209 protein-coding genes, 4 tRNA genes, 1 other RNA gene, 2 pseudogenes and 1 CRISPR repeat array (1 of these 217 cut by a window edge) are annotated in these 230686 nt (G+C 52.3%); of the genes and pseudogenes, 78 read left to right on the forward strand and 138 right to left on the reverse strand.

What is annotated here, in order from left to right:
• Positions 1–169 precede the first annotated feature (169 nt).
• A CRISPR array of direct repeats spans positions 170–1845; the repeat unit is 29 nt; unit sequence CGGTTTATCCCCGCTGGCGCGGGGAACAC.
• Between the two features lie 296 nt (positions 1846–2141).
• The 4 genes from queE to mazG all read right to left on the reverse strand — a co-directional run bounded on the left by queE (position 2142) and on the right by mazG (position 6995).
• On the reverse strand, positions 2142–2813 hold the full coding sequence (gene queE, locus ACLJRH_RS09015; protein ID WP_001199956.1) for a 7-carboxy-7-deazaguanine synthase QueE: 672 nt from the start codon (positions 2811–2813) through the stop codon (positions 2142–2144).
• A gap of 135 nt (positions 2814–2948) precedes the next feature.
• Positions 2949–4247, reverse strand: a complete 1299-nt coding sequence (gene eno / locus ACLJRH_RS09020; RefSeq protein WP_000036734.1) for a phosphopyruvate hydratase — start codon at positions 4245–4247, stop codon at positions 2949–2951.
• 82 nt (positions 4248–4329) lie between these two features.
• Positions 4330–5967 carry a glutamine hydrolyzing CTP synthase gene (gene pyrG, locus ACLJRH_RS09025; protein ID WP_023137020.1) on the reverse strand — a complete coding sequence of 546 codons (1638 nt, stop codon included), beginning with the start codon at positions 5965–5967 and terminating at the stop codon, positions 4330–4332.
• Positions 5968–6194: 227 nt separating this feature from the next.
• A complete protein-coding gene (gene mazG / locus ACLJRH_RS09030; protein WP_000210451.1) occupies positions 6195–6995 on the reverse strand; it encodes a nucleoside triphosphate pyrophosphohydrolase in 801 nt (266 codons plus the stop codon).
• A 606-nt stretch (positions 6996–7601) separates the two neighbouring features.
• Here mazG and ACLJRH_RS09035 point away from each other — a divergent pair.
• A pseudogene (locus ACLJRH_RS09035) lies at positions 7602–7745 on the forward strand (fimbrial protein SteA); the annotation flags it as partial.
• Positions 7746–7763: 18 nt separating this feature from the next.
• On the opposite strand, the gene ACLJRH_RS09040 reads toward ACLJRH_RS09035, so the two are convergent.
• The 4 genes from ACLJRH_RS09040 to rlmD all read right to left on the reverse strand — a co-directional run bounded on the left by ACLJRH_RS09040 (position 7764) and on the right by rlmD (position 12048).
• Entirely contained in the window at positions 7764–8060 is a 297-nt protein-coding gene (locus tag ACLJRH_RS09040) for a type II toxin-antitoxin system RelE/ParE family toxin (RefSeq protein WP_023137019.1), read from the reverse strand.
• The gene (locus ACLJRH_RS09045; RefSeq protein ID WP_000480218.1) at positions 8026–8382 is read right to left on the reverse strand and encodes a type II toxin-antitoxin system ParD family antitoxin; all 357 of its coding nucleotides are present in this window, start codon (positions 8380–8382) and stop codon (positions 8026–8028) included. Before ACLJRH_RS09045 ends, ACLJRH_RS09040 begins: the two co-directional genes overlap by 35 nt.
• Positions 8383–8466: 84 nt before the next feature.
• Complete coding sequence (gene relA / locus ACLJRH_RS09050) at positions 8467–10701, reverse strand: GTP diphosphokinase (RefSeq protein WP_000226841.1); 2235 nt, start codon at positions 10699–10701, stop codon at positions 8467–8469.
• A gap of 51 nt (positions 10702–10752) precedes the next feature.
• Entirely contained in the window at positions 10753–12048 is a 1296-nt protein-coding gene (gene rlmD, locus ACLJRH_RS09055; protein WP_015406304.1) for a 23S rRNA (uracil(1939)-C(5))-methyltransferase RlmD, read from the reverse strand.
• Between the two features lie 57 nt (positions 12049–12105).
• On the opposite strand from rlmD, the gene barA reads away from it, so the two are divergent.
• Positions 12106–14862: a two-component sensor histidine kinase BarA gene (gene barA, locus ACLJRH_RS09060; protein ID WP_000186400.1), complete on the forward strand. Its 2757-nt coding sequence runs from the start codon at positions 12106–12108 to the stop codon at positions 14860–14862.
• 43 nt (positions 14863–14905) lie between these two features.
• Here barA and ACLJRH_RS09065 read toward each other — a convergent pair whose 3' ends face one another.
• From ACLJRH_RS09065 to syd, 8 genes are all read right to left on the reverse strand, one after another.
• Positions 14906–16048, reverse strand: coding sequence for a glycerate kinase (locus tag ACLJRH_RS09065; RefSeq protein ID WP_000706489.1), 1143 nt, complete (start codon positions 16046–16048; stop codon positions 14906–14908).
• A 77-nt stretch (positions 16049–16125) separates the two neighbouring features.
• Positions 16126–17466: a glucarate dehydratase gene (gudD, locus tag ACLJRH_RS09070; RefSeq protein WP_000107113.1), complete on the reverse strand. Its 1341-nt coding sequence runs from the start codon at positions 17464–17466 to the stop codon at positions 16126–16128.
• Positions 17467–17486: 20 nt separating this feature from the next.
• Complete coding sequence (locus ACLJRH_RS09075; RefSeq protein ID WP_023136652.1) at positions 17487–18827, reverse strand: enolase C-terminal domain-like protein; 1341 nt, start codon at positions 18825–18827, stop codon at positions 17487–17489.
• The gene (gudP, locus tag ACLJRH_RS09080; protein ID WP_000097015.1) at positions 18824–20182 is read right to left on the reverse strand and encodes a galactarate/glucarate/glycerate transporter GudP; all 1359 of its coding nucleotides are present in this window, start codon (positions 20180–20182) and stop codon (positions 18824–18826) included. Before gudP ends, ACLJRH_RS09075 begins: the two co-directional genes overlap by 4 nt.
• 481 nt (positions 20183–20663) lie before the next feature.
• Positions 20664–21113 carry a flavodoxin gene (locus ACLJRH_RS09085; RefSeq protein WP_000807739.1) on the reverse strand — a complete coding sequence of 150 codons (450 nt, stop codon included), beginning with the start codon at positions 21111–21113 and terminating at the stop codon, positions 20664–20666.
• Positions 21114–21131: 18 nt separating this feature from the next.
• Positions 21132–21914 (reverse strand): tRNA pseudouridine(65) synthase TruC, encoded by a 783-nt coding sequence (gene truC, locus ACLJRH_RS09090; protein WP_000890034.1) that lies wholly within the window; start codon positions 21912–21914, stop codon positions 21132–21134.
• Entirely contained in the window at positions 21914–22243 is a 330-nt protein-coding gene (locus tag ACLJRH_RS09095) for a YqcC family protein (RefSeq protein ID WP_001530242.1), read from the reverse strand. Before ACLJRH_RS09095 ends, truC begins: the two co-directional genes overlap by 1 nt.
• A gap of 610 nt (positions 22244–22853) precedes the next feature.
• Positions 22854–23399 (reverse strand): SecY-interacting protein, encoded by a 546-nt coding sequence (gene syd, locus ACLJRH_RS09100; RefSeq protein ID WP_000343990.1) that lies wholly within the window; start codon positions 23397–23399, stop codon positions 22854–22856.
• A gap of 68 nt (positions 23400–23467) precedes the next feature.
• Between syd and queF the strand changes: the two genes are divergently transcribed.
• From queF to xni, 5 genes are all read left to right on the forward strand, one after another.
• Entirely contained in the window at positions 23468–24316 is an 849-nt protein-coding gene (gene queF, locus ACLJRH_RS09105; RefSeq protein WP_023136653.1) for an NADPH-dependent 7-cyano-7-deazaguanine reductase QueF, read from the forward strand.
• 113 nt (positions 24317–24429) lie between these two features.
• A complete protein-coding gene (gene ppnN, locus ACLJRH_RS09110) occupies positions 24430–25794 on the forward strand; it encodes a nucleotide 5'-monophosphate nucleosidase PpnN (protein WP_000627973.1) in 1365 nt (454 codons plus the stop codon).
• Positions 25795–26358: 564 nt separating this feature from the next.
• Positions 26359–27648 carry an HAAAP family serine/threonine permease SdaC gene (gene sdaC / locus ACLJRH_RS09115; RefSeq protein ID WP_000450462.1) on the forward strand — a complete coding sequence of 430 codons (1290 nt, stop codon included), beginning with the start codon at positions 26359–26361 and terminating at the stop codon, positions 27646–27648.
• Positions 27649–27706: 58 nt separating this feature from the next.
• Complete coding sequence (gene sdaB / locus ACLJRH_RS09120; RefSeq protein ID WP_000626384.1) at positions 27707–29074, forward strand: L-serine ammonia-lyase II; 1368 nt, start codon at positions 27707–27709, stop codon at positions 29072–29074.
• A 169-nt stretch (positions 29075–29243) separates the two neighbouring features.
• Positions 29244–29999 (forward strand): flap endonuclease Xni, encoded by a 756-nt coding sequence (gene xni / locus ACLJRH_RS09125; protein ID WP_001530269.1) that lies wholly within the window; start codon positions 29244–29246, stop codon positions 29997–29999.
• 91 nt (positions 30000–30090) lie between these two features.
• Here the strand turns inward: xni and fucO are convergent, their stop codons facing one another.
• Together fucO and fucA are read right to left on the reverse strand one after the other, a co-directional pair.
• Complete coding sequence (gene fucO / locus ACLJRH_RS09130) at positions 30091–31239, reverse strand: lactaldehyde reductase (protein WP_000013562.1); 1149 nt, start codon at positions 31237–31239, stop codon at positions 30091–30093.
• 16 nt (positions 31240–31255) lie between these two features.
• The gene (gene fucA / locus ACLJRH_RS09135) at positions 31256–31903 is read right to left on the reverse strand and encodes an L-fuculose-phosphate aldolase (RefSeq protein WP_000440831.1); all 648 of its coding nucleotides are present in this window, start codon (positions 31901–31903) and stop codon (positions 31256–31258) included.
• Positions 31904–32458: 555 nt separating this feature from the next.
• Here fucA and fucP point away from each other — a divergent pair.
• From fucP to fucR, 5 genes are all read left to right on the forward strand, one after another.
• A complete protein-coding gene (gene fucP / locus ACLJRH_RS09140) occupies positions 32459–33775 on the forward strand; it encodes an L-fucose:H+ symporter permease (protein ID WP_000528622.1) in 1317 nt (438 codons plus the stop codon).
• Between the two features lie 31 nt (positions 33776–33806).
• Complete coding sequence (fucI, locus tag ACLJRH_RS09145) at positions 33807–35582, forward strand: L-fucose isomerase (protein WP_000724126.1); 1776 nt, start codon at positions 33807–33809, stop codon at positions 35580–35582.
• 100 nt (positions 35583–35682) lie between these two features.
• On the forward strand, positions 35683–37101 hold the full coding sequence (gene fucK / locus ACLJRH_RS09150; RefSeq protein WP_023136654.1) for an L-fuculokinase: 1419 nt from the start codon (positions 35683–35685) through the stop codon (positions 37099–37101).
• A gap of 1 nt (position 37102) precedes the next feature.
• Positions 37103–37525: an L-fucose mutarotase gene (fucU, locus tag ACLJRH_RS09155; protein ID WP_000920848.1), complete on the forward strand. Its 423-nt coding sequence runs from the start codon at positions 37103–37105 to the stop codon at positions 37523–37525.
• A 57-nt stretch (positions 37526–37582) separates the two neighbouring features.
• The gene (fucR, locus tag ACLJRH_RS09160; protein ID WP_000642330.1) at positions 37583–38293 is read left to right on the forward strand and encodes an L-fucose operon activator; all 711 of its coding nucleotides are present in this window, start codon (positions 37583–37585) and stop codon (positions 38291–38293) included.
• A gap of 58 nt (positions 38294–38351) precedes the next feature.
• On the opposite strand, the gene rlmM is transcribed toward fucR, so the two are convergent.
• The 4 genes from rlmM to ACLJRH_RS09180 form a co-directional block, all read right to left on the reverse strand.
• A complete protein-coding gene (rlmM, locus tag ACLJRH_RS09165) occupies positions 38352–39452 on the reverse strand; it encodes a 23S rRNA (cytidine(2498)-2'-O)-methyltransferase RlmM (RefSeq protein WP_001045497.1) in 1101 nt (366 codons plus the stop codon).
• Entirely contained in the window at positions 39445–39840 is a 396-nt protein-coding gene (locus ACLJRH_RS09170) for a DUF423 domain-containing protein (RefSeq protein WP_000203913.1), read from the reverse strand. Before ACLJRH_RS09170 ends, rlmM begins: the two co-directional genes overlap by 8 nt.
• A gap of 18 nt (positions 39841–39858) precedes the next feature.
• A complete protein-coding gene (gene gcvA, locus ACLJRH_RS09175; RefSeq protein ID WP_000044409.1) occupies positions 39859–40776 on the reverse strand; it encodes a glycine cleavage system transcriptional regulator GcvA in 918 nt (305 codons plus the stop codon).
• Between the two features lie 346 nt (positions 40777–41122).
• Complete coding sequence (locus tag ACLJRH_RS09180; protein WP_000750393.1) at positions 41123–41350, reverse strand: YgdI/YgdR family lipoprotein; 228 nt, start codon at positions 41348–41350, stop codon at positions 41123–41125.
• Positions 41351–41542: 192 nt separating this feature from the next.
• Here ACLJRH_RS09180 and csdA point away from each other — a divergent pair, with 192 nt between their 5' ends.
• The 3 genes from csdA (at position 41543) to rarD (ending at position 44378) form a co-directional block, all read left to right on the forward strand.
• Positions 41543–42748, forward strand: a complete 1206-nt coding sequence (gene csdA, locus ACLJRH_RS09185; protein ID WP_000991052.1) for a cysteine desulfurase CsdA — start codon at positions 41543–41545, stop codon at positions 42746–42748.
• Positions 42748–43191, forward strand: a complete 444-nt coding sequence (gene csdE / locus ACLJRH_RS09190) for a cysteine desulfurase sulfur acceptor subunit CsdE (protein WP_000184198.1) — start codon at positions 42748–42750, stop codon at positions 43189–43191. Before csdA ends, csdE begins: the two co-directional genes overlap by 1 nt.
• A 299-nt stretch (positions 43192–43490) precedes the next feature.
• Entirely contained in the window at positions 43491–44378 is an 888-nt protein-coding gene (rarD, locus tag ACLJRH_RS09195; protein WP_077906266.1) for an EamA family transporter RarD, read from the forward strand.
• Positions 44379–44429: 51 nt separating this feature from the next.
• On the opposite strand, the gene tcdA is transcribed toward rarD, so the two are convergent.
• Both tcdA and mltA read right to left on the reverse strand, forming a co-directional pair.
• Positions 44430–45236 carry a tRNA cyclic N6-threonylcarbamoyladenosine(37) synthase TcdA gene (tcdA, locus tag ACLJRH_RS09200; protein WP_023136655.1) on the reverse strand — a complete coding sequence of 269 codons (807 nt, stop codon included), beginning with the start codon at positions 45234–45236 and terminating at the stop codon, positions 44430–44432.
• A 109-nt stretch (positions 45237–45345) separates the two neighbouring features.
• A complete protein-coding gene (mltA, locus tag ACLJRH_RS09205; protein WP_000678621.1) occupies positions 45346–46443 on the reverse strand; it encodes a murein transglycosylase A in 1098 nt (365 codons plus the stop codon).
• A 207-nt stretch (positions 46444–46650) separates the two neighbouring features.
• Here mltA and ACLJRH_RS09210 point away from each other — a divergent pair.
• Together ACLJRH_RS09210 and ACLJRH_RS09215 are read left to right on the forward strand one after the other, a co-directional pair.
• Positions 46651–46727, forward strand: a tRNA-Met gene (locus tag ACLJRH_RS09210).
• Between the two features lie 29 nt (positions 46728–46756).
• Positions 46757–46833 (forward strand) — tRNA-Met (locus tag ACLJRH_RS09215).
• A 109-nt stretch (positions 46834–46942) separates the two neighbouring features.
• On the opposite strand, the gene amiC is transcribed toward ACLJRH_RS09215, so the two are convergent.
• The gene (gene amiC / locus ACLJRH_RS09220; RefSeq protein ID WP_000011919.1) at positions 46943–48196 is read right to left on the reverse strand and encodes an N-acetylmuramoyl-L-alanine amidase AmiC; all 1254 of its coding nucleotides are present in this window, start codon (positions 48194–48196) and stop codon (positions 46943–46945) included.
• Positions 48197–48428: 232 nt separating this feature from the next.
• Between amiC and argA the strand changes: the two genes are divergently transcribed.
• Complete coding sequence (gene argA / locus ACLJRH_RS09225; RefSeq protein WP_023136656.1) at positions 48429–49760, forward strand: amino-acid N-acetyltransferase; 1332 nt, start codon at positions 48429–48431, stop codon at positions 49758–49760.
• A gap of 102 nt (positions 49761–49862) precedes the next feature.
• On the opposite strand, the gene recD is transcribed toward argA, so the two are convergent.
• The 12 genes from recD to rppH form a co-directional block, all read right to left on the reverse strand.
• Positions 49863–51698, reverse strand: coding sequence for an exodeoxyribonuclease V subunit alpha (gene recD / locus ACLJRH_RS09230; RefSeq protein WP_023136657.1), 1836 nt, complete (start codon positions 51696–51698; stop codon positions 49863–49865).
• Positions 51695–55240: an exodeoxyribonuclease V subunit beta gene (recB, locus tag ACLJRH_RS09235; RefSeq protein WP_023136658.1), complete on the reverse strand. Its 3546-nt coding sequence runs from the start codon at positions 55238–55240 to the stop codon at positions 51695–51697. Before recB ends, recD begins: the two co-directional genes overlap by 4 nt.
• Positions 55233–58121, reverse strand: a complete 2889-nt coding sequence (gene ptrA / locus ACLJRH_RS09240; RefSeq protein ID WP_023136659.1) for a pitrilysin — start codon at positions 58119–58121, stop codon at positions 55233–55235. Before ptrA ends, recB begins: the two co-directional genes overlap by 8 nt.
• 177 nt (positions 58122–58298) lie before the next feature.
• A complete protein-coding gene (gene recC, locus ACLJRH_RS09245; RefSeq protein ID WP_023136660.1) occupies positions 58299–61670 on the reverse strand; it encodes an exodeoxyribonuclease V subunit gamma in 3372 nt (1123 codons plus the stop codon).
• Between the two features lie 15 nt (positions 61671–61685).
• Entirely contained in the window at positions 61686–62006 is a 321-nt protein-coding gene (locus ACLJRH_RS09250; protein ID WP_000019285.1) for a prepilin-type N-terminal cleavage/methylation domain-containing protein, read from the reverse strand.
• A complete protein-coding gene (locus ACLJRH_RS09255) occupies positions 61991–62398 on the reverse strand; it encodes a DUF2509 family protein (RefSeq protein WP_001078532.1) in 408 nt (135 codons plus the stop codon). The genes ACLJRH_RS09250 and ACLJRH_RS09255 overlap by 16 nt, the downstream gene beginning before the upstream one ends.
• Positions 62395–62958 carry a prepilin peptidase-dependent protein gene (locus ACLJRH_RS09260; protein WP_000029156.1) on the reverse strand — a complete coding sequence of 188 codons (564 nt, stop codon included), beginning with the start codon at positions 62956–62958 and terminating at the stop codon, positions 62395–62397. The genes ACLJRH_RS09255 and ACLJRH_RS09260 overlap by 4 nt, the downstream gene beginning before the upstream one ends.
• The gene (locus tag ACLJRH_RS09265) at positions 62949–63419 is read right to left on the reverse strand and encodes a prepilin peptidase-dependent protein (RefSeq protein ID WP_023136661.1); all 471 of its coding nucleotides are present in this window, start codon (positions 63417–63419) and stop codon (positions 62949–62951) included. Before ACLJRH_RS09265 ends, ACLJRH_RS09260 begins: the two co-directional genes overlap by 10 nt.
• 184 nt (positions 63420–63603) lie before the next feature.
• The gene (gene thyA / locus ACLJRH_RS09270; RefSeq protein WP_000816247.1) at positions 63604–64398 is read right to left on the reverse strand and encodes a thymidylate synthase; all 795 of its coding nucleotides are present in this window, start codon (positions 64396–64398) and stop codon (positions 63604–63606) included.
• Positions 64399–64404: 6 nt separating this feature from the next.
• Complete coding sequence (gene lgt / locus ACLJRH_RS09275) at positions 64405–65280, reverse strand: prolipoprotein diacylglyceryl transferase (RefSeq protein ID WP_000204647.1); 876 nt, start codon at positions 65278–65280, stop codon at positions 64405–64407.
• Positions 65281–65492: 212 nt separating this feature from the next.
• A complete protein-coding gene (gene ptsP / locus ACLJRH_RS09280) occupies positions 65493–67739 on the reverse strand; it encodes a phosphoenolpyruvate--protein phosphotransferase (protein ID WP_000957887.1) in 2247 nt (748 codons plus the stop codon).
• A 12-nt stretch (positions 67740–67751) separates the two neighbouring features.
• Entirely contained in the window at positions 67752–68282 is a 531-nt protein-coding gene (gene rppH, locus ACLJRH_RS09285; RefSeq protein ID WP_000564481.1) for an RNA pyrophosphohydrolase, read from the reverse strand.
• A 682-nt stretch (positions 68283–68964) separates the two neighbouring features.
• On the opposite strand from rppH, the gene mutH reads away from it, so the two are divergent.
• The 4 genes from mutH (at position 68965) to ACLJRH_RS09305 (ending at position 72174) form a co-directional block, all read left to right on the forward strand.
• A complete protein-coding gene (gene mutH / locus ACLJRH_RS09290) occupies positions 68965–69660 on the forward strand; it encodes a DNA mismatch repair endonuclease MutH (protein WP_001274930.1) in 696 nt (231 codons plus the stop codon).
• Between the two features lie 181 nt (positions 69661–69841).
• Positions 69842–70555: a TerC family protein gene (locus ACLJRH_RS09295; protein ID WP_000895632.1), complete on the forward strand. Its 714-nt coding sequence runs from the start codon at positions 69842–69844 to the stop codon at positions 70553–70555.
• Positions 70556–70724: 169 nt separating this feature from the next.
• Positions 70725–70943 (forward strand): YgdI/YgdR family lipoprotein, encoded by a 219-nt coding sequence (locus tag ACLJRH_RS09300; RefSeq protein WP_000758662.1) that lies wholly within the window; start codon positions 70725–70727, stop codon positions 70941–70943.
• Between the two features lie 190 nt (positions 70944–71133).
• Positions 71134–72174 (forward strand): NADP(H)-dependent aldo-keto reductase, encoded by a 1041-nt coding sequence (locus ACLJRH_RS09305; protein ID WP_000558960.1) that lies wholly within the window; start codon positions 71134–71136, stop codon positions 72172–72174.
• Between the two features lie 86 nt (positions 72175–72260).
• Here the strand turns inward: ACLJRH_RS09305 and lplT are convergent, their stop codons facing one another.
• The gene (gene lplT / locus ACLJRH_RS09310; protein ID WP_023136662.1) at positions 72261–73463 is read right to left on the reverse strand and encodes a lysophospholipid transporter LplT; all 1203 of its coding nucleotides are present in this window, start codon (positions 73461–73463) and stop codon (positions 72261–72263) included.
• Positions 73456–75615: a bifunctional acyl-ACP--phospholipid O-acyltransferase/long-chain-fatty-acid--ACP ligase gene (gene aas / locus ACLJRH_RS09315; protein WP_000896101.1), complete on the reverse strand. Its 2160-nt coding sequence runs from the start codon at positions 75613–75615 to the stop codon at positions 73456–73458. Before aas ends, lplT begins: the two co-directional genes overlap by 8 nt.
• A 592-nt stretch (positions 75616–76207) precedes the next feature.
• On the opposite strand from aas, the gene galR reads away from it, so the two are divergent.
• Both galR and ACLJRH_RS09325 read left to right on the forward strand, forming a co-directional pair.
• On the forward strand, positions 76208–77236 hold the full coding sequence (gene galR / locus ACLJRH_RS09320; RefSeq protein ID WP_000201030.1) for an HTH-type transcriptional regulator GalR: 1029 nt from the start codon (positions 76208–76210) through the stop codon (positions 77234–77236).
• A 10-nt stretch (positions 77237–77246) separates the two neighbouring features.
• Positions 77247–78269 carry a LacI family DNA-binding transcriptional regulator gene (locus tag ACLJRH_RS09325; protein WP_072102305.1) on the forward strand — a complete coding sequence of 341 codons (1023 nt, stop codon included), beginning with the start codon at positions 77247–77249 and terminating at the stop codon, positions 78267–78269.
• A 9-nt stretch (positions 78270–78278) separates the two neighbouring features.
• Here ACLJRH_RS09325 and lysA read toward each other — a convergent pair whose 3' ends face one another.
• Complete coding sequence (lysA, locus tag ACLJRH_RS09330; protein WP_023136664.1) at positions 78279–79541, reverse strand: diaminopimelate decarboxylase; 1263 nt, start codon at positions 79539–79541, stop codon at positions 78279–78281.
• A gap of 117 nt (positions 79542–79658) precedes the next feature.
• Between lysA and ACLJRH_RS09335 the strand changes: the two genes are divergently transcribed.
• On the forward strand, positions 79659–80594 hold the full coding sequence (locus ACLJRH_RS09335; RefSeq protein ID WP_000741797.1) for a LysR family transcriptional regulator: 936 nt from the start codon (positions 79659–79661) through the stop codon (positions 80592–80594).
• Here the strand turns inward: ACLJRH_RS09335 and ACLJRH_RS09340 are convergent.
• From ACLJRH_RS09340 to ACLJRH_RS09365, 6 genes are all read right to left on the reverse strand, one after another.
• Entirely contained in the window at positions 80566–81273 is a 708-nt protein-coding gene (locus ACLJRH_RS09340) for an aspartate/glutamate racemase (RefSeq protein WP_023136665.1), read from the reverse strand. The two genes, ACLJRH_RS09335 and ACLJRH_RS09340, sit on opposite strands and share 29 nt — an antisense overlap.
• Before the next feature lie 112 nt (positions 81274–81385).
• Positions 81386–82804, reverse strand: coding sequence for an arabinose-proton symporter AraE (gene araE / locus ACLJRH_RS09345; protein ID WP_000253650.1), 1419 nt, complete (start codon positions 82802–82804; stop codon positions 81386–81388).
• Positions 82805–83155: 351 nt separating this feature from the next.
• Positions 83156–83917, reverse strand: coding sequence for a 2-dehydro-3-deoxy-D-gluconate 5-dehydrogenase KduD (kduD, locus tag ACLJRH_RS09350; RefSeq protein ID WP_000602478.1), 762 nt, complete (start codon positions 83915–83917; stop codon positions 83156–83158).
• A 56-nt stretch (positions 83918–83973) separates the two neighbouring features.
• Positions 83974–84810, reverse strand: a complete 837-nt coding sequence (gene kduI, locus ACLJRH_RS09355; RefSeq protein WP_000383274.1) for a 5-dehydro-4-deoxy-D-glucuronate isomerase — start codon at positions 84808–84810, stop codon at positions 83974–83976.
• Positions 84811–85239: 429 nt separating this feature from the next.
• On the reverse strand, positions 85240–86418 hold the full coding sequence (locus ACLJRH_RS09360; RefSeq protein ID WP_000665986.1) for an acetyl-CoA C-acetyltransferase: 1179 nt from the start codon (positions 86416–86418) through the stop codon (positions 85240–85242).
• Between the two features lie 122 nt (positions 86419–86540).
• Entirely contained in the window at positions 86541–87404 is an 864-nt protein-coding gene (locus ACLJRH_RS09365; protein ID WP_001270769.1) for a LysR family transcriptional regulator, read from the reverse strand.
• Between the two features lie 103 nt (positions 87405–87507).
• On the opposite strand from ACLJRH_RS09365, the gene ACLJRH_RS09370 reads away from it, so the two are divergent.
• Both ACLJRH_RS09370 and ACLJRH_RS09375 read left to right on the forward strand, forming a co-directional pair.
• Complete coding sequence (locus ACLJRH_RS09370) at positions 87508–87963, forward strand: multidrug/biocide efflux PACE transporter (RefSeq protein WP_023136666.1); 456 nt, start codon at positions 87508–87510, stop codon at positions 87961–87963.
• Between the two features lie 141 nt (positions 87964–88104).
• Positions 88105–89334: an amino acid permease gene (locus ACLJRH_RS09375; protein ID WP_023136667.1), complete on the forward strand. Its 1230-nt coding sequence runs from the start codon at positions 88105–88107 to the stop codon at positions 89332–89334.
• A gap of 30 nt (positions 89335–89364) precedes the next feature.
• On the opposite strand, the gene rcnR is transcribed toward ACLJRH_RS09375, so the two are convergent.
• On the reverse strand, positions 89365–89637 hold the full coding sequence (gene rcnR, locus ACLJRH_RS09380; RefSeq protein ID WP_000019954.1) for a Ni(II)/Co(II)-binding transcriptional repressor RcnR: 273 nt from the start codon (positions 89635–89637) through the stop codon (positions 89365–89367).
• 122 nt (positions 89638–89759) lie between these two features.
• Between rcnR and ACLJRH_RS09385 the strand changes: the two genes are divergently transcribed.
• Positions 89760–90608 carry a nickel/cobalt efflux protein RcnA gene (locus ACLJRH_RS09385; RefSeq protein ID WP_000503687.1) on the forward strand — a complete coding sequence of 283 codons (849 nt, stop codon included), beginning with the start codon at positions 89760–89762 and terminating at the stop codon, positions 90606–90608.
• Positions 90609–90817: 209 nt separating this feature from the next.
• Here the strand turns inward: ACLJRH_RS09385 and ACLJRH_RS09390 are convergent, their stop codons facing one another.
• The 9 genes and pseudogenes from ACLJRH_RS09390 to vapC all read right to left on the reverse strand — a co-directional run.
• Positions 90818–91576: a hypothetical protein gene (locus ACLJRH_RS09390; protein WP_023136668.1), complete on the reverse strand. Its 759-nt coding sequence runs from the start codon at positions 91574–91576 to the stop codon at positions 90818–90820.
• Positions 91563–92069: a CaiF/GrlA family transcriptional regulator gene (locus tag ACLJRH_RS09395; RefSeq protein WP_000093332.1), complete on the reverse strand. Its 507-nt coding sequence runs from the start codon at positions 92067–92069 to the stop codon at positions 91563–91565. The genes ACLJRH_RS09390 and ACLJRH_RS09395 overlap by 14 nt, the downstream gene beginning before the upstream one ends.
• A 108-nt stretch (positions 92070–92177) precedes the next feature.
• Positions 92178–93260, reverse strand: a complete 1083-nt coding sequence (locus ACLJRH_RS09400) for a fimbrial protein (protein WP_023223211.1) — start codon at positions 93258–93260, stop codon at positions 92178–92180.
• Entirely contained in the window at positions 93257–94000 is a 744-nt protein-coding gene (stdC, locus tag ACLJRH_RS09405; RefSeq protein ID WP_000798491.1) for a fimbrial biogenesis chaperone StdC, read from the reverse strand. The genes ACLJRH_RS09400 and stdC overlap by 4 nt, the downstream gene beginning before the upstream one ends.
• A 40-nt stretch (positions 94001–94040) precedes the next feature.
• Positions 94041–96530, reverse strand: coding sequence for a fimbrial outer membrane usher protein StdB (gene stdB, locus ACLJRH_RS09410; RefSeq protein WP_023136669.1), 2490 nt, complete (start codon positions 96528–96530; stop codon positions 94041–94043).
• Positions 96531–96649: 119 nt separating this feature from the next.
• Positions 96650–97237: a fimbrial protein gene (locus ACLJRH_RS09415; RefSeq protein WP_001244645.1), complete on the reverse strand. Its 588-nt coding sequence runs from the start codon at positions 97235–97237 to the stop codon at positions 96650–96652.
• 718 nt (positions 97238–97955) lie between these two features.
• Positions 97956–98588 carry a YfdX family protein gene (locus ACLJRH_RS09420; protein ID WP_000835269.1) on the reverse strand — a complete coding sequence of 211 codons (633 nt, stop codon included), beginning with the start codon at positions 98586–98588 and terminating at the stop codon, positions 97956–97958.
• 46 nt (positions 98589–98634) lie between these two features.
• A complete protein-coding gene (locus ACLJRH_RS09425) occupies positions 98635–99171 on the reverse strand; it encodes an STM3031 family outer membrane protein (RefSeq protein WP_023136670.1) in 537 nt (178 codons plus the stop codon).
• Positions 99172–99974: 803 nt separating this feature from the next.
• Positions 99975–100145: pseudogene (vapC, locus tag ACLJRH_RS09430) on the reverse strand (tRNA(fMet)-specific endonuclease VapC); the annotation flags it as partial.
• Between the two features lie 190 nt (positions 100146–100335).
• On the opposite strand from vapC, the gene ACLJRH_RS09435 reads away from it, so the two are divergent.
• Positions 100336–101142, forward strand: coding sequence for a DUF1460 domain-containing protein (locus tag ACLJRH_RS09435; protein ID WP_077909908.1), 807 nt, complete (start codon positions 100336–100338; stop codon positions 101140–101142).
• Positions 101143–101266: 124 nt separating this feature from the next.
• On the opposite strand, the gene ACLJRH_RS09440 is transcribed toward ACLJRH_RS09435, so the two are convergent.
• A tRNA-Gly gene (locus tag ACLJRH_RS09440) sits at positions 101267–101340 on the reverse strand.
• A gap of 79 nt (positions 101341–101419) precedes the next feature.
• A complete protein-coding gene (gene actS, locus ACLJRH_RS09445; protein ID WP_000244328.1) occupies positions 101420–102178 on the reverse strand; it encodes an amidase activator ActS in 759 nt (252 codons plus the stop codon).
• A gap of 264 nt (positions 102179–102442) precedes the next feature.
• Between actS and idi the strand changes: the two genes are divergently transcribed.
• A complete protein-coding gene (gene idi, locus ACLJRH_RS09450) occupies positions 102443–102988 on the forward strand; it encodes an isopentenyl-diphosphate Delta-isomerase (protein ID WP_000133994.1) in 546 nt (181 codons plus the stop codon).
• Positions 102989–103063: 75 nt separating this feature from the next.
• On the opposite strand, the gene lysS is transcribed toward idi, so the two are convergent.
• The 5 genes from lysS to xerD all read right to left on the reverse strand — a co-directional run bounded on the left by lysS (position 103064) and on the right by xerD (position 109166).
• The gene (lysS, locus tag ACLJRH_RS09455) at positions 103064–104581 is read right to left on the reverse strand and encodes a lysine--tRNA ligase (RefSeq protein WP_000003339.1); all 1518 of its coding nucleotides are present in this window, start codon (positions 104579–104581) and stop codon (positions 103064–103066) included.
• Between the two features lie 9 nt (positions 104582–104590).
• A protein-coding gene (gene prfB, locus ACLJRH_RS09460; RefSeq protein ID WP_010989230.1) for a peptide chain release factor 2 occupies positions 104591–105689 on the reverse strand; the annotation gives its coding sequence in 2 pieces (ribosomal slippage) (positions 104591–105613 and positions 105615–105689; 1098 coding nt in all).
• A 104-nt stretch (positions 105690–105793) separates the two neighbouring features.
• Positions 105794–107527, reverse strand: coding sequence for a single-stranded-DNA-specific exonuclease RecJ (gene recJ, locus ACLJRH_RS09465; protein ID WP_000813387.1), 1734 nt, complete (start codon positions 107525–107527; stop codon positions 105794–105796).
• A 5-nt stretch (positions 107528–107532) separates the two neighbouring features.
• Positions 107533–108246, reverse strand: a complete 714-nt coding sequence (gene dsbC / locus ACLJRH_RS09470; RefSeq protein ID WP_000745614.1) for a bifunctional protein-disulfide isomerase/oxidoreductase DsbC — start codon at positions 108244–108246, stop codon at positions 107533–107535.
• 23 nt (positions 108247–108269) lie between these two features.
• A complete protein-coding gene (gene xerD, locus ACLJRH_RS09475; protein WP_000434302.1) occupies positions 108270–109166 on the reverse strand; it encodes a site-specific tyrosine recombinase XerD in 897 nt (298 codons plus the stop codon).
• 112 nt (positions 109167–109278) lie between these two features.
• Between xerD and fldB the strand changes: the two genes are divergently transcribed.
• Complete coding sequence (gene fldB / locus ACLJRH_RS09480; RefSeq protein WP_001055885.1) at positions 109279–109800, forward strand: flavodoxin FldB; 522 nt, start codon at positions 109279–109281, stop codon at positions 109798–109800.
• A 52-nt stretch (positions 109801–109852) separates the two neighbouring features.
• On the opposite strand, the gene ACLJRH_RS09485 is transcribed toward fldB, so the two are convergent.
• On the reverse strand, positions 109853–110266 hold the full coding sequence (locus tag ACLJRH_RS09485; protein WP_001727955.1) for a protein YgfX: 414 nt from the start codon (positions 110264–110266) through the stop codon (positions 109853–109855).
• Positions 110247–110513, reverse strand: a complete 267-nt coding sequence (gene sdhE / locus ACLJRH_RS09490) for an FAD assembly factor SdhE (RefSeq protein ID WP_000351186.1) — start codon at positions 110511–110513, stop codon at positions 110247–110249. The genes ACLJRH_RS09485 and sdhE overlap by 20 nt, the downstream gene beginning before the upstream one ends.
• Positions 110514–110762: 249 nt before the next feature.
• Here sdhE and ygfZ point away from each other — a divergent pair, with 249 nt between their 5' ends.
• Entirely contained in the window at positions 110763–111743 is a 981-nt protein-coding gene (gene ygfZ / locus ACLJRH_RS09495; protein ID WP_000874169.1) for a tRNA-modifying protein YgfZ, read from the forward strand.
• Positions 111744–111858: 115 nt separating this feature from the next.
• Here ygfZ and trhA read toward each other — a convergent pair whose 3' ends face one another.
• Both trhA and yqfB read right to left on the reverse strand, forming a co-directional pair.
• On the reverse strand, positions 111859–112518 hold the full coding sequence (gene trhA, locus ACLJRH_RS09500; protein ID WP_000250289.1) for a PAQR family membrane homeostasis protein TrhA: 660 nt from the start codon (positions 112516–112518) through the stop codon (positions 111859–111861).
• Positions 112519–112681: 163 nt separating this feature from the next.
• Positions 112682–112993 (reverse strand): N(4)-acetylcytidine aminohydrolase, encoded by a 312-nt coding sequence (gene yqfB / locus ACLJRH_RS09505; protein WP_001182972.1) that lies wholly within the window; start codon positions 112991–112993, stop codon positions 112682–112684.
• Between the two features lie 157 nt (positions 112994–113150).
• On the opposite strand from yqfB, the gene bglA reads away from it, so the two are divergent.
• Positions 113151–114584, forward strand: a complete 1434-nt coding sequence (gene bglA / locus ACLJRH_RS09510) for a 6-phospho-beta-glucosidase BglA (protein WP_023136672.1) — start codon at positions 113151–113153, stop codon at positions 114582–114584.
• Between the two features lie 47 nt (positions 114585–114631).
• Here bglA and ACLJRH_RS09515 read toward each other — a convergent pair whose 3' ends face one another.
• The 8 genes from ACLJRH_RS09515 to ACLJRH_RS09550 form a co-directional block, all read right to left on the reverse strand.
• On the reverse strand, positions 114632–115525 hold the full coding sequence (locus ACLJRH_RS09515) for a transporter (protein WP_023136673.1): 894 nt from the start codon (positions 115523–115525) through the stop codon (positions 114632–114634).
• Between the two features lie 455 nt (positions 115526–115980).
• Positions 115981–118854 (reverse strand): aminomethyl-transferring glycine dehydrogenase, encoded by a 2874-nt coding sequence (gcvP, locus tag ACLJRH_RS09520; protein ID WP_023136674.1) that lies wholly within the window; start codon positions 118852–118854, stop codon positions 115981–115983.
• 162 nt (positions 118855–119016) lie between these two features.
• Complete coding sequence (gcvH, locus tag ACLJRH_RS09525) at positions 119017–119406, reverse strand: glycine cleavage system protein GcvH (protein ID WP_001295377.1); 390 nt, start codon at positions 119404–119406, stop codon at positions 119017–119019.
• Between the two features lie 25 nt (positions 119407–119431).
• Positions 119432–120526, reverse strand: coding sequence for a glycine cleavage system aminomethyltransferase GcvT (gene gcvT / locus ACLJRH_RS09530; protein ID WP_000068738.1), 1095 nt, complete (start codon positions 120524–120526; stop codon positions 119432–119434).
• A 454-nt stretch (positions 120527–120980) separates the two neighbouring features.
• Positions 120981–122183, reverse strand: coding sequence for an FAD-dependent 2-octaprenylphenol hydroxylase (ubiI, locus tag ACLJRH_RS09535; RefSeq protein ID WP_001192144.1), 1203 nt, complete (start codon positions 122181–122183; stop codon positions 120981–120983).
• A 125-nt stretch (positions 122184–122308) separates the two neighbouring features.
• Complete coding sequence (gene ubiH, locus ACLJRH_RS09540; RefSeq protein WP_001635505.1) at positions 122309–123487, reverse strand: 2-octaprenyl-6-methoxyphenyl hydroxylase; 1179 nt, start codon at positions 123485–123487, stop codon at positions 122309–122311.
• Positions 123484–124800, reverse strand: coding sequence for a Xaa-Pro aminopeptidase (pepP, locus tag ACLJRH_RS09545; RefSeq protein ID WP_023136675.1), 1317 nt, complete (start codon positions 124798–124800; stop codon positions 123484–123486). The genes ubiH and pepP overlap by 4 nt, the downstream gene beginning before the upstream one ends.
• A 25-nt stretch (positions 124801–124825) precedes the next feature.
• The gene (locus tag ACLJRH_RS09550; RefSeq protein ID WP_000027236.1) at positions 124826–125404 is read right to left on the reverse strand and encodes a YecA family protein; all 579 of its coding nucleotides are present in this window, start codon (positions 125402–125404) and stop codon (positions 124826–124828) included.
• A 166-nt stretch (positions 125405–125570) separates the two neighbouring features.
• Between ACLJRH_RS09550 and zapA the strand changes: the two genes are divergently transcribed.
• The 3 genes from zapA (at position 125571) to ACLJRH_RS09565 (ending at position 126742) form a co-directional block, all read left to right on the forward strand.
• A complete protein-coding gene (gene zapA, locus ACLJRH_RS09555) occupies positions 125571–125900 on the forward strand; it encodes a cell division protein ZapA (protein ID WP_001276011.1) in 330 nt (109 codons plus the stop codon).
• A 41-nt stretch (positions 125901–125941) separates the two neighbouring features.
• Positions 125942–126125, forward strand: a non-coding RNA gene (gene ssrS / locus ACLJRH_RS09560) — 6S RNA.
• A gap of 20 nt (positions 126126–126145) precedes the next feature.
• Positions 126146–126742, forward strand: coding sequence for a 5-formyltetrahydrofolate cyclo-ligase (locus ACLJRH_RS09565; RefSeq protein ID WP_031603972.1), 597 nt, complete (start codon positions 126146–126148; stop codon positions 126740–126742).
• Positions 126743–127117: 375 nt separating this feature from the next.
• On the opposite strand, the gene serA is transcribed toward ACLJRH_RS09565, so the two are convergent.
• Both serA and rpiA read right to left on the reverse strand, forming a co-directional pair.
• A complete protein-coding gene (gene serA / locus ACLJRH_RS09570) occupies positions 127118–128350 on the reverse strand; it encodes a phosphoglycerate dehydrogenase (RefSeq protein WP_001151627.1) in 1233 nt (410 codons plus the stop codon).
• Positions 128351–128616: 266 nt separating this feature from the next.
• Positions 128617–129276: a ribose-5-phosphate isomerase RpiA gene (gene rpiA / locus ACLJRH_RS09575; protein ID WP_000189741.1), complete on the reverse strand. Its 660-nt coding sequence runs from the start codon at positions 129274–129276 to the stop codon at positions 128617–128619.
• A 153-nt stretch (positions 129277–129429) separates the two neighbouring features.
• Here rpiA and argP point away from each other — a divergent pair, with 153 nt between their 5' ends.
• Positions 129430–130323 carry a DNA-binding transcriptional regulator ArgP gene (gene argP / locus ACLJRH_RS09580; protein ID WP_000828345.1) on the forward strand — a complete coding sequence of 298 codons (894 nt, stop codon included), beginning with the start codon at positions 129430–129432 and terminating at the stop codon, positions 130321–130323.
• Positions 130324–130490: 167 nt separating this feature from the next.
• Here argP and ACLJRH_RS09585 read toward each other — a convergent pair whose 3' ends face one another.
• The 6 genes from ACLJRH_RS09585 to epd all read right to left on the reverse strand — a co-directional run bounded on the left by ACLJRH_RS09585 (position 130491) and on the right by epd (position 136662).
• Positions 130491–131237: an oxidative stress defense protein gene (locus tag ACLJRH_RS09585; protein ID WP_000669854.1), complete on the reverse strand. Its 747-nt coding sequence runs from the start codon at positions 131235–131237 to the stop codon at positions 130491–130493.
• A gap of 93 nt (positions 131238–131330) precedes the next feature.
• Positions 131331–131966: an arginine exporter ArgO gene (argO, locus tag ACLJRH_RS09590; protein WP_023136676.1), complete on the reverse strand. Its 636-nt coding sequence runs from the start codon at positions 131964–131966 to the stop codon at positions 131331–131333.
• A gap of 200 nt (positions 131967–132166) precedes the next feature.
• A complete protein-coding gene (locus ACLJRH_RS09595; RefSeq protein WP_000389833.1) occupies positions 132167–133027 on the reverse strand; it encodes a small-conductance mechanosensitive channel MscS in 861 nt (286 codons plus the stop codon).
• Positions 133028–133249: 222 nt separating this feature from the next.
• A complete protein-coding gene (gene fbaA, locus ACLJRH_RS09600; RefSeq protein ID WP_000034387.1) occupies positions 133250–134329 on the reverse strand; it encodes a class II fructose-bisphosphate aldolase in 1080 nt (359 codons plus the stop codon).
• A 101-nt stretch (positions 134330–134430) separates the two neighbouring features.
• On the reverse strand, positions 134431–135594 hold the full coding sequence (gene pgk, locus ACLJRH_RS09605; RefSeq protein WP_000111274.1) for a phosphoglycerate kinase: 1164 nt from the start codon (positions 135592–135594) through the stop codon (positions 134431–134433).
• A gap of 21 nt (positions 135595–135615) precedes the next feature.
• Positions 135616–136662 (reverse strand): erythrose-4-phosphate dehydrogenase, encoded by a 1047-nt coding sequence (gene epd / locus ACLJRH_RS09610; RefSeq protein ID WP_023136677.1) that lies wholly within the window; start codon positions 136660–136662, stop codon positions 135616–135618.
• Positions 136663–137035: 373 nt separating this feature from the next.
• On the opposite strand from epd, the gene ACLJRH_RS09615 reads away from it, so the two are divergent.
• From ACLJRH_RS09615 to ACLJRH_RS09635, 5 genes are read left to right on the forward strand one after another with little or no spacing between them, the layout of a single operon-like run.
• Positions 137036–137461, forward strand: a complete 426-nt coding sequence (locus ACLJRH_RS09615; RefSeq protein ID WP_000218564.1) for a PPC domain-containing DNA-binding protein — start codon at positions 137036–137038, stop codon at positions 137459–137461.
• Positions 137462–137486: 25 nt separating this feature from the next.
• Complete coding sequence (locus tag ACLJRH_RS09620; protein WP_000124001.1) at positions 137487–138065, forward strand: ECF transporter S component; 579 nt, start codon at positions 137487–137489, stop codon at positions 138063–138065.
• The gene (locus ACLJRH_RS09625) at positions 138066–138773 is read left to right on the forward strand and encodes an energy-coupling factor transporter transmembrane component T (RefSeq protein WP_000553264.1); all 708 of its coding nucleotides are present in this window, start codon (positions 138066–138068) and stop codon (positions 138771–138773) included.
• Complete coding sequence (locus ACLJRH_RS09630) at positions 138761–139438, forward strand: ABC transporter ATP-binding protein (RefSeq protein WP_001517914.1); 678 nt, start codon at positions 138761–138763, stop codon at positions 139436–139438. Before ACLJRH_RS09625 ends, ACLJRH_RS09630 begins: the two co-directional genes overlap by 13 nt.
• Positions 139432–140121: an energy-coupling factor ABC transporter ATP-binding protein gene (locus ACLJRH_RS09635; protein ID WP_023136678.1), complete on the forward strand. Its 690-nt coding sequence runs from the start codon at positions 139432–139434 to the stop codon at positions 140119–140121. Before ACLJRH_RS09630 ends, ACLJRH_RS09635 begins: the two co-directional genes overlap by 7 nt.
• Here the strand turns inward: ACLJRH_RS09635 and ACLJRH_RS09640 are convergent.
• The 7 genes from ACLJRH_RS09640 to tkt all read right to left on the reverse strand — a co-directional run bounded on the left by ACLJRH_RS09640 (position 140090) and on the right by tkt (position 147945).
• The gene (locus ACLJRH_RS09640; RefSeq protein WP_023136679.1) at positions 140090–140806 is read right to left on the reverse strand and encodes a nucleoside/nucleotide kinase family protein; all 717 of its coding nucleotides are present in this window, start codon (positions 140804–140806) and stop codon (positions 140090–140092) included. The two genes, ACLJRH_RS09635 and ACLJRH_RS09640, sit on opposite strands and share 32 nt — an antisense overlap.
• Positions 140803–141312, reverse strand: coding sequence for an MltR family transcriptional regulator (locus ACLJRH_RS09645; RefSeq protein WP_000209974.1), 510 nt, complete (start codon positions 141310–141312; stop codon positions 140803–140805). Before ACLJRH_RS09645 ends, ACLJRH_RS09640 begins: the two co-directional genes overlap by 4 nt.
• Positions 141313–141525: 213 nt before the next feature.
• Positions 141526–142497: a class II fructose-bisphosphatase gene (gene glpX / locus ACLJRH_RS09650; RefSeq protein ID WP_001519647.1), complete on the reverse strand. Its 972-nt coding sequence runs from the start codon at positions 142495–142497 to the stop codon at positions 141526–141528.
• Complete coding sequence (locus ACLJRH_RS09655; RefSeq protein WP_000853168.1) at positions 142494–143768, reverse strand: zinc-binding dehydrogenase; 1275 nt, start codon at positions 143766–143768, stop codon at positions 142494–142496. Before ACLJRH_RS09655 ends, glpX begins: the two co-directional genes overlap by 4 nt.
• Before the next feature lie 23 nt (positions 143769–143791).
• Positions 143792–145171, reverse strand: coding sequence for a PTS mannitol transporter subunit IICB (locus tag ACLJRH_RS09660; protein WP_000400411.1), 1380 nt, complete (start codon positions 145169–145171; stop codon positions 143792–143794).
• Positions 145172–145198: 27 nt separating this feature from the next.
• A complete protein-coding gene (gene cmtB, locus ACLJRH_RS09665; protein WP_001518319.1) occupies positions 145199–145642 on the reverse strand; it encodes a PTS mannitol transporter subunit IIA in 444 nt (147 codons plus the stop codon).
• 311 nt (positions 145643–145953) lie between these two features.
• Entirely contained in the window at positions 145954–147945 is a 1992-nt protein-coding gene (gene tkt, locus ACLJRH_RS09670) for a transketolase (RefSeq protein ID WP_023136680.1), read from the reverse strand.
• A 275-nt stretch (positions 147946–148220) separates the two neighbouring features.
• On the opposite strand from tkt, the gene ACLJRH_RS09675 reads away from it, so the two are divergent.
• The gene (locus ACLJRH_RS09675; RefSeq protein ID WP_000701825.1) at positions 148221–148979 is read left to right on the forward strand and encodes a M48 family metallopeptidase; all 759 of its coding nucleotides are present in this window, start codon (positions 148221–148223) and stop codon (positions 148977–148979) included.
• 100 nt (positions 148980–149079) lie between these two features.
• Here the strand turns inward: ACLJRH_RS09675 and speB are convergent, their stop codons facing one another.
• The 5 genes from speB to ACLJRH_RS09700 all read right to left on the reverse strand — a co-directional run bounded on the left by speB (position 149080) and on the right by ACLJRH_RS09700 (position 152939).
• Positions 149080–150000: an agmatinase gene (speB, locus tag ACLJRH_RS09680; protein ID WP_000105549.1), complete on the reverse strand. Its 921-nt coding sequence runs from the start codon at positions 149998–150000 to the stop codon at positions 149080–149082.
• Between the two features lie 228 nt (positions 150001–150228).
• On the reverse strand, positions 150229–152205 hold the full coding sequence (gene speA / locus ACLJRH_RS09685) for a biosynthetic arginine decarboxylase (RefSeq protein ID WP_001278580.1): 1977 nt from the start codon (positions 152203–152205) through the stop codon (positions 150229–150231).
• Between the two features lie 8 nt (positions 152206–152213).
• Positions 152214–152345, reverse strand: coding sequence for an acid stress response protein YqgB (gene yqgB / locus ACLJRH_RS09690; protein WP_000729109.1), 132 nt, complete (start codon positions 152343–152345; stop codon positions 152214–152216).
• 85 nt (positions 152346–152430) lie between these two features.
• On the reverse strand, positions 152431–152580 hold the full coding sequence (locus ACLJRH_RS09695; RefSeq protein ID WP_001751809.1) for a hypothetical protein: 150 nt from the start codon (positions 152578–152580) through the stop codon (positions 152431–152433).
• Positions 152581–152639: 59 nt separating this feature from the next.
• On the reverse strand, positions 152640–152939 hold the full coding sequence (locus ACLJRH_RS09700) for a hypothetical protein (RefSeq protein ID WP_001543499.1): 300 nt from the start codon (positions 152937–152939) through the stop codon (positions 152640–152642).
• 55 nt (positions 152940–152994) lie between these two features.
• Between ACLJRH_RS09700 and metK the strand changes: the two genes are divergently transcribed.
• The 8 genes from metK to ruvX all read left to right on the forward strand — a co-directional run bounded on the left by metK (position 152995) and on the right by ruvX (position 160384).
• Complete coding sequence (gene metK, locus ACLJRH_RS09705; RefSeq protein ID WP_001062140.1) at positions 152995–154149, forward strand: methionine adenosyltransferase; 1155 nt, start codon at positions 152995–152997, stop codon at positions 154147–154149.
• A gap of 492 nt (positions 154150–154641) precedes the next feature.
• Positions 154642–156036, forward strand: coding sequence for a galactose/proton symporter (gene galP / locus ACLJRH_RS09710; RefSeq protein WP_001113171.1), 1395 nt, complete (start codon positions 154642–154644; stop codon positions 156034–156036).
• 78 nt (positions 156037–156114) lie between these two features.
• On the forward strand, positions 156115–156612 hold the full coding sequence (locus ACLJRH_RS09715) for a SprT family zinc-dependent metalloprotease (protein ID WP_000856775.1): 498 nt from the start codon (positions 156115–156117) through the stop codon (positions 156610–156612).
• Between the two features lie 94 nt (positions 156613–156706).
• Positions 156707–157414 (forward strand): deoxyribonuclease I, encoded by a 708-nt coding sequence (gene endA, locus ACLJRH_RS09720; RefSeq protein ID WP_000286123.1) that lies wholly within the window; start codon positions 156707–156709, stop codon positions 157412–157414.
• 76 nt (positions 157415–157490) lie between these two features.
• Positions 157491–158222, forward strand: coding sequence for a 16S rRNA (uracil(1498)-N(3))-methyltransferase (gene rsmE, locus ACLJRH_RS09725; protein ID WP_001222488.1), 732 nt, complete (start codon positions 157491–157493; stop codon positions 158220–158222).
• Positions 158223–158241: 19 nt separating this feature from the next.
• Complete coding sequence (gshB, locus tag ACLJRH_RS09730; RefSeq protein WP_023137233.1) at positions 158242–159189, forward strand: glutathione synthase; 948 nt, start codon at positions 158242–158244, stop codon at positions 159187–159189.
• Positions 159190–159404: 215 nt separating this feature from the next.
• Positions 159405–159968 carry a YqgE/AlgH family protein gene (locus ACLJRH_RS09735; RefSeq protein ID WP_001053167.1) on the forward strand — a complete coding sequence of 188 codons (564 nt, stop codon included), beginning with the start codon at positions 159405–159407 and terminating at the stop codon, positions 159966–159968.
• Positions 159968–160384 (forward strand): Holliday junction resolvase RuvX, encoded by a 417-nt coding sequence (ruvX, locus tag ACLJRH_RS09740; RefSeq protein WP_000017096.1) that lies wholly within the window; start codon positions 159968–159970, stop codon positions 160382–160384. The genes ACLJRH_RS09735 and ruvX overlap by 1 nt, the downstream gene beginning before the upstream one ends.
• A gap of 46 nt (positions 160385–160430) precedes the next feature.
• Here ruvX and ACLJRH_RS09745 read toward each other — a convergent pair whose 3' ends face one another.
• Positions 160431–161117, reverse strand: a complete 687-nt coding sequence (locus tag ACLJRH_RS09745) for an IclR family transcriptional regulator (protein WP_000098339.1) — start codon at positions 161115–161117, stop codon at positions 160431–160433.
• A 131-nt stretch (positions 161118–161248) separates the two neighbouring features.
• Positions 161249–162229, reverse strand: a complete 981-nt coding sequence (locus tag ACLJRH_RS09750) for a type IV pilus twitching motility protein PilT (protein WP_001055640.1) — start codon at positions 162227–162229, stop codon at positions 161249–161251.
• A 17-nt stretch (positions 162230–162246) separates the two neighbouring features.
• Here ACLJRH_RS09750 and ACLJRH_RS09755 point away from each other — a divergent pair, with 17 nt between their 5' ends.
• The 5 genes from ACLJRH_RS09755 to hemW are packed head-to-tail and all read left to right on the forward strand — an operon-like array spanning position 162247 to position 165553.
• The gene (locus ACLJRH_RS09755; RefSeq protein WP_023137234.1) at positions 162247–162951 is read left to right on the forward strand and encodes a YggS family pyridoxal phosphate-dependent enzyme; all 705 of its coding nucleotides are present in this window, start codon (positions 162247–162249) and stop codon (positions 162949–162951) included.
• 18 nt (positions 162952–162969) lie between these two features.
• On the forward strand, positions 162970–163536 hold the full coding sequence (locus ACLJRH_RS09760) for a YggT family protein (protein ID WP_001094848.1): 567 nt from the start codon (positions 162970–162972) through the stop codon (positions 163534–163536).
• A complete protein-coding gene (gene yggU / locus ACLJRH_RS09765) occupies positions 163533–163823 on the forward strand; it encodes a DUF167 family protein YggU (RefSeq protein ID WP_001277203.1) in 291 nt (96 codons plus the stop codon). Before ACLJRH_RS09760 ends, yggU begins: the two co-directional genes overlap by 4 nt.
• A gap of 7 nt (positions 163824–163830) precedes the next feature.
• Positions 163831–164424 (forward strand): XTP/dITP diphosphatase, encoded by a 594-nt coding sequence (locus ACLJRH_RS09770; protein ID WP_001174769.1) that lies wholly within the window; start codon positions 163831–163833, stop codon positions 164422–164424.
• Entirely contained in the window at positions 164417–165553 is a 1137-nt protein-coding gene (gene hemW, locus ACLJRH_RS09775; RefSeq protein ID WP_001096532.1) for a radical SAM family heme chaperone HemW, read from the forward strand. The genes ACLJRH_RS09770 and hemW overlap by 8 nt, the downstream gene beginning before the upstream one ends.
• Positions 165554–165643: 90 nt before the next feature.
• Here the strand turns inward: hemW and ACLJRH_RS09780 are convergent, their stop codons facing one another.
• The 5 genes from ACLJRH_RS09780 to trmB all read right to left on the reverse strand — a co-directional run bounded on the left by ACLJRH_RS09780 (position 165644) and on the right by trmB (position 169833).
• Complete coding sequence (locus ACLJRH_RS09780) at positions 165644–166651, reverse strand: DUF1202 domain-containing protein (RefSeq protein WP_023137235.1); 1008 nt, start codon at positions 166649–166651, stop codon at positions 165644–165646.
• 132 nt (positions 166652–166783) lie between these two features.
• Entirely contained in the window at positions 166784–167830 is a 1047-nt protein-coding gene (ansB, locus tag ACLJRH_RS09785; RefSeq protein WP_000394189.1) for an L-asparaginase 2, read from the reverse strand.
• A 188-nt stretch (positions 167831–168018) separates the two neighbouring features.
• Complete coding sequence (locus tag ACLJRH_RS09790) at positions 168019–168738, reverse strand: DUF2884 domain-containing protein (protein WP_000984835.1); 720 nt, start codon at positions 168736–168738, stop codon at positions 168019–168021.
• A gap of 49 nt (positions 168739–168787) precedes the next feature.
• Positions 168788–169114 (reverse strand): YggL family protein, encoded by a 327-nt coding sequence (locus ACLJRH_RS09795; protein ID WP_001107559.1) that lies wholly within the window; start codon positions 169112–169114, stop codon positions 168788–168790.
• Positions 169114–169833, reverse strand: a complete 720-nt coding sequence (trmB, locus tag ACLJRH_RS09800) for a tRNA (guanosine(46)-N7)-methyltransferase TrmB (RefSeq protein ID WP_000786890.1) — start codon at positions 169831–169833, stop codon at positions 169114–169116. The genes ACLJRH_RS09795 and trmB overlap by 1 nt, the downstream gene beginning before the upstream one ends.
• Before the next feature lie 154 nt (positions 169834–169987).
• Here trmB and mutY point away from each other — a divergent pair, with 154 nt between their 5' ends.
• The 4 genes from mutY (at position 169988) to ACLJRH_RS09820 (ending at position 174014) form a co-directional block, all read left to right on the forward strand.
• Positions 169988–171040, forward strand: coding sequence for an A/G-specific adenine glycosylase (gene mutY, locus ACLJRH_RS09805; RefSeq protein WP_001148959.1), 1053 nt, complete (start codon positions 169988–169990; stop codon positions 171038–171040).
• A 27-nt stretch (positions 171041–171067) separates the two neighbouring features.
• Positions 171068–171343, forward strand: coding sequence for an oxidative damage protection protein (locus tag ACLJRH_RS09810; protein ID WP_000091706.1), 276 nt, complete (start codon positions 171068–171070; stop codon positions 171341–171343).
• A 112-nt stretch (positions 171344–171455) separates the two neighbouring features.
• Complete coding sequence (gene mltC, locus ACLJRH_RS09815) at positions 171456–172541, forward strand: membrane-bound lytic murein transglycosylase MltC (RefSeq protein WP_000976289.1); 1086 nt, start codon at positions 171456–171458, stop codon at positions 172539–172541.
• 216 nt (positions 172542–172757) lie between these two features.
• Entirely contained in the window at positions 172758–174014 is a 1257-nt protein-coding gene (locus tag ACLJRH_RS09820; RefSeq protein ID WP_001049804.1) for a nucleoside permease, read from the forward strand.
• 61 nt (positions 174015–174075) lie between these two features.
• On the opposite strand, the gene ACLJRH_RS09825 is transcribed toward ACLJRH_RS09820, so the two are convergent.
• Positions 174076–176211, reverse strand: a complete 2136-nt coding sequence (locus ACLJRH_RS09825; protein WP_000839742.1) for an ornithine decarboxylase — start codon at positions 176209–176211, stop codon at positions 174076–174078.
• A gap of 425 nt (positions 176212–176636) precedes the next feature.
• Here ACLJRH_RS09825 and ACLJRH_RS09830 point away from each other — a divergent pair, with 425 nt between their 5' ends.
• Positions 176637–177344: a DUF554 domain-containing protein gene (locus tag ACLJRH_RS09830; RefSeq protein WP_000234473.1), complete on the forward strand. Its 708-nt coding sequence runs from the start codon at positions 176637–176639 to the stop codon at positions 177342–177344.
• Between the two features lie 105 nt (positions 177345–177449).
• Positions 177450–177525 (forward strand) — tRNA-Phe (locus ACLJRH_RS09835).
• Between the two features lie 158 nt (positions 177526–177683).
• On the opposite strand, the gene ACLJRH_RS09840 is transcribed toward ACLJRH_RS09835, so the two are convergent.
• The 4 genes from ACLJRH_RS09840 to ripC all read right to left on the reverse strand — a co-directional run bounded on the left by ACLJRH_RS09840 (position 177684) and on the right by ripC (position 180871).
• Positions 177684–178064, reverse strand: coding sequence for a VOC family protein (locus tag ACLJRH_RS09840; RefSeq protein WP_000582672.1), 381 nt, complete (start codon positions 178062–178064; stop codon positions 177684–177686).
• A 63-nt stretch (positions 178065–178127) separates the two neighbouring features.
• On the reverse strand, positions 178128–179453 hold the full coding sequence (ripA, locus tag ACLJRH_RS09845; protein ID WP_023229064.1) for an itaconate CoA-transferase RipA/Ict: 1326 nt from the start codon (positions 179451–179453) through the stop codon (positions 178128–178130).
• A gap of 24 nt (positions 179454–179477) precedes the next feature.
• The gene (gene ripB, locus ACLJRH_RS09850) at positions 179478–180005 is read right to left on the reverse strand and encodes a (R)-specific enoyl-CoA hydratase RipB/Ich (protein ID WP_001094308.1); all 528 of its coding nucleotides are present in this window, start codon (positions 180003–180005) and stop codon (positions 179478–179480) included.
• Between the two features lie 23 nt (positions 180006–180028).
• Positions 180029–180871, reverse strand: coding sequence for an itaconate degradation C-C-lyase RipC (gene ripC, locus ACLJRH_RS09855; protein WP_001112897.1), 843 nt, complete (start codon positions 180869–180871; stop codon positions 180029–180031).
• A 91-nt stretch (positions 180872–180962) separates the two neighbouring features.
• On the opposite strand from ripC, the gene ripR reads away from it, so the two are divergent.
• Complete coding sequence (gene ripR, locus ACLJRH_RS09860) at positions 180963–181841, forward strand: itaconate degradation transcriptional regulator RipR (protein WP_000423178.1); 879 nt, start codon at positions 180963–180965, stop codon at positions 181839–181841.
• 47 nt (positions 181842–181888) lie between these two features.
• On the opposite strand, the gene ACLJRH_RS09865 is transcribed toward ripR, so the two are convergent.
• Both ACLJRH_RS09865 and ACLJRH_RS09870 read right to left on the reverse strand, forming a co-directional pair.
• Positions 181889–183628 (reverse strand): arylsulfatase, encoded by a 1740-nt coding sequence (locus ACLJRH_RS09865; RefSeq protein WP_000745171.1) that lies wholly within the window; start codon positions 183626–183628, stop codon positions 181889–181891.
• Between the two features lie 68 nt (positions 183629–183696).
• Positions 183697–184881: an anaerobic sulfatase maturase gene (locus tag ACLJRH_RS09870; RefSeq protein WP_000933446.1), complete on the reverse strand. Its 1185-nt coding sequence runs from the start codon at positions 184879–184881 to the stop codon at positions 183697–183699.
• Positions 184882–185391: 510 nt separating this feature from the next.
• Here ACLJRH_RS09870 and ACLJRH_RS09875 point away from each other — a divergent pair.
• Positions 185392–186075, forward strand: coding sequence for a helix-turn-helix transcriptional regulator (locus ACLJRH_RS09875; protein WP_023223212.1), 684 nt, complete (start codon positions 185392–185394; stop codon positions 186073–186075).
• Positions 186076–186179: 104 nt separating this feature from the next.
• On the opposite strand, the gene ACLJRH_RS09880 is transcribed toward ACLJRH_RS09875, so the two are convergent.
• The 4 genes from ACLJRH_RS09880 to ACLJRH_RS09895 form a co-directional block, all read right to left on the reverse strand.
• Entirely contained in the window at positions 186180–186737 is a 558-nt protein-coding gene (locus ACLJRH_RS09880; RefSeq protein ID WP_000100109.1) for a DUF3156 family protein, read from the reverse strand.
• Positions 186715–188214, reverse strand: a complete 1500-nt coding sequence (locus ACLJRH_RS09885) for an APC family permease (RefSeq protein WP_000475960.1) — start codon at positions 188212–188214, stop codon at positions 186715–186717. The genes ACLJRH_RS09880 and ACLJRH_RS09885 overlap by 23 nt, the downstream gene beginning before the upstream one ends.
• Positions 188215–188422: 208 nt before the next feature.
• Positions 188423–188797, reverse strand: a complete 375-nt coding sequence (locus ACLJRH_RS09890; RefSeq protein WP_000542983.1) for a cupin domain-containing protein — start codon at positions 188795–188797, stop codon at positions 188423–188425.
• A gap of 14 nt (positions 188798–188811) precedes the next feature.
• The gene (locus tag ACLJRH_RS09895) at positions 188812–190113 is read right to left on the reverse strand and encodes an NAD(P)/FAD-dependent oxidoreductase (RefSeq protein ID WP_023137238.1); all 1302 of its coding nucleotides are present in this window, start codon (positions 190111–190113) and stop codon (positions 188812–188814) included.
• 161 nt (positions 190114–190274) lie between these two features.
• Between ACLJRH_RS09895 and ACLJRH_RS09900 the strand changes: the two genes are divergently transcribed.
• Positions 190275–191759 (forward strand): NAD-dependent phenylacetaldehyde dehydrogenase, encoded by a 1485-nt coding sequence (locus ACLJRH_RS09900; RefSeq protein ID WP_023137239.1) that lies wholly within the window; start codon positions 190275–190277, stop codon positions 191757–191759.
• Positions 191760–191894: 135 nt separating this feature from the next.
• Here ACLJRH_RS09900 and iraD read toward each other — a convergent pair whose 3' ends face one another.
• The 5 genes from iraD to ACLJRH_RS09925 all read right to left on the reverse strand — a co-directional run bounded on the left by iraD (position 191895) and on the right by ACLJRH_RS09925 (position 196235).
• A complete protein-coding gene (iraD, locus tag ACLJRH_RS09905) occupies positions 191895–192275 on the reverse strand; it encodes an anti-adapter protein IraD (RefSeq protein WP_023139912.1) in 381 nt (126 codons plus the stop codon).
• Positions 192275–192760, reverse strand: coding sequence for an Hcp family type VI secretion system effector (locus ACLJRH_RS09910; protein ID WP_000338753.1), 486 nt, complete (start codon positions 192758–192760; stop codon positions 192275–192277). The genes iraD and ACLJRH_RS09910 overlap by 1 nt, the downstream gene beginning before the upstream one ends.
• Positions 192761–193485: 725 nt before the next feature.
• Entirely contained in the window at positions 193486–194409 is a 924-nt protein-coding gene (locus ACLJRH_RS09915; protein WP_000540892.1) for a polysaccharide deacetylase family protein, read from the reverse strand.
• Between the two features lie 38 nt (positions 194410–194447).
• Positions 194448–195326 (reverse strand): carbon-nitrogen hydrolase family protein, encoded by an 879-nt coding sequence (locus tag ACLJRH_RS09920; protein WP_000089258.1) that lies wholly within the window; start codon positions 195324–195326, stop codon positions 194448–194450.
• 312 nt (positions 195327–195638) lie between these two features.
• On the reverse strand, positions 195639–196235 hold the full coding sequence (locus tag ACLJRH_RS09925) for a TetR/AcrR family transcriptional regulator (RefSeq protein ID WP_000428407.1): 597 nt from the start codon (positions 196233–196235) through the stop codon (positions 195639–195641).
• Positions 196236–196609: 374 nt separating this feature from the next.
• On the opposite strand from ACLJRH_RS09925, the gene uidA reads away from it, so the two are divergent.
• Genes uidA through uidC form a run of 3 tightly spaced genes read left to right on the forward strand, consistent with a single transcriptional unit; the run spans position 196610 to position 201092 of the window.
• The gene (gene uidA, locus ACLJRH_RS09930; protein ID WP_001608020.1) at positions 196610–198421 is read left to right on the forward strand and encodes a beta-glucuronidase; all 1812 of its coding nucleotides are present in this window, start codon (positions 196610–196612) and stop codon (positions 198419–198421) included.
• Positions 198418–199791: a glucuronide transporter gene (gene uidB, locus ACLJRH_RS09935; RefSeq protein WP_001075549.1), complete on the forward strand. Its 1374-nt coding sequence runs from the start codon at positions 198418–198420 to the stop codon at positions 199789–199791. Before uidA ends, uidB begins: the two co-directional genes overlap by 4 nt.
• Positions 199792–199826: 35 nt before the next feature.
• Complete coding sequence (gene uidC / locus ACLJRH_RS09940) at positions 199827–201092, forward strand: glucuronide uptake porin UidC (protein WP_000712675.1); 1266 nt, start codon at positions 199827–199829, stop codon at positions 201090–201092.
• A gap of 79 nt (positions 201093–201171) precedes the next feature.
• Here the strand turns inward: uidC and ACLJRH_RS09945 are convergent, their stop codons facing one another.
• Entirely contained in the window at positions 201172–202476 is a 1305-nt protein-coding gene (locus ACLJRH_RS09945) for an MFS transporter (RefSeq protein ID WP_000784370.1), read from the reverse strand.
• A 404-nt stretch (positions 202477–202880) separates the two neighbouring features.
• Here ACLJRH_RS09945 and uxuA point away from each other — a divergent pair, with 404 nt between their 5' ends.
• From uxuA to uxaC, 3 genes are all read left to right on the forward strand, one after another.
• Positions 202881–204065 carry a mannonate dehydratase gene (gene uxuA, locus ACLJRH_RS09950; protein ID WP_000815491.1) on the forward strand — a complete coding sequence of 395 codons (1185 nt, stop codon included), beginning with the start codon at positions 202881–202883 and terminating at the stop codon, positions 204063–204065.
• Positions 204066–204175: 110 nt separating this feature from the next.
• Positions 204176–205648, forward strand: a complete 1473-nt coding sequence (locus ACLJRH_RS09955) for a fructuronate reductase (protein WP_023136684.1) — start codon at positions 204176–204178, stop codon at positions 205646–205648.
• Positions 205649–205659: 11 nt separating this feature from the next.
• Complete coding sequence (gene uxaC / locus ACLJRH_RS09960; protein ID WP_000190182.1) at positions 205660–207072, forward strand: glucuronate isomerase; 1413 nt, start codon at positions 205660–205662, stop codon at positions 207070–207072.
• Between the two features lie 300 nt (positions 207073–207372).
• Here the strand turns inward: uxaC and ACLJRH_RS09965 are convergent, their stop codons facing one another.
• Positions 207373–208428: a methyl-accepting chemotaxis protein gene (locus tag ACLJRH_RS09965; protein ID WP_023136685.1), complete on the reverse strand. Its 1056-nt coding sequence runs from the start codon at positions 208426–208428 to the stop codon at positions 207373–207375.
• Between the two features lie 669 nt (positions 208429–209097).
• On the reverse strand, positions 209098–210954 hold the full coding sequence (gene gss / locus ACLJRH_RS09970) for a bifunctional glutathionylspermidine amidase/synthase (RefSeq protein ID WP_000033690.1): 1857 nt from the start codon (positions 210952–210954) through the stop codon (positions 209098–209100).
• A gap of 226 nt (positions 210955–211180) precedes the next feature.
• Here gss and yghU point away from each other — a divergent pair, with 226 nt between their 5' ends.
• Entirely contained in the window at positions 211181–212047 is an 867-nt protein-coding gene (yghU, locus tag ACLJRH_RS09975; protein WP_000774852.1) for a glutathione-dependent disulfide-bond oxidoreductase, read from the forward strand.
• A 67-nt stretch (positions 212048–212114) separates the two neighbouring features.
• On the opposite strand, the gene ACLJRH_RS09980 is transcribed toward yghU, so the two are convergent.
• From ACLJRH_RS09980 to ACLJRH_RS10045, 14 genes are all read right to left on the reverse strand, one after another.
• Positions 212115–212825: a molybdate ABC transporter substrate-binding protein gene (locus ACLJRH_RS09980; RefSeq protein ID WP_023136686.1), complete on the reverse strand. Its 711-nt coding sequence runs from the start codon at positions 212823–212825 to the stop codon at positions 212115–212117.
• Positions 212825–213877, reverse strand: coding sequence for an ABC transporter substrate-binding protein (locus ACLJRH_RS09985; protein ID WP_023136687.1), 1053 nt, complete (start codon positions 213875–213877; stop codon positions 212825–212827). The genes ACLJRH_RS09980 and ACLJRH_RS09985 overlap by 1 nt, the downstream gene beginning before the upstream one ends.
• A gap of 75 nt (positions 213878–213952) precedes the next feature.
• Positions 213953–214201, reverse strand: coding sequence for a hydrogenase maturation factor HybG (gene hybG / locus ACLJRH_RS09990; protein ID WP_000334890.1), 249 nt, complete (start codon positions 214199–214201; stop codon positions 213953–213955).
• A gap of 27 nt (positions 214202–214228) precedes the next feature.
• Positions 214229–214570: a hydrogenase maturation nickel metallochaperone HypA gene (gene hypA / locus ACLJRH_RS09995; protein WP_000544945.1), complete on the reverse strand. Its 342-nt coding sequence runs from the start codon at positions 214568–214570 to the stop codon at positions 214229–214231.
• Positions 214563–215051 (reverse strand): hydrogenase-2 assembly chaperone, encoded by a 489-nt coding sequence (gene hybE / locus ACLJRH_RS10000; protein ID WP_000004951.1) that lies wholly within the window; start codon positions 215049–215051, stop codon positions 214563–214565. The genes hypA and hybE overlap by 8 nt, the downstream gene beginning before the upstream one ends.
• Positions 215044–215538: a HyaD/HybD family hydrogenase maturation endopeptidase gene (locus tag ACLJRH_RS10005; protein WP_001221960.1), complete on the reverse strand. Its 495-nt coding sequence runs from the start codon at positions 215536–215538 to the stop codon at positions 215044–215046. The genes hybE and ACLJRH_RS10005 overlap by 8 nt, the downstream gene beginning before the upstream one ends.
• Entirely contained in the window at positions 215538–217241 is a 1704-nt protein-coding gene (gene hybC, locus ACLJRH_RS10010) for a hydrogenase 2 large subunit (RefSeq protein ID WP_000083045.1), read from the reverse strand. Before hybC ends, ACLJRH_RS10005 begins: the two co-directional genes overlap by 1 nt.
• Positions 217238–218416 (reverse strand): Ni/Fe-hydrogenase cytochrome b subunit, encoded by a 1179-nt coding sequence (gene hybB / locus ACLJRH_RS10015; protein WP_000017678.1) that lies wholly within the window; start codon positions 218414–218416, stop codon positions 217238–217240. Before hybB ends, hybC begins: the two co-directional genes overlap by 4 nt.
• The gene (gene hybA, locus ACLJRH_RS10020) at positions 218406–219392 is read right to left on the reverse strand and encodes a hydrogenase 2 operon protein HybA (protein ID WP_001081721.1); all 987 of its coding nucleotides are present in this window, start codon (positions 219390–219392) and stop codon (positions 218406–218408) included. Before hybA ends, hybB begins: the two co-directional genes overlap by 11 nt.
• A gap of 2 nt (positions 219393–219394) precedes the next feature.
• Positions 219395–220513 (reverse strand): hydrogenase 2 small subunit, encoded by a 1119-nt coding sequence (hybO, locus tag ACLJRH_RS10025; RefSeq protein ID WP_000145431.1) that lies wholly within the window; start codon positions 220511–220513, stop codon positions 219395–219397.
• A 189-nt stretch (positions 220514–220702) separates the two neighbouring features.
• Positions 220703–220990, reverse strand: a complete 288-nt coding sequence (locus tag ACLJRH_RS10030) for a DUF2623 family protein (protein WP_001059119.1) — start codon at positions 220988–220990, stop codon at positions 220703–220705.
• A gap of 84 nt (positions 220991–221074) precedes the next feature.
• Complete coding sequence (locus ACLJRH_RS10035) at positions 221075–222718, reverse strand: methyl-accepting chemotaxis protein (RefSeq protein ID WP_001238427.1); 1644 nt, start codon at positions 222716–222718, stop codon at positions 221075–221077.
• Positions 222719–223024: 306 nt separating this feature from the next.
• Positions 223025–223519: a TIGR00645 family protein gene (locus ACLJRH_RS10040; RefSeq protein ID WP_000439335.1), complete on the reverse strand. Its 495-nt coding sequence runs from the start codon at positions 223517–223519 to the stop codon at positions 223025–223027.
• A 70-nt stretch (positions 223520–223589) separates the two neighbouring features.
• Positions 223590–224093 (reverse strand): ESA_00282 family adhesion-associated protein, encoded by a 504-nt coding sequence (locus ACLJRH_RS10045; RefSeq protein WP_001084409.1) that lies wholly within the window; start codon positions 224091–224093, stop codon positions 223590–223592.
• Positions 224094–224196: 103 nt separating this feature from the next.
• On the opposite strand from ACLJRH_RS10045, the gene ACLJRH_RS10050 reads away from it, so the two are divergent.
• From ACLJRH_RS10050 to ACLJRH_RS10060, 3 genes are all read left to right on the forward strand, one after another.
• The gene (locus ACLJRH_RS10050; RefSeq protein ID WP_000936446.1) at positions 224197–224607 is read left to right on the forward strand and encodes a hypothetical protein; all 411 of its coding nucleotides are present in this window, start codon (positions 224197–224199) and stop codon (positions 224605–224607) included.
• Positions 224594–224998, forward strand: a complete 405-nt coding sequence (locus ACLJRH_RS10055) for a hypothetical protein (protein WP_000665657.1) — start codon at positions 224594–224596, stop codon at positions 224996–224998. The genes ACLJRH_RS10050 and ACLJRH_RS10055 overlap by 14 nt, the downstream gene beginning before the upstream one ends.
• Positions 224999–225121: 123 nt before the next feature.
• Positions 225122–226006: an SDR family oxidoreductase gene (locus ACLJRH_RS10060; protein ID WP_000019032.1), complete on the forward strand. Its 885-nt coding sequence runs from the start codon at positions 225122–225124 to the stop codon at positions 226004–226006.
• A gap of 112 nt (positions 226007–226118) precedes the next feature.
• Here the strand turns inward: ACLJRH_RS10060 and exbD are convergent, their stop codons facing one another.
• Both exbD and exbB read right to left on the reverse strand, forming a co-directional pair.
• Positions 226119–226544, reverse strand: a complete 426-nt coding sequence (gene exbD / locus ACLJRH_RS10065; protein ID WP_001251476.1) for a TonB system transport protein ExbD — start codon at positions 226542–226544, stop codon at positions 226119–226121.
• Positions 226545–226550: 6 nt separating this feature from the next.
• Complete coding sequence (exbB, locus tag ACLJRH_RS10070) at positions 226551–227285, reverse strand: tol-pal system-associated acyl-CoA thioesterase (RefSeq protein ID WP_000527859.1); 735 nt, start codon at positions 227283–227285, stop codon at positions 226551–226553.
• A gap of 251 nt (positions 227286–227536) precedes the next feature.
• Here exbB and metC point away from each other — a divergent pair, with 251 nt between their 5' ends.
• Both metC and yghB read left to right on the forward strand, forming a co-directional pair.
• Positions 227537–228724: a cystathionine beta-lyase gene (gene metC / locus ACLJRH_RS10075; protein ID WP_000130270.1), complete on the forward strand. Its 1188-nt coding sequence runs from the start codon at positions 227537–227539 to the stop codon at positions 228722–228724.
• A 139-nt stretch (positions 228725–228863) separates the two neighbouring features.
• Positions 228864–229523 carry a DedA family general envelope maintenance protein YghB gene (yghB, locus tag ACLJRH_RS10080; protein WP_000268441.1) on the forward strand — a complete coding sequence of 220 codons (660 nt, stop codon included), beginning with the start codon at positions 228864–228866 and terminating at the stop codon, positions 229521–229523.
• Between the two features lie 63 nt (positions 229524–229586).
• Here the strand turns inward: yghB and ACLJRH_RS10085 are convergent, their stop codons facing one another.
• Positions 229587–230486 carry an AraC family transcriptional regulator gene (locus ACLJRH_RS10085; RefSeq protein ID WP_001078198.1) on the reverse strand — a complete coding sequence of 300 codons (900 nt, stop codon included), beginning with the start codon at positions 230484–230486 and terminating at the stop codon, positions 229587–229589.
• A 192-nt stretch (positions 230487–230678) separates the two neighbouring features.
• On the opposite strand from ACLJRH_RS10085, the gene yqhD reads away from it, so the two are divergent.
• Positions 230679–230686, forward strand: the beginning of a protein-coding gene (yqhD, locus tag ACLJRH_RS10090; RefSeq protein ID WP_023223213.1) for an alcohol dehydrogenase. 1156 nt of this gene lie beyond the right edge of the window; 8 of the gene's 1164 nt are visible here — the first part of the coding sequence; the start codon lies at positions 230679–230681; its stop codon lies off the right edge, out of view.

Below are 230686 nucleotides of genomic sequence, written 5' to 3' on the forward strand. Positions count from 1 at the left end.
GGTGCGTTTGAACTCAGTCATCATCACGTTCTCCGGATTTAAGTCTGGAACGTGTCAACGCTATTCAGGACGGGTCATCTCCTGTATAAAAGCCTCCCCGGAAAAACGCGGCCTTTTTACTTTACAGGTTTGTAGCAGCCATTACTGGTACACAGATTATGATTATGCAACGGCTATCCCCGCTGACGCGGGGAACACGTTACCGTTGGCGTAACGCGGAATTGTTGGTACGGTTTATCCCCGCTGACGCGGGGAACACACGGCAACGGATGCGACCGCCAGCGCGATCCCCGGTTTATCCCCGCTGGCGCGGGGAACACCTGAGAGGAACCAGGGAAAGATGTTTTGGGATCGGTTTATCCCCGCTGGCGCGGGGAACACTGCCTGAAACTTTCCATGAACTGGCTGTAACGCGGTTTATCCCCGCTGGCGCGGGAAACACAATTATTCCCTCCCATGCACCCTGTTCTCACCCGGTTTATCCCCGCTGGCGCGGGGAACACATACAGGAATTAATATTATGACGCAATTAAATCGGTTTATCCCCGCTGGCGCGGGGAACACTTCCCTGGTGCTGAGTGATGGATATTGCCGCCCGGTTTATCCCCGCTGGCGCGGGGAACACCTCCTCGGTAGTTTTCGCTGTGCGCCCGTAGACGGTTTATCCCCGCTGGCGCGGGGAACACTCACGCATCGCCTGTTGCGCGCCCTCATACGCCGGTTTATCCCCGCTGGCGCGGGGAACACTAATCAAGCTTTAACTTGATTTATAAATTAGCCGGTTTATCCCCGCTGGCGCGGGGAACACTTTTGCGCGCAGGGCGCAGACGAGTATGAGTCAGGTTTATCCCCGCTGGCGCGGGGAACACGCTTTCGAAAATGACCCGCAGCGCCCGTTTTTTGGTTTATCCCCGCTGGCGCGGGGAACACTGCAACTATTTTAACTATCTCTGCCGCCAGAACGGTTTATCCCCGCTGGCGCGGGGAACACCGGTTGTTGTATCAGGATGTATTGTAGGGGCGCGGTTTATCCCCGCTGGCGCGGGGAACACGCTGAAGGTGAAAAGCCAACGGAAACCGTTGGCGGTTTATCCCCGCTGGCGCGGGGAACACATGCGTAATTCAAAGGTAATTACCGCACAGCGCGGTTTATCCCCGCTGGCGCGGGGAACACATCATTGAACAAGGGGCGATCGCATCACCAAACGGTTTATCCCCGCTGGCGCGGGGAACACCTGGCCGCGTTCGTGCGGCCACGTTTTTTGCTCGGTTTATCCCCGCTGGCGCGGGGAACACACCAGTGAGCTGAAGCGGCGTTATCGAAAATCCGGTTTATCCCCGCTGGCGCGGGGAACACTACCTATTTCTTCATAAAATTCAGTCTGGCTCAGGTTTATCCCCGCTGGCGCGGGGAACACATACATTGAGGCGTTACGAAAATCAGCGGCACCGGTTTATCCCCGCTGGCGCGGGGAACACAACCGTAAGACGTGCCGTAATACTCATTTAGCCGGTTTATCCCCGCTGGCGCGGGGAACACATTGAGCGTCGAGCACTCGCCAGGCGACAGCTCGGTTTATCCCCGCTGGCGCGGGGAACACCGACTGCTCATGGTCATGAGTTTAATATTGATCGGTTTATCCCCGCTGGCGCGGGGAACACCATTGTGTGAGTTACGCGAACTCCGCAAATTACGGTTTATCCCCGCTGGCGCGGGGAACACCGAAACAGGAAACTAAATAAATGAACGAAACGCGGTTTATCCCCGCTGGCGCGGGGAACACCCTGTAAGAAACCCGCCGTAATGGCGGGTTAGCGGTTTATCCCCGCTGGCGCGGGGAACACACTAAACGTATATCATTGTTTATAAACTACTTTTTGTCAGCACCATATTCTACCAACATAATCGCAACAATTTAAATTATTAAAGAACAGCTAATTTGCTGATTTTGATGCAAAAAAGTTCATAGAATGATTTTTTCTTTAAATTTACCAAAATAGCGTGATCTGTGCATCGCTATGGAAAAATTTATCAGCGCTTTTATACACTCATCGAAATTCACATAGAGAAAATAAACAATGCAAGGTAATGGATGAGTCACAGACGGCATCGGCAGGCCGTCTGTAAGATTAGTAATGCATCAGGCGATATTTAAATATTTATGCGTTTGCATAGACAGCCGCCAGTTACGTGCAATACAAGTTTCAATACACAGACGCGTCGCGTCTTCTTTCTGGCTAATGGGCTGCAAAGCAATCACGCGCGGTTTATCATCGCTCAACGTGGCTAACAGTTCATCCAGCGCCTCAATATCACGAACTCGCCCAACGGGATGCTTGATTTCATTGGCACGCTCCAGCGCCTGGGAAAGCACATCATATCCCCCGCGCATATTCACTTTTGGTGAAACCGTGACCCAGGTATTGGGCGTACAGCGCACTTCGTGCGTCCCGCTGGTTTCAATCTGACAACTAAAACCACTCTTTTCAAGCAGATCGGTGAGCGGCATGAGGTCGTGAATGCAGGGTTCGCCACCGGTGATGACAACGTGACGCGCGGTATAGTCCTGACGATTAATCACCGCCAGCAGATCTTCACTGCTCGCAGCACCCCATTTGTCGCTCTCTTTGGTTTTTGCCAGAATGCTGAACAGAGACACTTCCCGATCGCTCAGTTTATCCCAGGTATGCTTAGTATCACACCAGGCACAGCCGACCGGACATCCCTGTAAACGAATAAAAATAGCGGGGACGCCGGTAAAATAACCCTCGCCTTGTAGGGTCTGGAACATCTCGTTAATCGGGTACTGCATAGCGTTCTCTGTTAAGGGGATAATCGTTAATTATTGCAGATTTCGTCTGCCCGGTCATGCACAGCGGCTGCGCTATTGAACAGATACAAAAAAACCCGCCGAAGCGGGTTTATACGTTAAGAGGTAAAAGCAGGATTACGCCTGGCCTTTGATCTCTTTACGACCATTGTACGGTGCTTTTTCGCCCAGAGCTTCTTCGATACGAATCAGCTGGTTGTATTTAGCAACGCGGTCAGAACGGCTCATAGAACCGGTTTTGATCTGGCCTGCAGCGGTACCAACAGCCAGGTCAGCGATGGTAGCGTCTTCAGTTTCACCAGAACGGTGAGAGATGACAGCAGTGTAGCCAGCGTCTTTCGCCATCTTGATTGCAGCCAGAGTTTCGGTCAGAGAACCGATCTGGTTGAATTTGATCAGGATGGAGTTAGCGATGCCTTTCTCGATGCCTTCTTTCAGGATTTTGGTGTTGGTTACGAACAGGTCGTCACCAACCAGCTGGATTTTGTCGCCCAGTACTTTGGTCTGGTATGCAAAACCGTCCCAGTCAGACTCGTCCAGACCATCTTCGATGGAAACGATCGGGTACTGTTTGGTCAGCTCTTCCAGGAAGTGGGTGAATTCTTCGGAGGTGAACGCTTTGTTGCCTTCGCCAGCCAGAACGTATTTACCGTCTTTGTAGAATTCAGATGCTGCGCAGTCCATCGCCAGGGTGATGTCTTTACCCAGCTCGTAACCAGCCGCTTTAACCGCTTCAGCGATTACCGCCAGCGCTTCTGCGTTGGAACCCAGGTTCGGCGCATAGCCGCCTTCGTCACCCACAGCGGTGTTCATGCCTTTGCCTTTCAGCACTTTTGCCAGGTGATGGAAAACTTCAGAACCCATACGGATGGCTTCTTTAACCGTTTTCGCGCCAACCGGCTGGATCATGAATTCCTGGATGTCGACGTTGTTGTCAGCGTGCTCGCCGCCGTTGATGATGTTCATCATCGGAACCGGCATGGAGTATTTGCCCGGAGTGCCGTTCAGTTCAGCAATGTGCTCGTACAGCGGCATACCTTTAGCGGCAGCAGCAGCTTTGGCGTTAGCCAGAGAGACAGCCAGAATGGCGTTTGCACCGAAGTTAGATTTGTTTTCAGTACCGTCCAGGTCGATCATGATTTTGTCGATGCCAGCCTGGTCTTTAGCGTCTTTGCCAAGAATAGCCTGAGCGATCGGGCCGTTAACCGCGCCAACAGCTTTGGTTACGCCTTTACCCAGGAAACGGGATTTGTCGCCATCGCGCAGTTCCAGCGCTTCGCGGGAACCAGTAGAAGCACCTGACGGAGCCGCCGCCATACCTACGAAACCACCTTCCAGGTGTACTTCAGCTTCAACAGTCGGGTTACCACGGGAGTCGATGATTTCACGACCGATGACTTTAACGATTTTGGACATTAGGTTTTCCTCAAGTCACTAGTTAAACTAAAACTTCAGACAAACGGTGCACCGCTTAGGGTGCACCGCTGTTCTAACTTTTTTACTTCGCCTGACGTTTCTGATGCTCGCTGGCGGCTTTAACAAAGCCGGCGAACAACGGATGTCCATCACGCGGCGTGGAAGTAAATTCCGGATGGAACTGACAGGCCACGAACCACGGATGATTCGGTACCTCAATGATCTCGACTAACTGATCATCACCGGAACGGCCTGCGACACGCAGACCCGCTGCTTCAATTTGTTTCAACAACATATTGTTGACTTCGTAACGATGGCGATGACGTTCAACAATCGTCGACGCGCCGTACAACTGACGTACCAGACTGTCATCGCTAAGCTGGCACTGCTGCGCGCCCAGGCGCATGGTGCCACCCAAATCGCTCTTCTCGCTACGGACTTCAACGTTACCGTCTTCATCGCGCCACTCGGTAATTAACGCCACAACCGGGTACTTACAGTCTGGCACAAATTCCGTTGAGTTGGCGTTGTCCATGCCGGCCACGTTACGAGCGAACTCAATCAACGCAACCTGCATCCCCAGGCAAATGCCCAGATAAGGAATATTGTTTTCACGCGCATAGCGCGCAGTGGCGATTTTACCTTCAACGCCACGATAGCCGAAGCCGCCGGGGATCAGGATAGCGTCCAAATCTTTCAGAATTTCGACGCCGCGCGTTTCAACATCTTGCGAATCGATCAATTTGATGTTGACGGTAACGCGGTTTTTCAGACCACCGTGTTTCAGCGCTTCGATCACCGACTTATAGGCATCCGGCAGTTCAATATATTTGCCGACCATGCCGATAGTCACTTCGCCTGCCGGGTTCGCTTCTTCGTAAATGACCTGTTCCCATTCAGACAGGTTAGCTTCCGGACAGTTCAAGCTGAATCGTTTACAAATATAATCATCAAGCCCCTGAGATTTCAACAGGCCTGGAATTTTATAAATGGAATCGACATCTTTCATTGAAATAACGGCTTTTTCCAGCACATTACAGAACAATGCAATTTTTGCACGCTCGTTGGCAGGAACTGCTCGATCGGAACGACAAATCAGAATATCGGGCTGAATACCGATAGACAGCAGCTCTTTCACGGAGTGCTGAGTCGGTTTAGTTTTCACTTCGCCCGCAGCCGCCAGGTAAGGTACCAGCGTCAGGTGCATAAACAGCGCGTGTTCACGACCGATATCTACCGCCAATTGACGAATCGCCTCAAGAAACGGCAGCGATTCGATATCACCAACGGTACCGCCGATTTCCACCAGTACCACATCGTGGCCTTCGCCACCTTCCAGCACGCGCTCTTTAATCGCGTTAGTGATGTGAGGGATTACCTGTACGGTTGCGCCCAGATAGTCGCCACGGCGTTCTTTACGCAGAACGTCGGAGTAGATACGGCCAGTCGTGAAGTTGTTGCGGCGAGACATCTTGGTGCGGATGAAACGCTCGTAGTGCCCCAGGTCCAGGTCGGTTTCAGCGCCGTCTTCAGTAACGAACACTTCCCCGTGTTGGATTGGGCTCATAGTACCCGGATCGACGTTGATGTACGGATCCAGTTTCATGATGGTCACGTTGAGACCACGGGCTTCCAGAATGGCTGCGAGGGAGGCTGCGGCAATGCCTTTACCCAGAGAGGATACGACCCCGCCGGTCACAAAAATATAGTTCGTTGTCATGCGGAACCTGAGAAGTTAGGTTTAAAAGACGATGGAATAACCAGGACGGGAAAGCAGTATACCCGAACATGACCTACGCCACAAACTTTCATTATTCCTCCTCTTCGTCAGGCTGACATTCACACAGGGAGGGAGAAAATAGCCCCTTTGAGGTAAATGTTTTTGACGTAAATCAAGCGCTTGTTATTTAAAAAATCACACAAATCGCTCTTGACCGACTAAAACCTTTAGAGATCAATTTCCTGGCGTTTTACTTCCTGCCAAACTTCTTCCATTGTTTCCAGGTCCACCCCGGTCATTTCCAGGCCTCTGGCTGCGACAATACGTTCAACTTCGCGAAAACGACGTTCAAATTTATCGTTCGCTTTTTGCAAAGCGAGCTCCGCTTTCGTACCTAAATGACGCGCCATGTTGACCGTGGCAAAGAGCAAATCGCCCATTTCCTCTTCCAGTTTAGCCTGATCAACAACCGCCTGCCGCGCCTCGAACATCACCTCATCGATCTCTTCATAGACCTTATCGACGACCGGTCCCAGCGTCGTCCAGTCAAAGCCCACGTTTGAACACCGTTTCTGGATTTTTTGCGCGCGCATTAAGGCCGGTAAGCTGCGCGGAATATCGTCCAGCGCGGAATGCTGCGCTTTTTGCGCGCGCTCTTCCGTTTTGATTTGCTCCCAGCGAACTAATGCTTCTTCGCTATTATCCGCGGAAAGCTCGCCAAAAACATGCGGATGGCGGCGCTCCAGCTTGTCGCTGATGGCAGCGCAGATATCATTAAAATCGAAGCGGCCTTCTTCCTGCGCCATCTGCGCGTAAAACACCACCTGGAACAACAGGTCGCCCAGTTCGCCGCGCAAATCGTCAAAATCCTCACGCGCAATAGCATCCAGTACTTCATAGGTTTCTTCCAGCGTATAAGGCGCGATGCTGGCGAAGGTCTGCTCTTTATCCCACGGGCAGCCGTTTTCCGGGTCACGCAGGCGCTGCATGAGGGTGAGAAGACGGTCAATTTGATGGTTAGTTGTCATGGTTTTTAATCGGTTGTAAATACTAGCGACAATTGTAACGTATTATTCTTAACCATTCACGCACAGAGACACTACGGCAACGCCTATATAATAAAATATATTGTTAACAGGTGTTGAACGCTACCTCTCCCGTATAATTTTAAAATTATTAATCGATACACAACAATATAATAATCATATAACTAACTTATTAAAAAAAACAGATATTTGTACCAGGCATTATAAATAACATCAATTAAGCAAAAAAAATTATGCAAACGCTATAAGTACCCCCCCAAAGAGCCTTCCCTTTCAAAAAAATAAATTATTTCACTTTTACGGAAAAACGAGTAGCATGCACACCAGTTTAATATTCAAAAAAGACCACTTTTTTTGTTTTTTCTGGAACATACATGAAATAAACATATTGAAAGTATTACATATAATATTTTATGAGCCTGTACGATCATTCAGCCCTTAAGAATACACTCATAAAAATGTAGAAATATAATATTTTTATTATGGCCTATTTTTTACCCAAAGCCCGCAGCATAGCTCTATGCCGCATATCCCTTGGTATACGCGTACAAAATGCTGCCATAAAACACGTTAATTAAGGATAACACGATGAAGTCATCTCATTTTTGTAAACTGGCAGTAACTGCATCTTTAGTTATGGGAATTGTCTCCGGCGCTCAAGCCGCGGGTAGCAACACAGCAAAGGTCACTTTCCTTGGTAATATTGTTGATTCCCCCTGCTCTATCACACTTGTTTTTTAGATAAAAAGGCTATAACCAATTTACATGCTTACCAGCATCCTGATTCTGGCTCAGAATACGTATCACGATAACTTCCGTAACTGATTGTATAAAATAGATAATATGCCTTTCAAACGGTAAGGCATAAATGTATTCACCCAGTTCAGGTCGAGGCGTGCCAATGTTATTGGCACTCATAATGCTGAATATTACTGATAGATGATTAATATATCGATCGGCCTGTATTTCGCCAAAATACAGCCAGCCGTAATGCCAGATATTTTCCAGATCTTCACTGGCCTTTGGCGTTAATTTTACCGTTCTCATCGGGTTTGATCATCCCTGTTTTGACCTTCCGTAAAAAGGCATCCTTTTCCCAGGCCTGGGGCTCTCCGCTGTTCAGACCTTCAGCCAGAAGTTCACGTAACGCCTGAAGTCGTGACTCGGCCTGTTTTTCCCTCAGCAGACGAAGAGACTCTCTGATCACTTCACTTTGTGTTCTGTAATCACCTGATTCTATGAGCGATTCAATAAACTCGCGCAGTTCATCACCAAGATCAACGGTCATTGTTCTGGCCATAACAGCCTCCACTGTAAGTATAAATCTTACATAAGAGTACACCGGAAATGAAATGTACGTCAAAAACATACCCCATATCTCATGCTTATGGGGTTGGTTAATGCGGCTTTGCTGAACGAGTAGCAAAGCCGCTACATTATTACTGTCTGGGGTTTACCCCCCGTGCAGTCGCCGTGCATCAATCACATCCGGCACCTGGTTCAGCTTACCGAGCACGCGGCCCAGCACCTGCAGGTTGTAGATCTCGATGGTCATATCAATGGTGGCGATCTGCTGCTTAATGTCGCTGCGGCTGGCGACGCCCAGCACGTTGACTTTTTCGTTAGCCAGAATGGTGGTGATATCACGCAATAAACCGCTGCGATCGTTGGCCTGGACGCGCACCACCAGCGAATATCCCGCCGAGTAGCTTTCGCCCCATACCGCCTCTACGATCCGCTCCGGCGCATGTGAGCGCAGTTCCGCCAACTGTTCGCAATCGGCCCGGTGCACGGAAATCCCCCGCCCCTGAGTAATGAAGCCGACAATTTCATCCCCCGGAATCGGCTGGCAGCAGCGGGCAATGTGGTGCATCAAATTACCCACGCCTTCTACCACCACGCGCCCGTCGTCTTTACGACGATTTTGCGGCGCGTATGTTTTTTGCTGAAGCTGTTTCAGCGCTGCTGCATCCTGCTCCTCTGCACTCGGCTTATTGAACTGTGATTGCAGGAAATTCACCATCTGATTAAGACGGATATCGCCGCCGCCTATCGCCGCCAGCAACTCTTCCAGCTCATTAAAGTTGTAGCGCGGCAGCAGATGTTTCTCGGCCTCTTTCAGGCTAATCCCTAAATGCGCCAGCTCATCGTCGAGGATCTGCCGTCCAGCCAGGATATTTTTGTCACGGTCCTGTTTACGGAACCAGGCGTGAATTTTCGAGCGCCCGCGGCTGGTCGTCACATAGCCCAGGTTTGGATTCAGCCAGTCGCGGCTGGGATTCGGCTGCTTCTGCGTGATAATTTCAACCTGATCGCCCATCTGCAACTGATAGGTGAATGGCACAATACGGCCGCCGATTTTAGCGCCAATGCAGCGGTGCCCGACATCGCTGTGGATGTGGTAAGCAAAATCGAGCGGCGTAGAACCGGCAGGCAAGTCAACCACGTCGCCTTTTGGCGTAAAAACGTAGACCCGATCGTCAAACACCTGGCTGCGCACTTCATCCAGCATTTCGCCGGAATCGGCCATCTCTTCCTGCCAGGCGATCAGCTTACGCAGCCACGCAATTCTGTCTTCATGACCGGAACGCACGCCGCCGGACGCGGCGCCTTCTTTATACTTCCAGTGCGCCGCCACGCCCAGTTCGGCGTCTTCATGCATCTGTTTGGTACGAATCTGGATCTCAACGGTTTTACCGCCCGGCCCCAGGACCACGGTGTGGATAGACTGGTAACCGTTCGGTTTCGGGTTAGCGACATAATCATCGAATTCATCCGGCAGGTGGCGATAGTGCGTATGCACTATCCCCAACGCGGCGTAGCAGTCTTGCAGACGTTCAGCGACGATACGCACGGCGCGCACGTCAAAGAGTTCATCAAACGCCAGATGCTTTTTCTGCATTTTGCGCCAGATGCTATAAATATGTTTTGGTCGTCCGTAGACTTCCGCCTGCACGCCTTCGTTTTTCATTTCGGCGCGCAGATGTCCAACAAACTCTTCGATGTAATGTTCGCGATCGAGACGGCGCTCATGCAGCAGTTTGGCGATGCGTTTGTATTCCGCCGGATGCAGGTAGCGGAAACAGTAGTCTTCCAGTTCCCACTTCAGTTGCCCGATGCCCAGACGATTAGCGAGCGGCGCATAGATGTTGGTACATTCTTTCGCCGCCAGCACGCGCTCATCTTCCGGCGCCTCTTTCACTTCGCGCAAATGAGCGATTCGCTCGGCCAGTTTGATGACCACGCAGCGGAAATCATCCACCATCGCCAATAACATTCGACGGACGTTATCAACCTGCTCCGAAGAAACAGAGTCGTTATGAGTGGCGTTTAGCTGACGGATCGCCGCCATATCGCGCACGCCATGAATCAGGGTAACGATAGATTTGCCGACGCTTTCGCGCAGTACATCTTCGCTGACTACGTTGGCGTCGGCCAGAGGGAACAGTAGCGCCGCCCGCAGCGTGTCGATATCCATACTCAGCGTGGAAAGAATTTCTACCATCTCCACGCCACGCCACAGCAACAGATCCGCATCCGGATGTCCTTGTGTCTGTTGCAGGCAATACGCCCAGGTTTCGGCTAAGCGCTCACACGACTGCTGGCTGGAAATTCCCAGGCTTGCGATCCACTTCTTCGGATCAAATTCACCAGCTTTATTAATATGTGCACTTCTTACCGCGACCATCGTCCTCTCCTTAAGGGACCAGGCCTACCGAAGTCGGTAAGCCGGTAATCATTACATGCGCTCGAACAGAACCATTGATTCCAGATGTCCTGTGTGCGGGAACATGTCGAGCATCGCTAAACGCGTAACCTCATATCCCGCATTGACCAGCGCTTCACTATCGCGCGCCAGCGTCGCCGGGTTACAGGATACATAAACAATGCGAATAGGTTTTAATTTTATAATATGTCGCATCACTCCTGTAGCCCCCGCACGCGCAGGATCGAGTAAGACTTTGTCAAAGCCGTTTTTCGCCCACGGCTGCTTCGTGACATCTTCCTCCAGGTTCTCATGGAAGAATGTCACATTATGTAAACCATTGCGGATGGCGTTTTCACGGCCTTTTTCTACCAGCGCCGGAACGCCCTCAACCCCTACCACGCTTGCCGCGCGCGTTGCCAGCGGCAGCGTAAAATTCCCCATTCCGCAGAACAGATCCAGGACACGATCCTCGGCGCGCACATCAAGCCACTCCAGCGCGCGTGCGACCATTTGCTGGTTTACCACCTCATTAACCTGAATAAAGTCTCGCGGACTGAAGGCTAAACGTAAGCCGTGCGAATCATACCAGGGCGCTTCGCCAGATACCGTTTCCAGTATCTCGCTAAACGGCGCCAGAAACAGAGACAATCCCTCAGAATGCGAAAAGCGTTCCAGTTTTTCTTTATCCGCCGCACTCAATGGCGCGGTATGGCGCAGAATCATCAGCGTACCGCTTCCCGCCTGTACCAGCTCAACATGCCCAAGATGTCGGGTGCCGTGTAAACTCGCCAGACACGCCCTGATTCGGGGCAGCAATGCTGCAAGCTGGGGCGCCAAAACGGGGCACTGTTCGACATTGACGATATCGCTGGAACCCGCTTTGCGAAATCCCATTTGCAGCGGTTTATCCGGCGGGCAATTCAGACTTAACCGCGCACGACGCCGATAACCCCAGGGCGCGCCGGCGATGATGTCATTCACCTCGTGTTTCATCAAACGCGCCAGCGCCGCGCTTTTGCTGCGTTGTTGCAGGGCGATGCTGACATGCTGCTGCTGACAACCGCCGCAGACGCCAAAATGCGGGCAGCGCGGCGTTTCTCGTTCCGGGCTATCATTCAAACGGCGCGAAACGCGTGCGCGGGCAAATTGCTTTTTATCTTCTGTAATAATGACTTCTGCGCTTTCCTCAGGCAATAAACCGGGGATAAACAGCGCCTTTCCGTTATGACGGGCTACGCCCTGACCAAATGAATCGAGGTCATTGACTTTAACGGTTATGATCTGACGCGTCGTCACGCGCCGTTTTGCAGAGTAGAATTGCGCCATCGACCAGCTTTTTCTCAATTTAACAGTGTGACCCTAATTGTCCCATAACGGAACTCCATGACCAACTACAGCCTGCGCGCACGCATGATGATTCTGATCCTGGCCCCGACCGTCCTGATAGGTTTGCTGCTCAGTATCTTTTTTGTAGTGCACCGCTATAACGACCTGCAGCGTCAACTGGAAGATGCCGGCGCCAGTATTATTGAACCGCTCGCCGTCTCCAGCGAATATGGTATGAACTTACAAAACCGGGAGTCTATCGGCCAACTTATCAGCGTCCTGCACCGCAGACACTCTGATATTGTGCGGGCGATTTCCGTTTATGACGATCATAACCGTCTGTTTGTAACGTCTAATTTCCATCTGGACCCCTCACAGATGCAGCTTCCCGCCGGAGCGCCGTTTCCACGTCGTCTGAGCGTCGATCGCCACGGCGATATTATGATTCTGCGCACTCCGATTATCTCGGAGAGCTATTCGCCGGACGAGTCAGCCATTGCCGACGCGAAAAATACCAAAAATATGCTGGGGTATGTGGCGCTTGAACTGGATCTCAAGTCGGTAAGGCTACAGCAATACAAAGAGATTTTTATCTCCAGCGTGATGATGCTTTTTTGTATTGGCATTGCGCTGATCTTTGGCTGGCGGCTTATGCGCGATGTCACCGGGCCTATCCGTAATATGGTGAATACCGTTGACCGCATTCGCCGCGGACAATTGGATAGCCGGGTGGAAGGATTTATGCTGGGCGAGCTGGACATGCTGAAAAACGGCATTAATTCCATGGCGATGTCGCTTGCCGCCTATCACGAAGAGATGCAGCATAATATCGATCAGGCCACTTCGGACCTGCGTGAAACCCTTGAGCAGATGGAAATCCAAAACGTTGAGCTGGATTTGGCGAAAAAGCGTGCCCAGGAAGCGGCGCGTATTAAGTCGGAGTTCCTGGCGAACATGTCGCACGAACTGCGAACACCGCTGAACGGCGTCATTGGCTTTACCCGCCTGACATTAAAAACGGAGCTGAACCCCACCCAGCGCGACCATCTGAACACCATTGAGCGTTCCGCAAATAATCTGCTGGCGATCATTAATGACGTGCTTGATTTCTCCAAGCTGGAAGCCGGTAAGCTCATTCTGGAAAGTATCCCTTTTCCACTGCGCAACACGCTGGATGAAGTGGTTACGCTGCTGGCCCACTCGTCGCATGATAAAGGGCTGGAGTTGACGTTAAATATTAAAAACGACGTCCCGGATAATGTGATTGGCGACCCGCTGCGCCTGCAACAGGTCATTACTAATCTGGTGGGTAATGCCATTAAGTTCACCGAGAGTGGCAATATCGACATTCTGGTAGAAAAGCGGGCGCTTAGTAACACCAAAGTACAGATTGAAGTGCAGATCCGCGATACGGGGATCGGCATTCCGGAACGCGACCAGTCGCGACTGTTTCAGGCGTTTCGCCAGGCCGATGCCAGTATTTCTCGCCGTCACGGCGGCACCGGGCTTGGGCTGGTGATTACGCAAAAGCTGGTCAACGAAATGGGCGGGGATATCTCTTTCCACAGCCAGCCTAATCGCGGCTCGACCTTCTGGTTTCATATTAATCTTGATCTTAACCCAAATGTTATTATTGACGGGCCGTCGACCGCATGTCTGGCCGGAAAACGGCTGGCTTATGTCGAACCGAATGCTACCGCCGCGCAATGTACCCTGGATCTACTGAGCGACACGCCGGTGGAGGTGGTTTACAGCCCGACCTTCTCCGCGCTGCCGTTAGCGCACTACGATATTATGATTTTGAGCGTTCCGGTGACCTTCCGCGAGCCGCTCACCATGCAGCATGAACGTCTGGCGAAAGCGGCGTCAATGACGGACTTTCTACTGCTGGCGCTACCTTGCCATGCGCAAATTAACGCCGAAAAGCTGAAACAAGGAGGCGCGGCGGCCTGTCTGTTAAAACCATTGACGTCAACGCGCCTGTTGCCAGCGCTGACGGAATATTGCCAGTTGAATCACCATCCTGAACCGCTGCTAATGGATACCAGTAAAATCACCATGACGGTTATGGCGGTTGATGATAATCCCGCCAATCTGAAGCTTATCGGCGCGTTACTGGAAGATAAAGTCCAGCACGTAGAGCTTTGTGATAGCGGACATCAGGCGGTGGATCGGGCGAAACAAATGCAGTTTGATCTGATTTTGATGGATATTCAGATGCCGGATATGGACGGCATACGCGCCTGCGAATTGATTCACCAGCTTCCTCATCAGCAGCAAACACCGGTTATTGCCGTTACGGCACATGCGATGGCCGGGCAAAAAGAGAAGTTGCTCAGCGCGGGCATGAACGACTATCTGGCTAAACCGATAGAAGAAGAGAAGTTGCATAATCTGTTGCTGCGCTATAAACCCGGCGCCAACGTAGCAGCGCGCCTGATGGCGCCGGAACCGGCTGAATTTATCTTCAATCCGAATGCGACGCTCGACTGGCAGCTTGCGCTCCGCCAGGCTGCCGGTAAGCCCGATCTGGCGCGGGATATGCTGCAAATGCTGATTGATTTTCTGCCGGAAGTGCGCAACAAAATTGAAGAACAACTGGTGGGAGAAAATCCCAACGGTCTGGTCGATCTGGTCCATAAGCTACACGGGAGCTGCGGCTATAGCGGCGTACCGCGGATGAAGAACCTTTGCCAGCTTATTGAGCAACAGCTTCGCAGCGGCGTCCACGAAGAGGAGCTGGAGCCTGAGTTTCTGGAGCTGCTGGATGAGATGGATAATGTCGCGCGTGAAGCGAAGAAGATATTGGGCTGATATTCGCCGGATGGCGGCATGACCGCCTTATCCGGCCTACAACTCAGCGTAACTGTTGCCCCGCTTTCAGCGTTGCAGCCACGTTGCGCGCGGTCATTCGTACGTTTTCACTCGCATTCTTCAGCGCGTCCTCCAGCGTACAGATGGTATAAATCACGCTGAAAACGGCATCAAGCCCATGTTCATGAACCACGCCAACATCCGCCGTCAGGCTACCCGCAATACCAATTACCGGCTTGTTATACCGTTTGGCGATGTTTGCCACGCCAATAGGGACTTTACCGTGAATGGTCTGACTGTCGATGCGTCCCTCGCCGGTGATGACTAAATCAGCATCCGCAAGACACGCTTCCAGATGAAGCGCATCGGTGACAATCTCAATACCACGCCGTAGCTGCGCGCCGCAAAACGCGTATAACGCCGCCCCCATGCCGCCTGCCGCGCCGCCGCCTGCCAGATCCAACACATCGACATGCAGATCGCGGGCAATCAAATGCGCATAGCGAGTCAATGCCGTATCCAGGCGTTCAATCATTTCCGGCGTCGCCCCTTTTTGCGGACCAAAAACCGCAGACGCGCCCTCTTTGCCGGTAAGGGGATTCGTGACATCGCAGGCGACCTCTATATGACACACCGACAAACGCTTATCCAGGCCGCTGATATCAATGCTGGCGAGTGTTTCCAGCCCAATGCCGCCTTGCACAATATCATTGCCCTGCGCATCCCGTAGCCTGGCCCCCAGCGCCTGCACCATCCCCGCGCCGCCATCGTTGGTGGCGCTACCGCCGATACCAATAATGATATGCTCAACGCCCGCATCCAGCGCATGACGGATCAGCTCGCCGGTTCCCCATGATGTGGTCTTCAACGGATCGCGTTGCGCGGGCGGTACCTGCTCCAGCCCACTGGCGGCCGCCATTTCAATGAACGCGGAACGCGCATCGCCGGAAAGCCCATAAAACGCATTGACGCGATGCCCCAACGGCCCGGTGACCTCAACATGCACGATTCGACCCGCCGTCGCTTCAACCATCGCTTCGACAGTACCTTCTCCGCCATCAGCCAGCGGTAATTTCAGGTAATCGGCGTCAGGCCAGATCTCGCGAAATCCTTGTTCAATGGCGGTCGCTACCTCAAGAGCACTCAAACTTTCCTTATACGAGTCTGGTGCGATCACTATTTTCATAAGTCGTCCTTACGCATGTTGATCCTGTTAAGCATACACCCAGAGAAGGACCGGTTCCTTACGGAACCGGCTCTGACTTAACGCACCATGCAAGGACGCTTATTATCAAACGTCCAGCCAGGAATTAAGTACTGCATTCCCATCGCGTCGTCACGCGCGCCTAAGCCATGCTTTTGATAAAGCTCATGCGCTTTCATCACCTGATCCATATCGAGCTCAACGCCCAGCCCCGGTTTGGTCGGTACTTGCACCATGCCGCCTTTAATTTCAAACGGTTCTTTAGTCAGACGTTGGTTGCCTTCCTGCCAGATCCAGTGGGTATCGATCGCGGTGATCTTGCCCGGCGCCGCCGCGGCAACATGGGTAAACATCGCCAACGAAATATCAAAGTGGTTGTTAGAGTGCGAGCCCCAGGTCAGACCGAACTCATGACACATTTGCGCCACGCGTACAGAGCCTTGCATAGTCCAGAAGTGCGGGTCCGCCAGCGGGATATCGACGGATTGCAGCGACAGCGTATGCCCCATTTGACGCCAGTCGGTCGCTATCATATTGGTGGCCGTCGGTAATCCGGTCGCGCGACGGAATTCCGCCATCACTTCACGTCCGGAAAAACCCTGCTCCGCGCCGCACGGATCTTCTGCATAGGCCAGAGAACCTTTCAGGTATTTACCAATGCTGATCGCTTCGTTCAGCGACCAGGCACCGTTTGGATCGAGCGTGACGCGCGCTTGTGGGAAACGTTTCGCCAGCGCCACGATTGACTCGGCCTCTTCTTCGCCCGCCAGCACGCCGCCTTTCAGTTTGAAGTCGTTGAAGCCGTATTTTTCATAGGCGGCTTCCGCCAGACGCACTACCGTTTCCGGCGTCATCGCCTCTTCATGGCGCAGACGATACCAGTCGCATTGCTCATCCGGCTGGCTTTGATACGGCAGCGGCGTAGCCTTGCGATTGCCGACAAAGAACAGATAACCCAGCATTTCGACTTCGCTGCGCTGCTGACCGTCGCCTAACAGCGAAGCGACGTTGACGCCCAGGTGTTGGCCCAAAAGATCAAGCATTGCCGCTTCAATGCCAGTCACCACATGGATAGTAGTGCGGAGATCGAACGTTTGTAAACCGCGTCCGCCCGCATCGCGATCGGCAAACTGGTTGCGAACGGCGGTCAGGACATTTTTATATTCACCCAGCGTTTTTCCCACCACCAGTGGGATCGCATCTTCCAGCGTTTTGCGGATTTTTTCGCCGCCCGGAATCTCGCCGACCCCGGTATGACCGGAGTTATCTTTAATAATGACGATGTTGCGCGTGAAGAACGGGGCATGCGCGCCACTCAGGTTCATCAGCATACTGTCATGACCCGCAACCGGGATAACCTGCATTTCAGTCACTACAGGCGTCGTAAATTGAGTACTCATAACTGTGTCCTTATTCAGAATTAGTGACGACCAAAAACAGGGCGTTTGCGGTCAAAAGTCCAGCCGGGGATCAGGTATTGCATCGGGCCTGCATCATTACGCGCGCCGCCTGGCAGCGTTTTATACGCGTCATGCGCTTTTCGCACCTGTTCCCAGTCAAGCTCCACGCCCAGTCCTGGCGCATCCGGAACGGCAATTTTGCCGTTTTTAATTTCCAGCGGATTTTTAGTCAGGCGGCAATCGCCCTCCTGCCAGATCCAGTGCGTATCAATAGCGGTGGGTTTGCCTGGCGCCGCCGCGCCGACATGGGTAAACATCGCCAGTGAAATATCAAAATGGTTATTCGAATGGCAGCCCCAGGTTAGCCCCCAGTCATCGCACAGTTGCGCCACGCGAACGGCACCGGTGAGGGTCCAGAAATGCGGGTCGGCAAGAGGAATGTCTACCGCGTTGAGCATCACCGCGTGTCCCATTTCACGCCAGTTGGTGGCAATCATATTGGTCGCCACCGGCAGTCCTGTCGCGCGGCGGAACTCCGCCATGACTTCACGACCAGAGAATCCTTGCTCCGCGCCGCACGGATCTTCCGCGTAGGTCAGTACATCATTCAGCCCTTTGCACAACGCAATGGCTTCATCCAGTAGCCAGGCGCCGTTCGGATCCACGGTAATACGCGCGTCCGGGAAGCGTTTTTTTAGCGCGCGAACGGTATCAATCTCTTGTTCGCCCGGCAGCACGCCACCCTTGAGTTTAAAATCTTTAAAACCGTAGCGATCCTGAGACGCTTCCGCCAGCCGCACGACCGCGTCGCTGTTCAGCGCTTCCTGATGGCGCAGACGGTACCATTCATGACTGCCCGGCGTGCTTTCCAGATACGGCAGATCGGTTTTAGTACGATCGCCAATATAGAAGAGATAGCCTAACACGGTGACGGCATCGCGCTGTTTACCGGGTCCTAACAGTTCACAGACCGGCACATTAAGCGCCTGTCCCAGTAGATCAAGCAGCGCCGCTTCCAAAGCCGCCACCGCGTTAACCCGCAGTTCAAACGTCCATGCGCCTTTACCAAAGGTGTCAAAATCAGCGGCCTGGTTGCCTTTATGCACCTGCTGCACCACTTTGTTCAGGCGGGCGACTTCCTGGCCTAATACCATCGGAATAGCATCGACCAGCGTCTGATAAATCACTTCTCCGCCCGGCGCCTCACCGACGCCAGTATGCCCGGCGTTATCGGTGAGGACGACGATGTTACGGGTGAAGTACGCGTTATGCGCGCCGCCGATGTTGAGTAGCATACTGTCATGTCCGGCAACCGGAATGACCTTCATGTCCGTAATAACGGGACTGGATTGCGTTGTCATGATAATTGTCCTGCGACAGGTTTCAGTTCAATACGCTTAATATCGCCTACCAGCACCAGATAGCTGATGATGGCCACCAGGGCATGTACGCCGACATAGATCAACGCGCCGTTGAAGGAACCGGTGGTGCCAACGATGTAACCAATCGCGATTGGCGTCACAATACCGGAGATATTGCCGAACATATTAAACAAGCCGCCGGAAAGACCGCTGATCTCTTTCGGCGCGGTATCCGCCATTACTGCCCAGCCCAACGCGCCGATACCTTTACCGAAGAAAGCCAACGCCATAAAGCCGATGATCATCCATTCCACGTTCACATAGTTACAGAACACCATAACCATTGACAGCAACATCCCCAGCACAATCGGCGTCTTGCGCGCGATATTCAGGGAGCCAGTACGACGCATCAACCAGTCGGAAATGATGCCGCCCAACACGCCGCCGATAAAGCCGCAGACCGCAGGAACCGAGGCGACAAAGCCCGCTTTGAGAATCGACATGCCGCGCGCCTGGACCAAATAGACCGGGAACCAAGTAATAAAGAAATAGGTCAATGCGTTAATACAGTACTGACCGATGTAAACGCCAATCATCATACGAGAGCCCAGCAGCTGTTTGATCTGGCCCCATTTGACGCTAAACGGTACTTTCGCTTTGGTGTCTTTCTGATCCATATTGATCAGCGCGCCGCCTTCTGCGATGTACTCCAACTCTTTCTTATTTACGCCCGGATGGTTATTTGGTTCATGGATAACTTTCAACCAGATAAAGCTGATGATGATCCCTAACCCGCCCATAAAGAAGAAGACATGCGACCAGCCCACTTCGTGCGTCAGCCAGCCCATAATCGGCGCGAAAATAACCGTGGCAAAGTATTGCGCGGAGTTAAAGATGGCCACTGCCGTTCCCCTCTCCTGCGCCGGGAACCAGGCTGCAACGATGCGACTGTTGCCCGGGAAAGAAGGCGATTCCGCCAGACCAACCAGGAAACGAAGCGTAAAGAGGGCGACAATAATGCCGAAACCACTAAAGATATCGACAAAACCCTGCAACAGGGTGAAGACTGACCAAATGAAAATAGACCAGAAATAGACGCGTTTGGAACCAAAGCGGTCCAGCAGCCAGCCGCCCGGGATCTGCCCGATAACATAGGCCCATGAAAAAGCAGAAAAAACATAGCCCATGCCTACCGGATCAAGGCCGATATCTTTGGCCATTTCTGAGCCGGCAATGGACAATGTGGCGCGGTCGCCGTAGTTGAAGGATGTGACGATAAACAGCATCACCACTATCCAGTAGCGGGCGTTCGTGCGTTTCTCCGCACTACTCGCCGCGTGACTTAATGAACTCATTGTTGCACTCCTGAAATTTCGCGTTAGCTACGCTCACTCTGAACTGCACAACCGGTAGGGAATCAGAGATAACGTTTCCTTGTTGCAGCTTTTATTAGGTCGTTTGCTTTGCACGCTGCATGCTTTTATTCACTGGCAGGAGAAGTATAAAAAGCGCGCCACACACACTCACCGTGCAACAACACAGTATTTTGGCGATGAATTACGCCTGTTTATGGCAAAAGCCCAGGACAGTGGAAGCCACTTCACGGAAATGAAATCAGAAGGCGTCAGGCGTCGACGCAGGAGGAATAAAAAGAGAAGAATGTGAAACAGGTCGCTTGATTACATGAAAACGCCCGTAAAAAACTGCCGCTTTTGCGGGCATATGCCCAAAGCTAACACGATTCAGTTACTTTACACTGTGTACAGGTCGTGATTTTGCTTACTGGCAACGCAAGCAAACGAAAAGGTACCCTCCCGTAGGGGGGAGGGATTTACCTCAGGAAAGTAAAGTTCCCCAGTTTTCAACCCAGGGATTGGATTGGCTCTCCGGCTCCGGATGTTCGCTGGCGTCAATGAATAACATCTCCCCCACCCGCTGCGCGCTTTGCTCCTGCAACAGGGCATCAAACTGTTTGCCGCCATTACAGAAATTGGGGTAGCTGCTATCACCTAGCGCAATCACCCCGTAACGCAGGTTTGGTTGAAAACCGACGGTATCTTTAATGCCGTGAAAGAGCGGCGCAATGCTATCCGGTAGATCGCCCTGCCCGGTCGTCGAGGTAACGACCAGCGCAACCTTATCCTGATATTGCTGCCAGTCGGACAGTTCAGGATCTTCAAACACGGTCGCGCTGTGGCCCTGTCTGGCGAGGATCGCTTCCGCTTCTTCCGCCACCAGCAGTGAGTTGCCATACATGGTCCCGACAAAAATACCAATTTCCGCCATTATGCGTATCTCCCTGAATTATGCCTGATGAGTCTCATCCTGCCGGGACGCCGCCGTAAACTCAACCCTTTCATTGTCAGGGAGAAGTCCACGCCAGCCAAACTGTGTCAGCGCCTGCATCCAGGTTTCATCCAACCCGGCCTGAATCATCAACGGCTGTCCGGTGAAGGGGTGCGTCAGTTCAAGCCGACTGGCATGAAGCATCAGGCGACGACAGGCAAAATGCTCTGCGGCGCTGCGGTTTTGTCGCAAATCGCCATGCTTGCTGTCGCCGATGATAGGATGACGCAGATGCGCCAGATGACGACGAAGCTGGTGCTTGCGTCCCGTTTTTGGTTCCAGCTCAACCAGACCATAACGCGTGGTGGGATAACGTCCGGTCGGCACCGCCATTTCGACCGTCGCCAGTCCGCGATACTGCGTTACAGCCGGCTGGGGCGCTTTATCCTCGCGGGCGAATTTATCAGCAATTTTATCGCGCTCTTCCACCAGCGGATAATCCAGTACTGCGTCATCCATCAGCCAGCCGCGCACAATGGCATGGTAGCGTTTACGGATGTGGTGCTGCTCGAACTGCTGCGCCAGACGGCGTCCCGCTTCGCTGGACAGCCCCATTAACAGTACGCCCGACGTGGGTCTGTCGAGACGGTGGGCGGTAAAAACATGCTGGCCGATTTGGTCGCGCACCGTTTGCATGACCACGACTTTTTCGTCGCGATCCAGCCAGCTCCGGTGAACAAGCCAGCCTGCGGGTTTATTCACGGCAACCAGCCACTGGTCTTGATAGAGGATCTCCAGCATCAGGATTTATCGCGGACGAATAGCGCATCCAGATCCTGCAAAACCGCCAGGATCGCCTCCCTCTGCGGATGATCCGCCGCCAGCGCCATTTCATAATAAGGGGCGACGGCAAACGCCTCGGGCAGTGGCTGCGCATTATCAAGTAGGGTATGCATACGTGGGATCAATACCCATTGCAGCCATTCCAGCGGTTCCATGGTATCCATAAAAAATGGTTGGGTGCTGGTAAACAGGTGCGCCTGCGGCGCATCCAGCCGCCAGTGGCGATGCTCGCGCAGCAGCGTTTCAAGCACATGTAACTGCTGACGCACACGGTCATGAGTCGTCATGTTAAAAACCTCAATGATGAAAATCTGGCGCGAAGAATAACAAAAAAAAGGAGCACTGTATAAACAGTGCTCCCGGTTCGTTTCGCAGCATTCCAGCTACTTTTCGTGCTCCCTGCTCATCCGTGACAACTTTTCCTGTGACCTTACGGCCTGTTCATCCTGAACGTTTGCATCCTGCGCACATCGCCCGATGTGATAGCTTCTTCCTGAAGCGTCCCTGGTCATCCAGACCCGCCGAACATCCTGATCGGCTCTCGTTCTCCGTCCTGGAGGTGTCCTTTAACGCATCCTGCGCTTTCCACTTTGCTTCATCCTGAAGCCTTTCCTTGTAACACCATCCTGGCGTGTCCTGCTGAAGCGTCATCATCCTGACGTTCGCTTCGTTGTACGACTCCCTGTCGACGAAGATAGAATCGCCTGTTTCACCTTGTCTTACAAGACACCTACAGACAATACCTTAAGTAAATTTTCATATGAAAGTGCGCAAAAACATTTTAACAGGTTGTTTTATATAGACTTACATAAGAAAACGGGACTCAGTATCCGCTGATATCCTGGCGATCTCCTACAGACTTTGTAAGAGATCTCTCACACCTGTTAGGGCAAACGATTACAGAAGAGGATTAAGTTGCGTAAGGAATTCCGCAAGCGTTGCGGCAAGAACGGTACGATTGCGGGTGCCCAGCGTTTCTTTAATCACCTCGCCGGACAGATTACAGACCGAAATGACCTCAAGCTCATTTTCCTGCGTCGCAATAAAAAGCGTGGGAGGAAGCTTGAGCCGCTTTTGCGTGACCAGGTGGCCTATCAGATTTTCCTGCACGCGCCGAAAGTCATCCTGACTCCAGGTTTGCAGTAGCGTAAGCTTTTCATCCGCGAACTGCGCGGGCATGTCGCCAGCAAACTGCGTGGTGTAAAACGCGTGGAGCGCAGGTTGTACCATAATATCGAAGGCGCGTTCAACCGCGTTTACATTTTCTTCGCCTTCAAAAGGTTGCGGCTGCCAGTAAACGGCATCGCGGGTTGAAGAAATAATGCACGGAGAAGGTACGCCATACAGTTCTTCGCTCAACGGCCAGCTACCGTGTTTTTCTTGCCACGCGTCGCAGTAACGCGTCGTAAAGGCTTTCAATGCCTGCGCTGTCAGTTCGTCCACCAGTTTCTCTCTTCATAAAAGCCAGGATACACTTGGCGCATAGTGTATCTGGTTTATGACGGTGAAACATGTCTTCTTATGAAAACCATCAGGCTCTCGATGGCCTGACTCTCGGAAAATCAACGGATTACCGGGACAATTATGACACCAGCCTGCTGCAGGGCGTACCGCGCAGTTTGAATCGCGACCCGCTCGGATTAACAGCCGATAATTTGCCGTTCCACGGCGCGGATATCTGGACGTTGTATGAACTTTCCTGGCTTAACAGCCGTGGTCTTCCGCAGGTCGCCGTCGGGCATGTCGAACTGGATTACACCAGCGTTAATTTAATCGAATCCAAAAGCTTTAAACTGTATTTGAACAGCTTTAACCAGACGCGCTTTGACACCTGGGAGACGGTGCGCCAGACGCTGGAGCGCGATCTGCGCGCCTGCGCGCAGGGCAACGTTAGCGTGAGGCTTCATCGTCTTGATGAGCTGGAAGGACAGCCTGTCGCCCATTTCCACGGCGCCTGTATTGACGATCAGGATATCAGTATCGACAACTACCAGTTTACTACCGACTATCTGCAACATGCGGTCAGCGGCGAGAAGCAAGTAGAGGAGACGCTGGTCAGTCATCTGCTGAAATCCAACTGCCTGATCACCCACCAACCGGACTGGGGCTCAATACAAATTCAGTATCGCGGGCGCAAAATCGACAGGGAAAAACTGCTGCGTTATCTGGTCTCCTTCCGTCACCATAATGAATTTCACGAGCAGTGCGTAGAGCGTATTTTTAATGACATTCTGCGCTTCTGCCAGCCGGAAACGTTAAGCGTTTATGCGCGCTATACCCGCCGCGGCGGGCTGGACATTAATCCCTGGCGCAGCAATGCCGATTTTGTGCCCGCCACGGGCAGGCTGGCGCGTCAGTAATCTTTTTTGTCAATTTTGCGTGCCGGATTGCGCATGTAAGGTTGTGAAAGGTCATCAGCCAGGGCTATTGTAATCAACAGGGAATGGCGTGTTGCGTCCCATAAGGAGTTTACTTGATTACACATATTAGCCCGCTTGGCTCAATGGATATGTTGTCGCAACTGGAAGTGGACATGCTGAAACGCACGGCCAGTAGCGACCTGTATCAACTGTTTCGTAACTGTTCACTTGCCGTTCTTAACTCCGGCAGCCTGACCGACAACAGCAAAGAGCTGCTGTCCCGCTTTGAAAATTTCGATATTAACGTGCTGCGCCGCGAGCGCGGCGTGAAGCTGGAATTGATTAATCCGCCTGAAGACGCCTTTGTTGACGGGCGGATTATTCGTGCGCTACAGGCTAACCTGTTCGCGGTGCTGCGCGACATTCTCTTTGTGAATGGGCAGATCCACAATGCCGGTCGTTTCCAGCATCTGGATCTTGAAAGCTCAACACATATCACCAATCTGGTGTTCTCCATTTTGCGCAACGCCCGGGCGCTGCACGTCGGCGAAGCGCCAAACATGGTGGTATGCTGGGGCGGCCACTCAATTAACGAAAACGAGTACCTGTATGCCCGTCGCGTCGGCACACAGTTGGGATTACGCGAGCTGAACATCTGCACCGGCTGCGGCCCTGGGGCGATGGAAGCCCCCATGAAGGGCGCGGCGGTCGGTCACGCGCAACAGCGTTATAAAGACAGCCGCTTTATCGGCATGACTGAACCTTCCATTATTGCGGCTGAACCGCCTAACCCGCTGGTGAACGAACTGATCATCATGCCGGATATCGAAAAACGCCTGGAAGCGTTCGTCCGTATCGCACACGGTATCATCATCTTCCCGGGCGGCGTGGGTACGGCGGAAGAGCTGCTTTATTTGCTGGGGATTCTGATGAATCCAGCCAATAAAAATCAGGTGCTGCCGCTGATCCTGACCGGACCAAAAGAGAGCGCCGATTACTTCCGCGTGCTGGATGAGTTTATTACCCATACGCTGGGCGAAGCGGCCCGCCGTCATTACCGCATCATCATTGACGATGCGGCGGAGGTAGCGCGGCTGATGAAGAAAGCGATGCCGCAAGTGAAAGAGAATCGCCGCGATACCGGCGACGCCTATAGTTTTAACTGGTCGATGCGTATTGCACCGGATCTGCAGGTGCCGTTTGAGCCGTCGCATGAGAATATGGCCAACCTGAAACTGTACCCGGATCAGCCGGTTGAAATTCTGGCGGCGGATCTGCGGCGCGCTTTCTCCGGTATTGTCGCGGGGAACGTGAAGGAGGTCGGGATACGCGCCATTGAAGCTAATGGTCCGTATAAAATCCACGGCGATCGAGAGATGATGCGTCGCATGGACGATCTGCTGCAGGGATTCGTCGCGCAGCATCGTATGAAATTGCCAGGTTCCGCCTACATCCCCTGTTACGAGATCTGCGCTTAGCGCTTATGCCCGGTTGCCGCCAGCAGCCGGGCGCTTCTCCCATTCCTTTCATTGCGGTATGGCGATTAACGTATGCCTTCATTTTTTATGATGTTCATCAGAGGCATAGCCCGCATTGTTTTATAAACACCATTTATAATTCACCATAAATAGATTGCCAGGCAAACGTTTACCTCACTCCTCTTACCGTGATTTATCGGTTCAAACTCTTATTCTTCGCCAGAATTCACTAAAAACCTTGATTTTTATAGTCAAACCTCCGTATCTTGCGCCCCAATCTTTCCGGCCTTATATCGTTAATGGTAGCCTTCGCGCCCGGAAATTCGTTATGACGTTTTTTTAATAGATTAATGGTCCAAATTTATCCATGTAAGAAGCGGATTATTGCATTTGAGATCGGGATCACTGATAGATTCATCACTTAAATGTATCTTTCCGCCCGAAAATTATTACGGCGAAAAATTATATAAAAAGCGTCCCTAAGCAGATTTCATTTTACGATCAGGTCTTTTTTCATTGGATTAGACCAGCAACCTGATTTTTAGCATCCTCCAGGAGAAATAGATGGAAACCACTCAGACCAGCACGATTGCTTCGATTGACTCTCGAAGCGCATGGCGCAAAACGGATACCATGTGGATGCTGGGCCTTTACGGCACGGCAATCGGCGCGGGCGTTCTGTTCCTGCCGATCAACGCAGGCGTCGGCGGCATGATTCCGCTCATTATCATGGCGATTCTCGCTTTCCCGATGACCTTTTTCGCACACCGTGGTTTAACCCGCTTCGTGCTGTCCGGTAAAAACCCGGGTGAAGACATCACTGAAGTCGTTGAGGAACACTTCGGTATCGGCGCAGGTAAACTGATTACCCTGCTCTACTTCTTCGCGATTTACCCCATCCTGCTGGTTTACAGCGTGGCGATTACTAATACCGTGGAAAGCTTCCTGACCCACCAGTTAGCGATTAATCCGCCGCCGCGGGCGATTCTTTCCCTGATCCTGATTGTTGGCATGATGACCATCGTGCGCTTCGGCGAGCAAATGATCGTTAAGGCGATGAGTATCCTGGTATTCCCGTTCGTCGCTGCGCTGATGCTGCTGGCCTTGTACCTGATCCCGCAGTGGAACGGCGCGGCGCTGGAAACGCTGTCCTTTGATTCCGCCGCGTCTACCGGTAACGGTCTGTGGATGACGCTGTGGCTGGCGATTCCGGTGATGGTTTTCTCTTTCAACCACTCCCCGATCATCTCCTCCTTCGCGGTTGCGAAGCGTGAAGAGTACGGTGAAGGCGCTGAGAAGAAATGTTCTAAAATTCTGGCCTTCGCCCACATCATGATGGTGCTGACCGTGATGTTCTTCGTCTTCAGCTGCGTGCTGAGCCTGACGCCGGCAGATCTGGCGGCGGCAAAAGAGCAGAACATCTCTATTCTGTCTTACCTGGCGAACCACTTTAACGCGCCGATCATCGCCTGGATGGCGCCGATTATTGCGATGATTGCTATCACCAAATCCTTCCTCGGCCACTACCTGGGCGCGCGTGAAGGCTTTAACGGTATGGTGATTAAATCGCTGCGTGGTAAAGGTAAATCCATCGAAATCAACAAACTGAATAAAATTACCGCGCTGTTCATGCTGGTCACCACCTGGATTGTGGCGACGCTGAACCCCAGCATCCTGGGCATGATTGAAACCCTGGGCGGCCCGATCATCGCGATGATTCTTTTCCTGATGCCGATGTATGCCATCCAGAAAGTACCGGCAATGCGTAAGTACAGCGGTCATATCAGCAACGTATTCGTTGTGATTATGGGCCTGATTGCCATCTCCGCTATTTTCTACTCACTGTTCAGCTAAGTCCTTTAGCGCCGCTTACTGCGGCGCTTCTCTATGATACAACCGCAATGGATGCCCTATGATTAGCGTATTCGATATTTTTAAAATCGGCATTGGCCCTTCCAGTTCTCACACCGTCGGACCAATGAAAGCAGGCAAGCAGTTCACGGATGATCTGATTGCCCGCCATATCCTTACAGATGTCACCCGCGTCGTGGTGGATGTCTACGGCTCTCTGTCATTGACGGGTAAAGGCCACCACACTGATATCGCCATTATTATGGGCCTGGCGGGGAATCTGCCGGACACCGTCGATATCGACGCCATTCCGTCCTTTATCCAGGATGTGAACACCCATGGGCGTTTACTACTGGCCAATGGGCAGCATGAAGTCGAATTTCCGGTCGATAAGTGCATGAATTTCCACGCCGACAACCTGTCTCTGCATGAAAACGGGATGCGTATTACCGCGCTGGCGGGCGATAAGGTGCTCTACAGCCAAACCTACTACTCCATTGGCGGCGGCTTTATCGTCGATGAAGAGCACTTTGGTTTGACGAATAGCGAACCTGTTAACGTGCCGTACCCTTACAAAACCGCCGCGGATTTACAGCGTCACTGCCAGGAGACGGGTCTGTCGCTCTCCGGTCTGATGATGCAAAACGAACTGGCTCTGCACAGTAAAGAAGCGCTGGAGCAGCACTTCGCCAGGGTCTGGGAGGTAATGCGCAGCGGTATTGAGCGCGGTATCACCACCGAGGGCGTATTGCCGGGCAAACTGCGCGTTCCGCGTCGCGCGGCGGCGCTGCGTCGGGTGCTGGTCAGTCAGGATAAGACCACCACCGATCCGATGGCGGTCGTCGACTGGATCAATATGTTCGCGCTGGCGGTGAACGAAGAGAATGCCGCAGGCGGACGAGTAGTCACTGCGCCGACTAACGGCGCATGTGGTATTGTTCCGGCGGTGCTGGCGTACTATGACAAGTTTATCCGCGAAGTAAATGCTAACTCACTTGCTCGCTATATGCTGGTCGCCAGCGCGATTGGCTCGCTGTATAAGATGAACGCCTCTATTTCCGGCGCCGAAGTGGGTTGTCAGGGAGAGGTCGGCGTGGCCTGTTCCATGGCGGCAGCGGGTCTGGCCGAGCTGCTGGGCGGTAGTCCGGCGCAGGTGTGTATCGCCGCAGAAATCGCCATGGAGCATAATCTGGGGTTAACTTGCGATCCGGTTGCCGGTCAGGTACAGGTTCCCTGCATTGAGCGTAACGCGATTGCTTCAGTCAAAGCAGTCAACGCCGCGCGTATGGCGCTGCGCCGTACCAGCGAACCGCGTGTATGCCTCGATAAAGTGATTGAGACCATGTACGAAACCGGTAAAGACATGAACGCTAAGTACCGCGAAACTTCGCGCGGCGGCCTGGCGATGAAGATCGTTACCTGCGATTAATTCTCAGCACATTTTAGGATCTGTAGGCCGGATAAGGCGCTCGTCGCCATCCGGCTTTGTTGCCTGATGTCGCTTCGCTTATCAGGCCTACGGATAGCGCTATTTCGCAATGCTCGCCTCCCCCCGCCGTGAATGTTACCCTACGCGCAGGTTTGTAAGGGAGAACACCGTGGCTGCTCATCTGCTTATCGTCGACGCGCTCAATTTGATTCGCCGTATTCACGCCGTTCAGGGATCGCCCTGTGTGGAAACCTGCCAACACGCGCTCGATCAATTGATTATCCACAGCCAGCCAACCCATGCCGTAGCGGTATTTGATGACGACGCGCGCAGCAGCGGCTGGCGTCACCAGCGTTTGCCGGACTACAAAGCAGGACGTCCGCCGATGCCTGACGATTTACATAATGAAATGCCCGCCCTACGCGCCGCGTTTGAACAGCGCGGCGTACGCTGTTGGGCATCAGATGGTAATGAAGCGGACGATCTGGCGGCGACGCTGGCGCTAAAAGTTACCGAAGCCGGACACCAGGCAACCATTGTGTCAACCGATAAAGGCTATTGCCAGTTGCTCTCTCCGGGATTGCGCATTCGCGACTACTTCCAGAAACGCTGGCTGGACGCGCCGTTTATTGAAAAAGAGTTTGGCGTACTTCCCCGACAGTTGCCGGATTACTGGGGTCTGGCAGGAATCAGCAGTTCGAAAGTCCCCGGCGTTGCCGGTATCGGCCCCAAAAGCGCGACCCAGCTATTGATTCAGTTTCAAAATCTGGAGGGAATTTACGCCCATCTGGACGAGGTGCCGGAAAAGTGGCGCAAAAAGCTTGAGATGCATAAAGAAATGGCATTTCTCTGCCGCGATATTGCACGTCTGCAAACCGATTTACATATCGACGGAAACTTACAGCAGCTACGGCTGGCGCGGTAGTTTTGTTGCCGGATGGCGGCGTGAACGCCTTATCCTGCCTACAGGACTGCACGAAATGTAGAGCGGATAAGCGCAGCGCCATCCGGCAAAATTACCAGGCGATATGATACAATTCGACAATGTCCGCCAGACTCGCTTCACGCGGATTGCCGCCCGTACAGACATCATCGAACGCCGCCTGCGCCAGCGCCGGGATATCCTCTTTTCGAACGCCGACATCACGCAAATGCAGCGGAATTCCCACATCGCGATTTAACGCAAATACGGCTTCCACTGCGGCATTACGCGCCTCTTCAAGACTCAATCCTTCTACCTTCACCCCCATCGCCCGGGCGATATCACGGAATTTCTCGTTGGTAGACCCGGCATTGAAACGCATCACATGCGGAAGCAAAATAGCATTCGCGACGCCGTGCGGCGTGTTGTAAAACGCGCCCAACGGATGCGCCATCCCATGCACCAGTCCCAGCCCCACATTGGAAAACCCCATCCCGGCAACGTATTGCCCCAGCGCCATCGCCTCACCAGCCTCTTTTTCTCCGGCTACGGCGCCGCGTAGCGCGCCAGCAATAATCTCAATGGCTTTGATATGTAATGCATCCGTCAGCGCCCATGCGGCCCGGGTAATATAGCCTTCAATAGCATGGGTTAGCGCATCCACGCCCGTTGCCGCTTTCAGCGCGGGCGGCATACCGTCCATCATATCGGCATCGATAAATGCCGCCTGCGGAATATCATGTGGATCGACACAAACGAATTTGCGCCGTTTCTCTTCATCGGTAATCACATAATTGATAGTGACTTCCGCCGCGGTTCCCGCCGTTGTCGGGATCGCCATAATCGGCACGCTGGGTTTACGGGTCGGCGATAGCCCTTCCAGACTGCGCACATCGGCAAATTCCGGATTGTTACTGATAATACCGATCGCTTTGCAGGTATCCTGCGGAGAACCGCCGCCAATGGCGATGAGATAGTCCGCGCCGCTTTGGGTAAAGACCTTAAGCCCTTCCTGGACAACGGAAATCGTAGGATTAGGGATCACGCCCGCATAGATTTCCCACGCCAGCCCTGCGGCATCCATTCTGCTTGTCACTTTATCGACCACACCGCATTGCACCAGCGTTTTATCCGTAACAATCAGCGCTTTATGATAACCGCGGCGCGTCACCTCATCGGTTAATGCGTCCACCGCTCCCCGGCCAAACCATGCCGTTTCATTCAGAATCATTCTGTTCGCCATCGCCTGTCTCCTGACATCACTCTTCAATACGTAATCCGTAAGTTTTAAATTTCTCCAGTACGATAGCGATCGCCTCGTCATCCAGTACCGGTACCGGATCGACAATGGCCAGCGTACTTAAATAGAGCTGCGCCAGCACTTCCACTTCATGCGCCAGCCACAACGCTTTGTCTAAATTTTCTTCACAAGCGATAAGCCCGTGATGCTGTAACAGTGTCGCTTTACGATTTTTAAGCGCCACGGCAACATAGTCAGAAAGTTCGCGGGTGCCAAAAGTGGCGTAGGGCGCGCAGGGAATAGAGTTTCCCCCTGCGGCGGCAATCATGTAGTGAATTGCCGGAATCGGGCGATTCAGGATCGAGACTGCCGTACAATGGACAGCGTGGTTATGTACCACGGCATTGGCGTCAGGGCGCGTCTGGTATGCCGCCATATGAAAACGCCACTCGCTGGAAGGCAGTTTGCCCTGCTCATGCTGACCGTCTGCATCAATAAAGACAATGTGCGACTCTGTCAGCTTCTCGTAGGGGATCCCCGTCGGCGTAATCAGCATTCCGCCCTGATAACGTACGCTCACGTTACCTGCCGTCCCCTGATTTAACCCTAACCGCGTCATTTCCAGACAGGTATCAATAATCTGCCGCGCCAGTCTATTTCGTTCCATTATTTACCTCTCTCTGTGATTCAAAATGAGACAACAAAACCGCCTTTCGCATCGCACTGCTGTCCTGTTGAAATAATCGAATAGTTAGCAACTATCATCATACTGAATAAAGAGAAGGGAATTTAAATAACGATATTTTGTGATTCACATCAATTAATTCGCCACGATAAACCAGACGACTACCGTTTCTCTCGCCGATAAATGCCCGCTCTTAATAATATTTTTTTAAACGGGCAAAAATGAAGAATAAGTTACTACTGCCCGTTTTCGTGGCAATAATTTAATTCGGGCATTCAGTCTGTGGTTTTTTAAATTAAACATCTCAAACGGTCATTTTTTTATGAAAATTAAAGTGATGATAATCACAGAACGCTCTGCTCTCAGGTATAAATGTGACCGCCATCATATTAAAAGGCCTTTTTTATTTGAAAATGAATCCATGAGTTCATTCCGGACGCCAATTTATTACCGGTAAGAAAAGCGAACTCACCTAATTTTACGGTCTGGTGACCAGAACCGACCGCACGCAAAAGCTTCTGAACCGATGAGGATGCTATGGGAAACACAACAATACAAACGCAGAGTTTTCGTGCTGTGGATGCAGAGCAAAGCAAGAGCAAGCGCTACATTATTCCATTCGCCTTACTTTGCTCGCTATTTTTTCTGTGGGCCGTCGCCAATAATCTGAATGACATTTTACTACCGCAGTTTCAACAAGCTTTTACGCTAACTAACTTTCAGGCCGGACTTATTCAGTCAGCCTTTTATTTCGGTTATTTCGTCATTCCAATTCCTGCTGGGATTTTGATGAAAAAACTCAGTTATAAAGCAGGAATTATCACCGGGCTTTTTTTGTATGCTGTTGGCGCCGCATTATTCTGGCCTGCCGCCGAGATAATGAATTACACATTATTTTTAATTGGCCTGTTTATCATCGCCGCCGGTTTAGGCTGTCTTGAAACTGCAGCCAACCCTTTTGTTACGGTATTAGGTCCAGAAAGCGGCGGACATTTCCGGCTTAATCTGGCGCAAACTTTTAACTCCTTTGGCGCTATTATCGCCGTTGTGTTTGGGCAAAGCCTTATTTTGTCTAACGTGCCGCATCAATCGCAAGAAGCGCTTGATAAAATGACGCCGGATCAGCTTAGCGCCTATAAACACAGCCTGGTGTTATCGGTACAAACGCCATACATGATTATCGTCGCCATCGTATTAGTAGTTGCGCTGCTGATTATGCTGACCAAATTTCCGGCCCTGCAAAGTGACGATCATAGCGATGCTAAACAAAGCTCTTTCTTATCTTCTCTCTCCCGACTCATCCGTATCCGCCACTGGCGCTGGGCGGTGCTGGCGCAGTTCTGCTACGTGGGGGCGCAAACCGCCTGCTGGAGCTATCTGATCCGCTACGCCATTGAGGAGATCCCTGGAATGACGCCCGGTTTCGCCGCCAATTACCTGACCGGCACGATGGTGTGCTTCTTTATCGGCCGTTTCACCGGGACCTGGCTTATCAGCCGCTTCGCGCCGCATAAAGTGCTGGCCGCCTACGCCCTGTTTGCCATGCTCCTGTGTCTGATTTCCGCCTTTAGCGGCGGACATATCGGCCTGCTGGCGCTGACGTTGTGTAGCGCATTTATGTCAATCCAGTACCCGACCATCTTCTCGCTGGGTATCAAAAATCTGGGACAGGACACTAAGTACGGCTCGTCTTTTATCGTCATGACCATCATTGGCGGCGGTATTGTCACGCCAGTAATGGGCTTCGTTAGCGACGCCGCAGGCAAAATCCCGACCGCCGAACTGGTTCCGGCATTGTGCTTTGCCGTCATCTTCATTTTTGCCCGTTTCCGTTCACAAGCGGCGACAAACTGAACATTTATCCGAATAACGTGAGGAATCTGTCATGAAAAAAATCAGCTTACCGAAAATCGGTATCCGCCCGGTGATTGATGGACGTCGTATGGGCGTACGCGAGTCGCTCGAAGAGCAAACCATGAACATGGCGAAAGCGACGGCGGCGCTCATCACCGAGAAAATCCGCCACGCCTGCGGGGCACAGGTGGAGTGCGTCATTGCGGATACCTGTATTGCCGGAATGGCGGAATCCGCCGCCTGTGAAGAAAAATTCAGTAGCCAGAACGTGGGCGTGACCATTACCGTTACGCCGTGCTGGTGCTATGGCAGCGAAACCATTGATATGGACCCGATGCGTCCGAAAGCCATCTGGGGCTTTAACGGCACAGAGCGTCCTGGGGCGGTTTACCTTGCCGCGGCGCTGGCGGCGCACAGCCAGAAAGGCATTCCGGCGTTCTCCATTTATGGCCATGACGTGCAGGATGCCGACGATACCTCCATTCCCGCCGACGTCGAAGAAAAACTGCTGCGTTTTGCGCGGGCAGGGTTAGCGGTTGCCAGTATGAAAGGCAAAAGCTACCTCTCCGTCGGCGGCGTGTCGATGGGGATCGCGGGTTCCATTGTCGATCATAACTTCTTCGAATCCTGGCTGGGCATGAAGGTGCAAGCGGTAGATATGACCGAACTGCGCCGCCGTATCGATCAAAAAATTTATGATGAGGCCGAACTGGAGATGGCGCTGGCGTGGGCGGATAAAAACTTCCGCTACGGCGAAGATCAGAATGCCTCGCAGTATAAGCGCAATGAAGCCCAGAACCGCGCGGTGCTAAAAGAGAGCCTGCTGATGGCGATGTGTATTCGCGATATGATGCAGGGCAACAAGACGCTGGCGGACAAAGGGTTAGTTGAAGAATCGCTGGGCTACAACGCCATTGCCGCCGGCTTCCAGGGCCAGCGCCACTGGACCGATCAATACCCGAACGGCGATACCGCCGAAGCGCTGCTCAATAGCTCTTTTGACTGGAACGGCGTACGCGAACCGTTTGTCGTCGCCACCGAAAATGACAGTCTGAACGGCGTAGCGATGCTGTTTGGCCATCAACTCACTGGTACCGCGCAGATATTCGCCGACGTACGAACCTACTGGTCGCCGGAAGCCGTAGAACGCGTCACCGGCCAGGCGCTCAGCGGCCTGGCGGAACACGGCATTATTCACCTGATTAACTCCGGTTCTGCCGCTCTGGACGGTGCCTGTAAACAGCGCGACAGCGAAGGCAAGCCGACCATGAAACCACACTGGGAAATCAGCCAACAAGAGGCGGATGCGTGTCTGGCGGCCACTGAATGGTGCCCGGCGATTCACGAATACTTCCGCGGCGGCGGCTACTCATCCCGTTTCCTGACCGAAGGCGGCGTGCCATTCACCATGACCCGCGTGAATATCATCAAAGGCCTGGGACCAGTACTGCAAATCGCCGAGGGCTGGAGCGTCGAACTGCCGAAAGCGATGCACGATCAGCTTGATGCCCGCACCAACTCTACCTGGCCTACCACCTGGTTTGCGCCGCGTCTTACCGGCAAAGGCCCGTTTACCGATGTCTATTCGGTGATGGCGAACTGGGGCGCTAACCACGGCGTACTCACCATCGGCCATGTAGGGGCGGACTTTATTACTCTCGCCGCGATGCTGCGTATCCCGGTATGTATGCACAACGTGGAGGAGGCGAAGATCTACCGTCCTTCCGCCTGGGCGGCTCACGGTATGGATATCGAAGGCCAGGATTATCGCGCCTGCCAAAATTATGGCCCGCTGTATAAACGTTAATGCGGCTTAGCCCGGTGGCGCAGGCTTACCGGGCCTACGGGCGCGTGAACCGTAGGCCGGATAAGCGTAGCGCCATCGGGCGGCGTTTATGGAGTTATCTATGAAACAAGACGTTATCCTGGTTCTCGACTGCGGTGCGACTAACGTTCGGGCGATCGCCGTTGATCGCCAGGGGAAAATTGTCGCCCGCGCCTCAACCGCTAACGCCAGCGACATTGCCGCAGAAAATAGCACCTGGCATCAGTGGTCGCTGGACGCCATCCTGCAACGTTTCGCCGATTGTTGCAGGTCACTTTCCAGCGCCCTGTCGGAGTGTGTTGTTCGCGGTATTACGGTGACTACGTTCGGCGTCGATGGCGCGCTGGTCGATGCGCAGGGCGAGCTGCTCTACCCGGTCATCAGTTGGAAATGCCCGCGAACCGCTGCCGTGATGGAAACGATTGGGCGCTTTATCTCGCCCCGGCAATTGCAGACGCTCTCCGGCGTCGGCGCGTTCAGCTTTAACACGCTGTACAAACTGGTCTGGCTTAAAGAGAATCATCCGCGCCTGCTGGAACAAGCTCACTGCTGGCTGTTTATCTCGTCGCTGATTAACCACCGTCTGACCGGCGAGTTTACGACCGATATCACTATGGCAGGCACCAGCCAGCTACTGGATATCCATCAGCGCGACTTTAGTCCGGAAATCCTGCAGGCGACGGGCCTGGCGCGACGCCTGTTCCCGCGTATCGTGGAAGCGGGCGCCCCGATAGGCACGCTACAGACAGACGCGGCCAGGCTACTCGGTCTCCCGGCGGGTGTGCCGGTGATCTCTGCCGGACACGATACTCAGTTTGCGTTATTCGGCGCTGGCGCGCAGCAAGGTGAACCAGTGCTCTCCTCCGGAACATGGGAGATTCTGATGGTGCGCAGCGGTCAGGTGGATACCTCGCTGCTCAGCCAGTATCCAGGCTCGACCTGTGAACTGGACAGTCAGTCGGGGCTTTATAACCCCGGAATGCAGTGGCTGGCCTCCGGCGTACTCGAATGGGTACGAAAACTGCTGTGGACGCCGGAAACGCCATGGCAAACGCTGATCGACGAAGCGCGCGCTATTCCCGCTGGCGCGGAAGGCGTGCGGATGCAGTGCGATCTGCTCGCCTGCCAAAATGCAGGCTGGCAGGGCGTGACGCTCAATACCACCCGCGGCCATTTCTATCGCGCCGCGCTGGAAGGCCTGACGGCGCAACTTCAGCGTAATCTGCGCACGCTGGAGAAAATCGGCCATTTTAACGCCACAGAACTGTTACTGGTTGGCGGCGGCAGTCGCAACGCTTTATGGAATCAAATTAAAGCGAATCAGCTTGATATCCCTATCAAAGTGCTGGACGACGCGGAAACCACCGTGGCCGGCGCTGCCATGTTTGGCTGGTACGGCGTAGGCGAATTTAATAGCCCGGAACAGGCGCGTGCGCAGGTCAATTATCAGTATCGCTATTTCTGGCCGCAAACCGAACCTGAAATTATTGAGGGAGTATGAAATGCTAAAAACCATTTCACCGTTAATTTCCCCGACACTGCTCAAAGTGCTGGCCGAGATGGGCCACGGGGACGAAATCATTTTTTCCGACGCTCACTTTCCCGCGCATAGCCTGGGCCCGCAGGTGATTCGCGCCGATGGTCTTAGCGTCAGCGATCTACTGCGGGCAATTATTCCGCTCTTTGAGCTGGATAGCTACGCCCCTCCGCTGGTGATGATGGCCGCCGTGGAAGGCGACACGCTCGATCCCAGCGTTGAAGCGCGCTATCGCGATGCCTTGTCATTAGAAGCGCCGTGCCCGGATATCGTTCGTATCGACCGCTATGCGTTTTATGAGCGGGCGCAAAAAGCGTTTGCGATCGTTATCACAGGTGAGTGCGCGAAGTACGGAAATATTCTTTTAAAAAAAGGGGTAACGCCGTAATCTCTTGCCGGTGCGCCCGCATGACGCGGGCGTTCATCGAATGATGGGGTGAGAAAAATGAAAGCGGCACGCCAACAAGCGATAGTCGATCTGCTGATCAATCATAAAAGTCTGACCACCGAAGCGCTGGCCACCCGGCTTAACGTCAGTAAAGAGACCATCCGCCGCGATCTCAGTGAACTACAGACGCAGGGAAAAGTGCTGCGTAATCACGGACGAGCTAAATATATTCATCGTGAAAATCAGGACAGCGGCGATCCATTCCATATCCGCCTGAAAAGCCATTATGCGCATAAAGCCGATATTGCCCGTGAAGCGTTAGCGTGGATAGAAGAAGGAATGACGATTGCGCTGGATGCCAGTTCAACCTGCTGGTATCTGGCCCGCCAGTTGCCGGATATTCCCATTCAGGTTTTTACCAATAGCCATCCTATCTGTCAGGAGCTGGGAAAACGCGAACGCATTGCGCTGATAAGTTCCGGCGGCCAGCTTGAACGTAAATATGGCTGTTACGTTAATCCGTCGCTTATCTCACAGCTAAAATCGCTTGATATCGATCTGTTCATCTTTTCCTGCGAGGGGATCGACGGCGGCGGCGATCTGTGGGACTCAAATGCGATCAACGCCGATTTTAAATCTATCCTGCTCAGGCGCGCCTCGCAGTCTTTGCTATTGATTGATAAAAGTAAATTTAATCGTTCAGGAGAGGCGCGCATCGGCCATCTGGATGACGTGACGCATATTGTTTCAGATGCGCCGCAGTCATAGGCCGGATAAGCGTGCGCCATCCGGCGCTGATGACGCGCCGGATGACGGCAGCGCGTTTTTATCGCTCGTCGCGACGTCCGCCAACAGCCGCCCACAACCGACGCACGTGCACCGTCACTTCTTCGCGATCGTGATAAAGCTGACGCGCCTGGATCTGCGCATTAACGCCATGCTCATCCAACTGCGCCTGAAGATACGCCAGGTTATGCGATACCTCTTCATAGCGTTTTTTCATCGGCAGTTTAAGGTTAAAAATCGTCTCCCGACACCAGCCGTTCACCAGCCACTGCGCCATTAACGCGGTGACTTTGGCCGGCTTCTCCACCATATCGCAGACCATCCATGAAATATTATTCCGGTTCGGACGGTACCTGAAGCCATCCTCACGCAACCAGGTCACCTGTCCGGTGTCCATCAGGCTTTGCGCCATCGGGCCGTTATCTACGGAGTAGACCCACATATTGCGCTTCACTAACTGGTACGTCCATCCGCCGGGACAGGCGCCCAAATCCACCGCATACATGCCGTTCGCCAGACGTTCATCCCACTCATCTTCCGGGATGAAAACGTGGAGCGCCTCTTCCAGTTTCAGCGTTGAGCGGCTCGGCGCATCAGACGGAAACTTCAAACGCGGGATGCCCATATAAAACGGTGAATTGTTATGTGCGAGCGAATAACCGGTATAGCAGCATCCTGGCGCGATAAAAAAGACATGAACGACCGGACGCTTCGGCGTTTCATAATTCGTCAATACGCCCGCATCACGCAAAGCCGCGCGCAGCGGCACCGTAAATTTGCGGCAGAACTTCATCAGTTCTTTACTTTCATTGGTGTCGGCGACTTCAACCCGCAGCTCGCCACCCTTTTCCACTACGCCCTGCAACATGCCGACAATCGGCGTAATTCTGTCTTCCGGCGGTAAATGTTGCAGCAGTTCACCCACCACAAACCACTGGCGGGCGAAAATCAGCGAACTGAACGGCAGTTCTGAAATCAGCTTTTCGCCATCTTCCGGCTGGTAGCATTCATAAATGACATAGCCTGCGTTCTCTTTTACGCGTGCAAAACCAAATATTTCCCGTTTTCCCGCTTTATCGGTAATTTCTGCAGCGCACTCTTTTTCAAACCCCGGACGGCAGAGCAATACAACTTTATTCATGGCTCGCGCCCTTACGTTTCATACGAATGGCGCCAATCAGCAATAGCGCCCAGCCCACCAGGAAACTGACGCCGCCGACAGGCGTGATATACGCCCACAGGCGCAGATGCGAAAGCGCAAGGCAGTACAGGCTGCCGCTAAACAGCACCGTGCCCAGCGCCAGAAAAACGCTGCTCCAGTAAAACCAGATGCTGATACGGCGCTGCATCGCCACCGCCAGGCCAAAGATCGCCAGCGTATGGAACGCCTGATATTGCAGGCCGGTCTGAATCCAGCCCATTTCAACCACGCCCAGGGTTTTACTCAAAACATGCGCCCCGAACGCGCCCAGAGCAACGTAAATAAAACCGCTGATAGCGGCGACAATCAGCATAAAACGGCTGGTCATGGTCATACCCTAAGTTAATTATTGTTCGTAACGAAAACGGAATTTTTCTTGCTCCGTCGCCGCCTTCGCCAAAATCCACTGACGGAAGGCGGCTATTTTACCCAGTTCTGCCTGGCTGTCATGACAAACCAGATAAAAAGCATTCTTACTCACCAGAACATCGTTAAATGGACACACCAGTCGCCCGGCTTCAATTTCCGACTGCGCCATAACATTATTCGCCAGCGCGATCCCCTGTCCGTGAATAGCGGCCTGTAACACCATCGCGCTGTGGCTAAATATCGGCCCTTGCTGAACGTTAATATGGTTGAGCCCTAACTGACGAGTATAGGCCTGCCAGTCACGCCGGGAAGCATCGTGCAATAACGTGTGTTTCGCCAGATCTTCCGGCGTTTTTAACGGTTTTTCGCCTGTGAGCAATAAAGGAGAACAGACGGGCAGTAAATATTCTGCGTATAATTTTTCGACGCGCAAGCCCGGCCAGTTTCCCCGGCCATAAAAAATCGCGACATCGACATCGTCTGCCAGTTTATCTTCCTGACGGTCAACGGCTTGTATCCGAACGTCAATTCCCGGATAAGCTGAGTTAAAGCTGGAGAGTCTGGGCACCAGCCACTGGATGGCAAAACTGGGCGGTAAACTCACCGTCAGCGCCCCTTTGGCACTGCGCGCCTGGAGCTTACGCGTTGCTTCCGTGAGCTGGGAAAATATCTCTTTAATGTCGAGAAAATAGCTTTGGCCTTCTTCCGTCAGCAGCAGCGAACGATTGCGGCGGCGGAACAGTTTTAGCCCCAAAAAATCCTCAAGTGACTTAATTTGGTGGCTTACTGCGGCCTGCGTCACAAAAAGTTCTTCCGCTGCTCGCGTAAAGCTCAAATGGCGCGCGGCAGCATCAAAAACGCGTAACGCATTTAAAGGAGGTAATCGTTTTGACATGGCCTCTGGACTTAATGTCGAATGAATTTAACAAATAGGTAACAATATGTAACCTATTAGTTTTTTTAATCTGAGACATTATAAATTGTCCGTTGAGGTTCTACCAGCAAATACCTATAGTGGCGGCACTTCCTGAGCCGGAACGAAAAGTTTTATCGGAATGCGTGTTCTGATGGGCTTTTGGCTTACGGTTGTGATGTTGTGTTGTTGTGTTTGCAATTGGTCTGCGATTCAGACCACGGTAGCGAGACTACCCTTTTTCACTTCCTGTACATTTACCCTGTCTGTCCATAGTGATTAATGTAGCACCGCCATATTGCGGTGCTTTTTTTTGTATAACAAACGGTTAGTTTTCCAGAGCCACCATCTCTTTCACGTCAGTACGATTGATCTGCTGTTTGTTGCCATTAGCGTCTTTATACGAAATCATACCGGTATCGTTATCGGTCTGGGGTTTACCGTCGGTCACAATGCTACGTCCATCATTGGTGTGCATAACGTAATTAGGACCGGAACAGGCGCTCAGGGCAAAAGTCAGCATACATGCAGAGATAATTGCGGCAGTCTTTTTCATCTTCTTCTCCTTAAAGCTGTTTGTGCTATTTAAAGCGGACTCCGTAACAGGCTTAAACATTCGCCTAACATTATTCAGCATAACCTCCTTTACATAATTCGCCAGGATATACAGACGATTCCGATGGTTAGGACAAACCTTGTATCAGCCGCGCTTTTACGCCACGATCGGTAAACTGAACCGAGGAATATCATGAACGCTTTTAATCCCACGCAGTTTCGCGCGCAGTTTCCCGCGCTAGCCGATGCGGGTGTTTATCTCGATAGCGCCGCCACGGCATTAAAGCCACAGGCAGTCATTGACGCCACGCACCAGTTTTATTGTTTGAGCGCCGGTAACGTTCATCGTAGCCAGTTTGCACAGGCGCAGCGCCTGACGGCGCAATATGAAGCGGCCAGAGCAAAAGCAGCGCGACTGTTAAACGCGCCCGATGAAAAAAGTATCGTCTGGACTCGCGGCACCACCGAAGCGATCAACATGGTGGCGCAGTGTTACGCCCGTCCTCGTCTGCGCCCCGGCGATGAAATTATCGTTAGCGTCGCCGAGCATCACGCCAACCTTGTGCCCTGGCTGATGGTGGCGCAACAAACCGGCGCGCAGGTCATAAAACTGCCGCTTAATGACCGACGTCTTCCTGATGTTGAGCGTCTGCCGGAACTGATCACGTCGCGCAGCCGGATTCTGGCGCTGGGGCAAATGTCGAACGTAACGGGCGGCTGCCCGGATCTCGCAAGCGCTATCAGCGCCGCTCACGCGGCGGGAATGGTAGTGATGGTAGATGGCGCGCAAGGCGCGGTACACTTCCCGGCGGATCTCCAGCAGCTTGATATCGATTTTTATGCTTTTTCCGCTCACAAACTGTATGGCCCGACCGGTATCGGCGTGCTGTACGGTAAGCCGGAGCTTCTTGAGGCGATGTCGCCCTGGCTCGGCGGCGGCAAGATGATCCGTGACGTTAGCTTTGAAGGCTTCACCACTCAAAGCGCTCCCTGGAAACTGGAAGCGGGGACGCCGAACGTCGCCGGGGTCATCGGCCTGAGCGCTGCGCTGGAATGGCTGTCCGATATCGATATTGAACAGGCCGAAAACTGGAGCCGCGGGCTGGCGACGCTGGCGGAAGACGCACTGGCGAAACGTCCGGGCTTTCGTTCGTTCCGCTGCCAGGACTCCAGCCTGCTGGCCTTTGATTTTGTCGGCGTGCACCACGGCGATATGGTGACGCTGCTGGCGGAATACGGTATTGCGCTCCGGGCCGGGCAACATTGCGCCCAGCCATTGCTGGCGGAACTTGGCGTCACAGGGACTCTGCGCGCCTCTTTTGCGCCGTATAATACCCAACATGATGTGGATGCGTTGGTTAACGCCGTTGACCGCGCGCTGGAACTGCTGGTGGATTAATGACAAACCCTCTTTATACCGGACACCCGTTCGGCACAACGGTAACGGAAGAGACGTTACGCGCTATCTTTCTCCCGCTGACCCAGTGGGAGGATAAATATCGTCAGTTGATTCTGTTAGGAAAACAGCTCCCCGCTCTGCCGGATGAATGCAAAGCGCAGGCGAAAGAGATAGCCGGCTGCGAGAACCGCGTCTGGCTGGGCTTTACCCGATCAGATAACGGAACGATGCACTTTTTCGGCGACAGTGAGGGGCGGATTGTCCGCGGCCTGCTGGCGGTATTGCTCACCGCGGTGGAAGGAAAAAACGCCGCCGAGCTGCAGGCTCGTTCACCGCTGGCGCTGTTTGATGAGCTGGGTTTACGCGCCCAGCTTAGCGCCTCACGCAGTCAGGGGCTGAACGCGCTGAGCGAAGCGATTGTTGCCGCAACGCATAAGGGTTGAAATAGCGTAAATATTCTGTCGCCTGACAGCGCCGTCCGCGGCGGTCAGGCGATGCAGATAAAATAATCCAGTCACTTTATTAGTTTCTGCATCAGATTTCCCTGATAAACATTCTTTTGATTTTTATCAGCTATCACAATGAAATTACAATGTTAGAATCCATGTTAAAACGGCGTGAAGATTTTAGAGTAAATAAAGCCACTTGATGTAGCGTAGCAGGAGAACTGGAAAATTCATACGCATCGGGTGAAGTTATAACAGGATATGGATAAGTGGAAAAATATCTGCGTAGCGGTACCATGTTTGTGGTACTGGCATTTATATTATGGGGGTTAACACCTTTATATTATCAATATTTATCAGGGGGAAATCTCGCACAAATATTGATATACCGGGTGTTCTGGTCAATTCCATTATTACTGGCAGTAAGATTGTTATTTCGGCAGCGAACGCGATTTCATGATGCCTGGAAAGATAAAAAATCTTTTTTCTTCTGCATGATCGCCGGACTTTTAATGATTGTCTCATGGTCATCTTTTATTTATGCGCTAACCCATCATCTGGTGCTTGATGCCAGCCTCGGCTATTTTATCAACCCGCTATTTGTTATTGCGCTGGGATGCATTTTTCTTAAAGAAAAACTGTCGTTGTTTCAGGCCATCGCCGTTTTTTCCGGTGTTTGTGGCCTGACTTTTCAAATTATCATGCTACGGCATTTCCCGGCGCTGGCGCTAACCATGGGATTATCATTTGCGCTATATGGCCTGGCACGAAAGTTTATACATTATGATGTGATGACATCGATAACGATTGAAACATTATGGGCATTGCCTGTCTCACTATTAATTTTTATCTTTAGCGATAGCGGGCCAATTATATCCGCTAATACTCCTTTCTTTTTGTATGTTATGACGGCGCCAGTGACAATCATTCCACTGGTATTATTTGCCATCGCGTTAAATCATACCTCGTTGATTGTCACCGGACTGGCGCAATATATAGAGCCGTCTTTACAGTTCTTACTTGCCATTATGATATTTGGCGAGCACATTAATTACGCGGAACTGCTCTGCTTTTGTGCAGTATGGTTCGGGTTGTTTCTATGCATATCTGAAAATTTATATTCCCATTATCTCCGCGCCCGTCTGAAACCGGTGTTCGGCAGGGTACAGCGCTTCTTTCGCTAACAAAGGGCGCAGGGCCGGATACGCGTCTGCGTGACACTCCGCCCCGTCCTTTTATTCTTGTCGCGCCGCTTTAGCCATGATCTTCTTCAGCGCATGGGAAACGGCGACAAAACCGAACGTTGCCGTCACCATCGTCGCCGCGCCGAAGCCAGAGGCGCAATCCATCCGTTTTGGCCCTTCTGCGATAGCTTTCATCGCGCATACGGAACCGTCCGCCTGTGGGTAAACCAGCGCTTCAGTGGAAAAAACGCAGTCCACGCCCAGTTTACCTTTACTGTTCTTCACTACGCCAAAATTATGTTTCAATCTCTCACGCAGTTTTGCCGCCAGCGGATCCTGGATGGTTTTCGCCAAATCAGCGACCTGGATTTGCGTCGGATCGATCTGCCCGCCTGCGCCGCCAGTGGTCACTAAAGGAACCTTATATCGGCGACAGTACGCAATCAGCGCGGCTTTTGGACGAACGCTGTCAATGGCGTCAATGACATAGGTAAAACCCGCGTCCATATAACCCGCCACATTATCCGGCGTGATGAAATCATCGATAACCGTTACCCGGCACTCCGGGTTAATTTGACGAATCCGTTCGGCCATCACTTCCGCTTTCGCCAACCCGACGTTATCACGCAACGCATGGATCTGACGGTTCGTATTGGTCACGCAGACATCGTCCATATCAATCAGCGTAATCGCGCCGATGCCCGTACGCGCCAGCGCCTCTGCCGCCCATGATCCCACCCCGCCGATTCCCACGACGCAGATATGCGCCTCAGCAAACCGCTGCAGCGCTTTTTCACCATACAGACGCGCGGTGCCGCCAAAGCGTTGGCGCCAGGCATCACTTATCACCACTGACATATGACCTCAGAATAAAAAAAGGTGAGGTTATTCCTCACCCCTGCTCACTATTTTCAGGCCCGATAGCGATCGCGTTATCGGGCAATCCGGTTGTCGCAGAATACCACAATCAGCCGCTAAACACGTTACCGGCGCCCGGCGCGCTTTTTAACACCCAGACGCGACCATAGTGATTATACCATCCGGCACGATGCCCGGCATCCGGGCCAATCCCCTGGTAAATATCAAAGTGCTGGCCTTTAATCGCTCCGCCGACATCCAGTGCGACCATCAAACGTAGCTCATACTGACCGCTAAATTTACCGTTGTTATCCAGCAACGGTACTTCCGCCAACAAGGTCGTGCCAGGCGGAATGATGCTGCGGTCGGAGGCGACGGATGCTCGCCCAATCAGCGGTACAGCGCTGGCGCCTTTGACCGGCGCAAAAGATTGCGGCTTAAAGAAGACGAACGACGGGTTCTGCTCCAGTAATTCACGCACTTCCGCTTCGCTGTGCTTCTCTCCCCATTCGCGTATAGCCTGCATCGACATATCTTCTTTTTTCACTTCACCGCGATCGATAAGTACTTTACCAATACTGCGATAAGGCCAGCCGTTTTTACCAGCATAACTAAAGAAGTTCAGCGGACTACCATCACCGAAATCAATATAACCGCTGCCCTGGACATCCATAATAAAGTTATCCATCAGCGAATTACTCCAGGCCAGGATGTACTTATCGCTCAGCGCGCCTGCGTAGATCTGAGCGCGGGACGGTAAGCGTCCGCGTTTTGGCGGCATACTATAGATAGGGTACTGGAACGCGCCCTGCCGCGTATGGCGAGCCTGAACGACGGGCGTATAGTAGCCCGTGAACTGGACGTTACCGTAGTTGTCGGTGCCTTCCATCTGCCAGGCATCGATACCAAACTGGCGCATAGTGCGCGTATCGCCTCCGGAACGTAACCAGTTCTGGACAGCGTTATAGACGTTGCTTTGATTGGTGTATAAACGCGGCGACGCGGAACGGATCTGGTCGACCTGCTCGGCAAAGTCACCAGCATTAATCGGCGCACCCACTGCGTCCGGCTGGTTTACCAGGGAGAAGGGCTGGGTAAATTTCCCGTCCTTATATTGCTGACCGCGATCGGTCGGTTTTGATGAACAGGCAGCCAGCATTGCCAGCATTACGCCTGTCGCCACATATTTTGCCCAACGTCCTTTCATGGTGTCTCGTCTTCTGCGTAATCGAAAGTGCCCGGTGAAGATAACAAACCGTCCGAAGTAATGAAATGCGATCGCGATCTCATTATGTAAATTCGTTTAAAAATCGCGCTATCTGCGGTGTATTTGCGCAATTCATGAGAAATTAGCGATTTATATGAAAAAAGGGTTGCAACAAAAGCTCAGCGGAGTATAGTGCGCATCCACGGACGCGGGGTGGAGCAGCCTGGTAGCTCGTCGGGCTCATAACCCGAAGGTCGTCGGTTCAAATCCGGCCCCCGCAACCAATTACAATGAGAATGCAAGTTTAGACGGACGCGGGGTGGAGCAGCCTGGTAGCTCGTCGGGCTCATAACCCGAAGGTCGTCGGTTCAAATCCGGCCCCCGCAACCAACTTAATGAACACCCTTACGGGTGTTTTTTTGTATCTGTCGTCTGGTCCGCAACGACAGTGCGGGCAGCATCCTACTTACCCGCGCAATAAACTCGCCGTCATCTCAGGTTAACTTCTTCTCGCCAGCGTCGCCCCATCGGCAAAATACGCTTTAATGCCCGCCAGAATCGACTCTGCGACCTGTTGCTGGAACGTCGCGGTCTTGAGCTTGCGTTCTTCTTCAATGTTACTGATAAACGCCGTCTCGACCAGAATAGACGGAATATCGGGCGCCTTTAACACCGCAAACCCCGCCTGCTCGACTTTGTTTTTATGCAGGTCATTAATTTTACCAAGCTGTTTCAACACCGCTTTACCGAATTTCAAACTATCGGCAATGGTCAGCGATTGCACCATATCGAACATCGTATGGTCGACATAACGGTCACCGCTTTTGCTCACGCCGCCAATTAAGTCCGAGGCGTTCTGCGTTTGCGCCAGATATTTCGCCGCGGTACTGGTGGCGCCTTTGGTCGATAGCGCGAATACGGATGAACCGCTAGGCTGCCGGCTGGTGAAGGCATCCGCATGAATAGAGACAAACAGGTCGGCGCGCTGTTTCTGCGCTTTCGCCACCCGGACTTTTAACGGAATGAAGATGTCTTCATTGCGCGTCATATAGACCTTCATGTTGCCTTCTTTTTCGATTAACGCGCGCAGGCGGCGGGCTATCTGGAGCACCACGTCTTTTTCACGCGTTTTGTATTTGCCTATCGCGCCGGGGTCTTCGCCGCCGTGTCCCGGATCAAGCATAATAACAATGGGGCGGTCGCGCCCCGCTTTACCGGGCTGCGGCCCGCTTTGCGAAGGCGGCACCTGTTTATCCAGATCGCCTTTATTGTAGTCTTCCAGCAGCGCCAGCAGCGGATCCTGCATATCCTGCGCATTGGCAGGATAAAGATCCATCACCAGACGTTCTTTAAAGCCTGCCACAGGCGCCAGCGCAAATAGCTGCGGCTTCACGTTTTGTTTTAGCTCAAAGACCATACGCACAGTCTTAGGATCAAACTGCCCTACCCTTGCGGATTTGATATACGGATCGTCGCTGCGAATCTGCGCGCCAATGCCTTTAAGCACCGAGTTCAGATTCACATCCTCAATATCTACCACCACGCGGTCCGGGTTACTTAAGGCAAATTGTTTATATTTCAGCAGACGATTCGACTCTACCGTGACGCGGGTATAGCTGGACGCAGGCCAGATACGCACCGCAACGACCTGGCTTACGGCAGCCAGCCCGACCTGGCTCACGCTTAATAGCCACATGGCGCCCGCGCCTTGTAGTAAACGGCGACGGCTGATTGCTGAATTGGCTCCCGACATGCTTCTCCCGAGCAAAAACTAAATAGAGATCATACAAAGTTCATCCAAATTGACCGGAAACTTTAGCGAATGACGCATAATCTGTCATCTATAAAAGGGTAAACATTCTTTTTATATTCACGGCATTACTAAGAAAAGCGATCGGACCGCATAAAATTTACGCTTGCACAGAGGGCAAAAACAGAATAAAAATACACTAATTTCGAATAATAATTCACTAGTGGGGCGCGCAATGATAAAGGAACGTAAAACCGAACTGGTAGAAGGGTTTCGCCATTCAGTTCCCTATATCAACACCCATCGCGGAAAAACCTTTGTCATTATGCTCGGCGGCGAAGCCATTGAGCATGACAATTTTTCCAGCATCGTTAGCGATATCGGGCTACTGCATAGCCTCGGTATTCGCCTTGTCGTGGTGTATGGCGCGCGACCGCAAATCGACGCCAATCTGGCCGCGCATCATCATGAACCGATTTACCACAAAAACACGCGGGTGACGGACGCCAAAGCACTGGAGCTGGTGAAACAGGCCGCCGGTTTACTCCAGCTTGATATTACCGCCCGTCTGTCGATGAGTCTGAACAATACGCCGCTGCAGGGCGCGCACATTAATGTCGTCAGCGGCAATTTCACCATTGCGCAGCCGCTGGGCGTTGATGATGGCGTGGACTACTGTCATAGCGGCCGTATCCGGCGCATTGATGAAGATGCGATCAACCGCCAGCTGGATAACGGCGCGATCGTTCTGATGGGGCCGGTCGCCGTCTCAGTGACCGGCGAAAGTTTTAATCTGACCTCAGAAGAGATTGCCACTCAACTCGCCGTTAAACTGAAAGCGGAAAAAATGATCGGTTTCTGTTCTTCTCAGGGCGTTACCAATAGCGAGGGCGGCATCATTTCTGAACTCTTCCCGAATGAAGCGCAGGCGCGGGTGGAAGAGTTGGAAGCGCAGGGCGATTACAACTCCGGAACCGTACGTTTTTTGCGCGGCGCGGTAAAAGCCTGTCGTAGCGGCGTTCGTCGTTGCCATCTGATCAGCTATCAGGAAGATGGCTCGCTATTACAGGAACTGTTCTCGCGTGATGGTATCGGTACGCAGATCGTCATGGAAAGCGCCGAGCAGATCCGCCGCGCCACCATCAACGATATTGGCGGTATTCTGGAGCTTATCCGCCCACTGGAACAGCAGGGCATTCTGGTACGCCGTTCCCGTGAACAACTGGAGATAGAGATCGATAAATTTACCATTATTCAGCGCGATAATATGACTATCGCCTGCGCGGCGCTGTATCCTTTTGTGGAAGAGAAAATAGGCGAAATGGCCTGCGTAGCGGTACATCCGGATTATCGCAGCTCATCGCGTGGAGAAGTGCTTCTGGAGCGGGTTGCCGCCCAGGCGCGGCAAATGGGGCTACGTAAATTGTTTGTGCTGACGACGCGCAGTATTCACTGGTTCCAGGAGCGCGGTTTTACGCCTGTCGATATTGAGTTACTGCCTGAGAGCAAGAAAAAAATGTATAACTATCAGCGACGTTCAAAGGTGCTGATGGCGGATTTAGGATAACAAAGGGGGCCTGATGGCGCTGCGCTTATCAGGCCTACGCTCGAAAGCATCATTTGGAGGCCGGATAAGACGCTACGCGTCGTCATCCGGCGAGAACTCGTCTTATCCGGTACGACTGACTTCATCAAATAAGGTGGCTAATCCGCTGCGCCGTTCTGTACGCGTCACAATCGCGCCTGCCAGGATCCGTTCATCGGCATACAGCGATAACCGCCGCCGCGCCCGCGTAACAGCGGTATACACCAGCTCCCGCGTCACGACCGGCGAACGTTGGCTGGGTAAAATCAGCGCGGCGTGATCAAATTCAGACCCCTGTGATTTATGTACCGTCATCGCCCAGGTTGTATCATGTTCCGGCAGACGGCTGGGCTGAACGGACTTGATCGTGCCGTCCGGCATCACAAACCAGACGCGTAACCCCTGTCCGCGATCGAGCGCAATACCAATATCGCCGTTAAATAACCCCAACGCGCTATCGTTGCGCGCAATCATTACCGGACGCCCTTCATACCAGCGAGAGTGCGGATGCCGCTGAATTTTTCGTTGCTGCACCATCGCCTGCTCAATGCGGTCATTCAGTCCCCTCACGCCAAATGGGCCTTCACGCAGCGCGCAAAGCAGTTGATACTCATTGAAAGCCTGCAGGATTGCCTCCGGCGTCGCTTTCTCATGCAGCAACCGCAGGTAGCGACCATAGCCCGCCAGCGCTTCATCCAGCATCCCGGCATAATCGTCGCTGCTTTGCAATGTACGCTTCTCTATATCGCTAAACCCCTGCTGAAAAACAGCCTGGATTGCCGACCTGTCGCCGCAGTTAATCGCCGCCGCCAGCTTGCCGATGCCAGAATCGCTGCCGAAACGGTAGCTCTTTTGCAACAAACAGAGGCTATCGCGTAAAGGCGCGGCTTGCGTTCCGGCCCCCGCCGGAATGGCGCTCCCTGTTAGTCGACTTAGCTGTCGGGCGCGTTCCGCCGTAAACCCTGCGTTGACATAGGCGCAAATATCGCCCAACACAGCGCCCGCCTCAACGGATGCCAACTGATCGCGATCGCCAAGAAAAATGACCCGCCCGTGCGGCGGCAGAGCGTCAATCAAACGTGACATCATCGGCAAATCAATCATTGATGCTTCATCGACCACCAGCACGTCCAGATGCAGCGGGTTGCCCGCATGATGGCGTAATCGCTGGCTGCCGGGCTGTGCGCCTAGCAGTCGGTGCAGCGTACTGGCGTCCTCCGGTATACGCTTTTTCTGCGCATCGGTAAGTGGAAGCTGACGCAACGCCGCGCCGAGCGACTCCGTCAGGCGTGCGGCCGCTTTCCCGGTCGGCGCCGCCAGCCGGATACGGCAACGTTCGCCATCCGCCATTTGAATTAATGCCGCCAGCAGCTTCGCGACGGTGGTGGTTTTACCGGTGCCGGGACCGCCTGAAATCACGGAGATACGGCGAGTTAGCGCTACGGCGGCGGCCACCTTTTGCCAGTTCACCTCGTCTGTCGGAGGGAATAGCGCGTCCAGAATACGGGATAACTGATCTTCATCTACGGCGATGGCCTGGTTAACCTCGTTAAAAAAGCGCGCAACCGTACGCTCGTTGCACCACATGCGATTCAGGTAGAGACGATCGCCGCACAGAATTAACGGCGCGGGGCTATCGCCGCAGCTAACCGCCGCAGACGCCAATAACCGCTTTTTCCAGTCAATTGGCGTAGCCGTTTCGCTTATCCAGGCGACCAGTAAGGGATGCGCCTCCTCCGTTAACGTTAAACGCGACAACGGCAGACACACGTGACCTTCACCTGCGTCATGACTAAGCAGCGCTGCCGCCAGCGTCACGGCGGGATCGTCGTTACCGGCGACGGTTAAAGCAAACTGGGCATCAATGGGCCGTAAGAGTTTTTGTTCAACGGCCTCCAGCAACCGCTCCTGGATTGTCATTGCGCCTCCTCACTCATTTCACCTGCAAACATATCATCCAGTTGGTTAATTAACGCCGCCGCAGGGCGAGTGGTAAAAATACCCTGCTGCGGACGTTCGCTATCCACCCCGCGTAAAAAGAGATAGATGACGCCGCCAAAATGGCGTTCATAGTCGTAATTCGTCATTCGATGACGAAGGTAACGGTGCAATGCCAGCGTATAAAGCTGGTACTGCAAATCATAGCGATGCGCCTGCATCGCCGCAGCCATCGCCGTCTGGGTATAAGCGGCGCTATCCTCGCCCAGCCAGTTAGATTTATAGTCGAGCAGGTAATAGCGCCCCTCATAACGGAACACCAGGTCGATAAAGCCCTTTAACATGCCGCGAACCTGCATAAAATCCAGCGCAGGGCAACCTGCTGAAAGCGGGTCGTATCGACGAATCAACGCATCCAGCTCTCCGGCGGTAAGCGGCTGGGCAATCGGCAGATAAAACTCCATTTCGACCTGTTTTTCACGCCCGGTCAGCACGCTCAGACTAACGCCCGTCTCGTTAAGGGGAACGTGTAACACGGTGTCCAGCCAGCGGGTAAGTACGGGCTCCCATCTCGTTTCAAAACCACTCAGCTCCAGTTTTTCCTGTACCCATTGGGGGTCTATCGGTTGAGTAAAATCAAGCTCTTCAAACAGGCTGTGCAAAAATGTTCCCGGCGATGCCCCGCGAGGAAATTGATGCGGCGTCATTGCCGGCGCTTCCGCCGCTTCGCCAACGCCTGCGGCGTCAATGTCGAGACGAGGAATAAGATCTTGCGCCACGCTATGTCCCCGCTGCTGCAAACCGGAATAACTGGTGACGCGCCAGCTATCATAAAGCAGACGTTGCAGCGTTCTGGCGCTGAGTTCCGCGTGCGATGCAGCGGCAATTTGCCAGCGGTCGTTATCCGTATTGCCTGGCGTTCGACACACGATATCCTCGTCGCATAGCGCCTCAATACAGGCGCGAAGGCCTGCGGCATCCATCGGTTCGCCTTTTTGCAGGAGTCGCCCAAGCGCGCTTTGGTGCACATCCGTCTCGCCTTTCTTATCGCTGCGACGCCGCACCAACGGCGCGACGCCGAGGCTGCAATGCCACACTGCACGGGTCAGCGCGACATAAAGTAGGCGCAGATCTTCCGCCAGGCGTTCGGTTTCCGCCAGTGCTATGCTCTCTTCGGCGTGACTAAGGTCCAGCACCGCCTCGTAGGAGTGCCTGTCGTGATAAAAAGCCTGGTCCTGCACGCGGAAATGGGTGATAAAAGGTAACCAGACCAGCGGGTATTCCAGACCTTTCGATTTATGAATGGTGACGATTTGCACCAGATGCTTATCGCTTTCCAGACGTAGTTGCTGGCTGGAAGCATTGCTATCGGGTTCAAGGATATGTTGCGCCAGCCAACGCACCAGCGCATGTTCGCTTTCCAGCTGCGAACCGGCTTCCTGTAACAGTTCGCTAATATGCAGAATATCCGTCAGCCGACGTTCGCCTCCCGCTGTCGCCAACAGGTTTTCAGCAATATTGCGCGCCGACATTAGCGCGCGCAGCATAGGCATCACGCCGCGTTTATGCCAAATCTGCCGGTAGCCATCAAACTCTTCGACAACCGCATCCCACGCATTTTCATCATTGTTAAGCGTTTCGATATCCAGCGCGGTAAGGCCCATCATTGATGTCGCCAGAGCGCTACGTAGCGTATTCTCACGTTCGGGCGCCATCACCGCCTGCAACACCCACAGCATTTCCTGCGCTTCGAGCGTTTCGAATACGCTGTCGCGGTTAGAAAGATAGACGGAGGGGATCGCCAGTAAGGTCAGCGCATCCCGTATCAGCGCGGCCTCACGCCTGCTGCGCACCAGCACGCTGATATCCGAGGCGCGAACGGGCCGCGACGAATCGCCATTCGTCAGCAGCGCGTCGCCCGTTTGTCCGGCGCGCAGCCAGTCGCGAATTTGCGTGGCGCACACCTGCGCCATATAACTTTGATAATCGCCCGAACCGCAGCTTTCCCCCTCCATTAGCCACAGGGTCATCGCCGGTTGAGGCGCGTCATTCACTTTAAATTGCAGCGACTGGTTTCTGGGCGCAAACTTTACCGGACTGAAGGGAATATCGCGGAACATAAAGGCGTCGTTCATCTGACTGAACAGCTTGTTAACGCTATTCACCATCCCCGGCGCGGAGCGCCAGTTAGTGTCAAGCGTATAGTGCGCGCTCACTTCGCTGCGAGCCTTCATGTAGGTAAAGATATCCGCGCCACGAAACGCATAAATCGCCTGTTTAGGATCGCCAATCAGCAATAGCGCCGTATCGGGTTGATGTCGCCAGATACGGCGAAAAATACGGTACTGTTGTGGGTCGGTATCCTGAAATTCATCGATCATCGCCACCGGAAAACGGGTACGAATCGCCGTAGCCAGCGCCTCGCCGCTTTCACTACGCAGCGCGGTATCTAAACGGCTGAGCATATCGTCAAACCCCAGCTCGCCGCGCCGTCGTTTTTCCTGAGCCACCGTTTCACGGATCTCTGAGAGCGCTCGGGTAAGAACCAGATCTTTAATCGATAGCGGTTCGCCCAACAGGTTATCAATGGCGACAAACAATGGGTGCTGGGGCGTCACGCCGCCAGCTTTGGTGCGCTCAGCTAAAAAACGCTGTGAAAATTTTCCCAACGCCTCGGGTAATTGATAATTTTTGGTCTCTTCTTGCGCCCACGCGGTGATCTTTTCGATCCATTTCGCCTGATTGCCGCGGTTGAATTTTCTGCGATCGATGCCGGATGATTCGATTAGCGCGTCCAGCTCGCTAACCGCCTCACACCACTGCTGCTTCACCTGGTTGATGCGCGCCAGGATCTGTTCATGACGCGATGCCAGCGTCTCCTCCTGCGATGGCGGCGCTTTAATGACCGGCGCTTCGCCCTGCAGATAACGATCGATATCCTTTAAGAGCGCCTTCGGCCCCTTCCATACGTCAAACACCACCTGCGCGATGTCGCGCGGCAGCGGATAGCAATGACGCCGCCAGAAATCGGCGCAGGCCTGATAACGCAACAAAGATTCGTCTTCAATAAGCTGTTGCTCAAACAACATACCGGATTCGAAAGCGTTCAGGCTGAGCATGCGCTGGCAAAAACCGTGGATGGTAAAAACCGCGGCCTCATCCATTTGTCGTTCCGCCAGTAATAACCACTGCGCGGCCTGCTTTTTGTCGCTAATTTCTTCCAGCAAGCGGGCATACAGCGGATTATCCGTGCTTTCCCGCAGACAGGCGATGCGCAACTCATGGATATTACTGCGAATTCGCCCACGCAGCTCTTCAGTGGCGGCCTCCGTAAAGGTTACCACCAGCAGTTCTTCAACGGTCAACGGACGGGGAAATGCGGCACTGCCGCCCAGACCGAGCAATAACCGCAGATACAGCGCCGCGATAGTAAACGTTTTGCCTGTGCCCGCTGATGCTTCAATCAGACGCTCGCCTGTCAGGGGCAAGCGCAGAGGATCAAGAGTCTCGGCGACATCATTCATTCTTTTCGCTCATTAGAGGTAACGTTTGCTGCAATGCGCTGACGTTATCCCACACTTTCCAGCCTGTCGGATGCACGTATTCTGCTTTTCCATTCTGGCTACCGGCAATCTGTGACAATATTGCCATACCTTGTGGTTCCACCACCGCCTGGTGGAAGAAGTCGGCAAGCTTTTGTGGCGTCAGCAATTTTATCTGAGCGATGATTTTATCACGCGAGTCAAAGCGCATATTACCCCGATCGAAATCCTTGCTTAAACGGGATGCTTCTTCGCCCAACGTTTGCGGCGCCTGGCGCATTTGCGTAATGATCGCCTGCTGAATTTGGGCGAACTCTTCCGGCTTCATCGCCCTCAGCTTCGCCTCGGCGTCAGGGAAAAATGCCTGATAGCGTTGCCACAGGTAAGAGGGCTGTTTATCGTTGCTCTGTAGCAGGAATCCCATTCCCCACTGACGGCCAACGCTCATCGGAAAGGCGAAAACGGCGTATCCCAGTTGCTCTTCGGTTCGTAGCTGATTGTAAAACCACGGTTGAACAATCTGACCTAACATCGCGCTGTAGGCGGCGCTGACGTACTCGTCGTAGCCGACCGGGACAAAGACCGCGGCTAACGCGGAGTCGGTGCTACTGCCCGCTTTTTCAAATATTACGGACTGCTTTTTCTCAACCACCACGTCTTTGTTGCGACACCACGCCGATCCGTTCGCCGCGAGCTGTTTTTGAACATCTTGCGCCAGAGAGGTCGCCTGGGCTTCGCTCATATTCCCTATAACCAGAAATTCCGGACGAGCGCCCGTTTTTAACGCATTACGATAGGCCATTACCTCTTTCAACGTAATGGACGGCAGCAAAGCGCGACGTTCATCACGGGAAAAATAAGGCACCTGCGAAATCATCTGCACCGGCATAATCGCCTGCTCGTAGGCTTTTCCCTTCTCCGCAGAATCCATCATCTGCGTATACCAGGATTTCGCCTGCGCCAGCTGTTCTTCCGTGGCGTCGTAGCTAAAATATCCTTCCAGCAACGCCAGGAAAAGCTGCGGCAAACGCTGGGTATAACCGTTCGCAGTGACCATCAGACCATTGTTGGCATTAGTAGAAAAGCTAATGCCGCCCACTGCCGCCTGGTTGCTGAGCTGATCGAGCGCCATTCCCGCCAGATAATCATTAAGGGCGAACAGTACCTGATTGCGGGCGCTGTCCATCGCCTGCGGATTACGCAATACCACGCTCACGTCAGCTTTTGGCTCGCTGGCGAAATAACGACTCGGCGCATAAACCACGCGCAAATCTGCTTTATCGACAATCAGTTCTGGCCGCACGTAGTTTTTGTCATTCTTAACAAGCGTAAAATCATCAGGAATATAGGGGTTTAACCCCGGCAGCGACAACGCAATGCCCTGTGCTTTTTGCTGCCAGTTTTTAAACGTCTGTTCGCTAATCTTATCGACCTGATAAGGCGCATCCACAAAATACGCAATCTTATTATGGGGTTCCTGGGGACTAATGTACCAGATGCGCGCATTCTGCGGCGTCATCATCGCCAGGCGATTTTTGATAGCGGCAGGATCGTAACGATCGGCGATATTCGCCGCATCCAGCGTATGCGCTACCGGGACGCGGATCATAGTGTCCGCCAGCCATTCGACATAGTCCATATCGCGGGTAATCGACGGATAGCGGAAGTCGAGATCCAGCACATGCGCCAGCTCGTCAAAGTAACGTTTATCTATCCCTTTTTCACGTAACGTATTGAGATAGCTAAAGATAGCTGCGACGACTTCATCACGATTGGCCAAACCTTTATCAGTCAGCGTTGCCGAAATGGCAAATACGCCGCTGTTACCATTAACAATCGGATCGGAATCCGCGCTAATACCTTCGACCAGTCCTTGTTTTTGCAGCCAGTCAGAGAGCGTCCCCGGGCTACGATTGCCAATCAGATAAGAGACCAGTTCATCGGTCTTGCTACGGAACTGCGCGCTATTGTTATCAATACGAAACTCCACGCGCAGCACTTTACGCGGTAGCGCCGGCACGTAATGAATAATGATGCCCTTCTGCGCCTCGGTGATGACAGGTACGTTAATTTCCGGTTTTTTAATCTGTTTATTCGGCACGCGACCATAGGTTGCGGCGGCAATACTCGCCAGTTCCGGCAAGGGTTTATTACTGTAAATCACCGCCTTCATCAGATTAGATGAATAGTATTTTTCATGAAAAGCGATCAACGCCTGTTGCACCGGATTTCCCGGCTTATCGCTTAGCGTTTCCAGATTGCCGCCAGAAAAGTGCGAGCCTGGATGCGCCGGGTTAATGGTTTCGGCGCTTACCTGCGCCATACGCATACCGTCGCGGGTGCGCGCCATCGTCAGCTCGGCATTCACCGCGTTTCGTTCGCGTTCGGCATACTTTTTATCGAGCAATGGCGCGGCAATGGCGTCGGCCAGGCGATCTACGGCGCCTGGAAGCGCGTCGTTTTCAACCTCCAGGTAGAAGGCTGTTCGATAAGGCGCGGTGCTGGCGTTGTGGCTACCGCCATGTCTTTTAAGGTATTCGGCAAGACTATCCGCCTGCGGATATTTTTTTGACCCCATCAGGCACATATGCTCAAGATAATGAGCAAGCCCCTGATGAGCCTCAGGATCTTCAAGCGATCCAACGGGCACCACTAACGCAGAAAGCGACTTTACAGCCTGCGGATCGGATACCAGCAACACCACCATGTCATTATCAAGACGTATCGCCTGATACTGCCGGGTATCTTTATCGCTTTTACGGATAGTTTCTTGCAGCGGTTGCCAACCGATATCCGCCTGAACTGCAGGCCCCCAGAGGGCGACCAATAACAATAACGCTTTGAACCAGGTGCTGCGGGGCATTCACGGACCTCATCATTAACTTTCATTCCCACTCATCTGTATGGTCACGTAAACCATCGACCTGAGCAGAACGGGATATTATTGTGCTGAACCAGGCAGCATCTTTTTATCAGTAATCAGTCCGTGACGAAGAGCGCATCATAGTCGAAGCCTTTTAATTGCGCGATTTTCATACAATCAACGAGACTGATTAAAACGAAACAGTGGTAACAGGTAATGCCGGGACTGCGCAATGATAGCCTGCAACGTTTCAGATTCCAGCTGACGCCAAAGACGTTGATACCAGATATCTTCGCCTTCGCCGCTCACCATCATGTTGCCTTCATAAGCCTGTAAAAACTTTGTCCTGGCCTTCTGTAAGATATCATCGTCGTCTAACATGACATCATTTTCAGCGTCATAACAGGCTTTTATCCATGCGCCGCCGCTTTCCGGCAGTACCAATAGCGGAGAAGACATGCCTTCCCGGTAGCCTTCAATCAGTTGCGCCAGGTAAGCCATTGCCTGCGTTTTATCAAGAGGCGGAAATCGCCACTCTCCCTCTTTGCGCAAAAACAGGCGACTTTCGCCACTACCGCCGCTGGCACAATAGACAAGGTGTTCCAGCCAAAGTTGCACACCTTGCGCAACGCTGATTAAAGCGGGACGCCAGCGCAATAATCCATCCTCCTGTACCTGCGGTAGCCAGCCGCTTAGCTGAACGCCATTGCAAAGCAGATCCACTTCCAGGCTTTGGCTCGGCTTACGGCAGGCGATGACCCGGCTTGCCAGTTGTTGCATCTCCTGACATTGCGCATCCCAGAATATTTCGCCAAACGCGCCGTAAGGCAACTCTCCCGCAGCCCGGAAACGGCGAAACAAGCGTTCGGCGTCGTCCTCTTCAACCAGCGTATTGAGCAACTGTTGGTTAAGTTGATATCGCGTCAATCCCTCTAATTCAAACGGTTCCGCATCAGGAATCTCACTCTCTTCCGAGCGGAAATTAACCTGAAGCCGCATCTGAAAAAATGCGCGTACCGGATGGGCCCAAAAACGCTGCAGACTTTCCAGAGTCAATGTTTCCGGCATCGTAAAAGGAAGCGGCTGCACAAAGTCAGAATGCGCTTTTCCCGACTGACTCGCCGCAGGCAACCACTCTCTGGCATAGCTTTGCTGTTCGCCGGGTTGGTAATTTTGCGCATCAAAAGGCATACGGGTATGCAGACGCGTAATATGCGCTTTGACTCGTGCTTCGCTCTCATCACAGGTCAGCGTTTCGTCGCCCGGCAAATAGTGGCTTTGTCCGATGTAATCCACCAATTCTTGCACCAGTACAGAGGGAAAGCGTTCGCTATTATCCTGGATGGAGCGACCGATGTAGCTGATATACAGCGTCTGCTGCGCCGAGATTAACGCTTCCAGAAACAGATAGCGGTCATCGTCGCGACGGCTACGATCCCCGCGCATGGGTTTTTGGCTCATCAGGTCAAAGCCCAACGGCGCAAGCTGGCGCGGGTATACGCCGTCGTTCATTCCCAGCAGGCAAACGACTCTGAACGGAATGGAACGCATCGGCATCAGCGTACAAATATTGATGGGGCCCGCCAGGAAGCGCTGGCTAATACGTTCCTGATCCAGACGCTGCGCCAGTTCATCCCGCAGTAGCGAAATCGGTACCGCGTCGCCATATTCCGCCGCGACGCCTTCGGCGATAATGGCCTGCCACTGCTGTTCAATCAATGTCATTGCCGCTTCCGTGTCCGCATCGGGCAGGAAGAAATCATTGAGCATGTCGCGACAAACGGGCAACCACTCTTCCAGCGGTCGCTCCTGCGCCAGACCGCGCCGCCAGATATTAAGCTGCATCAGCAGCGAAGCCAGATGCCCGACCAGCTCAGCAATCAGACCGCTGGATTCGTCATAAGGCAGAACCGACTGCCACTCGCCCTGGGCGCTTTCCATGGCATACCCCAGCAGCATACGCGTCAGGCCAAATTGCCATGTATGCTGTCCCGTGGCAGGAAGTTCCAGCTCGCGTACGTTGTCATCGTCAATTCCCCAGCGAATGCCTGACTCATTGACCCACAAGCGCAAATAACGCAGCCCTTCTTCGTTGATCGTAAAGCGGGCAGCCAATACCGGTACGTCTAACAACGCCAGAACATCCTCGGAGACGAAGCGGCTGTCCGGTAACGAAAGTAGGCTGATAAATGCCTGTAACACCGGATGTGACTGACGCGCCCGCCGATCGGAAATGGCATAAGGCAGATAGCGCTCCGTTGGCGCGCTACCAAATACCGCCTGGATAAACGGGCTATAGCTGTCAATATCAGCCACCATAACGATAATGTCGCGCGGCGTTAGTGTCGGATCGGCTTCCAGCATCGCCAGCAGGCGATCGTGCAGTATTTCCACCTCGCGCTGCGGGCTGTGACAAACGTGAAAAGAGAGGCTGTTATCCTCAGGATCGAGCAGACGCTTATTGTCGCTGCGCGAATACTCCTCAAGATTTACGCCCGCCACCGCATGGCTTTCCAGTTCAAGAATATCCGCCTGAATCCGATGCAAAAGATTATCTGGCGTAATATCAACAAACGCATCCAGCTCCTGGCTGTTTTCCAGTTCAGATAGCAGGTAGATATAATCCCGCCCCAGTTTTCCCCATGAGGCCAGTAGCGGATTACCGATATCCTGTTCGCCGTCGCTGTTAAACAAGGCTTCCGGATTCTGGTTTTCACGGAACAACGGTAAATGACGGTCTTCAAAACTGTGACGACGCTGGCGGGCCATGAGTTTTGCCAGCCAGGCTGGGTCTTTAATGTCCCCCCAGTAATACCGACACGGATTAGTAAAAAGGAGATGGATTTCAATATGTTTGCCCAGCGCCTGCAACGCTCTGAGATACACTGGCGGTAACGCGGAAATGCCGCAAATAAAAACGCGGGACGGCAACCCTGGCGGGCAGGCGGTCGCGCTTTCCAGCGTTTGAATAAAGCGTTGGTAGAGATTGGCGCGATGCCAGCGTGGCTGCCCCAGCGCGGCGGTATATTCCACCAATGCTTTCCACAGCAGCGCCTGCCAGTTTTGCGCCTCCCCCAGACCTTCCACGCTTTTTCCTGCTTCCCACTGCGTAAGCCAGTCAGGCCGATAAACCAGATACTGATCGAACAGGTCGGCAGCGCGCGCGGAAAGCTGAAAGAGTTTGCGTTTATCGGTGTCGTCGGTCAGATAATGGCGCAGCAGTACAAACTCATCCTTATCCAGCAACTGTGGCAGCAAGGTCATCAGTTTCCAGCTCATGCTTTGTTTGCTGAAAGCGCTTTCTTTGGGGATATCCGGCAACACGCGGACAAACATCTCCCAGATAAAACTCGCCGGTAACGGAAAAGCGATATTCGCCGCAATACCAAACTTTTGTGAAAGGGTCATCTGCAGCCACTGCGCCATACCCGTGCTTTGAACCAGAATCATTTCTGGTTCAAAGGGATCATCCAGCCGCTCGCGTTCGACGATGAACTCCATCAACGCTTCCAGCACATCCAGACGATTGGAGTGGTAGACCCTTAACATAATTACTCCTGACGATTAACGATTTGGACAATGCAAGCGCGTCATCTGCCCCTGCCTGCCAGAGGGTGAAACCATCGTGACGCTGATGCTGACACATCCCGATTGCGTTGTCTGCATCCGGTTGGCCTTCCAGCCTTCAGCAGGCGAAAATGGATACAGCGCCGTTTGCTGCCACGCCTGCCGCCAGATCTGGAGATACTGGTGTCGTAATGCAAAACTGTGCATTAATACCCGCTGATAGCCTGACAGCGCGGTGACGATCATTACTATTAGAACCATCGCCACTAAAACTTCCGGGAGGCTAAACCCGCGTTGTAAATTCAGGGGATGCGACATAACGCCACCTCTTTTAACGGACAAAAATCGCTCCAGCCGTGGGGAGAAAAGACAATACTTCCCTGAATGACGTTGCCCAAACGCCATAACGTCATGCCGTCATCTTGCGCCGCCATCACCACCTCATCCCCCGATAATCTCCGCAAACAGACTCTTGCCCCTGAAGAGGAATAGCGCCGACATTCCATTTCGGTTACGCCTGACCATAGCTGCCCCCGCCCCCATTCCAGCGCCGACTGTACGAGCGCCTGGCGTTGTATCGCCAGGCTCTGCGTCGTCACGCGGGCGGCATAGCTGGCCTGCTGCTGATTTACGCCTTGCAGTAGCAGACTACCCAGAATCAGTATTAAAAGCGCCAGTATTAGCGAAGAAGCGCCACGTTCCCGATTCACAGATTAAATCCCGTTACGCTGTATTGCGCGTCAATAACCGTCTGAGGCTCGGCTTTGCTGGCGCCGCGCAGATGCAGCATGAGCACTGGCGAGAATCCCGTTATATCCCGTCGCTCAACGGTAAAAGCCGTGATGAGTACCGTATTGGGATCGGTCATTTTTTCCCATCCCTTCCCCTGGCAAGATGTTGCTCCGCGTAATGTTTCCAGAACGTTATCCTTCATACGGAACCCGGTCTGGTCGGCCTCTTTCGCCGGTATGGTATCCCAGACACCGTTATTATTCCCGTCCCACTGAACGATGACGCATTGCCCCTGTTCAGCAAGATGTAACCCTTCGCCAGTACAGTGGCCATGACAGTAACCCGCACGTTGAAGATGCTTCGCTACGGTATAGGTTCGCTGCCAGATTTCATCTTCCAGCGATAACTGTCGCGTGTTGTGCCAGATCTCACGCTGTAGCGCCGGTAAAAATCGTGCGGATCCAAGCAGTAAAATGGAACCTATCGCCATCGCCAGCACAACCTCCAGTAGCGAGAACCCCCGCGTGGTTATTGACACGTGGCGGCCTCCTTACGCTCGCATAGCCTGATTCGCCCCCAGGAGGAGACGACCAGACGCCACTCTCCGGCAGCGTTTTTCAGTACGATGTGCCCTGCCCATGCCGTATTGCGCAAGCCAAAGAAGGCTAACGATGGCGTGATATCGGCAAGGACGACATCACGCCAGTCGGGCGTAAACACAAAGGGGGAAGATGGCGTACACGATGTTTGCGTAGCAACAGAGCTGACAAAGCACCATGAACCGCCTTCGCTGACCACGCGAAGAATGTGATCGCGGTTATGCCAGTGAGCGTCCTCACGAAGTTGCAGCAGATAATCCCGCACCTGACATGCGGTTTGCCACAGGCGCTGTTGCTGCTGCCAACGTTGCCAGCCATAAAGTCCTGTGGCGCTGAGAATGATAATGAGCGACATCGCGACCACCGTTTCAATGAGCGTATAGCCCTGTTGTTTTTTCATGTCGGCAGTATGGCGGGCGGAAGAAAAATAACGAGCGCCAAATACAGATTGTTCGGCGCGTTACGGAAAAAAGTTCATGTCTTGCAGCGCGTTGCAAAATTTCAGGAATCCGCGCCGAAGATTGAGACAAAGGGTAAAAAAAACCGACGCGCGATAACGTCGGTTATGGCAGGATCGTCAGCGCTTAGATAGCGACCGGCGCTTTAATACCGGGGTGCGGATCATAGCCTTCAATTTCGAAATCATCGAACCGGTAGTCAAAAAGCGAATCGGGTTTACGCTTAATGACCAACTTCGGCAGCGCGCGCGGTTCACGGCTTAATTGCAGGTGCGTCTGCTCCATATGGTTGCTGTACAGGTGCGTGTCGCCGCCGGTCCAGACAAAATCGCCGACGTCCAGGTCGCACTGTTGCGCCATCATATGCACCAGTAACGCGTAGCTGGCAATGTTGAACGGCAGACCGAGGAACACATCGCAGGAGCGCTGATAAAGCTGACAGGAGAGTTTTCCATCTGCGACATAAAACTGGAAAAAGGCGTGACACGGCGCCAGCGCCATCTTATCCAGCTCGCCGACGTTCCACGCAGAAACGATAATACGACGAGAGTCCGGGTCGTTTTTAAGCTGGCTTAAGACCGTGGCGATCTGATCGATATGGCGGCCATCCGGTGTTGGCCATGCACGCCACTGCTTACCATAAACCGGGCCTAAATCGCCGTTCTCATCGGCCCATTCGTCCCAGATGGTGACATTATTTTCGTGCAGGTAAGCGATGTTGGTATCGCCCTGCAAAAACCATAGCAGTTCGTGAATAATTGAACGTAAATGGCAGCGTTTTGTCGTCACCAGCGGAAAGCCTTCCTGCAGGTTAAAACGCATCTGATGGCCAAAAATGGAAAGCGTGCCGGTGCCGGTACGGTCGTTTTTCTGTGTGCCTTCATCCAGCACTTTTTGCATCAGTTCTAAATACTGTTTCATGGTTCCTCAGGAAACGTGTTGCTGCGGGCGGCGGCGATATGCCCAAACCATCATGATCGCGCCAGCGATAATCATCGGGATAGAGAGAATCTGCCCCATGCTGATGTACTGTACCCACGCGCCGGTAAATTGCGCGTCCGGCTGGCGGAAGAATTCAACAATGATACGAAACGCGCCGTAGCCAATCAGGAATAATCCGGAGACTGCGCCCATCGGACGCGGTTTGCGAATAAAGAGATTAAGGATGATAAACAGCACCACGCCTTCTAATGCCAGCTCATACAACTGGGAAGGGTGGCGCGGCAATACGCCGTAGGTATCAAAAATAGGCTGCCATTGCGGATGTGACGGCAGCAGCGCAATATCTTCCGCGCGTGAGCCAGGAAAGAGCATGGCAAACCGGAAGTTAGGATCGACGCGCCCCCACAATTCACCGTTGATAAAGTTGCCCAGACGCCCGGCGCCCAGGCCGAACGGAATTAACGGCGCAATAAAATCAGACACCTGAAAGAACGAGCGCTTCGTGCGCCTGGCGAAAATAATCATCACCAGTATCACGCCGATAAGCCCGCCGTGGAAGGACATGCCGCCGTCCCAGACACGGAATAAATAGAGCGGGTTATCCAGAAACAGAGGGAAGTTATAAAACAGGACATAGCCAATTCGCCCCCCCAGGAAGACCCCCAGGAAACCTGCATAGAGTAAATTTTCAACTTCGTTTTTGGTCCAACCGCTTCCCGGACGGTTAGCGCGACGCACCGCCAACCACATCGCGAAAACGAACCCCACCAGATACATCAAGCCATACCAGTGAAGCGCGACGGGCCCAATTGAGAAAATGACCGGATCAAAGTCCGGAAAATGCAGATAGCTACTGGTCATCTGTCACCACAATTTCTTGTTATTTCGCTGAAGAGATAGCGATTGATAAGCGCGCCTGCGCGTTGCAGACGCTCCAAAGGTGCGAATAATAGCACAAGGGTTAAAAGCGAGATGCCGATTACCGTTAAAAGATATGTATACGCATTGTCTTTCATCTTGCAGGCGTGTTGTCTGCGCCGTGAATCCACAGTCACTTTTTCCCGCTCCAGTCGTTACAACCCTCCTCGAATCAATCCCCCCATCCCGCGGCGCTCCATAAACGCCGCCACCTGATGACGCACCTCGGTCGCCATCTGCGCCTCAAGGCTGCGTCTGGCAAGGGTTTGCGCGTCTTCAAAATCGATATGCCGCAGCAGATATTTCACACGCGCTACCGAACGGCCATTCATCGAAAGATGGCGATATCCCAGACCGATAAGAATCGCCACGCACATCGGATCACCCGCCATCTCGCCGCACAAGCGAAGATCGAGACCATGTTTTTCGGCTTCCTGCGCAATCATGGACAGTGCGCGCAGCATAGCCGGATGCAAACTGTCATAAATACTGGCCACGCGGGTATTGTTGCGATCTACCGCCAGGATATATTGCGTTAAATCGTTGGTGCCGACCGAGATAAAGTCGATCCGGTTAGCCAGATGCGGCAGCATAAATACCATTGATGGTACTTCCAGCATAATGCCGATACGCGGTTTCGGGATCGCATAGCCGATCATCTCCTCGACCTCGCGCCCGGCGCGTTCGATCAGACGCCGCGCTTCATCGACTTCATCAATACTGGTGACCATCGGCAACAAAATGCTGAGGTTGCCAGTCGCCGCATTGGCGCGCAGCATCGCGCGGACCTGGATCAAAAAGATCTCCGGCTGATCCAGCGTAATGCGGATCCCGCGCCAGCCCAGACACGGGTTCTCCTCGCTGATCGGCATATAGGGCAGTTGCTTATCCGCTCCCACATCCAGGGTCCGCAGCGTCACCGGTTTATCGTTAAACATTTGCAGCATCCCTTGATACTGCGCCACCTGCTCTTCTTCCGAGGGAAACCCGCTTTGCAGCATAAAGGGAATTTCAGTACGGTACAGGCCGATACCGTCGATCCGACTGCCTAACTTTTCCTCATGCTCGGGGCTGAGCCCGGCATTCAGCATCACTTTGACTCGCTCGCCGCTTTTCAGTTGGGCGGGAAGGTTGACGTCGTCCTCCGCCAGACGACTGAGTTCTATCTCTTCACTAATGAGTCGCTGATATTCCTGAATAAGCACGGGTTCAGGATCGACCAGTAATTCACCGCGATAGCCATCCACCACCAACGTACGGCGATGTAGCACCGAAGGCTGGATATCCGCGCCCATGACGGTCGGGATACCGAGCGCGCGCACCATAATCGCCGCATGCGAGTTTGCCGCGCCGTCGCGCACTACAACGCCCGCCAGCCTGTCCTGCGGCAGCTCCGCCAGGGTGGTCGCCGACAGCTCATCCGCGACCAGAATAAAACGTTCCGGCCAGGCGTTTGGCCCCTGAACTGAATCATCAAGGTGGAATAACAGCCGCTGCCCCAGCGTGCGTAAGTCTCCCGCACGTTCTTTGAGGTAGTTATCGGTTAGCGCCGCAAATTGCTCGGCAAATTTTTCGATGATTTTTTTAACGGCCCACTCCGCAACAGCGCCTTTGTCGACCTCGGCGAAGAGTTCGCGACGCAGTCTGGCATCTGAAAGCAGGTGTGAGTACAGATCGAAAATGGCCGCCGTCTCTTTTTGCGCGCCGGCGGCAAAGCGTTTGCTGTATCGTCGGAATTCGTTCGCCGCCTCTTCCAGCGCGCCGGTCAGTCGTTCGCGTTCAAGAGAGGTATCCAGCGTAGACGCTTCGTAAACCTGTTCCATCAGCGGCATGGTCGCGTCTTGCCAGCCCGTTGCGATAGCCACGCCCGGCGCCGCAGGAAGCGCGCGGATTCGCGTCTGCCGGTATTGCCCGAACAGCGCTGTGACCTGCGACTGTGACAGGATAGCCGCCATCTGCGTAGCGAGCGTGACGAGGAAAGACTCTTCGCTTTCATCGTACTGGCGCAATTCGCGCTGCTGTACGACCAGCACGCCGAGAAGTTGGCGACGCTGAATGATCGGCACGCCGAGAAACGCGCGAAAACGTTCCTCTTTTACCGAAGGAATGTATTTAAAGCTGGGATGTTTTTGCGCATCGGCAAGGTTAATGGGTTCCGCCAGCCTGCCCACCAGACCGACGATCCCCTCATCAAACGCAAGCGCAACGGTTCGACCACGCGGTTTTTTCAACCCCCGCGTCGCCATCAGGTAATAACAGCGTCGGTCATGATCGGCCAGGTAAACCGAGCAAACCTCTGTATCCATCGCAAGACAGATATCCGTGACCAGAATATTCAGCGCCTCGTTCAGACGCGGCGCACTGGCCACTTTTTCGACTATTTCGCGCAGGCGAGTGAGCATAATTTGCGTGGCTTAACCTCTTTTACGTCGATAAGCAGGCGCGCTTTGTAGCTTAGGGGGATTATCCTGAAGCGCCATGACAACACTTGCAAACTCTTTCATTACCCTGCGGTAGACATCGCGTTTAAATGACACCACTTGTCGAACCGGATACCAGTAACTTACCCAGCGCCAGCCGTCAAATTCCGGCGTACTGCTGGTTTGCATATTGATTTCGGCGTCGGCGCTCATTAACTGCAAAAGAAACCACTTTTGTTTCTGGCCGATACATACCGGCTTTGTGTCCCAACGCACCAAACGTTTTGGTAACTTGTAACGCAACCAGTTGCGAGTAGAAGCAAGGATCCGCACATCTTTACGGCTTAACCCAACTTCTTCAAACAGTTCCCGGTACATCGCCTGTTCTGCCGACTCCCCTGGATTTATCCCGCCCTGCGGGAACTGCCAGGAGTGCTGACCAAATCGCCGGGCCCACATCACCTGCCCCTGACGATTACAAATTACGATACCTACATTTGGGCGGTAGCCATCGTCATCAATCACCGGACTACCTCAACATAAACCTTATATATGAACGATTGTTTCATACTCCAGTGAGGCGGTAAACCACTCTGTAATAGTGACACAGCCTAATAACAATTGAATAACTCACAGTAAATGGCCGAGTTATAAACAGATGATGACGCCCTTGCGCCATTTTATTCACCTTTTCTGTGGATATAGTTGTGAAGAAGTATGGAATTACCACGGGAAAACCCAGAACAGTCTGAATTCCTCATACTGGAGGCAGTAAAAATAGTTCCTTATATTCATTGTGTTATAGACAAATCTTACATGCCACCTTCATAAAGCGTGACCAGCATCACATCTAAGATCCTTATGCTGATGAAAGATCAACCAGCGTCGGTTTTATCCACAGATTGTGCCAATAACTTACGCACTATTTGTCTGAATTTTCGATTTTCGTCGCACGTCAAGGCTGTAAATGGAAACAGTAGTGGTGGTTTTACACAGTTATCCCAACTTTCTGTGGATAACATAGTGTAAGATCCTGTTTATTGTCAGTGACCAGAATTGGAAAACCCGCTTCAGCGTTGCGCAACACGAAGAAACAACACAAAAAAGGCAATAAAAATCAGTCTATTGAATATAAGACACAGAAAAAGATAAACTCTGCCCATACGGTATAAAATCACTGTTCACTTTTTAACCTAAGGTATTAGTCATGTCCGCTCTTTGTCCGCTACTGACTCCGCCTGCTTCGGAAGCATTGCTGTTAGCCCAGGCGCGGCAGCTTTCCGGCTATACGTTAGGCGAGCTGGCGGCGATGGCCGGCATTACCACGCCTAAAGATTTGAAGCGAGACAAAGGCTGGATCGGCGTCTTGCTGGAGATCTGGCTCGGCGCCAGCGCCGGGAGCAAGCCGGAGCAGGATTTCGCCGCGTTAGGCGTAGAACTGAAAACCATCCCGGTGGATAGTCTGGGTCGTCCTCTGGAAACAACCTTTGTTTGCGTGGCGCCGTTAACCGGTAACAGCGGCGTGACCTGGGAGACAAGTCACGTACGGCATAAATTGAAGCGCGTGCTATGGGTACCGGTCGAAGGCGATCGCAGCATACCGTTAGCCGAACGCCGCGTAGGTTCGCCGCTACTCTGGAGTCCGAGTGAAGAAGAGGACAGGCAGCTACGCCTCGACTGGGAAGAGCTGATGGACATGATAGTGCTGGGCCAGGTGGAACGCATTACCGCCCGCCATGGCGAAGTCTTGCAACTGCGACCCAAAGCCGCCAATGCCAGGGCGCTCACCGAGGCTATCGGCGCGCGCGGGGAACCTATTTTGACGCTACCGCGTGGATTTTATCTGAAAAAAAATTTTACGCAGGCGCTGCTGGCTCGCCATTTTTTATTGCAGAATCCGTAACGTCCATTACACGCAAATGCGCCTCCGCTATGGCTACGCATCGGGCCGATGCCGGATAAACGTAAGCGTATTGTCGCCGCTATTTTACACCGTTCCTGGTTGCGCAAATTCAGCCTGGGCTTTCGCCCGTCACTCGACGGGCCTATAATTACCGCTTCTTTTTTTGGCAGGACTTTGTTCGATGTTATTTGCATGGATAACCGATCCCAATGCCTGGCTGGCGCTCGGTACGCTGACGCTGCTGGAGATTGTACTTGGGATCGACAACATTATTTTTCTTTCTCTGGTGGTAGCAAAACTTCCTACGGCGCAACGGAACCACGCACGGCGGCTTGGGTTGGCGGCGGCGATGATCATGCGCCTGGCGCTGCTGGCGTCAATCGCCTGGGTCACTCGTCTGACTAATCCGCTGTTTGAGCTTTTCGGCGAAGCGATTTCCGCCCGCGATCTCATTCTTCTACTGGGTGGGTTATTTTTAATCTGGAAAGCCAGCAAGGAGATCCATGAGTCCATCGAAGGCGAAGAAGAAGGGTTAAAAACCCGGGTTTCTTCTTTCCTGGGCGCAATTGTACAGATTATGCTGCTGGATATTATTTTCAGCCTTGATTCAGTTATCACAGCGGTTGGCCTCTCCGATCATCTGTTTATTATGATGGCGGCAGTCGTTATTGCCGTGGGCGTCATGATGTTTGCGGCACGGCCCATCGGCGAGTTTGTCGATCGCCATCCGTCGGTAAAAATGCTGGCGCTCTCCTTTCTGATCCTGGTTGGCTTTACCCTGATTCTGGAAAGTTTCGACGTTCACGTTCCGAAAGGGTATATCTATTTCGCCATGTTCTTCTCTATCGCAGTAGAGAGCCTGAACCTGTTGCGTAATAAAAAGAATCCGCTGTAATCCTGTTTCGCTCCCCCGCCGGGGAGCGAATACTCACTTTATTTCCTTTCTTCTCACAGATTAAGATTTTGCTGCTTCCGACATGCAGAGCTGCGCGTTATTACTAGACTATTATCAGACATATGATTAACAGACTATTATCAGATGCAGGCTACGTGAGGACAAACGGATGAAAAAGTGGGCAGTTGTAATTTCCGCAGTAGGGTTGGCTTTTGCGGTATCCGGATGCAGCAGCGATTATGTAATGGCGACGAAAGATGGTCGTATGATCCTGACCGATGGAAAACCGCAAGTTGACGATGATACCGGTCTGGTCAGCTATACCGATGCACAGGGAAACGAGATGCAAATCAACCGTGACGAAGTGTCTCAAATCATCGAACGTTAAGCAGTGGCCTGTGATCGAGGTCAGCGTTCTGCAAGCCTTCAGGCTGCGTCCCGTAACGGTGCGTGGCGACCACGCCCGGTAACAATTACGCCGCGCAGCCTGCAATTTTACTTTCCCTTTTGCCTTCCCTCTGCCATTTTTATTGTCCTTTGTCGGGAATTTCTGACTTCATAATAAAAAGGAAACGGCTATGCACTATCACCGTATACCCCACAGCTCGCTCGAAGTAAGTACGCTAGGGCTGGGCACAATGACATTTGGTGAACAAAACAGCGAAGCCGACGCTCACGCACAGCTCGACTATGCCATCGCAAATGGCATTAACCTTATCGACGCCGCCGAGATGTATCCGGTACCGCCGCGCCCGGAAACACAAGGGCTGACGGAATCCTATATCGGTAACTGGCTCGCCAAACGCGGCAACCGTGAAAAACTGATCATCGCCAGCAAAGTTAGCGGACCGGCACGTAATAATGATCAAGGCATCCGGCCTCATCAGGCGCTGGATCGTAAAAATATTCGCGAAGCGCTACACGACAGTTTGACCCGATTGCAGACCGACTATCTGGATTTGTATCAGGTGCACTGGCCGCAGCGCCCCACTAACTGCTTCGGTAAACTCGGCTATAACTGGACAGACTCCACGCCAGTAGTAAGTCTACTGGAGACGTTAGACGCGCTAAGTGAGTTTCAGCGAGCGGGTAAGATTCGTTATATTGGCGTTTCAAATGAGACAGCGTTTGGCGTGATGCGCTATCTGCATCTGGCGGAAAAACATGACCTGCCGCGTATTGTCACTATCCAGAACCCCTATAGCCTGTTAAACCGCAGCTACGAGGTCGGGCTGGCGGAAGTCAGCCAGTATGAAGGTGTTGAATTGCTCGCCTATTCCTGTCTGGCGTTTGGCACATTAACCGGTAAATACCTGAACGGGGCCAAACCCGCAGGCGCGCGGAATACCTTGTTCAGCCGCTTCACACGTTACAGCGGCGAACAGGCGCAAAAAGCCGTTGCCGCCTACGTCGATATCGCGAAGCGCCACAATCTTGATCCGGCGCAGATGGCGCTGGCCTTTGTTCGCCGCCAGCCGTTTGTCGCCAGTACGTTACTGGGCGCAACCACGATGGCGCAGCTCAAGACGAATGTGGAAAGTCTGCATCTGACGTTAAGCGAAGAGGTTCTGGCGGAGATTGAGGCGGCGCATCAGGTTTATACCTACCCGGCGCCGTGACGGTCAGTGCCCGGTGGCGCTACGCTTCCGGGCTTACAGAGACAATGTAAGCCGGGTAACGCGCACTCGCCGCCCGGCATATTCACTCAGTATGATGCCTGCCGGCGCTGCCAGATCCACAGCGCCGCGATCGCCAGCGCGAACAGCACGCCAAAGCCGATACCTATCGCCACTGCCGGAACGCCAACCAGCACCGCGAGCGAGTACAGTCCCAGCATTAATAGCATGGCGCTATTCTCGCCCAGATTTTGTACGGCAATGGCATTCCCGGCGCCAACGCTCTTCTTACCGCGCTCCTGGAGCAAGGCGTTGAGCGGCACCACAAAAAAGCCGCCCAGCATACCTATCAACAGCAACAAGGCATAAGCAGGCAGCAATGCGTGCTGTAATGAGAAGATCGCAACCACAACGCCAATCAAAATCCCGGCGGGCATACAGCGCGATATGGTCTCCAGCGTCACCAGTTTTGCCGCCGCACCCGCGCCGACCACAATGCCTACCGCCACCATGGCGTTCAGGTAAGTCGGCGTGGCGTTATCCGTAATGCCCAGCGCCACCGGCACCCACAGCACCAGCAGAAAACGCAGCGTCACGCCTGCGCCCCAGAATAGCCCGGTCCCCACCAGCGAAAAACGCGTTTCACCGTTACGCCAAAGGACAACGCAAGCGCAGAAGAAGCTACGCGTCATCGCCGACAACCGCCAGGATTGTCCTGGACGCGCCGCCACAAGCTTCGGGATAAACAGGTTCGCCGCCACTGCGCCAGCGTAGGCCAACGCGCAGGCAACCAGCGCGGCGATGACATGCCAGTCGGCCAATACGCCGCCCGCGACGGAACCGAGCAAAATCGCCGCAATCGTAGAGGCTTCCATCAGGCCATTGGCTTTCACCAGCTTATCGCCCGTCGTCAATTCGCCCAGAATACCGTATTTCGCCGGAGAATAAGCCGCCGCGCCGATCCCGACCAATGTATAACCGACAAAAGGATTCACGCCGAGGCAGATACCTGCCGCTCCCGCCAGTTTAAGACCATTGGCGACCATCATCACCCGGCCTTTGGCAAAGCTGTCCGCTATCTGGCCGACAAACGGCGCAAAAAGAATGTAAGCGCCCACAAACACCATTTGCAAAACAGGCTGGCTCCAGTCCGGGTAAAACTGAGCTTTCAGCAGCGCCAGCGTCGCGAACAGCAGCGCATTATCGCCAAAAGCCGAGAGAAACTGCGCGACAATCACCGACAGCATCCCTTTCGACCAGATGGAGGTGTTAGTACGTACTGACTCACTCATGATGTTGTTCCGGCGCATCCACCCAACTTTTCAGCGTCACAAAATCGGGTTTCCCGCTGCCAAGCAAGGGAAGCTGTTTCAGATAACGGATATCACGCGGGACGGCAAGTTCCGGAATACCGTGTTCACGGGCATAGTGCTGTAATTTTTCTCGGGTGAGTTCGCTGTCAGTCGTAAACAGTACCAGCGCTTCACCTTTGCTGGCATCGCTTTTAATGGCGGTAGCGTGCATTTTGTCCGCCGAAACGCCAAGCGCCAGTTGCTCGACCATCTCCAGCGAGACCATTTCGCCAGCAATTTTCGCAAAGCGTTTCGCGCGCCCCTGAATCTGCACAAAACCATTTTCATCGAAGCGTACAATATCGCCCGTGTCGTACCACCCGCGCTCGGTTTCGCCTCTGGCGTTTTCCGCTGACGGCACCTCCAGCACGCCCGGTTTTTCCACGCGCAGATAGCCATTCATGATATTCGGCCCTTTCAGCTGTAGCCGACCGCCGTTTTCAATACCGGGCACCGCCAGCAGACGCGCGTCCATGCCAGGCAGAATGCGGCCAACAGTGCCCGGCTTAGCCGCCATCGGCACGTTAATCGAGACTACTGGCGCGCATTCCGTTACCCCGTAGCCCTCAAGAATGCGCAGACCGAATTTATCCTGCCACAGTTGTTTAGTGCTCTCCTGAAGTTTTTCCGCACCGGCCACCACATAGCGCAGGCGATAAAAATCATACGGATTGGCAAAGCGCGCATAGTTGCCGAGGAAGGTTGATGTACCAAACAGCACGGTACAGTTACGGTCATAGACCAGTTCCGGCACAATGCGATAGTGCAGCGGACTTGGATAAAGAAACACTTCCGCGCCGGTCAACAACGGCGTAAACAGGCCCACCGTCAAACCGAACGAGTGAAAGAGCGGCAGCGCCGACATAAAACGGTCATTGGCGGTGAAATCCGCAATCGTTTTTATCTGCTCGACGTTCGCCAGAATGCTTTTATGACTGTGCACCACCCCTTTCGGGTGCCCTTCCGAGCCGGAGGTAAAAAGAATGATCGCCGCGTCTTCCGGCTGCTGTTTTACCTGCGCCAGTCGCGGCGCCAGGAGGTGGGCAAAAATCCACAGCTTGTCGGCGGGCGTGACGTCCGCTTTTAAATCTTCCAGGTAAACCCAGCGAACCTGCGTTAGCTGCTCCGGCAGGTGCCACAATTTACCTTTATCGAGGAACTGGCGGGAGGTAAAAATCGTTTTAATTTCCGCCGCGGTAATCGCGCTGGTCAGCCCTTTTACCCCCGCCGTGTAGTTCATCATGGCCGGAATGCGGCGACGAGAAACCGCGCCGAAAATCACCGCCGCGCTGATGGCGGCATTCGGCAGCATTAAACCGATTTTCTCGCCCTCAACGCTGTACTTTTCCAGAATCCGGCCAACAAAAAGCGTCTTGGTCAGTAACTTACGATACGTATCCGGCGTAAAGTTAATGTCCTCAATACAGTTTTTACCTGCGCCGTAACGATATTGCGCCGCCAGCAACGATTCGTATAACGTCTCGCGCGGGCGCACCGCCATACGCGCTTCCATCATGATCTGGTGCAGCATCTCACCCGCTATCTTACGTCTGTCGCGCGCGCGCGGCGCTTCCGGCATCGGTATTTGCGTCGGCGGTAAAATATGAAGCTGAATGCGGGGGAATAAGCGCCGTTTAACCAGACCTTTAAGGCGACTGAAAGGCGTAAGCTCCGCGCCGTCAATACGGAGCGGAATGACGGTTGCGCCCGATTTTGCCGCCACAAAGCCTGCGCCGTCATAAATTTTCATCAGCGAGCCGGTCACGGAAATCCGCCCTTCCGGGAAAATCACCACTGGACGCCCCTGCTCCACCAGGCGCACCAGGTGTTTAATGGACATGGGTTTAGTGGGATCGAGCGGCACAAAATCGATCAGCGGCGTTAACCAGCGCATATACCATTGCTGGCTGATGGAGGTATATACCGCAAAGACAGGCCGTACCGGCAAAAACAGCGCCAGTAGCATACCATCGATAAATGAAACGTGATTGGGGGTAATTAAGACCCGGTTCCCCTGTAGCGCCCGGACATCGCCAGTGACGCGCACACGATAAAGCACGCGAAACAGGTTACGGAAAAATCCAAACAGCATTTCAACTCCCTTTGGCCGACAATTCGCTAAAACATGAATTGTGGCAGATTACACGAGTTGCGTAACAGGAGCGATAGCAAAATAGGTTCGAAAAAAAACCTGCGCATCCGCGCAGGTTGGTGCAAGAGACAGGTACGAAGAGCGTACCGAATAATCTCACCAATCAATACCTCTGGGATCTTGATTGTGGGCTTCGCGCGTCTGCATCGCCAGTCCGAAAACGCAAAGGAATAAACGGAAATGCAACGAGTTGTGTAAATTATCCGTTACTGTTACAGGTTCAGGCGAAACAAAAAAAAACCTGCGCATCTCTACGCAGGTTGGTGTAATTCGTGTGATCAACAATGACGTTGATTCCACCTATCAATACCTCTGGGATCACCACTCTATCAACCTGACTCGCTGGCCTGCCAGCAGACAATCGCAACAGCGCTTCGCAAACTGTAACGAAAGATTTGTATTGTCACTTTACAGACGCATTTCTCCCGTGCAGGTCACATTTGCCCGACACGGCGGGGCAAGAGGCTTGAACAGACGTTCATTTTCCGTAAAACTGGCGTAATGTAAGCGTTTACCCACTATAGGTATTATCATGGCGACCATAAAAGATGTAGCCCGACTGGCCGGTGTTTCAGTCGCCACCGTTTCTCGCGTTATTAACGATTCGCCAAAAGCCAGCGAAGCGTCCCGGCTGGCGGTGACCAGCGCAATGGAGTCCCTGAGCTATCACCCTAACGCCAACGCGCGCGCGCTGGCACAGCAGGCAACGGAAACCCTCGGTCTGGTGGTCGGCGACGTTTCCGATCCTTTTTTCGGCGCGATGGTGAAAGCCGTTGAACAGGTGGCGTATCACACCGGAAATTTTTTACTGATTGGCAACGGGTATCATAACGAACAAAAAGAGCGTCAGGCTATTGAACAGTTGATTCGTCATCGTTGCGCAGCGTTAGTGGTACACGCCAAAATGATTCCGGATGCGGACCTGGCCTCATTAATGAAGCAAATCCCCGGCATGGTGCTGATTAACCGCATTTTACCGGGGTTAGAACACCGCTGTGTCGCGCTGGATGACCGTTACGGGGCATGGCTGGCGACCCGACATCTGATCCAGCAAGGTCATACGCGTATTGGGTATATCTGTTCCAACCACACCATCTCTGATGCCGAAGATCGCCTGAGGGGCTATTACGATGCGCTGGCGGAAAGCCATATCCCGGCTAACGATCGGCTGGTGACGTTCGGCGAACCGGATGAAAGCGGCGGCGAGCAGGCGATGACTGAGTTATTAGGTCGCGGCAGAAATTTTACCGCGGTGGCCTGCTATAACGACTCGATGGCGGCTGGCGCGATGGGAGTATTAAATGATAATGGCGTGGGGGTGCCGGGCGAAGTATCGCTCATCGGTTTTGATGATGTACTGGTCTCACGCTATGTGCGTCCCCGACTGACCACCATTCGGTATCCGATCGTCACCATGGCGACACAGGCGGCGGAACTGGCGTTAGCGTTGGCGGGGAAATGCCCTACGCCAGAAGTAACTCATGTATTTAGTCCGACACTGGTACGCCGACATTCGGTATCCACGCCGACGGATACCGGACACCTGTCGACAACCGATTAATCAGGGTAGCATGATGGCGACAATGCTGGATGTTTCCCGCCATGCGGGCGTATCAAAGGCCACCGTCTCACGAGTGCTGAATGGGACGGGGCAGGTAAAAGAAAGCACGCGCCAGAAAGTGTTTACGGCGATGCAGGCTCTGGACTATCGCCCCAACCTGCTGGCACGCTCGCTGGCGAATCGCACCAGCAACAGCATCGGTCTGGTCGTCTCTACGTTTGACGGCTTCTATTTTGGCAGTTTGTTGCGCCGGGCGTCGCGCCAGGCGGAGTTTCATAACAAGCAGTTGATCGTCACCGATGGTCACGATACGCCGGAACGAGAGCAGAAAGCCGTACAAATGTTGGCCGACAGACAGTGCGACGCTATTATTCTTTACACTCGCTATATGGATGAGCCGGCGATTTTGTCGTTGATTGACGCCACGGAAATGCCGCTGGTGATTATTAATCGCAACGTCACTCAGGCCCGCGATCGCGCTATTTTCTTCGAGCAGGAGACGGCGGCATTCCAGGCGGTGGAATATCTGATTACGCAGGGCCATCGCGATATCGCCTGTATTACGCTGCCTGTTCATACTCCCACCGGCACATCACGCGTAGCGGGTTATCGCAAGGCGCTGGAAAAATATGGCATTCCCTGGCAACCGGCAAAAGTGAAATTCGGCGATTACACGCTGACGCGCGGCTATGACGCCTGCCGGGAATTACTGGAGGAAGGCGTCACGTTTAGCGCGCTATTCGCCTGTAATGATGACACGGCGCTGGGCGCGGCAAAAGCGCTGCGCCAGGCCGGATTACGCATCCCGCAGGATGTGTCGCTGTTTGGTTTTGACGATGCGCCGGGCGCAACCTGGCTTGAACCGGGGCTTTCAACAGTCTATTTACCCATCGAGGATATGATAGCCACCGCAATCGATCAGGCCGTTCGTCTGGCGAACAGCGAGCCGGTCGCCCCGATCCCGCCCTTTACCGGCACGCTGATTCTGCGCGAGTCCGTCGCCGCAGGCCCGTTTTTTCAACGTCCGGCCTAATGATGCGCTTCAGAGCATCTCCAGCGCTAACAGCTCTTCAATGGTCTGACGACGGCGGATCAGCCGCGCCTGTCCATTGTCAAACAGTACTTCCGGCAGGAGCGGGCGGCTATTGTAATTCGATGACATAGACGCGCCGTACGCGCCGGTATCGTGCAATACGAGGTAATCGCCGGGGATGACCGCAGGTAAGGCGCGTGTTTCAACCATTCCCCCTTCCTGCTGCGTAAAAACATCGCCTGATTCGCATAGCGGCCCGGCGACCACCGTCTCGACCCACGGGCCATTTTCAAGCGCGCGACCATCCGCCGCCAGCGCCGAAATACGGTGATAGCTACCGTACATCGCCGGGCGCATCAGATCGTTAAAACCCGCATCTACCAGCACGAAATGGCGGCTTCCCATCTGTTTTACGCTACGCACCTGCGTTACCAGCACGCCTGATTGCGCCACCAGAAAACGTCCGGGTTCGATCTCAAGTTTGACCGCATGTCCCAGATGGCGGGCGATTTGCTCGCGCGCCGCGTTCCACAGGCCATAGTAATGGCGCGTATCAACGGGCTCTTCTCCCTCACGATAAGGTATCGAGAGTCCGCCGCCTGCCGAAATCGCCTCCACATCCTGACCACATTCCAGCACCTGGCGTACCATCGCGCCGCAAACCTGCTCCAGATGGCCATAATCGACGCCGGAACCAATGTGCATATGGATACCGACAAGTTTCAGTCGGTATTTCTGCATTACCGCCAGCGCCGCCGGAAGATCGCTATGCCAGATGCCGTGTTTGCTGTTTTCGCCCCCGGTGTTGGTTTTCTGGCTGTGGCCGTGACCAAAGCCAGGATTCACGCGCAACCAGACGCGATGCCCAGGCGAAACCTGACCAAGCTGCGTCAGCATATCTACCGAGCCGGCATTGACCGGAATATGCAGTTCACTGACGCGCGCCAGCGTGTCGGCATCAATCACATCGGCGGTAAAAACGATATCATCAGGGCACGTTTGTGGATCGTAGCCCGCCGCCAGCGCACGTTCGATCTCTCCCAATGAAACAGAATCCACCTTGACACCCTGCGCGCGCATTAAGCGCAGGATATGAATGTTCGAACAGGCTTTTTGCGCAAAACGCACGACGTCAAACTGCTGCAGGGCGGCTATCTGACGGCGAATAATGTGCGCGTCATAGACCCAGACCGGACAGCCAAATTCAGCAGGCAATCTGAGCAAATTTTCAGCGTTAAGGTCAGTTTCAGCGTGATAATGCGGCAATGACATAACAAACTCCGGAACAGGCTTTTTAACGATTACGCCATACCTTAGAAAGAATAAAAAATATCGTTTTATTGTCAGTCTATGCAAAAATGATATGGGATAAATGATTCAGGGAAACGTATGGCTGCCGTTAATTTACGTCACATTGAAATTTTTCATGCCGTAATGACCGCCGGAAATCTCACCGAAGCGGCGCGGCTGCTGCATACCTCGCAGCCTACCGTCAGTCGCGAGCTGGCGCGTTTTGAGAAAGTGCTGGGATTAACGCTGTTTGAGCGCACACGCGGGCGCTTACATCCGACGGTGCAAGGGCTACGCCTGTTCGAAGAGGTACAACGCTCCTGGTATGGGTTGGATCGCATCGTCAGCGCGGCGGAAAGTCTGCGCGAGTTCCGTCAGGGCGAGCTCTCTATCGCCTGCCTGCCGGTCTTTTCACAATCCTTTTTGCCGCCGTTACTACCGCCTTTTCTGGCGCGTTATCCGGATGTCAGCCTGAATATTGTGCCGCAGGAGTCGCCGTTGCTGGAAGAGTGGCTCTCCGCTCAGCGCCACGATTTAGGGCTGACGGAGACGCTTCATGCCCCGGCAGGAACAACCCGTACCGAGTTACTAACGCTGAATGAAGTGTGCGTACTGCCCTGCGACCATCCGCTTGCCGCCAAAACGGTACTGACGCCAGACGATTTTCAGGGGGAAAACTTTATCAGCCTCTCCCGCCTGGACAGCTATCGACAGTTGTTGGATACGTTATTTGCCGAACATCAGGTGAAGCGCAGAATGGTGGTGGAAACGCATAGCGCGGCCTCCGTCTGCGCGATGGTGCGCGCCGGGGCGGGCGTTTCGATCGTTAACCCGCTAACCGCGCTGGACTATGCCGCCAGCGGCGTCGCCGTTCGCCGCTTCAGCATTGACGTGCCCTTTACCGTCAGCCTGATTCGCCCGCTACACCGCCCCGCCTCCGCGCTGGTTGACGCCTTCAGTAAGCATTTACAAACGCACCTTTCGCGCCTGGTCGAACCGCTGGAGGTTATTCTGGGGCCGATGACGAAAGCATAAAGCTCACGGCATCTGCGGCATGAATTGCCGTGGTATCGAAAACCGGTAGCGCGCTTTGCGTCTGGGGAACAAGCAAACCTATTTCAGTGCAGCCAAAAATAACGCCCTGCGCGCCTTGCGCAGCCAGTCGTTCGATAACCTGTAAATAATAGTGGCGCGACGCGTCGGTGAATGTCCCCTGACAGAGCTCGTCAAAAATGACCTGATTGATACGCGCCCGATCGTCCGCCTCCGGCACGATGGTCTCAATCGCAAATTGCTGTTCCAGCCGCCCGCGATAAAAATCCTGCTCCATCGTATAGCGAGTCCCTAATAGCGCCACGCGATGCAACCCCTGACGGGCGATAGCTCGCCCGGTAGCATCCGCGATGTGTAGAAAAGGCAGAGAACAACGAGATTCAATAATGTGCGCGATTTTATGCATGGTGTTGGTACACAGCACAATGCCTTCTGCGCCCGCCTGCTGTAACCCCTGCGCGGCCTGCGCCAGGATATCGCCCGCTTTATCCCACTCGCCGCGGCGTTGACATACTTCAATATCGTGGAAATCTACGCTATGCAGCAGTAAGCTCGCCGAGTGCAGGCCTCCCAGCTGCTGTTTAATGCCTTCATTGATTAAACGGTAATAAGGGATAGTCGATTCCCAGCTCATCCCCCCCAACAGCCCGATCGTTTTCACTGCGCTCTCCTTTTTTTAAAGCATTATGGCAGTGAAGCAAACTTACACATCCGTTTCCAGTCTATTTTTCATCATGCCGGATAACAGGCGTCATCCGGCATGGGAGGGGTGATTACACGCCAATATTTCTTAGCTTCTCGCCCGCCATCAGCTTGCGTTCGATGTGCTCCAGGGTGACATTTTTGGTTTCCGGAATCAGCCAGAAAGTGATGCCGATAAAAGCGATATTCAGCGCGGTGTAAAGCCAGAATGTACCTGCCGCGCCAATGCTGTCCAACAGTGTCAGGAATGTCGCGCCGATGATCATGTTCGATACCCAGTTTGTCGTGGTTGAACAGGTAATGCCAAAATCACGGCATTTCAGCGGCTGGATTTCCGAACACAGTATCCACACCACCGGAGCGGCGCTCATCGCGTAACCGGCGATACACATCATCGTCATCCCAACGGAAAGCCAGGAGAGGCCGCTTGATGCCGTACCGTTATCAAACTGCATCAGGCAGTAGCCCAACACCAATGTCCCTAACGCCATTACGCTGAAACCGATTTTTAACGCCGGTTTACGCCCGGCCTTATCTACCGTAAAGACGGCGATAAACGTCGCGAACATAAAGGTCAGTCCGACCACCAGCGTAGCGATCATTTGCTGTTCCGTGGTGGTAAAGCCGGCCATTTTAAAAATGCGCGGCGCATAGTACATAATGATGTTCATGCCGGTGAACTGCTGCATTGCCTGTAGCAGCATACCGAGGAACACGGCGCGGCGAACATTGCGGTTAGCTTTAAATAATGCCCACCCGCCCTGCTTGAGTTTGAGGCTTTCCCGAATCTCATTCAGTTCATCACGGGCTTTTTCCGAGGTATCGCGCAGCATACGCAGCACCTCTTCCGCTTCAATATGGCGACCTTTTTGCGCCAGCCAGCGCGGACTATTCGGCAGGAATACCACCAGAATAATGAGCAACACCGCAGGCAGCGCCAGTACGCCCAACATCGCGCGCCAGTTGCCGCTGTAGCTGAATGCCGTATCGGATAAAAAAGCCAGCACAATGCCTAACGTCACCATCAGTTGATACATACTGATCATTTTGCCGCGAACATTTTCACTTGCCATTTCAGATAGATAAAGCGGCGCGGTATAGGAGGCAATCCCTACTGCTACGCCCAGTATCACGCGGGCACCAATCAATACTTCCACGCTGGAAGCAAACGCCGACCCCAGCGAGCCGAGCACAAACAAAATCGCGCCAGCCATCAGGCTATACTTACGCCCCAGCCGGAATGAAAGCCAGCCGTTAAATAATGCGCCAATTGCCGCGCCAAGCATCATACTGCTGACGACCCATTCCTGCAGCCGGCTGGTCAGTACGAAATGGTCGGTAATAAAAGGCAGCGCCCCGGCGATAACGCCGATATCCAGACCAAATAACAGTCCCGCTACCGCTGCAGAAACCGAAACAAACATATTCATACGTCGTGTGTCGCGAAGCGAACGCGGCGTTAAAGCAGAGTCATGATTAATAGAGACCATATTTTCCTGCCACAACAGAGTAAGACATAGCCTGAAAGTACGGGATACTCTTCCTCAAGTGTCAGGCTGGAAACGGCATAAATATGGATTAAATGGCTACGCTATAGCGATATGTGATGGATATTACACTTTTTAAATTTAACGCCGTTGCCGGGTATTCTTTTAAACCACCAATATTTCAATGAATTAAAGCATTGATCATAGCTATTATTTAACAATATATGGATTAAGTTAAACCCACAATATGGACTATGCTAATGAGATCATAAAAAACCCTGTACCAGGACAGGGCTTTATCAGTTTTTCGGCCAAAGAGTCGATTTTCCCAGAAACGCATTTGTCAGTAGCGGATTAACGCGCCAGCCAACCGCCATCTACCGCTATGGTATAGCCGTTAATATAATCAGCGGCGCTGGATGCCAGGAAGACTACCGGGCCCATTAAATCGCCCGGTAGCCCCCAACGACCAGCCGGAATACGGTCGAGAATTTCGGCGCTACGTTGTGCATCAGCGCGCAATTGCTGGGTATTATTCGTGGACATATAGCCCGGTGCGATGGCGTTCACATTGATATTGTGTTTCGCCCACTCGTTCGCCATCAGACGTGTTATTCCCATTACGCCGCTTTTCGACGCGGTATAAGACGGAACGCGAATGCCGCCCTGGAAGGAGAGCATAGACGCGATATTAATAATTTTGCCGCCGTTGCCCTGGGCAATAAAATATTTTGCCGCCGCCTGAGACATAAAGAACACGCTCTTGATGTTCAGGTTCATGACGTCATCCCAGTCTTTTTCCGTGAAATCAATCGCATCTTCACGACGGATCAAACCCGCGTTATTCACCAGAATATCAATATGACCGTATTCCGCCACCGCCCGTTCCAGTAATGCCGGAATACCATCGATTTGACGCAGATCGGCTGTCAGGCTTAAAAAACGACGTCCCAGAGCGGTGACGCGCGCAATAGTGTCCGTCGGTTCAACAATGTTAATACCGACAATGTCACAGCCCGCTTCCGCCAGCCCTAACGCCATCCCCTGCCCCAATCCGGTATCGCACCCCGTCACAACCGCGACTTTACCCTCAAGAGAAAATGCATTCAAAATCATTGTTAATCCTTATTTTTGTCATGCCTGTCACGCACAGGCGTTATCACCGGTCGCGACTAGCGCAGATCTTGTACCGCAACGTGATCCATGTCATCGAAGACCTGATTTTCTCCCACCATGCCCCAAATAAACGTATAGGCTTTGGTGCCAACGCCGGAATGTATTGACCAGCTTGGGGAAATAACCGCCTGTTCATTACGCATCACAATATGACGGGTTTCCTGAGGCTGCCCCATCATATGGAAAACGCAACTGTCTTCTTCCATATTGAAATAGAGGTAAACTTCCATACGGCGCTCATGGGTATGGCATGGCATGGTGTTCCATAGATTGCCGGGCGCCAGTTCGGTGAGTCCCATACTGAGCTGACAGGTTTCCAGTACATCCGGTACGAAGTATTTATTGATGGTGCGACGGTTACTGGTGAGGTTATCGCCTAAGGTGACGGGCGCAACGTCGGCAGGCGACACTTTTTTCGTCGGATAAGCGGTATGCGCTGGCGCGCAGTTGTAATAAAACTTCGCCGGTCTGCTCGCCTCATTGCTGACGAAGACCAGCTCTTTCGCCCCTTTACCAATATACAGAGCATCACGATGACCAATGTCATGGCGCTGCCCGTCAACGATAATGGCGCCCGCGCCGCCAATATTAATGACGCCCAGCTCGCGGCGGTCCAGTAACCGGGAAACGCCAAGCTGTTTACCCACCTCTCCGCCGATTTCAACAGAATGGCTGACGGGCATAATGCCGCCGACAATAATACGGTCGATATGGCTGTAGACCATCGTATATTCATCAGCGACAAAAATATTTTCTATTAAAAACTCGCGTCGCAGCGCCTGGGTGTCCAGCGTTTTAGCATGCTCGCTATGGATGCTTTGCCTTACGTCCACTTTTCCCTCCAATGATAAATCGATCGCAATGGCATAAAATCAAAACACTGTTTTGATTTATTTAACGGCATCATAGTCGCCTGGATGAAGGTTTTCAACAATAAATAAAACAACGTTTCATTTATATGGTTGGTTATTTTTAAAACTGCTGTAGCGATCACGATCGGCGCTAAAACTTATACACTTGTATGATTTTCAGACATGTGCGCCAGGTGCTGTATGCGGTTACTCAGATAAAAATTGAAGCTTGTTTTAGAACGGGGTCTGATGTGCGAATTGAATTAAAAGCGGTATGCGTCTGCAATGCCCGACGCGGCAAGACGTTCCGCGCTATAACGAAAAAGGGGGTTCTGTTACTGGCTTTGCCCTCGTGATAGAGGGCTTTTTATGACGGAATAATGAAGCAGAAAAAGGATGGCTGGCGCAGGATCAATCGCGTTCAATGGTTAAAGCAACGCCCTGGCCGCCACCAATACACAGCGTCGCCAGGCCTTTTCGCGCGTCGCGTTTAACCATTTCGTGCACCAGTGAAACCAGAATTCGACAGCCGGAAGCGCCAATAGGATGCCCCAGCGCAATCGCGCCGCCATTAACGTTTACCCGTCGCTCATCCCATTCCAGCATTTTTCCTACCGACAACGCCTGGGCGGCAAACGCTTCGTTGGCTTCGATAAGGTCGACCTCCGCCAGTTGCCAGCCGGCACGCTCCAGACAGCGCCGGGTAGCATATACCGGCGCAATCCCCATTAGCGCAGGATCGACGCCGACGCTGGCAAACGCGCGGATGCGCGCCAGCACCGGCAGCCCCAGCGCCTGGGCTTTCGTCTCACTCATCATCATCACCGCGGCAGCGCCATCGTTGATTGAGGAAGCATTACCCGCCGTCACCGAACCTAAACTATCAAACGCCGGATGCAGCAGAGCTAACCCCTCCGCACTGGCGTCGGTCCGCGGTTGTTCATCCGTATCGACAATTGCGGTCTGCCCATTACGTTGCGTGACGATGGGGACAATCTCATCTTTAAAACGCCCGGTATCAATCGCGGCCCTGGCTTTTTGCTGCGAACTGAGCGCATAAGCATCCTGTAACTCGCGGCTGATGCCATATTCCCGCGCCAGGTTTTCTGCCGTCACGCCAATGTGGTAATCGTTGAAGGCATCCCATAAGCCATCATGTACCAGACTATCCACCAGATTGTCGGCATCAGGCAACGCGCCGGTACGGCTGTCATTGAGGACATGCGGCGCACGGCTCATATTCTCCTGCCCGCCCGCGATAACAATGTCCGCTTCGCCGCACTGAATAGCCTGCGTCGCCAGGTGCAACGCTTTTAAACCGGAACCACAAACGTCATTAATGGTAATGGCGGAAACGGTAGTCGGCAGCCCTCCTTTGATGGCTGACTGGCGCGCCGGATTCTGCCCGGCTCCAGCCGTCAGTACCTGACCGAGGATGACCTCATCGATAGCGTTAGCGTCCACGCCGGTGCGCTCAATTAACGCTTTTACGACCATACTCCCCAGCTCGACGGCGGAATGACGGGCCAGCGTTCCCTGAAAACAGCCGATGGGTGTCCGTAAAGCTCCCACTATCACAACCTCTTTCATTACCACCTCAGCGCAAAATGACACCGCCATAGTAGAGCATTGTTAAAATTAGTTATCTTGATTGTTTAAAAAAAGTGAGTTTTATCACAAAGGAAATGACGCTGATTTGACGGTGGTACAGCTTATTTCTGCTGCAAATGGTAGCGAAGCCAGTTCCCCGCCGTTCCGGGCGGCGTTTTCTTGTTCCACAGCAAATCAATAGCAATCGCCCTCGGCCAGCCAGGAACATCCAGCTGCGCCAGCGGTTTTTCCGCCGCAAACTCTTCCACCAGCGCGCAGGGCAATACGCACCAGCCAAATCCCTGAACCGCCATGCTCAACAGCAATAAATAGTTTGGCGCTGACCAGGCCGGGCCGCGCGTAATGTTGGCGTTAGAGTCAAGGTAGGTATTCAGACGCAGCTCGCGCCAGGTATGCAGTTGCTCCCATTGCAGGTTCGTCTGCGACGCCAACGGATGCGTGGTCGCCACATAAACCCCCATCCAGCTTTGAACAGGCAGACGCGTCGCGCCAATGTCTGTGGGATAGTCATCACGCGCTTCAATCAGGCCTATCTGGGCACGCCCTTTTTGCAGCAGGTCGATGACATCATCATTTTCTCCGATCAAGCATTCAAACTCGGTATGCGGAAATTGACGATCAAACTGCGCCATTAACTCTTCCAGACTGTCAGGGTGCAGGGTATCAGAGAGGACGAACGTGAGCCTTGCCTCCGTCTCGCCGGATAACGTCAGCGCCACCTCATCCAGACGATCGCTCGCCGATAAAATAGCCTGAACGTAGCTAAGCACCCGTTTTCCTTCTTCGGTCAGAACGGGCTGGCGCGATGATCGATCAAATAATGAAAATCCCAGATCCGCCTCCAGATGCGCAATGGCGGTACTAATGGTGGACTGGCTTTTACGCAGGCGGCGCGCCGCCGCAGAAAACGAACCGCAAGAGACGGTCTCAACAAATGCCATTAACGCTTCAGGTGAGTAACGCATAACCTATCTACTTTATCGATGGATGTTATCTTTTAGGTATCACATTAAACGATAAAATAGCGGAAATTTCTTTCGTTTGATTAAGAGTAAGGTTTTTTCGTTTATGCAACATGACGCCATACAACGTCGTTCGCTGCCGGAGCGTATTTTCCATGCTGTCTGTTTTGAAGGTATTGCGACTGCAATACTGGCGCCAACGACCGCCTGGCTAATGCAGCGCTCGGTGCTGGAGATGGGCGGCCTGACGATATTGCTGGCAACGACGGCCATGATCTGGAATATCATTTATAACGCTCTGTTTGATCGACTGTGGCCCTCGCATCAGGTGAGACGAACCGCCAAAGTGCGCGCACTCCATGCGTTAGGATTTGAAAGTGGGTTTATTGTCATTGGCGTGAGTATTGTCGCCTGGGTACTGAATGTCAGCCTGCTACAAGCATTCACCCTGGAAATTGGTTTCTTCCTGTTCTTTTTGCCGTACACGATGCTGTACAACTGGGCGTACGATGTTTTACGCCAGCGAATAGTGACCCGCCGCCAACAGCGCGTTAGTGCATGATATTGCTCTTTTTTGCCGGGATCGCAACGCTCCCGGCCCTCCTCCTCCACGACATCCATCTGCTTAAAACGCCCCCAACTGACGCTATTTATGGTAAATTGCGCTTCTTTTTGTGTGTTTTATAGTTGATAAATTCAAATAATGTCTAAAATTTGGTCAAAAGATGAGACTCTCTGGAGTTTTGCATTATACGGAACGGCTGTAGGCGCAGGCACTCTTTTCCTTCCCATCCAGTTGGGATCGGCAGGCGCAATCGTGCTATTTATTACCGCGCTGGTCGCCTGGCCTCTAACATACTGGCCGCATAAGGCGCTGTGTCAGTTTATTCTTTCCTCAAAGACTTCTGCCGGTGAGGGAATTACTGGCGCCGTTACTCATTATTACGGCAAGAAAATCGGCAATATTATTACCACGCTTTATTTCATTGCGTTTTTTGTCGTGGTATTAATTTATGCGGTGGCGATTACCAATTCCCTGACAGAGCAATTAGCGAAGCATATTCAGATAGATATTCGCATCCGGATGGCAGTTAGCTTCGGCGTAGTACTTATCCTGAATATGATTTTCTTAATGGGAAGACATGCCACTCTTCGCGTAATGGGCTTGTTAGTCTTTCCACTTATCGCTTACTTCTTGTTCCTTTCGCTCTACTTAACCGGAAGCTGGCAACCCTCGTTACTGACCGGGCAGATGTCTTTGGATAGTCACACGTTGCACCAGGTATGGATTTCTATTCCGGTGATGGTTTTTGCTTTTAGCCATACGCCCATTATTTCGACGTTTGCCATCGACAGACGGGAAAATTTTGGCGATCAGGCCATGGATAAATGCAGAAAGATCATGAAGGTCGCCTACCTGATTATCTGCCTGAGCGTGCTGTTCTTTGTCTTTAGCTGCCTGCTCTCCATTCCGCCGTCATACATTGAAGACGCGCGCAACGAAGGCGTTACCATCCTTTCCGCGCTCTCGATGATGCCCAATGCGCCGGCCTGGCTCTCTATTTCCGGTATTATCGTTGCCGTCGTGGCCATGTCGAAATCTTTCCTCGGCACCTATTTCGGCGTCATCGAGGGCGCAACCGAAATGGTAAGAACCACCCTACAGCAGGTTGGCGTGAAAAAAAGCCGGGCGTTCAATCGCGCGCTGTCTATCATGCTGGTTTCCGGGATTACGTTTATTATTTGCTGTATTAACCCGAATGCCATCTCTATGATTTATGCCATTAGCGGCCCGCTCATTGCGATGATTCTGTTTATTATGCCCACGTTGTCAACGTACCTGATACCGGCATTGAAACCCTACCGATCAGTAGGTAATTTCATTACGTTGGTCGTCGGTTTACTTTGCGTATCGGTGATGTTTTTCGGCTAAAGTAAAAGATAGCCGGGATATAACTCCCGGCTATTTTATATAAGAATCCAGCACCTTTAATATTACGTCCAGATCTTCTTCACGTCTGACTTCATCACTCTGATGAACGATATGCTCGGTCAGATGCCCTTTAATCACCTCACGCATTAAGCCATTTACCGCGCCGCGAATCGCCGCGATCTGTTGTAGCACGGCCGCGCATTCATGCGGTTCATCCAGCATTTTTTTTAGCGCTATCACCTGTCCCTGAATCTTGCTGGTTCTGGCTTTAAGCTTTTGTTTGTCCCGGATGGTATGTGACATTGCAACACCTCACTAACATTAACGAATACAAATTATAGCATTGCGATGCTACTGGGGGGTAGTATTCCATACTGGGGGGGGAGTAGAATAACGCCCACATAAAACAACTAAGAATCATTCTCATGGGTGAATTTTCGACACTTCTTCAGCAAGGAAACGGCTGGTTCTTCATTCCCAGCGCCATTTTATTAGGTATTTTGCACGGGCTTGAACCAGGGCACTCCAAAACTATGATGGCGGCTTTTATCATTGCCATTAAAGGTACGGTTAAACAGGCCGTCATGCTCGGTCTGGCAGCAACGCTTTCTCATACCGCGATCGTCTGGTTAATCGCGCTGGGTGGGATGTATCTTAGCCGGGCATTCACCGCACAATCAGTGGAACCATGGCTGCAGTTAATTTCTGCGATTATTATTCTGAGCACCGCGTGCTGGATGTTCTGGCGGACATGGCGAGGCGAGCAGCAGTGGCTGGCGGGAAACCACCATCACGACCACGACCACGACCACGACCACGACCACGACCACGACCACGACCACGACCACGACCATCATGGTCACATACATCCGGAAGGCGCAACGTCAAAAGCGTATCAGGATGCCCATGAACGCGCCCATGCTGCCGATATTCAACGCCGTTTTGATGGTCAAACAGTGACTAATGGACAGATCCTGCTGTTCGGCCTGACCGGAGGGCTTATCCCCTGTCCGGCTGCGATCACCGTTTTACTGATTTGTATCCAGCTTAAAGCGTTTACGCTGGGCGCCACGATGGTGCTGAGCTTTAGTCTTGGCCTGGCATTAACACTGGTGACGGTAGGCGTTGGCGCGGCGATAAGCGTTCAACAGGCAGCAAAGCGCTGGAGTGGTTTTTCGACGCTTGCCCGGCGGGCGCCCTATTTTTCGAGCATTCTGATTGGTCTGGTCGGCGTGTATATGGGAATTCATGGCTATACCGGGATCATGCAGTAAATATGTAACGCTTCTGCTCAGGCCGTATCATTCACGTCGGGTTTCATTCCAGAAGCGTTTTTACTTATCAAACGGTATGAAAGGTCATACATTCAGCATCCCGCCTGAATTCTGTATTTTACTCCACTACACCACAGGCAAAACATGCCCCACCGCCACCGGGTTTAGCCGGCGTTTCAGGGTTTCTGGATAGAGTCGCCGGAGGCGGGTTATTGCGGAGCGATAAACGGAGTTCGCTGCAGTGATTTACAAAACCGGGTACCAAACAGCAGTTCCCGTAATCGGTTCCGCATTCCCAACTTCACCAGTAACCGGTATTTGTCCTGCCAGATTTGCTTCTCCTGCGTATTCAGCCTTCCACACAACGCTGACAACCTTCCCCGTCCACGGTAAACTTCCTGAAGCAAGCGTAACTGGGCCAGGCTCACTCCGCATGCCAGTATCTCCCGGTGCATCAACTGGTCCATATAGTTCATCAACCGCTTCGGATTGTTAAATATCGGTGGCACTTCCAGAAAGCCCGTCACCGGAGCCGGAGATAACAAAAAGGCGTCCAGCTCTCCTGTCCTGCGCAGGCGTGCGCCCCCGGCCCACTGTTCACCCCGCCGCCCCCGGATAAGTATCTCCGCCAGTTCCTGCTCCAGCAGCGCCGGGATGCCGCCGTATACCTTCAGTACCACCCGGTCGCTGAAAAACAGCTCATCGCTGATAATCATAACCGGGTAGTCCGGCAGTATCTGTCTCAGGGAATAGAACAAAAAGAGATGTTCACGGGGACGCAGACATAGTATCAGTATGGCCTCCGGTTTCCGACGTAATTGCTGCAACAGAACAGGCAGCCTGTATGCGGTTTCACAGTTGCAGCTCGGCAGAAATCTCCGGACCAGGTGTGCCACGGCGATCGTCACCGGCCAGCAGTCACCGTAAACGATAATCTGCCGGGCCGGCATCCGGTTATGTTCCGTCATCCTCATCCTCCTTCTTTTTCAGGATTTTCCCCGCATTTCTGTTACTGCACAGCCGGTTCCACAGTTCATTTGCCATCGACCTGTCACCATTACCGACCCGGCGTTTTGATACCAGCGGCGGTCCGGCTTTTTCACGGCGCGTGGACGGGGTGGGACTGTCAAGAACCCGGATAACATAAATCTCATAGCGTCGTGCTTTATTGGGCAGGGTCTGGTGACGGCAGATGCTGACCACCCGCGATGTTTTGCTTCGCAGATAGGCAATCAGGTAGCTGGCCCGTCTGGCCGTGATGTGAAACGCCTCTGCTATCTGGTTACGCTGAACCCAGTTCTGCTGCAACAGGCACCAGTGTGCCACGATGATATACAGGGGCTCGCCGGCATACTGGCGGACACTTACCGGAATAAAACAGGCATCATGGTTGGTCTGTCCGGGATAATGAATATCGTTACCTGAAAAAACTATCTTCCCTTTTGATTTATCAGAAGACATGCAAACTCTCCGTTTTTTTAGTGAAAAAGACCGAGAAGAAAAAATAATCATAAAGATAAATTTATAGCTATTTTTTAATTAACTATCAGGAAATGGTATTTAATCCTGCTAATTGTAAGTAACAATCACTGTCATTGCGGCTGAAAAAGCACCTGTTTTAATTACCGCACCGGGTATAGCTTCGACCTTTGCTTTATACTGTTTTATAATTCTGCCACCGGCACCGTTATCAAGATGGATAGATCCCATATCTGTTTTCACATTAAATTTAACTGGTGTGTTATTATCCACATCCATTACCGACAGTCTGAAACCATTGTTTTCTTGTTTATTATTCTTAAGAATCACGGTGCTGTCAGCATCTGCCAGTGTCAGACCGTTGGTCCTGAACTCTATAGCCAGTGGGGCGACGAATGGGATCTGCGTTCCGACATTCTGTTGTGCTGTAACGGTGAAAGGTACTTCCCTGGGCACCAGGGTTTCCTTATATTCCGTATAAAAACGCCCCATATTGATAGTATTAGAAGGAGAGATAATAACCTTGCCTGAGTTGTCAGGAATAAACCTGAGATTAAACGCAGAAACAGTTAAAGGTCTGAATGGAACAGTCGGTGGTTCAACAGACAGTCCGGGTTGTGACGGGCTATAGGGATATATATTAATTTTACTTCCCGGAATGTTTATGTCCAAAAAATTATTATTGAAAACCTGTTCGACAAAAATATGTACTGTAATCGTTACGCTCCGGTTATATGTTTTTTGCGCTTCCATACGTTGCCCGAATGCTTTTGAACTGGACCAGCCTGAAAACCCTGCCTGTATATCCCTCCACGTAAATGTCACGGGAGTCAAGCTCCCTTCCTGAACAACGATATCCATTCCAAGACCGCGATCTTTTAGCGCAGTGGCTACCTGTCTCATATCGGAAAGCGAAACTGCTGTAGAGTAAACAAGTGAATTAAAACTGCTCCATGTTGTAGTACAGGTATAACTTATGGGAACGGTAATCTTCTGCAGTTCCTGCCCTTGTAAATATTGTCCTCCCTTCAGACTGATATTCTGAATATTTACATTTCCATTGGCATCACATTTTGACCAGTCATAGTTTGCCCTCGCAGAATCACAGACAGCAAAGAAAAGAAACACACCTGACAGTATCAGTGATTTCATATTGAATAATCGTCCTGTCATGATGTCGCCCCTGCGTCCTTAAACGCGCAGTTCAGGGCATCGCAGGCGTAGCGGTTCATCTGCAGTCCACCGTAATCATCAATATACCCCACCCACAGCGTCCGGGTTTCTGCCGGCAGAACAGCCTTTAAAGGCAGGCTCCCCAGGGGCGGCACCATCACGCCCTCGCGGAAACCGCTGAGCCTGTGGCTACGGTCTGCTCCCAGCCACGCCACAGTGATGTAGTACGGCGTCGGGTTTCTGAGGGTCAGGTGTCCCGCATTCCGCTCAGCGGTCAGCTTTCTTTCCGGCTGGTCATTGCTGCTTCTGATAATGGCTTTCGGACGGTAAAACAGTTTCAGCTGGCTCTGCATGGCCAGCTGCAGGACGTTGTCGTCTTCCGGCTTCGGGGGAACGCCCCGCACGTTAAACCAGAACAGCGTTTCCCTGTCCTGAGGGAGCTTATCTGTCAGCCCACGAACCTGGGTGATGCGGACCTGGGATTTCTGTCCGGCATCAATACGCTGCAGCGGCGGCAGCGCCATCAGCGCATCCGTTCTCACCCCGTCAGCATCCGTCACCCAGGACTGCGCCAGGAACGGCGTGGTTTTGTCATCGTTATTCAGCGTGATGGCCACCGTTTTCTGCGGCGCATCCATGATAATACGGGTCCGGTCGACATTGACGGCCGCCGGGCTGCACTGGCTCCATGCTGCCGCCAGCGCGAGTAAAATCACACGGCTTCTTCTGCTGTTTTTCACCTGTTTTCTCCGTTAGTCCTGCTCTGTGACAGGGATATTTTTATCTGCAGGGCAGTAACAGCGGCCCCCGACTGAGTGTCACCGTTTCCGGCAGGGTGAGTCTGCACTGCACCCGGCCATCCCAGGACACGTTCAGGGTCCGGCGGTCTTCCCCGCTGAGGCCTGTCAGGTAGGCCAGACCGTCATCTCCGACCATCCCCGCGGTTCTGCCGCTTTTCCCGGACACTACCAGAGCGCCAAACGGTGGACTGGCGCCATCAGCCAGCCGGATATGACCGAGCACCTGCTCCCCCTGGCTGGCGTCAATCTTCCGGTAGCCCACCGCGCCCTCCGTCAGCACCTGGCTGATGACGGAGCTGCTGACGTCCACGTCCTCCGGCAGGGCGGCCACATCAACCGAAATATCGCTGCGCCGATAGCTGCTGCCGGCGCTCACCACGCCCACCCCGAAGCGGTTGGTCACCCCGCTGTTGCCGTTCACCGGCACACCGGCCACGTCTCCGGTATCTATCATCATGCGGGGCTCATTCCCGGCCATCGACTGGCTGAAAGCGGCGCCGTGGGCGGTGGCGGTCACCGAGCCGTACCAGCTCAGGCCCAGGCTGCGGTACTGTCCGGGCTGCAGGGTGGCGTCCGCTGCCGCCTGGCCCCACGGTAGACGGCTCTGCACGCTGCCGCTAAAGCTGCTGTTACTGCCGGTGTCATAGCGGTTATGACCAGCGCTGATGTTCCATGTGGTGTCCGGGTTATGGAAATCGCTGTAATTCACGGTCTGCTGCAGGCCACCCCGGTTATCCTTCTGCACGCTGTAGCTCACCTGGCGGCTGTCGCCCCACGGGATACTGATGGTGGCGTAGACCTGGTTCTGGCTCCCCCCGCCGGTGTACTGGTTACGGGCAAACGACACCGAGGCCGAGAGCCCCTGAAGCTCGCCGAGACTGAACACTTTGTTGAAGCTGAGCATGTAGTTATTGTTGGACTGCGCATTCCAGTAATTGAGCCGGCTTACCGAGAGGGCCGCGCTCATATTGAGTACCGGAACGGACTGGCTGTAAGTCACGGTGTAGCTTTGTTTTTCATGCCATGCATCGCCGCCGTCGGTGTCCCGACGCTGCAGGTACTCCGGCATGGACAGAAAATGGCGGTCCGAGAAGCGGTATCCGACGAACGCCAGGGTACTGCCGGTCTTATCAAACGTTTTGGCATAGTTGATACGGTAGCTGTAACCGGACTGCTTCTGCCCATGTGGCAACCGCGCATCTGAGCGGGTGACGTCCGCAGACAGAGCGCCCAGCAGCCCCATATTCTGGCCGATCCCGAGCGCCGCGGACTGGTAGTCGCCGGTGGAGGCAATGAGGCCGCCATACAGCGACGTGTTGTTAAATGCTCCCCAGGTGGCCTCCCCGAGCAGAAAGTCAGGGCTGACCGTGCTGTTGTTATGCGTCCCGCCGTACAGCGGACGTCCGGCGGCCACCTTATAGCGAACCTGTCCCTGGCGTGCCATAAAGGGGACGCTGGCCGTGTTGACCTGCCAGGTCCGGACGCTACCGTCGCTTTCCCGGACGCTGACATCCAGGTTGCCGCTGATATTCTGGCTCAGGTCGGGAAGCTCAAAAGGCCCCGGCGACACCCGGGTCTGGTACAGAATGCGGCCATTCTGGCTGACGGTAACCTGTGCATTACTGTTCGCAATGCCGCTGATTTTCGGGGCATACCCCTGAAGAGAGGGCGGCAGCATGCGCTCATCGCTGGCCAAAGTGAGCCCGGCAAAGCGGAAGGAGTCAAAAATAGCGGAGCTGAGGTACGTCTGTCCGAGCGTCAGTTTTGAGCGCAGTGCTGGCAGGGCACGGAACAGATACGTCTGCGGCAGATAAAAATCGGACTGTGATGCGCCCTGCCCACTGTCAAAACGGCTGTACTGGTAATCGCTCCGCAACCGCCAGGCGCCGAGATTAAACCCGGCGGTGCCGTAGAGGCTGTAGCTGGTAGAGGTTTCCCCCTGCTGCGGCATATAGCGGTTGACCATCAGGTTGTAATCGAGCAGGCCGGCGGTGACGCCGTCGCTCCAGCGTGAAGGGGGGACCCAGTCCGGGTCCTGATATCGCATCCAGGCCTGGGGAATAATGAAGGTCAGACGCTGATTTTCAGCGCTGTACCGTACCTGACTGTCAGCGGAGCGCAGCTCAAGGCATTGCCCGTCCGGGATACCGGTAACGGGTTTCAGGCCATGAATAATCTTATCCTTAAGACCCAGCATGGCCACCATGTCTGTTGTCACACAGATGACGGCCGCGTCGCGTCCGGCAACCGGTACAACTCTGACCGGATACTGTTCCCGTACCGGCTGGTCATTGAGCCAGATATCGAGAATATAGTTACCGGGCGCCACATACCCCTCGCGGCTGAAGGCCGTGAGGTCCACGTTAGACAGGTTCCCGCTGTCCAGCAGGCTGGCATTGAACTCCGTGGCCTGCGACTTCAGGACGGAAAATGTCAGGGTAATCAGAATGGCAAGCCGGGTAATTTTCATGGCATGGCGCTTTCGTGTTGTCGTCCGTGTAACAGACAGCCCGCAGGCATGGTCAGATATAAAAGCCGTCCGAACCCCTCCGTGGACGGCTTCTCCCTGTCGTTATTTACCGCGTAAAATCACAGGTATTTCAGGGTGTAGGTGACAGATGCGTTAACATCGCCAGGAGTTGCGGCATTTGTCAGGGCTATCAGGCGGGCAAAGAAGTTAAGTTCGTTATTCCCGGCTTGCAGTTGCTGAGCTTCGCCATCCGGCATCGGGGTATTGGGTGTAATCAGTGAGGTATTGTCACTTTTCAGAAGCTGCACACCAACATGCTGGGCACTGCCGGTGCTGACGTAAGCTTTACCTGAGGTATCAGCTGTGCCACTGAAAGAGACGGTTACTTTAGACATTTTCCCTGCGGAGCCAGCAGGATTTGAACCTGCATCATTCGGATCGAAAGCACAGTTCTGCAGATGAATGGTGAACGGTTTTGAGTCCGTGGTTGCGTCGGCGGTATTCAGTTTACGGTAAGAAATCTGTCCAAACGGAACGGTGATCGCATCGTCGCCCGGTGCGATATCACAGGGGGAGTTGGTGATGGTGCCAGTAAAGGTAATTTTACCTGAGCCGAACGGGCCTGCTGTTGGTGGATCGACTGCATATACAGAAGCGCCATACATCATACCGGCAGCCGCCATGGCAAGTATTATTTTATTACGCATAGATAATATGTCCTTTGGGTGAATGAGAATTATTTTGCAAAGGCTGAAAACAAATCTGAGGGTATTAATGAAAGCGTTCAGAAAAGATTCGTATGAATAATAAACGCCTGGTGTTAAACGAAGCACCTGAACTTTCCATCGAAAAATATTGATTTCAGCTAATGCCTAATCAGTTGTAAGAAAATTCTTATTCAAATTAAAACAATAAAAATAGATCGATACGATCGATGATTATGATCGTAATTTAAGAATAATCATCAAAGAAATACTTTTTAATGTAATTATAAGCGGATGAATACCTAACAGACAGATATTCGCAGCGGACATGAAATATTTTGTAATATGTTATCGGGAATGTATGTTTTGCTTTTCCATCACACTGGATATTTACAAAACATAATACTAACCATATATAACAATAAAACTACTGGTAGCATAAAAAACTAGATATAACGCAAGTAAAAGGCATTTAATTCCAAAACATTAACTTAATAAATCATTATGAACCATCATAAGCGGAAGGGATAAAAAATAATAAATGAAATGATATTCTTCTGTATTTGTGATGAGCATCACAATAGATATGAATGCAGGTACCCTGACATTACTGAACTTCACGGATGAAATTTAAAAACAATGCCGACAGCAAAGAACAAACTGGTAATAGCTGTCAGACATAATGCTGCCTGCTGTAATATATACAGCAGGCTGGGGGATATTAATGCGCGGAATCGTGCTGCACGGGGGCCGTGGGTAATTCCTGAACTGACTGAGAATCCACAATTATGCCATCCTGAGCTGATTTCAGTATCAGACCTGCCTGATAGTATTTTCCTTCGTTCATCAAGGAAAGCGCTGTGGTCACATCCTTACGGGTTTGCTGAAGAGGAATGAGTTCCTGATTTTCAATCATACTGACGCCTGCTAGTTTCAGGGCCTCTATAGTCCCTTTTTTATCTCCTTCTTTCATTTTCTGGTTTGCTTTATTAATAGCATCATTTTTCTGCCCCGCAGGGAGATAATCTTCGGCTACCGTAATCGATGAATTTATCCGAATATAGCGGTCTCCTTCAACTGGGGCTTTTTTATCTGATTTGACATACAGGTTCCAGTCAGTGCTGTCATCGTTCAGGAGTTTTTCTGCTTGCGCAGCCAGTTGTTCCGCCTTTTGGGTTCGACCATTAAACAACTCGAATCGCGACATTCCGATATCACGCATGGCCTGCCAGGCCTGTCCGGATATCTTGTCATTATTCAGAGTAACATTATCAGTCATGTTTGTTGCGGCCATAACATTTCCTGAAAACAGGATAACCATCAGCGCAACGCCTGGCATAATATGGCTTTTCATAATCCATCATCTCCACAAAGTAACATTTTTTATCGAATTATCCTATTCAGAACCGGTAACCCACGCCAAGATTAAAGCCGTTGCTATTAAGGCTTCCGCTGTTATGGGTAGCATCAAAATCCGCACCCTCATAACCCAGATTTATAGCGACATTACTGACCGGGGTATAAGCCACGCCTGCAGAATAACCATATCCGACCTTACTGTCAGACTTATCTATTCCGTGATCACGCTGATGCAATAATACGGGGCCCACTTGACTATACAGGCTTAACTGGTTATTTATTTTCCATGAAGGGCCTGCAAGCAGGGAGTAATAACGGGTTGTTACACGACCATTACTGCTTTCATCGGAATAGCGCTGGCTTCCATTTAGCCAGGCAAATGAGGTTGTCAGCCCCCAGTCCGGTGACATTTCATAGTTGTTTGCCAGCCGAACCCCACGCAACGTCCCGGCGTGATTAGTATGGGACTGGGCGTATCCAAGCGAAAATGTACTGGCATTATCGTCTGCCCATACCGGACTGGCTGCAGCAGACAGCAGAACAATACCGGCACTTCCGGCTAATAGCATTTTGTTCATCTTCTTCTCTCCGGTTATTTTTACCTGATGCCTTACTGGCATGTATTAAGTTAAAATCTTTCCGTGATAACAAACTATAAATAAATCTTTTAAATTATGAGCGCTGTTACGCCAGCAAATATCTTTGTCTGCGGCTGTCGGGAGGCTATTCACGAAAATATATCCAGGCCAGAAACAGTATTTAATAATAAATAAACTGAAAAATAAAAACTGACAAAAATAGAAGTTCACTGATATATACCCAAAATAATTTGAGTTGCTTAAAGGCGGCAAGGGAGTGAGTCCCCAGGAGCATAGATAACTCTGTGACTGGGGTGAGCGACAAATCTGCCGGGAGCAGATTTGAACGTCGCGTGCGACGGCCCGTCAGGGCGAGGCCCATGATGGGCCGAGTAATCCGTAGTCAACACATAAGCCACTTGAAGTATGAAGGGTATATAACGGGAAAGAAGTCATATCGGCCTGGTAAACCAACGTCTGTGACTTAGTTGCAGGAAACGGCTATGGAGAGGGGATGCGGCAGTTATCGGGCAGTAACGGCATTGTTCAGTGAGTATCCAGGAAACAAAAAAAGAAGGGAGCGGTACTCCCTTCGTAAACATGTCAGAATACGACATTTTGGTACTCTTTTATTTATTATCTGGCCGTAAAAGTTATGCTGTTGGCAGGTATCTCCAGTCAACATAAAAAAATACCACCAGCTAAAAATGTGATGCAAACCACCATTAAGCAGGTAACCAAACTGACTGTGCCACTAAATCCGGAAAAGAGTTTGAATCCGGGGATAACATCTGATGCAGAAATTAGCACCAGTCTTCGATTCGGATACCCGGAATGCGTTCAAACTCGCGGAGATTGTTTGTGACGACGACCAGTCCGCGGCTACGGGCATGGCCAGCAATCATCTGGTCATAAGGCCCGACAGGTGTTCCCTTGCGGGCCAGTTCGGCACGGATTTGACCGGTATGTATCGCCAGCCTGAAGGGGCATGTTGGCTTTGACGATCAGGCAAAAAACAACTGCGAATAAAGTCGTATGATGATCTTCACATTTATCATCATCAGCGTTCATATTACTCAACCTGTAATCAACCTCTGGCGTTTTTCTGTATCCATCACAACCATTTCCGGTAAAGGTAAAAAAGGGATTTGAACCTTTCCGGAGATGATAATGAAGGTAAATACATGGACAATTTTGCTTATGTCGGCGCATCTGACGGCCTGTACCGTCCCTGGCACAGAAAAATATCAGACCAGCATGGACAGCGTTACGGCAGAAAAAGTAAGCCGGATTATCCAGTCGGATGTCATTCCTTATAAAGGCGAAAACCATGGAGAAGTTATCAGCCGCGTATCGTCTGCTTTTCTCGGAACACCTTATCAGGCAAATACGCTCATCGGTGGGCCCGGCACACCCGAAGTCCTTGTAGCGAATTTCAACGGCGTGGACTGCTTTACCCTGGCTGATTACGTTGAGGCCCTGGCCCGCAGCGATAATCAGAAATCGTTTCTGCATAATCTTGCCAGGACTCGCTACGCCGCAGGCAAAGTTGCTTATCTCAGCCGCCGGCACTTCTTCTCTGACTGGTTCGCCGCAGTACCGCGTAATGCACGGGATGTAACGCCGTATATCAGCCCTGATTATATCATTGTTGACAAGCAGCTTAACCATAAACCTGATGGCGGCGAGTACATTCCTGGTCTGGGCATCCATCCTCGTAAAATAAATTATATTCCCGGAAGAGCCATCAACCAGCAGGTCATGAACCACCTAAAAAATGGGGACTATATCGGTGTCTACTCCCCGCTTGACGGGCTGGACGTTTCACATGTGGGTATCGTAGTTCGCCATGATGAACAGGTGTGGTTTCGGAACGCCTCCTCATTGGCCGCAAACAGAAAAGTGGTGGACACACCGTTTATGGAATACATGCATTCCAGACCAGGCATCGTTGTGCTGCGAGCTGAATGATAAAGTCATTACCAGAGTCGCCAGAGCCGTCCGACATAGGCATTGAAACCCTGTGCACTGTGGGTGCCGACAGGAAAAATTGCTGTAAATTCGTGGAGTTAGTAAATATTAGAAGATATTTGTCTGGAGCGGGCGAAGGGAATCGAACCCTCGTATAGAGCTTGGGAAGCTCTCGTTCTACCATTGAACTACGCCCGCTTTGAGATGCGTAAAGCATTATAAACCTTACGTTCTGGTTGGCAAGAGACTTACTGGCTGACTGGCGATTAATTCGCCGTCAGCACTTCGGTTTACTCCCCTGCGGCGGCAGATAACGCAGCGGATCGATGGCCGTCGCCCGGTAGCGAATCTGGAAGTGTAGCCTTACGGATGCGGCATCCGTGCTGCCCATCGTAGCGATTTTTTGCCCCGCTTTAACGCTTTGCCCATTATTAACCAGCATGGTGTCATTATGAGCGTAAGCCGTAATGTAATCTTCATTGTGCTTAATCATGATGAGATTGCCGTAACCACGCAGCTGGTTCCCGACATAGACAACTTTACCCGCTCCCGCCGCATAAACAGGCGTTCCGCGCGCGCCCGCAATATCGATGCCCTTATTTCCGCCCTCTGCGGTGGAATAAGGTAAAATCACTTTACCGTTGGCAGGCCATACCCAACAGCGCTGCCCCACCGGCGGCCAGGAGGATTTTGGCACCGAAGATGACGGTCTGACCGCGGCAGTTTTTGTTGCTGTTTTATTGCTGGTTTTGCGTGTTGAACTGCTACTCTTTGCGCTGCCGCGCACTTTAATTCGCTGCCCCACCTCAATAGTATAAGGCGGAGAAATGCCATTCAGTCGGGCCAGTTCTTTCACGCTGGTTCCCGTGGCGCGCGATATACGATACAACGTATCGCCGCGCTTAACGGTATAGACGGAGCCGGAATACGTTCCTGAGCCGGAATTACTGGAACACCCCGCCAGCAGCAGCCCTGTGCATAACAGCACCGCAATACCCAGGCTATTTTTGTTCAGGCGTCCTGCGCTCAAAACCATTCCTCACTCTATTGACAGACGCCTTATGATAGCAGCCAAATGCCGTATGCCCAATCCATTGACGCCGGAAAGGGTCCGCGCGGATGATGATGCCGCGAATATCCGATATGCCAGCATAATATCGACTCACGGCGCAATGGCGCTCGTCTGCGTTCTGTCAGGGCCTGTTTTGGTAATGCCTTTCTTTCTGTTATGCGCTACGCTGATCGTCTGAGTATATGGCCTGGCCATGCTGCTGGGTCATTTTAATTTTCAGGAGCTTTCATGACTGAGGAACATGTCGTTTTATTGGATGAGCAGGATAAGCCCTCCGGCACACTGGAAAAGTATGCGGCTCATACGCTTAATACGCCTTTGCATCTGGCTTTCTCCTGCTGGCTATTTAACGAAGATGGTCAGTTGCTGGTAACACGACGGTCGCTGAGCAAAAAAGCCTGGCCAGGCGTGTGGACGAATTCGGTTTGCGGTCATCCGCAACAAGGCGAAACCACCGAAGAGGCGATCATCCGCCGTTGTCGGTTCGAACTCGGCGTGGAAATTACCGATCTCACCCCCGTCTATCCGCACTTCAGCTATCGGGCGACAGATCCAAACGGTATTGTGGAAAATGAAGTCTGTCCGGTATTTGCCGCGCGGGCAACCAGTGTGTTACAGGTTAACAGCGAAGAGGTGATGGACTATCAGTGGAGCGAATTTAAAAGCGTATGGAAAAGCCTTCTCGCTACGCCGTGGGCCTTTAGCCCGTGGATGGTCATGCAAGCGTCAGACGAACAAGCGCGTGAACGACTGCTCAATTACTGCCAGCGTTAAAAATTGCCTGATGGCGCTACGTCTGAACGAAGAGATGCCGGATGGCGGCTAATGCCCCATCCGGCAATTTACATCTTATTTCACCGGACGCATCGCCGGGAACAGAATAACGTCGCGAATCGTGTGGCTGTTAGTAAACAGCATCACCATACGGTCGATACCAATTCCCAGACCCGCTGTCGGCGGTAAACCGTGTTCCAGCGCCGTCACGTAGTCTTCGTCGTAGAACATGGCTTCGTCATCGCCCGCCGCTTTTGCATTAACCTGATCCAGGAAACGCTGCGCCTGGTCTTCCGCATCGTTCAACTCGCTAAAGCCATTACCGATTTCACGACCGCCGATAAAGAACTCGAAGCGGTCAGTGATTTCCGGGTTCACATCATTACGACGCGCCAGCGGAGACACTTCAGCCGGATATTCGGTGATGAAGGTCGGCTGAATCAGATGCGCTTCAGCGACTTCGTCAAAGATCTCAGTGACGATACGGCCCAGACCCCAGCTCTTCTCGACGTGAATGCCGATGCTTTCAGCAATCGCCTTCGCGGAGTCGAAGTTGTCCAGATCAGCCATATCCGTTTCCGGACGATATTTCTTGATCGCTTCACGCATGGTCAGTTTTTCGAACGGCTTACCGAAGTCAAACACTTCATCACCGTACGGAACCTGGGTGGTGCCCAGAACATCCTGCGCCAGCGTACGGAACAGAGACTCCGTCAGCTCGATCAGGTCTTTGTAGTCCGCATACGCCATATAGAGTTCCATCATGGTGAACTCAGGATTATGGCGCACGGAGATGCCTTCGTTACGGAAGTTACGGTTAATTTCGAATACGCGTTCGAAGCCGCCAACCACCAGACGCTTGAGGTACAGTTCCGGCGCGATACGCAGGTACATGTCCAGATCCAGCGCGTTGTGATGGGTGATAAACGGACGGGCAGACGCGCCGCCTGGGATCACCTGCATCATCGGCGTTTCGACTTCCATAAAGCCGCGAGCAACCATAAACTGGCGAATACCGGCCAGGATCTTCGAACGGGTTTTGAAGGTGTTACGGGATTCATCGTTAGAGATGAGATCCAGATAACGCTGGCGATAGCGCGCTTCCTGGTCCTGCAGGCCGTGGAATTTATCCGGCAACGGACGCAGCGCTTTCGTCAGCAGGCGCAGTTCGGTGCAGTGGATAGACAGCTCGCCGGTTTTGGTTTTGAACAGCTTACCTTTCGCGCCGAGGATATCGCCAAGATCCCACTTCTTGAACTGCTCGTTGTAAACGCCTTCCGGCAGATCATCGCGCGCCACATACAGCTGAATGCGGCCGCCTACGTCTTGCAGGGTAACAAAAGAGGCTTTACCCATAATACGGCGAGTCATCATACGGCCCGCGACGGACACTTCAATATTCAGCGCTTCCAGTTCTTCAGCTTCTTTCGCGTCAAACTCTGCGTGCAGTTGGTCTGAGGTACGGTCACGACGGAAATCGTTCGGGAACGGGATACCCTGCTCACGCAGTGCAGCCAGCTTCTCGCGACGTGCCTTCATTTCATTGTTAAGATCGACTACCTCGTCAGCGCCCTGTGCGTTTTGTTCAGACATGTTGATTCCTCATAGCCCTGCTTTCAAACTTGCTTCGATAAATTGATCCAGACTACCGTCCAGTACCGCCTGTGTATTGCGGGTTTCCACCCCAGTACGCAGGTCTTTAATGCGGGAATCGTCCAGGACATAGGAACGAATCTGGCTTCCCCAGCCGATATCGGACTTAGTGTCTTCCATCGCCTGTTTTTCAGCGTTCTTTTTCTGCATCTCCAGTTCATAAAGCTTCGCTTTCATCTGCTTCATGGCCTGGTCTTTGTTTTTGTGCTGCGAACGGTCGTTCTGGCACTGCGTCACGATTCCGGTGGGAATATGGGTGATACGCACGGCGGATTCCGTACGGTTAACGTGCTGACCGCCTGCGCCAGACGCGCGATAGACGTCGATACGCAGATCCGCCGGGTTAATGTCGATATCGATATCGTCGTCCACTTCCGGGTACACAAACGCGGAGCTAAACGAGGTATGACGGCGACCGCCGGAGTCGAACGGGCTTTTACGCACCAGACGATGTACGCCGGTTTCAGTGCGCAGCCAGCCATAGGCATATTCGCCGGAGATTTTGATAGTCGCGGACTTAATGCCGGCGACTTCCCCTTCCGACTCTTCAATGACTTCCGTCTTGAAGCCGCGCGCTTCCGCCCAACGCAGATACATACGCAGCAACATGCTGGCCCAGTCCTGCGCTTCAGTACCACCAGAACCGGCCTGAATATCGAGATAGCAATCGGCGCTATCGTACTCGCCGGAGAACATCCGACGGAATTCCAACTGCGCCAGTTTCTCTTCCAGCGTATTCAGTTCCGCGACGGCTTCGTTAAACGTCTCTTCGTCGTCAGCTTCTACCGCCAGTTCCAGCAGCCCGGAAACGTCGTCCAGCCCCTGAGTCATTTGATCAAGCGTATCGACGATCGCTTCGAGCGATGAACGCTCTTTTCCCAGCGCCTGCGCGCGCTCAGGTTCGTTCCAGACATCCGGCTGTTCCAGCTCGGCGTTTACTTCTTCCAGACGCTCTTTCTTAGCATCGTAGTCAAAGATACCCCCTAAGAACGTTGGTGCGTTCCGTGAGGTCCTGAATGCGGTTATTCACCGGGTTAATTTCAAACATGGTCTGATTTCTTTTATTTGACTTGTCAAAATGCGGTTATAAGGGCGAAATATTAGCGGATTTCGCCCCTTAATTACAGCGAAAGTGTTGTTAAATCGCCCCGATCATAGCGGCCAAATATCATCGATAATAATCTGTAAACTACGGTTGCCGCGAAACTCGTTAATGTCCAGTTTATAAGCCAGTTCTACCTCCCGCACGCCGTTATCCGGCCAACAGGTCGTATCAATATTAAATGCGATGCCATCCAACAGCGGGCCGCCGCCGACGGGCTCCACCATCACCTTGAGGTGGCGCTCGCCCACCAGACGCTGCTGTAGCAGACGGAAACGACCATCGAATAACGGCTCCGGGAACATTTGCCCCCACGGTCCGGCATCCCGCAACAGTTGCGCCACTTCCATAGACATCTCCGCCGCGCTTAATGGACCATCGGAGATCACCTCGCCTTGCAACAGGGCAGGATCGAGCCATTCCGTTACCAGCTCGCCAAAACGTTGCTGAAACTGCTCGAATTTATGCTCTTCCAGCGACAATCCCGCCGCCATCGCATGACCGCCGAACTTGATCATCAGATCAGGGTAAAGCGTATCCAGCCTTTCCAGCGCATCGCGCATATGCAACCCCTGAATCGAACGGCCTGAGCCTTTTAGCGTGCCGTCGCCCGCAGGCGCAAAGGCGATCACCGGGCGGTGAAAACGCTCTTTAATGCGCGACGCCAGAATTCCGACCACGCCCTGATGCCATTCAGGATGATACATCGCCAGACCGCCCGGAAGCGTTTCACTACTGCGCTCAAGCTTTTCGCACAGGATAAGCGCTTCCGCCTGCATCCCCTGCTCTATTTCTTTGCGCGTCTGGTTAAGCGCATCCAGCTCGCTGGCCAGAACACGCGCTTCGCCGAGGTTGTCGCACAACAGTAACGCCACGCCAACGGACATATCATCCAGCCTGCCGGCGGCATTCAGGCGAGGCCCCAACGCGAAGCCTAAATCACTGGCGGCAAGCTGCTGCGGATCGCGATTCGATATCTCCAGCAACGCTTTAATTCCCGGACGGCATTTCCCGGCACGAATACGACTTAGCCCTTGCCAGGTCAGAATACGGTTGTTAGCGTCCAGCGGCACAACGTCTGCTACCGTTCCCAACGCCACTAAATCCAACAGCTCCGCCAGATTCGGCGGCGCGATGTTGCGCTCGTCGAACCATCCTTTGTCGCGCAAAAATGTTCGCAACGCCAGCATCAGGTAAAACGCCACGCCGACGCCCGCCAGCGACTTAGACGGGAATTCGCAGTCGCGCAGATTGGGATTAATAATCGCTTCGGCATCCGGCAACGTGTCGCCAGGCAGGTGGTGATCGGTCACGATCACCGGAATCCCCAACGTCTTTGCATGCGCTACGCCAGCGTGGGATGAAATGCCGTTGTCTACGGTGACGATAAGCTGCGCGCCGCGCGCCTTCGCCTGATCGACCACTTCCGGGCTTAAACCGTAGCCGTCCTCAAAGCGATTAGGCACCAGATAACTGATGTTGTCACATCCCAACGCACGCATTCCCAATACGCTTAGCGCAGTACTGGTCGCGCCGTCGGCGTCAAAATCGCCAACAACAATAATGCGGATACCTTCGCGAAAGGCGTTGTAGAGGATCTCCACCGCGTTATCTATGCCGCTAAGCTGTTGCCAGGGCAGCATTCCTTTCACGCTGCGCTCCAGTTCGCGGGCGCTACGAACGCCCCGGCTGGCATATAAACGTCGTAGTAATGGAGGAAGATCGGCGGGGAGTTCCGCCGTCTCATCAGCCTCGCGCCGACGAAGTTGTCTCTGTTGTTTCACGCGTATTATTTACCACTGGTCTGTTTTTGATGCTCATCAAGAAACGCTTTCATCTCTTTCGGTCCCTGATAGCCAGGCACCACATAGCCGTTACTCAATACAATGGCTGGCGTACCGCTAACGCCCAACTGCACGCCCAACGCATAATGATCAGCAATGTTCACGTCACAGCTTGCCGGTTTCACGCCCTTACCTGCCATGGCGTCATCAAACGCTTTGTTTTTGTCTTTGGCGCACCAGATAGATTTCATATCCTGCTCCGCCTGGCTTTCCAGCCCCTGGCGCGGGAAGGCCAGATAACGTACCGTGATCCCCAGCGCGTTATAATCTTTCATCTCTTCATGTAGCTTATGACAATAGCCGCAGGTGATATCGGTAAAAACAGTAATGACATGTTTCTCATCCGGCGCTTTATAGACGATCATCTCTTTTTCCAGCGCATTTAGCTGGCTCATCAGCAGTTTGTTCGTCACGTTTACCGGATGCGCGCCGCTCACGTCATACATCGGCCCTTGAATAATATGTTTGCCGTCGTCAGTGACGTACAGTACGCCGCTGTGAGTGAGGACGGTTTTCATTCCTGCCACTGGAGAGGCCTGAATTTCCGTACTCTGAACGCCCAGCTTAGCCAGCGACTGACGGATAGCCGCATCATCCGCATGGGCCACGCCTGAAAACGCCGCCGCCAGTAAAGTGAACATCATAAAACGCTTTTTCATAAACTATCCTTTCCTGTCAGCACTCATGCCCGCGGATGGTGCTGTTGATGAAGTTGACGCAAACGCTCCGTTGCGACATGCGTATAAATTTGTGTCGTCGAAAGATCGCTATGCCCAAGTAGCATTTGTACAACGCGCAAGTCGGCGCCGTGATTCAGCAAATGCGTGGCGAAAGCGTGACGTAAAACATGCGGCGATAGTTTTTCGCTATCGATTCCAGCCAGTACCGCATAATGTTTAATACGGTGCCAGAAGGTCTGCCGCGTCATCTGTTGCGCACGCTGGCTGGGGAATAATACGTCAATCGATACGCCATTGAGTAACCAGGGACGCCCATGCTCCAGATACGTTTCCAGCCAATATACCGCCTCTTCACCTAACGGCACCAACCGCTCTTTATTGCCTTTACCGATAACCCGCACCACGCCCTGCCGCAGACTGATATCGCTCATTGTCAGCCCCACCAGTTCCGACACGCGCAAACCGGTGGCATACAGCACTTCCAACATAGCTTTATCGCGCAACTCCAAAGGTTGATCAATAAGCGGCGCCTGCAAGAGCCGCTCAACCTGCGCCTCGCTAAGATCTTTCGGTAAACGCTGCGGAAGCTTAGGCGAGGCCAACTGCGCGCTCGGATCATCCTCACGATACTTTTCACGGTACAGATGCTGGAAAAAGCGCCGCATAGCGCTTAACAGGCGTGCGGAACTAGTCGCTTTGTATCCGCCCTCCACCCGTTCAGCCAGCAGCGTTTGTAAATCATCAGCCTGCGCCGTCGCAAGCGTTTTTCCGCGATGATGCAACCACGCAACGACCATCGATAAATCGCGACGATACGCGCTTAATGTATTTTCCGCCAGATTTCGTTCCAGCCACAGGGCATCCAGAAACTGCTCAATACGCGCTAAATCCTGTTCCATTCGCGCTCCCTACTTCACGCTTACTTTTGGTGCATTATGCCTCATTGTGCCGTGAATGCAGTGATTCTGTTACACTACCCGCAACGCTATAGCAGAATCGAGATGTAACGTAATGAACATGGGTCTTTTTTACGGTTCCAGCACGTGCTACACCGAGATGGCCGCAGAGAAAATTCGCGATATCCTCGGCCCGGAGCTGGTGACATTACATAACCTCAAGGATGACGCCCCCGCCTTAATGGAGCAGTACGACGTGCTCATTTTAGGCATCCCCACCTGGGATTTTGGTGAAATTCAGGAGGACTGGGAAGCCGTCTGGGAGCAACTGGACGATCTCAATCTGGAAGGCAAAATCGTTGCGCTTTACGGTATGGGCGACCAGCTCGGCTACGGCGAGTGGTTCCTGGATGCGCTGGGGATGTTGCATGACAAACTTGCCCTCAAAGGCGTTAAATTTGTCGGCTACTGGCCCACAGAAGGCTACGAATTTACCAGCAATAAACCGGTCATTGCGGATGGGCAACTGTTTGTCGGCCTGGCGCTGGATGAAACGAACCAGTACGATCTCAGCGATGAGCGTATACAGACCTGGTGTGAACAAATTCTCGGCGAAATGGCCGAACACTACGCCTGAAGCCTTACTCGCTGTATTTCCCTCTTGACGGAACCGCGTTTGCGCCGTTCCGTCAGTGTTGGCCTGATATCGGCTGCTGTAACAGTATCCGACGCAACTCACGCCATTCCGCTTCTTCCATGCTATCCGCCGCCAGCCATAAATGCTGATGACGTCCAGACTCTGCGCGTAAACGCAACACCATCCCGCTCTTCAGTAACCAGGGCGGACGCAAGAGCGTCCAGTCCTGCCCCTGCCAGCGTAAGCGCCCGTCCATGAGTAACTTGATCTCTCCCTGGCAGGTATTAATCCTGCGCTGGCTACGTACACAGTCAAACACGACCAGCGACAGTAGCATCATCCATAACGGGGTATAACTCAGCGGCCAGGGCATCAATAAAATCACCGCGGCAACCAGCCCATGAATGAGCAATGAGATCCACTGAGCGCGCCATGAGACGCGTAAATCAGATTGCCACAGGACCACGTTCCCGATTCCGTGTCTGAATGAGTCGGACCATCTGTTCCAGTTCAGCGTCAGCCGGTTTACCGTGATTCATCAACCAGTTAAATAAATCCGGGTCATCACTCTGCAACAAACGGACAAAAATACGCTTTTCTTCATCACTTAAACTATCGTACTCATGTTCAAAAAACGGCATGATGGAAATATCAAGTTCGCGCATACCGCGACGACATGCCCAGTGAATACGTGCTTTATTGTGAATATCCATGTTCTTCCTGCCTCGCGAAAATGAAGTACCGGGCTATTGTAACGTGTTTTTGGCGTTGTTTTACGGGAATCTCAGTAATCTGGAACGCGATCGCGAAATAAAAGGCTGGGAATCAATACGTTCATCCGTTTTGGATACCGCCTCGCAAAACGATCAATCCGCTCTCAATGGGCTATTTAAAGCACTTGCAATGACCGATGGCTCTTTTACCATTAACCATTATTGTTGCAGCTAACCAGGACATTATTTATGGCTTTTATCTCCTTTCCGCCACGTCATCCTTCATCGTCAGCCCGCCTGCCGCTGACGCTGATCGCGCTTGACGACTGGGCGCTGTCGTCCATCACCGGCGTGGACAGTGAAAAGTATATTCAGGGCCAGGTCACCGCTGACGTAAGCCAGATGACTGAACAGCAACACCTTCTCGCCGCCCACTGCGATGCTAAAGGTAAGATGTGGAGCACTCTGCGCCTGTTCCGTGAGCGCGACGGTTTCGCCTGGATTGAACGCCGTAGCGTGCGTGAAGCGCAATTAACGGAGCTGAAAAAGTACGCCGTATTTTCCAAAGTGGTCATCGCGCCAGATGACGAACGCGTATTGCTTGGCGTGGCAGGTTTTCAGGCCCGCGCGGCGCTGGCTAATGTCTTTAGCGAACTGCCCAATAGTGAAAATCAGGTGGTCAGAGACGGCGCCTCCACGCTGCTATGGTTTGAACATCCTGCGGAACGATTCCTGCTTGTCACTGATGTCGCGACGGCCAACATGTTAACGGAGAAGTTGCATGGCGAAGCCGAACTGAATAACAGTCAACAGTGGCTGGCATTGGATATTGAAGCAGGCATTCCGGTGATTGACGCGGCGAACAGCGGTCAGTTTATCCCCCAGGCGACTAACCTACAGGCGCTGGGCGGCATCAGCTTCAAGAAAGGCTGCTACACCGGGCAAGAGATGGTCGCACGGGCAAAATTCCGCGGCGCCAATAAACGCGCGCTTTGGTTGCTGGCGGGCAAAGCCAGCCGGGTACCGGAAGCAGGAGAAGATCTGGAGCTACAGATGGGCGAGAACTGGCGTCGTACCGGCGCTATTCTGGCGGCGGCACAGTTGGACGATGGTCAGTTACTGGTTCAGGCCGTCATGAATAACGATTTAGAAGCCGAAAGCGTCTTCCGCGTTCGCGACGATGCCAACACCCTGCATATCGTCCCGCTGCCCTACTCGCTGGAAGAGTGATATCACGTTAAAAGCCGGATAGCCTGATAGCGCAACGCCATCAGGCTCGCACGTGCTATTCTCGTAGGCCGGATAAGGTGCGACAGCGCCGCCATCCGGCACGGGCATCCGGGAACTACGCCTGTCCCACATACAAATAGATGGCCAGGAAGTGGCACACGCTGCCGCCCAGCACAAAGCCATGCCAGATGGCGTGGTTATAAGGTATGCGTTTGCAAACATAGAAAATTACGCCCAGCGAGTAAACGACGCCACCTACCGCCAGCAGCGTCACGCCGCCTATCGCCAGCTTAATCGCCAACTGATAAACCACTATCAACGACAGCCAGCCCATTGCCAGATACGTAACCAGTGAAAGCACTTTAAATCGGTGCGCAATCGTCAACTTGAAGAGGATACCGAATAGCGCCAGGCTCCAGATCACAATCATTAGTCCGCGCGCCAGCGGCGAATCCAGACCTACCAGCAGAAATGGCGTATAGGTTCCGGCAATGAGCAGATAGATAGCGCAGTGATCAAATTTCTTTAACCAGATTTTTGCCCGCTGATGAGGAATGGCATGATAAAGCGTTGAGGCAAGAAAAAGCAGGATCATGCTCCCGCCATATAAACTGTAGCTGGCAATAGCCGTCATACCCGCATTCGCCTCTACCGCCTGAACCAACAACAGCACCAGGCCGACAATACCAAATACCAATCCAATGCCGTGGCTAATACTGTTGGCGATTTCCTCAGCCAGCGAATATCCCTGCGTCATTAATGGTTTTTGCACCATAACTTACTCCGGAGAAACGTTCATAACGATGAACTGCGCCTCTAGCGTAACTGAGAATGGTTCCAGTGAACACATGTTAGCTAAAATAAATTCGCAAAATTAAATTTTCTTTCTTATTCAATAATTTAATCACAGAAACTCAACTAACACGCGTTCATATTTATCAAAGGCATTTAAAATCAATCACATAAAATTGCGTCTGGTTGGGATAGATTTCAGCAATGACCCGTTTCAGCTCATCAAGCGACATATTTTCCTGTTGCGCATGTTTTTCGTTCAGCGTATCCAGCGTCACAGTTGACGTTCCTGTCACTTCGATTGTGCAAAAATAGCCATCATCTTCGAACCGCCCCACGCGTAGCATATCGCCTGCTTTAAAGTGGGACTCGGAGGCATCACGAATGGTGATGGTTTTACGCCCTGCCAGAATGTCATTCTGGAAACGTTGAAAGAAAGTAATGTCGTTTGGCTGCATGTGGTTATCCCCTGAATATGAACTCTTGAAGTGGATGTTACGATCTGAATGTGTTCCTGCCCCGACACGCGAGCCCCCTGGAATTTTGCGTACGCTTTACATGTCATTTGGTGCAGAATGAATGATAACAGACTAAATAAATTGAGATTATGCAACAATGAGAAAACTCACCTTGCCAAAAGATTTTTTATGGGGCGGCGCGGTTGCTGCACACCAGGTTGAAGGCGGCTGGAATAAAGGCGGTAAAGGCCCCAGCATCTGCGACGTGCTAACCGGCGGCGCACACGGCGTGCCACGCGAAATCACCCAGAATGTCGTTGCTGGCAAATACTATCCGAACCACGAGGCGGTGGATTTTTACGGACATTACAAAGAAGACATCCGTCTTTTCGCCGAAATGGGGTTCAAATGCTTCCGTACCTCTATTGCCTGGACGCGTATCTTCCCGAATGGCGACGAATCCCAGCCAAACGAGGCCGGTCTGAAATTCTACGACGACATGTTTGATGAATTGCTCAAATACAACATCGAACCGGTCATCACCCTTTCCCACTTTGAAATGCCGTTACATCTGGTCCAGCACTACGGCGGCTGGACCAATCGTAAAGTGGTTGATTTCTTTGTCCGCTTTGCTGAAGTCGTGTTTGAACGCTACAAACATAAGGTCAAATACTGGATGACCTTCAACGAAATTAACAACCAGCGAAACTGGCGCGCGCCGCTGTTTGGCTACTGCTGTTCCGGCGTAGTGTATACCGAGCATGAGAATCCAGAAGAAACCATGTATCAGGTCTTACATCATCAGTTTGTCGCCAGCGCCCTGGCGGTAAAAGCGGCACGTCGTATTAATCCACAGATGAAAGTTGGCTGTATGCTGGCGATGGTCGCGCTGTATCCTTTCTCCTGTAAACCAGAAGATGTGATGTTTGCTCAGGAGTCGATGCGTGAACGCTACGTCTTTACCGATGTACAGCTGCGCGGCTACTACCCGTCCTATGTGTTGAACGAGTGGGAGCGCCGCGGATTTAACATCAAAATGGAAGATGGCGATCTTGAAGTGCTGCGCGAAGGCACCTGCGATTATCTTGGTTTCAGTTATTACATGACCAACGCGGTCAAAGCCGAAGGCGGTAGCGGCGATGCTATTTCCGGTTTTGAAGGCAGCGTACCGAACCCCTATGTTAAAGCCTCTGACTGGGGCTGGCAGATTGACCCGGTGGGCCTGCGTTATTCATTGTGTGAACTGTACGAACGCTATCAAAAGCCGCTGTTTATTGTCGAAAACGGTTTTGGTGCTTACGACAAAGTAGAAGAAGATGGCAGCATCAACGACGACTATCGCATTGACTACCTGCGCGCCCATATTGAAGAGATGAAAAAAGCGGTGACTTACGATGGTGTCGACCTGATGGGCTACACGCCGTGGGGCTGCATCGACTGCGTCTCGTTCACCACCGGGCAGTACAGCAAGCGCTACGGCTTCATCTACGTGAACAAGCACGATGACGGTACGGGCGATATGTCGCGTTCGCGTAAGAAAAGCTTCAACTGGTACAAAGAGGTGATTGCCAGCAACGGCGAGAAGCTTTAACTCCTGCACGTTACCCGCCAGTCGGCGGGTAACACTTTGAACGAGTCTTACCAGGTCTTACCTATTTTAAATTCCCAGCGTACATCTTCCATTTTGGTTGGCGACTTCGCTTCCTGCATTACCGGGAAGAAGGCTCCGGCACCAAACCATAATTTCAGTGAATCGACGGCAATATTAAATGACGGACCAACAACCCATTCGGTAGTTCCAGAATGGTTATTAATTACGCTGCCATTAGACAGCTTTTTCGTTCCAGAGGCATTATTGCTGTAGGCACTTTCCAGACCAAGATCCAGCGGTAAATCGCTAAACATATACCGCACCTGGGTATTCCACTGGAATTCGTTACCTCGTTTCACGTCCTGGTTACCGCGTTCAAATGGTCCCTGATATACAAAACCCATATCCCCTTTAATGTTAGGAGTAAATAATTTTGTTAAAGTGAGTGTTACTCTTCCTCCCCAGGCGCTATTCCCAGGCAAATGATTATCTCCATCTTGCCCGGTGGGTAGTAATAATGCCCCACCTACCGTAACCCAAAACGGATCACCTCTTCGCTGGCCCATTAAAGCATAATTGACCCCCACCGATTGGTCGCCCATTCCCTCTATGTGCTCAGGAGACAGATTGTCTCGTTTGTTATTGATATACGACCCCACAGTTGATAATTCCAGTCTGTCGGTCAAACCGTAACGAATCTTCAATAACCATATCTGGGAGTAAACATCCGGACTTCCGTGCCCCTCGATTTGATGATCTTTATCGCGAAATGAGCTATTCACGGCGGTTAATAACTTTCCTTCTGGTAATACTGAACCACCAGAAATAGCGGTATTAACTGGTGCACCTAATAGATTACTGGGATTATTTTCTCCGTTAGCTGCCATTGCATTCATTAATAGAAAATATGTCATTAATGGCAGAAATATAAATCGTTTCATTATTCCCTCCAGGTATAAAAAACAAAGCACTAAGTTAATAAATATTTACGTTATTTATGGTTATTTTTAATTTATAATTTAAATTAATAACTTGATGAATTTAATATACGGAAATTCTTGCAACTATATTGAGAGGTAAATAACGATTCCGGAGAGAAACTATTTGTAACCACATGTAAATATACTGTGTTGTTTTGATTAAATAACAGCAAGGTAAAAATGATGCACAATGAATCATTAGACTCTAAAAAACCGGTAATTTAATTCTGGCTAATACACTGATACAAACGCCAGGTTGCCTGACAGGAGCCAACAATTTACTGTAATATATTGAATTAGTAACACTTTGTAGCCTGAATAAGGCACTCACACTGCATCCGACATAAACAAAGCGCACTTTATTAACAAGCTGAAAAGGCGCCGAAGCGCCTTTAGAAGACAGTCGAATCAGTAAATTACTGGTAGTCACTAATCGGTACGCAGGAGCAGAACAGGTTACGGTCGCCATAAACATCATCCAGACGTTTCACCGTCGGCCAGTATTTGTCTGCCACGCCTGCCGGGAATACGGCAACTTCACGGCTGTACGGATGCGCCCACTCGGCGACCAGTTCGCTCTGAATGTGCGGCGCGTTCACCAGCGGGTTATCTTCCAGCGGCCAGACACCGGCTTTCACCTGGTCAATCTCTGCGCGAATAGCCAGCATCGCATCGATAAAGCGATCCAGCTCGGCCTTACCTTCAGATTCCGTCGGTTCAACCATCAGCGTGCCCGCCACCGGGAACGACATGGTTGGCGCATGGAAACCGTAGTCGATCAGACGCTTGGCAATATCCAGCTCGCTGATGCCGGTTTCTTCTTTCAATGGGCGAATATCAAGAATACATTCGTGCGCCACACGGCCATCGCGACCGGTATACAGTACCGGGTACGCGTCTTTCAGACGGCTGGCAATGTAGTTAGCGTTAAGAATCGCGACCTGGCTTGCCTGCTTCAGGCCTTCTGCGCCCATCATGCGGATGTACATCCAACTAATCGGCAGAATGGAGGCGCTGCCGAACGGCGCCGCAGACACCGCGCCCTGACGGGTTAACATGCCTTCAATTTGCACCACGCTATGACCCGGTACGAACGGTGCCAGATGCGCTTTCACGCCGATCGGTCCCATGCCTGGGCCGCCGCCGCCGTGCGGAATGCAGAAAGTTTTATGCAGGTTAAGATGCGAAACGTCCGCGCCAATAAAGCCCGGTGAGGTAATGCCGACCTGGGCGTTCATGTTCGCGCCGTCAAGGTAAACCTGACCGCCGAACTGGTGCACAACTTCACACACTTCACGGATCGTTTCTTCATAGACGCCGTGGGTGGAAGGATAAGTCACCATGATGCAAGAAAGGTTCGCAGCATGTTGTTCTGCTTTGGCCCGCAGATCGTCCAGGTCGATGTTGCCGTTCTTATCACAGGCGACTACCACCACCTGCATTCCTGCCATATGTGCAGAAGCAGGGTTAGTGCCGTGAGCAGAGGCCGGAATCAGGCAGATATCGCGATGCCCTTCGTTGCGGCTTTCGTGATAGTGACGAATCGCCAGCAGCCCCGCGTATTCCCCCTGTGCGCCGGAGTTAGGCTGCATACAGACGGCGTCGTACCCGGTGAGTTTCACCAGCCAGTCAGAAAGCTGGCTAATCATCTGATGATATCCTTCGGCCTGTTCCGGCGGGCAGAACGGGTGCAGTTCAGCGAATTCCGGCCAGGTGATAGGAATCATCTCGGCGGCGGCGTTCAGCTTCATGGTGCAGGAACCCAGCGGGATCATCGCCTGATTCAGCGCCAGATCTTTACGCTCCAGCGAGTGCATGTAGCGCATCATCTCGGTTTCGCTGTGGTAACGGTTAAATACCGGATGCGTCAGAATCGCATCGTCACGCAGCATACTTTGCTGAATGGAACGGCTATCAAGCGCCACGTCTTTATCCAGTGTTTCAATGTTCAGACCGTGGCTGGCGCCCAGCAAAACATTGAACAACTGCGCCACATTCTCACGGGTGGTGGTTTCATCGAGCGTAATACCAACCGCGTTATGAATATCGCTGCGCAGATTGATCTCCGCCGCTTCCGCACGCGCCAGTACCGCAGCTTTATCAGCCACTTCCACACACAGCGTGTCAAAGTAATGCGCATGACGCAGCTTTAAGCCTTTCTGCTGCAGACCTGCCGCCAGAATATCGGTCAGGCGGTGGATACGATTAGCGATGCGCTTCAGACCGACCGGACCATGATAAACGGCATACAGACTGGCGATGTTAGCCAGCAGTACCTGCGAGGTACAAATATTGGAGTTCGCTTTCTCACGACGGATATGCTGCTCGCGAGTCTGCATCGCCATGCGCAGTGCGGTATTGCCCGCCGCATCTTTTGAGACGCCGATAATACGGCCTGGCATGGAGCGTTTAAATTCGTCTTTAGCGGCAAAGAACGCCGCGTGCGGGCCACCGTACCCCATCGGTACGCCGAAGCGTTGCGCAGAGCCGAAAACAATGTCCGCGCCCTGTTTGCCCGGAGCCGTCAGCAGCACCAGCGCCATAAAATCGGCGGCGACGCTGACCACAACTTTACGGGATTTCAGCTCAGTAATCAGTGCGCTGTAGTCGTGAATTTCACCTGTGGTGCCTACCTGTTGTAACAGCACGCCAAACACATCCTGGTGATCCAGTGCTTTCGCCGCGTCATCTACAATGACGTCAAAGCCAAAGGTTTCGGCACGCGTACGCACGACGTCCAGAGTTTGCGGATGGACATCAGAGGCGACAAAGAAACGGTTGGCATTTTTCAGTTTGCTGACGCGCTTTGCCATCGCCATCGCTTCAGCGGCGGCGGTCGCTTCATCCAGCAGCGAGGCGGAAGCCATGTCCAGCCCCGTCAGGTCCAGCGTCACCTGTTGGAAGTTGAGCAGCGCTTCCAGACGCCCCTGAGAGACTTCCGGCTGATAAGGAGTGTAGGCGGTATACCAGCCTGGATTTTCCAGCATGTTGCGCAGGATAACCGGCGGTAGCTGCACGGCTGTGTAGCCCATGCCAATGTAGGACGTGAAGCGCTTGTTACGCCCGGCGATGGCTTTTAATTCCGCCAGTGCGGCATATTCGGTTGCCGCCTCGCCAACCTGCGGCGGAGTCGCGAGCTGAATGTCTTTCGGCACAATCTGACCTGTCAGCGCGTTTAACGACTCGGCGCCAACCGCATTCAGCATCTCTTGCTGCTGCGCGGCGTCCGGTCCGATGTGGCGTTCAATGAAAGCGCCGCGGTTTTCAAGCTGGCTTAACGTCTGTGTCATGGGCGATGGTTCCTGAAACGTGCAGTGAATCGTAGGTGTCTCTAACTCAATTGCCCGGTGGCGCTGACGCTTACCGGGCCTACGCGTGCGAAAACGAATACGCAAAATCATTCGCGTTGCAGTGAGTAGGCCGGATAAGCATTAGCGCCATCCGGCACAACATTATTCGTCTTCTAACAATGCCTCATACGCGGTGGCATCCAGCAGCGATTCAAGTTCGCTTTCATCGCTGGCTTTGATTTTAAAGATCCAGCCACCGGCATACGGTTCGCTGTTCACCAGCTCCGGGGAGTCGCTCAGCGCATCGTTTACCGCCACGATCTCGCCGCTTACCGGCGCATAAATGTCGGACGCCGCTTTTACGGACTCCGCCACGGCGCAGTCGTCGCCCGCGCTTACGGTCGCGCCGACTTCCGGCAGATCAACAAAAACCATATCGCCCAACAGCTCCTGAGCGTGTTCAGTAATGCCAACGGTGTAAGTGCCATCCGCTTCTTTACGCAGCCATTCGTGTTCTTTGCTGTATTTCAGTTCTGCGGGTACGTTGCTCATCAATTAATCTCCAAAAAAGGATGAATCACGCGACGGCTTTGCCGTTACGCACAAAAACAGGTTTAGTCACTTTTACCGGCATTTCACGGTTACGAATTTGTACAATCGCCGTCTCGCCGATGCCCGCCGGAACGCGCGCCAGCGCAATGCTGTAGCCCAACGTTGGGGAAAACGTCCCGCTGGTGATAATGCCTTCTTGCTGATTGCCCTGCGCATCGGTAAAACGCACCGGCAGTTCATTACGCAATACGCCTTTCTCGGTCATCACCAGACCGACAAGCTGCTCATGGCCTTTTTCACGCTGCATCTCCAGCGCCTCACGGCCAATAAAGTCGCGGTCAGCAGGTTCCCAGGCGATAGTCCATCCCATATTAGCCGCCAGCGGAGAGATACCTTCATCCATCTCCTGACCGTACAGGTTCATGCCTGCTTCCAGACGCAGCGTGTCGCGCGCGCCAAGACCGCACGGCTTCACGCCCGCCTCCACCAGCGCACGCCAGAAATCCGCCGCTTTTTCATTCGGCATGGCGATTTCATAGCCCGCTTCGCCGGTATAACCGGTGGTGGCGATAAACAAATCACCCGCCTGTACGCCGAAGAACGGCTTCATACCTTCTACTGCATGGCGCTGTTGGTCAGTAAACAGAGTCGCCGCTTTTTCCTGCGCATTCGGCCCCTGTACCGCAATCAGCGACAGGTCGTCACGAACGGTGATGTCGATGGCATAAGGTTCAGCATGTTGGGTAATCCAGGAGAGGTCTTTTTCGCGGGTGGCGGAGTTAACAACGAGACGGAAGAAATCTTCAGTGAAGTAGTAGACGATAAGGTCATCAATCACGCCGCCCGATGCGTTAAGCATACCGGAGTAGAGGGCTTTACCCGTCTTCGTTAGCTTCGCGACGTCGTTTGCCAGCAGATAACGTAGAAACTCTCGTGTACGGCTACCATGAAGATCGACAATGGTCATATGCGATACATCAAACATCCCGGCATCGGTGCGCACAGCGTGGTGTTCATCAAGCTGAGAGCCGTAATGCAGGGGCATCATCCAGCCATGAAAATCGACCATGCGGGCGCCGCATAGCGTGTGTTGTTCGTACAAAGGCGTCTGTTGGGCCATCTTTTCCTCGTTGAATTAGCGGGGGCTAACAACCATTTTCATGGGAAATCTTCGCCACGAAACCTGGCATCGACGCCCTTTTTCCTGCGCCGACGCAAACGTTCTCTTGCTCCTGAACTTACCACCGAACCAGGCGCTAAACCATAAGGCTGAATTTACCATCACATTAGCTTATGACTAAAAAACGCTAAAATCCCATCAGCACAAAAAACCACTATTACGCTAAATACTCGTCATAAAAAGGAAGCTGATACGATTTACCACAACATAAATTAATATTAAATGCGGAAAAAATGTCGAAAATCGCGTTCGCTAAAAATAGTGGCATTAGAAAATATAATGCGAAATAGGCGGTGAAATTAGATTATTTCAAACGAGGAAAGCCCCCCGGCGCGATAGCCGGGAAAGCAAAGTGTGACGGGTTTCAAACTCTTGCTGGCGTGCAGTCAGACGCTTAACGAAGCCATTGCGGAAGGTCGTTTAGCCCCATTGCCTGGCGAAGCAGTTGGGGTTTGACGCCGGGGAGCGTATCCGCCAGTTTCAGTCCGATGTCGCGCAGCAATTTTTTTGCCGGGTTTTCGCCGGCAAACAGGTCACGAAAACCTTGCATCCCGGCAAGCATCATCGCCGCGCTATGTTTACGGCTACGCTCATAACGACGAAGATAAAGATGTTGACCAATGTCTTTGCCCTGGCGCTGAAGCCGGCGCAGATCGTCCACCAGTTCGGCCGCGTCCATAAAGCCGAGGTTGACGCCTTGCCCTGCCAGCGGATGGATGGTGTGCGCGGCATCGCCGACTAACGCCAGACGATGCGCGGCAAACTGGCGAGCATAGCGGCCCGTCAGAGGAAAAACCTGCCGTTCGCTTTCCAGGCGGCATAAGCCCAGCCGATTATCGAAGGCGATAGTCAACGCCTGGTTAAACGCCTCGTCGCCGCTCTGTTGCATACGCTCCGCATCCTGCGGAGAAAGCGACCAGACAATGGAACACAGATGCGGATCGCTTAACGGCAAAAACGCCAGAATACCTTCACCATGAAACACCTGGCGAGCAACCGCGCCGTGCGGCTCTTCGGTGCGGATAGTCGCTACCAGCGCATGGTGACGGTAGTCCCAGAAAGTTAAGGGAATATCCGCTTTGTTACGCAGCCAGGAGTTGGCGCCATCCGCGGCAATCACCAGACGCGCGGTTAACATCGCGCCGTCTTTTAAAGTCAGGAAGGCGTCGTTCTCCCCCCAGGCGACCTGCTGTAACTCCGCTGGCGCCATTAAGGTGATATCCGCCGCTTGCTGCGCTTTTTGCCACAGTGCGTAGTGAATGACGCTGTTTTCAACAATATGCCCCAGATGGCTATATCCCATGCTTGCGTCATCAAACGTAATACGGCCAAAGCTGTCTTTATCCCAGACTTCCATACCGTGGTAGCAACTTGCCCGTCGCGCCACAATGTTTGACCATACGCCAAGACGGGTAAGCAGTTTTTCGCTGGCGGCATTAATCGCCGACACCCGAAGCTGAGGCGGCGCATCGTTCGCCAACGGCTGGGGGACAACGTGATCCAGTACCGCAACGCGCAAGCCGCTCCCCTGCAAGCCGCAGGCGACAGCCAGTCCCACCATGCCTCCGCCAACTATTGCTACATCAACACTTTGCACTATTTACTCCTGGAAACCGGAACAATCAAAACCGTAGGCCGGATAAGGCGAAGCCGCCATCCGGTATTTTTACGAACACGATGCCGGATGGCGGCGTAAATGCCTTATCCGGCCTACAGATCTGCTTAACGCGCAACCCAACCTAAGGTCCGCTGTGCCAGCGCATCGCGCGCAGGTGGTAATAATTCCATCGCCATTAAACCGATATTGCGCCCAATAACCAGCGGCGCCCAACGATTTGCAAATAGATGGACCAGACCGTTCGTTACGCCAATCGTCGTATCCCGGTCAACCTGACGACGCTGCTGATAGCGCGATAACACGTGCCAGGCGCCAATATCCTCGCCCGCGTCCTGTGCCGCGACCAGCGTTTCCGCCAGGCTCATGACATCGCGCAGACCGAGATTAAACCCTTGTCCGGCGATAGGATGCAACGTCTGCGCCGCATTGCCGACCACGACAGTCCGGTGAGTAAACACTTTTGCCGCCGTAGTAAGGGCAAGCGGATACGCGCTGCGCTTACCGGCCTGAGTAATTCGCCCCAGCCGCCAGCCGAACGCGGCCTGCAACGCATGACAGAACTGCGCGTCGGACCAGCTCAGCACCTCATCGCGCTGGTCGAGCGGGTGACACCAAACCAGCGAACATCGGCCATGCGACATCGGCAACATCGCCAGCGGGCCATTGGGAGTAAAACGTTCAAAGGCGCGTCCCTGGTGCGGGATAGCGGTCGCGACATTCGCTATCACCGCTAACTGTTCGTAAGGCTCCTGACGCCAGTCAACGCCGCAGGCTGACGCCAGCGCGGAGTGGGTACCGTTAGCCGCCACCAGCACGCTGCCAGCTATCACATTGCCATTTTCCAGTGTGACGTTAACCTGCTGTTGGGTACGCGACACGCTGGCTACGCGCTCCGGGCAGTGCAGCGTAACGCCTGGCGCTTTACGCAAGAGCGCAAACAGACGCAGCCCGATATCATGCAGCTCCGCAACGTGACCCAACGCTGCCAGACTGTAGTCCTGCGCGTCGAGAGTCACAAATCCGGCATGGCCGCGATCGCTGACGTGTACGGTGTTGATTGCCGTTGCGCAATCGGAAATCGCCTGCCAGACGCCAATTCGCGCCAGTTGCTGGCAAGTGCCCGCCGCCAGCGCAATCGCTCTGGCGTCAAAGCCGGGATGACCGTCGGCTTCAGGCGCTTTCGCTTCAATCAGGTGTACCGGCAACGTCCCATGACTGAACTGAGAGATGGCCAGCGCCAGCGTCGCGCCTGCCATGCCGCCGCCAACGATAATGACGCTCATTGCTGCCGCGCCGCCGCCATTAATGCCTCAATGTCATCCGCCTTCTTCACAACGCCAGCGGTCAGGTTTTCATTACCGGTTTCGGTAATGACAATGTCATCTTCAATTCGAACGCCAATGCCGCGATACGCTTCCGGCACGTCGGCATCCGGCGCGATATAGAGGCCTGGCTCTACGGTCAGCACCATGCCCGGCTCCAGGATGCGGGAGCGATCCGGCCCATAAACGCCGACATCATGAACATCCAGCCCCAGCCAGTGGCTCAAGCCATGCATAAAGAAAGGACGATGCGCATTTTCGGCAATCAGTTGATCAACCTCTCCTTGCAAAATCCCCAGCTTCACCAGCCCGGTTATCATGATGCGCACGACTTCGCCGGTCACCTCCTGAATAGAGGTGCCAGGACGGAACAGTCGCAGGCTGGTCTCCAGCGATTCCAGAACGATGTCATAAATTTCACGCTGAGCTGGCGTAAATTTCCCGTTCACCGGGAAAGTACGCGTGATGTCGCCCGCGTAACCTTTATATTCACAGCCCGCGTCGATAAGCACTAAATCGCCGTCGCGCATTTCACTTTCGTTTTCAGTGTAATGCAGGATACAGCCATTTTCGCCGCTGCCGACAATGGTGTTATAGGAGGGATAGCGCGCGCCGTGGCGGTTAAATTCGTGGTGAATTTCACCCTCCAGCTGATACTCAAACATCCCCGGACGACATTTTTCCATCGCGCGGATATGCGCCAGCGCGCTAATTTCCCCGGCGCGGCGCAGGGCAGCAATCTCTTCCGGCGATTTGAACAGGCGCATCTCATGGACAATCGGTCGCCAGTCAGTCATGGTGGCCGGCGCGGTCAGATTCTGGCGGGAGCCTTTACGCAGCTTCTCCAGCGCAGCCAGAACAATCTCGTCGGCATACGCATATTCGCCCTGCGCGTGGTACACCACATCCAGACCATTAAGCAACTGAAAGAGTTGCTGGTTGATTTCGCTAAACGCCAGCGCCCGGTCAACACCCAGTTTTTCCGGCGCGGCATCCTGTCCTAAACGGCGACCAAACCAGATTTCCGCCGTCAGGTCGCGAACGCGGTTGAACAAAACGCTGTGATTGTGGGTGTCATCACTCTTAATCAGTACCAGCACGGCTTCCGGTTCGTTAAAACCGGTGAAATACCAGAAGTCGCTACTCTGGCGATACGGATATTCACTGTCTGCGCTGCGCGTCGCCTCCGGCGCGGCAAAGATCAGCGCGGCGCTGCCGGGCTGCATTTGCGCCAGTAATGCCTGGCGACGGCGTTGGTATTCCTGCTGAGTCATGACATGGCCTCCATTTCGTTTTTGCTTAGTGTAGCGTCGGTTTACGCACTTCCGGCGCGGTCGGCTGTTGGCGCGTGAAAGTGTCATGACATAACAGCGCCGCAACACGGACATATTCGATGATCTCTTCGAGCGACATCTCCAGCTCTTCCTGATCTTCGCTCTCATCATAACCAAGCTGCGCAATATTACGCAGGTCGTCAATCGCTTCACCCGTTTCGCCGGTGACTTTATCAAGTTTAGGCTGCGTTACGCCGAGGCCAAGCAAAAAGTGGTTAACCCACCCGGCTAATGCATCTGCGCGATCGAATACGCTGACATCGTCGCCTTCAGGCAGATAAAGCTGAAAAAGAAAGCCGTCGTCTTCCAGCGCGTCGCTGGTCGCCGCGTGCATTTTGCGCAGCGCCTGAGCAAGCTCATGCCCGAAGGCCAGACCTTCGTTCGTCAGGTCGTGCAACAGCGGCTGCCATGAGCTGTCGTTGTTGCCGCCGCAAATCATCCCGCTGATTAAACCATGCATTTCAGCCGGGGTCAGACCGGCCCCTTGTTGATTCAAAAACCGGTTCATTTCGTTGTAACCAGGCATTTCGTTCTGTATAGACATAAGCATTCGTCATCAAAGGGAGGATATTCATGATATGCTACCACTTTGGACCCTGGTGAACCAGAAAAGGGCTTGTATCTTCACACCAGGGTAGCTATAGTGTCGCCCCTTCGCGGACCCTGGGTCTGGAGACGAAGGCAGCGCAGTCAATCAGCAGGAAGGTGGCATGTCTGCACAACCCGTCGATATCCAAATATTTGGCCGTTCACTGCGAGTGAATTGCCCGCCTGACCAAAGGGATGCGTTGAATCAGGCTGCGGACGATCTGAATCAGCGGTTGCAAGATCTGAAAGTTCGCACTAGAGTCACAAATACTGAGCAGTTGGTTTTCATTGCCGCATTGAATATCAGCTATGAGTTAACTCAGGAAAAAGCGAAGACCCGCGATTACGCGGCGAGCATGGAACAACGTATTCGGATGCTACAACAGACCATCGAACAGGCGTTGCTTGATCAAGGTCGCATAACCGAAAAAACGGGCCAAAACTTTGAATAACACTTTTCGCTTTACTATGGTAAAGTGATTGTGAAAACAGAATTTCTCTGAGATGTTTGCAAGCGGGCCAGTCCCCTGAGCCGATATTTCATACCACAAGAATGTGGCGCTCCGCGGTTGGTGAGCATGCTCGGTTCGTCCGAGAAGCCTTAAAACTGTGACGACACATTCACCTTGAACCAAGGGTTCAAGGGTTACAGCCTGCGGCGGCATCTCGGAGATTCCCCTTCTGACTGGCGACAGCCATGACGCAACTTCCCGAACTCTCTTTATCACGACAAGAAATCCGCCGAATGATTCGGCAACGTCGCCGTGCGCTAACGCCAGAGCAGCAACGCCGCTTTGGTCAACAGGCCGCCGCCCGAATGCTCAGCTTTCCTCCCGTCGTGATGGCGCACACTGTCGCCGTGTTTCTCTCCTTTGATGGCGAACTCGACACCCAGCCGCTGATAGAACAGCTATGGCAAGCGGGCAAGCGCGTCTACCTTCCGGTTCTTCATCCCTTCAGCCCTGGCAACCTCCTGTTCCTGCACTATCATCCGCAGAGTGCGCTGGTGACCAACCGCTTAAAGATCCGGGAGCCACGGCTTGATGTCCGCGACGTATTGCCGCTGGCAAAGCTGGATGTGCTGGTAACGCCGTTAGTCGCGTTTGACGAAGACGGGCAGCGCCTGGGGATGGGCGGCGGATTTTATGACCGTACGTTGCAAAACTGGCAGCAGCATAAGATCCTACCTGTGGGCTACGCGCATGATTGCCAGTTAGTAGAAAAGCTGCCGGTTGAAGAGTGGGATATCCCGCTGCCTGCGGTGGTAACGCCATCCAAAATTTGGGAGTGGTAGCCGTGTTTTGTCGATTGACAGCGTCGTTTTTTTGACCTAAATTTCTCGGTGAAGGGTGAGGGAGGCGAACCTCCCTCCTGCGTACTCTCTGTTAATATGCTGGCGTAGCGATGATTAACAGGATCAGCAGCATGATGACGTATCTCATCATCGTCCCTTTCCTTTTTAGAGCCCCTGCTTCGGTAGGGGCTTTCCCGTTTCAGCGCTATGCTGAGCCCTTATCGTAAATTCCTTTTATTGCTGTACAACACGCAACGCTGCCTTTAATTACCAATTGCGGCAAGGCTCGAAAACAGAATGTATGCGTTACACGAAGAGATGTTGAGGCAGGGAAAGAAAGGATGGGCAGGTCATCTCCTGCCCATTTAGAGGAAATTAGTACAGCAGACGGGCGCGAATGGTGCCCGGAATCGCCTTCATCGCCAGCAGCGCTTTCTCCGCCACATCGCCATCGGCTTCTATATCAATTACCACATACCCCATTCGGGCGGAGGTTTGCAGATACTGCGCGGCAATGTTAACGCCCTGCTCGGCAAAGATCTGGTTAAGCGCGGTCAATACGCCCGGGCGGTTTTCGTGGATGTGCATCAGGCGACGACCGCCGTGCAGCGGCAGCGACACTTCCGGGAAGTTCACGGCGGACAGCGTCGAGCCGTTATCCGAGTACTTAATCAGTTTTCCTGCGACTTCCAGACCGATGTTTTCTTGCGCCTCCTGCGTCGAGCCGCCGATATGCGGCGTCAGGATCACATTATCGAATTCGCACAGCGGAGAGGTAAACGGATCGCTATTAGTGGCCGGTTCCGTCGGGAAGACGTCGATAGCCGCCCCCGCCAGATGTTTCGTCGCCAGCGCGTCGCACAAAGCTGGGATATCCACCACCGTACCGCGCGCGGCGTTAATCAGCAGCGAACCCGGCTTCATCAGGGCTATCTCTTTTGCGCCCATCATGTTTTTGGTGGAGGCGTTTTCAGGTACGTGCAGACTGACCACATCGCTCATATTCAGCAATTCAGACAGGTGCTGCACCTGAGTTGCGTTACCGAGCGGCAGTTTATTTTCAATATCATAGAAATAGACATGCATCCCCAGCGATTCCGCCAGAATGCCCAACTGCGTTCCGATATGGCCGTAGCCGATAATGCCAAGCTTTTTACCGCGCGCTTCGAACGATCCCGCCGCCAGTTTATTCCATACGCCGCGGTGCGCTTTGGCGTTCGCTTCCGGCACGCCGCGCAGCAGCAGCAATAGCTCGCCAATCACCAGCTCCGCCACGGAACGGGTATTCGAGAATGGCGCGTTAAAGACCGGAATACCGCGTTTTGCCGCCGCATTTAAATCCACCTGGTTGGTGCCGATGCAAAAACAGCCAATCGCCACTAGCTTCTCTGCGGCGTTAATCACTTCTTCTGTCAGATGAGTACGGGATCGCAGACCGATGAAGTGAGCATCGCGGATGGACGCTTTCAACTGTTCAGCGTCCAGCGCGCCCTTGTGATATTCAATGTTGGTGTAACCTGCCGCACGAAGGCTTTCCAGCGCCTTTTGATGCACCCCTTCAACCAGCAGAAATTTAATTTTATCTTTCTCCAGCGATACCTTTGCCATTTCCCCGATCCTGTCTTTTTTTGCCATCTGATGTTGTGTGTGGATTTGCATCCGTCCTTCAACATATCAAAAAAAATTATCACGGCAATATGAACGTTTGCGCCAGCGTCGTGAAGGAATCGCATACAGCGGGAAATAGCAGATGAAAATACCGGGAATAACTTTTTCTTTGGAGGGATCGGCAGGGCAAACGATTAAACGTGATACATGTCACCAAATTTGCCCTGACCGAATTTTTTACGCGGCAGGAAATACGCCTGGCGGGATCATTTTACGATGGTTTTCACCCCGTCCGGCGTGCCGATCAGTGCGACATCGGCGCCACGGTTGGCGAACAACCCTACGGTCACGACGCCCGGAATCGCGTTAATGGCGTTTTCCAGCGCGATGGGATCAAGGATTTCCATACCATAAACATCCAGAATCACGTTGCCGTTATCCGTGACCACGTTCTGACGGTACTCCGGACGCCCGCCCAGCTTCACCAGTTGACGAGCGACCGCGCTGCGCGCCATCGGAATCACTTCGACCGGCAACGGGAATTTGCCAAGAATATCTACCTGCTTAGAGGCATCCGCAATGCAGATAAATTTCTCCGCCACGGAAGCAATAATTTTCTCACGGGTTAATGCCGCGCCGCCGCCTTTAATCATCTGCATATGACCGTTGATTTCGTCCGCGCCATCGACATAGATACCCAGGCTATCCACTTCGTTGAGATCAAACACATGAATACCGAGGCCTTTGAGTTTTTCAGTCGAGGCGTCCGAGCTGGAGACCGCGCCTTCAATCTGGCCTTTCATTGTGCCCAGCGCATCAATAAAGTGTGCGGCCGTTGAGCCTGTACCAACGCCCACAATGGTGCCGGGCTGTACATACTGAAGTGCCGCCCATCCTACCGCTTTTTTCAGTTCATCCTGCGTCATAGATCGTTTCGCCTGTGGTGTGAAAATACAGCCGCATTATAGAACATTGTCGGGAAAAATCTCCGTGTCCGTACACAGGCTACGGATTTCATCTGTACCGACGGCAAATTTATGTCATAGTGCGGAAAAAAATAACAGGAGCATGACACAACAATGAAACGTCCGGACTACAGAACACTACAGGCGCTGGATGCCGTTATACGTGAACGAGGATTCGAGCGCGCCGCCCAGAAGCTGTGCATCACGCAATCCGCCGTCTCACAGCGCATAAAACAGCTTGAGAATATGTTCGGACAACCGTTGTTGGTGCGTACCGTTCCTCCTCGCCCCACGGAGCAAGGGCAAAAATTACTGGCTCTGCTGCGTCAGGTTGAACTGCTGGAAGAAGAGTGGCTGGGCGATGAACAAACCGGCTCTACGCCGCTGCTGCTGTCGCTGGCGGTTAACGCCGACAGTCTGGCGACCTGGCTGCTTCCGGCGCTGGCGCCGGTGCTGGCGGACTCCCCTATCCGTCTCAATTTACAGGTGGAAGATGAAACGCGCACGCAAGAACGTCTGCGTCGCGGCGAGGTGGTGGGCGCGGTGAGTATTCAGCATCAGGCGCTGCCCAGTTGCCTGGTAGACAAACTGGGCGCGCTCGACTATCTGTTTGTCGCGTCAAAGCCGTTTGCCGAGCGCTATTTCCCCAATGGTGTTACCCGGTCGTCGCTGCTGAAAGCGCCCGCCGTCGCGTTCGACCATCTGGATGATATGCATCAGGCCTTTTTGCAACAGAATTTCGATCTACCACCCGGCAGCGTGCCGTGTCATATCGTTAATTCATCCGAAGCGTTTGTACAGCTTGCGCGTCAGGGCACGACCTGCTGCATGATCCCTCACCTGCAGATTGAGAAAGAGCTGGAAAGCGGCGAGTTGATCAACTTAACGCCTGGTTTGCTACAACGCCGGATGCTTTACTGGCACCGCTTTGCCCCGGAAAGCCGGATGATGCGCAAAGTGACCGACGCGCTACTGGAGTACGGGCACAAGGTGCTGCGTCAGGATTAGCCTCTCAATGAATGCCGGATGGCGGCGTGAACGTCTTATCCGGCCTGCATGACCCATTATTCCCCCGTCGCTTCTTTGAAATTCATCACAAAATCATTGCGTTCAGGCGGCAAAAAACGAGAACACCGGGAGAAAACGCGGCCTGGAAGCGCCCAGGCCGGGCGAGATTACTGCGTGCTGGCGGCCGTTGTCGACGTCTGCCCTGTTCCAGGTTCAAGCTGGAATACCACATCGACCTGATCGTCGAACTGAATAGTCGGCTGCTCGTAAGTTTCCTGCGCGGATACCGGCGCAGCATCTGCGGCTTTCATCATTCGCACCACCGGACTCGGCTGATAATTAGAGACATGGTAACGAACGCTGTAAACCGGCCCCAATTTGCTGTTAAAACCGGCTGCCAGCGCTTGCGCCTGATGAATCGCGTCATCAATGGCGGCTTTGCGGGCCTTGTCTTTATAGGCGTCCGGTTGCGCCACGCCCAGCGATACCGAACGAATCTCGTTCAGACCCGCCTTCAGCGCGCCGTCCAGCAGCGAATTGAGTTTATCTAACTGACGCAGCGTCACTTCAACGGTTCGCACCGCGCGATACCCTTTCAGAATGCTTTTACCGTTTTGGTAATCATAATCCGGCTGCGTGCGCAGATTCGCCGCGCTAATGTCTTTTTTCGCAATCTGATTTTGCTCAAGGAAGGAAAGATATTGCGCCACGCGCTCATCGGCCTGCTTCTTCGCCGTCGCCGCATCCTTCGCCGCGACGTTCACTTCAATCGCTAAGGTGGCGATATCAGGCACAGCATCGACGCTTGCCGTACCGGAAGTCACGATGTGCGGGCCTTCCGGCAATTCGCTTGCCTGCGCCGACATTGCACTTAAACCCACTAATGCCGCCAGGGCCATCACTTTGAACTTCACAGTCTCTCCTCCATATTGCAGTCATTGCCCTGATATACAGGGCGCATGCAGGCAAGCTTAGCGGATATCGGCCTGTTGTCCATCAGACAACGCTTAGTTGAAAAGCGCGTGCATATGCGCGACGCCTTCCCGCGCCAGTTGGAAGGCGATAAGCCACATCACCACCCCAACCAGAATGTTGATAATGCGTTGAGCTTTCGCCGTACGCAGTCGAGGCGCAAGCCAGGCCGCCAGTAGCGCTAACCCAAAAAACCATAAGAACGACGCGCTAATCGTGCCGAGAGCAAACCAGCGCTTTGGCTCCATAGCCAGTTGCCCGCCGAGACTGCCCAACACGACAAACGTATCCAGATAAACGTGCGGATTCAGCCACGTTACCGCCAGCATCGTAGCAATAATTTTCCAGCGCCCCTGCTTCATAACCTCGGCGCTGGCCAGCTCCAGATTACTGCTCATTGCCGTTTTCAGCGCGCCAAAACCGTACCATAACAAGAACGCGACCCCGCCCCATGTGACCAGCGCCAGCAGCCACGGCGACTGCATCAGCAACGCGCTGCCGCCAAAAATACCGGCGCTGATCAGGACTAAATCACTTAACGCGCAAAGCAGCGCTATCATGAGGTGGTACTGGCGACGAATTCCCTGATTCATCACAAACGCATTTTGCGGGCCTAGCGGAAGGATCATGGCGGCGCCAAGGGCAATCCCTTGAAAATAATAAGATATCACGTTAACTACCCTGAGCTGTTTTTCTTAAAGGCAGACTATAGCGCGGGAATATTATTAGCGGAAATTGATAATTTTAATCACTAATAAGAAAAGCTAATGAAGAGACTGAATAACGGATGGCGGCTACGCTTATCCGCTCAATAACCAGAGAATACTGGAGGCGGATAAGCGCAGCGCCGGCAGGCAGCGCGGGAGAAAAATTACTCCGCGGCGTTATCTTTCACACGTTTAAAATTGACGTCCATCTGCGGGTACGGGAAGCTAATACCAGCGGCGTCGAATTCACGTTTAATACGTTCCAGCACGTCCCAGTAGACATTTTGCAGGTCGCTGCTTTTACTCCAGACACGCACCACAAAATTAATTGATGAGGCGCCCAGCTCATTCAAACGTACCGTCATTTCGCGATCTTTTAAAATACGATCGTCGGACTCGATAATCGTCGTTAGCAGCTGTTTCACCTGATCGATATCCGAATCGTAGGCCACCCCAATAATGAATTCGTTACGGCGAACCGGCTCACGAGAATAGTTGATGATATTTCCCGCGATAATTTTGCCATTCGGAATCACAATAATTTTGCCGTCTACCGCGCGCATTGTCGTGGAAAAGATTTGCACGTTCAGTACCGTACCGGCAACGCCGCCCAAATCGACATACTCACCGGCGCGGAACGGACGGAACATAACCAGCAATACCCCAGCCGCAAGGTTAGAAAGCGATCCCTGTAATGCCAGGCCAACGGCTAAACCGGCGGCGCCCAGTACGGCAATAACCGAGGCGGTTTGAACCCCCACGCGACCCAGAGCCGCAATCAGCGTAAAAGCGATAACCCCATAGCGCACCAGCGCAGAAAGAAAGTCGGCCACTGTCGCATCAATATGACGCGCACGCATCAGACGATTTACCGTATTGGAGATCACGCGCGCTACAATCAACCCGATGATGATAATAGCGATAGCCGCAACAATATTCACAGCATAGCTGAGCAATAACGCCTGGTTGCGTACCAGCCAGGTGCCCGCACCATTTATGCTGTCGACAACATTCAAATCTTCCATTCAATATTCCTTGGTCATAGCAAAACAAGCAAATGAGATCATTCTCACGAAAAGAACTTTTTAAAGGTAAACAAAAACAGAGGAATATGCCATTTTTCGGCATCATCCCCAAAAAGGCAGGCACACTGTGAGTTGGCCGGATGAAAGCGTTAACGCCGCTCTCCGGAAATAACGATAAAAAAATGGCTTCCCGAGGGAAGCCATTTTAATCAACAGACTACATTACAGAACGTCAATCGCGTTCAGTTCTTTAAATGCTTTTTCCAGACGAGCGATCATCGAAGTCTGGCCAGCACGCAGCCATACGCGCGGGTCATAGTATTTCTTGTTCGGCTGATCTTCGCCTTTCGGGTTGCCCAGCTGGCCTTGCAGATACGCTTCGTTTTCTTTGTAGTAGTTCAGAACACCTTCCCAGGTTGCCCATTGGGTATCGGTATCGATGTTCATTTTCACTACGCCGTAGCTTACGGAGTCTTTGATTTCCTGAGCAGTAGAACCGGAACCGCCGTGGAAAACGAAGTTCAGGCTGTTGTGCGGCAGGTTGTGTTTCTTAGAAACATACTCCTGAGAATCACGCAGAATGGTCGGGGTCAGAACCACGTTACCCGGCTTGTAAACGCCGTGTACGTTACCGAAGGAAGCGGCAATGGTGAAACGCGGGCTGATTTTGCTCAGCTCAGTGTACGCGTAATCAACATCTTCCGGCTGGGTGTACAGGGCAGAAGCGTCCATGTGGCTGTTGTCCACGCCGTCTTCTTCGCCACCGGTGCAACCCAGTTCGATTTCCAGAGTCATGCCAATTTTGGACATGCGCGCCAGGTATTTGGAGCAGATTTCGATGTTTTCGTGCAGAGACTCTTCAGACAGGTCAATCATGTGAGAAGAGAACAGCGGTTTACCGGTAGCCGCGAAGTGTTTTTCACCCGCGTCCAGCAGACCGTCGATCCACGGCAGCAGTTTCTTGGCGCAGTGGTCAGTGTGCAGGATAACCGGAACGCCATAATGTTCAGCCATCTGATGAACGTGATGCGCGCCAGAGATAGCGCCCAGGATTGCCGCGCCCTGAGGTACGTCAGTTTTCACGCCTTTACCCGCGATGAAGGACGCGCCGCCGTTGGAGAACTGAACGATGACCGGTGCTTTAACTTTTGCAGCGGTTTCCAGAACAGCGTTGATGGAATCAGTGCCCACGCAGTTAACTGCCGGCAGAGCAAAATTGTTTTCTTTTGCTACCTGGAACACTTTCTGTACGTCATCACCAGTGATCACGCCTGGTTTTACGAAATCAAAAATTTTAGACATGTTTCGTTGTCCTGTATCGTCGGGCTTTGGGAAAAAACACGGGCCGCCCTGAATGTCAGATCGGCAATAAATCAACGGGCAGGAATCCCTGCCCGTAACGATTACTTCTTAGCGCGCTCTTCGAGCATCGCTACGGCTGGCAGAACTTTACCTTCCACGAATTCGAGGAATGCGCCGCCGCCAGTAGAAATGTAGGAAATTTTGTCAGCAATGCCGAACAGGTCGATTGCCGCCAGGGTGTCGCCGCCGCCAGCGATAGAAAACGCTTCGCTATCAGCGATGGCATTCGCCACGATTTCAGTCCCTTTACGGAAGTTCGGGAACTCAAACACGCCAACCGGGCCGTTCCACAGAATGGTTTTGGCATTCTTGAGGATTTCAGCCAGCTGCTGAGCGGAAGCATCGCCGATATCCAGGATCTGCTCGTCTTCTTTCACGTCGTTAACGGATTTCAGAGTCGCCGGTGCGGTTTCGGAGAACTCGGTGGCAACGCGAACATCGGTCGGAACCGGGATATCGCAGGTGGTCAGCAGACGTTTTGCTTCGTCAACCAGGTCAGCTTCGTACAGGGATTTACCGACGCTGTGGCCCTGAGCGGCAACGAAGGTATTGGCGATACCGCCGCCGACAATCAGCTGGTCAGCGATTTTAGACAGGGAATCCAGAACGGTCAGTTTGGTAGATACTTTAGAACCACCAACGATAGCCACCATCGGACGAGCCGGCTCTTTCAGCGCTTTACCCAGCGCATCCAGTTCAGCGGCCAGCAGCGGGCCTGCGCACGCGACGTCAGCAAATTTGCCGATACCGTGGGTAGAAGCCTGCGCGCGGTGCGCAGTACCAAAGGCGTCCATCACGAATACGTCACACAGGGCGGCATATTTTTTAGACAGCGCTTCGTCGTCTTTCTTTTCGCCTTTGTTAAAGCGAACGTTTTCCAGAACCACCAGCTCACCTTCGGCCACGTCAACGCCGTCCAGGTAATCTTTGACCAGGCGAACCGGGTTAGACAGTTTGTCTTTCAGGTAGTTAACAACCGGCAGCAGAGAGAATTCTTCGTTGTACTCGCCTTCGGTAGGACGACCCAGGTGGGAAGTTACCATCACTTTCGCGCCCTGTTTCAGAGCCAGTTCGATGGTCGGCAGAGAGGCGCGGATACGCGCGTCGCTGGTCACTTTCCCTTCTTTAACAGGTACGTTCAGATCCGCACGGATAAAAACGCGTTTCCCGGCCAGATCCAGATCGGTCATCTTAATTACAGACATGGTGAATCCTCTCAATGATGCTTAAAGTTTTGTCGACGCTGACGCGTCGAGCCTGAAACCAACTGCGGCCATCGCTAACGTGGTGTCGAGCATCCGGTTAGCAAAGCCCCATTCATTATCGCACCAGACCAGCGTCTTGATCAGGTGGGCGCCACTGACCCGGGTTTGCGTGCCATCAACAATGGCGCTGTGCGGGTCGTGGTTAAAATCTATCGAGACCAACGGTGATTCCGTATAGTCAACTATACCATGAAATGCACCTTGTGCTGCTTTTTGCAGCAACTGGTTGACTTCACTGGCTTTTACTGGTTTTTTCACCGTCACGCTTAAATCGATCGCCGTCACATTAATGGTTGGAACGCGCACGGCAATCGCCTCAAAACGATCGTTAAACTGCGGGAATATACGCGTAATGCCTGCCGCCAGTTTTGTATCTACCGGGATAATCGACTGGCTGGCCGCGCGCGTGCGCCGTAGATCGGAGTGATACGCGTCGATCACCTGCTGATCGTTCATCGCGGAGTGGATCGTCGTGACGGTACCAGACTCGATGCCGTAAGCATCATCCAACAATTTAATGACGGGGATTATGCAATTCGTGGTACAGGACGCGTTTGAGACAATACGATGTTCCGCACGCAGTTGATTCTGGTTCACGCCAAAAACGACGGTGGCGTCAAGATCGTTGCTGCCCGGATGAGAAAAGAGCACTTTCTTCGCGCCAGCGACAATATGCGCCTCGCCATGCTCCCGGTTGCCATATACGCCCGTACAATCCAACACGACATCCACGCCCAGTTCGCGCCACGGCAGATCCGCCAGCGTTCGTTCATGCAGAATACGAATGACATCGTCACCGACAAAAAGCTGCTCGCGCTCGTGGCGAACCTCCCATGCAAAACGCCCGTGGCTGGTATCGTATTTCAACAAATGCGCCATGCCTGCGGCATCCGCCAGCTCGTTGATGGCCACCACGGTAATTTCCGCCCGACGTCCGGATTCATACAAAGCACGAACCACGTTACGCCCGATGCGACCAAAGCCATTAATCGCTATGCGTACGGTCATAGGTCTCCTGCAAGGCTATCCCGATTCAGATGAGGCTGACAGAGTAATGCAGCTCATCGTCGAGTAAAACCTCACCTGTCGCAAACTGCGACTGATTGGTTAATTGTCGAACATTTAATTAACTGAAACGCTTCAGCTAGAATAAGCGAAACGGGGAATAAAAGGAATGTTTGTCCAGTCGAAGAAGACAGTTATCTGACCTGCATCACATTTCATGGCCGCTTACGCTGCAATTTATTCCATATTTAAGAATCACCAGTACATCCGTCAGATCTTTTCATCGTCGCGTCACAAATACTGATTTATATCAGAAAGCGCTGTCGCCAGCGTCTATATTATCAGCGCCACGTCCGAGTCTCGGAGTCCTGTAACGATGACTGTATCTCACCACAATGCCTCTACAGCGCGCTTTTACGCGCTTCGTCTGCTTCCCGGCCAGGAAGTGTTTTCCCAATTACACGCCTTTGTGCAACAGAACCAATTACATGCCGCCTGGATTGCAGGGTGTACCGGCAGTCTGACCGACGTTGCGCTGCGTTATGCCGGGCAAGAAGCGACCACATCGCTCACCGGCACGTTTGAAGTTATCTCGCTAAACGGCACGCTTGAATTGACCGGCGAGCATCTGCATCTCGCGGTATCAGATCCCTACGGGGCCATGCTCGGCGGCCATATGATGCCAGGGTGTACCGTGCGTACCACGCTGGAGCTGGTTATCGGCGAGCTGCCAGCGCTGACGTTCAGCCGTCAACCGTGCGCCATTTCCGGTTATGACGAACTGCATATTTCTTCCCGTTAATTGACGACTCTTTAAGAGGTACTTTATGGCGCGTCGCCCGTTTTCCAGCCAGTCTCTTGTGCTGATTGTCATCGCTATTGCCATCAATATGATTGGCGGACAGCTTATTAGCATGTTGAAGCTGCCTATTTTTCTCGACTCGATCGGCACCTTAATTAGTGCGGTACTGTTAGGGCCGTTCATCGGCATGTTGACTGGGCTTCTGACCAACTTGCTGTGGGGGCTGCTTACCGATCCTATCGCTGCCGCGTTTGCCCCGGTAGCGATGGTTATCGGTCTGGTCGCCGGGTGGCTGGCGCGCGCAGGCTGGTTTCGTACCCTGCCCAAAGTGATCGTCAGCGGGGTCGTCATTACGTTAGCGGTGACGCTGGTCGCCGTACCGCTTCGTACCGCGCTTTTTGGCGGCGTTACCGGTAGCGGCGCTGATTTATTCGTCGCCTGGATGCATTCAATGGGCCAAAACCTGGTGGAGTCGGTCGCGATTACCGTCATAGGCGCTAATCTGGTCGATAAAATTCTGACGGCGATCATCGTTTGGGTGCTGCTGCGTCAGCTACCGTTACGTACGACACGGCATTTTCCTGCGATGTCAGCCGTACGCTAAATGCATCCGTTTACCTCGTTAACCTTATGGGCGCTGGCGGCCTGCACCACGCTGCTACTCCCTGCGCAGACCGTGCTCCCGGTTTATAGCGCGGCGGCCTTTCTCTGTCTGCTGGCGCTGAAATCAACGCGGCGGCGGGCGAAGTATGTCGCCTGGCTGATGCTGTCTTTAGGGTTTGGGCTATGGCTGGTACATGGCGGTTGGCTAACGGAATGGATAAGCGGGCAGCCTCGCGATCCGCAGCGCTGGATATATGCCGTTACGCTATGGCTACGCCTGCTGGCGATCGTGTCGACGTCGCAGCTATGGATGCAGTATGTGCCGGTTCAGCGGTTTATTCGCGCCCTGTTCGCTTCACGTCTGCCCCCCGGCATCGCTTACCTGTTCGCTGGCCCTCTGCTGGTCGTCGAACAACTCAAACGACAACTGACGATCGTTCATGAAGCCCAGCGCGCACGCGGCGTACCGCTGGATGAAGGCTGGTATCAGCGGCTACGGGCAATGCCTGCGCTGATCGTGCCGCTTACGCAAAATGCGCTTAACGATCTGACAATACGCGGCGCGGCGTTGGATATGCGGGGGTTTCGGCTGCATCGCGCCCGAACCACGCTGTGGGCGCCGAAAGATAGCGTGTTACAACGGGTTGCGCGGTATGGCATGGTATTGCTAATACTGGCGGAAGCGGGAGTATGGATATGGTTACGTTAGAGCAGTTTCGTTATCTTCCGTCCGATGCGACACGCCCGCCGGCATGTTTTGATTTCCACTATTCAACACCCGGAATAGTGGCGATAGTCGGCGATAACGGCAGCGGAAAAAGTACGCTGGCGCAACTGATGGCTGGCTGGTATCCGGATTATCTCCCCGGTGATATTGACGGCACAGGCTTACTGCTTGGCGTCCCTATCGGGCGGCTCCCGCTGGTAGAACAGTCGCCCACCATCCAGTTGGTGCAGCAATCGCCATATTTACAGCTTTCCGGCTGTACCTTTAGCGTAGAGGAAGAGGTGGCGTTTGGCCCGGAGAATCTCGGCCTCCATGAAGCGGAAATTCTACGGCGCATTGACGAGGCGCTGACCCTGACAAACTGCCAGTCGTTACGCCATCGCCATCCCGGCACGCTCTCCGGCGGCGAAACGCAGCGGGTAGTGATTGCCAGCGCGCTTGCCATGCAGCCCAGGCTATTAGTTCTTGATGAAGCCTTCAGTCGGCTGACGTCAGCGGCCACCGGGACGCTGCTGGAACGGTTACAACAGTGGGCGCTGGAACGTCATTCTCTCATTGTGCTTTTTGAGCGTAATCATTTTCCTTTTCTGACGCGATGCCAGCGGGTATGGCAATTGCGTGACGGAGCGCTAACCCCATTATGTTGACGTTAAATCAGGTCGCTTATCGCTGGCCGAATGCCGCAGCTGACTGTCTGCACGCTATCTCGCTTGAACTTCAGGACGGCGAATGGCTGGCGTTGACCGGCGATAACGGCGCGGGAAAATCAACGCTGTTACGGATTATGTCCGGCCTGCTTTCCCCCACTTCCGGCTCGGTAACGCTTAATGGAGAGCCGATTTCGCAGCTTAAAAATCGTCAACGCGCCGCCGCTATCGGCGTACTCTTTCAGGAAGCGGAAAACCAGATTTTCCACAGCAATGTCGCGCAAGAGGTCGCTTTTGGGCTGAAACTACAACGCTTATCGGCGGAGGAAATTTCACGGCGCACGCAGGCCGCGCTGCGGTTATGTCAGCTAACGGACGTCGCCGAGGCGCACCCGCTCGATCTGCACGCCGCGCAGCGCCGGATGGTGGCGGTCGCCAGTCTGGAGGCGATGGCGCCGCCTGTGCTATTGCTGGATGAACCCAGCCGGGATTTTGACGCCCACTGGCTAACCATATTTGAACACTGGCTGGCGACATGCCGGGCACGGGGAACCAGCGTCGTGGCGATTAGCCATGACGCTGCGTTTACCCGGCGTCATTTTTCACGGGTGGTACGGCTGCATAATGGCGCGATAACGCCGCGTAACATCATTAAGGACACGCCATCCGATATTCGCCCGTAGAGGTCATTTCCAGCATGAGATCGGCTGGCAGGCTACTTTCCAGCACCCGGCGCACATTTGGGCCGTCGGTGCGTTCATAAAAGGTTTCCGCCTCCGCCTGTGATAATCCTCCCGCCAGTTTACGTCCAATCAACCGGGCGCGTAAGGTTTCCGCCGGGGCGCGAATAAATAATGAGAAATCGCAAAACTCCGCTAATGCGCGCCATCTGTCGTCATCCCGCAGGAGCCAGTTTCCTTCCACAATCACGATCGGCGCCGTGACCATAACAGCGTGTTCCACCGGGTCGTGCCACTGTCGGTCGTACTGCGGCCAGGTCGCTTCGCCAGCCCGCACCAGACGCAGATTTTCCGCCAGCTTATCAACGTCAAAGGTTTCCGGCGCGCCTTTACAGGCACGTAAATGATGCGCCTCCAGCCAGCGGTTATAGTAATGAAAGCCATCCATGGGAAGCGTTTGAATTTCCGGCAGGCCAGCATCCTGACGAGAGAGATATTCCCAGAAGGTGGTCAGCGTGGATTTGCCTGTGCCGGGCGGCGCGCTAAGAAAAACGATGGTACGGCGCTCAGGTTTAGCGGCATGTATTTTAGCCAGTTGTTGCAGTAAGGGCTTGTGAACCTTCTCTATTTCATCATCATGATAATGTGCTTCAACGTGCAGCCCATTAACCGTTAATGCGATTTTCACGGCGTTAATTCCTTTAAAATTGTCGTTACCGCCAGCGCCATCGCCGTTTTGACCATACCGGTAAAACGCACCTCAGACCACGCGGCGAAGTCGGCAAACTTCATCGACTCCAGCGCGCCATATAAGGGCGCATTACGGGTAATACAGTTAACGTTACTGATGAAGTCCCAGGTAATGTCGTCGGCAAAACCGGGAATCGCGTCCTGTTCATGCAGGTACTGATAAAACTGAGAAAAATGGGTGATGTCAGCGTAGAGCCATTTATCCATTTTCCCCAGCGCATAAATCAGACGTAATGCAACGTCGATATCGTCAAGCGGCCCGCTTTGAGCGAGTAACGGCTTCACTGCATATTCCACAATTTCTTCATCATTATCGACAAACAGCGACGGCAGAAAGCGCTTAATGCCCTGGAGCAAAATGTTATGTGCCGTCGTCATAAACGAAAGTAAATTATTTTGAGCATCCAGTTGCTCAAGCACATCGTCTTCTGTCAGCGTCGTCATTTGTGTCCCGATATACTCATCGTCTTTCAAGCTACAGGTGGGCGTGGACTTGCCACCGTCCTTCATCCTGAAAAGCCCAGAGTATATACCCTAAATAATTCGAGTTGCAGACAAGCGGCAAGAGAGAGAACCACCAGGAGCTTACATGAGTAAGTGACTGGTGTGAACGCGCGTCGCCAACGTACTTGCAACGTGAAGAATGACGGGGATAAGTCACCATGAATGCAGAGAGTCTATAATATTACACGTTCGATCTGCGCTACCAATCAGTAAAGTTTGCGTGCGCACACCGTTCGCAACCCGTTGGATCCCGTTAACCAGATCGCCGCCCGTAACGCCCGTCGCGCTAAAGAGAATGTCGTTACCGGCAGCCAGTTCGTCAAGGGAGTAGACGCGGTTAACCGCAACGCCCATTTCTTCGCAGCGTTGACGCTCCTGTTGCGCCACCAGGCGGTTGTCAGCGTTGTCCCCTTTCGCTTCACAAAAGTCGAGCAGCTCCGCCTGCATATCACCGCCCAGCGCTTTTACCGCACAGGCGGAAATTACGCCTTCAGGCGCGCCGCCAATGGTATACATCAGATCATAAGGGTTATCCTGCAAACAGGTCAGGACGCTGGCCGCTACATCACCATCGGGGAGAGCGAATACCTTAACCCCAAGTTGCGTCGCCTGTGTAATGGCCGGTTTCAGCCGCGGTTTATCTAACGTGACCATACGCAGATCCTCCAGCGGCTTATTTAGCGCCCTGGCGACATTTCGCAGATTATCGGTTAACGATAACGCCAGATTGATCACGCCTTTCGCCTGCCGATTTACAACCAGCTTTTTCATATACATATCGGGCGCATGTAACAAGCTGCCCCGGGGCGCAAACGCCATGACGGCCAGCGCATTACTTTGTCCCATGGCGACCATTCGGGTGCCTTCTATAGGATCGACGGCGATATCCACCTCCGGCCCCTCGCCGTTACCCACCTCCTCGCCAATCCACAGCATGGGCGCATGATCGATTTCCCCCTCGCCGATGACGATCCGCCCACGGATGGCGATATCATTCAATGCCTGTCGCATCGCGGTAACAGCCAGCCCATCAATTCTGTTCTTATCGCCGCATCCCGTTTGCGGCCAGGCAGCCAGTGCTGCCTGCTCCGTAATGCGAAATAGCGGCCATGCCAGAGACATCATGCCGCCTCCCCGATATCCACGCCAAATTGCGCCAGCAGGTATCTTTCCGCTTTTTCGTTCCAGATGCCGTGCGTCTCTTCAACCAGACGCGCCAGCTCCCTGAACAACGGATCCGTTTTTCCTTTTTCGGCGAAATCAGTAATCGCCGTCAGCGGCATGGTGACGCCGTTATAGATAAGCTTCTTACCGCCGGGAATATCCGGCAGGTTGAGTACGGTGTCCGGTACTGCATCCAGCCCACCAATATGCGTCACCATGAATGAAGGCTGAAGCTGTCCTGTTGCGCTTAACGTAATAGCCTCTTTCATATCCTCCGTGGAGCCGCCGGATGTCCCTACGACATGGGTACTGTTGTAATGCACATTGTAGAAATTAAACGGTACCTTGAACTGGCTATCTGTCGGCCCGGCAAAGAAATTCAGGCAACCGTCTTCGGCGAGAAGATCGTCAGCCATTTCAACGATGGACGGAACGGCGGCATAAACAAAGACATCATCAAATCCTGCGCCATCGGTTAATGTCCGAAGTTGCGCAGCAGGATCAGCCATGCCCGCGGTATTCACATAGATAAGCTCAATGCCCTTCTCAGCGGCCTGTTTGACCGGCAGCAGTTTTTTAGCCTGCGCCAGGCGGGCTTCATCGATATCGACCACCACAACTCGCGCCGGCTGGATCCCGCCGTTAATGGCATAATCAATCGCACCAATGCCCATCGGTCCGGCACAGGCCAGGAGCGCGATATTACCGCCGGGTTTGACTCCCATCCGATGTTCATAAACATAAGGTGTTGTATGGTAATTGGCGTTATAAGCGCCAATAATGCAGCACATCGGTTCCGCCAGCGATGCCGCGGCAAAATATGAGCCGTGATACGGTAAAACACAGCCCAGATTAATCGCTACTTCCGGGATTATCATGTACGTGGCGTTACCACCAAAATATTCGTAACTGTAGCCAGCAGAATAACCGCTCGGCAGGCCCATCGCCGGTTGTAAAACAAAACGCTGTCCTTTTTTATATTTATCAGTCAGATTTTTTCCTACTTCGACGATAATTCCAGCACATTCATGCCCCGTAATGACTGGATGATTTTCCAGATCATCTGGCACTCGTTTATGTTCACTGCCTAATAAAGCGGCTTTCCAGGTAGAGAGACATACGCTGTCGGAAATTACGCTTACGAGCAGTTCATTCTCCGTAATGTCGGGTAATTCAAACTCACGGATACGGACATCCCGCTTGCCATATATAGCAGCTACTTTCGTTTTCATATTTACTCCAGAAACCTGAAATATTAATTCGATGTCAAATGGTTAAATAAATCATCAAGGCACGGATCGCCAATATAGTTTTTAATAAGTATTAAGGGCTTATCGCTGACTCGCTTAACACGTCCTTCAAGGCTGGCGTGGGTAACGATAATATCGGCATCATCCGGTACATTTTCGATAGCGTAATGTTTAACGTCGATAGTCAGGCCCGCCTTTTCCAGACGTCGGCGGAACGTTGTGGCGCCCATTGCGCTGGAGCCCATCCCCGCATCGCAGACAAAGGCGATACGTTTCACGTCGCGATATGAAAATTTGCCTTCTTGCTTCATGGCTTTCACCGCTTTAGCGGAATCACTAAAAGTATCTTCGCTGTCGGCTTCGCTACTTTTTTCCATTTTCAAAATGAAAGCGGTGATAATAAAGGTCACTGCCGTTCCCGCCGTTACGCCAGCAATCGTAGCAAGGAAAGAACCTTTCGGCGTCAGCGCCAGGTAAGCGAAAATTGACCCCGGGCTTGGCCCTGCAACCAGGCCGCCATCCAACAGGTTAAACACCCATGTTCCGCTCATCCCGCCGGCAATCATGGCGATGAGTGTTAATGGCTTCATCAGCACATAGGGGAAATAGAGCTCATGAATCCCCCCGAGGAAATGGATAATCATGGCGCCAGGCGCAGATTTCTTTGCCATTCCTTTGCCGAATAGCGTAAAGGCAAGCAGCAAACCTAAGCCAGGCCCCGGGTTAGAGGCCACCATAAAGAAAATGGACTTTCCGGTTTCCGACGCCTGTTGCATTCCCAACGGATAATAAACGCCCTGATCGATGGCATTGTTCAAAAAGAGGATTTTTGCCGGTTCATTGATTAAAGACAGCAGCGGCAGATAGCCCGCATGTACCAATGATTCAATACACTCCTTCACAAAGTTATTGGCAATAAGTACCGCCGGACCAATCACTTCAAAACCCAGCAGGCACAAAATCATCCCGGCGATACCCAGCGAGAAGTTATTAATCACCATCTCAAAACCGGCGGGAATCCGCTTTTCCAGCAACCGATCAATATATTTAATGACCAGACCGCCGAGAGGCCCCATAATCATTGAGCCAAGAAACATGGGGATATCAGCGCCGATGATAACGCCAATGGTGCCAATTCCCCCCATCACGGCGCCACGCTTTCCACCGACCAGATGTCCACCGGTAGAACCAATCATCACCGGCAGTAAATAAGTAATCATCGGGCCGACAATTTTGGCGAAATGCTCATTTGGCATCCACCCGGTTGGAATAAATAATGCAGTGATAAAACCCCAGGCAATAAAAGCGCCGATATTGGGAATGACCATCGCGGTCAAAAATCCCCCAAAAGCCTGGACCTTTGCACGAGCAGACTTGTGTTCCATATTAATATCCTGTAAAGGAGAGAATAATTATGCGCGAGCTATAATATCCGCCAGCTCTTTTTCTGATTTCGCAGCTAATAACGCCGCTAAAACATCCTCTTCACATAATAGTTCGCTTAACGCCTGAATAGCGCCAATATGTGAATCTGAATCTGCTGCTGACAGGCCGATTAATAATTTTATGCCGTCATCCTCGTCGGTAAACTGCACATCCTGCCTGAGCAATGTTAATGACATCCCGGTTTTTAACGCGCCGCATTCGGGGCGAGCATGAGGCATCGCGACACCAGGTGCCAGAATATAGTAAGGACCATTACTGATTGTTGAATCTTTGATAGCCTGAATATAATTTTCATTTATATAACGATTAGCCAAAAGAGATGACATGGAAAAATCAACAGCTTCCTGCCAATTTTGTGCCAATGGCCTTATTGTAATAGATGCTTCAGGAAAATAATCTATTAACCGCATAAACTATCCTTATTTTATTTTTAGGGTACAACTTGTCGTTAAAAATAAAATACGCGGGCGGCAAAATGAAATCAATCCAGGCGAAAAAGCGAGCGCTTAAAATGACATGATTATAATTTATCTATAAAACAACCTGTTATAATTATAAAAATAAAAAGCAAGCTTCATTTTGTGATGTTAATTGCAAATTCAATAAATAATAAAATATCAAAATTGTGATAAAAATCACAAATAAAGCCTTGTTAGCAATAAAATAAATGTATCTAAAAAAACGGGTCGCCGAAGCGACCCGTTTCATGCCGTATTAAGGATTACAGCAGCGCTTTCGCTTTGGCGATCACGTTGTCCACCGTGAAGCCAAACTCTTCAAACAGCAGCTCTGCCGGGGCGGATTCACCGAAGGTGGTCATCCCGACAATAGCGCCGTTCAGGCCGACGTATTTGAACCAGTAGTCAGCGATACCCGCTTCAATCGCCACACGCGCAGAGACCGCCTTCGGCAGCACGGATTCACGGTAAGCCGCATCCTGTTTGTCGAACGCGTCGGTGGACGGCATGGAAACCACGCGCACCTTCACGCCTTCGGCAGTCAGTTTTTCGTAAGCGGCAACCGCCAGCTCAACTTCTGAACCGGTCGCAATGAAGATAATCTGCGGCTGGCCCGCACAATCTTTCAGTACGTAACCACCGCGGGCGATATTCGCCAGTTGCTCTTCAGTACGTTCCTGCTGCGCCAGGTTCTGACGGGAGAGGATCAGCGCGGTTGGGCCATCCTGACGCTCTACGCCATATTTCCACGCCACTGCGGATTCCACCTGGTCACACGGACGCCATGTGGACATGTTCGGCGTTACGCGCAGGCTTGCCACCTGCTCGACCGGCTGGTGCGTCGGGCCATCTTCGCCCAGACCGATGGAGTCGTGGGTGTACACCATCACCTGACGTTGTTTCATCAGCGCTGCCATACGCACTGCGTTACGGGCATATTCGACGAACATCAGGAAGGTGGAGGTGTACGGCAGGAAACCGCCGTGCAGGGCGATACCGTTGGCGATAGCGGTCATACCGAATTCACGCACACCGTAGTGAATATAGTTACCCGCTGCGTCTTCGTTGATAGCCTTAGAACCGGACCACAGGGTCAGGTTAGACGGTGCCAGGTCTGCAGAGCCGCCGAGGAATTCCGGCAACAGCGGACCGAAGGCTTCGATGGCATTCTGGGACGCTTTGCGGCTGGCGATTTTCGCCGGGTTAGCCTGCAGTTTAGCGATGAATTCATTCGCTTTCGCATCGAAGTCAGCCGGCATGTCGCCTTTCATACGACGGGTGAATTCAGCAGCTTCCTGCGGGAAGGCTTTCTCATAAGCCGCGAATTTCTCGTTCCATGCGGATTCTTTCGCCTGGCCGGCTTCTTTCGCATCCCACTGGGCGTAGATTTCAGACGGGATTTCGAACGGCGCGTATTTCCAGCCCAACTGTTCGCGGGTCAGCGCGATTTCCGCGTCGCCCAGCGGCGCGCCGTGGGAATCGTGGGTACCCTGTTTGTTCGGCGAACCGAAACCGATGATGGTTTTGCACATCAGCAGGGACGGTTTGTCAGTCACGGCGCGAGCTTCTTCCGTGGCGCGTTTAATGGCGTCGGCATCATGACCGTCAATGCCACGGATAACATGCCAGCCGTAGGCTTCAAAACGTTTCGCGGTGTCATCGGTGAACCAGCCTTCAACATGACCGTCGATAGAGATACCGTTGTCATCATAGAACGCGATCAGTTTGCCCAGTTTCAGAGTACCAGCCAGAGAGCACACTTCGTGAGAAATGCCTTCCATCATGCAGCCGTCGCCCATAAAGACGTAGGTGAAGTGGTCAACGATGTCGTGGCCAGGACGGTTAAACTGCGCCGCCAGAGTTTTCTCGGCAATCGCCATCCCGACGGCGTTGGCAATACCCTGACCCAGCGGGCCAGTAGTGGTTTCAACACCAGCGGTGTAGCCCACTTCCGGGTGACCAGGGGTTTTTGAATGTAGCTGACGGAAATTCTGCAGTTCGGACATCGGCAGGTCATAGCCGGTGAGGTGCAGCAGGCTGTAAATCAGCATTGAGCCGTGGCCATTGGACAGCACAAAGCGGTCACGGTCGGCCCAGGACGGGTTGGTCGGGTTGTGGTTCAGGAAATCACGCCACAGGACTTCGGCAATGTCAGCCATACCCATCGGGGCACCCGGGTGACCGGATTTGGCTTTCTGTACTGCGTCCATGCTCAGCGCACGAATAGCATTGGCAAGCTCTTTACGTGAGGACATTTTGACTCCAGATCGGATGTTGAAAGGCCATGCCCGTAACGACTTGACGACAGCGCGTTTTGGGCTACGCCGGAAAATTTGCCAACAATTTACCCCAAGCCGCGCGTCATGTACATGGAACATCCTTTTACCGCTTCAGAAATCTCCGGATCGTGCTCGCATGTTGCGCAATTAGCTAACTTGCCTGCCATGCTTTTCTTTATACTTAACCCAGGCGCTAATTCATCTGCAACGGGCGCATTTCAAAATAATATTAATTCGTATGGAAGAGAAAAATGAAAATTCGCGCTTTACTGCTTGCTTTGGGCATGGCGACGGTGCTGACCGGTTGCCAGAATATGGACTCTAATGGACTGCTTTCTTCGGGCGCTGAAGCTTTTCAGGCCTATACGTTAAGCGATGCGCAGGTAAAAGCGCTGAGCGATCAATCCTGTCAAGAGCTCGACAGCAAAGCGAAAATCGCGCCGGCGAGCAGCGAATACGCTAAACGACTGACAAAAATTGCCGCCGCGCTGGGGGATAACATTAACGGCCAGCCGGTGAACTATAAGGTTTACGAGACGAAAGACGTCAACGCGTTTGCCATGGCGAACGGTTGTATCCGCGTCTACAGCGGACTGATGGATATGATGACCGACAACGAAGTTGAAGCCGTGATCGGCCATGAAATGGGCCATGTCGCGCTGGGTCATGTAAAGAAAGGGATGCAGGTCGCGCTGGGCACTAACGCCGTGCGCGTCGCGGCGGCATCGGCAGGAGGAGTTGTCGGCAGCCTGTCGCAATCACAGCTTGGCGATCTTGGCGAAAAACTGGTGAACTCGCAGTTCTCTCAGCGTCAGGAGTCCGAAGCGGATGATTATTCTTACGATCTGTTGCGCAAACGCGGTATCAGTCCGGCAGGACTCGCTACCAGCTTTGAGAAACTGGCAAAACTGGAAGCGGGTCGTCAAAGCTCAATGTTCGACGATCACCCGGCGTCCGCCGCACGCGCACAGCATGTGCGCGATCGTATGAGCGCGGACGGGATCAAATAACCCCCGAACAGTGCCGGATGGCGGCGTGAACGCCTTATCTGGCCTACAAGCATCAATCAGCTGTAGGCCGGATAAGCGCAGTGCCATCCGGCAAAACAACTTACTCGCCCTTCTTCGCCGCCTGGATATAGAGCATTTCTAATGCCAGCGTCGCGGCCGCCAGAGCGGTGATCTCTGAATGATCGTAAGCCGGCGCGACTTCCACTACATCCATACCGACAATGTTCAGATCTTTCAGACCGCGTACCAGCTTAATGGCGCGATCGGAGGTCAAACCACCGATCACCGGCGTACCTGTGCCAGGCGCAAACGCCGGGTCCAAACAGTCGATATCAAAGGTCAGATAGACCGGCATATCGCCGACGATCTGTTTCACCTGAGCGAGAATATCATCCACGCCGCGATCGTTGACCTGGCAGGCATCCAGCACGGTAAAGCCATTGTCTTTGTCAAACTCAGTGCGAATACCGATCTGTACCGAATGATGCGGATCGATCAGGCCTTCTTTCGGCGCGGTGTAGAACATCGTGCCGTGATCGAATTCGCAGCCGTTAGCGTAGGTATCGGTATGCGCGTCAAAATGTACCAGCGCCATTTTGCCAAAATGTTTCGCGTGGGCGCGCAGCAGCGGCAGCGTGACGAAGTGGTCGCCGCCGAAAGAGAGCATACGCTTGCCTGCAGACAGCAGTTTTTCAGCGTGCGCCTGTAATTTTTCGCTCATTTCACGGGCATCGCCAAACGCATACACTAAATCGCCGCAGTCTACGACGTTCAGGCGCTCGCGCATGTCAAAATTCCACGGGAAACGGTGATGTTCCCAGGCGAGGTTGGTCGACACCTGACGGATCGCCGCCGGGCCATGACGACCGCCAGCGCGACCGGACGTTGCCATATCAAACGGTACGCCAGTGATCACCCAGTCGGCATCGCTGTCATACGGCTGGAAGTTCATTGGCAGACGTAAAAAACCAAACGCATTAGAAACCAGTGAGTTATCGTACTGATGACCTAAGGTGCTCATGTCCTGACCTCTTTTAGAGTCGTTGCATTAAAACAGATGAAAAAAAATCCCCTCCGCGTCGTTAAACCCGACGAGGAAGGGATTGATTTGTAAATCGCTATTGCGGCGAATTATCGCCGTTAATTCATACGGGTTCAAGTGAGTATAGCATTCTGCCGGGTGGCGGCTTTACCTTATCCAGCCTGCATTCGTAGGCCCGGTAAGCGCAGCGCCACCGGGCATCAACGGCTACTCATCTTCAAGATAAGTATAACCGTACAGTCCCGCTTCAAATTCCTCAAGGAACTGCTGCTGCAACGCATCGTCCAGATCCGTCTGTTTTACCTGGTCGCGGAAATGCGTTAACAGCGTTTTCGGATCCAGTTGCACATATTGCAGCATATCCGCAACGGTATCGCCTTCGTCCGACAGCTCAACCTCGACGCTACCATCCGGGAAAACAAACACATCAACCGCTTCAGTATCGCCAAACAGGTTGTGCATGTTACCGAGGATCTCCTGATAAGCGCCGACCATAAAGAAGCCGAGCATCGGCGGATTCTCTGGATCGTATTCCGGCATCGGCATCGTCGTGGCGATACCGTCGCCATCGATATAGTGGTCAATAGCGCCATCGGAATCACAAGTAATATCCAGCAGCACGGCACGACGTTCCGGTACCTGATCTAACCCTTCCAGCGGCAGTACCGGGAAGAGCTGATCGATTCCCCACGCGTCCGGCATTGACTGGAACAGCGAGAAGTTGACGTACATTTTGTCCGCCATCCGCTCTTGCAGTTCGTCGATAATCGGACGATGCGCACGGTTTTGCGGGTCCAGTTGCTTCTGCACTTCATGGCACATGCTGAGATAAAGTTGCTCCGCCCAGGCGCGCTCCTGCAAACTAAACGCGCCGGAAGAGTAGCCGATATGAATATCGTGCAGATCCATTTGGCTATCATGCAGCCATTCACGCAGCGAGCGGCGAGTGCCTGGCTTATGCATCTCCTGCCAGGTTTCCCAGAGATTTTGCAGCGCGCGCGGCGCATCTTCAGCAGGGGCAGTCGGATCCGTGTATTCGTTACGCTCCACGCCGATAATGTTAGAGACCAGTACCGTATGGTGCGCAGTGACGGCGCGGCCAGACTCGGTAATCACCGTCGGATGCGGTAAACCATGCTCTTCGCAGGCATCGCCAATCGCCCAGATGATGTTATTGGCATATTCGTTCAGGCCATAGTTCACCGAACAGTCGGACTGCGAGCGGGTACCTTCATAATCCACGCCCAGACCGCCGCCCACGTCGAAGCACTGGATATTCACGCCCAGCTTATGCAGCTCAACATAGAAACGCGCGGACTCGCGCACGCCGGTCGCGATATCGCGAATGTTCGCCATCTGCGATCCCAGGTGGAAGTGCAACAGTTGCAGACTGTCCAGACGCCCGGCGTCACGCAGGGTCTCCACCAGTTGCAGCACCTGGGTCGCCGCCAGGCCGAATTTTGATTTTTCGCCGCCGGAAGATTGCCACTTACCGGATCCCTGAGAGGCCAGACGCGCACGCACGCCCAGGCGAGGAACCACGTTCAGGCGCTCGGCTTCTTCCAGCACAATCGCGATTTCAGACATCTTTTCGATGACCAGATAAACCTTATGGCCCATCTTCTCGCCAATCAGCGCCAGCCGAATGTATTCACGGTCTTTATAACCATTACAGACGATCACGCTACGGGTCATGCCGGCATGCGCCAGCACCGCCATCAATTCCGCTTTTGACCCCGCTTCCAGCCCCAACGGTTCACCGGAATGGATAAGGGACTCGATCACGCGGCGATGCTGATTGACCTTAATCGGGTAAACGAGGAAGTAGTCGCCGTTATAACCGTAAGATTCACGCGCACGCTTAAACGCCGCGTTAATTGAACGCAAACGGTGTTGCAGGATCTGCGGGAAGCAAAACAGCGCCGGCAGACGCTGACCTTGCGCTTCGCGCGCTTTCACCAGTTTGGCAAGATCGACACGCGCTTCCGGTACGTCGGGATCGGGGCATACGCTAATATGGCCCAGCTCGTTGACGTCGTAGTAGTTATTGCCCCACCAGGCAATATTGTAAGTGCGCAGCATCTTGCTGGCTTCCTGGGAGCTCATTGCAACCTCCTGCATGGAGCGTAGTACACCCTGTTCGCCTGCTGACGAAGGCGAACCCATAGACATGTCGTCAGACATAGCGAACCTCAATTTTTATTAGCAAGTGTAAAACAGTTGACTACTATCGCAATCCGAAGACGCGATAACAACCCATAGACAAGCGGATTTTCCAGCAGATAGCGCTGATGCTCCGCCTGCGCGACCGGTTTCTTTTTCATATCATTGTAAACACGTAACCGAACTCACAGATAACGGTTCGGCGAAACCACGAGAAAACTCTTGCGTTAACAAGAGCGCCCTTGTTCAGTCTTCAGCGCCATTGCCGGCTCTGGAATCCTGAGAAGCGCCGAGATGGGTATAACATCGGCAGGTATGCAAAGCAGAGATGCAGATTGCGGGGGACATGCGCGCACCAGAACGATGCGACAGATTCAGCAGAATACAACGGTTCATTATCTCGTATCACCTCCACGGCCGCCTCGTAAGACGAACCCACAAGCCAAAGCAACGTTTTAACCCGGCTGGAAGTGGCGACACGAAGAAAACGTCGTGTGCTTTTGTATGAGCCGCGCGTCGCGTTTTATACCCAGAACGCAGAAAAAAAGCAAAGCATAAATGCGCATAATGTCAGCATTATCAGAAACGTTTACCGCCTGATTTTGACCGACATTGCGACGGCCTTCAAAAAAAGCTGGAAATTGGGCGAAGAAGTGACCTAAAATAGCCGTCCAGATGTTAATCCATCCATACTGATTAACACTCAGACTGCCAGTGTCAGTAACCTTCAGACTCATGGTAGAATCTTCTGTCATGACTATTCCGCACAACAGTTTGAGCTAACTAAATTCTCCTTAGGTGAAATTAAATATGGCAAAACACCTTTTTACGTCTGAGTCCGTATCAGAAGGGCATCCTGACAAAATCGCAGACCAAATCTCTGATGCCGTGTTGGATGCTATCCTGCAACAGGATCCGAAAGCACGCGTCGCCTGTGAAACCTACGTTAAAACCGGCATGGTTTTAGTTGGCGGTGAGATCACCACCAGCGCCTGGGTCGATATCGAAGAGATTACCCGTAATACGGTGCGCGAAATTGGCTATGTGCATTCCGACATGGGCTTTGACGCCAACTCTTGCGCGGTACTGAGCGCAATTGGCAAACAGTCTCCGGATATCAACCAGGGCGTTGACCGCGCAGACCCGCTGGAACAAGGCGCGGGCGACCAGGGCCTGATGTTTGGCTACGCGACAAATGAAACCGACGTACTGATGCCTGCGCCAATCACCTACGCGCACCGTCTGGTACAGCGTCAGGCTGAAGTGCGTAAAAATGGCACCCTGCCATGGTTGCGTCCGGATGCAAAAAGCCAGGTCACTTTCCAGTATGACGACGGCAAAATCGTCGGTATCGACGCCGTGGTTCTCTCTACGCAGCACGCAGAAGATATCGACCAAAAATCGCTGCAAGAAGCGGTGATGGAAGAGATCATCAAACCCATTCTGCCGTCTGAATGGTTAAATACGTCCACTAAGTTTTTTATCAACCCAACCGGGCGTTTTGTTATCGGCGGCCCGATGGGCGATTGTGGTCTGACCGGTCGTAAGATCATCGTTGATACCTACGGCGGTATGGCGCGTCACGGCGGCGGCGCCTTCTCCGGTAAAGATCCGTCTAAAGTTGACCGTTCTGCAGCTTACGCTGCGCGTTATGTCGCGAAAAACATCGTGGCGGCAGGTCTGGCGGATCGCTGTGAAATCCAGGTCTCCTACGCTATCGGCGTAGCGGAGCCGACGTCCATCATGGTGGAAACGTTCGGTACTGAAAAAGTGCCTGCTGAACAGTTGATTCTGCTGGTGCGCGAATTCTTCGACCTGCGCCCGTACGGCTTGATTCAGATGCTGGATCTGCTGCACCCGATCTACAAAGAAACTGCGGCTTACGGCCACTTCGGTCGCGAAAACTTCCCATGGGAAAAAACCGACAAAGCGCAACTGCTGCGCGATGCTGCCGGTCTGAAATAATCGCCCGCGCCTGACGCTGTTTTTCAGTCAGGTAAACCATACCGTACTTATCAAGGCCAGCGCCCTGCTGGCCTTTATCATTGCTGATACACGCAACGTTATCAGATGTTCCAGCGTGTATTTATACTGACCTTTTTGTGATGCGCAGCACAATCCACTCTCCCCTTTCGTTTCTTCGACTACACTTTTTATCATTCAGTTTCAGTCATCATGAAAGCGGTTACATTCATTTTCATTAAGAACTGACCGCATCACTATCGGTATGCTAATTCTGCGATGAAAATATTACATAATTTTTCAACTTTGTCTGAATACCAGGCGATTGATATGGTTATAAGATTATTAAAACTATTATTTTTCAGATAATTAAATAATCACCGAGATAAATAGTAGTGTAAACGATTACACCATTGTGATTAGCCTCACATCTTTTTACGGCGTACTCACCTACTCTTAACATCGATAAAATTGCTAACCCAACCGGAGGGCATAATGCCTGACAATAAAAAACAAGGGCGTTCCAACAAGGCCATGACATTTTTTGTCTGCTTTCTTGCAGCCCTGGCAGGATTACTTTTTGGCCTGGATATCGGCGTTATCGCCGGTGCTTTACCCTTCATTACCGACGAGTTTCAGATTACCGCACACACTCAGGAATGGGTGGTCAGCTCCATGATGTTTGGCGCGGCCGTCGGCGCTGTCGGCAGCGGCTGGCTCTCCTTTAAGCTGGGTCGTAAAAAAAGCCTGATGATCGGCGCTATCCTGTTCGTCGCCGGTTCGCTGTTCTCCGCTGCGGCGCCTAACGTTGAAGTCCTGATTATTTCTCGCGTGCTGCTGGGTCTGGCCGTCGGCGTCGCTTCCTACACCGCACCGTTGTACCTGTCCGAGATCGCGCCGGAAAAAATTCGCGGCAGTATGATCTCAATGTACCAACTCATGATCACCATCGGGATTCTGGGCGCTTATCTGTCCGATACCGCGTTCAGCTACAGCGGCGCATGGCGCTGGATGCTCGGCGTGATCATCATCCCAGCCATTCTGCTGCTGATCGGCGTCTTCTTCCTGCCGGACAGCCCGCGCTGGTTTGCGGCGAAACGCCGCTTCCATGATGCTGAACGCGTCCTGTTGCGCCTGCGTGACACCAGTGCGGAAGCAAAACGTGAGCTTGATGAAATTCGCGAAAGTTTGCAGGTTAAACAGAGCGGTTGGGCGCTGTTCAAAGAGAACAGCAACTTCCGCCGCGCCGTGTTTCTTGGCATTTTGTTGCAGGTAATGCAGCAATTTACCGGGATGAACGTCATCATGTATTACGCGCCGAAAATCTTCGAGCTGGCGGGGTACACAAATACCACGGAGCAGATGTGGGGCACCGTTATTGTTGGTCTGACTAACGTCCTGGCAACCTTCATCGCTATCGGCCTGGTTGACCGCTGGGGTCGCAAACCTACCCTGACGCTGGGCTTCCTGGTCATGGCGATTGGTATGGGGATTCTGGGTACGATGATGCACATCGGCATCCATTCGCCGTCTGCGCAATACTTCGCTATCGCTATGCTGCTGATGTTCATCATTGGATTTGCGATGAGCGCTGGTCCGCTGATTTGGGTACTGTGCTCCGAAATCCAACCGCTGAAAGGCCGCGATTTCGGCATCACCTGCTCCACCGCGACCAACTGGATCGCCAATATGATCGTCGGCGCAACGTTCCTGACCATGCTGAACAATCTGGGTAACGCCAACACCTTCTGGGTCTACGCTGGCCTGAACGTGCTGTTTATCCTGCTGACCCTGTGGCTGGTGCCGGAAACCAAACACGTTTCGCTGGAACACATTGAACGTAACCTGATGAAAGGTCGTAAACTGCGCGAAATCGGCGCCCACGACTAATCCCTCCACGCTTCCTCCTGCCACAGGAGGAAGCGTTTTTCTTGCAGTCCCTCTTCCGTCGCACTATTCTCTGCCGCTATGAAAACCCCTCGTCTCCCTATCGCTATCCAGCAGGCCGTGATGCGTCGTCTGCGGGAAAATCTCGCCCAGGCGAACCTCAAGCTCGATAGACATTATCCGGAGCCGAAACTGGTGTATACGCAACGCGGCACCTCGGCGGGCACCGCCTGGCTGGAGAGCTACGAAATCCGCCTCAACCCGGTGTTACTGCTGGAAAACATCGACACCTTTATAGCAGAGGTCGTGCCGCATGAACTGGCGCATCTGTTGGTGTGGAAGCACTTCGGACGCAAGGCTCCGCATGGCAAGGAATGGAAGTGGATGATGGAAAGCGTGCTGGGCGTTCCGGCCAGACGTACTCATCAATTTGCGCTGCAATCCGTACGGCGCAATACCTTTCCCTACCATTGCCAATGCCAGCAACATCAACTCACCGTCCGCCGTCATAATCGGGTAGTACGCGGCGAAGCGGTTTATCGTTGCGTTCACTGCGGCGAACCACTGGTCGCCGGGTAGTTCCCGAAACGTCCGGGAACTTTCCTGAGCGGACTGATTGCATACAGACACAACTTTCGTTACGTTGCGGGCTCGTTTTGCTATGGAGTGTGCAATGTACCGTAATTTTTCTTTTGCCGCTGCGTTGCTGGCCGCAGCGTTTTCAGGCCAGGCCCTGGCCGATGGCATTAACAATTTTTCTCAGGCCAAAGCGGCGAGCGTCAAAGTCAATGCTGACGCGCCCGGCAGCTTTTACTGCGGGTGCCAAATCCGCTGGCAGGGTAAAAAAGGCGTCGTAGACCTGGAGTCCTGCGGCTATAAGGTGCGTAAAAACGAGAATCGCGCCAGACGCATTGAGTGGGAGCACGTTGTCCCCGCCTGGCAATTCGGTCATCAGCGCCAGTGCTGGCAGGACGGCGGGCGAAAAAACTGCGCTAAAGATCCGGTCTACCGCAAAATGGAAAGCGATATGCATAACCTGCAGCCCGCCATTGGCGAAGTGAATGGCGATCGCGGCAACTTTATGTATAGCCAGTGGAACGGCGGCGAAGGCCAGTACGGGCAATGCGCCATGAAAGTGGATTTTAAAGCGAAAATCGCCGAGCCGCCCGCCCGCGCCCGTGGCGCAATCGCCCGCACTTATTTTTATATGCGCGACCAATACCAACTGAAACTTTCCCGCCAACAAACGCAGCTTTTTAACGTCTGGGATAAGCAGTACCCCGTTACCGCCTGGGAATGCGAGCGCGATGCGCGTATCGCGAAGGTCCAGGGTAATCATAATCCCTATGTGCAACGCGCTTGCCAGGCGCGAAAGAGCTAACCTACACTAGCGGGATTCTTGTTAACCCATGCCCTGGATAGCCAAACGCCGGGGCCATGACGCGGATTTTTTTATTATGCGTATTCCCCGCATTTATCACCCTGAATTGTTGACGTCCGGTACGCAGATTTCGTTATGCGAAGATGCGGCCAACCATATTGGTCGTGTACTGCGCATGGGACCGGGACAAGCGTTACAGCTGTTTGACGGCAGTAATCAGGTATTCGATGCTGAAATCATTAGCGCCAGTAAGAAAAGCGTTGAAGTGCAAGTGATGAAAGGCGAAATCGACGATCGTGAATCGCCGCTGCATATCCATCTGGGCCAGGTGATGTCGCGCGGTGAAAAAATGGAATTTACTATCCAGAAATCGATCGAACTGGGTGTAAGCCTCATTACGCCACTGTTCTCTGAGCGCTGCGGCGTTAAACTGGATAATGAACGTCTGAACAAAAAGCGCCAGCAGTGGCAAAAGATCGCCATCGCCGCCTGCGAACAATGCGGGCGTAACCGGGTGCCGGAAATTCGCCCGCCGATGGCGCTGGAGGCCTGGTGCGCCGAGCAAGATTCCGGGCTGAAGCTCAATCTTCATCCGCGCGCCCATGCCAGCATCAACACTCTGCCGCTGCCGGTTGAACGCGTCCGACTGCTGATCGGCCCGGAAGGCGGGCTGTCGGCGGACGAAATCGCGATGACCGCGCGCTATCAGTTTACTGATATTCTGTTAGGACCTCGCGTTCTGCGTACTGAGACAACCGCGCTCACCGCCATTACTGCGCTACAGGTGCGTTTTGGCGACTTAGGATGAAGCGTTAACGGAGAAAATAATGATCAAGCTCGGCATCGTGATGGACCCCATCGCACACATCAACATCAAGAAAGACACCAGTTTCGCTATGCTGCTGGAAGCCCAACGTCGTGGTTATGAACTTCATTATATGGAGATGGCCGACCTTTATCTGATTAACGGCGAAGCCCGCGCCCGCACGCGAACGTTGAGCGTGGAGCAAAATTACGATAAATGGTACGAGTTCGACAGCGAGCAGGAGATTAAACTCGCCGATCTGGACGTCATTTTGATGCGCAAAGATCCGCCGTTTGATACCGAGTTTATTTATGCGACCTATATTCTGGAACGCGCTGAAGAGGAAGGGACGCTTATCGTCAACAAACCGCAAAGCCTGCGCGACTGTAATGAAAAACTGTATACCGCCTGGTTTTCCGACCTGACCCCGGAAACGCTGGTAACGCGCAATAAAGCGCAGCTCAAAGCGTTTTGGGAAAAGCACGGCGATATCATTATGAAACCGCTGGACGGTATGGGCGGCGCGTCCATTTTCCGCGTTAAGGAAGGCGATCCTAACCTAGGCGTTATTGCCGAAACGCTGACCGAGCTGGGCAACCGCTACTGCATGGCGCAGAACTATTTGCCCGCGATCAAAGATGGCGATAAGCGCGTACTGGTCGTCGACGGCGAGCCGGTGCCTTACTGCCTGGCGCGTATTCCGCAGGGCGGCGAAACCCGCGGCAACCTGGCGGCTGGTGGTCGCGGCGAACCCCGTCCGTTGAGCGAAAGCGACTGGGAAATCGCCCGCCGCGTTGGGCCGACGCTTAAAGCCAAAGGGCTTATTTTCGTCGGTCTGGATATTATCGGCGACCGCTTAACGGAAATTAACGTGACCAGCCCAACCTGCGTGCGTGAAATTGAAGCGGAATATCCGATCTCTATCACCGGGATGTTGATGGACGCCATCGAAGCGCGTCTGGCGAAGTAAACGTTTATTGCCCGGTGGCGTGCGCTTACCGGGCCTGAGCAATCACGCCGCCCCGGTCGGATAAGGCGGCGCATCAGCATCGCCATCCGGCAATCAATTGCCCGATAAGGCAGCTGTCCTTTGGCAAAAGACGGCTTATATGAGTGACAACCGTCCGCTTTCCCCACATACTGAACGCTGTCGTTTTTTTGAACCAGGAAACAGAACCTCTGACAATGAATTTACAGCATCACTTTCTTATTGCCATGCCTGCGCTCCAGGACCCGATTTTCCGCCGTTCCGTGGTGTATATTTGCGAGCACAACCAGGACGGCGCTATGGGGATTATTATTAATAAGCCTTTGGAAAATCTGCAAATTGAAGGGATTCTGGAAAAACTAAAAATTACGCCGGAACCGCGCGATTCGGCAATTCGTCTTGATAAAGCCGTGATGCTCGGCGGCCCGCTGGCGGAAGATCGCGGATTTATTCTCCATACTCCGCCGTCACGTTTCGCCTCCAGCATTCGTATCTCAGACAATACCGTGATTACCACCTCCCGCGATGTGCTGGAAACGTTAGGTACCCAACAACAGCCTTCCGATGTGCTGGTCGCGCTGGGCTACGCCTCCTGGGATAAAGGCCAGCTTGAACAAGAGTTGCTTGATAACGCCTGGCTTACCGCGCCCGCCGATCTCAATATTTTGTTCAAAACGCCCATTGCCGAGCGCTGGCGCGAAGCGGCAAAACTTATTGGCATTGATATTCTGACCATGCCTGGCGTTGCGGGGCACGCCTGATGAGCGGTACCTTACTGGCCTTTGACTTCGGCACAAAAAGCATCGGCGTTGCAATAGGACAACGCATTACCGGCACCGCCCGTCCGCTTCCGGCAATCAAAGCACAGGACGGCACGCCCGACTGGACGCTCATTGAACGTTTGCTGAAAGAGTGGCAGCCAGACGAAATTATTGTCGGGCTACCGCTTAATATGGATGGCACTGAACAACCGCTGACGGCGCGCGCACGTAAATTCGCTAACCGTATTCATGGGCGTTTCGGGGTAACTGTCACGCTGCACGATGAACGACTCAGCACCGTTGAAGCACGCTCCGGTCTGTTTGAACGAGGTGGGTATCGCGCGCTGAACAAAGGCAAAGTGGACTCGGCCTCCGCCGTGATTATCCTCGAAAGCTATTTTGAACAGGGGTATTAAAGCCGTTTTTGTCAGCAGGCGGATAACGCGGTCACGGTTGCCAGGCTTACTGGGCAATACGCTGGTTTAATGCCTTCAACGCCTGTAAACGCGCAGCCGCCTCCGCCTCATCAATCCGCCACATTCCCGCAAAGGCCAGCGCTGCGGCGTGCTTGTCTAGCGGTTGCGCCATAGAAACTTCACCATCAGCGTGATGCCACAGCACGTATCCCCGCTGGCGCTGCTGCGCCACATGCGGCGCCAGATTACGCCACTGCTCCGGAGTAAAACGCTGCATTAGCGCCTCATCGCTTTCTGCCGCCAGTAACGCCACTCCTGTTACCGACTGCCAGGCCGGGCACATGCGAAACCCCGCCAACGCCTGACTTCCCTGCGAACCCGGCGTAGAGTGATAAATATAGATAATCTGGTCTTCCCATAGCACGCCTAATGCCACCACGATGTCTTTGGGCGCATGGCGCTCAAGGATAGGCAACGCATGGGAGAACAGCGCTGAACCGCGAATCGCCTGCACCGCCAAAGCATGAATGCCTGGCCCGGGTAAATAGCGTCGGTGCTCATCCTGCATCGTGAGTCCAATAGAGGCCATCGTCATTAACAGGCGATTAACGCGCGTGGTATTAATATCCATCAGCCGGGCAAGCTCGCGACATCCGATAGCACGGTCGCTGGAAACCAGATATTGCAGACAGCGAATGCCATCTATCAGGCTTTGATTCGGTTGTGATGACATCGTTAAATGGCTTCGCTGTGGTTTTAACAAAGCTGCGATTTTAACGCCGGTTCGCCAGGATACAAGCCTGTATACCGTTCAATCCACCGCGCCAGTCAACACTTTCCTCCCCCCCTACGCCGCCATCTTCGCTACAGTCGTCCCTGCGCCTGACGCCATTGCGCGCTCTGGGCGAATGTCATCATCCCCTGCTGCTGCCCGGTTTGTATCACGTGGGCCAACTGATGGAGTTTGCCTTCACGGATCAAATTCCCTGTGGCTGGCGTATTAATCAGTAATTCAAACAACGCCACGCGCCCATCCTGTCTGTCGACCTCCAGTTTTTGTGATAGTACGGCGCGCAGACTACCCGCCAGTTGACTGCGTATCGGTTCTTTTTCCTGCGCCGGAAAACTATCCACTAATCTTTCCACCGCCTGCGCCGCACCGCGAGTATGCAGGGTTGCCAGTACCAGATGCCCAGTTTCCGCCGCCGTCAGCGCCAGGCGAATGGTCTCGCTGTCACGCAGCTCTCCCAGTAAAATGACATCGGGATCTTCACGTAACGCCGCGCGCAGCCCGGCGGCAAAAGTGGCGCAATGCTGGCCGATTTCCCGCTGCTGTATCAGGCAACGCTTGCTGGTGTAACGGTATTCAATAGGATCTTCCAGCGTCAGGATATGTTTATCGGCATGTTGATTAAGATATCCCACCATCGCCGCCAGCGTGGTGGACTTCCCGCAGCCAGTAGCGCCAGTGACCAGAATCAGTCCGTTCTCGCTGGCAAGCAGTACGGGTACTATCGGCGGCGTCTGGATTTCCGCCAGATCAGGACAACGCTCGGGCAATAGCCGTAGCGCCAGCGACGTTCCCTGTTGATGTATGAACGCACTGGCGCGCAGGCGCCGCGTGCCAGACAGCGAGACGGCGAAATCAAGCTGGCCGTGCGTTCGCCACTGATATTGTTGCGCATCATTAAGCCAATCAAGCAGAAGCCTGTCGACATCAGGCGCGGTAAAAGGCGCGTTCTCCATGCGTCCTTGTTTGCGCCATCGCGCAGGCCAGGCGTTACACAGGTGTAGATCCGAGACGTTATGCTTTACACTAAGCGTCACAATTTCTTCCATATTCATATAAACATCCTCGGAAAATGAACGATATCGCGCATAACCTGGCATACATCCGGGACAAAATCTCCGCCGCGGCGACGCGTTGCGGCCGCTCTTCAGAAGAAGTTACGTTGCTTGCAGTGAGTAAAACCAAACCTGCGAGCGACATCGCAGAAGCCATTGCCGCCGGACAACGGGCATTTGGTGAAAATTATGTACAAGAGGGGGTAGAAAAAATCCGCCACTTTCAGGAAGCGAAAGTGGAAGGCCTGCACTGGCACTTTATAGGCCCTTTACAGTCCAACAAAAGTCGGCTGGTGGCCGAGCATTTTGACTGGTGTCATACCATCGATCGCCTGCGTATCGCCTCGCGGCTGAGCGAACAGCGTCCGGATAATCTGCCAGAGCTAAATGTTCTGATCCAAATTAATATCAGCGATGAAAACAGCAAATCAGGCATTCCGCTGGCGGAACTGGATGAGCTGGCCGCTGCGGTGGCTACACTGCCGCGTCTGCGGCTTCGCGGACTGATGGCGATCCCGGCGCCAGAGTCAGATTATGTAAGGCAGTTTGAAGTCGCACGTCAAATGGCTGTAGCATTTGCCGGGCTGAAAGCGCGCTACCCTGACGTTGATACCTTATCTCTGGGTATGAGCGACGATATGGAAGCCGCGATTGCGGCAGGTAGCACAATGGTGCGCATCGGCACCGCTATCTTTGGTGCTCGTGATTACACAAAAAATTAAGGAAAACTGAGGAACGCCATGAATACGTTGACCTTCCTGCTCTCAACGGTAATTGAGCTGTATACCATGGTGCTATTATTGCGCGTGTGGATGCAGTGGGCCCGCTGTGACTTTTACAACCCTTTCTCCCAGTTCGTGGTGAAAATTACGCAGCCCATCATCGGACCGCTGCGTCGTATTATTCCGCCAATGGGGCCGATTGACAGCGCTTCCCTGCTGGTGGCGTTTATTCTTAGCGTTATTAAGGCGATAGTGCTGTTTAAGGTCATTACGTTTCAGGCGATTATCTGGATTGCCGCGGTGCTTATCTTACTTAAAACAATCGGCCTGCTGATCTTCTGGGTGCTGCTGGTCATGGCTATCATGAGCTGGGTGAGCCAGGGTCGTAGCCCGATTGAATATGTATTGATTCAGCTTGCCGAGCCGCTGCTCAGCCCGATTCGCCGTATACTGCCTGCGATGGGCGGCATCGACTTCTCGCCGATGGTTCTGGTGCTGCTGCTGTATGTCGTTAATATGGGTATCGCTGAAGTCTTACAAGCGACAGGCAACATGTTGCTGCCGGGGCTGTGGATGGCGCTATGAGTGCTGTGACTCGCTGCGAAGACGGTCTGGTGTTACGGCTTTATATTCAGCCGAAAGCCAGCCGCGACAGTATTGTGGGCTTACATGGCGACGAGGTGAAAGTCGCCATTACCGCCCCGCCGGTTGACGGTCAGGCAAACAGCCATCTGATCAAGTTTCTCGGTAAACAGTTTCGCGTGGCGAAAAGTCAGATCGTCATCGAAAAAGGCGAGCTGGGCCGTCACAAACAGGTAAAAATTATTCACCCGCAACAGATCCCGCCGGAAATTGCGGCGTTAACTGAGTAGGTATCCCATGCAAAAAGTTGTTCTCGCAACCGGCAACGCCGGTAAAGTGCGCGAGCTCGCGTCGCTGTTAAGCGATTTTGGGCTTGATGTGGTAGCACAAACGGAACTGGGCGTCGATTCCGCGGAAGAAACCGGCCTGACGTTTATTGAAAACGCGATTCTCAAAGCGCGCCATGCCGCTAAAATGACCGGTCTGCCCGCCATTGCCGATGACTCCGGTCTGGCCGTTGACGTTTTAGGCGGCGCGCCGGGTATCTATTCCGCGCGTTATTCTGGCGAAAACGCGACAGATCAGCAAAATCTGGAAAAACTGCTGCATACTCTACGGGATGTTCCGGACGACAAACGCCAGGCGCGATTCCATTGTGTACTGGTTTATTTGCGTCATGCCGAAGATCCCACACCGATAGTCTGTCACGGTAGTTGGCCTGGCGTCATTACTCGTCAGGCGGCCGGAAATGGCGGATTTGGCTATGATCCCATTTTCTTCGTACCGTCTGAAGGCAAAACCGCCGCAGAACTGACCCGTGAAGAAAAAAGCGCGATTTCCCACCGTGGACAAGCGCTCAAGCTGCTGCTGGATGCGTTACGCAATGGCTAAACTACCGCCGCTCAGTCTTTATATTCATATTCCCTGGTGTGTACAAAAATGTCCATATTGCGACTTCAATTCCCATGCGTTGAAGGGCGAGGTGCCGCATGACGACTACGTCCAGCATCTGTTAAGCGATCTGGATGCCGACGTCGCCTGGGCGCAAGGGCGTGAAGTAAAGACCATTTTTATTGGCGGCGGTACGCCAAGCCTGCTTTCCGGGCCGGCGATGCAAACGCTGCTGGACGGCGTGCGTGCGCGCCTGAATCTGGCGGCGGATGCGGAAATTACCATGGAAGCGAACCCCGGCACGGTCGAAGCCGACCGCTTCATCGACTATCAGCGCGCCGGCGTAAACCGGATCTCCATTGGCGTGCAGAGCTTTAGTGAGCCTAAGCTGAAACGTCTTGGCCGTATTCACGGTCCACAAGAGGCGATGCGGGCAGCAAGACTGGCAAATGGGCTTGGGCTACGCAGCTTTAACCTCGACTTGATGCATGGATTGCCGGACCAAACGCTGGAAGAGGCGCTGAACGATTTGCGACAGGCGATTGCGCTTAATCCGCCGCATCTCTCATGGTATCAATTGACGATTGAACCCAACACTTTGTTCGGTTCGCGTCCGCCGGTTTTACCGGACGATGACGCACTGTGGGATATCTTTGAGCAGGGCCACCAGTTATTAACCGCTGCTGGCTATCAGCAATACGAAACGTCGGCCTATGCCAAACCCGGTTATCAGTGCCAGCATAATCTGAACTACTGGCGCTTTGGCGACTATCTGGGTATTGGCTGCGGCGCCCACGGTAAAGTCACCTTCCCGGGCGGCAGGATCCTGCGCACCACCAAAACCCGTCACCCACGCGGTTATATGCAGGGACGTTACCTGGAAAGCCAGCGTGACGTGAGTGATGACGATAAACCCTTTGAGTTCTTTATGAACCGTTTTCGGTTGCTGGAGCGCGCGCCTCGCGCCGAATTTGTCGACTACACCGGGCTTACGGAAGCGGTTATTCGTCAGCCAATCGACGAGGCTATTGCCCAGGGCTACCTGACCGAATGCGAGCAATACTGGCAGATTACCCGGCACGGTAAACTGTTTTTAAACTCTCTTCTTGAGTTGTTTCTCGCGGAATAACAAGGATAAGCCTGTCGCGCCAGCGGGTAAAATACCTGATGGCGCGACGCTTACCGACCTGTGGCGGTTAATGCGCCGCCGGCAAGCGCATTATTTAATAACCCCTTTACGACGCAAATCGTCCGTATCTTTTTTCCAGCGCTCGTAACCGTCATTAATATCCGTGATTTTCATGCGTATATCACTCTGTTGCATCTGAAGTTTCTGTACCGCTATATTCAGCGGATATTGTCCTTTCTCTAACGTTATCCAGTCATTCTGCGCTTTTCGACGCAGTTCTTCTGATTTCAAAAATACCTGCCGCCGCTGCTCGTGTATGTCTAAATCTCTTTTCTGCTGAATAGCCGCTTCATTGCACGGCTCACTCTGCTTACGGCACGCGTCTAATGCCGGTTGATAGACCTCTTTTTCGTATTTCTCGGCATATACGCTACTATCGTTGGCTTTTACATAATCATCGCGCTCTTTTAACGTCTTTTTAAACGCCTCGGCGCGGGTCAACGGTTTCCCATCAGCACCTTTTCCCCAATATGCGTCCGCTTCTTTTTTAGCTACCGCTATTTTCTTATCCAGGGCAAAGAGTTGTTCTTCAAGACCGGGGATCGACGCTTTCTGCGCACGCCAGGAAGCTTCAATGTTGCCAAACCGATAGTTAAAGTCATCGCTGTTGACGATCAGGTATTTATCATTCGTTTTAATGTCGTCAATAGCCCGGCCCTGATCGCTGGCTGCCATTTGTAATGAGTAATAGCTCACCGTCCAGCCAGAGGCTGGCGTCCCTTTGCTGGTCAACATGGCAGAAAATTTAACGGGACGATCTTTGGTCCAGGTTTTTTCAACAAAATAATAATCCGCCGCCATACCAACGCCGGTATACATATCTTCACGGGAAGAAATATCCCCTTCGGCAGACCAGGTGGCCTGATTGCCCCTCGAATCAAGATTTTTTAAGGTAATGGAATCCAGTTTAAGTATGCCGTGGTACTGCTTACTAAACTGTTCTTTTAAGATGTTATCGGAGGGTTGAGCAACCTCTGCCCAACTATAGCCTGAAATCAGGGCAAACAGCGCTGCGCCAGCAATCCATTGTCGAACCACTTGTGGACCTCCCGTCCAGAGACATGACGCCCACGATTATCATAACCATGATGATAATTAGCAAGATAATAGTGTTGATTGTGCGAGAGGTCTTCCAAAGATAGCCCCGGCCTTCCGACCGGGGCATTATCTTTAATACTGATTGAACATCGTCTGGATCTGTTTTGGATCTTTAGTCTGGGTTAACGCCAGTTGCAGTAAGACACGCGCTTTTTGCGGGTTCAGCGTGCCAGAGGCGACAAAGCCGTATTTTGCATCGTCCACTTCCGCATCCTGCGTGGTTGCGCCAGTCGGCACACGTGAAGAACGCACCACTACCGTACCGTTGTGCGCAGCGGTCGCCAGGGTATCAAAGACCGTTTTATACAGGTTGCCGTTACCCACACCTGCGCTCACGATCCCGTCATAACCCGCGTCTACCAGCGCTTTTGCCGGCAGATCGGACGCATTCGCATAGTTATAAACGATACCGACTTTCGGCAACGCGGTCAGCTTCGACACGTCGAACGGGGTGGAGGTGGTATGTTTACGCTCTGGAGTACGCTGGTAGTCAATTTTACCGTTGTGGATATAACCCAGCGGGCCGTAGTTAACCGCTTTGAACGTCGCCACGTCAGTCGTATTGGTCTTAGTGACGTCGCGTCCGTCCATGACGGTATCATTCATTACCACCAGCACGCCGCGGTTGGCAGACTGTTTATCAGCCGCTGTTACTACCGCATTATAGAGGTTGAACGGGCCATCTGCGCTCATTGACGTGGAAGGGCGCATCGCGCCGACCAGTACCACCGGTTTATTGCATTTCACGGTCAGATCGAGGAAATAAGCGGTCTCTTCCATCGTATCAGTACCGTGGGTAATCACGAAACCGTCGGTGCTGTCGCACTCGGTATTGATTTTTTTCGCCAGCGTGAGCCAGACTTCATCGTTCATATCCTGCGAGCCAATGTTAACGACCTGCTCGCCTTTCACTACCGCAATGTCCTTCAATTGAGGAACGGCATCCACCAGATTTTCGACACCGACTTTACCTGCCGTATAATTTGATTTTGTTGCTGAATCACCGCCGCCAGCGATCGTTCCGCCGGTCGCTAAGATGGTGATATTCGGTAAAGCGAACGCTGCGCCGCTGAAACCCATTACCAGAGCAGCTAATGCCGTTTTCCTGAAAAACTCCATGTTATATCTCCAGTTATGTCAACTGGTCGCATTATCCCTATATTGCAGACGAATAATGTGACGCCATACGATTAACCAGCGATATATATCCAACAGAGAGTATTTTTTAGAGATGGATAACAAAATGCAGGAAAAAACAGAATAAAAAGGCGCAGATACGATCTACGCCATTGTTTAAAAAGGAAAGATTACTTCAGGCTGCCAACCAGCGCTTTGCGGCTATCTTCTAAGGTTACTACGCGGCTACAGACATCTTTGCCAAACTGCTGGAAATCTTTCTCCTGATTTTTCCATTCATTCTGGATAGCGGTTTGCAAACCACCGAGGCTGCCCATCACGCCCTGTAAAGGATTGCCGCCGCCTTTAAGCACCGCTTTGGCGCCCATTTCGTTAATGCTGTCCTGCAAAATACCGCCCATCGCCTGATTCACCAACTGCTGACCGTCGGCACGCACCTGGTCGATAGCCTTATAGTGGAACGTCAGGCCGTCCGTACGATGTTCGATAATACGGTTCATTTGCGCTTTTAATTGCGCATCAAGCTTCGTCAGACGGCTACGCATGTTGCTGCTTTCGCCCACCTCTTTAGCGATGATTTTATCCAGCGCCACGCGGCCTTTTTCGACGCGCGATCGGGCGCCCTCATCAATCCACGGCAGCGCGCTTCGCAGTTCCGCCTGGTAATCTTTCGCTTGCTCGCGTTGCGCGGCGCTAAGGGTGTACTGCTTACCGTTGTACATCACATTGCCGTCCGGCGTGATCACCAGGTTGCCGTTTTCACCTTTCACCTGCACCGTTTGTGGACTCAGGATCACATCGTCACGCGGCGTGACACTGCATTTGTAATCTGCATGAGCGGCCATCGCCGTCAACGTTAGCACTGCCGCCAGCAGCGTTTTGCGCATCATAACTTTCCCTCAAGACAAAGCGGGCCGGCATTTGCCGACCCTGTACTCATTAGTCCCACCAAACGTCGAAAAGTTCGCTGGTTCGGACTTCTTCAAGGTTGCGCGCTTCCAGCCACTTACGCACAATCGCCTGATGTTCTTCGGTACATTTACCGATTTCCTGCATACAAATCAGCCCTTCCCAGGCCAGGTAGCCGCTGCCGTCAAACGCCAGTTTATTAGGCTCAATAACGTCATTAATAAAGTCATCGACAGTCTTATCGATCTGCTCTTCAGATGTACCTTCCGGAAAACGCCATGCCACCGAAAATCCTAATTCCTGGAATTCGTCAATGTGCATTTTTTTACGCAGACGACGACTACGGTTCTTTGCCATTATTTCACCCTCTCGAACATTAAGTCCCATACGCCATGACCAAGACGATGGCCACGTTGTTCAAATTTCGTTACCGGGCGCGATTCCGGGCGCGGTACATAATCATTGCTCTCTGACAGATTTTTGTACCCGTCGATAGAAGACATGACTTCAAGCATGTGTTCCGCATACGCTTCCCAGTCGGTCGCCATATGGAAAACGCCGCCCAATTTCAGCTTGCTCAATACCAGTTCAGCAAACGGCACCTGAACGATACGGCGTTTATTATGACGCGCTTTATGCCACGGGTCAGGGAAAAAGAGCTGAACCATCGATAAAGAATTGTCAGGAATCATTTTATGCAACACTTCTACCGCGTCGTGGCACATGACGCGCAGGTTTTCAACGCCCTCTTCATGAGCGGACGCCAGACATGCGCCGACGCCGGGCGAATGCACTTCAATGCCGAGGAAATTCTGCTCCGGGCGCGCTTTCGCCATCGCCACGAGAGACGCCCCCATGCCAAAACCAATCTCCAGCGTCACCGGCGCTTCGCGACCAAACAACGTGGCGAAATCTACCGGCGCTTCGCTGAACTCGACGCCCATCACCGGCCAGTAGTTTTCCAGCGCGTGTTCTTGCCCCTTTGTCAGTCGCCCCTGGCGACGAACAAAACTACGAATACGGCGCAGCGGGCGACCGTTTTCATCAAATTCCGGTGAAATGACGTCGTTTTTCATAAAAGTGTAGTCTGCTGTGTTTGAGTTCTGAAAACGGGCATTATCCAAAGTTAGTTGCCGGATGCAAGCATGAAGCGCACTGCGGAAAGTTCCGGTTTACACCCTGCGGCCTCTGTGCTGCAATCTTGCCCCCGGCAATAATGAATGAGTTTCCATGCAAGCGTCTCAATTTTCAGCCCAGGTTCTGGACTGGTACGACAAATACGGGCGGAAAACGCTGCCCTGGCAAATTAACAAGACGCCTTACAAAGTATGGCTCTCGGAAGTCATGTTGCAACAAACGCAGGTGACGACGGTGATTCCTTACTTTGAGCGATTTATGGCGCGCTTTCCCACGGTGACGGATTTAGCGAATGCGCCGCTGGATGAAGTGCTCCATTTATGGACCGGGCTCGGCTATTACGCCCGCGCGCGTAATTTGCATAAAGCGGCGCAACAGGTGGCGACGCTTCACGGTGGAGAATTCCCGCAAACTTTTGCCGAAATCGCCGCGCTACCCGGCGTCGGGCGTTCAACCGCCGGCGCGATTCTCTCCCTCGCGTTAGGTAAACATTATCCGATTCTTGATGGAAACGTTAAACGTGTGCTGGCTCGCTGTTATGCTGTTAGCGGCTGGCCTGGAAAAAAAGAGGTGGAGAATACGCTGTGGACGTTGAGCGAGCAAGTGACGCCCGCACGCGGCGTGGAGCGTTTTAATCAGGCGATGATGGATCTGGGCGCGATGGTTTGTACGCGTTCAAAGCCAAAGTGCACCCTGTGTCCGCTGCAAAACGGTTGTATCGCCGCTGCGCATGAAAGCTGGTCACGCTATCCGGGCAAGAAACCGAAACAGACGTTACCGGAGCGGACGGGTTACTTTTTATTGTTACAGCATAATCAGGAGATTTTCCTGGCGCAGCGCCCTCCCAGCGGTTTATGGGGCGGACTCTACTGCTTCCCGCAGTTCGCCAGCGAAGATGAATTACGTGAATGGCTGGCGCAACGGCATGTTAACGCTGATAATTTGACCCAGCTTAACGCGTTTCGCCACACATTTAGCCATTTCCACCTGGATATTGTGCCTATGTGGCTTCCCGTGTCGTCACTGGACGCCTGCATGGATGAAGGCAGCGCGCTCTGGTATAACTTAGCGCAACCGCCGTCAGTCGGACTGGCGGCCCCCGTGGAGCGCTTGTTACAGCAGTTACGTACCGGAGCGCCAGTTTAACGCCCCGGTCGATGAAGAGGATGACTTATGAGCAGAACGATTTTTTGTACTTACCTGCAACGCGACGCTGAAGGGCAAGATTTTCAGCTCTACCCTGGCGAACTGGGAAAACGTATCTATAACGAGATCTCTAAGGACGCGTGGGCGCAGTGGCAGCATAAGCAGACCATGTTGATTAACGAGAAAAAGCTCAACATGATGAACGCCGAGCACCGTAAGCTGCTGGAACAGGAGATGGTGAGCTTCCTGTTCGAAGGCAAAGACGTTCATATCGAAGGTTATACGCCGGAAGATAAAAAATAGGCCCGTTGCTGAATGACGCTGCGCTTATTCGGCCTGTGAGTTATGCCGGATAAGCTCTTAGCGCCGCTGCCCGGCAACATGGCATAACGACAACACAACATGCACTCCCGGAATGATGAAAAAATTACTCGCGCTTGCTGTTATTGCGCCGTTGCTCATCTCCTGCTCCAGTTCGACCAAAAAAGGCGAGACGTATAATGAAGCCTGGGTCAAGGATACCAACGGCTTTGATATTTTGATGGGGCAATTTGCCAACAATATTGAAAATCTGTGGGGATATAAGGAAGTCCTGATCGCCGGGCCGAAAGACTACGTCAAATATACCGATCAGTTCCAGACCCGTAGCCACATCAACTTTGATGATGGGACCATTACCGTTGAAACCATCGCCGGGACGGAACCTACCGCACATCTGCGCCGGGCCATTATTAAAACGTTGCTCATGGGTGACGACCCAACCTCCGTCGATCTTTACTCCGATGTCGATGACATAAAAATTTCTAAAGAACCCTTCCTGTATGGTCAGGTCCTCGACAATACCGGCCAGCCTATTCGCTGGGAAGGCCGCGCCACGACATTCGCGGATTACTTGCTGAAAACGCGGCTCAAAAGCCGCAGTAACGGCCTGCGTATTATTTACAGCGTCACCATTAATCTGGTGCCGAACCACCTTGATAAACGCGCGCATAAATACATTGGCATGGTACGCCAGGCCTCCCGTAAATACGGCGTTGACGAGTCGCTGATTCTGGCGATTATGCAAACGGAGTCCTCGTTCAACCCGTATGCGGTCAGTCACGCGGATGCGCTGGGCCTGATGCAGGTGGTGCAACACAGCGCCGGGAAAGATGTTTTCCGTTCTCAGGGTAAGTCCGGCACGCCAAGCCGTAACTTCCTGTTCGACCCCGCCAGCAATATCGATACCGGCACAGCGTATCTGGCGATGTTGAATAATGTCTATCTGAGCGGTATCGAGAATCCGACGTCGCGGCGCTATGCGGTCATTACCGCCTACAATGGCGGCGCAGGCAGCGTATTACGCGTATTCTCGAACGATAAGATTCAGGCCGCGAATATGATTAACCGCATGTCGCCGGGGGATGTGTACCAGATATTAACCACCCGACATCCATCTGCGGAGTCGCGCCGCTATCTGTATAAGGTGAATTCCGCCCAGCGATCGTATCGCCGCCGATAAACCATCGCATCCCGCCTCTGGCCGGCAAATGACAGAGGCGGGAAAGGCAAAAGTGTTAACTCCGTCACCATTTTACCTTGCAATCAGAAATTGTTTGCAAATATTTGTCACAGGTAACAAAAAAAGCCCGCCTCTCATTGATAGAATCACACCAAATCACAACGGCAAATGTGCCTTTTAAAACATTCATCCGCTCTCAGGTGTGAGGAAATTAACATGAATCTTAAGCTGCAGCTTAAAATACTCTCTTTTCTGCAGTTCTGTCTGTGGGGAAGCTGGCTCACTACCCTGGGCTCGTATATGTTCGTCACCTTAAAATTTGACGGCGCATCTATTGGCGCAGTTTATAGTTCACTGGGGATTGCCGCCGTCTTTATGCCGACCTTGCTAGGCATTGTGGCTGACAAATGGCTGAGCGCGAAATGGGTCTATGCCCTGTGTCATGTCGTCGGCGCCATCACGCTATTCATGGCCGCGGAAGTCACTACGCCTGGGGCGATGTTCTTTGTGATCCTGCTTAACTCGCTGGCCTATATGCCGACGTTGGGCTTGATCAATACAATATCGTATTACCGCCTGCAGTCTGCCGGCATGGATATTGTGACTGACTTCCCGCCTATCCGTATCTGGGGCACCATTGGCTTTATTCTGGCGATGTGGGGCGTGAGTTTCTCCGGTTTCGAGCTGAGCCATATGCAGCTTTATATCGGCGCGACGCTTTCCGTTCTGCTGGTACTGTTTACCTTTACCCTGCCGCACATTCCGGTGGCGAACCAACAGAAAAACCAGAGCTGGACATCAATGCTGGGCCTTGACGCTTTTGCGCTGTTTAAAAATAAGCGGATGGCGATTTTCTTCATCTTCTCCATGATGCTGGGCGCGGAACTGCAGATCACCAACATGTTTGGCAACACCTTCCTGCATAGCTTTGATAAAGATCCGCTATTCGCCAGTAGCTTTATCGTGCAGCACGCCTCGGTGATGATGTCGATTTCGCAGATTTCTGAAACGTTATTCATCCTGACCATTCCGTTCTTCCTGAGCCGTTATGGTATTAAGAACGTTATGCTTATCAGTATTGTGGCGTGGATGCTGCGTTTCGGCCTGTTCGCTTATGGCGACCCGACGCCGTTCGGTACCGTTCTGCTGGTACTGTCGATGATTGTGTACGGCTGCGCCTTCGATTTCTTCAACATTTCTGGCTCGGTGTTTGTCGAAAAAGAAGTACGCCCGGAAATCCGCGCCAGCGCGCAGGGGATGTTCCTGATGATGACCAACGGCTTCGGCTGTATCCTGGGCGGCATTGTGAGCGGTAAAGTGGTGGAGTATTACACTCAAAACGGCATTACCGACTGGCAGACCGTGTGGCTCATCTTCGCAGGCTACTCGCTGGTGCTGGCCTTTGCGTTCGTAGCCTTGTTCAAATACAAACACGTTCGCGTTCCGGCAAGTTCGCAACCCGTTGCACATTAATTCTTGCCCTGTTTCGCAGGCCGGATAAGGCGTAAATGCCTTATCCGGCCTGCAGGCAACGTTACTTTAAAACATATCCGTACAAGCGTTGAATTCCATCGGCATCAGTCTCGCTATATACCCCCTGCAATTCAGGCGAAAAACCGGGCAACAGATTGATGCCCTCTTCCAGCGCCAAAAAATAACGCTGCGCCGCGCCGCCCCAAATCTCCCCCGGCACCACGCACAGTACGCCCGGCGGGTATGGCAATGCCCCCTCGGCAGCAATACGCCCGTCCGCCTCGCTGATACGCACCAGCTCTACATCGCCGCGAATAAAGGCGCTGTTGGCGTCCTGTGGGTTCATCGCCACATGCGGCAGGCTTTCTTTGCGGAACATCGCTTTTTGCAGATCCTTAACGTCAAAGCTAACGTACAGGTTGTGCATCTCCTGACATAGCTCACGCAGGGTGTAATCGCGGTAGCGAACCGGGTATTTCTGAAAAACCGTCGGCAATACATCCGCAAGCGGCGTATCGTCTTCAATGTGCCGTTCAAATTGCGCCAGCATCGCGACCAGCCGCGCCAGTTTCTCTTCGCTCTCAGCGGGTGTCAGCAAGAACAGAATCGAGTTGAGATCGCACTTCTCAGGCACAATACCGTTCTCACGCAGATAGTGGGCGAGAATGGTCGCCGGGATGCCGAATTCGGTGTACTGCCCACTATCGGCATCAATACCTGGCGTGGTCAGTAACAGTTTACAGGGGTCGACAAAATACTGGTCATCCGCATAACCCTCAAAGCCATGCCATTTCGCCCCGGGCTCAAAACTGAAGAAACGACGATTGCTGGCAATGGTCTCCGTCGGATATGCCTGCCACGGCTTGCCGTCAACCACCAGTGGGATAAAGGGCTGAAGCAGTTTGCAACGGGCGAGAATGGCTTTACGCGCGTCAATGCCCAGCGCAACGCACTCCGCCCACAGGCGGCGACCGCTCTCCCCTTCGTGGATTTTGGCATTGATATCCAGCGCCGCAAACAGCGGGTAGAACGGACTGGTCGAGGCGTGCAACATGAAGGCGTTGTTCAGGCGTTTGTGCGGGCAAAAACGCGCCTGGCCGCGAATATGGTTATCTTTTTTGTGGATCTGCGAGGTTTGTGAGAACCCCGCCTGTTGCTTATGTACCGATTGGGTCACAAAGATCCCAGGGTCGTTTTCATTAAGCTCCAGCCGCAACGGCGAGGTATCCGCCATCATATTGATAAACTGCTCATAGCCTACCCACGCGGAGTCAAACAGAATGTAATCGCAGAGATGCCCGATTTTATCCACCACCTGACGGGCGTTGTAAATAGTGCCGTCATAGGTACCCAGCTGAATGATCGCCAGGCGGAACGGACGCGATGCATCGGCGCTTTCCGGCATCACGTCACGAATCTGGTCGCGCAGGTACGTTTCATCAAAACAGTGCGCATCAATACCACCGATAAAACCAAACGGGTTACGCGCTGCTTCAAGATAGACTGGCGTCGCCCCGGCCTGAATCAGGGCGCCGTGGTGGTTGGATTTGTGATTATTACGATCAAACAGCACCAGATCGCCGCGCGTCAGCAGGGCGTTAGTGACCACTTTATTCGCCGCCGAAGTCCCATTCAGCACAAAGTAGGTTTTATCCGCATTAAACACTTTTGCCGCAAATTTCTGCGCGTGTTTGGCAGAACCTTCATGTATGAGCAGATCGCCAAGTTTCACATCGGCGTTACACATATCCGCACGAAACAGATTTTCACCAAAAAAGTCATAAAAATGACGGCCTGCGGGATGTTTTCTAAAAAACTCGCCATGCTGGTGCCCCGGGCAAGCAAAGGTACTATTCCCCATGTCGACATACTGGGTCAGGGTGCCATAAAAGGGCGGCAGAAGTTCCGCTTCGTAGCGACAGGCTGCGTTTTCCAGCTCCAGCCATTCCTGCGCGTTCCCACCTATTACCGCCGTAACGCCGGCAGGCGCGCTGACGGGTTCATCCACAAGCATAAACACCGGCAGGTGAAAACCGGTGCGTTTAAGCAACGCCAGAATACCGCTACGGCTGTCGGCAGTGGTAATGACGACTGCGGCCACATCGGTAAAGTCGGTACTGTCCAGCGCCACTACGTTTCGGTGGGTGGAGAGACGGGGGATGAGTTCACCGCTGGCGGCAATATTCATTGATTTCATAAGCGCAAATACCCGTTTCGGGAGTAGAGTAACCCCGGACAAAGCCCGATGCCTTGCCCAACGAGATGCCGGGTCAAACTGGATACCAGCTCCGACCGCCAGACATCAGTAAAAACAGACTGTTTCTGATTTTACTGTTGTCCTGCAGTGAGCGTGCGCTGCCCTCACCGCATAGCGGGGACGACAAAAAAAAGGAAAGAAAGGGGCAAACCTCGCGCAGTCAGGCGACAGTGAAGACAATATAAAGGCGCTATGTTCATCCCGGCGAGCCCCATGCTGGCAGGAGAAATTTCGCGCAATCATGGCACCTTTCACCAGACGGCGCAAGGTAAAATCAGCGCTCTATACGTCACAGATAATCAAGCTATTAACAGCTTAATCGCGTGATAATAAGGCAATTTGAAAGACAAATAACAGGAGTCATTGTGGTAATTGGACCTTTTATTAACGCTGGCGCAATTTTATTCGGCGGCGTTATTGGCGCGCTGTTAAGTCAGCGTCTGCCAGAACGGATTCGCGTCTCAATGACGTCTATTTTTGGTCTGTGCTCCCTGGGTATTGGCATTCTGCTGGTGATGAAGTGCGCTAATCTTCCGGTGATGGTGCTGGCGACGCTGGTCGGCGCGCTTATCGGCGAGTTTTGTTTGCTGGAAAAAGGCATTAATGGCGCAGTCGCGAAAATCCAACAATTATTTATGGCATCGGGTAATAAGCCAACGCACGACTCATTTATTCAAAGTTACGTCGCTATCATTGTACTTTTTTGCGCCAGTGGCACCGGTATTTTCGGCGCGATGCATGAAGGGATGACCGGCGATCCAAACATTTTGATCGCTAAATCTTTTCTGGATTTTTTCACTGCCATTATTTTCGCCTGTTCGCTTGGCATCGCCGTTTCGGCGATTTGCGCACCGATGTTGATTATCCAGTTAACGCTTGCCGCCTGCGCCACTCTCATTCTTCCGCTGACCACGCCGGCAATGATGGGCGACTTTAGCGCTGTGGGCGGACTGCTGCTGGTGGCAACCGGCTTGCGTGTATGTGGAATCAAAATGTTTCCGGTAGTGAATATGCTCCCGGCGCTGTTGCTGGCGATGCCGATCTCCGCCGCATGGGCGATGTTTTTTGCCTGACTCTGCGTGCAATAACAACAAAGTGGTGATAGATTGTGCAGTCTACGTTGATTTGAAGAAATTTCGTTGACGAAGCGAGGCGATTACGGTTTAATGCGCCTCGTTGCCCGGATAGCTCAGTCGGTAGAGCAGGGGATTGAAAATCCCCGTGTCCTTGGTTCGATTCCGAGTCCGGGCACCACCTTTCCTTTTTTATGCTTCCTTATGAATTCCTCGATGTCTTCAAGTCAATAAGTTTGAACATAGACTCTTTCCAGAAATTATTGCCATATGATCTCCATTAGACCAATATAAACGGATGCGTGATCATAATAAAGGCAGCAATAGTAAGTTTTAACATTAAACATACTGCGAAATTTCAATTAAGTTTCCATCAGGGTCCCTGATGTAGATAGACATTATCTCGCCTGTAGCTCCAGTTCTCTCAACCGGGCCTTCAACAATGGGAATGCCTGCCTGTAAGATCTCAGACACAACATCATTTATCGGTGTCGATGTAATAAAACATAAATCGGCAGATCCCGGCGTTGGTCTACTCGCTTTTGGTTCGAACTCCATTTCTTGCTGATGGAGGTTAATTTTTTGCGCTCCAAATATTAACGCTTTTCTGTTTTGTTTAAATGTTACCGCAGAAAAACCAAGTACCTCTTCGTAGAATCTTATTGTGGTTGATATATCAGATACCGTTAATACAAGGTGATCAATTCTGTCAATTATCATTTGAATAGACTCATGATGTTTATATTTTGGGGATGCTACATTAAAAATAGCATTAACCTACTTTTAAATCAGATGCATTTTTTTTGCATCTACTCTAAGTTGCTGCCGAAAATTGGGATGCGCCAATTCAATGATCCTGAGCGCACGCTCGGTTGAAGAGAGCCCCTTCAGGTTTACGGAGCCAAATTCAGTGACTATCCAGTGCGTATCCGTTCGTGGGGTTGTTACAGGCCCCTCAAGGCGGGGAACAATACGAGAAATCGTATCATTCGCGGCCGTTGAGCGGGTCGTAATAATGGAACGACCTCCTTTAGATGCATATGCGCCTCTGACAAAATCCAATTGCCCTCCTGAAGCACTGTACTGGTGTCCAAGCAAATATTCAGAGTTACAGGCACCAGTGAGATCGATTTGTAAGGTAGCGTTAATGGAGACAACATTCTCATTTTGCGCAATGATCCCCGGATCGTTAACATAATCGACAGGCCGACTAAAAAAAGAGGGGTTGTCGTTGAGATAGTCATACATATCCTTTTGTCCCATAGCAAAAGTAAATACAGACATTCCCCGGTCGATATTTTTACGCTGGTTGGTAACGACGCCTTGTTGAATCAAACTTACCAACCCCGGATTCAGCGCCTCTGTATGGACCCCCAGATCATTATGTTCCTTGAGCGCATTACAGATGAGCTCCGGTAATGCGCCGACCCCCATCTGGAGACAAGCGCCATCTGGCACAAGAGAGGCGATAATCTGACTGATAGCAATATCTTCGGCTACGGCAGTACGTATTGGTAGTTCAATTAAAGGGACATGGTTTTCAACAATGGCGTCAATTTCTGAAATATGGATTGCAGCACCTTCTCCATGAACGCGCGGCATATATTTGTTAACTTCGACAATAAGCTTTTTAGCTGTCCTCGCAATCCGGGTGGAATAATCGTTTCCAGTTCCAAAATTAAAATAGCCATACTTATCCATAGGGGACACGGTGTGAATAAAGGTATCAATACCAATATCATCAGCCAGTAATCGCGTCGCCTGATGAAAATTTGAAGGTACATAGTTAACTATTTTTCGCCCGGAACTCTCAATCCCCTGACGTATTAAAGCCCGTTCAATACCGGTAATAAACATACTGTAGAGATGAATATAGTCACTTAGCTCATAACGGAAAATAGTGTTCCCGGCAATGCTGGCTGTTTCATAACAGTAAACCCGCAGATCGTTGATTTCTCCCCTTTTCGCTCGCTTTGCCAGCGCATTCAGCAAAGCTGGAGGCTCTGCTGCAAACATTCCCATAGAGAGGTGACTGCCGGAGGTAATTAAAGTAACCGCCTCGTCAGGCGTCACGCATTTTTCGGCATACACTGCATTAACATTCATCATGACTCTAAACCTCAGGGCGATTTCTCAATAAGCGGCGTCTTCTTCAGGCGAACATCCACAGCAATAAACTAACATTGTTCGTTCGAAGCGCATGACCTCTACACCATTCTGATTAATGCCACATGTCCGAACGGTAACGATGCCTTGTCCCGGGCGACTATTTGACAGGCGTTTGCTGAGTACAGTGCTTTCAGCATAAAGTGTATCCCCTGCGAAAACCGGATGGACGGCTTGTACCTTATCCCAGCCAAGATTGGCCACGACCCTGGCGCTGACAGTACGCACGCTCATACCGGTTAAAAGCGCCAGAGTGAACGTTGAATCAACCAGTAACTTTTTCCATTCCGTTTTGCTGGCGTAAGCCGCATCGAAATGGACCGGCTGCACATTGAGAGTGAGCAGGGTAAACCACACATTATCGGCGTCCAGAACCGTCCGGCCGGGACGATGTTCAAAAACATCACCGGGATGAAAATCCTCCCAGTAAAGACCCGAAATTTCTCGGTAGCGCCCCTCGCTAATGGTTTTATAAGCGGGTAATAACGTGTTCATAATCAATTCCTCTGTTAATAAAATCAGGAAAAGATCCCTGCCCGGGCGAGTAATCTCCGGGCCTGACGGGCAACGGCTGCATCTATCATCATGCCGCTAACGATCCCGACGCCTTTGGCATTCTCTGTCAGTACTGCACGAGCATGATTAATTTCTGCCGTTGTAGGAGTAAATGCGGCGTTGATTACACTAATCTGAGCGGGGTGAATAGCCGATTTTGCAGAAAAACCAAAACTGAGCGCCTGCAGCGTTTCCTCTTTCAGACCTGAAAAATCGCCTATATCAAAGAAGGGAGCATCTATTGCAAGAAGCCCTTTCATAGCGCAGGCAGCCACTATTCTGGCCCGCGCCAGCGCAAGAGGCTCCCAGGCGGGTGTGGCGCCAATGTCAGCCGCCATATCTGCGGCGCCAAACATCAACCCGCAGAGTCTGGGGGTGGCGTCCGCAATAGACTCTACGGCATTAAGTCCGACAACTGACTCAATAATGCCAATAAGGCGAGTATCAGAACCAGCCATCATGATAAGACTATCCACGATTTGCAGGTGCGCGGCTGACTCTGTTTTCGGAAGAATAATGTAATCAGGAAAAAAACGGCATTCCAGTAACATATGCAGGTCTTCAATGCCAGCATGAGTATTCATTCCATTAATTCTTAATGCTATTTTCAGCGATGAGTTTGGTCGGGATGAAAGGAACTGCATCGCAATTTTCCGGGCCTGCGCCTTGTCATTCGGGGTGACGGAATCTTCAAGATCGATAATAGAAATGTCCGCCGCACTTTCAACTGCTTTTATGAAACGTTCTGGTCGAATTGCTGGGGTAAAAAGCCAGCTACGTGTCGGTGTATGAGAAATATCGGGCATATTGCACCTCCTGTTAACCTCACTATGCGCTCGCTGGTTTCATTCTTCCAATATATGATGGTGCCATTCTTAATTGCTTTTGGAGATGAGGATGGAACTGCGCCATATTCGCTATTTTCTCGCCGTCGCTGAAGAGCGGCATTTCACGCGGGCTGCGACAAAAGTAGGCATAGGTCAGCCGCCGCTAAGCCAACAGATTAAGGATCTGGAAAGAGAGCTGGGAGCGCAGCTATTCCGGAGAGTGCCTCATGGCGCGGAATTAACCGAGGCTGGAAAAGCATTTTATGATGTTGTTAAAGGGATGCCTGCTACCGCGACAAGAGCCGTGCTGGCAGCGCAGCGTGTTGCCAGGGGGGAATCGGGCGTGTTAAGGGTGGGTTTTACTGCCTCTGCGGCATTTAACAGTGTGGTGCCCGGCGCAATCCGTACTTTCAAGCGGGCTTATCCTGACGTTCGTTTGCAGCTTGAGGAAGGAAATACAACTCAACTGGCTGATGAATTGAATGAAGGATCGCTGGATGTTGCCTTTCTGAGACCCGGTTTTACAGGCAATGAACGGTTCCAGCTCAGGTTACTGTCTGAAGAGCCAATGGTTATTGTGCTGGCAGAAACGCATCCTGCTGCGGCGTGTAAACAGATTGCACTCTCGATTCTCAAAGATGAGTTTTTTTTACTCTTCCCACGTGAAATCGGCCTGTCGCTTTATGACGTAGTGATCGAGGCCTGCGGTAAAGCGGGCTTTGAACCGAAAATTGGTCAACTCGTGCCGCAAATTTCGTCAGTCATTAACCTTGTGTCGGCAGAGATGGGCGTGTCGATGGTTCCAGATTCAATGAGACAGGTTAATGTCAAGGGAGTAGTATACCGCCCCGTTGCAGACCAGATGCCCGTCGCAAAGCTGGCTCTGGCATACCGGCGCGGCGATACATCACCAACGCTGAGAAACTTCATCCTGAAAGTCACTGGCTGAATGCGGTTATGTGAGCGTTGAATAATCATTTGAAACGTAACCAATAATTATTGGTCCGATTTTGTGTCTAAAGGAATCGCTAACGGAGCAGGAACTGGCTGCAATGTCTGTGGATCGACAGCCAGATAACGCCCGGTTTTACTGTCGATACCCACATAATCGATAAGCTTGCCTTTGGCATAAAGCACCATTGTCTGTTTTGCAAATGCCTCATATGCACTGCTCAGTATTTTCACTTTATCCACATAATCTGCTGCGAGATTATGCGTTTCCAGGGGGTCACGTTGCAGGTTGAATAATTCCCATGGCGCATTACCCGCCTGTGGGAATACTGTGACAAGACGACGCAATTTCCATTCCCCATCTATCCAGGCCGCCTGATTATGGAGTTCAACACCATATTGTGTGCGAGGCGCGTGCAGACTTTCACCGGTCAGATAGCGTTTAAAACTCACGCCGATCATTGGCAGTGTCGGTCTTTCAGATAATGATTTACTGACATCAATACCTGCAAATTCATAGAGCGTGGGCGCGACATCATACGCCGCCATTGTGGCGTTATCTATGGCGCCATTATGGATGATACCAGGACCGGAAATCATAAAACTGGTATTAATTCCCCCCTGACCGCTGGTCGTTTTGTGATAGCGACCATAAGGCGCATTGCTGACATCAGCCCAGTGTGGACCATAAGAGATAAATGAATTTTTACGACCAATATTTTCGTAACGATTATCGAATTGCTTCCAAAAATCCGGTTCAGATTCATAGTGAAAGCCCTCCGCCGGATTCACCCCATTATCACTTAAGAAGACCAGAATCGTGTTTTTATCGCGCCCGGTCTTTTTTAACGTCTCAATAACGGTACCAATCTGTGCATCCATATTGGCGATCATAGCAGCGTAAACCTGCATCACCTTCGCCGTATATTTCTGCTGTTCCGGGGTCATCGCCTGCCATTCTTTATCAAGTTCCAGTCCTGGCAGAGGTATGTCATCACGCAGGAAACCCAGTTTCTTCAAACGAGCAATACGCTGACGATAGACGTCTGCATAGCCCTGTTCATACTGATTTTTAAAACGACTAATCCATTCATCCGGCGCCTGCAGAGGATCATGTGGCGCAGTAAAGGCCAACCACGCGAAGATAGGTTGTTCCCGTGGCGTCTCGCTGATCCAGCGATTAATCTGGCTGGCATAGGCTTCGCTGGAGTAAAAACTGGAGGGCAGTGAAATGCGCTGATTGTCACGGGTATAATAGGTATGAAATATCTCCACGGTTCCCAGCGGCACGGCATCATCAAAGTGACTGGCGCCTCCCCCCATCAAGGCGAAAGAATGACGAAAGCCCCGATCTTTTGGCGTCGAGCCTGGCGTAAAACCAAGATGCCATTTACCCGCCATCAGCGTATTGTAACCAGCATCTTTAAAGCGTTCAGCCATGGTCGTCACCCGATCAGTCAGGCGCAATTCATAGCCTTCCTTACCTATGGTATTTTCATACCACCACATACCGCCTATACCCGCTTGCTGACTGGTGTTCCCGGTTAATAGCATCGCACGGGCGGGAGCAGACATGGGAGACGTGTAATATTGACTCATCCGCACGCCGTTCTCAGCCATCGCCTGCAAATTAGGCGTTGGGATTTCCCCACCGAAGGGAGTGATATCAGAATATCCCATATCATCAGCGATAATCACGATAATATCAGGACGTTCGTTTTGCGTACTGTGCGCCGTACCGGAGAAGATAATGCTGAGTGTGGCAAGTGTTACTTGTTTTTTCACGGCTTATTCTCCATTTCAGACTACGGATGTTGTACAAGAGCGGCGGGCAAATGCGGCAAGATGGACCATCAGCCCGAAAATCTGCCCATAACGTCAGCACGCCAGGCTTTCAGTCCATTCAGATTCCGGGGCCAGGCGCGTAGCGGAGCCAGAATCTCAGTGAAAAAAGAGTAATAGCCGCTACAAAGTCGGTTGTAGCCGGCACTGTTGATATGTGCGGGGCAGCCTCCCTGGCAGACTATTTTCACAGAACACCGTTGACACTCCCGGCGCTGGCTTTTCTTAATACCAAAGGGAAGCCGGGTTGCGGTATCTACGGCTGGCGCTAACATATTATTAGAAAGCTGTCCCAGGTAATGCTGGCTATTAATCAGATGATCGCAGGCATAGAGTTTGCCGTCCGGCTCCATGACCAGATTCGTTCCGCAGCGGGCGGAATGGACACAGGTGGCGCTGATATGCGTAAAATATTGTGCCCATGCCTGTTCAATGTTGATCACAAAAACCCGTCCCATATCGCCGCGTTTGCGCCATTGACGCCAGATATCAATCATGAAACGCCCCCAGTTATCCGCACTCAATTGGTAATTTTGCTGTAGGGCGTTGCCTTCGTTCATCAGTGGCTGAAATTGCAGATAACGAGCGCCAAGGCTAACAACATGATCGTAGATGGCTGCCGCATGGCTAGCCATGTCATCATGCACGACAATCAGTACGTTAAAATCGACTCGATAGTGTTGTAACAATGTGATTCCCCGCAACACCGCCGGATAACTGGACTCGCCGCGTTTGCCCGGACGATGGTAATTTTGCAAGTCTTCACTGCCCTCAAGACTGATGCCAATAGTAAAATTATTGTCGCGAAACAGACGACACCAGGCATCGTTTAACAACGTCGCGTTCGTTTGCAGACTATTACTGATCGTCACGCCGTCAGGCGCATATCGTTGTTGAAGCGCTATTACCTTTTTATAAAAACCGATTCCGGCTAAAAGCGGTTCACCGCCTTGCCAGACAAAATTAATTTCACGCGCACTGGCAGGTTGCGCCGCAATATAGCGACAAATAAAAACCTCCAGCGTTGATTCATTCATTTTTTCTACGGGCGTTTCGCCCTGTGGGTAATAACAATAGCGGCAGGCCAGATTACATGCAGGGCCTATGGGTTTTGCCAAAATATGAAAGGGTATCTGCGCGCGATATTCAGTCATTACGGGGATTTGTTGTTGCCGTAATGTGTTGAGATTCAACATTATTCTGTCCTGTAATTGTCATTTCTGATGCGGAGACATGACTCACATTTCGCAATAGCGTCCGTCTGGTGCTGCGGGCAGAATGCCGCAAGCAAGCTTTATCTATTGATACGCCGGTTTTCTGCATAGCGAATGACGCTATTGAAACGTTATTTAGCAAATCCTGTCTGAGCCAGAAATTAAGTCTCTGTTAACCTGCGCTATTACAGAAAATCATAGAACAGTCGTCTCAAAAGAATATCGTCCTGAAGGACGAGAACCCACGGCATTTTCAGGAGATGAGTCAACCGCGACAGAAAAAATTATATTAATAATTTTAAATTATTTTTTAGAAAACCAAACAGGATTTAAATTAAAACTGTTTTATTTCAAATATTTATAAAAAATACCGTAACACGCATCACATTATTAACATGTGAATGATTGTGTTAATCGAATGTAAATTGTATGTTTCAACATACCACTATTTTACTGCGTCCCGGCGCGCTCATCCGGATGGAAGGAGATAACATGTCAGCCTTATCAACTACTGGCCATAATGACGGGATCACTCTCCATTGCTTACAGAGCATTGCGCAACTCATTCCTCTGTCGTCGGCGGTTTTTTATCGTGTTAATGCTTATTTAAAGCCGGAAGCCTATGTTTTACATAACATTTCTAATAGCACACACCAACAATATCTGGAGCATTTTCAACCATTAGACCCGCTATCGCCTTCCCGGTTCGGCCAGCAGGTTATTACCGTAGCGACGATGACGCCCGGTATCTGTGCCCGTCATCGCCATTATTATCATGAATTTATGCTACCTAATCATGTGTGCGACATGATTGAGATCTTTATTCGTCGGGGCCATCGTATTATCGCGGCCATTTCATTAATGCGCGATATACCTTTTTCCAGCGAAGAGCGTTTGCGAGCCCAGGCAGTACAACCATTACTGGGACTGGCAATTCATGATTCTCTTCAGGAAGACAACAATCTGGCGTCAATATTGACCGCAAAAGAGCGTGAAATTGTGGGAATGGTCTGCGAAGGGGCCAGTAACAAATTGATTGCCCGTCAGTTGAATATATCTCTCTCAACAGTGAAAACGCATTTACGTAATATTTTTGCTAAAACAGAAGTGATAAATCGCACGGAACTGGTTTCCCGAACCAGAATGTCCTCGGTACAACATTCACAGCATATGTGAAAGCGTGCTTTTTACCCCGCGTCAATTGCGGGTCTTTTCCCCATGTGTCATATATGCCTGAATTAATACCACTCTCTGAGCTGATGCCTCAATAAAATGTCATATTATCTGGCGTCGGTATCCTGTTGCAGCCATTGATTCATGGCCTGATTGATCATATTTATCACACTCAGCAGAAGAACACGCTGGTGTCGCTCAAGCCGCAGATAACGGCGCAGCGGCGGCATTTTACAAACCACTTCGCTCGCAGCCCATAGCTCAATGCTGCAATACCATTCCTTATGATGTAAAACCAGCGTGAACCGACGATAATCCAGTTCACTCAGAGCCTGTTGTAAATTGGGGAAACGATTAAGATAGTTAATCAGCCCGGCGGTACTTTTGCTGCCAGTAAAAATGACGGGATAACGTTTCAGCCATCCGGGCTGATGAACGCGAATTTTGCCCTGCAAAGGATAATTGATTGTGCCTTTCACCCTGAATTCACAACTGTGAATACTGGCCATGAATAACCGTTTTTGCTGAACATGGCAGATAACCTGGGTAAATGCATTCAGATGCAGCACGGCGCTATGTTCGGTCAATTTTTCACAACGCCAGCCGCTCAAATCACGTAACACCATGTTCATTAATGTGCTCTTAAACCAGGGGACGGAGGACATCTGGCGTCATCTCTTCATTGTTTCGCTTTTCATAATTGCCCATCGCCCGTTCCACGACCTCTTCTACCGGAAGTGGGAGGAAAGGATTAACCCGTTGCACACATAATGTCCAGAATAAGGCATAGGCGGCAGTCAATCCAAGCATAATACCGAATGGTATAAGTACATCCCGACTGTTCATTCCTGGAGGCGCGATATTAATAATGGCGATAATAATACCCACGCTCGAAATAATCTGAGGTAAGGGGAACCAGGGGGCCCGGTAAGCGCGTGGCAAATCGGGGCGCCGAATACGTAAGATAACGACCGATAACGTTACCAGCAGATAAGCTACCCCCCAGGCGCAGACCGCAGCGAGGATCAGCGGAACAATGTGGTCGATATCACCGTTCAGATACCAGGCATGTAAACAGGGGATCGCAACACCGAAAGCGATGGCGATGACCGGTGTTTTAAAGCGGGGGTGCAACCAGGTCAGAAACCGCGGCAAAGCGCCGTCCAGCGCCATGCCGTATATAATACGCGGTACTGCCGCCATCAGCGTATTAATCGTCGCACATCCCGCTAACAACAACCCCACGCCCAGCCAGTATTGCCCGACATGTCCCATGACACGATTGGCAAAGGCGGGAATAGCCATCGGCGTATCCAGTAAAAAGATATGGTTTGCCGCATCGACAACCACATTATTTACCTGCCGGTTAATCGCAGCGCCATAGAGGAACATACAACCTGCCACCGCTAAAAGGCCAAGCGCCATCGCTCTGGGAATCGTACGATGCGCTTTTTTAATTTCCGGCGCCATTGGCGTTACCAGTTCACAACCGACGAACATAAACATCGCCATGCCAATATAACCAAACAGACCAGAAAGATTACTGACATCAAGCGGTGCGCCAAACCACCCAGAATGATGAGTGACCGGGGATAACAGGATCCCGCATAAACCGAAGATGGTCAGGGTAGTCCACATACCGAAAGTAAGAAATACTTCCACCTTGCCAAATACTTCAACACCAATGGCATTCAGTAACCCGAAAACCACTACCATGCCGACGCCAACCATCCAGGTATTGTGCTGCATGGCCACGTGTTCGCTAACAGACTCAAAGTTCACCAGCGCCATGACGCCAGCGAGAATCGTTTCTGCCGTGCCGGCAAAAATGTGTACGATCAGGTAAGCGCAAAGCGCACCGGTGATAGCGAAAAAACGCCCCATTCCGCAGGAAATATAGTCGTAGACGGAGCCAGTTGTGGGAATAAGCGTTGCCGCTTCGGCAAAGGTGGTAATCTGCGCTTGCATCATAATAAATGCCAGTAATACCGCAAGGGCAAAGGTATCTCCCCCTGAGCCAAAACCACTGGTCACGGTCAGGATCACCGGGCTTGCCATAATCAGCCCGACGGAGCTGGCAAGCGTCGTGGGGAAACCAATAACGCCACGTTCAAGATGGCTGGCAAGTCTGTTTTTAAACATGGTCAACCTCTTCACTATTATTACAACAATAAATTACCGCTCCGGAATAACGCTTATTTATGGCAGGCAGCGCATCTAACAGGTATCGTCCTGAAGAGGGATAACGGTAAATAACGTTGTGACGCCGTCCCCGCATGCGCTAATAGCAAGTGGGGAGCGCGTTATTCTCCCCAGTGATACCAACGCTACTGACGAACAATTAAAGGATTCAATCCTGTTTATGGCTTTCAACGTTTGCCAGATAATGTTTTACAAAACGGGGCGTTAAAACTTTCCATGCCACTTCGGTTCCCTGTTCAACAAACCAACTATCGCCCGGTGAAAAACGTATCGGTTCCTGACCAGCGACAGTGAGTTCCACTTCCCCTTCCAGCACGGTTGCGTGCTCGGTAAAGGGATAAATCATCGTGAAACCGCCGCGGGTCGATGAAAACAGTCCACAGGTAAATACATCCTCAGGTTTACCGTAAATCATCGCAACGGCGACCTGGGGATCGCCTTCTGTTGGCAACGCCCCTAACAGGCTGACACTCCCGACTGGCTGTAATTCAGGAACAGGTTGATTGAGTTTAAAAGCGTGCATTAATGTTCTCCTGGTTAATTCCGGCCTTTCCAGAAACCGGCTGTTTGATGTATCAGTTTTCCCGCACTGACCAGCAATAGACGTAAACTGTCGCGACCATAAATTGTCGCGTGGGGAATGCTACTCATCAGACGATACCGCTCGGAACCGCCATTTATTCCTTCGGCCAGGATTTTGCATACAATATGGGAAGGCGTGACGCCAAATCCGGAATAACCCTGAACATAAAAAACATTATTGTGTTCACGAAGCGTGCCAATCTGCGGAAACAGATTCGCGCTACAGGCCATCGGTCCGCCCCAGGCAAAATCGATTTTAACGTCTTTCAAATAAGGGAAGACCTCCGTCAACAGAGTGCGGTTCCAGGCAGCAAAATCGTGCGGGGTATATTCAAGAAACCTTGTGGCGCTGCCAAACAGCAGACGGTTTTCTTTTGTGAGACGGTAGTAATTTATCACCGGGCGGATATCACTAAAAGCCCCGCGCAAGGGACTGATCCGCTCAACAAGCTCGCTGGAGAGAGGTTCTGTAGAGACCTGATAAGAATAAGTAACCAGCGTTTTCTTATAAATTTCTGGTTCCAGATTATTGAGAAAACTATCACAGGCCCACAGCAATTTGGCTGCTTTTACGCTGCCCATCGCAGTACGTACCCGCACACTTTTACCGTAACTGACCTCAACCACAGGTGAATATTCGAATATCTTCACCCCCAGCGAATTCGCAGCCTGAGCGGAGCCCAGCAATAAATTCAGCGAGTGGACATGCCCTCCCCCCATATGCTTGAGAACACCGCAGTAGACGTCGGAACCGATAACCTGCTGCACGTCTTTACCGGTATAGAGTTCAATATCGTCTTCCGGCGTAGCGGCTTTGAATTCTTTTTCCCATTGTTGCAGCGTTTTTAACTGCCGCTGGTTGTAGGCCAGATAACCATATCCGGGGACAAAATCAGCATCAATATGGTATTTACGAATTCGCTCCCGAATAATACCTGCGCCGAGGTTCGAGATTTTAAACAGCGTCTCCATTCCCGCTGCGCCTACATATTTTTTAACGGCTTCGATGTCGTGACCTATACCGGCCATCACCTGACCGCCGTTTCGTCCGGTGCCGCCATACCCAAGATGACGGGCTTCCAGAACGACAACATTAGTGATCCCCTGCTCCGCCAGTTCCAGCGCGGTATTGATGCCTGAAAAGCCACCGCCAATGATCACCACATCGGCATCAATATCCTCTTGCAGAGCAGGAAAATGCAACGGGTATTTTTTCGTCGCGCCGTAGTAATTCAACGCATCGATTTTTGTATTCATCGCGTTACCTTGTCATCACGCTTGACTAAGACCGCTATCACAGCACGGTAACGTTTTACAAAATATCGTCCGGAAGAATGACGTTCTTTGGAACGATATTCAGCTCCGAAAAAGTATGTTGGGATGGAAAAACGTACATTCCTGACCTACAGGCACTTCTGATGAGCGATGTGACATTACTTGCCGAAGTAACGACTTTTTTACGCCAACGACACGGACAATTTATTGCAGGTGAACGTCAGGCCGGAAACGGCACGAACTTTTCGGTCACTAACCCAGCCACCGGCAAAATCATCGCCGACGTTGTGTCGGCAACCCCTGCGCAGGCAGAAGAGGCCATGCAGAGCGCCAGACGGGCGTTTGATGTCTGGCGTAAAATGCCAACGTTACAACGCGGCGCATTACTGCTGAAACTGGCTGATACTCTTGCCGCTCATCGTGAAGAGTTAGCTCAGCTGGAAAGCGTCTGTTCAGGTAAAACGATTCTGCTGTCGCGCGGTCTTGAACTCGATCAGTCAGTGGCCTTCCTGCGTTACTTTGCCGGTTGGGCAGGAAAAATAACCGGTGAAACGCTGAATGTCTCCCTGCCATCAATGGGAGAAGAGAGATACACAGCGTTTACCCAACGCCAACCCATTGGCGTGGTCGTCGGTATTGTGCCGTGGAATTTCTCAATTATGATTGCTATCTGGAAGCTGGCCGCAGCGCTGGTATGTGGCTGCACCATCGTCATTAAACCAAGTGAATATACCCCGCTGACACTGCTGCGAGTCGCTGAACTGGCTAAAGAGGCAGGTTTCCCTGATGGCGTAATTAACGTGGTAAACGGTGCTGGCGGTGAGATAGCGCAACAGCTGATCACGCATCCAGATTGCGCCAAAGTGAGTTTCACCGGGTCAGTCGCGACAGGTGAGAAAGTCCGGCGTTCGGCAACATCGTCAGGAAAACGCGTTACCCTCGAACTGGGAGGGAAAAATGCGGCGCTGTTTCTCAATGATCTCTCGGCACAAGCCATGGTCAACGGTATTCTTGAAGCCGGTTATCTGAATCAAGGACAGATTTGTGCTGCCGCAGAGCGTTTTTATCTGCCCCAGGAAAAACTGGATACAGTCATGACGCTCCTCAGGCAACGGTTATCGGAGATCGTGCCCGGCTCGCCTTTAGATGAAAAAACGGTGATGGGCCCGCTGGCGAATCAGGTTCAGCTTGAAAAAGTGCTGCGTCTGATTCAAATCGCACGGGAAGAAGGGGATACCATTGTTTACGGCGGTGAAACTTTACCCGGCGAAGGGTACTTTTTACAGCCGACGGCGGTAAAAGTGCGTAGTAAAAACAGTACGCTGATGCACGAGGAGACCTTTGGCCCTGTCTGTAGCTTTATCGGTTATCAGAATGAAAAAGAGGCGCTTTCGCATATCAACGCTTCGCCATTTGGCCTTGCAGCAAGTGTGTGGTCGGAAAATATGTCTAAGGCATTACGCTACGCTGAAGATATTGATGCTGGCATGGTGTGGGTCAATATGCATACCTTCCTCGATCCTGCGGTACCCTTTGGAGGGATGAAAGGATCGGGCATTGGTCGTGAATTTGGCAGCGCGTTTATTGATGACTATACCGAACTTAAATCTGTCATGGTCCGTTATTAACCATCCTGAAAATGATGCAGGCAGATCAACCATACCGAAAGGTGGACTGCCTGCCTGATTATCAGGTTCGCTCGCTGCGTTTTATTGCTTTTGGGGTAATGTAAAACGCCCGGCCCGGCGTTCTTTTCTGCATTACTAGCGCCATCTACCGTTAGAGTAGGCTATCTCCAGTCTTAACGGTTCAGACTCATCCTGTAACATCGCTTCCAAAGACAACGCCAGCGTCTGATGATGGGCATCTTTTACACTGACTTTCAGCATGTTGATGCTCGGTTCATAACGTAAAATAGCAGCGCGAAGCTCACGGCAAAACCAGTTGAGAACCCGTCTGTCACCCACATTCACCTCGTGCCATTCCGGCATACCCCGAGTGAGCAGCGGCGGTAATGTCTCGCCACCTGCCACAGCGCAAGAGTTGAATAAACACATTAACTTGCGGCGTACCAATTCATGTGGGCTTATCCCCTCAACCAAGAGCCTGTCGAATAGCGCGACCGGAATGGTTGGCGTCATCATCATTTCCCTATCTGGTCCATCGCCAGATCCCATACTGACGTTCTGGACTCCTGTTGAGCGCCGTCTGATTTCTCGGCAGTGATTTGCCATTCGATTTTCGTGAAGTTCAGCGACATCGTTTCCACCGGCTTACCGCCGGCGCCGCCGCTAACACTGAGTTGTGATATCAGCACGTTTGTCAGGGTATAAACGATAAGCGACCGCATTTTGCCGTCGTCATTGCGGCACAACGTCAGCACCGCGGTTCTAATTAGCCTCCCGCTACAGCAGTACTCATTGAGCACAGGCGTGGCGAGGTCGACAAATTTGGTGAGCGACATTTCACCAACATGCGCACGCCCGGAAGTCCGCTCAGTGAGGCTAACATCGTTATTTACCTGCATTGCCACATTGTGGCTATAAGACATGATCTCTATCTGATCTTCAAAGCCTTCAACCTGGCTTTCGCCTTTGATATTGTCGAGCTTTAAAAAAATCGCATCCATGATTTATCTCCTTGTTGATCAGGTGGCAGTTCAGCAGCCAGACGAATACCCGCGGCCAACGCTTGTGACTCTTATTAAAAGCGCAACTACCAAAAAACACAGCGTGAAAAGCGCCAGGTTTGCAGGGATTTTGCCAACGTTTACCCACGTCTGATGAACGTTATTCCGCTGGTTGCAATGCAATAGAGGGTTTTGGCCCGCTGTGGCCAAATACAATTGAGGTTATACTGAACGCTCTCTGCCATATTCAATCCCTTTTATCGCAAAGTATCCCTGGTGCCGGTATCACAGCGTTGTTATTCAAAAATTGACATTTCAGAATAATAATCAGCTATATATAAAAAACACATCAAAAAGCAAATATCAACTTAATTTTTACTTACTCAATAAAAAAACCCAAATTGATTTACATCAATTAACATATACAAAAACATTAAAAATCAAAGCGTTAAATAAAAATTAATCACTATGGAAATTTTATTTTTCTTAATACTCACATTATAAATGCTATTTGCTTATCTTCCTGTGAACACTAAAAAATGATTTAAATCAAAAAACAAACTATTCTCGTTGATTAACGTTTTGACCGAAATAAAAAAGATTTTATACGTCCCGGGATAGTCTCCCTTTCTGATGGACAATATGCATTAACGAGCGAGCAAACAGGTAACTTCTGCCCGGGTAATCCGTTACCCGACTGATATTAACATTGTCATGAGGTGATATCATTTGCCTGGCCAGCCATAATCATCCGGAACCGGCGCTACGCCACGAACATCAGGACGGAGCATTTTTTGTCGATCCTCTTCGTCATCCACCCAGACACTGGCTATCTCTTCACAGGTTGCAAACCATACGCCATCATGCCCTTTAATATGTTCAATCAAGCGTGACAACATCATCATATGATGCCCATGACCGATTATCTGCGGATGAAGGGCCATCGCATATAAACCGTTTTCCTGATGGTTATAAGCATAGGTAAAAATATCCTTCCAGCGTCGCAGAACACCGTCAGTATCGCTCATCCCCTCCTGGTTGCCGGTATACGCCAGTGCGGGAAAATCATCCAGATACCAGCTAACAGGAATTTCCAGAATCGCGCTGGCCGGGCCTGCGATATTTCCCGTCTCCCAATTCACCTGCCAACGTTGAGGATGGTAAGGCACAAGATCTCTCGCCATCAGGCTACTGTCATAGAGAAAACCGGCTTCCTCCAGAAGATCCAGCGTATTCTCGCTATAATCCCAATAGGGAGAACGGTATCCCACAGGACGTATGCCGAAATGTCTTTTATAACAGGCGAACGCCAGATCCATAAGTCGGCGCTCTGTATCACGATTCACCAGCGTCGGATTTTCATGATAGTAGCCATGGTGAGCGATTTCATGCCCGGCATCAAAAATCGCTTTACTGATTTCCGGGAAGGTGTCTACAGTGTGTCCGGGAATAAAAAAGGTGGTTTTGATATTATTTTCTTTGAACAATTTCAGAAGCCTTGGTACGCCAACTTGTGCACCAAACTCTCCTCGTGACATAAAGGATGGCGACGGTCGATTAAATCCGCCCAGCCATAAAGACTGAGCATCTACATCGACACCAAGATTGACCGCAATCCTTTTACCCTCAGGTAATTTTAAATATCCCATAACGACCTCCAGCTAATACATAGAAGGGACACATTCTGTTATTTAATGTGTGATGGCCAGATATTATATATGCCTGCTTTTCTGCGTCTGTCCTTGAACGTTGTTGCTGCCCCACCGAGTCTATTTTCATATAGAACATCGAGGTTAATTTCTCCTGAAATGACATCCTCTTGATTGACGTGCGCCTCTGCGATAATACCTTGTGGATTTTTCCACACGACATCACAGGGGCTTAAAATTGAACTTCGGGCCCAGCAGCCTGGCAGTGGCCCACCCGGGTTTCCGCCCAGGCAACAGTGAACAAGATAAATTTGATTTTCAATACAACGTGCGTGGCAACAATGCCTGACTCGCCAAAATCCCTGTTCAGTAAACGTAGCGGAAGGCGTTAAAATTAACTCCACACCCTGTTCCGCCAGCGTCGCGGCACACTCCGGTATTTCTGCTTCATAACAAATATTAAAACCCACCTTTGCAAATGGCAGTTGAAAAACAGCCATTTTATCGCCTTCCTGAGTATACCAACCCCGTTCAGCCGGGAAGATATGCGTCTTACTGTGGGCATAATGTTCGCCATCGGGTCCCCATATATGCGCAACATTCTCATAGCGATCTACTCCGGTCTGCTCCAGATGAGAGCCAGCAATAATGAACTGTCCTCTTTCTTTCGCTTCCTGTTGAAAAAGCTGCTTATAGGCATCCGTGAACTGATCAATTAAAGTAAGGTGTGAAATGGGTCTTTCTTGCCATTTTTTCAATAGTGTAAATAGCTCAATGGTAAATAGCTCCGGGAAGATAACGACATCAGCTCCCTGACTTTTATTAAGAAGTATCCTTACCTTTGTTATGAAATCTTCAAAAGTGTTTATTTCAGTAACAATATACTGACAGGCTGAAACAGTAAAATTACGTGACATCGTGATATCCCCGGCATGAAATTTAAACTTAAATTAACGTATAGCGCATGGAGAATATTAGGGAGTGGGCATTACGACATCAGGTTATTTTTTGTGAAGCTACGCAAAATATATGGAGAAAAGAGTAGAAGCATTGAAGCTTTATTTACATAAAGGGGACTTTATCGATGATCGCAGCGAGACAGAGAGTCGATAAAAATCCAGGCGAAAAACAATAACCCTTACCACAATATTATTTTCATCATCTAAAAATAATCAGGCAAACTAAATGATAACGCGCTCGTATAAAACGAACGCGTATTTTTACCGACACTAGCTTGCAGAGTTGCATTTTAGTAGCCCGGTTAACATAGTTCTTAACGTCGTCGCAAAACTGACGTGCCGGGCATTCTCAGCAGAGCTGCTATCCGATAAAACACCATACGTGGTAGCTAATAATAGCCTTGCCGCCATTTCTTTATCCACATCGGCGCCAATTTCCCCCTTCGCCTGCGCATCGTTAAAACGTGCAACCAGCGAGGCGATAATAGTGTGGTATTTATTGGTTAGCATTTCCGCGACCTGAGGATTACGCATCCCTTCAGCCATAATCTCTACGACCAACGCCCGCTGCGCGCAGTCTTCACGCGTGACGGCAATAGTTGACTCCACCAGATAATCCACCAGCCCAACGCCCTCCAGCGGCTCACGAAAATGGGTTAGTGCTCTTTCCTGATCTTCTAAAATAATGGCTTCAATCAGGGCCTCTTTAGAGGGGAAGTGATGATAGAGTGTGCCGGGGCTCATGTCGCTGGCCTTACAGATCGTTTTCATTGATGTACTGTGAAAACCGTTTTCAGCAAAACACTGCCTGGCGGCGCGTAAAATTCGCATCCGCGTCGGTAGTGATTCGATAAGTTTATTCTCCATTACGTTGACCCATTTTTCACTCTGCGTGGTGGCAGTGTACCCGGGCGCACTTCAGGCGCCTACTCTTCATCCTATTTTCTTTGATCCTCATGATATCCCTCCCGCCCCCTCCCCCTCACTTCCTGTATAAAAAACAGTAGAACGAACGTTCGATTGAACATTTTTTGCCATATGTCAACGGATGAAAATGGTTTTATGTGACAAAAGAAACAAAAATCAGGTTGCAATCCTGTTTTTTTTGATCCGCCTTAAGATCCTTCCTTTCTGCATTTTCCCTCTCGATCGCTGCGTGATAACTATTGCCTCAGACAACTGGTTAACTTGTTTTATTGCTGGTTGACCAATGAAAATTCATCAGGATTAAGGAGTGAACAATGTTACGTCCCGTAGAAACCCAGAGCCGCGAAATCAAAAAACTTGATGGACTGTGGTCGTTTTGCACGGATGCAGACGATTGCGGTATCGCGCAACAATGGTGGCGACAACCGCTCCCCCAAAGCCGCGCTATCGCCGTACCGGGTAGTTATAACGATCAGTTTGCCGATGCAGAGATCCGCAACTATGTCGGCAATGTCTGGTATCAGCTCAACGTCCGCATCCCCAAAGGCTGGGAGCATCAACGCATCGTTCTACGTTTTGATGCCGTCACGCATTATGGAAAGGTATGGGTAAATGACCACGCCGTGATGGAACACCAGGGAGGCTATACACCTTTCGAAGCGGATATCAGCCACCTGGCGGCAGCCGGAGAGAGCATACGTATCACAGTATGCGTCAATAACGAGCTGAGCTGGCAGACTATCCCTCCGGGGGTGGTGACCCGTGATGAAACGGGGAAAAGGCAGCAATCATACTTCCATGATTTCTTTAATTACGCCGGTATCCACCGTAGCGTCATGCTCTACACCACACCAAAAACGTTTGTTCAGGATATTACGGTGACGACGGAGGTCGCGAACGATCTCTCCCGGGCCACACTGAGCTGGCGGGTGGAGGCCAACGGTGAAGTACGCGTAGAACTGCGGGATGCCGGGCAGCATATTGTCGCCTACGGCGAAGGGGCAAAGGGCGAATTACAGATAGCAGCGCCACGATTATGGCAACCGGGCGAAGGATATCTGTACGAGCTGCGGGTTATCGCACAGCATCAGGACGAACGTGATGACTATCCGCTTCGGGTAGGAATCCGTAGCGTAGCGGTAAAAGGCGAACAGTTTCTGATAAATCATAAACCTTTTTATTTTACCGGCTTCGGTCGCCATGAAGATGCCGATCTACGAGGGAAAGGATTTGATAACGTGCTGATGGTACACGATCACGCGCTAATGTCGTGGATTGGTGCCAACTCTTATCGCACGTCGCACTATCCTTACGCCGAAGAGATGCTCGACTGGGCGGACAAGCATGGCATTGTCGTCATTGATGAAACAGCAGCTGTTGGTTTCAATCTCTCTTTAGGTATCGGCTTTGATTCCTGCGAAAAACCGAAGGCGCTATACAGCGAGGAAGGCGTCAATGATGAAACACAGCGGGCGCATCTCAAGGCTATTCAGGAATTGATCGCCCGCGATAAAAACCATCCCAGCGTGGTGATGTGGAGTATCGCGAATGAGCCGGATACCCGTCCAGAAGGCGCCAGAGACTATTTTGCGCCACTGGCGCAGGCCACGCGCGAACTGGACCCGACCCGCCCTATAACCTGCGTGAACGTCATGTTTTGCGATGTGGAAACCGACACCATCACCGACCTCTTCGATGTGGTGTGCCTGAACCGCTATTACGGTTGGTATGTACAAAGCGGCGATCTTGCGAAAGCAGAAAAAGTGCTGGAGAAAGAGTTACTGGCCTGGCAGGAGAAACTCCACCGCCCCATCATCATGACGGAATATGGCGTCGATACGCTGGCAGGGCTGCATTCGATGTACAGCGACATGTGGAGCGAAGAGTACCAGTGCGCCTGGCTGGAGATGTATCACCGAGTATTCGATCGCGTTAGCGCCGTTGTCGGCGAGCAGGTCTGGAACTTTGCCGATTTCGCGACTTCACAGGGCATTATGCGCGTCGGCGGTAATCGAAAAGGGATTTTTACCCGCGACAGAAGACCAAAATCGGCGGCCTTTATACTGCAAAAACGCTGGACCGGTATGACCTTCGGCGAAAAGCCACAGCAGGGAGAGAAATCATGAACCAGCCGCTTTCCTGGCGCGTTATCGTAGGCTACAGCCTGGGTGATGTTGCCAATAATTTCGCCTTCGCCATGGGGGCGCTGTTCCTGCTAAGTTATTACACCGACGTCGCAGGCGTCGGTGCCGCCGCTGCCGGTACGATGCTCTTACTGGTACGAATATTTGACGCCTTCGCCGATGTGGTGGCGGGACGCATAGTAGATAGTGTAAATACCCGCTGGGGGAAATTTCGCCCGTTCCTGCTGTTCGGATCGGCGCCGTTAATGCTGTTTAGCGTACTGGTATTCTGCGTCCCGGCAGAGTGGAGTCATAGCAACAAAGTTATTTACGCATATCTCACCTATATGGGACTTGGGTTCTGCTATAGCATGGTCAATATTCCCTATGGATCGCTGGCGACGGCAATGACTCAGGAACCGCGTTCGCGCGCCCGTCTCGGCGCGGCGCGCAGTATTGCGGCCTCGCTAACGTTTGTCTGTCTGGCCTTCCTGATCGGGCCGCGTATTACTCATTCCAGCCCGACAGAAATGGCGTCGGTCTACCTCTTCTGGACCATTATCCTGGCCATTGCCGGTATGGCGCTGTATTTCATCTGTTTTAAATCTACCCGCGAAAACGTGGTGCGTATCGTCGCGCAGCCGTCGTTAAAAATCAGTCTGCAAACGCTTAAACAGAACCGCCCGCTAATGATGCTTTGTACCGGCGCGCTATGCATTCTGATCTCGACCTTCGCCGTCAGCGCATCGTCACTGTTCTATGTACGCTATGTTTTGAATGATACCGCCCTTTTCTCGGTTATCGTGCTGGTACAAATGCTGGTAGGTTCTGTGGCGTCAGCACCTCTGGTTCCCCGTCTGGTGGCGAAGATAGGTAAGAAGAATACCTTCCTGGCGGGCGCCTTAATGGGCACCCTTGGGTATTTGCTTTTCTTTTATATGTCTGACCATTCAGTGCCCGTGGCCTTAACCGCTCTGGCGATTGCCGCTATTGGCCAGGGGATCACCATGACGGTAATGTGGGCGCTGGAGGCGGATACCGTGGAGTACGGCGAATATCTCACGGGCGTGCGCATAGAAGGTCTGACTTACTCGCTATTTTCTTTTACCCGTAAATGCGGCCAGGCTATCGGCGGTTCTATTCCGGCCTTTATTCTTGGGTTAAGTGGCTATATCGCCAATCAGACGCAGACGCCGGAAGTCATTACCGGTATCCGGATGTCTATATCGCTCATACCGTGCGGCTTTATGTTACTGGCTTTTATTATTATTTGGTTTTACCCATTAACGGATAATAAATTTAAGGAGATTGTTCAGGAGATAGATAAACGAAAACAGTCACAGCAACAACTTATTAAAGATTTTAATAAATAGCTTTTCGATAACAATAATATACAACAGGTTAAACAATGAAAAAATTCGCGAAGATAGCGGCTATTCCAATAGCAGTAGTCGCGGCCTGTCCTTCTGCCCTGGCCCTACAAATTTCTGATGATGAGTCCGCCTTACGTTTTAGACTGAAAAATGAGTTACGAAGAGCTGATAAGCCCAGCGCGGGCGCAGGCAGAGATATTTATGCCTGGGTTCAGGGTGGGTTAATTGATTTTAATAGCAGCTATTATTCACAACGGATCGGCGTCGAGGGTAGCGCGTATTATGTTTATAAACTCGGTGCTCGCGATAATATGAGTACGCGCTGGTACTTAGACGGACACGAGAGTTTCGGCTATGTGCTTGGCGCAATAAAAATAAAGCCAACAGAAAATAGCCGCTTAAAAATAGGTCGTTTTGGCACCGATTATAGTTATGGCAGCCTCCCCTGGCGAATTCCACTCATCGCCAGCAGCTCACAACGCACGCTACCGACCGCTTCCGAAGGCGCGCTGGGCTACCTGGCGCTGACGCCAAATGTAGAGTTCTGGGCAATGTGGCGTACCCGCGTTTTTCAGTGGACAGACTCAACGACCGGTATTCGCAATGAAGGCGTCTACAACAGTAAAACGGGTCAATATGATCATCATCGTCCACGCGCATTTTTCGCCGCCAGCTGGCACGACGAGAGCAGCCGCTATTCCATAGGCGGCTCGCAGCAAAACGATGTCTCCCGTCAGGTACAGGGTATCTTTGAAAAACGGATACCGCTAGACGATGGTTATGCCCTGAAAGGCGAGCTGCTCGGTTTTTACGCCCGGCTGGAGGGGCTAAGTCGTTCATCCACCCAGCCTAATGAGACCGGGTTGGTTAGCGCTCAGTTTACCTGGAGCGCCCCCTGGGGCAGCCTGTTTGCCAGCGGCGGCTATCTGCAACACGCCATGAACGGCGCAGTGGTCGATACCGATATTGGTTATCCCTTCTCTTTAAGCCTCGATCGCAACCGGGAAGGCATGCAGTCCTGGCAGGCGGGCGTTAATTACCGTGTTACGCCACAGCTCACCATGACATTCGCGCCTGTCGTCACGCGCGGTTATGAGTCCAGCCAGCGCGCTGTTCAAATTAAGGGGTTGGGTCTGCTGGGAGCCATAAATTATCGTATTGAAGAGGGGCCGCTAGAGGGCATGAACATTTTTCTTGCCGCTGACAAAGGGCGCGAAAAACGCGACGGTAGCGCGCTGGGCGATCGCTTGAATTACTGGGATGTGAAGATGAGCATCCAGTATGATTTTATGCTCAGGTAAGATGAAGACGGCCACCCGGAGGTGGCCGTTAGAGGCCGGTAGCGCTTTCGCTTATCAGGCCTGTGAAAACGAGACAGCTTTAGTGGTGAGACGCCAGCGGCTGTTCCGTCATTGGCGGGTGGTGCTTTTCCGGATCTTTAATCAGTACCCACAGGATGATGGCGCCGATAATATCGAACAGACTGAGTGCAATGAAGAACGGGCCGTAACCGATAATAGCGACCAACGCCCCCATAAACAGGTTGAAGCTTAACTGTCCCATCCATGCCGCAGATCCTGCCAGACCAGCAACCGTCGCGACCTCATTTTTCTTGAACAGGTCAGCGCTCATGGTAATCACGACGGTAGACAGCGTCTGGTGCGCAAAACCGCCAATACTCATCAATGCAATGGCGACATACGGGTTAGTCGTAATGCTGACAAAACCGATCGAAATCATCAAAACAGCGCCGATGGTAAAGCTACAACGACGCGCATTGATCGTGGTCATGTGCATCTTTTCCATGAAGAACTTCGCCAGGAAACCGCCTGCAACGCAGCCAAAGTCCGCCGCCAGGAACGGCAACCAGGCAAACATGGCGATCTCTTTTAACGGCAGATGCATCACGTTAATCAGATACAGCGGCATCCAGAAACTCAGCGTTCCCCATGCCGGGTCAGCCAGAAAACGGGTAATCGCCAACGCCCAGAAGTTACGCTTTTTAACGATCTCTTTAACGGCCGGTTTTTTGTTATCGTCCTGGAGATAGCTTTCCTGGCCGTCTTCGATATAACGCAGCTCTTTGTGGGTGATCCACGGGTGTTTATTTGGCGAGTTATAAATCAGGAACCAGGTGATGGCGAACAGCACGCCGATCCCACCGGTAATAACAAACGCCATTTCAGTACCGATGCCGCTATCAGCAAAGGTCAGCATCGCCCAGACCACCAGCGGCGGCGCCAGCATCGCGCCAATCGAAGTACCGATATTAAACAGGCCCCCCGCAATACCGCGTTCTTTCGTCGGGAACCATTCGGCGCTGGCTTTAATCCCGGCCGGAATCGCTGACGCTTCGGTCAGCCCCATCAGACCACGCAGAAATGCCAGGCTTATCCAGCCGCCGGCCAGCGCGTGCGCCATGTTGATCAGCGACCACAACAAGGCAAAGATAAAGAAGCCGATTTTCAGTCCGATGACATCCATCAAATAGCCGGTGATCGGCTGCGCAATGGTGTAACAAAGCTGGAAGGCGCTCACCACCCAGGAATATTGTTGCTCATCAAAATGGAGTTCTTTCATCATCGCTGGCGCCGCAACGCTAAGCGAGCTACGGGACAGGTAGTTTACGATGGTCCCTACGCAGACCAGGCCGATAATCCACCATCTTAATTTTGTCATCTTCATGATAAAGCCTCGTTAAAAAACATTAGCTCCGCGCCGTCTGACCTGTAGCGGGAAAACTGAAATCACAAAAATTGGTTGACCAATCAATATTTTCTCATCCGGACCGGTCAAAATCTGGCGGCAACTCCCGCACTTAGTATTCCTGAAATAAATACATCAACTCATTTCAAGTTGAATGGTGAATGCTTTTCACCCAGCAAAAATTGACACAGATCAAATAAATAAAATTGGCAGACCGTGAATGATGATATTTGTGATTTGGTTAGCCAATTTAGACAATAAGGTTGACATGAGAAAATTTTTGGTTGAATTTAGGAGCCAGAACGGGTTTACAAAGCACGTTTCGATGTTGGCTGGCAATGGGTCAACCACGAAGACGTTATCGCAAGAAGAGGAAACGAGATATGAAACAAACCTGGCGCTGGTACGGACCTAACGACCCGGTAACGCTGTCAGATGTACGCCAGGCTGGCGCAACCGGCGTGGTAACGGCGTTACACCATATCCCGAATGGAGAAATTTGGTCGGTAGACGAGATCCAGAAACGTAAAGCAATCGTTGAAGAGGCGGGTCTGGAGTGGTCTGTGGTAGAGAGCGTACCTATCCACGAAGACATCAAAACCCACACCGGTCAGTACGATTTATGGATCAAAAACTACCAGCAAACGCTACGTAACCTGGCGCAATGCGGTATCTATACGGTTTGTTATAACTTTATGCCGGTGCTGGACTGGACACGTACGGATCTGGAATACGTATTACCGGATGGTTCCAAAGCGTTGCGTTTTGACCAGATTGAATTCGCCGCGTTCGAACTGCACATCCTGAAGCGTCCGGGAGCAGAAGCCGACTATACGGCAGAAGAGATTGCTCAGGCAGAGCGGCGTTTCGCCACCATGAGCGAGGAAGACAAAGCACGTCTGACCCGCAACATTATTGCCGGTTTACCTGGCGCGGAAGAAGGCTATACGCTGGAGCAGTTCCGTCAACACCTGGCGACGTATAAAGATATCGATAAAGCAAAACTGCGTGAACATTTTGCCTATTTCCTGAAAGCCATTATTCCGGTTGCCGACGAGGTTGGCGTGCGTATGGCCGTTCACCCTGACGATCCGCCGCGCCCTATTCTCGGCCTGCCGCGCATTGTCTCTACCATTGAAGATATGCAATGGATGGTGGAAACCGTTAATAGCATGGCGAACGGCTTCACCATGTGTACCGGATCTTACGGCGTGCGCGCCGACAACGATCTGGTTGATATGATCAAGCAATTTGGTCCGCGCATCTACTTTACGCATCTGCGTTCTACGCTGCGCGAAGAGAATCCGAAGACCTTCCACGAGGCCGCCCATTTGCACGGCGATGTGGATATGTATGAAGTCGTTAAAGCGATTGTGGAAGAAGAGCACCGTCGTAAAGCCGAAGGTAGCGACGATCTGATCCCGATGCGCCCGGACCACGGTCATCAGATGCTGGACGATCTGAAGAAGAAAACGAATCCGGGTTATTCCGCCATTGGCCGTCTGAAAGGGCTTGCGGAAGTCCGCGGCGTCGAACTGGCTATCCAGCGCGCTTTCTTTAGCAAATAACCTTCTTTCGCATGGCGCGACGCGTCATGCGATTTCCCCTACTCAATGCAATAGCAACATGCCTCGCCCCGGAGATCGCGGGCGAAGACGTCGAATGACAGGAGTTTGCAATGGAACAGAATATCGCCACCGCCCAGGTTTCCGTCGCCCGCCCAAACTGGGACAAATCACGTCTGGTATCCCGTATTGTGCATCTGGGCTGCGGGGCGTTTCACCGCGCGCACCAGGCGCTCTTTACTCATCATCTACTGGAAAAGAGCGACAGCGACTGGGGCATTTGTGAAGTGAACCTGATGCCGGGTAACGACGCGCGGCTGATCGCGAACCTGAAAGCGCAAAATCTGCTGTACACCGTTGCAGAACGCGGCGCAGAAAGTACCGAACTGAAAATTATCGGTTCAATGAAAGAAGCGCTACACCCTGAATTCGACGGTCATGCAGGGATTCTGGCGGCAATGGCGCGCCCGGAAACCGCCATCGTCTCCTTAACCGTGACCGAAAAAGGCTACTGCACCGACCCCGCCAGCGGCGAGCTTGATGTCAATAACCCGCTGATCCAAAACGATCTTGCCCATCCACAGCAGCCTAAATCCGCCATTGGCTATATTGTCGAAGCGCTAAACATGCGCCGGGAGCAAGGACTGAAAGCTTTTACCGTGCTGTCGTGTGATAACGTGCGCGAGAATGGTCACGTCGCGAAGGCTGCCGTCCTCGGTCTGGCAAAAGCTCGCGATGCCGCCCTCGCCGCATGGATTGCCGACAATGTGACCTTCCCCTGTACCATGGTTGACCGCATTGTTCCGGCGGCGACCGAAGAGACGCTACAACTGGTTGCCGACCAGTTAGGGGTTTATGATCCCTGCGCTATCGCCTGCGAACCCTTCCGCCAGTGGGTCATCGAAGATAACTTTGTGAATGGTCGCCCGGACTGGGACACCGTCGGCGCGCAATTCGTTGCAGACGTCGTACCGTTTGAGATGATGAAGCTGCGTATGCTTAACGGCAGTCACTCTTTCCTCGCCTATCTGGGTTATCTCGGCGGGTATGACACTATCGCCGATACCATGACCAACCCGGCTTACCGTCGCGCGGCGCTGGCGCTGATGCTTGATGAACAAGCGCCGACGTTGTCAATGCCGGAAGGCACCGATCTGGAAGGGTATGCGAATTTGTTGATTGCGCGTTTCACTAACCCCTCGTTGAAACACCGCACCTGGCAGATCGCGATGGATGGCAGTCAGAAACTGCCGCAGCGTTTGTTGGACCCGGTACGTCTGCACTTGCAACAGGGCGATGACTATCGCCGCCTGACGCTGGGCGTCGCCGGATGGATGCGTTACGTCGGCGGTGTCGATGAACAAGGTAAAACCATTGATGTCGTCGATCCGCTGCTCGCGCAGTATCAGGCGATTCATCAGCAATATCAGACGCCGGAAGAACGCGTTCGCGGGCTACTGGCCATCGAGTCTATCTTTGGCAGCGACCTGCCGAAGAACCACGAATTTGTGCAAGCCGTTACCGACGCTTACCAACAGCTATTGCAGAACGGCGCGAAAGCCACGGTAGAAGCGCTGGCTAAGTAAGGAGATAAATCATGGCTACGTTTATGACTGAAGATTTTCTACTTAAAAACGACATTGCCCGCACGCTGTACCATAAATACGCCGCGCCCATGCCGATTTATGACTTCCACTGCCATTTAAGTCCGCAGGAAATTGCCGACGATCGCCGTTTCGATAACCTCGGTCAGATCTGGCTGGAAGGCGACCACTATAAATGGCGAGCGCTACGAAGCGCAGGCGTGGATGAATCGCTGATCACCGGCAAAGAGACCAGCGATTATGAAAAATATATGGCCTGGGCCAATACCGTACCAAAAACGCTGGGTAATCCGCTGTATCACTGGACGCACCTTGAACTACGCCGTCCATTTGGCATTACAGGTACGCTGTTCGGACCGGATACCGCAGAAAGTATCTGGACGCAGTGTAATGAGAAACTGGCGACGCCGGCCTTTTCCGCGCGCGGTATTATGCAGCAGATGAATGTGCGGATGGTCGGAACCACCGACGACCCGATAGATTCTCTGGAATATCACCGCCAGATAGCCGCCGACGACAGCATTGATATTGAAGTCGCGCCAAGCTGGCGCCCCGACAAAGTTTTCAAAATCGAACTGGACGGCTTTGTCGATTACCTGAGGAAACTGGAAGCGGCGGCAGATGTCAGCATTACCCGTTTCGACGATTTACGTCAGGCGCTCACTCGCCGTCTCGACCATTTCGCCGCCTGCGGCTGTCGCGCGTCCGATCATGGCATTGAAACGCTGCGATTTGCGCCGGTGCCCGACGACGCGCAGCTTGACGCCATTCTGGGCAAACGTCTGGCTGGCGAAACGTTGAGCGAACTTGAGATCGCCCAGTTTACCACGGCGGTGCTGGTCTGGCTGGGCCGTCAGTACGCCGCGCGCGGCTGGGTGATGCAGCTACATATTGGCGCGATCCGTAATAATAATACCCGTATGTTCCGCCTGCTGGGGCCGGATACCGGCTTTGACTCCATTGGCGATAATAACATTAGCTGGGCGCTCTCCCGTTTGCTCGACAGTATGGATGTGACCAATGAACTGCCCAAGACTATCCTCTATTGCCTGAACCCACGTGATAACGAAGTCCTGGCGACCATGATCGGTAACTTCCAGGGGCCAGGAATTGCCGGAAAAGTGCAGTTTGGTTCCGGCTGGTGGTTTAACGATCAGAAAGACGGGATGCTGCGCCAATTGGAGCAACTGTCGCAAATGGGACTGTTAAGTCAGTTTGTCGGGATGCTGACCGACTCCCGCAGTTTCCTTTCTTATACGCGACATGAATATTTCCGTCGTATTCTCTGTAACCTGCTGGGACAGTGGGCGCAGGACGGAGAGATTCCTGATGATGAAGCGATGCTAAGCCGTATGGTTCAGGATATCTGCTTCAATAATGCCCAACGTTATTTCACGATTAAATAATCGCTATTAATCTGTGAGCACAGGTTTCAGGTATTTCGAGGGGGCAGGAAGGCGGTAAGAGAGTGAGAAATTTAGCAGTAACGCACTTTTCCAGCCAAAGTCTGGCCGCCGATAAAAAGCAAAGAGGTTGCTGATTAATCCCGAATCACTTACTAAGGTAAGTGATTCGGGTGAACAAACACAGCCATCTTCTGCGTCATGCTTCTTTTCTCTGTCCGGAATAACTCCAGTGCAGAAAGTGTGATACATCAGTCCTGTTGATGATGGCTCCAGTTGGTTATACGGTAATAACTCATGACTTCACAGTGTGGTTTCTTTTAACAAATCGACAGCCAGCATTTCCAGCTGGTTAACCACCTCATTACTGGATCGCTCCATTCTGTCGAGTTCTTGTGACATCGCATTCATATTGCCTGCGGCAAAATAGTTCAGCGCAGAGTGACCAGCGGTATGCACCTCTTTATGCGGCACTTCCAGACTACGGAAACTGTAGTAATTGCTAAACTGCTGCCCTTCAAAACCGTAGTACCATTTCCCCAGCCGACACTGATCGTGCATCGTTATTTTACTGTTTATGTCTTTATTTAAGAGTAATTTGTAGACTTCCATTTTCCAGATAACATGGTCAACTTTAACAATATTCAAAAACTGCACCGTAGAGATGTACTGCATGACCGATTTCATGCTCAGCGATTTATCGATGACGATGCCAATAGACTCCACAATTTGATTTATGTTAGTCGTAATATTATCAATAACCGGCTGTTGGTTATCCAGTACCTCACTCACTCTGGCCGTATTATCTTTGATTACAGAGGTTAACGTACTGACGCTTTTCGAACTGTGTTTAACATCTTCGGACAGGTTTTTCACCTCTTTCGAAATAACGCTAAAACCACGCCCGGCATCCCCTACGCGCGCGGCCTCGATCGCGGAGTTAATCGCTATCAAATTGGTCTGGTTAGCGATCTTCTGTATCTCTTTAATACACGCATTAATTTGCGTTAAGGAGGTATTTAAGTCGCCCATACGACAGCCAATATCCGATGAAGTCGTGCCAATTTCGGTGATAAATTCCACGAGCGATTTTAATGAACTTCTGGCTTTATCATTCTGTTCGTTAAGTTCATTAATGCGTTCTTTTTCAATGTTGAGCTGCTCACAGGACTTAATGATGGCATTACGAATGATATCGATCGTCGAGATCCCCATCAGAATTTTTTGACACAATATCCGCTCATAAGGCTCAGGAGTATCCACCACCACGTCAGACGCATTAGCGCCAGATTCTGCTGGCGGCGGTATTTTTACAACATTATTATTCCAGTGGCGCAAGCCTAATACTTTTTTAAACATATACCATTCTCCTTATTATATGTGGACATCCTGATCTATGCCTGGATAAAGTATTATCAACTCATGCTAACATAATGAAAAATCGGCTGTCATCTGCCATAACCATACGTTCACCAGAATAAGACAAAACGTCCACTAAACTTAAATAATTACAGAGTAAACTATTCAACAATACTATTAATAGTCATAATGGAAGTCGCTTCACTTTATACGGAAATATTATTTACAAGGCTGACAATAATAGTTGAATAATAATTAACTGCATTTACTTAGGTGTATCTATATCTCAGCCCGAAGATTGCAGACAGGGTTTAAACGCAAACTTTTGCAATAGAAAAATAACCTAACGTAAACTTTTTATATGACCAATAATATCATTTGGACTCATCAATATATTATGCTGTCCGTTTACCAACCAAACAGGCATGACCTAAATCCAAAGGGATAGGGGCGGCGTAACCAGCCGCAAAAAGTATCGAGTAGTCGAAAATCAGGAAACGGATGCGCCAACGCGGCGAGCGTCACCGCCTGCGTCAGAAAAGTTAAGAATAATTTGTGATATTATTTCTCATATGTTACCAGTAAATGTCAGGCTGACAGCCGTTCGCTGGTAAACACAACAGGCGGGATATCGGCACCAACGCCGATATCCCGACGAGAATGACCCCGTTACGCTTTGATGACGATTAACGGTTCAATATCGCTCTCTTTTTTAATGACTAATGAATCATCGCCGCGCAGGCACGTACCGCCGTAGTTACCGCCCACGGTAAACGTACAGACCTGAATATACTTCCCGGCGACCTTCGGCAGGCACCACAACTGCTGATAGATATTTTTCTGCGTGGCGAACTTGCCACTGGTTTTATCCAGGAGTTCTTCCTGATGACTCACCAAATCAATATTACTACCGCAACGTCCGGCAATCGGTTTTACCGCATAGCCGGTCTGCACCAGCTCATCGTTAACGGTAAAATCCGTGTCGAGCAAATAGCGATGATGTGGGAAGAGCGACCACAGGATGGGCAGGATCGCTTTGTTACCCGGGATCACCGTCCACAGCGGTTCAAACACCAACACTTCCGGGCGCAGTAATACATCAATCAGCCGGACTTCATTTTCCGGGTGCCCGGTACGAATAGGCACTGCGGCGTACTCCGTCTCGCTGACTTCGCGTATCTGCTCCATCGCCGTTTCCCACGCCCAGGTTTTCCAGACACAATTCACCAGCCGTCCGTCGCCATCGATCAACTGCCCGGCGTCATCCCAGCGCAACTCGCCCAGCCCGCGGAGAATTTTGCTCGCGAAGCCGGCCTGATGCAGCGCCTGCTGCATAAACTGCGCGTGATAGTCCTCCTCGATATCATCATCCTGCATGATATGGACGAAAGGACGCGCTTTACTGTGTTTCCAGGCGCCTGCCAGCTCGTTAATTAAGCCCTCTGCCGGGTTATGCCCTTTACCGGTATAGCCCTGCTCAGCCCATTTTTCGAGAATTAATCCCGCTTCGGTATGGCATGATGCGGAATCGGCATTGTATTCATAGACTTTCAGCCCGCGTTCATCCATGCAGAAATCCATACGACCGGTGATCATATGGTGACGACGGCGCTGCCAGGAGAGACGCAGGCGCGGCCAAAGAATTTTGGGGATATCGAATAGCGCCAGCAGATTATCGTCTTTTAAAACTTTGTCCGTGGCGTGCAGGTACATCAAATGCAACTCATTGGTCGCTTTGATAAGCTCCTGTTCAGCGCTCTCGGTGATGGTAAAATACTGGTACGGGTCCTGATTGATAACGTGTCCGTTCGCCTGTACATAGGCTTTTTGTAACGGATCGCGCTCATCCAACCACTGACCGTCAAACTGACCTTTCTCTGGCAGTCTTGCGCCGCGAATCGCCAGCGACTGATTCGCGATGTCAGGCTGTGACAAACTGTATTGCGTGTCGTCGGTCTGGATCATCCAGCCTAAAATCGTCGTGTCATCAAAGGTGTCGCGCAGGGTGTAACACCCGTTTTCTACGACCATTTCCAGTTCGCGAGTCCACTGCTGCCCTGGCGGCAATGGCGTGTGGATAACGTTTTGCTCAGCAATACGAATTTTGTTATCCAGGAGTTGGGTGATAATCGCGACGTGCCCGGTTTCGTTAAACTCGCCGCCCTTTTGCCAGATGAGCAGCGCCCCGGCCTCCGGCGCGCGCGGCGAACCGTTCGGGAAGGCCTGCAAAGGCAAAATATTGTCATTCACGACCTCGCGCAGAAAACGCAGCGAGAAGATTTCCCAGGCCATGCCGACGTCAGTAAAAACAACGCCATAATTCAGAAAGAGAAAACGGCGGGCAAATTCCACGCACTGCCATTTATGCCCCATGTATTCATCGTCGATGTAGCTACGAAAAGCTGCGTCGTCGTCGTCCCACGGATCGAGGGAATTGTAATCTGAAGAGTAGATCGCTACGCCGCCGGGGGCGTAACCCAATAATGTCCCGAAGGGGGCATCCTGACTGGTGGTTCCTTTGCTCATGCACTTACCTCAAAACAAGACCGCCTGAGCAGCCTGGCGTAATTTCGCTCTGATTGTCTGCTCTGTGACACTAACCGGACAGAGGTCGACATAATCATACACCTCAATAAGGCACACTGAGGCCAGAAGGTTAAAATTTCACTCGCCGGAATGTCCCAATCGGTTAAATGTCCGGTTAGCAAGCTGCTACACTGCTTCAACACCACCACTGTGAAGGCAGGTCAATATGGCAGATAATACTTATCAACCCGCAAAAGTCTGGACGTGGGATAAATCCGGCGGCGGCGCGTTCGCTAACATTAATCGCCCGGTTTCCGGCCCGACGCACGACAAAACGCTGCCCGTCGGCAAACATCCGTTACAGCTTTATTCGCTGGGGACGCCTAACGGCCAGAAAGTGACCATTATGCTGGAAGAGCTCCTGGCGCTGGGCGTGACCGGCGCCGAATATGACGCCTGGTTGATTCGCATCGGCGAGGGCGATCAGTTCTCCAGCGGCTTTGTTGACATCAATCCGAACTCAAAAATCCCGGCGCTGCGCGATAATTCACACAACCCGCCGATTCGGGTTTTTGAGTCGGGCGCAATTCTTGTTTATCTGGCGGATAAGTTTGGCCATTTCCTGCCGCAGGATCTGGCTAAGCGCACAGAAACCCTTAACTGGTTGTTCTGGCTACAGGGCGCGGCGCCGTTCCTCGGCGGCGGTTTCGGTCATTTCTATCATTATGCGCCGGTAAAAATTGAGTACGCCATTAATCGCTTCACCATGGAAGCCAAGCGTCTGCTGGACGTGCTGGATAAGCAGTTAGCTCACCACCCGTATGTCGCGGGAGAAGAGTACACTATTGCCGATATGGCCATCTGGCCGTGGTTCGGTAACGTGGTGCTGGGGAATGTCTATGATGCAGCGGAGTTTCTGGATGCCGGAAGTTATCAAAACGTACAACGCTGGGCGAAACAGGTAGCCGAACGTCCGGCGGTAAAGCGGGGGCGCATTGTCAACCGGACCAACGGCCCATTGAACGAACAGCTTCACGAACGCCATGACGCCAGCGACTTCGAAAACCATACCGAAGATAAACGTCAAAGTTAAACCATAATGCCGGATGGGGTAGTAATGTCGTCATCCGGCATGGTATTCCCTGCTGACGCTTCGCTTATCAGTTCTGCGAGCGTGTCATATGCGGCGCTTCACTAAACCCATGTTGCATGAGAATCGACCTCGCCCGTGCTGATAGTAAAAAGTCGGCAAGCGTTTTTCCCTGCTCGCTCAGGCAGGCAAAGCCATATTCAGCCACGGGATTATAAGGTTCCGGGATATCAACCACTCGCAGCGAATTAACCAGCCGTAGCCTGGGAGCATAGCTGGCATAGCCAATAAAGATATCGGTGTAATCATGATTGATGAGCCATTCCGCCGCCAGCCGGCCCGCCGGTAACGGCAAAGTCTGCCTGCCGCCAACCAGCGCTACCGCGCGTTTTCGGACCGCTTCGCCCTCCTTGCCCATCCGCGAAAAAAGCTGCTGCGTATAATCGCCGGAAGGATCGCAACCTGCTGTTGAGGTGCCGATCCGCAGATCCCGCCGGGTTAACAGCGACAGCCAGTCCTCGCCTTCACGCATCGCCTGTGCCCGCACGCTCAGACACAAACGGTTCGTCGTAAAAGGCGCGACCCGCAGCGCCCGCCCGCTTTCCAGCAGCGCCTGCGGATGCGCCAGGTTCGCCGAAGCAAAAAAGTCGCACGCTTCGCCCGCTTCGATGCGTTCACGTAACAACCCCGCCGGACCGAAATCACATACCGCATCCGCCTGAAACGCCGCCATTAGCTGCGGCCAGACGACACGCAAGCTCCCCGCAGCCAGTATTCGCATCACTGTACGCCCTGATAGTCAGTACGGTAAAAACGTTGATACCAGTCGTTAGCGGCCTTTTGCATGTCAATATCGTGGAATTTTTCCGGATAGAGTTTTTTCGCCATCCACAGTTCGCCGATTCCCACCGCCTCCGGCATCGGATATCCCCAGGCTTTGGCATAATCCGGCATCAGGTAAACCCGATGATGCTTCACCGCGTCAATGACCTGCCACTGGGGATTGTGCAGGATCTCATTGACGACCTTTGGATAGCGATTCTGGACAAAGATCACCTGTGGATCCCAGGCGATCACCTGCTCCATTGTCACCTGCTTAAAGCCTTTCACCGAGGATGCCGCTACATTCAGCGCCTCCGCATGGGCCATCATCAGACCGGTATATTTACCGGAACCGTAGGTGGTCAGCTCCGGATTCGCCATATAGGCGCGAACCCGCTCATTTTCAGGAACCGACTGCAAACGGTCGCTGACCATTTTGCGACCTTTATCCATCGCCTCAATCAGCGCTTTCGCCTCCTGCGGTTTATTGACGATATCGCCAATCAGCGTTATTCCTTCACGCAGCCCGCGGTTGTAAGCCTGCTCTTCATCGGCCAGGGTCGGGTTCATTTTAGCCTGCTCGCCAACAACATCATGGCGCAGCGAAATCGCCACCACCGGAATGCCAAGACGGCTGATCTTGTCGATCATCTCCTGTGGAGCGTAATTCGTGACAAACACCACCTGCGGGCGCAGCGCCACCAGTTTTTCAGGATCAACGTGCGTTAGATCGCCCAGCGAGGCTTTTTGCGCCAGTTCCGGCGCCAGACGCGCATAGCCGTCGCCTAATTGCTGTTTCCAGTTCGCCATGACCCCAACGATTTTGTCAGTGGCATTCATCTGTACAAGGAGATTGAGCGTTTGATGCTGGAGCACCACCACTCTGTCGACGGTGTCGGGAACCGTGACCTGGCGGCCAATTTGATCGGTAAAAGTACGCGCCGCCTGTGACATTAACGACCAGCAAAAAAGCAACGCCAGCAGAGAGAGCTGGCGCAAAAATTTATTCATAGGTTTCGCCCCACAATCGATATATAAATAATTATACAACGATTGTAGAGCGATATAATAGAGGTGATTAAGGGATCACGCGCTGGTGATGTCGTACTCCATGCGGCGCAGCGCATCTAACGTGGCTTTCGCTTCGTCTTCGTCAATGATGCTCATCGCAAAACCAACGTGTACCAATACCCATTGCCCTATCAGCTCGGCTGGCTTACCTTCACAAATCAGAGCAATATTGACATCACGTTTGATGCCACACACTTCCACCTGCGCAAGCTGGTGAATATCATCTCCGACGGCCAGCACCTGACCGGGGACGCCAATACACATAATTAACCACCTGGAATAAAATGCGGGTTATTCGACCTCAATACTTTTTACTTTCAACGAATCGCCGGTATCCACCCGCAGGCGATCGCCATGACAATGCGGACATTGCGCGTCATGCCTGAGAATTTCCACCACCTGACTGCAATCCCAGCACCAGGCCTGGGCCGGTCTGTAGTCGATGTGCAATTCGCACCCTTGCGCTAAAGTCCCCTGGCAGGCGATGTCAAAGCTGAAACGAACCGCGCGCTCTTCAACGCACGAAAGCGCGCCGATCTCCAGCCATACGCCGGTGACGCGCGCCACGCCGTGCTGTTCTGCCTGCTGCTGAATAATTTCAACGGCGCTTTGGCAAAGAGACAGCTCATGCATTCTCACAGCTCCGACGGCCAAACAGCAACGCACGCCGGCTTGTCTGCGGTGCATCAGGATTGCTTACCGGCAGGGATAACAGCATCCGCGCGCAGTCATCCGCCAGCCGGACGCCCTCTTCCGGCGACAGGCTACGGGAAAGCGGCGACATCAACGAGCAGGCAAGATATTGCGAAACGCCTTCCAGTTCGCCAACGGTAAAGGTCATCGTGCCATAAGGCAGTTGCAGACCGAGTTTTTCACCGACGGTACGCCCGGGCCAGATCTGGTCCGGGCCAGGGAAGATTAATGCGCTTAACATCCACGGCGTAATTACCGTGCCCGTCCATTGTCCTTCAAACAACGTAAAATCAGAGACATGCACAGGCATAGTCGGATGCAGAAACGAAAGATCGTGCATCGAACGATGGGCTATCTCTTCAAACGCCGCCTGAACCCGGGCGACGGGCGCCGTGTCGAATCCGGAAAACGTTTCAGACATGCGCCGTCTCCTTAGGAATTGCTTCGACGCCGGATTCACGCAGCGCAGCAAGAACCTGCTCAAGCGCAGGTTCAATCATCGCCTCGACGGTTGGCGTTAAGCCGATGTGCGGTTCCAGCGACTGTGGAATAACGCCGACCAGGGTCAGTTTCTTCGGAAACTCGCCGGTAAAGCGGAGGGCCGACAATACGTCGGCCAGTCCAAGCTGATGGGGGGAGATTTTGTTGGTGAACAGCGCCGGAACTTCATCGTCGCGCAGTACCATAATGGTTCCCGGCGCGTTCTTTTTCGACACGATGGCGTCGGCAATGATCAAATGATCACGATTCGCCATATCGCCAAGAAGTTCCATTCCCGCCGTACCGCCATCCAGAATCTCAACAAAATCCGGCAGGGTGTATCGTTGCTCTAACGCTTCAACAATACGTACCCCGATGGCTTCATCGGTCAGCAAAATATTGCCGACCCCTAAGACTAATATCCGCATTACAAAACCTTCACCGAGACCACTTCATTGCCATCGGCGTCCACCACATGCACCGCGCACGCCATGCAAGGGTCGAAGGAATGGATGGTACGTACCACTTCCAGCGGCTTCGCCGGATCGGCGATCGGCGTACCGACCAGCGACTGTTCGTACGGCCCCACGTCATCGTTGAAGTTACGCGGACCTGAGTTCCAGGTCGATGGCACCACCGCCTGATAGTTACTGATAATGCCGTCTTTAATCACCATCCAGTGAGACAGCATACCGCGCGGCGCCTCCAGGAAGCCCACGCCTTTGAACTCGCCCGTCGCCGGAATGTTCGGCTTCACAAACGTGGTGTAATCGCCTTTGCCGATATTTACAATCAGCGCGTTGTATTGATCCTGCAATACGTTTTGCAGTTCACAACAGTGAACGGTACGCCCGATGATACGACCCAGCGTAGAGTGAAGTTGCGCCATTTCCAGCGTTTTGCCGGTCAGCTTCTGATAAAGCGCAATGATTTCATTGAGTTTGGTCTGCGTGGATTCACGGCCTGCAGCCAGTTTACACAGCATGTTCGCCAGCGGCCCGACTTCAACGGTTTTGCCGTAGAATGTCGGCGACTTGACCCACGAGTATTTACCGTCATCCGACCAACCGTCGTAAGCCGGGATCGTAGTGCCTTCCCACGGCGCCTGCGGCGCTTCATCTTTATACCAAGCGTGCTTCGCGCTCTCCTGAATACCTTTAATCAGAAACTCGTCGGAGTGAGAGGTGATTGGACGGTATGTCGACAGATCGGCATTGGTAATGTAACCGCCCGGGAACAGGAAACTACCGTTTTTACCGTCGGTCGGGAATTCTGGCGCGCTCAGGTAGTTCACCGCGCCTTTGCCGCGCTCCAGCCATTCCGGATAGTAAGCCGCGATGACTGCGGTATCCACTTTATACACCTGCTCGACAAAATCGCTCAGCTTATCGATAAACGATTTGATGTACATCAGGCGTTCAAGGTTCAACGTACCGATGCTGTCGAGATTGATCGGGTTCGCCACCCCACCGACCGCCAGGTTCTGGATATGCGGCGATTTACCGCCCAGCAACGCCACCACGCGGTTAGCGTCACGCTGACATTCCAGCGCCTGCAGATAGTGGGCGACCGCAATCAGGTTGACCTCCGGCGGTAACTGCATTGCCGGGTGCCCCCAGTAGCCATTGGCGAAAATACCTAACTGACCGCTGGCGACAAGATCCTTGATCTTGTTCTGAACTTTCGTGAACTCTTGCGCGCTGTTCAGGTGCCAGCTCGACACGCCATCCAGCATCGCGGAGGCTTTTTCCGGATCGGCTTTCAGCGCAGAGGTAATGTCCACCCAGTCCAGAGCAGAGAGCTGGTAGAAATGGACAATGTGGTCATGGGTGGTATGCGCCGCCAGAATAATATTACGGATATACTGCGCGTTGACGGGAACATCAATATTCAGCGCGCTTTCCGCCGCACGAACGGAGGAGATCGCGTGAGTTGTCGTACAAACGCCGCAAATACGCTGCACAATCATCCACGCATCGCGCGGATCGCGGTTCTTCACGATCTCTTCCATACCGCGCCACATGGTGCCGGACGCCCATGCTTTGGATACGACGCCGTTCTCAATTTCGCAGTCAATGCGTAAATGACCCTCAATACGGGTTACCGGATCAATAGTAATTCTCTGGCTCATGCTTTGCTCGCCTCATGACGATTATGATCGTTTTGTTTTAAAGGAGGAAGTATCGGCAGTAGACGAATGAGTACGATGTATGCACAAATCTCAATAGCCACAAAACCAATAGAAATCAACAATTCTTCCCAGGTTGGGAAGTAGTGGTAGCCGCCACCCGGGTTGAATGCCACCAGCGAATAGGTCAGACGCCACGTCGCGCAGCCCAACAGCGCGCTCAGCGCCGACAGGTACAGCATACGAGAGTCATTACGCAGTTTCGCCACACGCAGCACCACTAACGGGAAGACCATCAGGACGACTTCAATCCAGAACATAGCGGAGTAAAAATCGCCGGCAAACGCATAGGACAGCTTGTCGCGATAAATCAGTTCGCCAAAGCGCAGGACGACGAAAATCGCCAGCAGCACGCTGATGGTATTCGTCAGCTTAACAAACAAATTTTTCTCATCCGGACCGTTTCCTTTCAGGCCTGCCTGAACCAGCGAACCCTCAAATATGACAATGGAGAAGCCCATGATAAACGCGGTCAGAACCGAGAACAGCGGCAGCATTTCATAGCTTTGCCATAGCGGATGCACTTTATAGCCCGCCGAGATCATCAATGACCCCATTGAGGACTGGTGCATCGTCGGCAGCAGCGCGCCCAGCGCGATAATAAAGAACATCACCTTATTCAGACGCTTGAGCGACACTTTCCAGCCCAGACGTTCAAACAGGGCAGGCGCAAACTCCAGCGCCATCACGCCGATGTAGATGGTCATACAGACCGCCGTCTCAAACAGTACCGAGTTCACGTTGAAGTGACCTGGAATGTAGAAGTACGGCAGGTTCCAGTAACGACCGACGTCGATAGTGATCGACAGGCCGCCCAGCGAGTAACCAAACAAGCTTGCCAGCAACGCCGGGCGCACCAACGGATGGTATTGCCCACGGTTAAAGACATACACCGCCCATGCCAACGCCCAACCGCCGCAGGCAAAGCCGGTGCCGATCAACAGGTCAAAGGCAATCCAGACGCCCCACGGGAAACCGCCGTTCAGGTCGGAAACGGAGCCCAACCCGAAGACCAGACGCTTCACGATAAGGAGCATACACAGGACGATTAACGGTCCAAAAATAATGACCGGTTTACTGATGATTTTTCCGCCCAGCGGTTTTGGATCATGACTCATGATCGTCTCCTCCATCGTGATGGTCGTTTTTGCTATTACGACGAACCAGCACGGTTAAGCCCGCCAGCGCAGCCAGGGGTAGTATCATGCCTTTATAAAGCGTGTGTTGAACATGCTCGGAGCGCGCTCCGGTTGAAAGGTCATCCAGCTTCGGCAAATCCAGATCTTCATAAGGAACGCCTGTCAGCACCAGCACCTGAGTACCACCGCCCTCTTTTTCACCGTAGAGGTGTGGGTAGTATTTAGGCACCGTATGCAGATAGGTGTCGTCCGTTTTCAACGTCTGGCGCGGATAGTGATATTCACTGCCTGGTTTGAGGGCCAGACGTTTTTTCGCTTCCGCCATCAGCTCTTCACGAGTACCGAAAATGACGGCCCCTGCCGGACAAACTTCCACGCACCCAGGCAAACCGCCTTTATCCAGACGCTCAACGCCTTTCTGGTTACACAACTCACACTTGTGAAGCGCGCCAAACGGGTTGTTGTAGTCGTACTTAGGTACGTTGTACGGGCAGGCGACCATACAGTAACGGCAGCCGGTGCAGACATCTTTGTCATAGTGGACGATGCCGGTTTTCGGATCTTTTTTCAGCGCCGACACCGGACAAACGGAAACGCAGTTAGGATCGACGCAGTGCATACACTGTTTCTTGATGTAGGCATAGCCGTTCTCTTCCTGATCTTTGTTCACGCCCGTGCCGCTACGCCATACCTGGATAATGTTATTGGTATACGGCGACAGTTTGTCGTTGTTCGACCAGGTCTGCTCCCCTTCCGGGTTACGCGCCGGGAAGTTGATATCCTGACACTTTGTGACGCAGGCCTGACAGCCCACGCACAGAGTGGAGTCATACAGCATGCCCAGCGAACCTGGAATCGGCGGACGGTTTTCTGCAGCCGCATGGCTGACAGACGGCGCGGCGCCCAACAGCAATGCTCCACCGGAGGCTGCTTTAATAAAGTCACGTCTGTTCACGGTTATTCTCCCCGTGAGTCAGCGTTATCTTTCTTTTGCTGACGCCCCAGTTCACGTACCGCCATCACGCTGACGCCGGCAACCAGACCGACTACGCCGCCAAGCAGACCGACAGCGCCCGCAGAGATATTGCCGCCTTCTTTCATATTGACGTCAGGTTTCTCTGAACGCGGAGTTTGGTTTTCGACATGAGCAAGCTGGTGAATGCCCTTATGGAAGCCGATACCTTCTTCGTTACAGCCATAGCAAGGATGACCGATCGCCACTGGCCAAACGCCGCCAACGTCACAGAACTGTAACGTAGAACAGTTGCCCCAGGTTTCCGGCCCTTTACAGCCAAGATGGTAGAGACACCAGCCCTGACGGTGGCCTTCGTCGCCAAATTCTTTGGCAAAACGGCCTGCGTCGAAGTGTGGACGACGTTCGCAATGCTCATGAATCAGACGGCCATAGGCAAAGGTTGGACGATTTTTCGTATCCAGCTTCGGCGGCGTGCCGTAAGTGATGATATGCGCGACGGTCGCCAGGAAGTTATGCGGGTTTGGCGGACAACCTGGAATATTGATAACCGTTTTGCCCGGTAAGACTTCCTGCAGACTGACAGCGCCGGTTGGGTTTACGCCAGCCGCAGCAACGCCGCCCCATGCCGAGCAGGAACCGATAGCGATAATCGCGGCTGCGCCGTCGGCGGCTTTGCGGATGTGATCCACGATCGGCTCGCCGGCAACCATGCAGTAGATACCGTTATCTTTTAGTGGGATAGAACCATCCACCACCAGAACATATTGCCCTTTATACTTCTCCAGAGCGTTATGTTTGTTTTCTTCGACCTGGTGACCGAATGCGGCGGAAAGTACCTCGTGGTATTCCAGAGAGATGGTCTCCAGAACGAGGTTTTCAACGGTTGGGTGTGTAGCACGAAGCAGTGATTCGGTACAACCGGTACACTCCTGAGCGCCAATCCAGATAACGGGCGGACGCTGTGGATTGGATACCGATTCTGCCATTTCTGCGGCGGCTTTGCTACTGAGCCCCATAGTAGCGGCCAGTGCTGCACAAAGCTTCATGAAATCACGACGGTTAATGCCGTGAGAAGTGATGAGAGTATTATCTCCAGTCATTTTATAGTTATTCCGTTACGAAGACCTGGCTTTTATTTTGCACTGTTCGCGAAGAAGTTATTGCGATCGGTACGCCATTTACCACACTTTTTTTATGGTTATGTGCGCCATAATACTTCGACGGAACAGTAAAACGAAGGGAAGAGGCGATAGTGTAATTAATTAAAGCAAGATAATACCCCTGTTGGATCAACCTTCGAGTCGATAACCGGCCATAAAGAAGCGAACCGCCATCCCGGAATGATTCTCTTTAAAGAAATCCATCACCATTTCTTTATCCAGACCATAGCGACGCGTCAGAATTCCGGCCTCCCACGCGCTAAGTTGACGATCGCCGGTCTTTTCGAACATACGGTGTGTAAAACCTAATACAAAGCCACGTTTATACTCAGAACAGAAATTCACCGCATGATGCGCGCTATATGCATATGGCGCGTGCAACCCGGCCATTAAGCCTTTCCCAAAATGATTATTCATCTGACCTCCTCAATCGCTATATAATAAATTATATAGCGATTGATTAAATGAAGACCAGCGCATTACGCGCTTTTTTGCTTCACATCAGAAGGAAACCCATTCATCAGTAGACTGTGCGGGAGCCGACGCCATTCTCTGAACGCCAGGCGCTGCTTTCGCCGTTACGCGTTGTTGCGGCTCACTAGCGGAAAGCCGGAACTGCTGTACGGAGCGTTGCAAATCCTCCGTCTGCCGTTCCAGCGCCGCCGCCGCCGCGGAAACCTGCTCAACCAGCGCGGCGTTTTGTTGCGTAACGCTATCCATTTGCGTGATCGCCACGCCAACCTGAGAGATACCTTTACTCTGATCTTCGGAGGCGGATGCGATCTGTTTCATAATCGTCGTCACTTCCGTGACGCCGCGCAGGATGGCTTCCATCGTCGCACCGGTCTCCTGGACCAACTGCGCGCCCTGCGCTACGCGACGTACCGATTCGCCAATTAAGGCTTCAATTTCTTTCGCCGCCCCCGCGCTGCGGCTGGCCAGGTTACGTACCTCACCGGCGACCACCGCGAAGCCGCGTCCCTGCTCGCCCGCTCTGGCCGCTTCTACCGCTGCGTTCAAGGCCAGAATATTGGTCTGGAAAGCAATACTATTAATCACGGTAGTAATTTCGGCGATCTGCTGCGAACTGGCGGAAATACCGTCCATGGTTTCTACCACATCGGAAACCAGTTCACCGCCTTTTCCTGCCGTTAGCGAGGCGGCATCCGCAAGCTGACTCGCCTGGCGAGCGTGTTCGGCGTTCATTTTCACCGTTGCGGTAAGCTGTTCCATGCTGGCGGCAGTTTCTTCCAGCGCGGCGGCCTGTTCTTCCGTTCGGGAAGAGAGATCGTTATTACCAGTAGAAATTTCCGTCGCGCCGCGCCAGATATTGTCGCTTCCGGCGCGGATCGTACTCACGGCTTCGCGTAAACTGTCCTGCATCGCGCGCAGTAGCGGCACCAACCGGCCTACGCAGTTACGCCCCAACGCTTCAATCGGCTGGCTAAGATCGCCTTGCGCGATGCGCTGAAATTGCTGACGGATGCGCTCCAGCGGTTTCACCATCATTGCAACCAGATAGCGATCGGTAAAAATCAGGATAGCAATGCCCAGAATCACCGCCGTGATAAGCAGGATGCGGATGGTATAGGTTTTACCATCGACCATCACACGTGTGTTATCCAGCATGGCGCCAGCTTCATGACTAAACCGTTCCGCGCTGGCACCGAACGCGCGACTGAGTGCGGGCGTGACCGTACTGGCATGTTCGCTCCAGGCGGTTAGCGATCCTTGCTGCGCCAGTTGCATTTGAGGAACGACGCCTTTCTCCAGCAAGGCCTGCCAGTTGGACAAGACCTCCCTTGAGATATCAGGGTTCATCGGCCCTGGCGATAGCGCTTTCATCTCCTCCAGCTTCTGACGCATATTCTCGAGCGACTGCCGGGCGGGCGCAAAATCGGGCGTGCCGCCGCCGATTTTTACATCCATCGCGCGGCTAAGGCGGGTAACAAAGCGGAAATATTGATCGTTACCCTGGCTTAGCACCGTCATTTGCCGCACAAGATGCCGGTCAATATCATTTCCTTCCGAAACTTCGGATAAAGCATGGACGCTGTATAACCCCACCCCCGACCAGAGTAGACAAAAAAGTCCCAGTATCGTCAGCATGACCATACGAATAGTAAAGTTTTGCAGCAAACGCATATGAATTTCCTTGCTGAATATAAGAGATTAGTCATCAGACGATGACGCACTCTCGTTATCGGCAAGGCGCGGAGAATATATAATGCATTCTCCATTTTTTTACAGTTATCGCCGTTCACGTACCCGCAGATGTTATATATCTGTGAACGCAGAGAAAATCTTTTAGTCTTATTACTGGGTAAATGAATAGATGTAGTAAAAATATTGCGTAAGGCTGCAGGGAGGCGGTTATCCGCCGTTAAAGAAGTGCTGTTTTACAGCCGGGCTCAGTGTCCTTTGCCCGACTGCCCCGCCGTTGACGGCGGCTCAATGGTTATGCCGCGTCAATCTGTCCAGATAGCCCATCACGAACGCCGACAGGACAAAGGTCAGATGGATGATGACATACCACATTAATTTGTTATCCGGGACGTTTTTCGCGTCCATAAACACGCGTAACAGGTGAATGGAAGAGATAGCGACTATCGATGCCGCCACCTTATTTTTTAGCGAAGTCGCATCCATTTTCCCCAGCCAGTTCAGCTTCTCCTTGCCCGCAGAGATATCCAGCTGAGAGACAAAGTTTTCATACCCGGAGAACATGACCATTACCAGCAATCCGCCAACCAGAGTCATATCAACCAGCGATAACAGCACCAGGATCAGATCGGCCTCCGCCAGGGCAAAAACGTTCGGCAGAACGTGTAGAATTTCCTGGAAAAATTTTAGCGCTAAAGCGATCAGCGCCAAAGAGAGGCCAAAATACACTGGCGCGAGCAGCCAGCGAGACGCATACATTACATTTTCAAGAAAGCGTTCCATAGGGACCTGTCAGGTAACTAAAATCAGCAACAGTATATCTCAACCATGCAACATCAGATCAACATGCCAGTTAAATCTCATCCGGTTTAACCTGTGGACGCTGATATTCCGGCCATACCAGCGCGACCAATGCCGGGTAGGCCTCAAGACTGAACTCCCGAAAACACTGACGTAAATTCAGGACGTCCAAATCCGAATACGGCACCTTTTCTCCGTTCAGACAACGCTTCTTAATATTGTCGTAATACTTATAAACGGCAGAGTTAAGGTCGCTGCAACGACGCTGTGCGTCAAATAATCCAGGCGTTTCATTCAACTCAGTCATTGTCATTCGTTTTATCGTTGCATGAAGGAAATCGATATATTCATGGTTAACGCGCCAGTACCATACCGGCGTTATCGAATTCATTAATACTGAGAAATGATCTTCGCCCTCTTCCTTTGTCATGGGTTCAGTTTGATTTAAATTTACGATTTTTCCACCAGGACGTTTTTTATTAACCTCCCACATCAGGAAGAGTATCGCGCCGGTCAGTAATAGCAATATAATAACAGAATAAAAAATACTGTTCATAGCAGGCTCCATTTTTTTTGATTTTAAAATTACACCATGTTATTGTCAACGAAACCTACACTATTAAAAATAGTATACCACTGATCGTAAAGGATATTTAGTCATGCTTCCTGAGCATCTGGTTTCCTCTCATTTTCGCCTGTCATCGCCGCCCCCTGAAGCCACAGAAAACAGTAAAAATTTGCCTAAGGGAAAGACAAAACTCAGCGATTACGAGCCTGATATTTTAATTAGCGCTAACGCTGCCGGGCAACACAGAAACGTATTATTTGAAGAACGCGACCGTCATATTAAAGAACGTCTGTATTGTGTGGCTAAAATTGAAACGTTTGCCCGCCTGATAAACGCACTACAGGCAGAAGGCGATATTGATGCCCAAACGCTAAGTAAAATACTGGCGGATAAAACCGCAATGATAAATGAAAAAGGCAATGCCATTTGGCTTAATTTAATCACTCGCGAAACCAATATGCCGCTATTTTATTCACTGGAAGATAAAGATGAAAGAAGTTGAAGACAATAACGTTTATTTGGCTTTAGACAACCATAAAAGTGATGAATTTATCTTAAAGCAAAATCTTGCAGCGCTAATCGCCAGTAAAAATGCCACCCTGGAAAAGGTAACGCAGGAGGTGGTATCCATACCGGCGGCGTTAGTACGCCTGAAGTGGCAAAACCGACGGGAGATGTATGCGTTACAGGTCAAAGAGGAGATTTATGGCGCGACCATCAATGCCATTATCGAGCAGCATCCTGAATTACGAGACAAAATTATGTCTCGTCTTGAAAGTGACTGGCAGCATCTGCTGGCTCGCGAGACGGCAACCTTACGTCTGACGCGTAAGCTTTCCGATGGCGACTACCGGACGCGCAACGTCACCACCGTCGCACGGCAAGAAAAATAACCTTCATGGCTAGTTAACTCTGTTGTGAATACGGGCGAAGCATAAGGATCGTTCTGATTCTCCCTCTTACGGTAGTAAAAGTGTCTACGCTTAAAGGGTGTTCAACCTGAAGGGAGAAGCTCAATGTCTCATCTATACGACCCTACCACGCAGTATTACACCGGCGAGTATCCTAAGCAAAAACAGCCGGCGCCCGGCGTCCAGGCGAAAATGACGCCTGTTCCTGACTGTGGCGAAAAAAGTTATGTCGGCAGTGGTCGCCTTAAAGATCGTAAGGCGCTGGTGACAGGGGGCGACTCCGGGATTGGGCGCGCTGCCGCTATCGCTTACGCGCGTGAAGGCGCAGATGTCGCGATCAACTATCTGCCAGCGGAAGAAGAGGACGCCCAGCAGGTTAAAGCGCTGATTGAGGAGTGCGGCCGTAAAGCGGTGTTATTGCCAGGCGATCTTAGCGACGAATCTTTCGCCCGTTCGCTGGTCCATAAGGCGCGTGAAGCGCTGGGCGGGCTGGACATTCTGGCGCTGGTGGCCGGTAAACAGACGGCAATCCCGGAGATAAAAGATCTGACCAGCGAGCAATTTCAGCAAACCTTCGCCGTTAACGTTTTTGCCCTGTTCTGGATAACCCAGGAAGCAATTCCGCTGCTGCCAAAAGGCGCCAGTATTATCACGACGTCGTCTATCCAGGCGTATCAGCCCAGTCCGCACCTGCTGGATTATGCGGCAACCAAGGCGGCAATCCTCAATTACAGCCGTGGCCTGGCGAAACAGGTGGCGGAAAAAGGAATTCGTGTGAATATTGTCGCGCCTGGCCCTATCTGGACAGCGCTGCAAATTTCCGGCGGTCAAACCCAGGATAAAATTCCGCAGTTTGGTCAGCAGACGCCAATGAAGCGGGCCGGCCAACCGGCAGAGCTGGCGCCGGTGTATGTCTATCTGGCAAGCCAGGAATCCAGTTACGTTACCGCAGAAGTGCACGGCGTGTGCGGCGGGGAGCATTTAGGCTAACGCATGAAGTCGATTAAGATGGCGCACTTCTGTTAAGCAAGGCGCCATCTTAGGCAATAAAAAAGCCGGGTGGCGACTTCGCCTTACCCGGCCTACAGCGTCAGCAGAATACTTATTTCGCTTTCGCGGTCTCTTCGCCGACCAGACCAATCTTGAGATAGCCCGCCTGATGCAGCATATCCATCACTTTCATCAGGGTTTCATACTCTACGGTTTTATCCGCGCGGAAGAAAATCGTAGTATCCTTTTTCCCTTCCGTCAGGGCCGTTAGCTCGGCAATCATCGTATCATCCGTCACCGGATCGTTACCGATAAACATGGTGTTATCCGCTTTCACCGACAGATAAACCGGTTTTTCCGGGCGCGGCTGTGGCGTACTGGTAGAAGCGGGCAGATTTACCTTGACGTCCACCGTCGCCAGCGGCGCAGCCACCATAAAGATAATCAGCAGAACCAACATGACATCGATAAACGGCGTCACGTTGATTTCATGCATTTCGCCGTTGTCATCCAGGTTCTCGTTAAGACGCATTGCCATGACGCATTACCCTACCCGTAATTTCTGCGCGGCGCGTACCGGCTGCGCACTGGCGCTCGCATTCAGATCGAGATCGCGGCTTTGCAGCAGCAATACCTGCGCCGCCACGTCGCCCAGCGTCGCTTTGTAACTGCCTATCTGACGTGCGAAGATGTTGTAAATGACAACCGCCGGGATCGCGGCCACCAGCCCAATCGCCGTCGCCAGCAGCGCTTCCGCAATACCAGGAGCGACCACCGCCAGGTTGGTGGTCTGCGTTTGCGCAATACCGATGAAGCTATTCATAATGCCCCATACGGTGCCAAACAACCCGACGAAGGGGGAAATGGCGCCGATCGTCGCCAGATAACCGTTGCCTCGCCCCATGTAGCGGCCAACCGCTGCGACGCGACGTTCCAGACGGAAGCCGGTACGTTCTTTAATCCCTTCGTTATCTTCGCTGCCCTGAGAGAGTTCCAGTTCATTCTGCGCTTCATTGATGAGCTGTGCGCTGAGGCTTTTTGCGCTGAAACCTGCCGCAATGTCGGAAGCCTGATCTAAAGAGCGCGCATCGGCTAATTGCAGTTGTTCGCGCTTTAAGCGGCGCTTTTGAGTGAAAAATTCAACACTTTTACTGAAGAAGATAGCCCAGGTGACGACTGACGCCAGAATCAAACCAATCATCACGCACTTCACGACAATATCGGCGTGCTGATACATACCCCAGACGGAGAGATCCGTCTGCATCAAATTATTACCCACTCTGTATCTCCAGGACGCAAATCACAAAATCTGAGCATAATAATATCAAAACGACGTCGAATTGATAGTCGTTCTCATTACTATTTACATACTGCCGCACCTTTACTGCTTTTTCTTTGCGCTTACGCATTAAAAAAGCCACCTGTTTTTATTTTGGCAAAATTTTCATCTGTATCACACGTCGCCAGGGTGCAGATGGTTATATTCATGCTAGTTTAGACATCCAGACGGTTAAAATCAGGAAACGCAACATGACGGATAAACAGTTGGATACCAAACTGGTAAACGCAGGACGCAGCAAAAAATACACGCTTGGCTCAGTGAATAGTGTGATTCAACGCGCTTCTTCACTGGTGTTTGACACCGTCGAGGCCAAAAAACACGCTACCCGCAATCGCGCCAACGGCGAATTATTTTACGGACGCCGGGGAACGCTGACCCACTTTTCGCTCCAGGAAGCCATGTGTGAACTGGAAGGCGGCGCCGGATGCGCGCTCTTCCCGTGCGGCGCGGCGGCGGTCGCCAACACCATTCTGGCATTCGTTGAGCAGGGCGACCACATCCTGATGACCAACACAGCCTATGAACCCAGCCAGGATTTCTGCAGCAAAATTCTCGGCAAACTGGGCGTGACGACAAGCTGGTTCGACCCGCTCATCGGCGCTGATATCACGCAACATATTCAGCCGAACACGAAAGTCGTTTTTCTGGAATCCCCCGGTTCTATTACCATGGAGGTACATGATATTCCGACCATTGTCAGTGCGGTCAGACGCGTCGCGCCAGAAGCCGTCATCATGATTGATAATACCTGGGCGGCTGGCGTTCTGTTCAAAGCTCTGGAGTTCGATATTGATATCTCTATCCAGGCGGGCACTAAGTATCTGATTGGTCATTCTGATGCGATGGTCGGTACTGCCGTTGCAAATGCGCGTTGCTGGGAACAATTGCGGGAAAACGCCTATCTGATGGGGCAAATGCTCGACGCCGACACGGCTTATATGACCAGCCGCGGTTTGCGCACGCTCGGCGTCCGACTGCGCCAGCATCAAGAAAGCAGCCTCAAAATCGCCGCATGGCTGGCGAACCATCCTCAGGTCGCGCGCGTTAATCATCCGGCCCTGCCGGGTAGCAAAGGTCATGCGTTCTGGAAACGAGACTTTACAGGCAGCAGCGGTCTGTTCTCCTTTGTGCTCAATAAAAAGCTGACCGAGGCAGAATTATCAGCCTATCTGGATAACTTTTCGCTGTTCAGTATGGCCTACTCCTGGGGAGGCTACGAATCGCTGATTATTGCTAATCAGCCGGAACAGATCGCCGCGATTCGTCCCGCAGGCGGCGTAGATTTTACCGGTACGCTGGTTCGGGTGCATATTGGTTTAGAGAGTGTTGATGATTTGATCGCTGATTTAGCCGCCGGCTTCGCCAGAATTGTGTAAAGTTGCCGGGGATGGACATATATGCAGACAATTTCCGTGGAAAAGTCTGCGTTTGTTGCGTCCGGGATCAAGGCATCCCGGACGATTCAGGAGTACAATAGGCAGATAAAAGCGTAAATGCTGTTCCACAGGAAAGTTCATGGCTGTCATTCAAGATATTATCGCTGCGCTCTGGCAACATGATTTTGCCGCGCTGGCGAATCCACACGTTGTTAGCGTCGTCTACTTTGTCATGTTCGCCACGCTATTTTTAGAAAACGGTCTGCTGCCAGCGTCATTCTTACCCGGCGATAGTCTGCTACTACTGGCAGGCGCGTTGATCGCCCAGGATGTGATGCATTTTTTGCCGACGATTGGCATTCTCACCGCCGCGGCCAGTCTCGGCTGCTGGCTAAGTTATATTCAGGGACGCTGGCTCGGTAATACGCGTACCGTCAAAGGCTGGCTGGCGCAGCTTCCGGCAAAATATCATCAGCGCGCCACCTGCATGTTTGACCGCCACGGTTTGTTAGCGTTGCTTGCCGGGCGCTTTCTGGCGTTTGTCCGCACTCTGCTGCCAACAATGGCGGGTATTTCCGGCCTGTCCAACCGCCGGTTTCAGTTTTTTAACTGGTTAAGCGGCCTGCTGTGGGTGACTGTCGTGACCAGCTTCGGCTACGCGCTCAGTATGATCCCGTTTGTTAAGCGCCATGAAGACCAGGTAATGACATTTTTAATGATCCTTCCCGTCGCGCTACTGGTCGCCGGGCTGTTAGGTACGCTGGTCGTGGTGATTAAAAAGAAATACTGTAACGCCTGACGTATCCATAATCGGCCAGGATGGCCCAGTTACGCTTCGTTGACCCGTGGCGGGATGCCCCACTTAGCTCCCTTGCATTGTCCGCATTCTTGCCGCATCTTCGCCTGGCGTAACGCCAAAATAACGTTTAAACTCCCGGCTAAACTGCGATGCGCTCTCATAGCCGACCCGCATCGCCGCGGCGCTGGCCTTCATTCCGTCGTGAATCATCATCATCCGCGCTTTATGCAGTCGGTAGCTTTTTAAATACTGCAACGGCGAGGTGCTGGTGACCGCCTTAAAATTATGGTGAAACGCCGACACGCTCATGTTCGCTTCTGCCGCCAGTTGCTCAACATTCAGGTTCTCGGTGTATTTCATTTCGATCTGTTTAAGTACGCGACTGATCAGGCTAAAGTGCGTCTGGCGGCTAACCAGTGCAAGCAGCGCCCCGCCGCGCGGTCCCATCAGCACATGATAAAGAATTTCGCGAATAATCTGTTTTCCCAGAATCCGCGCATCCAGCGGGCGCTCCATCACATCCAGCAATCTTTCCACCGCGCATAAAATCTCGTCCGACAGCGTGGCGGAGTTAATCCCACTGGCCGCCATCGGCAACTGGAAACGCTCATCTTCGCCAATGTCCATGAGCAACTCTTGCAGTTGCAGCACATCAATGTCGAGCCGAATACCGGCCAGCGGTACCTCGGGCGTCGCCCAGGTCTCGCATTCAAAAGGGAGCGGCACGGTCAGTAAGAGATATTCATTAGCGTCATAACGAAACTTGCGCTTGTTAATATAGCCAATTTTATGACCGGAAAAGAGAAATATGATGCCAGGCTGATACATGACTGGCGTGCGCGGTCCCGGTTCAACACCATACAACAGACGAATGCCCGCCAGCCGCTCGCTGATTATTTTATCATTATTTTTTAAATGATTAATTTTATCCGCCAACTGTAAGCAAATTGCTTCACGATTCATAACGCGCCATTTTTTCATCAAATCCACTCCGCTGGATTGTGCGCATTTTTAGCGATTTTCTCCAGCATTCTGGAGAAATAGGCAAAACATTGGCAGAAATGTGCATTGAGAGACATCCCTCACAAGACCACAATGATGACCATCAGGCAGACAGCCGCCTGCCCTCTTTTTACCCACATAAGGGAATGAGCAATGAACAA

It is taken from the genome of Salmonella sp. SAL04162, from assembly GCF_046551535.1.
Classification (GTDB): Bacteria; Pseudomonadota; Gammaproteobacteria; order Enterobacterales; family Enterobacteriaceae; genus Salmonella; species Salmonella enterica.

Excerpts from the sequence above, each read along its gene's own strand:
- queE (WP_001199956.1), bottom strand. The coding sequence starts at position 2,813 with ATGCAGTACCCGATTAACGAGATGTTCCAGACCCTACAAGGCGAGGGT.
- eno (WP_000036734.1), bottom strand. The coding sequence starts at position 4,247 with ATGTCCAAAATCGTTAAAGTCATCGGTCGTGAAATCATCGACTCCCGT.
- pyrG (WP_023137020.1), bottom strand. The coding sequence starts at position 5,967 with ATGACAACGAACTATATTTTTGTGACCGGCGGGGTCGTATCCTCTCTG.
- mazG (WP_000210451.1), bottom strand. The coding sequence starts at position 6,995 with ATGACAACTAACCATCAAATTGACCGTCTTCTCACCCTCATGCAGCGC.
- ACLJRH_RS09040 (WP_023137019.1), bottom strand. The coding sequence starts at position 8,060 with ATGAGAACGGTAAAATTAACGCCAAAGGCCAGTGAAGATCTGGAAAAT.
- ACLJRH_RS09045 (WP_000480218.1), bottom strand. The coding sequence starts at position 8,382 with ATGTTTTTGACGTACATTTCATTTCCGGTGTACTCTTATGTAAGATTT.
- relA (WP_000226841.1), bottom strand. The coding sequence starts at position 10,701 with ATGGTCGCGGTAAGAAGTGCACATATTAATAAAGCTGGTGAATTTGAT.
- rlmD (WP_015406304.1), bottom strand. The coding sequence starts at position 12,048 with ATGGCGCAATTCTACTCTGCAAAACGGCGCGTGACGACGCGTCAGATC.
- barA (WP_000186400.1), top strand. The coding sequence starts at position 12,106 with ATGACCAACTACAGCCTGCGCGCACGCATGATGATTCTGATCCTGGCC.
- ACLJRH_RS09065 (WP_000706489.1), bottom strand. The coding sequence starts at position 16,048 with ATGAAAATAGTGATCGCACCAGACTCGTATAAGGAAAGTTTGAGTGCT.
- gudD (WP_000107113.1), bottom strand. The coding sequence starts at position 17,466 with ATGAGTACTCAATTTACGACGCCTGTAGTGACTGAAATGCAGGTTATC.
- ACLJRH_RS09075 (WP_023136652.1), bottom strand. The coding sequence starts at position 18,827 with ATGACAACGCAATCCAGTCCCGTTATTACGGACATGAAGGTCATTCCG.
- gudP (WP_000097015.1), bottom strand. The coding sequence starts at position 20,182 with ATGAGTTCATTAAGTCACGCGGCGAGTAGTGCGGAGAAACGCACGAAC.
- ACLJRH_RS09085 (WP_000807739.1), bottom strand. The coding sequence starts at position 21,113 with ATGGCGGAAATTGGTATTTTTGTCGGGACCATGTATGGCAACTCACTG.
- truC (WP_000890034.1), bottom strand. The coding sequence starts at position 21,914 with ATGCTGGAGATCCTCTATCAAGACCAGTGGCTGGTTGCCGTGAATAAA.
- ACLJRH_RS09095 (WP_001530242.1), bottom strand. The coding sequence starts at position 22,243 with ATGACGACTCATGACCGTGTGCGTCAGCAGTTACATGTGCTTGAAACG.
- queF (WP_023136653.1), top strand. The coding sequence starts at position 23,468 with ATGTCTTCTTATGAAAACCATCAGGCTCTCGATGGCCTGACTCTCGGA.
- sdaC (WP_000450462.1), top strand. The coding sequence starts at position 26,359 with ATGGAAACCACTCAGACCAGCACGATTGCTTCGATTGACTCTCGAAGC.
- sdaB (WP_000626384.1), top strand. The coding sequence starts at position 27,707 with ATGATTAGCGTATTCGATATTTTTAAAATCGGCATTGGCCCTTCCAGT.
- fucO (WP_000013562.1), bottom strand. The coding sequence starts at position 31,239 with ATGGCGAACAGAATGATTCTGAATGAAACGGCATGGTTTGGCCGGGGA.
- fucA (WP_000440831.1), bottom strand. The coding sequence starts at position 31,903 with ATGGAACGAAATAGACTGGCGCGGCAGATTATTGATACCTGTCTGGAA.
- fucP (WP_000528622.1), top strand. The coding sequence starts at position 32,459 with ATGGGAAACACAACAATACAAACGCAGAGTTTTCGTGCTGTGGATGCA.
- fucI (WP_000724126.1), top strand. The coding sequence starts at position 33,807 with ATGAAAAAAATCAGCTTACCGAAAATCGGTATCCGCCCGGTGATTGAT.
- fucK (WP_023136654.1), top strand. The coding sequence starts at position 35,683 with ATGAAACAAGACGTTATCCTGGTTCTCGACTGCGGTGCGACTAACGTT.
- fucU (WP_000920848.1), top strand. The coding sequence starts at position 37,103 with ATGCTAAAAACCATTTCACCGTTAATTTCCCCGACACTGCTCAAAGTG.
- fucR (WP_000642330.1), top strand. The coding sequence starts at position 37,583 with ATGAAAGCGGCACGCCAACAAGCGATAGTCGATCTGCTGATCAATCAT.
- rlmM (WP_001045497.1), bottom strand. The coding sequence starts at position 39,452 with ATGAATAAAGTTGTATTGCTCTGCCGTCCGGGGTTTGAAAAAGAGTGC.
- ACLJRH_RS09170 (WP_000203913.1), bottom strand. The coding sequence starts at position 39,840 with ATGACCAGCCGTTTTATGCTGATTGTCGCCGCTATCAGCGGTTTTATT.
- gcvA (WP_000044409.1), bottom strand. The coding sequence starts at position 40,776 with ATGTCAAAACGATTACCTCCTTTAAATGCGTTACGCGTTTTTGATGCT.
- ACLJRH_RS09180 (WP_000750393.1), bottom strand. The coding sequence starts at position 41,350 with ATGAAAAAGACTGCCGCAATTATCTCTGCATGTATGCTGACTTTTGCC.
- csdA (WP_000991052.1), top strand. The coding sequence starts at position 41,543 with ATGAACGCTTTTAATCCCACGCAGTTTCGCGCGCAGTTTCCCGCGCTA.
- csdE (WP_000184198.1), top strand. The coding sequence starts at position 42,748 with ATGACAAACCCTCTTTATACCGGACACCCGTTCGGCACAACGGTAACG.
- rarD (WP_077906266.1), top strand. The coding sequence starts at position 43,491 with ATGTTTGTGGTACTGGCATTTATATTATGGGGGTTAACACCTTTATAT.
- tcdA (WP_023136655.1), bottom strand. The coding sequence starts at position 45,236 with ATGTCAGTGGTGATAAGTGATGCCTGGCGCCAACGCTTTGGCGGCACC.
- mltA (WP_000678621.1), bottom strand. The coding sequence starts at position 46,443 with ATGAAAGGACGTTGGGCAAAATATGTGGCGACAGGCGTAATGCTGGCA.
- amiC (WP_000011919.1), bottom strand. The coding sequence starts at position 48,196 with ATGTCGGGAGCCAATTCAGCAATCAGCCGTCGCCGTTTACTACAAGGC.
- argA (WP_023136656.1), top strand. The coding sequence starts at position 48,429 with ATGATAAAGGAACGTAAAACCGAACTGGTAGAAGGGTTTCGCCATTCA.
- recD (WP_023136657.1), bottom strand. The coding sequence starts at position 51,698 with ATGACAATCCAGGAGCGGTTGCTGGAGGCCGTTGAACAAAAACTCTTA.
- recB (WP_023136658.1), bottom strand. The coding sequence starts at position 55,240 with ATGAATGATGTCGCCGAGACTCTTGATCCTCTGCGCTTGCCCCTGACA.
- ptrA (WP_023136659.1), bottom strand. The coding sequence starts at position 58,121 with ATGCCCCGCAGCACCTGGTTCAAAGCGTTATTGTTATTGGTCGCCCTC.
- recC (WP_023136660.1), bottom strand. The coding sequence starts at position 61,670 with ATGTTAAGGGTCTACCACTCCAATCGTCTGGATGTGCTGGAAGCGTTG.
- ACLJRH_RS09250 (WP_000019285.1), bottom strand. The coding sequence starts at position 62,006 with ATGTCGCATCCCCTGAATTTACAACGCGGGTTTAGCCTCCCGGAAGTT.
- ACLJRH_RS09265 (WP_023136661.1), bottom strand. The coding sequence starts at position 63,419 with ATGAAAAAACAACAGGGCTATACGCTCATTGAAACGGTGGTCGCGATG.
- thyA (WP_000816247.1), bottom strand. The coding sequence starts at position 64,398 with ATGAAACAGTATTTAGAACTGATGCAAAAAGTGCTGGATGAAGGCACA.
- lgt (WP_000204647.1), bottom strand. The coding sequence starts at position 65,280 with ATGACCAGTAGCTATCTGCATTTTCCGGACTTTGATCCGGTCATTTTC.
- ptsP (WP_000957887.1), bottom strand. The coding sequence starts at position 67,739 with ATGCTCACTCGCCTGCGCGAAATAGTCGAAAAAGTGGCCAGTGCGCCG.
- mutH (WP_001274930.1), top strand. The coding sequence starts at position 68,965 with ATGTCCGCTCTTTGTCCGCTACTGACTCCGCCTGCTTCGGAAGCATTG.
- ACLJRH_RS09295 (WP_000895632.1), top strand. The coding sequence starts at position 69,842 with ATGTTATTTGCATGGATAACCGATCCCAATGCCTGGCTGGCGCTCGGT.
- ACLJRH_RS09300 (WP_000758662.1), top strand. The coding sequence starts at position 70,725 with ATGAAAAAGTGGGCAGTTGTAATTTCCGCAGTAGGGTTGGCTTTTGCG.
- ACLJRH_RS09305 (WP_000558960.1), top strand. The coding sequence starts at position 71,134 with ATGCACTATCACCGTATACCCCACAGCTCGCTCGAAGTAAGTACGCTA.
- lplT (WP_023136662.1), bottom strand. The coding sequence starts at position 73,463 with ATGAGTGAGTCAGTACGTACTAACACCTCCATCTGGTCGAAAGGGATG.
- aas (WP_000896101.1), bottom strand. The coding sequence starts at position 75,615 with ATGCTGTTTGGATTTTTCCGTAACCTGTTTCGCGTGCTTTATCGTGTG.
- galR (WP_000201030.1), top strand. The coding sequence starts at position 76,208 with ATGGCGACCATAAAAGATGTAGCCCGACTGGCCGGTGTTTCAGTCGCC.
- ACLJRH_RS09325 (WP_072102305.1), top strand. The coding sequence starts at position 77,247 with ATGATGGCGACAATGCTGGATGTTTCCCGCCATGCGGGCGTATCAAAG.
- lysA (WP_023136664.1), bottom strand. The coding sequence starts at position 79,541 with ATGTCATTGCCGCATTATCACGCTGAAACTGACCTTAACGCTGAAAAT.
- ACLJRH_RS09335 (WP_000741797.1), top strand. The coding sequence starts at position 79,659 with ATGGCTGCCGTTAATTTACGTCACATTGAAATTTTTCATGCCGTAATG.
- araE (WP_000253650.1), bottom strand. The coding sequence starts at position 82,804 with ATGGTCTCTATTAATCATGACTCTGCTTTAACGCCGCGTTCGCTTCGC.
- kduD (WP_000602478.1), bottom strand. The coding sequence starts at position 83,917 with ATGATTTTGAATGCATTTTCTCTTGAGGGTAAAGTCGCGGTTGTGACG.
- ACLJRH_RS09360 (WP_000665986.1), bottom strand. The coding sequence starts at position 86,418 with ATGAAAGAGGTTGTGATAGTGGGAGCTTTACGGACACCCATCGGCTGT.
- ACLJRH_RS09365 (WP_001270769.1), bottom strand. The coding sequence starts at position 87,404 with ATGCGTTACTCACCTGAAGCGTTAATGGCATTTGTTGAGACCGTCTCT.
- ACLJRH_RS09370 (WP_023136666.1), top strand. The coding sequence starts at position 87,508 with ATGCAACATGACGCCATACAACGTCGTTCGCTGCCGGAGCGTATTTTC.
- ACLJRH_RS09375 (WP_023136667.1), top strand. The coding sequence starts at position 88,105 with ATGTCTAAAATTTGGTCAAAAGATGAGACTCTCTGGAGTTTTGCATTA.
- rcnR (WP_000019954.1), bottom strand. The coding sequence starts at position 89,637 with ATGTCACATACCATCCGGGACAAACAAAAGCTTAAAGCCAGAACCAGC.
- ACLJRH_RS09385 (WP_000503687.1), top strand. The coding sequence starts at position 89,760 with ATGGGTGAATTTTCGACACTTCTTCAGCAAGGAAACGGCTGGTTCTTC.
- ACLJRH_RS09390 (WP_023136668.1), bottom strand. The coding sequence starts at position 91,576 with ATGACGGAACATAACCGGATGCCGGCCCGGCAGATTATCGTTTACGGT.
- ACLJRH_RS09395 (WP_000093332.1), bottom strand. The coding sequence starts at position 92,069 with ATGTCTTCTGATAAATCAAAAGGGAAGATAGTTTTTTCAGGTAACGAT.
- ACLJRH_RS09400 (WP_023223211.1), bottom strand. The coding sequence starts at position 93,260 with ATGACAGGACGATTATTCAATATGAAATCACTGATACTGTCAGGTGTG.
- stdB (WP_023136669.1), bottom strand. The coding sequence starts at position 96,530 with ATGAAAATTACCCGGCTTGCCATTCTGATTACCCTGACATTTTCCGTC.
- ACLJRH_RS09415 (WP_001244645.1), bottom strand. The coding sequence starts at position 97,237 with ATGCGTAATAAAATAATACTTGCCATGGCGGCTGCCGGTATGATGTAT.
- ACLJRH_RS09420 (WP_000835269.1), bottom strand. The coding sequence starts at position 98,588 with ATGAAAAGCCATATTATGCCAGGCGTTGCGCTGATGGTTATCCTGTTT.
- ACLJRH_RS09425 (WP_023136670.1), bottom strand. The coding sequence starts at position 99,171 with ATGAACAAAATGCTATTAGCCGGAAGTGCCGGTATTGTTCTGCTGTCT.
- ACLJRH_RS09435 (WP_077909908.1), top strand. The coding sequence starts at position 100,336 with ATGATAATGAAGGTAAATACATGGACAATTTTGCTTATGTCGGCGCAT.
- actS (WP_000244328.1), bottom strand. The coding sequence starts at position 102,178 with ATGGTTTTGAGCGCAGGACGCCTGAACAAAAATAGCCTGGGTATTGCG.
- idi (WP_000133994.1), top strand. The coding sequence starts at position 102,443 with ATGACTGAGGAACATGTCGTTTTATTGGATGAGCAGGATAAGCCCTCC.
- lysS (WP_000003339.1), bottom strand. The coding sequence starts at position 104,581 with ATGTCTGAACAAAACGCACAGGGCGCTGACGAGGTAGTCGATCTTAAC.
- dsbC (WP_000745614.1), bottom strand. The coding sequence starts at position 108,246 with ATGAAAAAGCGTTTTATGATGTTCACTTTACTGGCGGCGGCGTTTTCA.
- xerD (WP_000434302.1), bottom strand. The coding sequence starts at position 109,166 with ATGGAACAGGATTTAGCGCGTATTGAGCAGTTTCTGGATGCCCTGTGG.
- fldB (WP_001055885.1), top strand. The coding sequence starts at position 109,279 with ATGAACATGGGTCTTTTTTACGGTTCCAGCACGTGCTACACCGAGATG.
- sdhE (WP_000351186.1), bottom strand. The coding sequence starts at position 110,513 with ATGGATATTCACAATAAAGCACGTATTCACTGGGCATGTCGTCGCGGT.
- ygfZ (WP_000874169.1), top strand. The coding sequence starts at position 110,763 with ATGGCTTTTATCTCCTTTCCGCCACGTCATCCTTCATCGTCAGCCCGC.
- trhA (WP_000250289.1), bottom strand. The coding sequence starts at position 112,518 with ATGGTGCAAAAACCATTAATGACGCAGGGATATTCGCTGGCTGAGGAA.
- yqfB (WP_001182972.1), bottom strand. The coding sequence starts at position 112,993 with ATGCAGCCAAACGACATTACTTTCTTTCAACGTTTCCAGAATGACATT.
- bglA (WP_023136672.1), top strand. The coding sequence starts at position 113,151 with ATGAGAAAACTCACCTTGCCAAAAGATTTTTTATGGGGCGGCGCGGTT.
- ACLJRH_RS09515 (WP_023136673.1), bottom strand. The coding sequence starts at position 115,525 with ATGAAACGATTTATATTTCTGCCATTAATGACATATTTTCTATTAATG.
- gcvP (WP_023136674.1), bottom strand. The coding sequence starts at position 118,854 with ATGACACAGACGTTAAGCCAGCTTGAAAACCGCGGCGCTTTCATTGAA.
- gcvH (WP_001295377.1), bottom strand. The coding sequence starts at position 119,406 with ATGAGCAACGTACCCGCAGAACTGAAATACAGCAAAGAACACGAATGG.
- gcvT (WP_000068738.1), bottom strand. The coding sequence starts at position 120,526 with ATGGCCCAACAGACGCCTTTGTACGAACAACACACGCTATGCGGCGCC.
- ubiH (WP_001635505.1), bottom strand. The coding sequence starts at position 123,487 with ATGAGCGTCATTATCGTTGGCGGCGGCATGGCAGGCGCGACGCTGGCG.
- pepP (WP_023136675.1), bottom strand. The coding sequence starts at position 124,800 with ATGACTCAGCAGGAATACCAACGCCGTCGCCAGGCATTACTGGCGCAA.
- ACLJRH_RS09550 (WP_000027236.1), bottom strand. The coding sequence starts at position 125,404 with ATGTCTATACAGAACGAAATGCCTGGTTACAACGAAATGAACCGGTTT.
- zapA (WP_001276011.1), top strand. The coding sequence starts at position 125,571 with ATGTCTGCACAACCCGTCGATATCCAAATATTTGGCCGTTCACTGCGA.
- ACLJRH_RS09565 (WP_031603972.1), top strand. The coding sequence starts at position 126,146 with ATGACGCAACTTCCCGAACTCTCTTTATCACGACAAGAAATCCGCCGA.
- serA (WP_001151627.1), bottom strand. The coding sequence starts at position 128,350 with ATGGCAAAGGTATCGCTGGAGAAAGATAAAATTAAATTTCTGCTGGTT.
- rpiA (WP_000189741.1), bottom strand. The coding sequence starts at position 129,276 with ATGACGCAGGATGAACTGAAAAAAGCGGTAGGATGGGCGGCACTTCAG.
- argP (WP_000828345.1), top strand. The coding sequence starts at position 129,430 with ATGAAACGTCCGGACTACAGAACACTACAGGCGCTGGATGCCGTTATA.
- ACLJRH_RS09595 (WP_000389833.1), bottom strand. The coding sequence starts at position 133,027 with ATGGAAGATTTGAATGTTGTCGACAGCATAAATGGTGCGGGCACCTGG.
- fbaA (WP_000034387.1), bottom strand. The coding sequence starts at position 134,329 with ATGTCTAAAATTTTTGATTTCGTAAAACCAGGCGTGATCACTGGTGAT.
- pgk (WP_000111274.1), bottom strand. The coding sequence starts at position 135,594 with ATGTCTGTAATTAAGATGACCGATCTGGATCTGGCCGGGAAACGCGTT.
- epd (WP_023136677.1), bottom strand. The coding sequence starts at position 136,662 with ATGACCGTACGCATAGCGATTAATGGCTTTGGTCGCATCGGGCGTAAC.
- ACLJRH_RS09615 (WP_000218564.1), top strand. The coding sequence starts at position 137,036 with ATGACTGTATCTCACCACAATGCCTCTACAGCGCGCTTTTACGCGCTT.
- ACLJRH_RS09620 (WP_000124001.1), top strand. The coding sequence starts at position 137,487 with ATGGCGCGTCGCCCGTTTTCCAGCCAGTCTCTTGTGCTGATTGTCATC.
- ACLJRH_RS09625 (WP_000553264.1), top strand. The coding sequence starts at position 138,066 with ATGCATCCGTTTACCTCGTTAACCTTATGGGCGCTGGCGGCCTGCACC.
- ACLJRH_RS09630 (WP_001517914.1), top strand. The coding sequence starts at position 138,761 with ATGGTTACGTTAGAGCAGTTTCGTTATCTTCCGTCCGATGCGACACGC.
- ACLJRH_RS09635 (WP_023136678.1), top strand. The coding sequence starts at position 139,432 with ATGTTGACGTTAAATCAGGTCGCTTATCGCTGGCCGAATGCCGCAGCT.
- ACLJRH_RS09645 (WP_000209974.1), bottom strand. The coding sequence starts at position 141,312 with ATGACGACGCTGACAGAAGACGATGTGCTTGAGCAACTGGATGCTCAA.
- glpX (WP_001519647.1), bottom strand. The coding sequence starts at position 142,497 with ATGATGTCTCTGGCATGGCCGCTATTTCGCATTACGGAGCAGGCAGCA.
- ACLJRH_RS09655 (WP_000853168.1), bottom strand. The coding sequence starts at position 143,768 with ATGAAAACGAAAGTAGCTGCTATATATGGCAAGCGGGATGTCCGTATC.
- ACLJRH_RS09660 (WP_000400411.1), bottom strand. The coding sequence starts at position 145,171 with ATGGAACACAAGTCTGCTCGTGCAAAGGTCCAGGCTTTTGGGGGATTT.
- cmtB (WP_001518319.1), bottom strand. The coding sequence starts at position 145,642 with ATGCGGTTAATAGATTATTTTCCTGAAGCATCTATTACAATAAGGCCA.
- tkt (WP_023136680.1), bottom strand. The coding sequence starts at position 147,945 with ATGTCCTCACGTAAAGAGCTTGCCAATGCTATTCGTGCGCTGAGCATG.
- ACLJRH_RS09675 (WP_000701825.1), top strand. The coding sequence starts at position 148,221 with ATGAAAATTCGCGCTTTACTGCTTGCTTTGGGCATGGCGACGGTGCTG.
- speB (WP_000105549.1), bottom strand. The coding sequence starts at position 150,000 with ATGAGCACCTTAGGTCATCAGTACGATAACTCACTGGTTTCTAATGCG.
- speA (WP_001278580.1), bottom strand. The coding sequence starts at position 152,205 with ATGTCTGACGACATGTCTATGGGTTCGCCTTCGTCAGCAGGCGAACAG.
- yqgB (WP_000729109.1), bottom strand. The coding sequence starts at position 152,345 with ATGAAAAAGAAACCGGTCGCGCAGGCGGAGCATCAGCGCTATCTGCTG.
- ACLJRH_RS09695 (WP_001751809.1), bottom strand. The coding sequence starts at position 152,580 with ATGAACCGTTGTATTCTGCTGAATCTGTCGCATCGTTCTGGTGCGCGC.
- ACLJRH_RS09700 (WP_001543499.1), bottom strand. The coding sequence starts at position 152,939 with ATGACAGAAGATTCTACCATGAGTCTGAAGGTTACTGACACTGGCAGT.
- metK (WP_001062140.1), top strand. The coding sequence starts at position 152,995 with ATGGCAAAACACCTTTTTACGTCTGAGTCCGTATCAGAAGGGCATCCT.
- galP (WP_001113171.1), top strand. The coding sequence starts at position 154,642 with ATGCCTGACAATAAAAAACAAGGGCGTTCCAACAAGGCCATGACATTT.
- ACLJRH_RS09715 (WP_000856775.1), top strand. The coding sequence starts at position 156,115 with ATGAAAACCCCTCGTCTCCCTATCGCTATCCAGCAGGCCGTGATGCGT.
- endA (WP_000286123.1), top strand. The coding sequence starts at position 156,707 with ATGTACCGTAATTTTTCTTTTGCCGCTGCGTTGCTGGCCGCAGCGTTT.
- rsmE (WP_001222488.1), top strand. The coding sequence starts at position 157,491 with ATGCGTATTCCCCGCATTTATCACCCTGAATTGTTGACGTCCGGTACG.
- gshB (WP_023137233.1), top strand. The coding sequence starts at position 158,242 with ATGATCAAGCTCGGCATCGTGATGGACCCCATCGCACACATCAACATC.
- ACLJRH_RS09735 (WP_001053167.1), top strand. The coding sequence starts at position 159,405 with ATGAATTTACAGCATCACTTTCTTATTGCCATGCCTGCGCTCCAGGAC.
- ruvX (WP_000017096.1), top strand. The coding sequence starts at position 159,968 with ATGAGCGGTACCTTACTGGCCTTTGACTTCGGCACAAAAAGCATCGGC.
- ACLJRH_RS09745 (WP_000098339.1), bottom strand. The coding sequence starts at position 161,117 with ATGTCATCACAACCGAATCAAAGCCTGATAGATGGCATTCGCTGTCTG.
- ACLJRH_RS09750 (WP_001055640.1), bottom strand. The coding sequence starts at position 162,229 with ATGAATATGGAAGAAATTGTGACGCTTAGTGTAAAGCATAACGTCTCG.
- ACLJRH_RS09755 (WP_023137234.1), top strand. The coding sequence starts at position 162,247 with ATGAACGATATCGCGCATAACCTGGCATACATCCGGGACAAAATCTCC.
- ACLJRH_RS09760 (WP_001094848.1), top strand. The coding sequence starts at position 162,970 with ATGAATACGTTGACCTTCCTGCTCTCAACGGTAATTGAGCTGTATACC.
- yggU (WP_001277203.1), top strand. The coding sequence starts at position 163,533 with ATGAGTGCTGTGACTCGCTGCGAAGACGGTCTGGTGTTACGGCTTTAT.
- ACLJRH_RS09770 (WP_001174769.1), top strand. The coding sequence starts at position 163,831 with ATGCAAAAAGTTGTTCTCGCAACCGGCAACGCCGGTAAAGTGCGCGAG.
- hemW (WP_001096532.1), top strand. The coding sequence starts at position 164,417 with ATGGCTAAACTACCGCCGCTCAGTCTTTATATTCATATTCCCTGGTGT.
- ansB (WP_000394189.1), bottom strand. The coding sequence starts at position 167,830 with ATGGAGTTTTTCAGGAAAACGGCATTAGCTGCTCTGGTAATGGGTTTC.
- ACLJRH_RS09790 (WP_000984835.1), bottom strand. The coding sequence starts at position 168,738 with ATGATGCGCAAAACGCTGCTGGCGGCAGTGCTAACGTTGACGGCGATG.
- ACLJRH_RS09795 (WP_001107559.1), bottom strand. The coding sequence starts at position 169,114 with ATGGCAAAGAACCGTAGTCGTCGTCTGCGTAAAAAAATGCACATTGAC.
- trmB (WP_000786890.1), bottom strand. The coding sequence starts at position 169,833 with ATGAAAAACGACGTCATTTCACCGGAATTTGATGAAAACGGTCGCCCG.
- mutY (WP_001148959.1), top strand. The coding sequence starts at position 169,988 with ATGCAAGCGTCTCAATTTTCAGCCCAGGTTCTGGACTGGTACGACAAA.
- ACLJRH_RS09810 (WP_000091706.1), top strand. The coding sequence starts at position 171,068 with ATGAGCAGAACGATTTTTTGTACTTACCTGCAACGCGACGCTGAAGGG.
- mltC (WP_000976289.1), top strand. The coding sequence starts at position 171,456 with ATGATGAAAAAATTACTCGCGCTTGCTGTTATTGCGCCGTTGCTCATC.
- ACLJRH_RS09820 (WP_001049804.1), top strand. The coding sequence starts at position 172,758 with ATGAATCTTAAGCTGCAGCTTAAAATACTCTCTTTTCTGCAGTTCTGT.
- ACLJRH_RS09825 (WP_000839742.1), bottom strand. The coding sequence starts at position 176,211 with ATGAAATCAATGAATATTGCCGCCAGCGGTGAACTCATCCCCCGTCTC.
- ACLJRH_RS09840 (WP_000582672.1), bottom strand. The coding sequence starts at position 178,064 with ATGATAATTGACAGAATTGATCACCTTGTATTAACGGTATCTGATATA.
- ripA (WP_023229064.1), bottom strand. The coding sequence starts at position 179,453 with ATGATGAATGTTAATGCAGTGTATGCCGAAAAATGCGTGACGCCTGAC.
- ripB (WP_001094308.1), bottom strand. The coding sequence starts at position 180,005 with ATGAACACGTTATTACCCGCTTATAAAACCATTAGCGAGGGGCGCTAC.
- ripC (WP_001112897.1), bottom strand. The coding sequence starts at position 180,871 with ATGCCCGATATTTCTCATACACCGACACGTAGCTGGCTTTTTACCCCA.
- ripR (WP_000423178.1), top strand. The coding sequence starts at position 180,963 with ATGGAACTGCGCCATATTCGCTATTTTCTCGCCGTCGCTGAAGAGCGG.
- ACLJRH_RS09870 (WP_000933446.1), bottom strand. The coding sequence starts at position 184,881 with ATGTTGAATCTCAACACATTACGGCAACAACAAATCCCCGTAATGACT.
- ACLJRH_RS09875 (WP_023223212.1), top strand. The coding sequence starts at position 185,392 with ATGTCAGCCTTATCAACTACTGGCCATAATGACGGGATCACTCTCCAT.
- ACLJRH_RS09880 (WP_000100109.1), bottom strand. The coding sequence starts at position 186,737 with ATGTCCTCCGTCCCCTGGTTTAAGAGCACATTAATGAACATGGTGTTA.
- ACLJRH_RS09885 (WP_000475960.1), bottom strand. The coding sequence starts at position 188,214 with ATGTTTAAAAACAGACTTGCCAGCCATCTTGAACGTGGCGTTATTGGT.
- ACLJRH_RS09890 (WP_000542983.1), bottom strand. The coding sequence starts at position 188,797 with ATGCACGCTTTTAAACTCAATCAACCTGTTCCTGAATTACAGCCAGTC.
- ACLJRH_RS09895 (WP_023137238.1), bottom strand. The coding sequence starts at position 190,113 with ATGAATACAAAAATCGATGCGTTGAATTACTACGGCGCGACGAAAAAA.
- ACLJRH_RS09900 (WP_023137239.1), top strand. The coding sequence starts at position 190,275 with ATGAGCGATGTGACATTACTTGCCGAAGTAACGACTTTTTTACGCCAA.
- iraD (WP_023139912.1), bottom strand. The coding sequence starts at position 192,275 with ATGATGACGCCAACCATTCCGGTCGCGCTATTCGACAGGCTCTTGGTT.
- ACLJRH_RS09910 (WP_000338753.1), bottom strand. The coding sequence starts at position 192,760 with ATGGATGCGATTTTTTTAAAGCTCGACAATATCAAAGGCGAAAGCCAG.
- ACLJRH_RS09915 (WP_000540892.1), bottom strand. The coding sequence starts at position 194,409 with ATGGGATATTTAAAATTACCTGAGGGTAAAAGGATTGCGGTCAATCTT.
- ACLJRH_RS09920 (WP_000089258.1), bottom strand. The coding sequence starts at position 195,326 with ATGTCACGTAATTTTACTGTTTCAGCCTGTCAGTATATTGTTACTGAA.
- ACLJRH_RS09925 (WP_000428407.1), bottom strand. The coding sequence starts at position 196,235 with ATGGAGAATAAACTTATCGAATCACTACCGACGCGGATGCGAATTTTA.
- uidA (WP_001608020.1), top strand. The coding sequence starts at position 196,610 with ATGTTACGTCCCGTAGAAACCCAGAGCCGCGAAATCAAAAAACTTGAT.
- uidB (WP_001075549.1), top strand. The coding sequence starts at position 198,418 with ATGAACCAGCCGCTTTCCTGGCGCGTTATCGTAGGCTACAGCCTGGGT.
- uidC (WP_000712675.1), top strand. The coding sequence starts at position 199,827 with ATGAAAAAATTCGCGAAGATAGCGGCTATTCCAATAGCAGTAGTCGCG.
- ACLJRH_RS09945 (WP_000784370.1), bottom strand. The coding sequence starts at position 202,476 with ATGAAGATGACAAAATTAAGATGGTGGATTATCGGCCTGGTCTGCGTA.
- uxuA (WP_000815491.1), top strand. The coding sequence starts at position 202,881 with ATGAAACAAACCTGGCGCTGGTACGGACCTAACGACCCGGTAACGCTG.
- ACLJRH_RS09955 (WP_023136684.1), top strand. The coding sequence starts at position 204,176 with ATGGAACAGAATATCGCCACCGCCCAGGTTTCCGTCGCCCGCCCAAAC.
- uxaC (WP_000190182.1), top strand. The coding sequence starts at position 205,660 with ATGGCTACGTTTATGACTGAAGATTTTCTACTTAAAAACGACATTGCC.
- ACLJRH_RS09965 (WP_023136685.1), bottom strand. The coding sequence starts at position 208,428 with ATGTTTAAAAAAGTATTAGGCTTGCGCCACTGGAATAATAATGTTGTA.
- gss (WP_000033690.1), bottom strand. The coding sequence starts at position 210,954 with ATGAGCAAAGGAACCACCAGTCAGGATGCCCCCTTCGGGACATTATTG.
- yghU (WP_000774852.1), top strand. The coding sequence starts at position 211,181 with ATGGCAGATAATACTTATCAACCCGCAAAAGTCTGGACGTGGGATAAA.
- ACLJRH_RS09980 (WP_023136686.1), bottom strand. The coding sequence starts at position 212,825 with ATGCGAATACTGGCTGCGGGGAGCTTGCGTGTCGTCTGGCCGCAGCTA.
- ACLJRH_RS09985 (WP_023136687.1), bottom strand. The coding sequence starts at position 213,877 with ATGAATAAATTTTTGCGCCAGCTCTCTCTGCTGGCGTTGCTTTTTTGC.
- hybG (WP_000334890.1), bottom strand. The coding sequence starts at position 214,201 with ATGTGTATTGGCGTCCCCGGTCAGGTGCTGGCCGTCGGAGATGATATT.
- hypA (WP_000544945.1), bottom strand. The coding sequence starts at position 214,570 with ATGCATGAGCTGTCTCTTTGCCAAAGCGCCGTTGAAATTATTCAGCAG.
- hybE (WP_000004951.1), bottom strand. The coding sequence starts at position 215,051 with ATGTCTGAAACGTTTTCCGGATTCGACACGGCGCCCGTCGCCCGGGTT.
- ACLJRH_RS10005 (WP_001221960.1), bottom strand. The coding sequence starts at position 215,538 with ATGCGGATATTAGTCTTAGGGGTCGGCAATATTTTGCTGACCGATGAA.
- hybC (WP_000083045.1), bottom strand. The coding sequence starts at position 217,241 with ATGAGCCAGAGAATTACTATTGATCCGGTAACCCGTATTGAGGGTCAT.
- hybB (WP_000017678.1), bottom strand. The coding sequence starts at position 218,416 with ATGAGTCATGATCCAAAACCGCTGGGCGGAAAAATCATCAGTAAACCG.
- hybO (WP_000145431.1), bottom strand. The coding sequence starts at position 220,513 with ATGACTGGAGATAATACTCTCATCACTTCTCACGGCATTAACCGTCGT.
- ACLJRH_RS10030 (WP_001059119.1), bottom strand. The coding sequence starts at position 220,990 with ATGAATAATCATTTTGGGAAAGGCTTAATGGCCGGGTTGCACGCGCCA.
- ACLJRH_RS10035 (WP_001238427.1), bottom strand. The coding sequence starts at position 222,718 with ATGCGTTTGCTGCAAAACTTTACTATTCGTATGGTCATGCTGACGATA.
- ACLJRH_RS10040 (WP_000439335.1), bottom strand. The coding sequence starts at position 223,519 with ATGGAACGCTTTCTTGAAAATGTAATGTATGCGTCTCGCTGGCTGCTC.
- ACLJRH_RS10045 (WP_001084409.1), bottom strand. The coding sequence starts at position 224,093 with ATGAACAGTATTTTTTATTCTGTTATTATATTGCTATTACTGACCGGC.
- ACLJRH_RS10050 (WP_000936446.1), top strand. The coding sequence starts at position 224,197 with ATGCTTCCTGAGCATCTGGTTTCCTCTCATTTTCGCCTGTCATCGCCG.
- ACLJRH_RS10055 (WP_000665657.1), top strand. The coding sequence starts at position 224,594 with ATGAAAGAAGTTGAAGACAATAACGTTTATTTGGCTTTAGACAACCAT.
- ACLJRH_RS10060 (WP_000019032.1), top strand. The coding sequence starts at position 225,122 with ATGTCTCATCTATACGACCCTACCACGCAGTATTACACCGGCGAGTAT.
- exbD (WP_001251476.1), bottom strand. The coding sequence starts at position 226,544 with ATGGCAATGCGTCTTAACGAGAACCTGGATGACAACGGCGAAATGCAT.
- metC (WP_000130270.1), top strand. The coding sequence starts at position 227,537 with ATGACGGATAAACAGTTGGATACCAAACTGGTAAACGCAGGACGCAGC.
- yghB (WP_000268441.1), top strand. The coding sequence starts at position 228,864 with ATGGCTGTCATTCAAGATATTATCGCTGCGCTCTGGCAACATGATTTT.
- ACLJRH_RS10085 (WP_001078198.1), bottom strand. The coding sequence starts at position 230,486 with ATGAATCGTGAAGCAATTTGCTTACAGTTGGCGGATAAAATTAATCAT.